The 230686-nt window shown below is 59.1% G+C and carries 166 protein-coding genes and 3 pseudogenes (1 of these 169 cut by a window edge); 107 read left to right on the top strand and 62 right to left on the bottom strand.

Features of this window, described 5'->3' with window-relative positions; all coding sequences use genetic code 11:
* Nucleotides 1-1443, top strand: partial view of a TonB-dependent siderophore receptor gene (locus QD336_RS15110; RefSeq protein ID WP_499171230.1) — the 3' portion only. The gene continues 729 nt to the left of window position 1, outside the view; the window shows 1443 of its 2172 coding nt (coding positions 730-2172); its start codon lies beyond the left edge, outside the window; it ends in the stop codon at nucleotides 1441-1443.
* 59 nt (nucleotides 1444-1502) lie between these two features.
* On the opposite strand, the gene QD336_RS15105 is transcribed toward QD336_RS15110, so the two are convergent.
* From QD336_RS15105 to QD336_RS15085, 5 genes are all read right to left on the bottom strand, one after another.
* Nucleotides 1503-3569, bottom strand: coding sequence for an ATP-dependent helicase (locus QD336_RS15105; RefSeq protein ID WP_499171229.1), 2067 nt, complete (start codon nucleotides 3567-3569; stop codon nucleotides 1503-1505).
* 303 nt (nucleotides 3570-3872) lie between these two features.
* Nucleotides 3873-4610, bottom strand: a complete 738-nt coding sequence (locus QD336_RS15100; protein WP_499171228.1) for an ABC transporter ATP-binding protein — start codon at nucleotides 4608-4610, stop codon at nucleotides 3873-3875.
* A complete protein-coding gene (locus QD336_RS15095) occupies nucleotides 4607-5452 on the bottom strand; it encodes an ABC transporter ATP-binding protein (RefSeq protein ID WP_499171227.1) in 846 nt (281 codons plus the stop codon). Before QD336_RS15095 ends, QD336_RS15100 begins: the two co-directional genes overlap by 4 nt.
* Nucleotides 5439-6338, bottom strand: coding sequence for an ABC transporter permease (locus QD336_RS15090; protein WP_400815613.1), 900 nt, complete (start codon nucleotides 6336-6338; stop codon nucleotides 5439-5441). Before QD336_RS15090 ends, QD336_RS15095 begins: the two co-directional genes overlap by 14 nt.
* Nucleotides 6335-7363, bottom strand: a complete 1029-nt coding sequence (locus QD336_RS15085; RefSeq protein WP_499171226.1) for an ABC transporter permease — start codon at nucleotides 7361-7363, stop codon at nucleotides 6335-6337. The genes QD336_RS15090 and QD336_RS15085 overlap by 4 nt, the downstream gene beginning before the upstream one ends.
* A 206-nt stretch (nucleotides 7364-7569) precedes the next feature.
* Here QD336_RS15085 and QD336_RS15080 point away from each other — a divergent pair, with 206 nt between their 5' ends.
* The 7 genes from QD336_RS15080 to ligD all read left to right on the top strand — a co-directional run bounded on the left by QD336_RS15080 (nucleotide 7570) and on the right by ligD (nucleotide 18408).
* Nucleotides 7570-8283 (top strand): FadR/GntR family transcriptional regulator, encoded by a 714-nt coding sequence (locus QD336_RS15080; protein ID WP_269343259.1) that lies wholly within the window; start codon nucleotides 7570-7572, stop codon nucleotides 8281-8283.
* A gap of 67 nt (nucleotides 8284-8350) precedes the next feature.
* Nucleotides 8351-9331: a mannonate dehydratase gene (locus QD336_RS15075; protein WP_499171225.1), complete on the top strand. Its 981-nt coding sequence runs from the start codon at nucleotides 8351-8353 to the stop codon at nucleotides 9329-9331.
* Between the two features lie 126 nt (nucleotides 9332-9457).
* Nucleotides 9458-10996, top strand: coding sequence for an ABC transporter substrate-binding protein (locus QD336_RS15070; protein ID WP_269343519.1), 1539 nt, complete (start codon nucleotides 9458-9460; stop codon nucleotides 10994-10996).
* A 228-nt stretch (nucleotides 10997-11224) separates the two neighbouring features.
* Nucleotides 11225-12328 carry a hypothetical protein gene (locus QD336_RS15065; protein WP_499171249.1) on the top strand — a complete coding sequence of 368 codons (1104 nt, stop codon included), beginning with the start codon at nucleotides 11225-11227 and terminating at the stop codon, nucleotides 12326-12328.
* 188 nt (nucleotides 12329-12516) lie between these two features.
* Nucleotides 12517-14856, top strand: a complete 2340-nt coding sequence (locus tag QD336_RS15060) for a bifunctional diguanylate cyclase/phosphodiesterase (protein WP_499171224.1) — start codon at nucleotides 12517-12519, stop codon at nucleotides 14854-14856.
* Between the two features lie 222 nt (nucleotides 14857-15078).
* Nucleotides 15079-15912, top strand: coding sequence for a non-homologous end joining protein Ku (gene ku, locus QD336_RS15055; RefSeq protein WP_499171223.1), 834 nt, complete (start codon nucleotides 15079-15081; stop codon nucleotides 15910-15912).
* Between the two features lie 3 nt (nucleotides 15913-15915).
* A complete protein-coding gene (ligD, locus tag QD336_RS15050) occupies nucleotides 15916-18408 on the top strand; it encodes a DNA ligase D (RefSeq protein WP_499171222.1) in 2493 nt (830 codons plus the stop codon).
* Between the two features lie 67 nt (nucleotides 18409-18475).
* Here the strand turns inward: ligD and ku (QD336_RS15045) are convergent, their stop codons facing one another.
* From ku (QD336_RS15045) to QD336_RS15035, 3 genes are all read right to left on the bottom strand, one after another.
* Nucleotides 18476-19267, bottom strand: a complete 792-nt coding sequence (ku, locus tag QD336_RS15045) for a non-homologous end joining protein Ku (RefSeq protein WP_499171221.1) — start codon at nucleotides 19265-19267, stop codon at nucleotides 18476-18478.
* 83 nt (nucleotides 19268-19350) lie between these two features.
* A complete protein-coding gene (locus tag QD336_RS15040; protein WP_499171220.1) occupies nucleotides 19351-20355 on the bottom strand; it encodes an inorganic phosphate transporter in 1005 nt (334 codons plus the stop codon).
* Nucleotides 20355-20999 (bottom strand): DUF47 domain-containing protein, encoded by a 645-nt coding sequence (locus QD336_RS15035; RefSeq protein WP_269343273.1) that lies wholly within the window; start codon nucleotides 20997-20999, stop codon nucleotides 20355-20357. The genes QD336_RS15040 and QD336_RS15035 overlap by 1 nt, the downstream gene beginning before the upstream one ends.
* A 113-nt stretch (nucleotides 21000-21112) precedes the next feature.
* On the opposite strand from QD336_RS15035, the gene QD336_RS15030 reads away from it, so the two are divergent.
* Entirely contained in the window at nucleotides 21113-21655 is a 543-nt protein-coding gene (locus tag QD336_RS15030; protein ID WP_499171248.1) for an NUDIX hydrolase, read from the top strand.
* A 44-nt stretch (nucleotides 21656-21699) separates the two neighbouring features.
* Here QD336_RS15030 and QD336_RS15025 read toward each other — a convergent pair whose 3' ends face one another.
* Both QD336_RS15025 and QD336_RS15020 read right to left on the bottom strand, forming a co-directional pair.
* Nucleotides 21700-24840 carry an efflux RND transporter permease subunit gene (locus QD336_RS15025; protein WP_499171219.1) on the bottom strand — a complete coding sequence of 1047 codons (3141 nt, stop codon included), beginning with the start codon at nucleotides 24838-24840 and terminating at the stop codon, nucleotides 21700-21702.
* Between the two features lies 1 nt (nucleotide 24841).
* Nucleotides 24842-25990 (bottom strand): efflux RND transporter periplasmic adaptor subunit, encoded by a 1149-nt coding sequence (locus QD336_RS15020; RefSeq protein WP_499171218.1) that lies wholly within the window; start codon nucleotides 25988-25990, stop codon nucleotides 24842-24844.
* 182 nt (nucleotides 25991-26172) lie between these two features.
* On the opposite strand from QD336_RS15020, the gene QD336_RS15015 reads away from it, so the two are divergent.
* The 3 genes from QD336_RS15015 (at nucleotide 26173) to QD336_RS15005 (ending at nucleotide 29161) form a co-directional block, all read left to right on the top strand.
* Complete coding sequence (locus QD336_RS15015) at nucleotides 26173-26847, top strand: response regulator transcription factor (RefSeq protein ID WP_499171217.1); 675 nt, start codon at nucleotides 26173-26175, stop codon at nucleotides 26845-26847.
* Nucleotides 26844-28178, top strand: coding sequence for a sensor histidine kinase (locus QD336_RS15010; RefSeq protein WP_499171216.1), 1335 nt, complete (start codon nucleotides 26844-26846; stop codon nucleotides 28176-28178). Before QD336_RS15015 ends, QD336_RS15010 begins: the two co-directional genes overlap by 4 nt.
* Before the next feature lie 104 nt (nucleotides 28179-28282).
* Entirely contained in the window at nucleotides 28283-29161 is an 879-nt protein-coding gene (locus QD336_RS15005) for a DUF3313 domain-containing protein (RefSeq protein ID WP_269343283.1), read from the top strand.
* Between the two features lie 60 nt (nucleotides 29162-29221).
* Here QD336_RS15005 and QD336_RS15000 read toward each other — a convergent pair whose 3' ends face one another.
* On the bottom strand, nucleotides 29222-30130 hold the full coding sequence (locus tag QD336_RS15000; protein ID WP_499171215.1) for a hydrogen peroxide-inducible genes activator: 909 nt from the start codon (nucleotides 30128-30130) through the stop codon (nucleotides 29222-29224).
* A gap of 212 nt (nucleotides 30131-30342) precedes the next feature.
* On the opposite strand from QD336_RS15000, the gene katG reads away from it, so the two are divergent.
* On the top strand, nucleotides 30343-32514 hold the full coding sequence (gene katG / locus QD336_RS14995) for a catalase/peroxidase HPI (RefSeq protein WP_499171214.1): 2172 nt from the start codon (nucleotides 30343-30345) through the stop codon (nucleotides 32512-32514).
* A 100-nt stretch (nucleotides 32515-32614) separates the two neighbouring features.
* On the opposite strand, the gene QD336_RS14990 is transcribed toward katG, so the two are convergent.
* Nucleotides 32615-32791 (bottom strand): hypothetical protein, encoded by a 177-nt coding sequence (locus tag QD336_RS14990; protein WP_499171213.1) that lies wholly within the window; start codon nucleotides 32789-32791, stop codon nucleotides 32615-32617.
* An 88-nt stretch (nucleotides 32792-32879) separates the two neighbouring features.
* Nucleotides 32880-33749, bottom strand: coding sequence for a helix-turn-helix transcriptional regulator (locus QD336_RS14985; RefSeq protein ID WP_499171212.1), 870 nt, complete (start codon nucleotides 33747-33749; stop codon nucleotides 32880-32882).
* Nucleotides 33750-33872: 123 nt separating this feature from the next.
* On the opposite strand from QD336_RS14985, the gene QD336_RS14980 reads away from it, so the two are divergent.
* Entirely contained in the window at nucleotides 33873-35324 is a 1452-nt protein-coding gene (locus QD336_RS14980) for an aldehyde dehydrogenase (RefSeq protein WP_499171211.1), read from the top strand.
* A 30-nt stretch (nucleotides 35325-35354) separates the two neighbouring features.
* Here the strand turns inward: QD336_RS14980 and QD336_RS14975 are convergent, their stop codons facing one another.
* Nucleotides 35355-36251 carry a choline sulfate utilization transcriptional regulator gene (locus QD336_RS14975; RefSeq protein WP_499171210.1) on the bottom strand — a complete coding sequence of 299 codons (897 nt, stop codon included), beginning with the start codon at nucleotides 36249-36251 and terminating at the stop codon, nucleotides 35355-35357.
* Nucleotides 36252-36345: 94 nt separating this feature from the next.
* Between QD336_RS14975 and choX the strand changes: the two genes are divergently transcribed.
* Nucleotides 36346-37299: a choline ABC transporter substrate-binding protein gene (gene choX, locus QD336_RS14970; protein WP_499171209.1), complete on the top strand. Its 954-nt coding sequence runs from the start codon at nucleotides 36346-36348 to the stop codon at nucleotides 37297-37299.
* Nucleotides 37300-37313: 14 nt separating this feature from the next.
* Nucleotides 37314-38828, top strand: a complete 1515-nt coding sequence (gene betC / locus QD336_RS14965; RefSeq protein ID WP_499171208.1) for a choline-sulfatase — start codon at nucleotides 37314-37316, stop codon at nucleotides 38826-38828.
* A 15-nt stretch (nucleotides 38829-38843) separates the two neighbouring features.
* On the opposite strand, the gene QD336_RS14960 is transcribed toward betC, so the two are convergent.
* Genes QD336_RS14960 through QD336_RS14935 form a run of 6 tightly spaced genes read right to left on the bottom strand, consistent with a single transcriptional unit; the run spans nucleotide 38844 to nucleotide 45356 of the window.
* Nucleotides 38844-39737 (bottom strand): carbohydrate kinase family protein, encoded by an 894-nt coding sequence (locus tag QD336_RS14960; protein ID WP_499171207.1) that lies wholly within the window; start codon nucleotides 39735-39737, stop codon nucleotides 38844-38846.
* Nucleotides 39734-40774, bottom strand: coding sequence for an ABC transporter ATP-binding protein (locus QD336_RS14955; protein WP_499171206.1), 1041 nt, complete (start codon nucleotides 40772-40774; stop codon nucleotides 39734-39736). The genes QD336_RS14960 and QD336_RS14955 overlap by 4 nt, the downstream gene beginning before the upstream one ends.
* Complete coding sequence (argH, locus tag QD336_RS14950) at nucleotides 40774-42288, bottom strand: argininosuccinate lyase (protein WP_499171205.1); 1515 nt, start codon at nucleotides 42286-42288, stop codon at nucleotides 40774-40776. Before argH ends, QD336_RS14955 begins: the two co-directional genes overlap by 1 nt.
* A gap of 4 nt (nucleotides 42289-42292) precedes the next feature.
* On the bottom strand, nucleotides 42293-43135 hold the full coding sequence (locus QD336_RS14945) for a carbohydrate ABC transporter permease (protein WP_499171204.1): 843 nt from the start codon (nucleotides 43133-43135) through the stop codon (nucleotides 42293-42295).
* Nucleotides 43132-44073, bottom strand: coding sequence for a carbohydrate ABC transporter permease (locus QD336_RS14940; protein ID WP_499171203.1), 942 nt, complete (start codon nucleotides 44071-44073; stop codon nucleotides 43132-43134). The genes QD336_RS14945 and QD336_RS14940 overlap by 4 nt, the downstream gene beginning before the upstream one ends.
* A 17-nt stretch (nucleotides 44074-44090) precedes the next feature.
* Complete coding sequence (locus QD336_RS14935; protein WP_269343306.1) at nucleotides 44091-45356, bottom strand: sugar ABC transporter substrate-binding protein; 1266 nt, start codon at nucleotides 45354-45356, stop codon at nucleotides 44091-44093.
* Between the two features lie 242 nt (nucleotides 45357-45598).
* Between QD336_RS14935 and QD336_RS14930 the strand changes: the two genes are divergently transcribed.
* The 3 genes from QD336_RS14930 to QD336_RS14920 are packed head-to-tail and all read left to right on the top strand — an operon-like array spanning nucleotide 45599 to nucleotide 50154.
* Nucleotides 45599-46825 carry an ROK family transcriptional regulator gene (locus QD336_RS14930; RefSeq protein WP_499171202.1) on the top strand — a complete coding sequence of 409 codons (1227 nt, stop codon included), beginning with the start codon at nucleotides 45599-45601 and terminating at the stop codon, nucleotides 46823-46825.
* Between the two features lie 18 nt (nucleotides 46826-46843).
* A complete protein-coding gene (locus QD336_RS14925) occupies nucleotides 46844-49246 on the top strand; it encodes a PIG-L family deacetylase (RefSeq protein WP_499171201.1) in 2403 nt (800 codons plus the stop codon).
* The gene (locus tag QD336_RS14920) at nucleotides 49243-50154 is read left to right on the top strand and encodes a DMT family transporter (RefSeq protein WP_499171200.1); all 912 of its coding nucleotides are present in this window, start codon (nucleotides 49243-49245) and stop codon (nucleotides 50152-50154) included. The genes QD336_RS14925 and QD336_RS14920 overlap by 4 nt, the downstream gene beginning before the upstream one ends.
* Before the next feature lie 15 nt (nucleotides 50155-50169).
* On the opposite strand, the gene QD336_RS14915 is transcribed toward QD336_RS14920, so the two are convergent.
* Nucleotides 50170-50631: a hypothetical protein gene (locus QD336_RS14915; RefSeq protein WP_269343313.1), complete on the bottom strand. Its 462-nt coding sequence runs from the start codon at nucleotides 50629-50631 to the stop codon at nucleotides 50170-50172.
* 87 nt (nucleotides 50632-50718) lie between these two features.
* A complete protein-coding gene (locus tag QD336_RS14910; protein WP_499171199.1) occupies nucleotides 50719-51612 on the bottom strand; it encodes an AraC family ligand binding domain-containing protein in 894 nt (297 codons plus the stop codon).
* Nucleotides 51613-51809: 197 nt separating this feature from the next.
* Here QD336_RS14910 and QD336_RS14905 point away from each other — a divergent pair, with 197 nt between their 5' ends.
* From QD336_RS14905 to QD336_RS14855, 11 genes are all read left to right on the top strand, one after another.
* The gene (locus tag QD336_RS14905; protein WP_499171198.1) at nucleotides 51810-53276 is read left to right on the top strand and encodes an alpha-glucosidase/alpha-galactosidase; all 1467 of its coding nucleotides are present in this window, start codon (nucleotides 51810-51812) and stop codon (nucleotides 53274-53276) included.
* 104 nt (nucleotides 53277-53380) lie between these two features.
* On the top strand, nucleotides 53381-55468 hold the full coding sequence (locus tag QD336_RS14900; RefSeq protein WP_499171197.1) for an ABC transporter substrate-binding protein: 2088 nt from the start codon (nucleotides 53381-53383) through the stop codon (nucleotides 55466-55468).
* Between the two features lie 143 nt (nucleotides 55469-55611).
* Nucleotides 55612-56619: an ABC transporter permease gene (locus QD336_RS14895; RefSeq protein ID WP_112766410.1), complete on the top strand. Its 1008-nt coding sequence runs from the start codon at nucleotides 55612-55614 to the stop codon at nucleotides 56617-56619.
* A gap of 1 nt (nucleotide 56620) precedes the next feature.
* Nucleotides 56621-57757: an ABC transporter permease gene (locus QD336_RS14890; RefSeq protein WP_499171196.1), complete on the top strand. Its 1137-nt coding sequence runs from the start codon at nucleotides 56621-56623 to the stop codon at nucleotides 57755-57757.
* A gap of 12 nt (nucleotides 57758-57769) precedes the next feature.
* Complete coding sequence (locus QD336_RS14885; RefSeq protein WP_499171195.1) at nucleotides 57770-59437, top strand: ABC transporter ATP-binding protein; 1668 nt, start codon at nucleotides 57770-57772, stop codon at nucleotides 59435-59437.
* Nucleotides 59438-59459: 22 nt separating this feature from the next.
* Nucleotides 59460-60833 (top strand): alpha-glucosidase/alpha-galactosidase, encoded by a 1374-nt coding sequence (locus QD336_RS14880; RefSeq protein WP_499171194.1) that lies wholly within the window; start codon nucleotides 59460-59462, stop codon nucleotides 60831-60833.
* Between the two features lie 366 nt (nucleotides 60834-61199).
* Nucleotides 61200-62264: an HlyD family secretion protein gene (locus QD336_RS14875; protein ID WP_499171193.1), complete on the top strand. Its 1065-nt coding sequence runs from the start codon at nucleotides 61200-61202 to the stop codon at nucleotides 62262-62264.
* 11 nt (nucleotides 62265-62275) lie between these two features.
* A complete protein-coding gene (gene rbbA, locus QD336_RS14870) occupies nucleotides 62276-65053 on the top strand; it encodes a ribosome-associated ATPase/putative transporter RbbA (RefSeq protein WP_499171192.1) in 2778 nt (925 codons plus the stop codon).
* Entirely contained in the window at nucleotides 65050-66168 is a 1119-nt protein-coding gene (locus tag QD336_RS14865) for an ABC transporter permease (protein WP_499171191.1), read from the top strand. The genes rbbA and QD336_RS14865 overlap by 4 nt, the downstream gene beginning before the upstream one ends.
* Before the next feature lie 134 nt (nucleotides 66169-66302).
* Nucleotides 66303-66905, top strand: a complete 603-nt coding sequence (locus QD336_RS14860) for a hypothetical protein (protein WP_499171190.1) — start codon at nucleotides 66303-66305, stop codon at nucleotides 66903-66905.
* A 218-nt stretch (nucleotides 66906-67123) separates the two neighbouring features.
* Nucleotides 67124-67270: a DUF1127 domain-containing protein gene (locus QD336_RS14855; RefSeq protein WP_065116857.1), complete on the top strand. Its 147-nt coding sequence runs from the start codon at nucleotides 67124-67126 to the stop codon at nucleotides 67268-67270.
* 482 nt (nucleotides 67271-67752) lie between these two features.
* Here the strand turns inward: QD336_RS14855 and QD336_RS14850 are convergent, their stop codons facing one another.
* Complete coding sequence (locus tag QD336_RS14850) at nucleotides 67753-68196, bottom strand: response regulator (protein WP_269343331.1); 444 nt, start codon at nucleotides 68194-68196, stop codon at nucleotides 67753-67755.
* Nucleotides 68197-68574: 378 nt separating this feature from the next.
* Here QD336_RS14850 and ftsZ point away from each other — a divergent pair, with 378 nt between their 5' ends.
* From ftsZ to QD336_RS14835, 3 genes are all read left to right on the top strand, one after another.
* Nucleotides 68575-69537 (top strand): cell division protein FtsZ, encoded by a 963-nt coding sequence (ftsZ, locus tag QD336_RS14845; protein ID WP_003521714.1) that lies wholly within the window; start codon nucleotides 68575-68577, stop codon nucleotides 69535-69537.
* 246 nt (nucleotides 69538-69783) lie between these two features.
* Nucleotides 69784-70482 (top strand): GntR family transcriptional regulator, encoded by a 699-nt coding sequence (locus QD336_RS14840; protein ID WP_269343335.1) that lies wholly within the window; start codon nucleotides 69784-69786, stop codon nucleotides 70480-70482.
* Nucleotides 70483-70591: 109 nt separating this feature from the next.
* Entirely contained in the window at nucleotides 70592-71557 is a 966-nt protein-coding gene (locus tag QD336_RS14835; RefSeq protein WP_269343336.1) for a dihydrodipicolinate synthase family protein, read from the top strand.
* Nucleotides 71558-71763: 206 nt separating this feature from the next.
* Here the strand turns inward: QD336_RS14835 and QD336_RS14830 are convergent, their stop codons facing one another.
* The gene (locus QD336_RS14830; protein ID WP_499171189.1) at nucleotides 71764-72801 is read right to left on the bottom strand and encodes an Ldh family oxidoreductase; all 1038 of its coding nucleotides are present in this window, start codon (nucleotides 72799-72801) and stop codon (nucleotides 71764-71766) included.
* 455 nt (nucleotides 72802-73256) lie between these two features.
* On the opposite strand from QD336_RS14830, the gene QD336_RS14825 reads away from it, so the two are divergent.
* The 7 genes from QD336_RS14825 (at nucleotide 73257) to QD336_RS14795 (ending at nucleotide 80184) form a co-directional block, all read left to right on the top strand.
* Nucleotides 73257-74063: an ABC transporter substrate-binding protein gene (locus QD336_RS14825; protein ID WP_269343340.1), complete on the top strand. Its 807-nt coding sequence runs from the start codon at nucleotides 73257-73259 to the stop codon at nucleotides 74061-74063.
* Between the two features lie 72 nt (nucleotides 74064-74135).
* Complete coding sequence (locus QD336_RS14820; protein WP_269343341.1) at nucleotides 74136-74801, top strand: amino acid ABC transporter permease; 666 nt, start codon at nucleotides 74136-74138, stop codon at nucleotides 74799-74801.
* A 12-nt stretch (nucleotides 74802-74813) separates the two neighbouring features.
* Nucleotides 74814-75467: an amino acid ABC transporter permease gene (locus tag QD336_RS14815; protein WP_269343343.1), complete on the top strand. Its 654-nt coding sequence runs from the start codon at nucleotides 74814-74816 to the stop codon at nucleotides 75465-75467.
* Nucleotides 75460-76182: an amino acid ABC transporter ATP-binding protein gene (locus tag QD336_RS14810; RefSeq protein WP_499171188.1), complete on the top strand. Its 723-nt coding sequence runs from the start codon at nucleotides 75460-75462 to the stop codon at nucleotides 76180-76182. The genes QD336_RS14815 and QD336_RS14810 overlap by 8 nt, the downstream gene beginning before the upstream one ends.
* The gene (locus QD336_RS14805; RefSeq protein WP_499171187.1) at nucleotides 76182-77423 is read left to right on the top strand and encodes an NAD(P)/FAD-dependent oxidoreductase; all 1242 of its coding nucleotides are present in this window, start codon (nucleotides 76182-76184) and stop codon (nucleotides 77421-77423) included. Before QD336_RS14810 ends, QD336_RS14805 begins: the two co-directional genes overlap by 1 nt.
* 12 nt (nucleotides 77424-77435) lie before the next feature.
* Nucleotides 77436-79145 carry a cis-3-hydroxy-L-proline dehydratase gene (gene lhpI / locus QD336_RS14800; RefSeq protein ID WP_499171186.1) on the top strand — a complete coding sequence of 570 codons (1710 nt, stop codon included), beginning with the start codon at nucleotides 77436-77438 and terminating at the stop codon, nucleotides 79143-79145.
* Between the two features lie 10 nt (nucleotides 79146-79155).
* On the top strand, nucleotides 79156-80184 hold the full coding sequence (locus tag QD336_RS14795; RefSeq protein ID WP_269343352.1) for a trans-3-hydroxy-L-proline dehydratase: 1029 nt from the start codon (nucleotides 79156-79158) through the stop codon (nucleotides 80182-80184).
* A gap of 110 nt (nucleotides 80185-80294) precedes the next feature.
* Here QD336_RS14795 and QD336_RS14790 read toward each other — a convergent pair whose 3' ends face one another.
* Complete coding sequence (locus tag QD336_RS14790; protein ID WP_499171185.1) at nucleotides 80295-81317, bottom strand: LacI family DNA-binding transcriptional regulator; 1023 nt, start codon at nucleotides 81315-81317, stop codon at nucleotides 80295-80297.
* 173 nt (nucleotides 81318-81490) lie between these two features.
* A complete protein-coding gene (locus tag QD336_RS14785) occupies nucleotides 81491-81811 on the bottom strand; it encodes a hypothetical protein (protein ID WP_269343356.1) in 321 nt (106 codons plus the stop codon).
* Between the two features lie 295 nt (nucleotides 81812-82106).
* On the opposite strand from QD336_RS14785, the gene QD336_RS14780 reads away from it, so the two are divergent.
* The 14 genes from QD336_RS14780 to QD336_RS14715 all read left to right on the top strand — a co-directional run bounded on the left by QD336_RS14780 (nucleotide 82107) and on the right by QD336_RS14715 (nucleotide 99361).
* Nucleotides 82107-82910 (top strand): transporter substrate-binding domain-containing protein, encoded by an 804-nt coding sequence (locus QD336_RS14780; RefSeq protein WP_269343358.1) that lies wholly within the window; start codon nucleotides 82107-82109, stop codon nucleotides 82908-82910.
* Between the two features lie 66 nt (nucleotides 82911-82976).
* Nucleotides 82977-83681: an amino acid ABC transporter permease gene (locus QD336_RS14775; RefSeq protein ID WP_003505665.1), complete on the top strand. Its 705-nt coding sequence runs from the start codon at nucleotides 82977-82979 to the stop codon at nucleotides 83679-83681.
* Entirely contained in the window at nucleotides 83678-84337 is a 660-nt protein-coding gene (locus QD336_RS14770; RefSeq protein ID WP_065116844.1) for an amino acid ABC transporter permease, read from the top strand. Before QD336_RS14775 ends, QD336_RS14770 begins: the two co-directional genes overlap by 4 nt.
* Nucleotides 84318-85049 (top strand): amino acid ABC transporter ATP-binding protein, encoded by a 732-nt coding sequence (locus QD336_RS14765; protein ID WP_499171184.1) that lies wholly within the window; start codon nucleotides 84318-84320, stop codon nucleotides 85047-85049. Before QD336_RS14770 ends, QD336_RS14765 begins: the two co-directional genes overlap by 20 nt.
* Nucleotides 85050-85072: 23 nt before the next feature.
* The gene (locus QD336_RS14760; RefSeq protein ID WP_499171183.1) at nucleotides 85073-86008 is read left to right on the top strand and encodes a 2-hydroxyacid dehydrogenase; all 936 of its coding nucleotides are present in this window, start codon (nucleotides 85073-85075) and stop codon (nucleotides 86006-86008) included.
* Between the two features lie 219 nt (nucleotides 86009-86227).
* Nucleotides 86228-88402 carry a putative bifunctional diguanylate cyclase/phosphodiesterase gene (locus tag QD336_RS14755; RefSeq protein ID WP_499171182.1) on the top strand — a complete coding sequence of 725 codons (2175 nt, stop codon included), beginning with the start codon at nucleotides 86228-86230 and terminating at the stop codon, nucleotides 88400-88402.
* A 476-nt stretch (nucleotides 88403-88878) separates the two neighbouring features.
* A complete protein-coding gene (locus QD336_RS14750; RefSeq protein WP_499171181.1) occupies nucleotides 88879-89946 on the top strand; it encodes a porin in 1068 nt (355 codons plus the stop codon).
* Nucleotides 89947-90274: 328 nt separating this feature from the next.
* Nucleotides 90275-90904, top strand: a complete 630-nt coding sequence (locus QD336_RS14745) for a flavin reductase family protein (RefSeq protein WP_499171180.1) — start codon at nucleotides 90275-90277, stop codon at nucleotides 90902-90904.
* A gap of 309 nt (nucleotides 90905-91213) precedes the next feature.
* Nucleotides 91214-92149 carry a LysR family transcriptional regulator gene (locus QD336_RS14740; RefSeq protein ID WP_269343381.1) on the top strand — a complete coding sequence of 312 codons (936 nt, stop codon included), beginning with the start codon at nucleotides 91214-91216 and terminating at the stop codon, nucleotides 92147-92149.
* 105 nt (nucleotides 92150-92254) lie between these two features.
* On the top strand, nucleotides 92255-92734 hold the full coding sequence (locus QD336_RS14735) for a formate dehydrogenase subunit gamma (protein WP_499171179.1): 480 nt from the start codon (nucleotides 92255-92257) through the stop codon (nucleotides 92732-92734).
* Entirely contained in the window at nucleotides 92731-94287 is a 1557-nt protein-coding gene (locus QD336_RS14730; RefSeq protein WP_499171178.1) for a formate dehydrogenase beta subunit, read from the top strand. Before QD336_RS14735 ends, QD336_RS14730 begins: the two co-directional genes overlap by 4 nt.
* Before the next feature lie 4 nt (nucleotides 94288-94291).
* Entirely contained in the window at nucleotides 94292-97174 is a 2883-nt protein-coding gene (fdhF, locus tag QD336_RS14725) for a formate dehydrogenase subunit alpha (RefSeq protein WP_499171177.1), read from the top strand.
* Between the two features lie 74 nt (nucleotides 97175-97248).
* A complete protein-coding gene (locus QD336_RS14720) occupies nucleotides 97249-97593 on the top strand; it encodes a formate dehydrogenase subunit delta (RefSeq protein WP_269343389.1) in 345 nt (114 codons plus the stop codon).
* A 115-nt stretch (nucleotides 97594-97708) separates the two neighbouring features.
* Nucleotides 97709-99361 (top strand): OFA family MFS transporter, encoded by a 1653-nt coding sequence (locus QD336_RS14715; RefSeq protein ID WP_499171176.1) that lies wholly within the window; start codon nucleotides 97709-97711, stop codon nucleotides 99359-99361.
* 169 nt (nucleotides 99362-99530) lie between these two features.
* Here QD336_RS14715 and QD336_RS14710 read toward each other — a convergent pair whose 3' ends face one another.
* The 3 genes from QD336_RS14710 to QD336_RS14700 are packed head-to-tail and all read right to left on the bottom strand — an operon-like array spanning nucleotide 99531 to nucleotide 102115.
* Nucleotides 99531-100427 (bottom strand): dihydrodipicolinate synthase family protein, encoded by an 897-nt coding sequence (locus tag QD336_RS14710; protein ID WP_499171175.1) that lies wholly within the window; start codon nucleotides 100425-100427, stop codon nucleotides 99531-99533.
* 32 nt (nucleotides 100428-100459) lie between these two features.
* Nucleotides 100460-101341, bottom strand: coding sequence for an SMP-30/gluconolactonase/LRE family protein (locus tag QD336_RS14705; protein ID WP_499171174.1), 882 nt, complete (start codon nucleotides 101339-101341; stop codon nucleotides 100460-100462).
* Nucleotides 101342-101395: 54 nt separating this feature from the next.
* Nucleotides 101396-102115, bottom strand: coding sequence for a FadR/GntR family transcriptional regulator (locus QD336_RS14700; protein ID WP_499171173.1), 720 nt, complete (start codon nucleotides 102113-102115; stop codon nucleotides 101396-101398).
* A gap of 300 nt (nucleotides 102116-102415) precedes the next feature.
* Here QD336_RS14700 and QD336_RS14695 point away from each other — a divergent pair, with 300 nt between their 5' ends.
* The 12 genes from QD336_RS14695 to QD336_RS14640 all read left to right on the top strand — a co-directional run bounded on the left by QD336_RS14695 (nucleotide 102416) and on the right by QD336_RS14640 (nucleotide 118470).
* Nucleotides 102416-104365 carry an ABC transporter substrate-binding protein gene (locus QD336_RS14695; protein ID WP_499171172.1) on the top strand — a complete coding sequence of 650 codons (1950 nt, stop codon included), beginning with the start codon at nucleotides 102416-102418 and terminating at the stop codon, nucleotides 104363-104365.
* Nucleotides 104366-104486: 121 nt separating this feature from the next.
* Nucleotides 104487-105473, top strand: coding sequence for an ABC transporter permease (locus tag QD336_RS14690; RefSeq protein WP_142841996.1), 987 nt, complete (start codon nucleotides 104487-104489; stop codon nucleotides 105471-105473).
* Between the two features lie 9 nt (nucleotides 105474-105482).
* Nucleotides 105483-106607 carry an ABC transporter permease gene (locus QD336_RS14685; protein WP_499171171.1) on the top strand — a complete coding sequence of 375 codons (1125 nt, stop codon included), beginning with the start codon at nucleotides 105483-105485 and terminating at the stop codon, nucleotides 106605-106607.
* Between the two features lie 8 nt (nucleotides 106608-106615).
* A complete protein-coding gene (locus tag QD336_RS14680) occupies nucleotides 106616-108340 on the top strand; it encodes an ABC transporter ATP-binding protein (protein ID WP_499171170.1) in 1725 nt (574 codons plus the stop codon).
* Nucleotides 108341-108384: 44 nt separating this feature from the next.
* Complete coding sequence (locus QD336_RS14675; RefSeq protein ID WP_499171169.1) at nucleotides 108385-109572, top strand: galactarate dehydratase; 1188 nt, start codon at nucleotides 108385-108387, stop codon at nucleotides 109570-109572.
* On the top strand, nucleotides 109559-110425 hold the full coding sequence (locus QD336_RS14670) for an aldose epimerase family protein (protein ID WP_499171168.1): 867 nt from the start codon (nucleotides 109559-109561) through the stop codon (nucleotides 110423-110425). The genes QD336_RS14675 and QD336_RS14670 overlap by 14 nt, the downstream gene beginning before the upstream one ends.
* Nucleotides 110426-110561: 136 nt before the next feature.
* On the top strand, nucleotides 110562-111362 hold the full coding sequence (locus QD336_RS14665; protein ID WP_499171167.1) for a FadR/GntR family transcriptional regulator: 801 nt from the start codon (nucleotides 110562-110564) through the stop codon (nucleotides 111360-111362).
* Between the two features lie 79 nt (nucleotides 111363-111441).
* Nucleotides 111442-112950: an ABC transporter substrate-binding protein gene (locus QD336_RS14660; protein WP_499171166.1), complete on the top strand. Its 1509-nt coding sequence runs from the start codon at nucleotides 111442-111444 to the stop codon at nucleotides 112948-112950.
* Nucleotides 112951-113017: 67 nt separating this feature from the next.
* Nucleotides 113018-113965 (top strand): ABC transporter permease, encoded by a 948-nt coding sequence (locus QD336_RS14655; RefSeq protein WP_006311351.1) that lies wholly within the window; start codon nucleotides 113018-113020, stop codon nucleotides 113963-113965.
* Nucleotides 113966-113975: 10 nt separating this feature from the next.
* Nucleotides 113976-114848 carry an ABC transporter permease gene (locus tag QD336_RS14650; RefSeq protein ID WP_269343415.1) on the top strand — a complete coding sequence of 291 codons (873 nt, stop codon included), beginning with the start codon at nucleotides 113976-113978 and terminating at the stop codon, nucleotides 114846-114848.
* A gap of 21 nt (nucleotides 114849-114869) precedes the next feature.
* Complete coding sequence (locus QD336_RS14645) at nucleotides 114870-116654, top strand: gamma-glutamyltransferase family protein (protein ID WP_499171165.1); 1785 nt, start codon at nucleotides 114870-114872, stop codon at nucleotides 116652-116654.
* A 4-nt stretch (nucleotides 116655-116658) separates the two neighbouring features.
* Nucleotides 116659-118470, top strand: a complete 1812-nt coding sequence (locus QD336_RS14640; protein WP_499171164.1) for an ABC transporter ATP-binding protein — start codon at nucleotides 116659-116661, stop codon at nucleotides 118468-118470.
* Between the two features lie 30 nt (nucleotides 118471-118500).
* Here the strand turns inward: QD336_RS14640 and QD336_RS14635 are convergent, their stop codons facing one another.
* Genes QD336_RS14635 through QD336_RS14610 form a run of 6 tightly spaced genes read right to left on the bottom strand, consistent with a single transcriptional unit; the run spans nucleotide 118501 to nucleotide 124047 of the window.
* Nucleotides 118501-119310 (bottom strand): inositol monophosphatase family protein, encoded by an 810-nt coding sequence (locus QD336_RS14635; RefSeq protein ID WP_499171163.1) that lies wholly within the window; start codon nucleotides 119308-119310, stop codon nucleotides 118501-118503.
* Complete coding sequence (locus QD336_RS14630) at nucleotides 119307-120143, bottom strand: glycerophosphodiester phosphodiesterase (protein WP_499171162.1); 837 nt, start codon at nucleotides 120141-120143, stop codon at nucleotides 119307-119309. The genes QD336_RS14635 and QD336_RS14630 overlap by 4 nt, the downstream gene beginning before the upstream one ends.
* Before the next feature lies 1 nt (nucleotide 120144).
* Nucleotides 120145-121179 carry an ABC transporter ATP-binding protein gene (locus QD336_RS14625; RefSeq protein ID WP_499171161.1) on the bottom strand — a complete coding sequence of 345 codons (1035 nt, stop codon included), beginning with the start codon at nucleotides 121177-121179 and terminating at the stop codon, nucleotides 120145-120147.
* Nucleotides 121180-121188: 9 nt separating this feature from the next.
* A complete protein-coding gene (locus QD336_RS14620; protein ID WP_499171160.1) occupies nucleotides 121189-122013 on the bottom strand; it encodes an ABC transporter permease in 825 nt (274 codons plus the stop codon).
* A 1-nt stretch (nucleotide 122014) separates the two neighbouring features.
* Nucleotides 122015-122899 carry an ABC transporter permease gene (locus tag QD336_RS14615; protein WP_499171159.1) on the bottom strand — a complete coding sequence of 295 codons (885 nt, stop codon included), beginning with the start codon at nucleotides 122897-122899 and terminating at the stop codon, nucleotides 122015-122017.
* The gene (locus QD336_RS14610) at nucleotides 122896-124047 is read right to left on the bottom strand and encodes an extracellular solute-binding protein (RefSeq protein ID WP_269343430.1); all 1152 of its coding nucleotides are present in this window, start codon (nucleotides 124045-124047) and stop codon (nucleotides 122896-122898) included. The genes QD336_RS14615 and QD336_RS14610 overlap by 4 nt, the downstream gene beginning before the upstream one ends.
* A 372-nt stretch (nucleotides 124048-124419) precedes the next feature.
* On the opposite strand from QD336_RS14610, the gene QD336_RS14605 reads away from it, so the two are divergent.
* The 6 genes from QD336_RS14605 (at nucleotide 124420) to QD336_RS14580 (ending at nucleotide 131191) form a co-directional block, all read left to right on the top strand.
* On the top strand, nucleotides 124420-124602 hold the full coding sequence (locus QD336_RS14605) for a hypothetical protein (RefSeq protein WP_269343432.1): 183 nt from the start codon (nucleotides 124420-124422) through the stop codon (nucleotides 124600-124602).
* A 271-nt stretch (nucleotides 124603-124873) separates the two neighbouring features.
* Complete coding sequence (locus QD336_RS14600; protein WP_499171158.1) at nucleotides 124874-125203, top strand: GCG_CRPN prefix-to-repeats domain-containing protein; 330 nt, start codon at nucleotides 124874-124876, stop codon at nucleotides 125201-125203.
* Nucleotides 125204-125384: 181 nt separating this feature from the next.
* Nucleotides 125385-126080 carry a superoxide dismutase gene (locus QD336_RS14595; RefSeq protein ID WP_499171157.1) on the top strand — a complete coding sequence of 232 codons (696 nt, stop codon included), beginning with the start codon at nucleotides 125385-125387 and terminating at the stop codon, nucleotides 126078-126080.
* A 114-nt stretch (nucleotides 126081-126194) separates the two neighbouring features.
* Nucleotides 126195-127184: a Bug family tripartite tricarboxylate transporter substrate binding protein gene (locus QD336_RS14590; protein ID WP_499171156.1), complete on the top strand. Its 990-nt coding sequence runs from the start codon at nucleotides 126195-126197 to the stop codon at nucleotides 127182-127184.
* Between the two features lie 422 nt (nucleotides 127185-127606).
* Nucleotides 127607-129409 (top strand): ABC transporter ATP-binding protein, encoded by a 1803-nt coding sequence (locus QD336_RS14585; protein ID WP_499171155.1) that lies wholly within the window; start codon nucleotides 127607-127609, stop codon nucleotides 129407-129409.
* Between the two features lie 180 nt (nucleotides 129410-129589).
* A complete protein-coding gene (locus QD336_RS14580) occupies nucleotides 129590-131191 on the top strand; it encodes an ABC-F family ATP-binding cassette domain-containing protein (RefSeq protein ID WP_499171154.1) in 1602 nt (533 codons plus the stop codon).
* Here QD336_RS14580 and QD336_RS14575 read toward each other — a convergent pair.
* The 4 genes from QD336_RS14575 to QD336_RS14560 are packed head-to-tail and all read right to left on the bottom strand — an operon-like array spanning nucleotide 131185 to nucleotide 135777.
* Nucleotides 131185-132135, bottom strand: coding sequence for a Csu type fimbrial protein (locus QD336_RS14575; RefSeq protein WP_499171153.1), 951 nt, complete (start codon nucleotides 132133-132135; stop codon nucleotides 131185-131187). The genes QD336_RS14580 and QD336_RS14575 overlap by 7 nt on opposite strands.
* Nucleotides 132132-134570 carry a fimbria/pilus outer membrane usher protein gene (locus tag QD336_RS14570; RefSeq protein ID WP_499171152.1) on the bottom strand — a complete coding sequence of 813 codons (2439 nt, stop codon included), beginning with the start codon at nucleotides 134568-134570 and terminating at the stop codon, nucleotides 132132-132134. The genes QD336_RS14575 and QD336_RS14570 overlap by 4 nt, the downstream gene beginning before the upstream one ends.
* Nucleotides 134542-135258, bottom strand: a complete 717-nt coding sequence (locus QD336_RS14565) for a fimbrial biogenesis chaperone (RefSeq protein WP_499171151.1) — start codon at nucleotides 135256-135258, stop codon at nucleotides 134542-134544. Before QD336_RS14565 ends, QD336_RS14570 begins: the two co-directional genes overlap by 29 nt.
* 21 nt (nucleotides 135259-135279) lie before the next feature.
* Entirely contained in the window at nucleotides 135280-135777 is a 498-nt protein-coding gene (locus QD336_RS14560) for a Csu type fimbrial protein (RefSeq protein ID WP_269343450.1), read from the bottom strand.
* 363 nt (nucleotides 135778-136140) lie between these two features.
* Between QD336_RS14560 and QD336_RS14555 the strand changes: the two genes are divergently transcribed.
* Nucleotides 136141-138930, top strand: a complete 2790-nt coding sequence (locus tag QD336_RS14555) for a bifunctional aconitate hydratase 2/2-methylisocitrate dehydratase (protein WP_499171150.1) — start codon at nucleotides 136141-136143, stop codon at nucleotides 138928-138930.
* 123 nt (nucleotides 138931-139053) lie between these two features.
* Here the strand turns inward: QD336_RS14555 and QD336_RS14550 are convergent, their stop codons facing one another.
* A complete protein-coding gene (locus QD336_RS14550; protein ID WP_499171149.1) occupies nucleotides 139054-140118 on the bottom strand; it encodes a class I SAM-dependent methyltransferase in 1065 nt (354 codons plus the stop codon).
* Nucleotides 140119-140346: 228 nt separating this feature from the next.
* Between QD336_RS14550 and QD336_RS14545 the strand changes: the two genes are divergently transcribed.
* A complete protein-coding gene (locus tag QD336_RS14545; protein ID WP_499171148.1) occupies nucleotides 140347-141159 on the top strand; it encodes a nickel-binding protein in 813 nt (270 codons plus the stop codon).
* A 465-nt stretch (nucleotides 141160-141624) separates the two neighbouring features.
* On the opposite strand, the gene QD336_RS14540 is transcribed toward QD336_RS14545, so the two are convergent.
* From QD336_RS14540 to QD336_RS14530, 3 genes and pseudogenes are all read right to left on the bottom strand, one after another.
* Nucleotides 141625-142833, bottom strand: a complete 1209-nt coding sequence (locus QD336_RS14540) for an MFS transporter (RefSeq protein ID WP_499171147.1) — start codon at nucleotides 142831-142833, stop codon at nucleotides 141625-141627.
* A gap of 405 nt (nucleotides 142834-143238) precedes the next feature.
* Nucleotides 143239-144618 carry an enoyl ACP reductase FabMG family protein gene (locus tag QD336_RS14535; protein WP_499171146.1) on the bottom strand — a complete coding sequence of 460 codons (1380 nt, stop codon included), beginning with the start codon at nucleotides 144616-144618 and terminating at the stop codon, nucleotides 143239-143241.
* Nucleotides 144619-144834: 216 nt separating this feature from the next.
* Nucleotides 144835-145104: pseudogene (locus QD336_RS14530) on the bottom strand (methyltransferase family protein); the annotation flags it as partial.
* A 490-nt stretch (nucleotides 145105-145594) separates the two neighbouring features.
* On the opposite strand from QD336_RS14530, the gene QD336_RS14525 reads away from it, so the two are divergent.
* From QD336_RS14525 to QD336_RS14470, 12 genes are all read left to right on the top strand, one after another.
* Nucleotides 145595-146269, top strand: coding sequence for a hypothetical protein (locus QD336_RS14525; protein WP_499171145.1), 675 nt, complete (start codon nucleotides 145595-145597; stop codon nucleotides 146267-146269).
* A gap of 295 nt (nucleotides 146270-146564) precedes the next feature.
* Complete coding sequence (locus QD336_RS14520) at nucleotides 146565-148013, top strand: MBOAT family O-acyltransferase (RefSeq protein ID WP_499171144.1); 1449 nt, start codon at nucleotides 146565-146567, stop codon at nucleotides 148011-148013.
* A gap of 12 nt (nucleotides 148014-148025) precedes the next feature.
* Entirely contained in the window at nucleotides 148026-149096 is a 1071-nt protein-coding gene (locus QD336_RS14515) for an alginate O-acetyltransferase AlgX-related protein (RefSeq protein ID WP_499171143.1), read from the top strand.
* 149 nt (nucleotides 149097-149245) lie between these two features.
* Nucleotides 149246-150889: a glycosyltransferase gene (locus tag QD336_RS14510; RefSeq protein ID WP_499171142.1), complete on the top strand. Its 1644-nt coding sequence runs from the start codon at nucleotides 149246-149248 to the stop codon at nucleotides 150887-150889.
* Between the two features lie 18 nt (nucleotides 150890-150907).
* The gene (locus QD336_RS14505; protein WP_499171141.1) at nucleotides 150908-151993 is read left to right on the top strand and encodes a PilZ domain-containing protein; all 1086 of its coding nucleotides are present in this window, start codon (nucleotides 150908-150910) and stop codon (nucleotides 151991-151993) included.
* A gap of 189 nt (nucleotides 151994-152182) precedes the next feature.
* The gene (locus tag QD336_RS14500; protein WP_499171140.1) at nucleotides 152183-156019 is read left to right on the top strand and encodes a right-handed parallel beta-helix repeat-containing protein; all 3837 of its coding nucleotides are present in this window, start codon (nucleotides 152183-152185) and stop codon (nucleotides 156017-156019) included.
* Nucleotides 156019-157173 carry an alginate lyase family protein gene (locus tag QD336_RS14495; RefSeq protein WP_499171139.1) on the top strand — a complete coding sequence of 385 codons (1155 nt, stop codon included), beginning with the start codon at nucleotides 156019-156021 and terminating at the stop codon, nucleotides 157171-157173. Before QD336_RS14500 ends, QD336_RS14495 begins: the two co-directional genes overlap by 1 nt.
* Before the next feature lie 146 nt (nucleotides 157174-157319).
* Entirely contained in the window at nucleotides 157320-160127 is a 2808-nt protein-coding gene (locus QD336_RS14490; protein WP_499171138.1) for a tetratricopeptide repeat protein, read from the top strand.
* Nucleotides 160108-161496 carry an alginate O-acetyltransferase gene (locus tag QD336_RS14485; protein ID WP_499171137.1) on the top strand — a complete coding sequence of 463 codons (1389 nt, stop codon included), beginning with the start codon at nucleotides 160108-160110 and terminating at the stop codon, nucleotides 161494-161496. The genes QD336_RS14490 and QD336_RS14485 overlap by 20 nt, the downstream gene beginning before the upstream one ends.
* Nucleotides 161497-161576: 80 nt before the next feature.
* Nucleotides 161577-162173, top strand: a complete 597-nt coding sequence (locus QD336_RS14480) for an alginate O-acetyltransferase AlgF (protein WP_499171136.1) — start codon at nucleotides 161577-161579, stop codon at nucleotides 162171-162173.
* A 32-nt stretch (nucleotides 162174-162205) separates the two neighbouring features.
* Nucleotides 162206-165094 carry a tetratricopeptide repeat protein gene (locus QD336_RS14475; protein ID WP_499171135.1) on the top strand — a complete coding sequence of 963 codons (2889 nt, stop codon included), beginning with the start codon at nucleotides 162206-162208 and terminating at the stop codon, nucleotides 165092-165094.
* Nucleotides 165095-165140: 46 nt separating this feature from the next.
* Nucleotides 165141-166439: a tetratricopeptide repeat protein gene (locus QD336_RS14470; RefSeq protein ID WP_499171134.1), complete on the top strand. Its 1299-nt coding sequence runs from the start codon at nucleotides 165141-165143 to the stop codon at nucleotides 166437-166439.
* Between the two features lie 21 nt (nucleotides 166440-166460).
* Here the strand turns inward: QD336_RS14470 and QD336_RS14465 are convergent, their stop codons facing one another.
* A complete protein-coding gene (locus QD336_RS14465; RefSeq protein ID WP_499171133.1) occupies nucleotides 166461-167498 on the bottom strand; it encodes an alginate lyase family protein in 1038 nt (345 codons plus the stop codon).
* 553 nt (nucleotides 167499-168051) lie between these two features.
* On the opposite strand from QD336_RS14465, the gene QD336_RS14460 reads away from it, so the two are divergent.
* The 5 genes from QD336_RS14460 to QD336_RS14440 all read left to right on the top strand — a co-directional run bounded on the left by QD336_RS14460 (nucleotide 168052) and on the right by QD336_RS14440 (nucleotide 177925).
* A complete protein-coding gene (locus QD336_RS14460; protein ID WP_499171132.1) occupies nucleotides 168052-169392 on the top strand; it encodes a nucleotide sugar dehydrogenase in 1341 nt (446 codons plus the stop codon).
* A gap of 59 nt (nucleotides 169393-169451) precedes the next feature.
* Nucleotides 169452-171047 (top strand): mannose-1-phosphate guanylyltransferase, encoded by a 1596-nt coding sequence (locus QD336_RS14455; RefSeq protein ID WP_499171131.1) that lies wholly within the window; start codon nucleotides 169452-169454, stop codon nucleotides 171045-171047.
* A gap of 63 nt (nucleotides 171048-171110) precedes the next feature.
* Nucleotides 171111-172883, top strand: coding sequence for a type I secretion system permease/ATPase (locus QD336_RS14450; protein ID WP_499171247.1), 1773 nt, complete (start codon nucleotides 171111-171113; stop codon nucleotides 172881-172883).
* Nucleotides 172880-174193: an HlyD family type I secretion periplasmic adaptor subunit gene (locus QD336_RS14445; protein WP_499171130.1), complete on the top strand. Its 1314-nt coding sequence runs from the start codon at nucleotides 172880-172882 to the stop codon at nucleotides 174191-174193. Before QD336_RS14450 ends, QD336_RS14445 begins: the two co-directional genes overlap by 4 nt.
* Before the next feature lie 81 nt (nucleotides 174194-174274).
* A complete protein-coding gene (locus QD336_RS14440) occupies nucleotides 174275-177925 on the top strand; it encodes a cadherin-like domain-containing protein (RefSeq protein WP_499171129.1) in 3651 nt (1216 codons plus the stop codon).
* Between the two features lie 678 nt (nucleotides 177926-178603).
* Here the strand turns inward: QD336_RS14440 and QD336_RS14435 are convergent.
* The 5 genes from QD336_RS14435 to QD336_RS14415 all read right to left on the bottom strand — a co-directional run bounded on the left by QD336_RS14435 (nucleotide 178604) and on the right by QD336_RS14415 (nucleotide 184761).
* On the bottom strand, nucleotides 178604-180187 hold the full coding sequence (locus QD336_RS14435) for a Na+/H+ antiporter (RefSeq protein ID WP_499171128.1): 1584 nt from the start codon (nucleotides 180185-180187) through the stop codon (nucleotides 178604-178606).
* Nucleotides 180188-180250: 63 nt separating this feature from the next.
* A complete protein-coding gene (locus QD336_RS14430) occupies nucleotides 180251-180760 on the bottom strand; it encodes an ethanolamine ammonia-lyase light chain EutC (protein WP_499171246.1) in 510 nt (169 codons plus the stop codon).
* Nucleotides 180761-180902: 142 nt separating this feature from the next.
* Complete coding sequence (locus QD336_RS14425; protein ID WP_499171127.1) at nucleotides 180903-182111, bottom strand: multidrug effflux MFS transporter; 1209 nt, start codon at nucleotides 182109-182111, stop codon at nucleotides 180903-180905.
* Between the two features lie 75 nt (nucleotides 182112-182186).
* On the bottom strand, nucleotides 182187-183644 hold the full coding sequence (locus QD336_RS14420) for an aldehyde dehydrogenase (protein ID WP_499171126.1): 1458 nt from the start codon (nucleotides 183642-183644) through the stop codon (nucleotides 182187-182189).
* 61 nt (nucleotides 183645-183705) lie between these two features.
* Nucleotides 183706-184761 carry a zinc-dependent alcohol dehydrogenase family protein gene (locus QD336_RS14415; RefSeq protein WP_499171125.1) on the bottom strand — a complete coding sequence of 352 codons (1056 nt, stop codon included), beginning with the start codon at nucleotides 184759-184761 and terminating at the stop codon, nucleotides 183706-183708.
* Nucleotides 184762-185023: 262 nt separating this feature from the next.
* Between QD336_RS14415 and QD336_RS14410 the strand changes: the two genes are divergently transcribed.
* Complete coding sequence (locus tag QD336_RS14410; protein ID WP_499171124.1) at nucleotides 185024-185482, top strand: MarR family winged helix-turn-helix transcriptional regulator; 459 nt, start codon at nucleotides 185024-185026, stop codon at nucleotides 185480-185482.
* Between the two features lie 11 nt (nucleotides 185483-185493).
* On the opposite strand, the gene QD336_RS14405 is transcribed toward QD336_RS14410, so the two are convergent.
* Entirely contained in the window at nucleotides 185494-186408 is a 915-nt protein-coding gene (locus tag QD336_RS14405) for a LysR family transcriptional regulator (RefSeq protein WP_499171123.1), read from the bottom strand.
* 110 nt (nucleotides 186409-186518) lie between these two features.
* Between QD336_RS14405 and QD336_RS14400 the strand changes: the two genes are divergently transcribed.
* The 3 genes from QD336_RS14400 to QD336_RS14390 all read left to right on the top strand — a co-directional run bounded on the left by QD336_RS14400 (nucleotide 186519) and on the right by QD336_RS14390 (nucleotide 189068).
* Nucleotides 186519-187154, top strand: coding sequence for an SDR family oxidoreductase (locus QD336_RS14400; RefSeq protein WP_499171122.1), 636 nt, complete (start codon nucleotides 186519-186521; stop codon nucleotides 187152-187154).
* A 65-nt stretch (nucleotides 187155-187219) separates the two neighbouring features.
* Nucleotides 187220-188146 carry an alpha/beta hydrolase gene (locus QD336_RS14395; RefSeq protein ID WP_499171121.1) on the top strand — a complete coding sequence of 309 codons (927 nt, stop codon included), beginning with the start codon at nucleotides 187220-187222 and terminating at the stop codon, nucleotides 188144-188146.
* A gap of 127 nt (nucleotides 188147-188273) precedes the next feature.
* A complete protein-coding gene (locus QD336_RS14390) occupies nucleotides 188274-189068 on the top strand; it encodes an SDR family oxidoreductase (protein WP_499171120.1) in 795 nt (264 codons plus the stop codon).
* Between the two features lie 240 nt (nucleotides 189069-189308).
* Here the strand turns inward: QD336_RS14390 and QD336_RS14385 are convergent, their stop codons facing one another.
* Nucleotides 189309-189440 carry a hypothetical protein gene (locus QD336_RS14385; RefSeq protein WP_499171119.1) on the bottom strand — a complete coding sequence of 44 codons (132 nt, stop codon included), beginning with the start codon at nucleotides 189438-189440 and terminating at the stop codon, nucleotides 189309-189311.
* 543 nt (nucleotides 189441-189983) lie between these two features.
* Here QD336_RS14385 and QD336_RS14380 point away from each other — a divergent pair.
* On the top strand, nucleotides 189984-190655 hold the full coding sequence (locus tag QD336_RS14380) for a response regulator (protein ID WP_499171118.1): 672 nt from the start codon (nucleotides 189984-189986) through the stop codon (nucleotides 190653-190655).
* A gap of 23 nt (nucleotides 190656-190678) precedes the next feature.
* On the opposite strand, the gene QD336_RS14375 is transcribed toward QD336_RS14380, so the two are convergent.
* The gene (locus tag QD336_RS14375) at nucleotides 190679-191911 is read right to left on the bottom strand and encodes a sensor histidine kinase (RefSeq protein ID WP_499171117.1); all 1233 of its coding nucleotides are present in this window, start codon (nucleotides 191909-191911) and stop codon (nucleotides 190679-190681) included.
* A 622-nt stretch (nucleotides 191912-192533) separates the two neighbouring features.
* Between QD336_RS14375 and QD336_RS14370 the strand changes: the two genes are divergently transcribed.
* The 4 genes from QD336_RS14370 to QD336_RS14355 all read left to right on the top strand — a co-directional run bounded on the left by QD336_RS14370 (nucleotide 192534) and on the right by QD336_RS14355 (nucleotide 206718).
* Entirely contained in the window at nucleotides 192534-201062 is an 8529-nt protein-coding gene (locus tag QD336_RS14370; protein WP_499171116.1) for a peroxidase family protein, read from the top strand.
* Nucleotides 201063-201234: 172 nt separating this feature from the next.
* Nucleotides 201235-202971 carry a type I secretion system permease/ATPase gene (locus QD336_RS14365; RefSeq protein WP_499171115.1) on the top strand — a complete coding sequence of 579 codons (1737 nt, stop codon included), beginning with the start codon at nucleotides 201235-201237 and terminating at the stop codon, nucleotides 202969-202971.
* A 46-nt stretch (nucleotides 202972-203017) separates the two neighbouring features.
* On the top strand, nucleotides 203018-205369 hold the full coding sequence (locus QD336_RS14360) for a cadherin-like domain-containing protein (protein WP_499171114.1): 2352 nt from the start codon (nucleotides 203018-203020) through the stop codon (nucleotides 205367-205369).
* A 38-nt stretch (nucleotides 205370-205407) separates the two neighbouring features.
* Nucleotides 205408-206718 (top strand): HlyD family type I secretion periplasmic adaptor subunit, encoded by a 1311-nt coding sequence (locus QD336_RS14355; protein ID WP_499171113.1) that lies wholly within the window; start codon nucleotides 205408-205410, stop codon nucleotides 206716-206718.
* 235 nt (nucleotides 206719-206953) lie between these two features.
* Here the strand turns inward: QD336_RS14355 and QD336_RS14350 are convergent, their stop codons facing one another.
* The 4 genes from QD336_RS14350 to QD336_RS14335 form a co-directional block, all read right to left on the bottom strand.
* Complete coding sequence (locus QD336_RS14350) at nucleotides 206954-207127, bottom strand: hypothetical protein (protein ID WP_499171112.1); 174 nt, start codon at nucleotides 207125-207127, stop codon at nucleotides 206954-206956.
* 247 nt (nucleotides 207128-207374) lie between these two features.
* Nucleotides 207375-207974 (bottom strand): NADPH-dependent F420 reductase, encoded by a 600-nt coding sequence (locus QD336_RS14345; RefSeq protein WP_499171111.1) that lies wholly within the window; start codon nucleotides 207972-207974, stop codon nucleotides 207375-207377.
* A 66-nt stretch (nucleotides 207975-208040) separates the two neighbouring features.
* The gene (locus QD336_RS14340) at nucleotides 208041-208790 is read right to left on the bottom strand and encodes a 3-oxoacyl-ACP reductase family protein (RefSeq protein WP_499171110.1); all 750 of its coding nucleotides are present in this window, start codon (nucleotides 208788-208790) and stop codon (nucleotides 208041-208043) included.
* A gap of 70 nt (nucleotides 208791-208860) precedes the next feature.
* The gene (locus QD336_RS14335; protein WP_499171109.1) at nucleotides 208861-209391 is read right to left on the bottom strand and encodes an ester cyclase; all 531 of its coding nucleotides are present in this window, start codon (nucleotides 209389-209391) and stop codon (nucleotides 208861-208863) included.
* Between the two features lie 108 nt (nucleotides 209392-209499).
* Here QD336_RS14335 and QD336_RS14330 point away from each other — a divergent pair, with 108 nt between their 5' ends.
* The 5 genes and pseudogenes from QD336_RS14330 to chrA all read left to right on the top strand — a co-directional run bounded on the left by QD336_RS14330 (nucleotide 209500) and on the right by chrA (nucleotide 214191).
* Nucleotides 209500-210429, top strand: a complete 930-nt coding sequence (locus tag QD336_RS14330) for a LysR family transcriptional regulator (protein WP_499171108.1) — start codon at nucleotides 209500-209502, stop codon at nucleotides 210427-210429.
* 514 nt (nucleotides 210430-210943) lie between these two features.
* A pseudogene (locus tag QD336_RS14325) lies at nucleotides 210944-211078 on the top strand (YqaA family protein); the annotation flags it as partial.
* A gap of 1 nt (nucleotide 211079) precedes the next feature.
* Complete coding sequence (locus tag QD336_RS14320) at nucleotides 211080-211802, top strand: nickel/cobalt transporter (protein WP_499171107.1); 723 nt, start codon at nucleotides 211080-211082, stop codon at nucleotides 211800-211802.
* Between the two features lie 176 nt (nucleotides 211803-211978).
* On the top strand, nucleotides 211979-212791 hold the full coding sequence (locus QD336_RS14315; RefSeq protein ID WP_499171106.1) for a chromate resistance protein ChrB domain-containing protein: 813 nt from the start codon (nucleotides 211979-211981) through the stop codon (nucleotides 212789-212791).
* Between the two features lie 5 nt (nucleotides 212792-212796).
* Nucleotides 212797-214191, top strand: coding sequence for a chromate efflux transporter (gene chrA / locus QD336_RS14310; RefSeq protein ID WP_499171105.1), 1395 nt, complete (start codon nucleotides 212797-212799; stop codon nucleotides 214189-214191).
* Nucleotides 214192-214414: 223 nt separating this feature from the next.
* On the opposite strand, the gene QD336_RS14305 is transcribed toward chrA, so the two are convergent.
* Complete coding sequence (locus tag QD336_RS14305; protein ID WP_499171104.1) at nucleotides 214415-215092, bottom strand: GntR family transcriptional regulator; 678 nt, start codon at nucleotides 215090-215092, stop codon at nucleotides 214415-214417.
* A gap of 84 nt (nucleotides 215093-215176) precedes the next feature.
* Between QD336_RS14305 and QD336_RS14300 the strand changes: the two genes are divergently transcribed.
* Together QD336_RS14300 and QD336_RS14295 are read left to right on the top strand one after the other, a co-directional pair.
* Entirely contained in the window at nucleotides 215177-215797 is a 621-nt protein-coding gene (locus tag QD336_RS14300) for a hypothetical protein (protein ID WP_499171103.1), read from the top strand.
* 36 nt (nucleotides 215798-215833) lie between these two features.
* On the top strand, nucleotides 215834-216901 hold the full coding sequence (locus tag QD336_RS14295) for a D-alanine--D-alanine ligase family protein (RefSeq protein WP_499171102.1): 1068 nt from the start codon (nucleotides 215834-215836) through the stop codon (nucleotides 216899-216901).
* A 368-nt stretch (nucleotides 216902-217269) separates the two neighbouring features.
* On the opposite strand, the gene QD336_RS14290 is transcribed toward QD336_RS14295, so the two are convergent.
* The 5 genes and pseudogenes from QD336_RS14290 to QD336_RS14270 form a co-directional block, all read right to left on the bottom strand.
* Nucleotides 217270-218739, bottom strand: coding sequence for an HlyD family type I secretion periplasmic adaptor subunit (locus QD336_RS14290; RefSeq protein ID WP_499171101.1), 1470 nt, complete (start codon nucleotides 218737-218739; stop codon nucleotides 217270-217272).
* Entirely contained in the window at nucleotides 218736-220892 is a 2157-nt protein-coding gene (locus QD336_RS14285) for a type I secretion system permease/ATPase (protein WP_499171100.1), read from the bottom strand. The genes QD336_RS14290 and QD336_RS14285 overlap by 4 nt, the downstream gene beginning before the upstream one ends.
* Nucleotides 220893-220963: 71 nt before the next feature.
* Nucleotides 220964-228586: an SPM autocatalytic domain-containing protein gene (locus QD336_RS14280; RefSeq protein ID WP_499171099.1), complete on the bottom strand. Its 7623-nt coding sequence runs from the start codon at nucleotides 228584-228586 to the stop codon at nucleotides 220964-220966.
* An 832-nt stretch (nucleotides 228587-229418) separates the two neighbouring features.
* A complete protein-coding gene (locus QD336_RS14275; RefSeq protein WP_499171098.1) occupies nucleotides 229419-229988 on the bottom strand; it encodes a GNAT family N-acetyltransferase in 570 nt (189 codons plus the stop codon).
* Between the two features lie 152 nt (nucleotides 229989-230140).
* Nucleotides 230141-230686 (bottom strand): annotated as a pseudogene (locus QD336_RS14270) (Ti-type conjugative transfer relaxase TraA); the annotation flags it as partial.

Here is a 230686-nt window from a genome sequence, read left to right as displayed (position 1 = left end):
ATCGCACCGTCGCTGAAATGGAGCGGCGAGGATACCGATATCACGGTTTCCTATATGCATGAGGATTACAGCGTGCCGTTCGATCGCGGCACGATCTTCGATCTGGCGACCGGCAGGGCCATCAATGTCAGCCGCCGCCTGCGCCTTGATGAAGCTTATAACATCACCGATGGCAAATCCGATTTGGCGAGCATTGCCATAGACCGGCAACTATCCGACGACTGGAAGCTGTCGCTGAACTACGCCTATAGCCGCAACGAATATTCGGACAATCAGGCGCGCGTGATGGGCTATAATTCCCGCACCGGACAGGTGACGCGACGGGCCGATGCGACGCAATATTCGACGATCTACAATCACGCGGTCCGGGCGGATCTGACGGGCGAGGCCGAAATCGGCGGGCTGCGCAACAACCTGCTGTTCGGTATGTCCTATGATTACAGCGACACCCTGCGCACCGACATGCTGCGATGCGCGAATTCCACAAATTTCAACATCAACAATCTGGTTTATAGCCGCTTGCCGGTCTGCACAACGGTAAGGGCCGTTGACAGCGACCAGACCGAAGAGCTTTCCACCGCCTCGATCTATATGCAGGACGCCATCCATCTTAACGATCAGTGGATCGCAGTCGGCGGTTTGCGTTACCAGTATTACGACATCTATGCCGGCAAGGGCCGTCCCTTCGTCGTCAATACCGAGAAGGATGGCGGCGAGCTCATTCCGAATGCCGGCCTCGTCTACAAGCTCACTCCGAATGCCTCGCTTTACGCCAATGTGGCCAAAACCTTCCGCCCGCAATCATCCATCGGCGCCTATTATGGGGGGCTCGATCCGGAAGAGGGAATTTCCTACGAAGTGGGCGCCAAGTTCGATCTCTTCGCCGGGCTGAACGCCAATATCGCCCTGTTCAACGCCCGCAAACGTAATGTCGCCTATTCGGAAGATGTCGGCGGCGTCTCCACGGTGAAGGCGGCCGGGCTCGTCCGTTCGCGCGGTGTCGAGGTCGATATTGCCGGCAGCCTGACCGACGATCTCGATCTCATAGCAAGCTATGCCTATACGGATGCGCTCGTGCTTGAAGATCCCACCTATGCCGGCAAACGCCTGCCGAATGTGGCGCGCCACACCGGCTCGCTCTTCCTTGCCTATGATGTCGGCGAGGTCGGTCCGAACGGCAATACGTTGCGCATCGGCGGAGGCGTCCGGGCGGTGGGTGAGCGCGCCGGTATCAACGACAATTCCTATAATCTGCCGGGCTATGCGGTCTTCGACGCCTTCGCCACCTATACGCTTCAGTTCGAAAAGCCGGTGACGCTGCAGCTCAATCTGAAGAACATCTTCGACAAGACCTATTACACCTCGTCCATCGGCTCCACCAGCTATGCCAATGCCGTAGGCGAGCCCTTTAATGTCAGCCTGACGGCCAGCGTGAAATTCTGACAACCGCGTCGAACGGAAAACAGTCGCCAGTCATGAGAGCGGGGTGAATGCCCCGCGTTTTATTTCCACATGGCGCGCATGCGCGCACCCACGTCTATGCGGATCTGCTGCGCGCTGCGTTCCGATGCGGCAGCCGAAACCAATGGCCACGTGGCCGTCTCGAAAAATTGCAGCAATGTCGCCGGTATGAAGCGGGTTCTTGCGGCGTAAACATGCCGGTCGCCCTGCTGGTTCTGGCCGCCGGTGAAGAAGCGTTGGGGGGTGATAAGCGACAGGCTGTCCTTGGCGCGTGTCATGGCCACATAAAGCAGCCGGCGCTCTTCCTCCAGTTCCTGCGTGGTGCCGACCCCGAGATCGGAGGGGATGCAGCCATCGACCACATTCAGGATGAAGACGGAGCGCCATTCCTGGCCCTTTGCCGAATGGATGGTGGAGAGGCTGAGATAGTCTTCATCGAGCAGCGGCACGCCCGCCTGATCGCTGGTGGCATCGGGCGGATCGAGCGTCAGTTCGGTCAGAAAGCGCTCGCGTGAGGGATACCCCCCGGCGATCTGCTCGAGTTGCAGGAGATCGGCCTTGCGGGTGTCGGCATCCTCATGAATGCGTTCCAGATGGGGCTCATACCACAGGCGCGCCAGCCCGATTTCGCCCGGCCAGCCGTTTTGACCCCGCCGCAGGCCCACCAGCAATTGCGTGAAGGCAGCCCAGTCATCGCCGGTCTTCGGTGGCGGTGGAATTTCGGCTAGGGCCAGCAGCGGCTCCGGGTCCGCCGCGATCGTGTCGAGAATATTGCCGGCCTTCTTCGGCCCAATGCCCGGCAGCATCTGCAGCAGCCGGAAACCGGCGACGCGGTCGCGCGGGTTCTGTGCAAAGCGCAGCACGGCAAGCATGTCTTTTACATGGGCGCTGTCCAGGAACTTCAGACCGCCGAATTTGACGAAGGGGATATTGCGGCGGGTGAGTTCGACTTCGAGCGGCCCGCTGTGGCTGGAGGTGCGGAACAGCACGGCCTGCTGTTTCAGTGTCATGCCGGTTTCGCGATTGGCGAGAATCTGGTCGATGATGAAATTCGCCTGTTCGGTCTCGTCCTTCACTGTCACGAGTTTCGGACGCTCGAGCGATTGCCGTTCGGTCCAGAGGTTCTTGGTAAAGCGTTCGCGCGCCAGATCGATCACGCCATTGGCGGCGGCTAGGATCGGCTGCGTGGAGCGATAGTTGCGATCCAGCGTGATGATATCGGCCGCCGGGCTGAAGCATGCCGGAAAATCGAGGATGTTGCGCACGGTCGCGGCCCGGAAGGAATAGATCGATTGTGCATCGTCGCCCACCACGGTCAGCCCGCGCCCGCCGGGTTTCAACGCCATCAGCACCGAGGCCTGCAGCCGGTTGGTATCCTGATATTCGTCGACCATGACATGGTCGAAGCGGTTACCGATGTCGTCCGCCAGAATGGGGTCGCTCACCATCTGCGCCCAGTAGAGCAGGAGATCGTCGTAATCGAGCACATTCTGGACCTGCTTGGCCTCGACATAGGCTGCAAACAGTTCCTTAAGTTCACTCTCCCAGTTGGCGACCCAGGGATAATGCTGGCGGAGAATGTCTTTTAGCGGCGTCTGGGAGTTCACCACGCGCGAATAGATGGCAAGACACGTTCCCTTCGTTGGAAAGCGGCTCTCGGTCTTGGAAAAACCCAGCTCGTGCCGAACAAGGTTCATCAGGTCGGCGCTGTCTTCGCGGTCATGGATGGTGAAATCGATATTGAGTCCGATCTGCTCGGCATAGATGCGCAACAGGCGTGCGCCGATGCCGTGAAACGTACCGGACCATGCCAGCGCATCGGTCATGATCGCCGAATTCGCCCCGATAACGTGTTTGCAGATACGTTCGACCCGCCGCGACATTTCCGTTGCGGCACGCCTCGAAAACGTCATCAGCAGGATGCGGCGGGGGTCGGCGCCATTCACGATCAGATGCGCAACACGGTGGGCGAGCGTATTGGTCTTGCCCGAACCGGCCCCGGCGATGATCAGCAGCGGCCCGGCCGTGTGTCCTTCTGCCAGCCCAACGCCATGCTCCACGGCCTTGCGTTGCTGTTCGTTGAGCTTTTCCAGATAGGCAACCGCCATGCCAGCAATCCTTAGATAACCTGCCTGTCCCCACGGGTGAGAACCTTGTTCAGAGATGGCAGTCGTCGGAATCTCCGGCCATTGTCTGCCCTGTTGTCGCAATGATTAGCAAAGACTCAAACAGCAATCCAGAACAAATGCTGAACGCATTGTTCCGGTGGTTTGAAGGCAGTCGGTCGTGAAATTTATCGGCCCAAAAGGTCGCTCGTCCCCTGCCGCGCAGGCGAAATCCCCAAATCGCGCCACGTGAGAAGGCGGGCGGCCGTGGATGGGTCGCCCGATATGGCCGTTGTGGGGTGACCGTTACAGGAAACTGCTTTCGAATAGCTCACCTGAATAGGCCGCATGGGTAACGCCCGCTTCAAGATCGGCCTTGGTCAACTCGTCGACAAAAACGCCGTTCTGCATCACCAGCACGCGGTCGCACATATGGGCGATGACCGCGAGGTCGTGGCTGACGAGAACGAAGGTGAGATCGCGTTCTTCGCGCTGGTCGGCAAGCAGGTTCAGGATTTCCGCCTGGATGGAGACGTCGAGCGCGGATGTCGGCTCGTCGAGCAGCAGGATCGGCGGTTCGAGGATCAATGCGCGGGCGATTGCCACGCGCTGGCGCTGGCCGCCGGAAAGTTCATGCGGGAAGCGCTCGGCGAAATGTGCGGGCAGGCCGACCTGTTGCAAGGCCGCGGGAACCTTCGACCAGCCGTCGCCAAGCCCCATCGCGCGGATCGGTTCGGCGAGCGCCCGGCCGATGCGGTGGCGTGGATGCAGAGAACCGTAGGGATCCTGAAACACCATCTGCGCCAGTTTCAGTTCATCGCGGCTGCGGGTCTTGCCGACCGGTTTGCCGTCAAAGCTGATCGAACCGGTCCAGCCGCCCTCCAGCCCGGCCAGCGACCGCAGCAAGGTCGACTTGCCGCAGCCGCTCTCGCCGACGATGCCAAGGGTTTCACCTTTGTTGACCGTGAGGCTGACGCCGCGCACGACGTGGTTGCGTTTTTCCTTGGCGCCGTAAACGACGTCGAGCTTGTCTACCGTGATCATCGCATCACCTCCGCATCGATGGCCTGACGATCCAGCACCTTGAGACGCCGCACCGGATTGCGGGGATCGGGCATGGCCGCGATCAGCCCCCGGGTATAGGGATGTTGTGCATCTTCCAGCTTGGTCAGTGTTTCCACCACGCGCCCGCCATACATGACCAGCACGCGCTCGCAGAAGGCCGCGACCATGCGGATGTCATGGCTGATGAGGATCAGGCCGGAATTATTCTCGCGAACCATCTCGTCCAGCAGCAAAAGCACATCCTTGCGGACGCTGACATCAAGGGCCGAAGTCGGTTCGTCGGCAATGACCAGCTTCGGCTTGGCGAGCAGCATCATGGCGATCATCACACGCTGCCCCATGCCGCCCGATATCTGGTGCGGATAAAGCGCCATGACCCGGTCGGGATCGTTGATGCGCACGCGCAGCAACATGTCGCGGGCGGCATTTCTCGCCGCCTGGCCGGTCAGCGCCAGATGCAGTTCGGCGGCCTCCGTCACCTGTTTGCCGATGGGCAGCACCGGGTTCAGCGAATAACGCGGGTCCTGCATGATCAGCGCCATCTCGCTGCCGCGGATTGCGCCCATCTGCCGCTCTGACTTTGTGAGCAGCGGTTCGCCGAGGAAATCCATCCTCTCCGCCGTCACCGTGGCACTTTTCGGCAGAAGCCGCATGGCGGCCCGGCCGGTGGTGGATTTTCCGGAGCCGGATTCACCGACGATACCGACCCTTTCGCGCCCGACGTCGAAATTGACGTTGGACACGGCGGGAATGGTGTTGCGCCCAAAACGGACATTGAGGTCGCGAACCGAGAGGATGGGAGAGCTATCAGGAACGGGCATGGCGCGGATCCAGCAGGTCGCGCAGCGTATCGCCGGCGATGTTGAAGGCAAGGCTCGTCAGCAGGATGGCGATGCCGGGCATGACGGCGACCCACCAGTAATCGAGCATGAATTTGCGGCCGCTGGAGATCATCGCACCCCATTCCGGCAGCGGCGGCTGCGCCCCGAGGCCGAGAAAGCCGAGTGAAGCGGCGGTCAGGATGATGCCCGCCATGTTCAGCGTCAGGCGAACGATGACCGAGGGAATGCACATCGGCGCAATGTACAGAAACAGGATACGCAGCGGCGAAGCACCGTAGAGACGGGCGGCGGCGACATAATCGGTATTGCGCACGACAAGCGCTTCCGCACGGGCAAGACGCGCAATCGGCGGCCATGCGGTCAGCGAGATCGCAATGATCGCCGTGCCGAGGCCGGCGCCCATGGCGGCCGCAAAGGCAAGTGCCAGCACGAGAGAGGGAAAGGACAGCACGATATCCGTCGCGCGCATCAGGATCGCATCGGTGCGCCCGCCGAAGAAACCGGCCATCACGCCGATGGCAAGGCCGATCGGACCGACGATGATCGAGACCGACAAAACGGTCTGGATGGTGATGCGGGTGCCGTAGACGAGCCGGCTGAAAATGTCGCGGCCGAATTCGTCGGTTCCGGCCAGATGCGCCCAGCTGGGAGGCTGAAGCGCGTTTTCGAGCGCCTGCCGGGCAGGATCGTAAGGCGCAATCAGCGGAGCGAAAATGGCGACCAGAACCAGAATGGCCAGAATGGCGAAGCCGAACATTCCAAGCGGTTCGTCACCGAGCTTTCGAAGTGTCCGCACGGTGGTGGTCGACAGGCGCGACAGGGCGCCGGGACGATCGACGGTATTGTTATGCGCGATATCGGTCATCGTGCGGCCTCCCGTGTACGGGGATCGAGCGTTGTATAAGCCAGATCGGCGAGGAAGTTGAGCAGCATGAATATGAAGCCGATGACGATCGTGGCGGCCAAGATCGCATTCATGTCGCCGATGAGCAGCGCATTCGTCATATACTGGCCGATGCCGGGCCAGGAAAAGACGATCTCCGTGACAACGGCGCCTTCCAGCAGGTTGCCGTAGGAGATCGCCAGAACGGTGATGAGCTGCACGGCGATGTTGGGCAGCACATGGCGGGTTATGGTGCGTGCGGGGCTGACGCCCTTTGCCCGTGCCGCGATGACATAATCCTGGCTGAGCTGTTCGAGGGTGAAGGCCCTCGTCATGCGGGTGATATAGGCCATGGCCATATAGGCAAGGATAATGGCCGGCAGGATGATGTGTCCAAGCGCGTTCCAGAAGATTTCCGTCTCGCCCGCAAGCAGGCTGTCGACGAGCATCAATCCCGTCTTCGGCTCCACAAGGCCTTCGTAGAAGACGTCGACCCGGCCGGGACCCGCGACAAGGTTGAGGTTCGCGTAAAAAATCACCAGTCCGACGATGCCGAACCAGAAGACCGGTATTGAATGCCCCACCAGCGCAAAAACGCGTGCGAACTTGTCGATGAAGGTATCGCGGAAGAGCGCGGCGGCAAGGCCGAGCGGCACGCCGATGACCGTCGAGATGATGATCGCCAGCGTGGCGAGTTCGAAGGTGGCGGGGAAGGCCTGCGCCAGATCGCGGGTCACCGGGTTGCCGGTGAGGATCGCAATGCCGAAATCGCCATGCAGCAGGCCGCGCAGATAGATGAAGAACTGCTGGTAAAGCGGCAGGTCAAGGCCGAGCCGCGCCCTCATCGCCTCGTAGGCCTTCGGGTCCGCAAGTTCGCCGACGATCGCGCCTACCGGATCGGTCGACATGACACGTCCAATAATGAAGGTGATGCAGAGCAGGATGAAGAGGCTGACGATCAGTTGCAGGAAACGATGTCCAAGCCCGCGTAGTGAGATTTCCGTCATTGCTGGCCGCACTTCCCTGTGAGAACGCCGTCAGCGTCGGAGCCCTTGCGCGCTGCTCGCCGCAGACGCGCAATTCTCCATTGCAAAAACTCTTGATGGTACTTCATCCCAACTCCTCCCTGAGTTAACATGAAAACATATGACGTGCAGCCATGTCATCATATGAGTAGCGAAGGGATTCGTATTCTGCAAGAGGGAAGAGTGGCATGATGGGCGACAGGGCGAGGCCGCGGGAGAGGCGGGCACAACAGATCATCGATAATCTCAGCGCAGAAATTCGCAGTGGAAAACTGAAAAACGGTGATCAGCTTCCAACGGAGCCGGAGCTCGAACGCAGCTATGGCGTGAGCCGGACAGTGGTTCGCGAGGCGATCGCCGATTTGCGCTCTGCCGGCTATGTTGTTCCCATCCAGGGCAAGGGGGTTTTCGTCAGTAATGCCAGTGAATGGGCCGGTGTGAAGCTGACGCAATCCGAAGTCGGAACCATTGCGGAAACGCTGGAAATGCTGGAGTTCCGGCTTGCGACGGAAGGGGAGGCGGCGGCAATCGCCGCCTATCGCCGCACGGCCCAGCAGGAGGCGGCAATCTCTGCGGCGCACCGGAAAATGGCCCGCGCCATCGATGCGGGTGAAACCACCGTCGATGCTGATTACGAATTTCATACGGCCATCGCGATCGCCACGAATAACCGCTTTTATCTGGAGGCTCTGCGTCAGTTCGGTTCGCGCTCGATCCCGCGCGGGCAGTTCCCGACCCTGCCGGAAACCGGCGACGCGAATTATCTTCGCAAAGTGCAGGCCGAGCACGAGGCAATCCTGCGCGCCATCGTCGAACAGGATCCCGACGCGGCGCGAAAAGCCATGCGCGAACATATGCTTGCCAGCCAGCGCCGATACAGGTTGCTCTCCGAAGCGCAATAGCATCTCGACACTCATCTTATTTCATGCGATGTCATATGATGACTTACATGGAGAGAGGAGAGAATCGATGTATGTCGGCACCCAGGTTGCTGCGCGCGATGATGAGGATTTCAGGGTTTGGGCGCAGCTCGGCGTCAAGAATATCAACGCGGATCCGCCCGGAAAGCCCGCGAGCTGGACTTTCGAGGATTTTGAACGCCACCGCGACAAGGTCGAAAGCTTTGGCCTCGTTCTCGACATGGTGCAATTGCCGCTGCCGTCCCGGCCCATCGAGCAGGCGTCGTATCCCGATATCCTGCTTGCCGGGCCTGATCGCGACCGGCAGATCGATGCGGTCTGCACGATGATCGAGAATATCGCCAGGGCTGGAATCCCTGCCGCGAAATACAATCTCAACCTCATCGGCATTCCGCGTACAGAAATGGAGCGCGGCCGCGGCGGTTCGCTCAACGAGGCCTGGCGCTGGGACAAGGCGGACCATGATGCCGCGCCGGGCCTCGCAGGCGTGCTCTCTGAGGACGAGAACTGGGAGCGCATCGACTATTTCCTCGAGCGTGTGGTACCGGTGGCCGAAAGCAACCGCGTGCGCCTGGCCTGCCATCCGCATGATCCCTATACCCCTCCGGGCTACAGGGGGGTCACCCGCGTTCTCGGCACGGTCGAGGGACTGAAGAAATTCGTGCAAATGCGCGAGAGCCCCTATCACGGTCTGAATTTCTGCCAGGGGTCGATCGGCGAGATGCTCGATAATCCGCGCGAGCAGATCGATGACATCATTCGCTGGTTCGGCAGCCGCGACAAGATTTTCAACGTCCATTTCCGCAATATCAGCGGCGGCAAACTCTCCTTCATGGAGACGTTCCCCGATGAGGGCGACATGGACATGGTGCGTTCGCTGAAACTCTATCACGAACTCGGCTATCGCTACATGATCATGCCGGACCACGTGCCGACGATTGCCGGGCGCGATGCCGTCGGTGTCGCTTTCGCCTTCTGCTACGGCTACATCACCGCCTTGATCGAAGCGCTTGATAACAAACACTTTTGACCGTTTTAGACCGGCGACGCCCTGCTGCGCCGCCGACTTTTCCCAAATGTGAATTACCGATCTGTAGGAGGAGCAGGTATGAGAAAATCATTGATCCGTCTCGCATTCACCACCGTTCTGGGCGCCATGCTCGTGCAGGTGTCCCCGGTCGCGGCCAAAACACCGAACGACCAGCTGGTTATCGGAACGTCGCTGGCGCAGGTCCTGTCGCTTGATCCCCATCAGGCCACCGAGGCAAAAGCCAACGAAATCATGGCCAACCTCTATGATCGCCTGATTTCGGTGGATGGTTCGGGCAAGGTTTCTCCGCAGCTTGCCGAACGCTGGGAGACGGATGACAAGGGCATCACCTTTCATCTTCGTGAGGCCAATTTCGCTTCCGGCAATCCGGTGACATCGGCAGACGTCGTCTATTCGCTCAGTCGGCTGTTGAAGATGAACCAGGCGGCCGCAGCCAACCTCAAGCGCGTTGGCTATAACGCCGATAATGTCGACAAGCTTGTGAGCGCGCCGGATGAAAAAACGGTCCGCATCGATCTTTCCGGTGAAACGACATCCGAACTGCTTCTTTATCGTCTGGCCATGGTCATCGCCAGCGTTGTCGACAGCAAGGAACTCAAGTCGCATGAGGTCAACGGTGATTGGGGCAATGGCTGGCTGAGAACCAATTCCGCCGGGTCCGGTCCCTTTACGCTCAATCGCTGGTCACCCAATGAGATCATCATTCTCGAGGCCAACAAGGATTATGTGGCCGGCAGCCCGAAAATGCGCCGCGTCATCGTGCGGCACGTGCCGGAAAGCCAGGTGGAACGCCTGATGCTGGAGCGCGGCGATATCGACATCGCCAGTGCGCTGACGGCTGCCGACCTTGCGATCTTCAACAACAAGGAAGGTTTCCAGATCCAGCGTGTGCCGACGGGCGGCTTCTACGTCCTGTCCATGAATGCCGGCAAGGAGCCTTTGTCCAACCCCAAGGTCCGCGAAGCGATTGCCTATGGCATCGATTACAAGGGCATGGAAAAGACCATCATGGGTCCTTACGGCCGGGCGCGCACGGTGCCGGTGCCGGAAAACTTCGAATATGCCGTTCCGAGCCCGGACTGGAAGCTCGATGTTCCGAAGGCGAAGGCTCTCCTGAAGGAGGCCGGTTATGAGAACGGTTTTACGCTCAATCTGAAGACGATTGCGCAGACGCCGCGCATCGACCTCGCCACCGCGATCCAGGCCTCGCTCAGCCAGATCGGCATCAAGGTCAATATCCAGCAGGGTAATGGCTCTGACGTGATTGCCGCCCACCGCGCGCGGGATTTCGATCTGCTCATTCCGCAGACCGGCGCCTACATGCCGAATGTGCTGGGCTCGATGGAGCAGTTTTCCAGCAACCCCGACAATTCGCTGGCCGCCAACAATGCCGGCAATTTCGTCTGGCGCTCGGCCTGGGACATTCCGGAACTGACGGCCCTGACGGCAAAGGCATCGATCGAGCCCGACGCCAAGAAGCGCGGGGCAATCTATACCCAGATGCAGGAAATGTTCGTCGCCCAGAAACCGGCAGTGTTGCCGATGTTCGAGAGATTCGAGCCGATCGTGCTGAATGCGCGCGTGAAGGACTATGTGGGCCATCCCAGCCAGACGACCCGGCTGGAAAAGGTCACAAAGGACTAAGGGCAAAGCACAGCCCCTGAAAACCTGTGACGGGCGGTTTTACCGCCCGTTTTTTATCGGCGGCCAGGCGCGAATCCCGGTCGCGGTGGTGAATTATCGTCATTATCCCGGAGTTTCGGGGGTTTTCTCAAGGACTTCATCGGTTTAGACCGTCGAACGACTATTCCTTCCGTCGGGCGAGAGTCGCGAACTCCGCTCACCCATCTCCCGAAGAATGCGTTGACGACAATGAACCTTGCACAGATAAAACTTCCGTCGCGGCCGCTCATCCTCAAGCGTGGCGTCATTTCGGTGCCGGCGGCCTATTATTTCTCCATTCCGGTGCTTGTGGTGATCCTCGCCGTCATGCTCGTGGCCGAGGGCCCCGGCATCATGCGCGATTATCAGATCAGCAAGGACCCGCTGGAGATCGAAAGTGGCGATATCAGCGGCAGCTGCAAGACGCGCAAGGCGATCTTCACTACCTGCGAGGCGGACCTTTCCTACGAGCATGGCGGCGTCAGCTACAAGAAGGACGTCGAGGTCATGTTCGTCGATTTCCATTCCGGCGATTACGAAACCGGTCTGGTCGTTTCCGCAAAGAACCCGGAACTGGCAACGATCTCGCTGGGGCTCGACATGCTCTGGAACCGCATCATCACGCTCGGCGTGTTTGTTGCCCTGCTCGGTTTCGGCGGTCTCGCGATGCTGTTCACACTCATCCGTGTCCTGCGGGTGCGCCTGCAATTGCGGAAGCCTGCGCCTTTGACCGTTATCCCGGTTGCGCTGACGGCAGTTGCCGAAAAACGCAGCCGTCTTTTCGTCACCTATGCCGATACGGTGAGGGACAACAAGACCAAGCGGCAATCCTTTACCCATCTGGAGCGGGGTCGCATTCCAGTCGTCGTTGGCCATACCGGCAAACATGATGTGGCGCTGGCGGTTCTGCACGGAAACAGCGCACTGCCGGTTCTGCTCGACGATCAGCTGGAGCGGATCGACCTTACGGAGCGGGAGAGGGCGCTGGCTCTCGCTTCGCTTGCCCCGTTGCTTGCGAATGACACACAGGCGGGTGCCTCGGCCGAGGGCGCCGCGATAAAGAAAGGGCCCGGCCTCCTCCGCAGGCTGGGAACCTTCATTGCCATCGTGGCCGTCATCATCGTCGCCGTCTTCGGTTACTGGCTGTGGTATGTCACCAGTGCTCCGTCGCAATTCAACTCGCCCGGCATGGACATCAACAACATGCTGCCGGCAGCACTCAATGAGTGGGGTTGTGCCCATCTGCAGGAACGTTTCGCCGATGGTCCGGCACCTTTCGGATGCACCGCGGCAGATTATCGAAGCTGGAAGTAATAGCCTCGGTCGATCATTTTTTCGGGCCGGTTTGCCGAAAGTGTTACAGCTTGGCACGCTGGCCCGAAGTCTTTTGTGCGCGTGAAAAAAGATTGATACAATTATCAATAGTTGCATTAGAGATTTATAAATAAACCACTCCCATAGTGCCACCGTGAGCGGTTCTTCAGAGGCTGGGAGAGTGCATCATGTTCACGGTTTTGGAATGCGTTGCCATACAGCACGACCGGGTGGTCGTTCTTCTTGCGGCTGTTATCTGCCTGCTCGGCATGTTTGCTTTTTTTCACCTTCTGTTGCGTGCGGAGGAAAGTCCGGCGGGCCGCAAGCCCTATTGGGTGCTGGTTGCCGCCTTTGCTGCAGGACTAAGCGTCTGGGCCACCCATTTCGTCGCCATGCTGGCCTATAAGGGCGCGGTTCCGATCGGCTATGATTTCTCCTTCACGGCTCTTTCGGCGGTTCTCGCCGTTTTCGGTTTCTGGCTGGCGCTCACGGCCCGTTCGCAGGCCCGCTATAGTGCGGTCATCGTCGGAACGCTGGTCACCCTGTCGGTTGCCGTCATGCATTTCGTCGGCATGGCGGGCATGGATGTCGCCGCCACGATCAGCTATCGCTGGGGGCCGGTTCTCGGCGGTTTTGCCGTTGCCTGGGTGGCTTTTCTTGCCGCCTTTTTTCTCTTCCATCGTCTTGGTTCCTGGAGGCGCATTGCCGCTCCGGCCGGCGCGGCGATCTTCGGCATCTGCGCGCTGCATTTCACCACCATGTCGGCCACGGTGCTGTCGCCGGATCCGTCCATCTCCGGACCTGATCCGGACAATGTCGCCAGGTTGATCATGATCGTCGCCATTTCCGGCGTCACCTTCCTGATCCTGTCCAGCACCGCCGCGGCTGCGCTGGTGGATCGTTATCTTGTCGATCTCAAGGGCCTCGTGGATGCGACGCTGGATGGTCTCGCCGTCGTTCGCGACGGGCGGATCGTGGAGCTGAACACGCGTTTTGCCGGCCTTCTTGGCCGCGACGAGGCATCGCTGATCGGGCAGAACCCCGATGATCTCTTCAAGGCCATCGACGGGCAGCCCGCCTATCTGCCGCGCCATGCGCCGGTGGAGGCGATCCGCGAGCGCGCCGGGCAGGCGCAGGTATTCGAACTCGGCGTGCGCACGATCGAATATCGCGGCCGGCCCTGCGAGGTGATGGCCATTCGTGACCTGACGGAAAAGCGCGAAGCGCAGCGTGAAATCGAATATCTCGCCCGCCATGACGTCCTGACGGGCCTCTCCAACCGCACCATGTTCCAGACACGGCTTCACCAGCAGATCGAGCATTGCAGCGAGGAGGATGAATTCGCGCTATTGGCGCTTGATCTCGACCGGTTCAAGGCGGTCAATGATATATTCGGCCATGCCGAGGGCGACCGCGTGCTGAAAAAAGTCGCCGCCATTCTCGATGAATGTGCAAGGGCTGGCGATGTGGTCGCCCGCCTCGGCGGCGACGAATTCGTCATCCTGACCGCCCGGCATACGAAGGCGGACGAGGCGCGCCTGCTTGCCGAGACGATCCTGGCGATGTTCGGGCTGAAAATGAATGCCGCGGACGATCCGACCGCCGTTGGCGTCAGTATCGGCATCGCCGTCTTCCCGCGTGACGGGCAGGATCATGAAAGCATCATGCATGCCGCCGATCTCGCGCTATATCGCGCCAAAATGGGCGGACGCGGCATATTGGCCTTTTACGATCCACTGATGGATCAGGAGGCCCGCGAGCGCCGCCAGCTTGAGACGGATCTGCGGCTTGCCATCAACCGTAACGAATTGCTGTTGAATTATCAGCCGGTCCTGTCCGTCGAATGTGGTCAGGTCGTCGGTTACGAGGCGCTGGTGCGCTGGCAGCACCCGACAAGGGGTGTGGTATCGCCGGATATCTTCATTCCGATTGCCGAAGAAAGCGGGATCATCATTTCGCTCGGCGAATGGGTGTTGCGTGAGGCCTGCCGCCAGGCAAGCACATGGGCACCACATCTGAAGATCGCGGTGAATGTTTCGCCGTTGCAGTTTTCTCTCGCCAATCTCGGTCACGTCGTCTGCACGGTCCTGATGCAGACCGGGCTTTCGCCGAACCGGCTGGAGCTGGAGATTACCGAAGCAGCACTCCTCAAAGACCGCAAGGCGACATTGATCATCCTCAACCAGCTGAAAGCGCTCGGCGTTGCCATTGTCATGGATGATTTCGGCACGGGTTATTCCTCGCTCAGCAACCTGCAGAGTTTCCCCTTCGACAAGATCAAGATCGACCGCAGCTTCATCGCCGCCATGAGCGAGGATGACAATGCCCGCGCCATCGTGCGTGCGGTGATCGGTCTTGGCCGCAGCCTCGACCTGCCGGTGACGGCGGAGGGGATCGAAACGGATGCGCAATATCGCATGGTGGTCGATGAGGGCTGCGCGCAGGCGCAGGGTTATCTCTTCGGTAAACCGGATGTGGCACCGGCCCCGGCTGCAAGCGCCGCCAAGCGGAAGACCCATTCCGCCTGATGAAGGATGCGACGGCGTGCAGCGCGGTTGCTCCCTCCTTTCCCATGTTCGATGGAACGAGAGCGCAGGCAGATCGTTAGGCTTGCGTGTGGTGTGTCCATGCGGTTTCGCCAGATCGGCAACGATGGCCGGGCGGTATGATGCCCTGTCATGGAATGCGCCACGGATGCACATCCATAGTGGAAAAATGCCGGCCCGCAGCGACGGCGAGGGACGACGGACATGAACCGGAGAGCAAGCTGGAAAGGCCATCTGGCGTTTGCCGATTTCAACTGTGAAATCGGCCTTTATTCCGCGTTGAGTTCGGCGGAAAAAATCTCGTTCAATATCGTCAACCGCAAGACCGGCCACCGTGTCGAGCGGCAATATGTCGATAGCGATACGGGTGAAGCGGTTCTTCGCGAGGATCAGGTCAAGGGATATGAACTCGATAATGGCGATCACATCGTCATCGAGGGAGACGAGATCGCGAAGCTGATGCCGGAAAGCGACAAGGTCATCCGCATCAGGCACTTTCTGCCGATGGACGGGATCGACAAGCTTTATTTTGACAGATCCTATTATCTTGCACCGACCGGGGAGGGAGGCGAGGAGGCGCTGACGCTTCTGGCGAAGGCCATGCAGGACGAGAATGTCGCCGCACTCGGCGAGGCAGTGCTTTTTCGCCGTAACCGTGTTCTGTTGATCCGCCCAAGCGGCAGGGCGCTTGTCGCGACGGCGCTCAATTTCAGTTACGAGGTTCGTTCGCAAACCACCGTCTTCAAGTCGATCCCGGGTATCGAGTTCGATGATGAGATGCTGGAGCTTGCCGGCCACATCATCGAAAAGCGCGCCGGCACATTCGATCCGGCGGATTATAGCGACCGTTATAACGATGCGCTGGCGGAACTGGTGAAGGCCAAGATCGAGGGCCGGGAAATCGCCAGGCCGCAGCCGCGCAGGGAAGACAATATCATCGATCTCAAGGAGGCCCTGCGCCGCAGTGCCGGAGCCGGAGCCGGCAGCGGAAAAAAGGCCACGGCGGGCGGCCGCAAGGCCTCGCGGAAAGCGAGCTGATCGATGGGCTTGCAGACCTATAATGCCAAGCGCAGTTTCGACAAGACGCCGGAGCCTGAAGGCACAAAGGCTGAAAAATCGGGATCGAGCTTCGTGATCCAGAAACACGATGCCCGCCGCCTGCATTATGATTTCCGTCTGGAAATGGACGGCGTACTGAAAAGCTGGGCGGTGACGCGCGGCCCGAGCCTCGATCCGGAGGACAAGCGTCTTGCCGTGCATGTGGAGGATCATCCGCTGAGTTACGGCGATTTCGAAGGCGTTATCCCCAAGGGACAATATGGCGGCGGCACCGTCATCGTCTGGGATCGTGGCACCTGGCAGCCGATCGGTGATGCGCGCAAGGGTTATCGCAAGGGCCATCTGGAGTTCGAACTGGAAGGCAAAAAGCTCAAAGGCCGCTGGCATCTGGTGCGCATGCATGGAAAACCTGGGGAAAGCCGGGAGAACTGGCTGCTGATCAAGGGTGACGATGAAGAGGCGAGACACAGTGGCGGTGCGGATATTCTCGAGGAACGGCCGGAATCGGTAAAGACCGGGCGCAGCGTCGAGGAGGTCGCGGCCAAACCAAAAGATACGTGGAATTCCAAGCCGGTCTCGAAAAAGGCCGCCGCTTCGGTCTCCGGCCAAAAACAGGCGCATGCGCTGCCCAAAGGCGCGCGCAAACAGGCCATGCCGCCCTTCGTGCCGCCGGCGCTTGCGATGCTGAAGCCGAAACCGCCGGAGGGCTCACGCTGGCTGCATGAAATCAAATTTGACGGTTACCGTTTGCAGGCGCGTGTCGATCAGGGAAAACTTCAGCTCCTGACCCGCAGCGGGCTGGACTGGACGGAGAAATTCGGCGGTGCCGTGACGGCGGTGCTCCGGGCGCTGCCGGTGGAAACGGTGCTGATCGATGGCGAAATCGTCGTCGAACGCGACAGCGGCGCCTCCGATTTCTCTGCCCTGCAGCAGGATCTGAGCGAAGGACGCAGCGACCGTTTTGTCTTTTACGCCTTCGACCTCCTTTATCTGGATGGCAGCGACCTGCGCGGTGCTGCGCTGAGCGAACGAAAGGCGCTGCTGGAAAAACTGCTGCCGGCGGGCGATCCCCATCTCCGTTATAGCCAGCATTTCGAGGAAAGCGGTGCACTTGTGCTTGACCATGCCTGCCGGCTCAGCCTCGAAGGGGTGATTTCCAAGGTCAAGGGCAGCAAATATGTGTCCGGCCGCAAGGGCGAATGGGTAAAGTCCAAATGCTCGATGCGGCAGGAATTCGTCATTGGCGGTTATACGCTCTCCTCGACGTCGGATCATGCCATCGGCTCGCTCGCGCTCGGTGTCCATGAAAATGACAGGCTGCGCCATGTTGGCCGCGTCGGCACCGGTTTTACGGGGGAGGCGGCGGAGATGCTGCTCGGCCGCCTGACGCCACTGGAACGCAGGGAAAGCCCCTTCGGCAACAGGCTGACCGCGCTTGCCCGCCGCGATCTTCATTTCGTGAAGCCGGAACTGGTGGCGGAAGTGGAGTTTCGCGCCTGGTCGGGAGATGGCAATCTGCGCCACGCATCCTTCCGGGGCCTGCGCGAAGACAAGCCGGCAGAAGACATTGAGCGGGAGGAGAAGGCCGTGTCGGATACCAATGCGCCGTTATCGAAGATCAAGTTCACTCATCCGGACCGGCTCTACTGGCCGGATGACGGCGTCACCAAGGAGGGGCTTGCCGACTATTATGCGCAGGTCTGGCGGCACATGGCGCCCTTCGTCGTCAACCGGCCGCTGGCGCTGCTGCGCTGCCCGGAGGGCATAGAAGGGCAGCGGTTTTTCCAGAAACATGCCTGGCGCGGCATCAACAAGGCGATCGAGCAGATCAAGGATCCCAAGGACAAGGGCGGCGAACCGCTGATCCGCATCACCGATTTCGATGGCATGATGGCGCTCGTGCAATCCGCCGCGCTTGAAATTCACCCATGGGGCGTAACCACCGCCAACTGGGAGAAGCCGGACATGATCACCATGGATATCGACCCCGGTGACGACGTGGCCTGGGAAGCGGTGATCGAGGCGGCGCGCGAACTGAAACGGCGTTTCGAGGCGGCCGGCCTTGCCGCTTTCGTCAAGACATCCGGCGGCAAGGGGCTGCATGTTGTCACGCCGCTGAAACCGCAGGCGGGCTGGGCTGCCGTCAACGCCTTCGCCAAAGCCATGGCGGCGGATATGGCGAAGGCGGAGCCGGAAAAATATCTATCCGTCGCCACCAAGGCGAAACGGCAGGGCCGCATCTTCATCGATTATCTGCGCAATGGCCGAGGCAATACGGCGGTTGCGGCCTATTCGACGCGCGCCCGTCCGGGTGCGGCCATTTCCGCGCCGCTGGAATGGTCGGAGCTTACGGCCGAGATCGGCCCGGCCCACTTCACCGTGAGCAATATCGGTGCGCGCCTTTCCGCCCTGAAGAAAGACCCCTGGGATGGCTTTTTTGCCGCGGCCGAACCGCTGCCGAAAAAGGCGAACTGAGGACCGCGATCCTCTCATGCATTTTCACGAAAACTGATCGCGGTCTCCGCCGGCAAAGCAAAACGCTCTAGCGTCTTTTTTCGCTCGCAAGGCTTTTTTTCAGGGCGTCCATGATGTTGATGACATTGCCGCCCGTGCGCGTCTTTGTGCCGGTTGGTTTTTTGGAGGAGGAGACTTCCTCTCCCTTGGACTTGAGCAGGGACTTGATCTTCTTCTGAATGGGGTCCTGCACCAAAGCCGGCTTCCATTCCGTCACCTGTTTGCCGATGCGTTTTTCCATGGCTTCCAGCAGCGGCGGGTCAATCTTCATTTTCGGCTCCAGCGCATCGATGCTTTCACGCACCTCCTCGCCATAATGCAGCGTCCACAGGATGATGCCCTTGCCGGACGGTTCGAGCAAAACTGCCCGTTCCCGGCGGTAGATCACCAGCCGCGCAATGCCGAAAACATCGTTCGCCCTCATTGCTTCGCGAATGACGCTGAAGGCTTCAGTGCCGATCTTGTCTTCCGGGCGCAGGAAATGCGGACGGTCGTACCAGATCCAGTCGATCGAACCCTTGGGAACGAAGGTCTTGATGTCGATTGTGCGGGTGCTTTCCAGCGCCACAGCATCGATCTCGTCATCCTCCAGCAGCACATAATCGTCCTCGCCGCGGGGAAAACCCTTCACCTGGTTTTTCGCGGCGACCAGCCTGTGGGTGACGCTGTCGACGTACCGGCTTTCGACGCGGTTGCCGGTTTTGCGGTTGAGGATGTGGAAGGTGTATTTGTTGCCCTCGGTGGTCGCGGGCGTCAGCGAAACGGAGGCCGTCACCAGCGACAGCTTCAGATAACCCTTCCAGAAAACCTGCCGTGCCATTTTGCTGTCCGTTTCGCCATTGGTCCCCCGGAACAACAGCCACCGGGCGGCTTTTGTTCCGGGAGAGTGGCAATCCGCAGCTATCAGCCGAACAGCGACGTCAGCCCATAAACCGCGGCGGAGATGAGTGCCGCGGCCGGCATGGTCACGATCCAGGCGATGACGATATTGCCGGCAAGGCCCCAGCGCACCGCCGAGACGCGGCGGGCCGCACCCACACCGACGATGGCGCCGGTGATCGTGTGGGTGGTGGACACGGGAATGCCGAGCCAGGTGGCGCCAAACAGGGTCAGCGCGCCACCGGTTTCGGCGCAAAAACCCTGCATCGGATTGAGCCGGGTGATTTTCGATCCCATCGTGTGCACGATACGCCAGCCGCCGAACAGCGTGCCGAGCGCCATGGCCGACTGGCAGGAAATCACCACCCAGAAGGGCACGTAGAAGCTTTCGCCGAGATGCCCCTGGCTGAACAGCAGCACGGCGATGATGCCCATGGTCTTCTGAGCGTCATTGCCGCCGTGGCCGAGCGAATAAAGCGAGGCGGAAATGAACTGCATGACGCGGAAGGTGCGGTCGACCGCAAAAGGCGTCTGCCGAACGAACAGCCACGACACGGCAAGGACCAGAAGCAGCGCCAGGAAAAAGCCGATGGCCGGCGACATGAAGATGGCGCCCACGGTCTTGAGCAGGCCGGACCAGACGATGGAATTAAAGCCCACCTTCGCAAAGCCCGCACCGACGAGACCACCGATCAGCGAGTGCGACGAGCTGGAGGGAATGCCGAAAATCCAGGTGACGATGTTCCAGACGATCGCTCCGATCAGCGCCGCGAAGATGACCTGCGGTGACACGATGGCCGGATCGATGATGCCGGTGCCGAGTGTTTCGGCCACATGCAGGCCGAAGAACAGGAAGGCGATGAAATTGAAGAATGCCGCCCAGGCGACCGCATATTGCGGCCGCAGCACACGGGTGGAAACGATGGTGGCGATGGAGTTTGCGGCGTCGTGCAGGCCGTTCAGGAAATCGAAGAACAGCGCGATGGCAATGAGGCCGACAAGCAGCGGCAGGGCAAGTGCGACATCCATCAGACGTTCTCGATCACGATGCCGCTGATCTCGTTGGCTACATCCTCGAAGCGGTCCACGACCTTTTCGAGTTCGCCATAGATCTCGCTGCCGATCATATAGGCCATGGCATTGCCGCTCGCGCCGTGGCGGCGGAAGAGGTCCTTGAGACCGAGGTCATGAAGTTCGTCCGAGCGGCCTTCAACGCGGGTCACCTCTTCGGCGATGGACGACAGGCGATGCGCATTCGTGCCGACCTTGTTGAGAAGCGGGATGGCCTCCGCGATGAGGCCGGCCGCGCGGACGATTTCGTGGCCCATCTCCTTCATCAGCGGGTCGAACTCGCTCTGTTCGAAAAGCCGGATGGTCTTGACCGTCTTGTGCATCATGTCGATGGCGTCATCCATGGACTGGATGAGGTCCTTGATGTCGCCCCGGTCGAAGGGGGTGATGAAGCTGCGCCTGACCGCAAGCAGAACGTCGCGGGTAATATCGTCCGCCTGGTGTTCCAGCGCGACGATGAGGTCGCAGTTCTTCTCGACGTCGACGCCGCTCAAAAGATGGTCAAGCGCTTCAGCCGCCTTGATGACCGTTTCGGAATGTTTGCTGAACATGTCGAAGAAACGGTCCTCGCGCGGCATCAGCTTGCGAAAAATACTCATCATGCGAATTGGCCCTCAATGGCGCTTTATTAGTTGTGGGGGGTGATTGTCATAAAACTGTCATAAATGTACGCGGGGCATTGATGCAACCCGGAAAATCGGCACTATCAACGGATATGAAACCCGCCAAGAAACGCCGGAAGACCCGCCCGGCCCGTCCACTCACATTGCTTCAGCAGCTGGCTGCTGTTCCGGAAAAGCTCTTCACCGGTGCTTTTCGGCAGCAATATGCCGCGCTCTGCTTCCGTTATGCCGGCAATGGCGGGGATGTCGAAATCCTCCTTGTGACCTCCCGGACCAGCGGACGCTGGATCATTCCGCGCGGCTGGCCGATGAAACGCAAGAAGCCGCATCAGGCGGCGGCCATCGAGGCATGGGAGGAGGCGGGCGTGCGCGGCCGGGTGAGAAAGGACGCCATCGGTCGCTATACCTATCTCAAGATGCTCGATGATGGCGATGTCGTGCCCTGCATGGTCGACGTGTTCCAGATCGAGGTGACGGAGGCCGATGCGCTTTTCAAGGAAAGCGGCGAACGCCTCCTGGAATGGGTGCGCCCTGACGAGGCGGCAAGGCGCGTTCGCGATATCGAGCTGAAATCGCTGTTGGTTGATTTCAAGCCCAAAGGCAAAAAGAAAGGCCGAACGAAGGAGGGCAACTAGCGGCGGCTTTCGCGCCGCCGGCTTCCGCGCCGCCGGGCATTAAGTCACTGGGCCGGGTGATGCGCAGGGTCCGCGTCGCTCGCCGCATCCGGCGCCTTTGGCAGCAGGTGGGCGAAACGCCGCGTGATGCTGTCGATACAGGACAAGATCGCAGGCACCACGATCAGGGTCAGCAGCGTGGAACTGATGAGGCCGCCAACCACCGCATGCGCCATCGGCGCGCGCTGCGCTCCACCCCCGGCCACGGCGAGGCCGAGCGGGATCATGCCGAAGATCATCGCAAGCGTCGTCATGATGATCGGGCGGAAGCGGATGACGCCGGCATTTGCCAGCGCTTCGTTGAGGGAGAGCCCCCGCCGTCGTTCGCGATTGGCGAAATCGACCAGCAATATGCCGTTTTTGGTGACGAGGCCCATCAGCATGATGAAGCCGATCAGCGAGAACATGTTGATGGTGCTACCAGCCACCATGAGGCCGATGAGGACACCGATGAGCGACAGCGGCAGCGACACCATGATGGCGAGCGGTTGCAGGAAGCTGCCGAATTGCGAGGCGAGCACGATATAGATGAAGATGACGGCCATGCTGAGCGCCGTGACCATGTGGCCGATGGTCTCCTGCATGGTTTCGGCCTCACCGCCGAAGCGGATGCGGTAACCCTCCGGCAGATCGCGGCCGGCGGTCAGGCTTTGCAGGGTCTCCGTCACGTCGCCAAGCGTGCGGCCGGCGATATTGGCCGATACCAGTATTTCGCGGCGATTGTCGATACGGCGGATTTCGGCCGGCGCCGGCACGGTGGCGATATCGGCGACCTGATCCAGACGCACCATCTGCGGCGCACCGGTCGGTCCCGTGCGGCCGGTCGCGATCATCAGGTCACCCAGCCTTGCCGCATCGGAGCGCCGCTCGGCGGGCAGGCGAATGACGATATCGTAGCTGTTGCCATTTGCATCGGTCCATTTAGAAACATCCTCGCCGCCGATGAGGGGAGACAGGGCGGCAGCTAGATCGGCCCTGGCAATGCCGAGATCGCTTGCCGCGGCGGGCTTCAGTCGGACGGACAGGATTGCGGTCACATCCTTGGCGCTGGAGGTCACATCCACCAGGCCGGGAATTTTTTTCATATCCTCCACCAGACCGGCGGCGATTTTTTCGAGGACGGCCCGGTCGTCACCGAGGATGCTGAGCTGCACCGGGCTTTCGCCGCCGCCAAGACCGTTCTGCAGGATGTTGATCTCGATACCGGGGATTGCCGACAGGCGTTTGCGGACCGGTTCAGCAAGGGAAAGCGGGGTCTGCGTGCGTGCCGAAAGCGGCACCAGCCCCACGAGAATGGCGGCGCGATGTTTGCCGGCCGCACCGCCTGTATTGACGGTGGAATAAAGCGTCTCGACCTCCGGAAATTCCCTGAGCGCCTTCTCGACCTGCCTGAGCTTCGCCGTCGTATAATCGAGCGAAGAACCGACCGGCGCGGTGACATTGATCTGGAAGCGGCCCTCATCGGCATTCGGAACGAATTCCGTGCCCACCAGCGGCACCATGAACAGGCTGCTGATAAAAATCCCGGCCGTGGCAAGCAGGGTGATGAACCGGTGGCGCAAGGTCCAGCCGATCGCACGCCGGTATTGCCCGGCCATCCATTCGAAGCCACGGTCGAAACGGGCGATCAGCCGGCCAATCGGCCCCCGCTTCGCATCGGCCTGCGCATCCGGATCATACCAGACGCTCGATAGCATAGGATCGAGCGTGAAGGCGACGAAAAGCGAGATCAGCACGGCAGCGGAAACGGTGACGCCGAACTGGTAGAAAAACCGGCCGACGATTCCGTCCATGAAGGCAACCGGCAGGAACACGGCCACGATCGTCGCCGTCGTCGCGATCACCGCAAGCCCGATTTCGTTGGTGCCTTCGAGTGCGGCGCGCAGATGGGATTTGCCCATGTGAAGATGGCGGGTGATGTTTTCGCGCACCACGATGGCGTCATCCACCAGAATACCGATGGACAGCGTCAGGGCCAGCAGGCTGAGCGTGTTGAGGGTGAAACCGAGGAAATCGATTACGGTGAGCGTACCGATGATCGCGATCGGCAGCGTCAACCCGGTGATGACGGTGCTACGCCAGGAATTGAGGAACAGGAAGACGATGGCGACGGCAAGCGCCGCACCTTCGATCAGCGTGGTCTGGACCTGTGTGACCGATTCCCGGATGGGGACCGATGTATCCGTGACAATACGCAATTGCACGTTCTGCGCGGCAAGTTCGGCGTTGAGCGCATCGAGGCGCTTTCGCACGTCGCTCACCACCTGAACCGTATTGGCGTCCTGCACCTTGACGATGTCGATCGCCAGCGCCGTCTGGCCATTATAGAGGGCGCGGTTTTCGGCATCGGCAGCCCCTTGCGAAAGCCTGGCGACGTCGCGAAGCGGGATGGCCACGCCGCCACGCCTTGCCACGACCATATCCAGCAATGCCTGCGGTTCCTCAATGCGCCCCTGCACCTGAATGGTGCGTTCGGAGACGGGATCAACGACGCTGCCGGCCGGGCTGTTGCCGTTTCCGGTCCGCAGCGCGTCCACCACCTCGTTGATACCGATGCCGAGCGCGCGCATGCGTGTCTCGTCGATTGTGACGTCGATCTGCCGTTTGCGACCGCCCACCAGCGTCGCCTGCCCGACGCCGGCAACGGTCGTCAACTGCCGCACCACTCTCTGGTCGGCAAGGGTGGTGAGTGCGGGCACATCGAGCGATGTGGAACTGATCGCCAGCGACAGAACCGGCTCGGCGGCGGGGTCGAACCGCGAGATGACCGGCTTTTTGGCGTCCTCCGGGAAATTCGCCTCGATGGTGGCGATCTTGTCGCGCACCTCCTGTGCGGCGGCCGAACTCTGGACTTCGAGCTTGAATTTCGCGACGACAACCGAACGCCCTTCATAAGAGGTGGATGTCACCTCATCGAGGCCGCCGATGGCGTTCAGCGCGTCCTCAACCGGGCGCGTCACCTCGGTTTCCACCGTCTCCGGCGTTGCGCCGGGATAGGCGGTGACGACCACCACGACGGGAACGTCGACATTGGGATATTGGTCCAGTCCCAGCCGCTGCAATGAAAAGGCGCCCATGACCAGAAGCGCCACCATCATCATGGTGGCGAAGACGGGATGGGCAACGGATATGCGGGTCAAAAACATCTCAACCTGCCTTGTCGATGGTGACGGCCATATCGGGCCGCAATTCGGGAAGCGGCGCCGTCAGGATCGTCTCGCCACCCGCAAGGCCCGCGCCGATCTCGACCAGGCTGTCGCCGTTCCAGCGTGACCCCACGGCAACCGTCTGACGGCGCAGGTGGCCGTCCTGTACCTTGAGGACGTGGTAACCGGTCTCGTCCTTGCGCAGCGCGATGGCGGGAACGACAAGCGCATCGTTTTTTTCACGCAGCAGGATCGATCCGCTGGCGAACATTCCGCCCCACAATTGCCCGTCACGATTGGCAAGCCTGAGATAGACGGCAACGACGCGTGTGCCATCCTCGGCAACCGGGCTGACGCGCTCGACCGTGCCTTTGACGATCTGGCCGGCGAGGCCGTCGATCTCCAGTTCCGCCGTCTGGCCGCGTGCGACGCGTGGAATATCGCGGGTGGCGACAAGGACCTTCGCTTCCAGCACGCTGGTATCGACCAGCGTGAGCAGCTCGCCATCCGCGCCGATACGCGCGCCCGCCTCCGCCAGCCGCCGGGTGATGGTGCCGCTAAATGGCGCACGAATTTCGGCGTTGCGAAGGGCGATCCGGGCGATGTCCACCTGTGCTGAAAGACTTTGAACCCTTGCCGTTTTCACCACGACGTCGCTTTTCGCCTTGTCGAGCTGTTCGGCCGAGGTGATGTTTTTTGCAGCCAGCTGTTCGGTTCGGGTCAGGGCCTGCATCGCCAGCGTCAGCTCCGCCTCGGCCGCATCCCGGTCGCTCTGCCGTAAAAGCAGTGTCGATTGCAAATCGTCGGTTTCGAAACGCACAAGCACATCGCCCGCCCGCACCGCCTGTCCGTCGCGGACATTCATTTCGAGAATCTTGCCGGCCTCACGGGCGCGGATCACGACGCGGTTGACCGGCTGAAGCTCGCCGCTGATGCTGAGCCGCTCCGCCATCGGGCGCGCGCCGATCTTCGATATTTCCGCCGACGTCAGTTCGAAAGGAATGCCGGCCGGGCTCATCGCGGTCGTCGCCACGATATCCTTGATACGCTCATTCGCATCGACGTTTCCGCGCGCCGGATCGAGAGCGGTGACAACGAGGGCGCAGCCCGCAAGCGCCATCCCCGCCTTGATCGTTCTCTTCATCCACATACCGTAATCCTCCAGGCAAAACTCATATCCTGTGACCGCTGGGTCATGTTGCCTGTCCTGCAGGCTGATGGCTTAGGGATAAGCGCCTATAATTGCAGCAGCATTACCCTGCCGCGGCCGCCTTGCCGCAATACTGCCGCAACCTTTCTGGCAGACAAGGGAAGGCGAAGGGACGGTGACGCATGAGACTTCTGTTGATCGAAGACGAAAAGGAAATGGCGGATGCGCTGACGGCAACGCTTGGCAGGCAGGGCATTGTCATCGACCATACAATGTGGCTCGGCGACGCCATGGAACTGACGCGCCAGCATGTCTATGACGCCATCCTGCTCGACCGTCGCCTGCCGGACGGGGAGGGCCTTGCCTTCATTCCGCAGTTGCGCCGCGCCGGCGTCGATACGCCGATCATTCTGCTGACGGCCATGAATGAGCCGGAAGAGCGGATCGCCGGGCTGGATGGCGGCGCCGACGACTATCTCGGCAAGCCGTTCCTCATCGGAGAGCTGCTGGCAAGGGTGCGCGCAGTTTTAAGACGGCCGGCCAACCTCGCGCCGGCCGAGATTACCGCCGGCCGCATCGTCATCGACCCGCTTCATCTGAGCGTCACGATCAATTCGGTTCCCTTCGACCTGCCGAGACGCGAGCTTCTGGTTCTCGTTACGCTGGCGAAACGGAAGGGCAAATCCGTATTGCGCTCCACGCTTGAGGCGGCGGTTTATAATTACGAAGAGGAAATCCAGTCCAATGCGCTCGATGCGCATATATCGCGGCTGCGAAAACGCCTGCTCGATGCATCGGCCGGGGTCGGCGTGCACAATATTCGCGGCATCGGTTATCTGCTGAAGGAAGAGACATGACAGCGCAGGACAAGTCCAATCCGTCATTGTGGTGGAAATTAAGCTGGCAGCTCAGCGTCGTCGTCTCCGCCATGATCGCCGTGGTCATCATCGGTCTCTGCTTTTATGGCGTGACGATGCTTTCGCCCAATATTGCGCTCTGGGACGACCTGTCGGCGACACTAGACGGGACGTTTTCGCTCGATCCGCAAAAAGGATTGGTCATTGCCGAAGGCCCGGCATTGCGAACTCTCAAGGCGGAGAATTCAACGCTCTGGTTTGTGGCTTCCACGCTGGACGGGCAGGTGGCGACCTATGGCGCCGTACCTGCCGTTTATGAGGAACTGTCGCAGTATCTGCATCTGATGACGGATGCCGATATTCGCGGCGGAAAGGGTATCGTCGAGGTCGCCCTGGTTGAAAGCATGGAGACGAACCTCGGTCCCGTAAGGGTCATGTTCGGCGGAGCCACGCATGTCAGCGGGCAGTTTCTGACGCTTCTCGCCGGAACCTACAAGATTTACGTTCCCCTGCTGGCCGTCATTTTGCCTGCCGTGTTCTTCTCGGTTCCGCGCATCGTGCGCCAGGCGCTCTCCGGCCTCAGTTCCGTCGTCAAAAAGGCGCCCGAGATCGATCCGCGCCGGCCGGGCGCGAGGCTTCCCGTCGACGATGTGCCGCGCGAGGTCGTTCCCCTGATCATTGCCTTCAACAGCATCCTCGAACGGCTGGAGGAGCAGTTTCGGGCGCGGCAGCGTTTTCTCATCGATGCGGCGCATGAGTTGCGAACGCCGATTGCCATCATGCAGACCCGGATCGAGGGTTTGCCCGGGCCGGAACAGCAACGCCTGATGGAGGATGTCGCGCGGCTTGGGGAAACCACCGAACAGCTTCTGGCCTTCGAACGCAACGATCAGGTGAACGACCGGCGTGAGACGGTGGACCTTGTCGAGATGGCACGCACCGTCGTCGCCGATCTTGCGCCGCTTGCGCTCTCGGCGGGCTATGACATCTCCTTCGAGACGCAGAGCGCGCGATACGAGGTGCAGGGCAACCCGTTCACCCTGCCGCGCGCCATCAGCAATATCGTGCGCAATGCCATCGATCACGGTGGAAACAGTGGGGCGATCCATGTTTCGGTTCTCGCCAACGGCGAAATCGCGATTTCCGACGAGGGACGGGGAATAGCCGAAGACCAGCAGGAGCGGATTTTCGAGCCTTTTTACCGCATCACGCCGCGCAGCACCGGGGCAGGGCTTGGGCTCAGCCTCGTCAAGCAGATCGTCGCCAATCACGACGGGCGAATCTTCCTGGACAGCAGCGCCTTCGGAAGCACCTTCCGGTTGCGTTTTTGAGCCCGTCCTGAATGTCATACAGAGGCGTAATTGTAATGTTGCCGCAATTTTCGCCGTCGTACCGTGTGGGCGGGGGTTCAACCATGCCAACCGGAGTATATGCAGTGAAACAGCAGTGGAATCTGTTTGCCCGGGCTTCCGGCGATAAGGCGGCCCGGAGCCGCGGCATCGCCTTTGCGACCTTGCCCTTCGCCATCATCATGTCCGGCTGCACCTCCGTGCCGCTCAAGGAAGGCGGCACGCTGACCTCCTATGCGCAACTGAGCCCCGCCAAGGGCAAGTTCACCAAATCGCGGAGCTTCGTGGACGCCTATGGCTTGGCCGCGGTAAAAACCGTTGCCATCGTGCCGACCACATTTTCCTTCGCCGCCTCGTCGCGCGTCACATCGGAAAAGGACCGCGCGCTTGTCTCGAACGCGCTTGATCGTGCCATCTGCGTGGCGCTCAGCGACAAGTACCGCATCGCCGCGCTTGGCCAGCCGGCGGACATGACGGTGCGCACCGTCATCACCGATCTGGTGCCGACCGACAAGACCATGGCGGGGGTATCGACGGCGGTGTCGCTCGGCAGCAGTTTTGTCCTGCCGGTCAGTGTGCCGCGTCTGCCCTTCGGGCTCGGCGGTCTCGCCGTCGAGGCGGAAGCGGTGGATAACACCGGTGTCCAGCGTGCGGCAGCCATCTGGTCCAAGGGCGCGAATTCCATCACCAGCGATCCCCGTGTATCGGAAATCGGCGATGCTTATGGACTTGCGGCCGATTTCTCCAATTATTTCGCGCGCATTCTGGTGACGGGCAAGGTTTCCGACGGGCTGAACCTCTCCATTCCCTCCGGCCATCGCATTCGGTCCGCTCTGGGCGGGAAACCGAAATATGTCGAATGTGACGCCTATGGCCGGTCACGCGGCTTGAAGGGCATGGTGGCCGACAAGTTCGGCGCACCACCGGAATGGACCGACAGACACGCAGGGGCGGCATCGCGATAAGTCAGCCGCCACATCTCTGGTCGCGCGCATTGCGATGTGCGCGATCATCCGGCCGAGCCATCATGATACGAGGCCGAGTTTCTGAAGGCCGCATTCGCGGACGATCTCGGAAATATGGGCGAACTGCGCCGAAAGCGGATTGCTCTTGCGCCAGACCATGCCGATGGTGCGCGACGGGCGCGGTTCCGCCAGACGAAACACCGAGACGGTGGATTGCCGCGTTTCCATATCGACCGCCATCTGCGGAATGAGCGTGACGCCGATACCCGCGCCGACCATCTGCACCAGCGTGGAAAGCGAACTGCCCTCCATCAGCACGCGCGGCGGCGCATTCGTGGTGCTGCAGAAAGAGAGTGCCTGGTTGCGGAAACAATGGCCTTCCTCCAGCAGCAGCAGGCGCATTTCACCCAGCTTGTCGGCACTCGGAACCGGCATGCCGGCATCCTCCATCGGCCGCACCAGAATGAATTCCTCCGAAAACAGCGGAACTTCTTCCAGAGCGGGTTCCGAGACGGGCAGCGCAACGATCGCCATGTCGAGCCGGGCTTCCAGAAGGTCTTCGATGAGCTTCTGCGTTACCGCCTCGCGCGGGCGTGCCTCCAGTCCGGGATAGTGCCGGGTCAGCGTCTTGATTACCTGCGGCAAAAGATAGGGCGCGACGGTGGGAATGACGCCGATGCGCAGGCGGCCGCTGAGCGGGCCATGCCCCGCGCGCGCCAGATCCTGCAATTCGTCCACCGACCGCAGGATCGCGCGGGTGCGCTCGGCGAATTCTTCGCCAAGTGCCGTCAGCCGGATCTGGCGGCTGCCCCGTTCAACCAGCGGCGCGCCGATCAGTTCCTCCAGTTCGCGGATCTGCAAAGACAGCGCGGGCTGGGAAATGGCGCAGGATTCCGCCGCGCGCCCGAAATGGCCGATCTTGGCCAGCGCGTCGAAATAACGAAGATGTTTCATGGAGAGCGCAATCATAAGCTCAGCATATCGCAGCCTTTAGAATATACAATTGGAAATTATGGAACCCGGCTGTTAGTCATCGTCATGACAGAAAGAGGCTGTAGCTGTGAAAGATCAGAAGCGTCGTTGCGGGGTTTTCCCAGGGTCCGTCGCGGGCTAGAATTCCAGCATGCTGCACATGTCGAATTGATTATTTCGTTTAATTGCTAAACCCATCGGAGGGCGAAATGGACGCAACTTCAAAACCGGCTGGCAAGTGTCCCGTCATGCATGGAGGCAATACGGCCTCTGGCAAATCGGTTACCGAATGGTGGCCGAACGCGCTGAACCTCGATATCCTGCATCAGCACGACACCAAGACCAATCCGCTCGGCACCTCCTTCAACTATCGTGAAGCGCTCAAGACCCTTGATGTCGAAGCCCTCAAGGCCGATCTGCGCGCCCTGATGACCGACAGCCAGGAATGGTGGCCGGCCGACTGGGGCAGCTATGTCGGCATGATGGCGCGCGTTACCTGGCATGCCGCCGGTTCCTATCGTGTGACCGACGGTCGCGGTGGTGCCAACACCGGTAACCAGCGTTTTGCACCGCTCAATTCCTGGCCGGACAATGTCAACACCGACAAGGGCCGCCGCCTGCTGTGGCCGATCAAGAAGAAATACGGCAACAAGATTTCCTGGGCCGATCTCATCGCGCTCGCCGGCACGATCGCTTACGACGTCGCCGGTCTGAAGACCTTCGGTTTCGCCTTCGGCCGAGAAGATATCTGGGCGCCGGAAAAAGACACCTATTGGGGTGATGAAAAGGAATGGCTGGCGCCGAGCGACGGCCGTTATGGCGATGTGAGCAAGCCCGAGACACTGGAAAACCCGCTTGCCGCCGTGCAGATGGGCCTCATCTACGTCAACCCGGAAGGTGTCAACGGCAAGTCCGATCCGCTGGCGACGGCGGCGCAGATGCGCGAAACCTTTGCCCGCATGGGCATGGATGACGAGGAAACCGTTGCCCTGACCGCCGGCGGCCACACCATCGGCAAGTCGCACGGCAATGGCAGCGCCGCCAATCTCAGCCCCGATCCGGAAGCTGCAGGCCCGGAATATCAGGGTCTCGGCTGGATCAATACCAAGGGTCGCGGCATCGGCCGTGACACCGTGGTGTCGGGTATCGAAGGCGCGTGGACGAGCGAGCCCACCAAGTGGGACAACGGCTTCTTCGACATGCTGTTCAAGCATGAGTGGACCTTGACGCACAGCCCCGCCGGTGCATCGCAATGGGCGCCGATCACCATCGCCGAAGAGGACAAGCCGGTCGACGTCGAGGATGCCTCGATCCGCACCATTCCGATGATGACCGATGCCGACATGGCCCTGAAGGTCGATCCGATCTACCGCGAGATTTCGCTGAAGTTCAAGGATGATCAGGACCATTTCTCCGAGGTCTTCGCCCGCGCATGGTTCAAGCTGACGCATCGCGACATGGGGCCGAAGTCCCGTTACATCGGCCCGGATGTTCCGGCTGAAGACCTGATCTGGCAGGATCCGATCCCGGCAGGTTCGACGAGCTACGATGTCGCTGCCGTCAAGGCGAAGATCGCTGCTTCCGGTTTTTCGGTTGCCGATCTGGTTTCGACCGCATGGGACAGCGCCCGCACCTTCCGCGGCTCGGACAAACGCGGCGGCGCCAATGGCGCACGTATTCGCTTGGCACCGCAGAAGGATTGGGAAGGCAACGAGCCCGCCCGTCTTTCCCGCGTGCTCTCGGTTCTTGAGCCGATCGCCCGTGAAACCGGCGCAAGCATCGCCGATGTGATCGTTCTGGCCGGCAATTACGGTGTGGAGCAGGCGGCGAAAGCGGCCGGTTTCGACATCGCCGTGCCTTTCGCGGCTGGCCGTGGTGACGCTTCCGCCGAACAGACGGATGCCGACAGCTTCGCGCCGCTTGAACCGCTGGCGGATGGTTTCCGCAACTGGGTCAAGAAGGACTATGTGGTCAGCCCCGAAGAGCTGCTGCTCGACCGCGCGCAGCTTCTCGGCCTCACCGCGCCGGAACTGACCGTCCTCATTGGTGGCCTGCGCGTCATCGGCGCCAATTACGGTGGTGCGGCGCACGGCGTCTTCACCGACAAGCCGGGTGCGCTGACGACGGATTTCTTCACGACGCTGACGGACATGGCTTATTCCTGGGTTCCGACCGGCAACAATCTCTATGAGATCCGTGATCGCAAGACCGGCGCAGCCAAATATTCGGCGACCCGTGTCGATCTCGTGATTGGCTCCAACTCCATCCTGCGCGCCTATGCGGAAGTTTATGCGCAGGACGACAACAGGGAAAAATTCGTCCGCGACTTCATCGCCGCCTGGACGAAGGTGATGAACGCCGACCGTTTCGACCTGCTCTGAGCGGAAAACCTGTTCGCCGAAAAAACAACACCTCCCCGAGCGATCGGGGAGGTGTTTTTATTTTTCGCCGTCGAGATCAACGGCACGCCATATTCATCGGTCAGCGATGGCCCGAGGGCGGAACCTGCCGTTCAGGTGACGATTTTTCGTTTTTTCCCGAAGGCGTCTTTCCATTCTTCTCATTTTCATGGGCATCGGGGCCGGCAACAATCACGCCACGGCCCTGCTCTTCGCGTTTCTTGTCGGCGAAGTTGCCCGTTTCCTTTTTCTCGCTCATCACTGTCTCCTTGGTCCTGGTTCGTCCATGACACAACGGATGACGAAGGGGTGGGTTCCAGACAGGGCGTTACGCTATTGGCGGAGATTCAAGGCCAAGCGGCATAGGAATGGGGAGGAATATCTTGTGCCCGCATCGCTGCCCTTCGGAATCGGCCGGGAGATCTGCCCTCCTTGCGGGTGAAAAAGCGGTTGAAATAACCCGGATCCTGAAACCCCAAACGAAACGCGATTTCAGCAACTTGCAGGGAAGAGTTCAGAAGAAGCTCGCGCGCTTCCGAGAGCAGTTCGCGATGAATGTGGGCCTGCGGTGAAAGGCCTGTCGCGTTTTTGATGATCGAGCCCAGCCGGTCGCGGCTGATGCCGAGGTGGTGGGCATAGTCATCGACGCTCCAATGGTTGCGTTTATATTGCGCGACCAGCAGAACAAAACGTTCCGTCATGCTCGACGGCAGGGAAACCGCGCCGATTTCCGCTGTAGCATGCTGGCATATGCGGATCAGCGCGACGGACAGAAGGTTGGTGATGATCGTTTCCGTGACCGCTGTTGGTCTGAGGTTTTCAGCGGCGATGGTTTCCAGATAACCTGCCAGCTCCGCATGATCCCTCTCCGCAAGTGTCTCAGTCAGAACCCGTTGCAGGCCATTGCGAAGGGTGATTGCGCTTGTCCCTGCCGGCATTGCATGCGCAAGGCCGATTTCCGAGGCGGAAAGCAGCGAGGCGCGGCCTCCCGCCGCCAGTCGCAGGCGCCCGGTAAGGCCCGCGGGCAGCCAAGCCAATCCCGGTGCGGGCAAGGCAATGGTTTCGCCTTCCCGAATGATTTGCGCATGGCCGGCGGCAAGAAGGATGAGATGGGCATTACCCGCCGTCAGTTTGACCTCGCTTACCCGCAGCGATGAATTCAACATCCGCGCCAGCGTGGCCTGGCCGTTGCCGGCATTGTGATTTTGAAACGCCATTCAACCCTCAAAAGTACAATAAGCAGCCATACTAGTGCATTTTATCAGAGGCTGTCGTTGCTAAACTTCGGTCATAACGGGCGGAAGACCTTGAGGAGAAGGTCGCCCGACAGGAGGAGACATATGCAGACTGTCAATCTTTTTATCGGCGGCGACCATTGCCCGGCTACAGGCGGCAAGCGCTTCGAACGCCATAATCCCATCACCGGTGAGGTGGCGACCGACGCGGCGGCGGCGACGCCGGAGGATGCGACGCGTGCGGCCGATGCCGCAGCCGCCGCCTTTCCGGTCTGGTCGGCAACGCCGCCCGGCGAACGCCGCCGGCTGCTCCTTGCGGCGGCGCAGGCGCTTCTCGCCGCCGGGCCGGATATCACGCAGGCGATGAAGGAAGAGATCGGCGCGACGGACGCCTGGGCCGGCTTCAATGTGAAGCTTGCCAGCGACATGCTGGTCGAGGCGGCGAGCCTGACGACCCAGATCAAGGGCGAGATCATCCCCTCCAACCGGCCGGGCACCATGGCAATGGCGGTTCGTCAGCCAGCCGGCGTCGTGCTCTCCATCGCGCCATGGAACGCGCCGGTCATTCTCGGTGTGCGCTCCATCGCGACGCCGCTCGCCTGCGGCAATTCGGTGGTGATGAAGACATCAGAACTCTGCCCGCGCACCCATGCGCTGATCATCGAGGCGGTCGCTTCCGCTGGCCTGCCGAAGGGCGTGCTGAATGCGGTTTCCAATGCGCCGGAAGATGCGGCGAAAATCGTCGAAACGTTGATCGCCCATCCGGCGGTCCGAAGGGTGAATTTCACCGGCTCCACCCGCGTCGGCCGGGTGATTGCCGAAACGGCGGGTCGCTACCTGAAACCCGCGCTACTGGAACTGGGCGGCAAGGCGCCCTTCATCGTGCTTGACGATGCCGACATCGATGCGGCCGTCTCGGCGGCGGCCTTCGGTGCTTACATGAACCAGGGTCAGATCTGCATGTCGACGGAGCGAATCATCGTGCTCGACAGCGTCGCCGATACCTTCGTGGACGCTTTCGCCGGAAAAGCGGCAAGCCTGAAGGCCGGCGATCCGCGCGAGGGAAAAACCCCGCTCGGCTCGCTGGTCAGCGCCGAGGCAAGTTCGCGCATTCGCGCGCTGGTGGATGACGCCGTCTCCAAGGGGGCGCGGCTTGTGGCCGGCGGCGGCGGCAACGGCACCATGCTGGATGCAATCGCCGTCGATGGGGTCACGCCGGCCATGCGGCTTTATTCAGAGGAAAGCTTCGGCCCGGTCGTCTCCATCATCCGGGCGGGCAGCATCGATGAGGCGGTGAGCATCGCCAATGAAACCGAATTCGGCCTTTCCGCTGCGATTTTCGGCCGGGATCAGGCGCGGGCGCTGTCCGTCGCCGCGCGCATTGAAAGCGGCATTTGCCACATCAACGGCCCCACCGTTCATGACGAGGCGCAGATGCCTTTCGGCGGCGTCAAGGCCTCTGGTTACGGCCGCTTCGGCGGCACCGCGGGTATTGCCGAATTCACCGAACTGCGCTGGGTCACGCTGCAGGATGGTCCGCTGCATTATCCGATCTGAACCGGAAGAAGTGCTGGCCGGCGGGCGGCATCATCGCCGCTCGTCGATCAGCCAGCCGGTGAGTTTTTTTACCGCACTGTCGCTGCTTTTCGGCCGTATCAGCCAGTAACCGCGTCCCGGCGCATCAAGGCTTGGGCCTGCGGTCACCAGCACCCCCGCCTCTAGCAACGGATCGACCAGCCCGGCCCAGCCGAGCGCGAAACCCTGTTCGCCGATCGTTGCCTGAACCACCATGGTGTAGTTGTTGAAGCTGATATCGCCGCCATCATGTTCGGCACCCCTCAACACGCCGAAATGTCGGAAATAGGCGGGCCAGTCGAACCAGTGTGCCTGTGAGGTGTTTTCGAGATGGATGAGCTTCCGCCGTGAAAAATCTGCAACGCCCGAGGGGGCCGTTGCGTCCGCCAAAAGCGCCGGGGCACAAACGGGCGTGACTTTTTCCGAAAGAAGCAGCACCGCCCCGTCACCCGCCTCCTGCCGCGTGCCGAAAATGATCATCACGTCGCTGTCATGTTTGCCCTGTCCGAGCGGGTCCTGCGTGGCGACGATCTGGATGTTGATATCGGGGTTCAGCGCCCGAAAACCATGCATGCGCGGGATGAGCCAGAGAGACGAGAAGGCGTAGTCCGTATGCAGGCGGATTGTCTGCCGTTCTGCCGTGTGGCGCAGCTGGTGGACGAGGAGATCGATGGCGTCGACATTGCGCGAGACGATATCGAACAGCTTTTGCCCCTCGGCCGTCAGCTCAATGCCACGGTGTTTGCGGCGGATGAGAGCCACGCCCAGCTCATCCTCCAGCCTGCGGATCTGATAGCTGACGGCGGGCTGTGTCAGCCGCAGCGATCCCGCCGCCGCCGTCAGGCTGCCGCGGCGGGCAATTTCGGTGAAAATGCGCATCCATCCGAGATCGAGCGGCCGGTCTGACATTAAGAATCCTTATATCAACTATCGAAAAATACCCGCTTCACAGCCAAAAACAATGTGGTGTTCAATAAACACAACTAATAAAAGGGGAGCCGCAATGAAAACCAATTCTCGTTTCTTCCGCATTGCCGCCGGTCTGTTTCTGTCCGTGGCGACCTTCTCCACCCCACTTCATGCGGCCGACGACGCGGCCTGCAAGACGATCCGCCTCAGTGATCCCGGCTGGACCGACATCACCGCGACGAATGGCGTCGCCGCCGTGCTTCTGGATGCGCTGGGTTATGAAGCCGACGTCAAGACGCTCTCTGTGCCGATCGGCTATCAGGCGATGAAGAACGGCGAAATCGATGTTTTCCTCGGTAACTGGATGCCTGCCCAGAAATCCTTCGTCGATGATTTGAATGCCGCGAAAGCCGCCGAGGTGATGACGAAGAACCTTGAAGGGGCCAAGTTCACGCTGGCAGTGCCGGCCTATATGGCGGAAAAGGGCGTGAAGGATTTTGCCGATCTCGCCAAACATGCGGGCGAATTCGAAAGCAAGATTTACGGCATCGAGCCGGGCGCGCCTGCCAACCAGAATATCCAGAAGATCATCGACGCCAATGATTTCGGCCTGAAGGGCTGGCAGCTCGTCGAATCCGGCGAGCAGGCCATGCTGGCGCAGGTTGAGCGCGCGGGCAGGGACAAGAAGGCAGTGGTCTTCCTCGCCTGGGCGCCGCATCCGATGAATGAGAAGATTGATATCGCCTATCTCTCCGGCGGTGACGCTTATTTTGGTCCGAATTTCGGCGGCGCGGAGGTCTATACGCTTGCCCGCACCGGCTGGCCGCAGCAATGCCCGAATGCGGCGACGCTGTTCAAGAACCTGAAATTCGATATCGGCATGGAAAATAGCCTGATGGGCTCCATTCTTGGCGGCGAGGATTCCAAGGCGGCAGCTGCGGTCTGGCTGAAGGCCAATCCGAAAGCGCTGGACGGCTGGCTGCAGGGTGTCACCACGCTGGACGGCAAGCCGGGTGCGGATGCCGTCAAGGGCAAGCTTGGCCTCTAAACCGGAAACTGGAAATGCCGCGTCCCAATATCCTGATCCTGATGGCCGACCAGTTCAACGGGACGTTTTTTCCCGATGGCCCGGCCGATTTTCTCCATGCGCCGCATCTGAAGGCCCTGGCGGAGCGGTCTGTCCGCTTCGCCAACACCTATACGGCAAGCCCGCTCTGCGCGCCGGCCCGGGCCTCCTTCATGTCCGGGCAATTGCCCAGCCGCACGCGGGTTTATGACAATGCTGCCGAATTCGCCTCCGATATCCCGACCTATGCCCATCATCTGCGGGCGGCGGGTTATTACACCGGCCTTTCGGGAAAGATGCATTTCGTTGGGCCGGACCAGTTGCATGGCTTCGAGGAGCGCCTGACGACGGATATCTATCCGGCGGATTTCGGCTGGACGCCGGACTATACCAAGCCCGGCGAGCGTATCGACTGGTGGTATCACAATCTCGGTTCGGTCACCGGCGCGGGCGTCGCCGAAATCACCAACCAGATGGAATATGACGACGAGGTGGCCTATCACGCCACGCGTAAACTCTATGACCTGTCGCGTCGTCTCGATGACCGGCCGTGGTGCCTCACCGTCAGCTTCACCCATCCGCACGACCCCTATGTGGCACGGCGGAAATTCTGGGATCTCTATGAGGATTGCCCGGCGCTCGATCCGCAGACGGAGGCAATCCCCTTCGATCAGCAGGATCCGCATTCGAAGCGGCTGCTGGAGGCCTGCGATCATGAGGCGTTTGAGATCACAGGCGAGCAGATACGCCGGGCGCGCCGCGGTTATTTCGCCAATATCTCCTACATCGACGAGAAGATCGGCGAAATCCTCGACGTGCTGAAGGCGACGCGGATGGAGGAGGACACCATTATCCTCTTCCTGTCCGACCATGGCGATATGCTCGGCGAGCGCGGGCTGTGGTTCAAGATGTGCTTTTTCGAGGGCTCGGCCCGTGTGCCGCTGATGATAGCCGCACCCGGCTGGCAGCCGGCCCTGATCAATGCCCCGGTCTCGACGCTGGATGTCACGCCGACGCTCTGCGGTCTGGCAGGTCTCGATATCACCTCGCTCGAACGCTGGACGGACGGTGAGGATCTGGCAGCTCTGGCCGCAGGCACTGGTGAGCGTGGTCCAGTGCCGATGGAATATGCCGCCGAAGGCTCGATCGCTCCGCTCGTCGCCATTCGCGATGGCCGCTACAAGCTGTCGGTCTGCGAAGCCGATCCGCCGCTGCTCCACGATCTCGAGGCTGATCCGGAAGAGCGCATCAACCTTGCCGGCGATCCCGCTTTCAGCGATGTGCTTTCATCGCTTTCCGCCGAGATAGGCCGGCGCTGGCAGCTCCCCGTCTTCGATGCCGCCGTGCGTGAAAGCCAGGCGCGGCGCTGGGTGGTCTACAAGGCGCTGCGTAACGGCGCTTATTATCCGTGGGACTACCAGCCGCTGCAGAAAGCGTCGGAACGCTATATGCGCAACCATATGGACCTTAACGTTCTGGAGGAAAACCAGCGTTTTCCGCGCGGGGAATGATGCGGGCAGGGAACCTCACGCGGCGGCGGTCACCTTCGGTGCTCCGCCTGCCGCCTGCACGGCTAGGCTTCCCGCTGCAATACCGGCCTCAAGGCACAGTTTTTCTTTCTCTCGCCGCAGCCAGGCATCGATGAAGCCGGCATTGAACGCATCGCCCGCGCCGGTCGTGTCGACCACCGGGACCTTCTGAGCTGCCTCATGGTGAAGCCCGGCGACAGAAGACACCCATGCACCTTGTGCGCCGCCTTTGAGGGCGACGATCGGAAAAGCCTGCTCCAATGCCCTGATGGCCGCTTCCGGGTCAGAATGACCAGTGATCGCTTCGGCCTCTTCAAGATTGGGCAAAAACACGTCGACGCCCGCACAGGCCTTGAGCAGCCCCTTGTCGTAGATCAGCGACGCATCCCAACTCGGATCAAGAGAAACGGACAATCCGCTTGCCTTGGCACGCGCGACGAGATCGGGCATCTCATGCAGAGTAGCGAATTCGGCGATGTGCAGATGTCGTGCCTTGTCCCATGCTAAGGCCGCATCCAGCGTCGAAGGCCGGGCGGCACCGGCACGGCGTGTCAAAAACGCCCGGTCCTGACCGACCACTGTCGCCACCGTGACTTGAGGTCCGGCATCTGTCGCATGTTCCAGAAACTGCAGGTCGACGCCGCTTTGCGCCATTTTCTCACCGATATCGCGCGAAAACGTATCGGCGCCAAGCCTTGCCAGCAGTGCAACGGGGCGGCCTATATGGGCGAAATGTGCGGCGGCAATGAAGGCTCCGCCGCCGGCCGCTATTTCCATGTCGCGGGCAAACAATTCCCGGCCGAGCACGGGCAATTCATCGAGCCCGGTGAAAATGAGGTCGCAATAGATCCGGCCGATGCTGATGACGGCAGTTTTTTCTGTTGTCATCATGCGCGGCCCAGAAGCTTTTCCGTTTTAGCGTCGAAAAGATAAAGCGCGCCTGTCTCTGCCCGGCATTGCAACCGGCTGCCGACAGCGGGAATGGATTTTCCTCTCGCCGTGGCGATCACCGACGTCGTGTCGGTATCCAGATGGACCAGCGTTTCCGGGCCGAGCGGCTCAACAGCGGTTACGGTCCCCTCGAGCATAAACGTTCCCTGCGGAGCTTCGCTTTCTCCAACCAGCAGGCCATGCGGGCGAGCACCGATCAGAAGATCGCCCGTGGCGGAGGGAGCAACGCTGTTGGTTGTTCTTGAACCCCGCAGCAGGTTCATGGAGGGGCTGCCGATAAAGCGGGCAGTGAAGACATCGACCGGCGTTTCGTAGAGTTCCGTCGGCGTGCCGACCTGCAGGATATGACCGTCCTTCATCACCACGATCCGGTCCGCCATGGTCATGGCTTCCACCTGATCATGGGTGACGTAGACGGTGGTCGTCTTAAGACGCTGGTGCAAACGCTTGATTTCGATGCGCATTTGCGATCTCAGTTGCGCATCGAGATTGGAGAGCGGCTCGTCGAAAAGAAAGGCTGCGGGATCACGTACCATGGCGCGGCCGATGGCGACGCGCTGGCGCTGGCCGCCCGACAGGGCTGCGGGACGGCGGTCGAGCAGGGCTTCCAGCCCCAGCACCCGGCCGGCCTCTTCGATGCGCCGGTTCTTTTCCGTCTTGTCGAGCTTTGCGGTATAGAGCCCGAAGCCGATATTCTGGCGAACCGTCATATGCGGGTAGATCGCATAGTTCTGGAAGACCATGGCGATGTTACGCTGTTTCGGTTCCTTCTCGTTGACGACGTTTCCGGCGATCTTCAGCGTGCCGTCGGAAATCTCTTCCAGCCCCGCGATCATGCGCAGTGTGGTGGATTTTCCACAGCCGGACGGGCCGACAAAAACGACGAATTCACCGTCTTCAATGGCAAGGTCGATGCCCTTGACCGCTTCCACCTTGCCGTAGCGCTTCACGAGTTGATTGAGTTCGATTGTCGCCATTATCGCGCTCCCGTCAGGGCGGTGAATTTCTCTGCCAGTTCGGCGGCCCTTGCCGCTTCGTGATCGGCGGATCGCTGCGCTTCCGCTGCAAAGGTGCCGAGCCTGTCGCGATAGGCCGCAATCGCTTCCCGCATGGGTTCGGGTGCCGGGCCGCCGAAACGGGCGCGCACGGCGACGAAGTGCTCCGGCGAGACGATCTGCCTGAACTTTTCCTCGTCGATGCCGGTCTCGCGTCCTGTCAGCTTGCTGAAAGCCCTAAGGAACGGCTGGTAACCGTCATTCGGCAGATCGCCCTTCAGCGCGACGACGCTTTTGGCGACGGTCGCGGCAATCTCATGCGCCTGGCGGAAAGACAGGTCTTCGATACGGACAAGCGAATCCGCCAGTTCCGTGATGGTGATGCAGGACCTGCGGATATTCTGATCGACCCTTTCAGGATCGATGCTGATCTGGCTAACGAGGCTGGCGAGAAGATCGAGAACCCGGCCGGCAGAAGTGAAGGCCTCGTAACCCATGCCCTGCGTCTCGCCCTCACTGTCATTCATGTCGGTGAAGGGCGTATTGTGCATGACATCAAGCACGGTCCGCGCCCGGCCGAATGTCTGGCTGGCGAGGTGGCGCAGATGTTCGATCGGCACCGGGTTGCGCTTCTGCGGCATGATCGAGGAAATCTGCACCAGCGAATTCGGCACATAGATCTGGCCGACCTCAAAACTCGTCCAGAACTGGAAATCCTGAACGAGCCGGCCGAGATGCAGGAACATCAGTTCGATCGCGCCATAGGTTGCCGTCGTATAGTCCACGGCGGCGATGCAGGAATAGGAATTGCGCAGCGGCGCGGCAAAGCCCAGCAATTCGGCAACCCGCGCCCGGTCGATGGGGAAGCCCGAGGTGGTGATGGCAGCAGCGCCCATCGGCGAAAGATCGACGATACGGCGTGCCTCGGCGAAACGTTCGATATCCCGGATCAACACTTCGATGGCGGCGGAGAGGTAGTGGCCGAAGGTGGTGGGCTGGGCCGGCTGCCCATGCGTGTAGGCCACGATCAGGGTGGATTGATTGCGCTCGGCGGCATCGATCAGCGCTTTTAAGAGAACACGCGCCTTGGCGGTGAGCGTGTCGATCTTGTCCTTGAGGCCGATCTTGAACAGCGTGTGATCGATATCGTTGCGCGAACGGGCCGTGTGCAGGCGGCCTGCCACATCGACGCCGATGCGGGCTTTCAGCTCCTTCTCTATCAGGAAGAAGAAGTCCTCGACTTCACCGGTATAGACTAGTTCCGATGGTTCGATGGTTTTGTCGATGTCTTCGAGTGCGCCGGCGATCTTGGCTGCCGTCTCGGCGTCGAGAATACCGGTTTCGCGCAGCATGACGAGATGAGCGCGGTCTATGCGGCGGAAGCCGTCGACATGGTGGTTCTTGGCGCCGTCGAAAAGCGGGCGCAGCACGGTTTCCTTGTATACGGGATCGGGAAACTTGCTGGTATCCGACTGGCGCGGGTTGATATCGGCCATGATATTATCCTTTCAGACCCGCCAGCATCACACCGCGAACGATGTAGCGTTGCAGGACGATGAAGACGATGAGGGTAGGGATGGTCGCAATGGCGGCACCCGTCATGATCATTTCCCACTGGATCTGCTGCTCCACGGCAAAGCTCGAAAGACCGACGGGCAGGGTGTAGAGTTCCTTGCTAGTCGTGACGATCAGCGGCCAGAAGAACGCCGTCCAGTTGCCGAGGAAGGTGAAGATCGCAAGTGCGGAGAGCGCCGGCGTGACGAGCGGCAGGGCGACTTTCCACCAGATCTGGAACTCGTTCAGCCCATCGACGCGCGCGGCCTCGATAAAGTCGTTCGGAACCGTCTCGAAGAACTGCTTCATCAGGAAGGTGCCGAAGGCCGTCATCATGCCGGGGAACATGATGCCCCAGTAGCTGTCGAGCCAGCCCAGCTGGCTGGACATCAGATACCAGGGAATGACCAGCATTTCGGTCGGTATCATCAGCGTCGACAGGATGGCGAGGAAGATGAAATAACGGCCGCGGAACTCGAACTTCGCCAGTGTGTACCCGACAAGGCTGTCGAAGAAGCAGTTGGAAACGGTGACGATGACCGCAACCAGCATCGAGTTAAAGAACCAGCGCAGGAAACGGCCGTCGGCCATGACGGTGATGTAGTTTGCAAGCGTCGGCGCGGCCGGAATGAGACGTAGATCATAAACCTGATCCGCCGTCTTGAACGAGGTCGAGAACATGAAGAGCAGCGGCGAAACCATGATCAGGCCGCCGATGAACAGCAGCGTCCAGGCGAGAATGCGACCGGGGCGGATGCGGGCGTGGGAGAGTGGCGACGCTTCGCTCATTTCTTTTCCCTCAGGACCCAGAGCTGGATCAGCGATACGACGAGAAGAATGGTGAAAAGGACGACCGTCTGCGCTGCGGCATAGCCCATGGCATAGGAATTGAACGCGGTCTGGTAGATCATCAGCACCAGCGGTTTCGTCGAGCCGAGCGGGCCGCCCGGATCATTGGTGGTCATGTTATAGACCTGGTCGAAAATGCGCAGGAAGCCGATGGACGAGAAGACCACGAGGAAAACGGTGGTGGGTTTCAGAAGCGGCAGCGTGATCTTGCGCAGGATCGCCCATTCGCCGAGCCCGTCGATGCGGGCGGCTTCATAAAAGGTCGTTGGGATGGCGCGCAGGCCCGCCATGAAGATGATGATCTGAAAGCCGAGGCCTGCCCAGATGGCGGTCACCATGATCGAATAAAGCGCCTGATCCGTGGAGCGGATGAAGGGCTGTTGCGGAATGCCGATGAGGCTGAGCACGTCGTTGATGATGCCGATGGGCGGCGGCTGATAAAACCAGCGCCAGACCCAGGCCATGGCGGCAGCCGTGGTCAGGTAAGGCAGAAAATAAAGCGCGCGGATGAAACCGTGCAAAATGCGCACTCGGTCGAGATAAAAGGCGATGACGAATGCCAGCACGAGGCTGATCGGCGTGCCGACGATCAGATAGGCGAAGGTGTTCTTGAACACCTTCCAGAATTGCGGGTCCTTGAACAGCTTCGCGTAATTGGCGATGCCGATGAACTTTGCCGGTCGCAGCAGGTCCCAGTTGGTGAAGGACAGATAGAAAGCCTGCAGTGTCGGATAAAAACGGATGACGCTGTAAAACAGGATCGGGATCGCCAGAAAGCTCCAGATCCACAAAAGCCGTTTCGTGCGCATGGAAAGGCGATCTCCAAAGGAGCCGCCGGGGCGGCCGGATGCCGCCCCCTGTTGATCTATCGCTGTCATGGTCTGGCCTGCGGTTTTCAGGGTTTCGCCGCGTCGATGATTTCCTGCTCGGCTTCGGCTGCCTGCTTGATGGAATCTTCGACGGACTGACCTTCGAGAAGCACCCGGTTGGTCATGTCGATGGCGTTCTGCCGCTGGGCGGCTTCATCCATGAACAGCGTCGTATGGGCATATTCCAGACCCTTCAGGAACGGCGCGTAGATCGGGTCCTTCAGGTTTGCTTCGGTCAGCGCCGCGGAGCGCCGTGCCGGCAGTTCACCCACCGTCTTCAGCCAGATCGCCATGGCTTCCGGCGAGGAGATATAGGCGAGGAACTTCTTGGACGCCTCAAGCTCTTCACCGGTCGTCTTGGCGCTGATGCCGTTGGCGAAATAGCTCGCATAGTTGGAGCGGATGTTCTTGTCGTTGGTGGGAAGTTCGGTCACGCCCCACTCGAAATCCTTGATGGTGCGGAACGATCCGAGCCGGAAGGTGCCGTCGATGGTCATGCCGGCCTTGCCGGCCCGGAAGGCGGCCTGGCCCTCATCCATGAAACCCACCTGGCCGATCTTCTTTTCAAGCTGCAGGCTGGTATAGAATTTCAGGGCCTGGATACCCGGCTCGCTATTATAGGTCACTTTCTGGTCATTGTCGGTATAGGGCTCGCCGCCATACTGGCGGATGAGCACCTCACGCCACCACTGGTGATCCTGACCGCCCATGTCGAGCGTGGAACCGGCAACGGTGAGGTTTCCGGCGGCGTCGTGCTTGGCGATCTTTTCCGCGGCTGCCACGAATTCATCGAGCGTCTTCGGCGGGTTGGCGGCGTCAAGGCCGGCTTCGGTGAAGAGCTTCTTGTTGTAGAAAAGCGCCAGCGAACGAACCGCCGTCGGCAGGCCGTAATAGTCGTCGCCGCGTTTCATGGCGCTGACGATCGGGAAAAATTCGCTTTCGATCTTGTCATGCGGGAATGCGTCGGCGGGCAGCGGCTGCAAGATGCCCCCGGCTGCGAACTTGTCCAGCCAGCCGTAGAACAGCTGCATCACGTCAGGGCCCTTGCCAGAAAGATTGGCGGCGATGACGCGTGTCTGGTAATCGGCGTAAGGAAAGGTCACCTGCTTGACGGTGATGTCAGGATTGGCCTTCTGGAATTCCGCGATCAGCTCATCCATGGCCTTCACGCGTGTGTCGAAGACATATTGCCAATATTCGATTTCAACCGCCTGCGCGGCGTTGAATGCAAATGTGCTGAAACCGGCGACCAAGCCGGCGAACAGAGTTGCCCTGCGCATGTAAGCCTCCATTTCCTCCGTCCGGTCTTCCGGATGCGGAGTGATCGTTCCCTTTATCCGCGCTTTCGCGCGCGCTCATCGATTTGCCGGCAACGGAGTTTCCTCTTCCGCCCCAAACAAGCCTGACCCCCGGTCGCTCTCTACGGTTCTCTGAAGGCGCGCATTTGTCAATAAGATAATTTACTTGAATTAATATATTGCGCTTATCGTCCATTCGACGCTATGAATTTTCCAAGAGACGGGAAGTTGAAGAGATGACGGTGCACACGGTGGACGCTTATCCCGTAGCAATCGGAAAAAATCCTGAGCGCAGCCGCGAACACAACAGGCGAGTCGTCCTCGATATCGTCCGGCGGCACGGGTCGCTCGGCCGAGCCCAGATCGCCAAGATCACGCATCTGACGCCGCAGGCGGTTGCCAATATCGTTGACGAGTTGATGGGCGAGGAATTGCTGAAGGAACTCGGCCGTCGCCGCACGGGCAGGGGGCAGCCGCCGATCCAGTTCGCCGTCAACCCGGATGGAGGGGCGACGATCGGTGTGGAAATCGCCGCTGACCATATGGTCACCGTCGGGCTCGATCTTGCCGGCGTGTTGCGTACCCATCGTGTTACCCCGCTAAAGGACACGACGCCTGAGGCCATATTCAAGACCTTTGCCGCCGAGCATGCCGCTGTTGCGAAAAATCTCGGCTGCAGGCTGCTCGGCACCGGGGTCGTCATGCCCGGCCCCTTTGAGATCGACGGCATGACCTCCGTCGGACCGACGACGCTTTCCGGCTGGGATGGCATCGATGCCCGGCAGATGCTGGGGGAAGCCTGCGGCCAGCAGGTCGTGGTGGAAAACGATGCGACGGCCGCTGCGGTCGGGGAACGGCTGTTCGGCGCGGGGCTGGCCATCCCGAATTTCTGCATGATCTATTTCGGCGTCGGTATCGGCCTCGGCATCATTCAGGACGGATCGCCCTATCGCGGCGCATTCGGAAATGCCGGTGAAATTGGCCATGTGACCGTTTCGCCAAAGGGAAGGCTTTGCCCCTCCTGCGGACAGAGTGGGTGCCTGGAAGCTTATGCCTCGGTCTACGTGCTGAAGGAAAAACTTGTCTGCGCCGGTGTCGTGGATACCGAGCTTGACGAGCTGGAAGCCCTGTTCAGAGAGGGCAACCCGGTGGTGATGGAATGGATCGACGAGGCCGCTGCCCATCTGGCGCCCATGGTTGCGATGCTCGAGAATATTCTCGACCCGCAGACGGTCATTCTCGGCGGCGCGCTGCCTGAGATCATCATCAGTGAAATCATTGCGCGGATGGGGCCTTTGCCCACCTCGGTCGCGAGCCGGCGACAACGGGAACTGCCGCGTGTCATCCACGGCAAGTCCGGGCAACTGACCGCTGCCCTCGGTGCTGCCGCCTTGCCGTTGTTCGACATCGTCACGCCAAAACTCGAGACATCCATGGGAGCCGCAGCGCAGGCACCCGGCTGAATATTGGAGGAGACCGCCATGCTTAACCCCCGGGAGCGTATCGAACGGCAGATGGCCGATCCGTGGCTTTTGCGCCTGCACCGCAAACTGAGCGCGCTGAAATCCACCGTCACCGTCATGCATACCGGCGCACACCCGGACGACGAGCAGAACGGACTTCTCGCCTATTTCCGCATGGAACTCGGCATGCGGATCATCATCGCCTGCTCGACGCGTGGTGAAGGCGGGCAGAATGCACTGGGGCCGGAGCGACTCGGCGCGCTCGGCGTCATCCGGTCGCGGGAGCTGGAGGAGGCCGCCCGCGTCATCGATGCGGATATAAGCTGGCTCGGTCACGGTCCGGCGGATATCATTCACGACTTCGGTTTTTCCAAGGATGGCGACCAGACATTTAATCGCTGGGGGCAGCAGCGTATCGTCGAGCGACTGGTGCGCGCCTACCGCAGGGAGCGGCCCGATATCGTCATTCCGACATTTCTCGATGTGCCGGGACAACACGGGCATCATCGCGCCATGACGCGTGCGGCAAAGAGCGCCATCGTGCTGGCCGCCGACCCCACCGCCTATCCCGAACATTTCGCCGAGGGGCTGAAACCGTGGAAGGTGGCGAAGTACTATCTTCCCGCATGGTCAGGCGGTGGCGACACCTATGATGACGAAGTGCCGCCGCCGGAAACGACGCTGACGATCAATGTTCCGGGCAGGGAGCAGGCCACCGGTGCGCAATATGACCGAATCGGCGAATGGTCGCGTTATTATCACGCCTCGCAGGGAATGGGACATTGGCCGAAGCGGGCGCAGGAGGTCTGGCCGCTGCATCTCGAACTCTCCGATGCCGTCGGTGGTGAGGAAAGCTCGATCCTCGACAGGCTGCCGTCTTCACTGTCCGACCTTGCGGCTTTTCCGGGGCTGGATGCCGAATTGGCAAAGGCGCTGGTCAAGGCCGATCAGGCAATAACCGAAGCAATAGCGGCATTCCCCGATAAGCAGCGGATAACGGCGTCACTTCTTGCGGCGGCGGCTCTTTTGCAGTCGGTCGAAGAGGCTGCAGCCACGGATTTCAGGGAGCTGCACGGGCATCGGATCGTGCGCAAGCGCGCGCAGGTCGACGCCGCTATCCTGACGGCGCTCGACGTTTTCGAGCGGGCCTATGCCGAGCCGGCGGAAATCGTTCCGGGTGGGACATCGGCTCTTTCCGTGGAGCTTACGGGCAGGGCATCAGAATTTGATGTCGAGGTCACGCCCGTCCTTCCATCGGGTGTTTCATCATCCATTCAATCGCGTGGCGAGATGCTGGTCTTTTCGCTTGCCGCCGATCCGGATGCTGCTGTTTCGGGGCTTTACCAGCCCGACTGGAAAGCCTCGGGCGGCAATGGCCATGCTTCCGTGCTGCTTTCCGCAAAGGTTGAAGGCAGAAAGGTCTCGGCCGCCTTCGATCTGGAGGAGGCGTTTTTCGTAACCCCCGCGCAGTCGCTGACGATAGCGCCCGATGCCCTTCTGGTGCCGCTTGGGCAGGGGCAGGGTACACATGTCTTTCAGGCGCATATAAAGGGTGCCGATGCGCCGCTCTCGTTCAGGAATACGGGCGGCTGGAACCTGCGCAAGAACGGCGGCGACTGGATTGCCGAACGTACCGGTGAGGCCCAGGCGGGCCTTGCCCAGATTGAAGCGCTTGTCGGTTCGCAACCGGCCTTTCAGATCACGCCCATCGCTTATCCGCATATCGGCAGGGCAAGGTTTCTGGCGCCTTCCGCTTTGAAAATCCTGTCGCTGGATCTCAAGCTGCCCGAGGGCGCGCGCGTCGGTTATGTCGGTGGTGGCGCCGACAGGGTGGGTCTTTGGCTTTCGCGCATGGGCCTCGATGTCACCGAACTCGATGCCCAGGCGCTAGGCGGCGACCTGTCGTCCTTCACGACGATCGTTATCGGCATCTTTGCTTTCGGTATCCGCAAGGATCTGGCCGCCGCGACGGAAAGACTGCATCGTTTCGTCGAAGATGGTGGCCATCTCGTCACGCTCTATCACCGGCCGACCGATGGATGGAACCCGGAGACGACACCTGTGAGGCGGCTTGAGATCGGCAAGCCTTCCTTGCGCTGGCGCGTGACCGACCCGCAGGCGGAGGTGACAGTGCTGGCGCTTGACCATCCATTGCTTGCCGGCCCCAACAGGATCGATGCCGCCGACTGGGCGGGCTGGGACAAGGAGCGCGGGCTTTATTTCGCCTCGCGCTGGGATGATGTCTACGAGCCGTTGCTCGCCATGCATGATGTCGATGAACAGCCGCTCAAGGGCGCGCTGGTCTCCGGTGCCATCGGCGAAGGCCGGCACACCCATACAAGCCTCGTGCTGCATCACCAGATGGACAAGCTTGTGCCGGGGGCCTTCCGCCTTATGGCCAATCTTGTGCAGCCGGCGTGAATGGCGACACCCAAAGCGAAGAACAGGAAAACCCGCGCGAAACGGATACACGCGCGGGCATTGGCTGGCTGTTGCTGGACATGACCCTTGTTGCGGGTGGAATGACCGCGCTCGTCAAGGCGCAGGGCGTCACCTATCCCGCCTTCCAGCTGGTCTTTATCAGGGCGATGATCGGTCTGATGTTCATCCTGCCGCTCATCTGGCGGCACAGGGGAGAAATGGTGCGTGTCAAATATCCCTGGCGCAACATTTTCCGCATCTGCTGCAACGCCATCGCACTCACCAGCAATTTCATCGCCATCACCCTGTTGCCGCTTGCGACCGTCAACGCCGTCGGTTTTTCCCGGCCATTGGTGACGATGGCGATGGCCGTCGCCTTTCTTGGCGAAAACGTGAGCCGTTTTCGCTGGACGGGGGCCTGTCTTGCATTTGTCGGCGTTCTGGTCGTCATCGGGCCGGGCGGCACGGAGTTTGGCGCGGGCGTGATTGTTGTTCTGGTATCGGTGGTGTTCGGGGCGCTTGCGGTGATCCAGACCCGGGCGCTGCGGCAGGAAAATACCACGGTCATGATGGTGTTCTACACGGTGGGCCTCGCCGTCATCACCGCCGTTCCGGCGATCTGGACATGGAAACCGGTTGCGTCATTCGACTGGGTTCCGCTGCTCGGCATCGGATTGCTGGCGCAGATGGGGCAATATTGCTTCCTGCGGGCCTATCGCATTGCCGATGCCAGTGTCCTTGCACCCGTTGGCTATCTATCGATCCTGTTCGTGACCGCTGTCGGATATTTCCTGTTTGACGAGGTGCCGGAAGCCCGTGTGGTTTTCGGTATCGTCATTATTCTCGTTTCGTTGCAATCAACTGTCCTTGCCGAATATCTTCTGAAGAGGCTGCGCCGCAAACGGTGACGGGGCACCCTGCCTCTATTGGGCTAGAACCCGGAGCCTGACCCAGTTCAGTGCCGCAAGTTTGAAGCGATCGTAAAACGAACGTGCGAAACGCACATAGCGCATGATCCATGCGAGCCAGGCATAGGTGAGCAGCTTTTCCTGTCCCGCGTGATAAATGCGTTCGACGATCAGGAAGGTTGCGAGATGGGCAAGGATTGTCAGGGCAAGACCCGTCTTGACCGCGCCATGGGCAATCAGAACGAGACCGACGATCTTCATCGGTTCGGCGATGGCGAAGGGCACCGCAAGGCAAAGGAGAATGGCGAGGCGCGGCAATCGCGCGATCCGGTTTTCCAGCCGCTTGATGAATGTCAGGCCGGATATGGCCTTTATCACCGGCCGATAGAGCGGACGGAAAATGCCGTCGAGGATCAGCGCGAAAACGATGATTGCCCGCAGCGGAAAGACGAGGATAGTCCGGATTTTACTGTTCACCTCGGCCGGTCTCCAAAAGGGTTGCGCTCCAAAAGAGGTTGTACCCATTCTTAATCGCCTGAAACGTGGCAAAACCAAGTTGCGCCTTCACGTTCCATTCTGCCGCACGCTCGCATACATGCCGGTGGTGCGGAATTCGCTTGGATTGATGCCGTAAAGGCGGCGGAAGACCTTGGAGAAATAGTTCGGATCCTCGAAACCACACAGCACCGACACCTCCTTGATGGGGATATTCGCGGCCGTTGTCAAAAGCTTGGCCGCCCGCCGCAGGCGTCGTTGCAAAACGAATTCTGCCGGTGGCAGGCCTTCGCTCGCCGTGAAGATGCGGGAAAAGTGGGCCCGGCTGAGGCCCGCCACCGCCGCGAGGTCGCTCACCGAAAGCCGCTCGCCGAGATGACTGTCGATGTAGCTCAGCACCTGCTGCAGGGTGCGATATTCACCGCCAAAGGAGGGGTGCGAGCCGAAGACATCGTCATAAAGTGTCATCGCCGCCTCATAGGCGACGGCGGAAGCCGCGCCCGGCGTTTCCGCGCCGTTGACGAGGCGTGAGCAGCATTCGGCAAGGTGATCGACGGTTTCGGGCTGGAGCTTGAGGATCGGACCGGTGACGGAGAGGATATTGCGGTGAATGCGCAGCGCCTCCTCGCCATTCATGGAAATCCAGAAGAACTCCCACTCCTTGCCCTCTTCCAGCCAGTAGCGGTGATTGTGGGGGATAAGCAGCAGCAGGGTTTCACCCGGCCTAACCACATAATGCCGGTTCTCGTAACGCAGGTTGCCCTGACCGGCGATGCAATATTGCAGAACGGTGAAGGGTGTCTGGCCACGTTTGCGCCCGTCCCAGTCATAATTGCCGTCGCGGCGGATCTCATAACCGCTGCTGGTCGGCATGGTGTGCAGCGTCTGGCGGCCGCGTGGCAGCGAGACGGTGCGCATGCCGGGTCCCTGATCGATCAAATCATGCAGCACAAAATTACCCATGAAAGCATAATCCTTCTCTGGTTCTCTCCGTCTTTATACGCATAATCCCGATCCGAGGAGACAGCCAGCGGGATATTGTTGCTGAGAAATTGGGAAGAAGGCCGGTTTTACGGGATTCTTACGGGTATTTTTCTGCAGCGCCATTTTACGATCCTTCGGCCCGTTTCACCCGTTCGATTTGCAACAGAGGTGGCGTTATGAGTTTCAAAATCGCTATTATTGGCGCAGGCAGCGTCGGTTTCACGAAAAAACTGTTCACCGATCTCCTGTGCGTGCCGGAGTTTCGCGACATCGAAGTCGCACTGACGGATATCAGCCAGCACAATCTCGATATGATCAAGGCTATCCTCGAAAAGATCGTTGAGGCCAATGGTTTACCGGTGAAGGTGACGGCCGATACTGACCGCCGCCGGGCACTTGAGGGCGCGAAATATATCATCAGCTGCGTGCGGGTTGGCGGTCTGGAAGCTTATGCCGACGATATCCGCATTCCGCTGAAATATGGCATCGACCAGTGCGTGGGCGATACGATCTGCGCCGGCGGCATTCTCTATGGCCAGCGCAACATTCCGGTCATTCTGGATTTCTGCAGGGATATCCGCGAGGTTGCGACACCGGGTGCGAAGTTCCTGAACTATGCCAACCCGATGGCCATGAACACCTGGGCGGCCATCGAATATGGCAAGGTGGATACGGTCGGTCTCTGCCACGGCGTGCAGCATGGCGCGGAACAGATCGCTGAAATCCTCGGCGCGAAATCGCTGTCCGAGCTGGATTACATCTGCTCCGGCATCAACCACCAGACATGGTTCATCGACCTCAGGCTCAACGGCCGAAAGATCGGAAAAGATGAGCTGGTTGCCGCCTTCGAGGCGCATCCGGTCTTTTCACAGCAGGAAAAGCTGCGCATCGACGTGCTGAAGCGCTTCGGTGTCTATTCGACCGAGAGCAACGGTCACCTCTCCGAATATCTGCCGTGGTATCGCAAGCGGCCTGACGAGATCGCCCGCTGGATCGACATGTCCGACTGGATCCACGGCGAAACCGGCGGTTACCTGCGTCACTCCACGGAAACGCGCAACTGGTTCGAAACCGAATTCCCACAGTTTCTGGCGTCCGCAGCGAAGCCGATCGATCCGGCCAAGCGCTCCAACGAACATGCGAGCCATATTCTCGAGGCGCTGGAGACAGGACGCGTCTATCGCGGCCATTTCAATGTCAAGAACAACGGCGTCATCAGCAACCTGCCGGCCGATGCCATCATCGAGTCACCCGGTTTCGTCGACCGTTTCGGCATCAACATGGTCTCCGGCATCACGCTGCCGGAAGCCTGCGCGGCCACCTGCATGGCCTCCATCAACGTGCAGCGCATGTCGGTGCACGCGGCGGTCAGCGGCGATATCGATCTCCTGAAGCTCGCGGTGCTGCATGATCCGCTGGTAGGCGCCGTCGCGACGCCGGAAGAGGTCTGGCAGATGGTGGACGAAATGGTCGTCGCGCAGGCACGCTGGCTGCCGCAATATGCCGATGCCGTGCCGGCGGCGAAGGAAAGGCTGGCGAAATCCACCGTCAAGACGCGTGACTGGGCAGGGGCTGCGCGCCGCAATGTTCGTTCCATCGAAGAGTTGCGGGCCGAAAAATCGGCGCTGAAAAAGGCTGTCTGAGGAAAAGCATGGAAACAGGCCGGCGGCGGAAGGGAGTTCGCCGTCCGGTTAGAACGATCACAGAGGGTGGGCGGTCGAAGAGCTGCCATTTGGGAGGAAAAACGATGTTAGTTCAACGCAAGATCGGTATCATCTCGGCACTGGGGCTCAGTGTTTCGATGATCGCACTCAATGCGCATGCCTTCGAGACCACCACGCCGCCGGAGCCGCCGCAATTTCCGGCCGAAGGCAAGATCAACTATGTGGCGCGCGACTCGATCCTCGAATTCAAGGCGCTGCCGAGCTACAGCGAACCCGACTGGATCACCGAAAAATTCGAGAAGGCGGGCAAGCTGCCGCCCTTGAAAGAGCGACTTCCGGAAGAACCGCTGGTCTACAAGACGGGTAATATGCCCGACGGTATGGGTGTTTACGGTGACACGATGCGCCATGTCGTGGGCGGCCGGCCCGAGGGCTGGAACTATATTGCCGGCCAGAGCCAGGGCTGGGGCGGCATCGATATTGCGCTTTCGGAGTGCCTGACGCGCACCGCACCGCTCTTCCAGGTGGATGCCAAGGATACCGAACCGCTGCCCAACCTGGCCAAAAGCTGGGAATGGTCTGAAGATGGCCACAAGCTGACGATGCATCTGGTCAAGGGCGCCAAGTGGTCGGACGGCGAAGCCTTTAACGCCGATGACGTGATGTTCTATTGGGAAGATGCGGTCATCGATCCCAATGTGTCGCCGCTCGGCGGCGGTGCGTCGCCTGAGGCTTTCGGTGAAGGAACGACGCTTAAAAAGGTCGATGATTATACCGTCGAATGGACCTTCAAGGCCGCTTTCCCCAAGCAATATCTCTACACCATGGCCTATCCGAGCTTCTGCCCCGGGCCGTCGCATATCTTGAAGCCGCAGCATCCGAAATATTCCAAGAACACCTATAACCAGTTCAAGAACGCTTTCCCGCCGGAATATATGAACATGCCGGTCATGGGTGCATGGGTGCCGGTGTCCTACCGGCCCGACGATCTCATTGTTCTGCGTCGTAACCCTTATTACTGGAAGGTGGATGAAAAGGGCCAGCAGCTACCCTACTTGAACGAAGTCCACTACAAGCTCTCCACCTGGGCGGACCGCGATGTGCAGGCCGTGGCGGGATCGGGTGATTTCTCCAACCTCGAACAGCCGGAGAACTTCGTTGCCTCGCTGAAACGCGCTGCTGATCCCAATGCGCCAGCCCGCCTTGCCTTCGGGCCGCGCCTCATCGGTTATAATCTGCAGATGAATTTCTCCGCCAATGGCTGGGGCAATCCGGACGAGCGCGGACAGGCAATCCGTGAGCTGAACCGCAACGAGGTGTTCCGTCAGGCCGTCACCTCTGCTCTCGATCGCAAGGCGATCGGTGACTCGCTGGTGAAGGGACCTTTCACGACGATCTATCCGGGCGGTATTTCATCAGGCACCAGCTTTTATGATCGCGCCTCCACGGTGTACTACCCCTTCAACTTCGAGGGCGCCAAGGCGGCACTCGCCTCGATCGGCCTGAAGGACACCGATGGCGATGGTTTCCTGAACTTCCCCAAGGAGACGTTAGGCGGCCGCAATGTCGAGATTACCCTTCTCGTCAATAACGGTTACGCGACGGACAAGAGCCTTGCGGAAGGTCTCGTGGGCCAGATGGCGAAACTCGGTCTGCGCGTCGTCATCAACAGTCTCGATTCCAACCAGCGCGATGCCGCCCATTATGGCGGGCAGTTCGACTGGCTGGTGCGGCGCAACTCCACCGAGCTTTCCTCCGTGGTGCAGAATACCGAGCAGCTTGCTCCTGTCGGCCCGCGCACCAGCTGGAACCATCGCTCGCCCGAAGGCAAGGAGCTGGATCTGATGCCGTTCGAGAAGGAGATGGCCGATCTGGTGCGGAAATTCATTTCCTCGCAGGACAACGCCGAACGGGCCGAGCTGATGAAGCAATATCAGAAGGTCTATACGCAGAACCTCTATACGATCGGCCTCACCGAATATCCGGGCGCGCTCATCGTCAACAAGCGGTTCTCCAACGTGCCGCAGGGTACGCCGATCTTCATGTTCAACTGGGCCGAAGATTCCATCATCCGCGAACGCCTGTGGGTGGCGGCCGACAAGCAGGGCAAATACGAACTTTTCCCTGAGCAGCTGCCCGGCAAGCCGGGTGAGGGCGGGCCGATCAACTAGGCATTCCAGTAAAAGTGCGTAGCGGTTTTCCGTCCGGAAAATGCGAAACTTGAAGAACTCCTCCCGGAGCACACCCGGTACCGGTCGCGCGTGAAGCGCGGCCGGAGACACACGGCCCATCCAAACCGAGGAAAGACCGTTCGATGCTGAGATTTCTGACGATACGCGTAGCATCCGCCATTCCGGTGCTTTTGATCCTGAGCGTGGTGACCTTCGCCATCATCCAGGCGCCGCCCGGCGATTATGCCGACTACATCCGCTCACAGCTGATGAACCAGGGCGGCGCGTCCTTCGAACAGGCGGAAGCGCAGGCGCAGGCCTACCGTATCGAACACGGCCTCGATAAGCCGCTTGTGGTGCAATATTTCAACTGGATCGGCGGCATCATCACCCGCGGAGATTTCGGCTACAGCTTCTATTACAACAAGCCGGTCGCCGATGTGGTTGGCGAACGCCTGCCGCGCACCATTGCGCTGGCGCTGGTCTGCCACATCTTTGCGTCCGTGCTCGGCATTGCCTTCGGCATATGGGCGGCGACACGGCAATATTCCTGGGTGGATAACCTGCTCTCCACCATCGCCTTCCTCGGCATGACCATCCCGCGTTTCCTGATGGCGCTGATCCTCGTTTATCTCATGGTGTTTCATTTCGACGTGTCGGAGATCGGCAGCTTCTTCTCGCCGCAATATGGCGGAGCGCCCTGGTCATGGGGCAAATTCGTCGATCTCGTCAGCCATGTCTGGCCGGTGGTCGCCATCGCCGTCTTCGGTGGCCTTGCCTACAATATGCGGGTGATGCGCGGCAATCTGCTCGACACGCTGAATGCACAATATGTCGAGACGGCGCGCGCCAAGGGGCTTTCGGAAGGCGCTGTCATCATGCGCCATGCGGTACCGAATGCCGTGCACCCGCTGGTCATGTATCAGGGTGTCGTATTGCCCTACATGCTGAGCGGCGAGATCGAGACCGCCATCATCTTCGCACTGCCGACCGTCGGCCCGGCCATCGTCGGCTCCATGGCGGTGGGTGACGTCTATGTCACCGCGACCTTCATGATGGTGCTGGCCGCAACGCTGATCGTCGGCAACATCATCGCCGACATGCTGCTCGCCATGCTTGACCCACGCGTTCGCGAATTCGGGAGGGCCTGAGATGATGGCGTTTGACGAGATGAAAACCGAAACCGCCGCCACCGCAAAACCCGACCGCTCCGCCCATGGCAACGAGACTTATCTGGCACTGGTCTGGCGGCGTCTCAGACGCTCCTTTACCGGCATGGTCGGGCTGGTGCTGGTGGTCCTGCTGATCCTGATTGCCGTCTTTGCGGATTTCTTCGCGCCGATGAACCCGCTCGAAACCCATGGCAGCTTTTCGCCGCCGCAGGTGGTTCGCTTCACCGACAAGGACGGCAATATCAGCATCGCACCGCGTGTCTACGCCATTGCGGAGACGGACGAGCTTGACCCGGTCACCTTCCAGCCCATCGTCGGGCCGGATTACGACAATCCCGTCTATCTCGGCTTCTTCGTCAAAGGCGCGGAATACAGGCTTTTGGGTCTCATTCCGATGAGCCGGCATTTCTTCGGCTCGACGGATGGCCAGCCGGTGCATTTTCTCGGCACCGATAAATTCGGACGCGACGTGCTGTCGCGCGCCATCTATGGCTCGCGCATCTCGCTTGCCATTGCGCTCAGCGTCGTCGCCATCGTTACCGTCATCGGCACCAGTGTCGGCCTGATATCAGGTTATTTCGGCGGGCCGCTGGATGCATGGGTGCAGCGTTTCGTGGAAGTGGTTCTGGCTTTCCCGCAATTGCCGCTTTATCTCGCGCTAACGTCTCTCATCCCGGTCACCGCGCCAACCACTGTGTTCCTCGTCTTCGTCGTGGGTGTCATGTCGGCGCTCGGCTGGGCGCAGATGTCGCGCGAGGTGCGCGGCAAGACGCTGGCACTGGCGCGTATTGATTATGTACGGGCGGCCATTGCCGTCGGCGCCACCGACCGCCGCATCATCTTCCAGCACATCCTGCCGAATGTGATGAGCCATGTGATCGTTGCCGTCACCCTGCATATTCCAAGCGTCGTGCTGCTCGAATCCTTCCTCGGTTTCCTCGGCTTTGCGGTGAAGCCGCCGCTTATCTCCTGGGGGCTGATGCTGCAGGATACCGCGACCTATTCCGTCATCGGTTCCTATCCATGGATTCTCGCACCGGTCGGTTTTGTGCTGGTCACCGTTTTCGCCTTCAACGCGCTGGGCGATGGCCTGCGCGATGCCGTCGATCCCTATTGAGAGGAGCGTAAAATGGTAGCTGCCCAGAACAACGCCTACGCCCCCGCCATCCGCTTCGATGCCGATGACCGTCAGGATAACGCCATCATCGATGCCCGCAACATTGCCGTGACCTTCAAGGTGGAACACGGCACGGTGGAGGCGGTGAAGGATATTTCCTTCCAGCTCTATCGTGGCGAGACGATTGCTATCGTCGGCGAATCCGGTTCGGGAAAATCGGTCACGGCCCGCACGGTGATGGGCCTTCTGACGAAGCGGGCTTCCGTCTCGAAATCCGCGACCGTGCGGTTTAACGGCGATGACATATTGAAGTTTTCGAGCCGCCAGCGCCGGGCGCTGCGCGGTAACCGCATCTCGATGATCTTTCAGGAGCCGATGAGTTCGCTGAACCCGATCTATACGATCGGCAGCCAGATCGTCGAGGCGATCCGCGTTCATTCGAAACTCAGCCGGAAAGAGGCCGAGGCGAGGGCGCTCGATCTTCTTCGGCAGGTGCAGATACCGGAACCGGAAGCGCGGCTGAAGCAATATCCGCACCAGCTTTCCGGCGGCCAGCGCCAACGCGTCATGATCGCCATGGCGCTCTCCAACGATCCGGACGTGCTGATTGCCGACGAACCCACCACCGCGCTCGATGTGACGGTGCAGGCGCAAATCCTCAATCTCATCCGCGACCTGCAGAAGAAACGCGGTATGGCCGTGGTTCTCATCACCCATGACCTGACGATCGTGAAGCAGTTTTCCGATTACGTCTATGTCATGCAGCATGGCGAGATGCGTGAGCACAATACCACGGAAAAGCTCTTCGAAGCGCCGCAGCACCCCTATACGAAAAGGCTGCTCGGCTCCGAACCGCATGGCACGGCAAAGCCGCTACCGGAAAATTCCGGCGTGTTGCTGACGGCAAGCGGCGTGCGCGTGTCCTTCATGATGCGTTACGGCGGGCTGTTCAAACCGGAACTGAAAGAGCTGATCGCCGTCGACAGCCTCGGCCTGACGCTGAGGCGACACGAGACGCTGGGGCTCGTCGGTGAATCCGGTTCCGGCAAGACCACCTTCGGCCAATCGCTGTTGCGGCTGAACGAGCCGGTGGGCGGCGAGGTGATCTTTGATGGCGAGAGAGTCGATGGCCGTTCCCGCGCCGAAATGCGACCCTTGCGTTCGCGCATGCAGATCGTCTTTCAGGACCCCTTCGCCTCGCTCAACCCACGCATGACCATCGGCCAGATCATCGAGGAAGGCCTCACCATCAACGGGCTTGGCAAAACAAAAGCCGAAAGGCTGGACCGGGTGCGTGATGCGCTGGAGGCGGCGGGCATGCCCGGCAATATCCTCTCGCGGTTCCCGCACGAATTCTCAGGCGGCCAGCGCCAGCGCATCGCCATTGCGCGCGCCGTGGCGCTGGAGCCGGAGTTTATCCTGCTCGACGAGCCAACCTCGGCGCTCGATCTTTCCGTACAGGCACAGATCATTGATCTCCTGCGCAAGCTGCAGGATGAGCGCGGCCTGAGCTACCTGTTCATCTCGCACGACCTGAAAGTGGTGCGCGCGCTCTGCCACCGCGTCATCGTCATGCAAGGCGGCAGGATCGTCGAGGAAGGGCCCGTCGAGGATGTGCTGACCAACCCGAAAACAGAATATACTCAGCGGCTTGTACGAGCCGCCTTCGAAATCGCTTGAATTCCCAATACCGGAGGTAGACATGGCAAGAGATCCCAAGATCACATTTATCGGCGCAGGCTCCACTGTTTTCATGAAGAACATCATCGGCGACGTGCTGCAGCGTCCGGCCCTGTCCGGTGCCACGATTGCGTTGATGGACATCAACCGCGAAAGGCTGGAAGAAAGCGCCGTCGTCGTCAACAAACTGATTTCGACACTGGGGGCTAAGGCGAAGGCCGAGACCTATACCGACCAGAAGAAGGCCCTTGCCGGTGCCGATTTCGTCGTCGTCGCCTTCCAGATCGGCGGTTATGAGCCCTGCACGGTCACCGATTTCGAGGTGCCGCGCAAATATGGCCTGCGCCAGACCATTGCCGATACGCTCGGCGTAGGCGGCATCATGCGCGGCCTTCGCACCGTTCCGCACCTGTGGAAGATTTGCGAGGACATGCTGGCCGTCTGCCCCAACGCCATCATGCTGCAATATGTGAACCCCATGGCGATCAACACCTGGGCGATAGCCGAGAAATACCCGACGATCCGGCAGGTGGGCCTTTGCCATTCCGTGCAGGGCACGGCCATGGAACTCGCCCACGATCTCGATATTCCCTACGAGGAAATCCGCTATCGTTCGGCGGGCATCAACCACATGGCGTTTTTTCTGGAGTTCGAACACCGCCAGCCCGACGGCAGCTACAGGAACCTTTATCCCGATCTCGTGCGCGGCTACCGCGAAGGCCGTGCGCCAAAACCCGGCTGGAACCCGCGCTGCCCCAACAAGGTGCGTTACGAGATGCTGACGCGGCTCGGTTATTTCGTCACCGAAAGCTCGGAACATTTCGCCGAATATACGCCCTATTTCATCAAGGAAGGGCGCGAAGACCTGATCGAGAAATTCGGCATCCCGCTCGATGAATATCCCAAGCGTTGCATTGAACAGATCGAGCGCTGGAAGGGACAGGCGGCTGCCTATCGTTCCGCTGACAAGATCGAGGTCAAGCCGTCCAAGGAATATGCCTCCTCCATCATCAATTCGGTCTGGACCGGCGAACCCTCCGTCATCTACGGCAACCAGCGCAACAATGGCTGCATCACCTCGCTGCCATCGGATTGCGCGGCGGAAGTGCCGTGCCTTGTCGACCATAATGGCGTGCAGCCCACCTTCATCGGCGAATTGCCACCGCAGCTCACCGCCCTGATGCGCACCAACATCAATGTGCAGGAGCTGACGGTGCGGGCGCTGATCACCGAAAATCGCGAGCACATCTTCCACGCGGCGATGATGGACCCACACACGGCGGCGGAACTGGACCTCGACCAGATATGGTCGCTGGTGGACGACCTTCTCGTGGCCCATCGCGACTGGTTGCCGGAGTGGACACAAGCCGAGGTGAAGCGGGCGCGGGCGGTGTAAGAACGCAGGGGCTGCGTTGATGGCAGGCTGGCGCACGGCACCCGTGTGGCGTTCGCCGGTTGGCCTTCCGCTATAGATTTAACGTCATCCTCGGGCTCGTCCCGAGGATCCAATCACATTGCAAAAAAAACTGATGGCTGGCAGATGCTCGGGACAGGCCCGAGCATGACGAAAGGGTTTTAGTTCTTCGTCCAATTGACGTGTGTCAAAGCCGCAAGCCGCACCCTCACCTAAACAGCCCCGGCAACCGGTCTTTCTCCCTCGGACAGGGGAAATATCAGGTGCGAATTATGAACGTAAAGGTGGCTGGCTTCTTCGGTTTCATCGTATTACGGTTGAAACTCGAAGGGTTCATGGGGAAGACGGATGTCCAGAAAAGGCTTGCTCATTGGTCTGGTGGTTTTGGTGCTTGCCATTGCCGCTTATTTCGCCTGGTCGAAGTTCACGGCAGAGGGGTTGCCCGCCGGTTTCGCGGCCAGCAACGGCCGGATCGAGGCGGTCGAGATCGATATTTCCACGAAGACCGCCGGCCGTCTTCAGGACATCATGGTGCGCGAAGGCGATTTCGTGAAGGCCGGGCAGGTGCTTGCGCAGATGGACACCGCCCAGCTGGAAGCCAAGAGGCGTCAGGCGCAGGCACAGCTTCGCCGCGCGAAAATAGCGATCGATACCGCCAACAGCCTCGTCGCGCAGCGGGAGGCGGAGAAAACATCCGCTCTCGCAGTGGTGGAGCAGCGCAAGGCCCAGCTTGATTCCGCCTCCAAGACCTATACGCGCTCGAAACAGCTGCTGACCGGCAATGTCGTATCGCAGCAGATTGTCGATGACAGCGAAGCGGCCGAACAATCCGCCCGCGCGACGCTCGCTTCCGCCGAAGCCTCGCTCGCCGCCTCGGATGCCGCAATCAATGCCGCCCGGGCGCAGATCGTCGATGCCGAAGCGGCGGTCGATGCCGCGCAGGCCGATATCGAAAGCATCGAAACGGATATTGCCGATGCGACGCTGAAATCGCCGCGCGATGGCCGGGTGCAATATCGCATCGCCCAGCCTGGAGAGGTGCTCTCTGCCGGCGGACGGGTTCTGAACCTCGTTGATCTCGGCGATGTCTACATGACGTTCTTCCTGCCGACGGCCGAGGCCGGCCGCACATCCATGGGGTCCGATGTCCGCCTGATACTCGATGCCGCGCCGCAATATACCATTCCGGCCAAGGTCTCCTTCGTGGCGGATGTCGCGCAGTTTACGCCCAAGACGGTCGAAACCGAGGAAGAGCGCCAGAAGCTCACCTTCCGGGTGCGGGCGCAGATCCCGCAGGAACTGCTGCAGAAATATATTCAATATGTCAAAACCGGTCTGCCGGGCATGGCCTATGTTCGGCTTGATCCCGAGGCCGTCTGGCCGGAAAATCTCGACCGTAATCTTGTGAAGTGACGGTGGCCGCCATGGTCACGCCTTCTGCGACGAGCACCGGAAACGATCAGAACGCGCCGGTCGCGCGCTTGGCCGACGTGCGGCTGTCATTTGGCAGCACGGTGGCTTTGGCCGACATATCGGTTGATATTCCCTCGGGGCGAATGATCGGGCTTATCGGCCCGGATGGCGTCGGCAAATCCAGCCTGCTGTCGCTGATCTCCGGCGCCCGCGCCATCCAGAAGGGCAGGGTGGAAGTTCTCGGCGGCGATATGTCCGATGCGCGCCACCGTGAGGGTACATGCCCGCGCATCGCCTACATGCCACAGGGGCTTGGCAAGAACCTTTATCCCACCTTGTCCGTCTTCGAGAATATCGACTTTTTCGGCAGGCTGTTCGGGCAGGGCGGCAGAGAGCGGCGGGCGCGTATCGCCGAATTGCTGAAGAGCACAGGTCTCGAACCTTTCGCCGACCGCCCGGCCATGAAGCTTTCCGGCGGCATGAAGCAGAAGCTCGGGCTCTGCTGCGCGCTGATTCACGATCCGGACCTGCTCATTCTCGATGAGCCGACGACCGGTGTGGACCCGCTGTCGCGCCGGCAATTCTGGGAGCTGATCGATTCCATCCGCGCCGGTCGCCCCGGCATGAGCGTCATCGTCGCGACGGCCTATATGGAAGAGGCCGCCGGTTTCGACTGGCTGGTCGCCATGGATGGCGGCAAAATCCTTGCCACCGGCTCGCCCGCCGAACTGCTGGAGCGCACCTCGGCAGCCAATCTCGATGCAGCCTTCATCGCTCTTCTGCCGGAAGAAAAGCGCAAGGGCTACCGGGAGGTGCATATCGCGCCGCGCAAGGTGACCGGCGAGAGCGACTATGCCATCGAAGCGTCGCATCTCAGCATGCGCTTCGGCGATTTCACCGCCGTCGACAATGTCAGTTTCAAGATTCCGCGTGGCGAGATTTTCGGCTTTCTCGGCTCGAACGGCTGCGGAAAATCCACCACCATGAAGATGCTGACCGGGCTTCTGGCCGCCAGCGAAGGCGAGGCGAAGCTCTTCGGCCACAAGGTGGATGCGAGCGACATGGCCATCCGCCACCGGGTCGGTTACATGAGCCAGGCTTTCTCGCTCTATTCCGAGCTGACGGTGCGCCAGAACCTTGATCTTCACGCGCGGCTGTTCAAGCTGCCGGAAGAGAAAATCCAGCCGCGGATCGCCGAGATGGCGGAGCGTTTCGATCTCGGCGCGGTCATGGAGACGCTGCCGGACGACCTGCCGCTCGGCATCCGGCAAAGACTGTCGCTGGCGGTGGCGATGATCCATTCGCCGGATATTCTCATCCTTGACGAACCGACCTCCGGTGTCGATCCGGTGGCGCGCGATGGATTCTGGCAGATTCTCGCCGATCTCTCCCGCAACGACAATGTTACCATCTTCATCTCCACCCATTTCATGAATGAGGCGGAGCGCTGCGACCGGATTTCGCTGATGCATGCCGGCAAGGTGCTGATCAGCGATACGCCAGATGCGATCACCAGGAGCCAGAATGCCGCAACGCTGGAGGAGGCCTTTGTTGCCTATCTCGAAGATGCATCCGGCCTGACGAAATCAGGGCCGGCGGAGGCGCCTGCCGCAACGGCAAACGTGCCGGCGGCACAGCACGCCGCGCCCGCCCGCAAACGGTTCTTCGATGTCCGGCGCATGTTCAGCTATACGCGCCGCGAGGCGCTGGAGTTGCAGCGTGATCCCATTCGCGGCACGCTGGCGGTGCTTGGCAGTGTCATCCTGATGTTCGTGATCGGATACGGCATCAATCTCGATGTCGAGGATCTGACCTTCGCGGTGCTGGATCGTGACGATTCCACCATCAGTCGCGATTATGTGCTCGACATAACCGGTTCCCGTTATTTTATCGAGAAAGAACCGATCCGCGATTATGCCGATATGGACCGGCGCATGCGCGATGGCGAACTGAGCCTCGCCATTGAAATTCCCCCCGGTTTCGGTCGCGATGTGCTGCGCGGCAAGACGGTCGAAGTCGGCGCCTGGATCGATGGTGCCATGCCGCAGCGGGCCGAGACCGTGCGCGGTTACGTGCAGGGCATGCACCAGACATGGCTGGCGCGCAAGGCGGCTGAGATCTACGGCAGCGCCGCGACGCAGAGCAGCTTCAGCATCGAGACGCGCTATCGTTACAATCCCGATGTCAAAAGCCTTGTCGCGATGGTGCCGGCGGTCATCCCGCTGTTGCTGATGCTCATTCCTGCCATGCTGGCCGCGCTCAGCGTCGTCCGAGAAAAGGAACTCGGCTCCATCGTCAATCTTTACGTGACGCCGACCACGCGGCTGGAGTTCCTGATTGGCAAGCAGCTTCCTTATGTCGCCCTCGGCATGCTCAATTTCCTGCTGTTGACGGCATTCGCGATCTTCATCTTCCGGGTGCCGTTCACCGGCAGTTATCTTGCTTACGCGACGGGAGCGCTGCTCTTTGTCATCATCGCTACATCCATCGGCCTCGTGATGTCATCCTTCATGAAGAGCCAGATCGCGGCGATCTTCGGCACCGCCTTGCTGACGCTCATTCCGGCGACGCAATATTCGGGCATGATCGATCCCGTCTCGTCGTTGCAGGGCGCGGGGGCCGTTATCGGAAACATCTATCCCGCCACCTATTTCATGACGATTTCCCGCGGGACCTTTTCCAAGGGGCTGGATTTCGCCGGGCTTTCCGGCTCCTTCCTGCCGCTTCTCATCGCCGTTCCGCTGCTCCTCATCGCCGGTGCCGCACTTTTGAGGAAGCAGGCATCATGAGGTTGTTTTCGTCCAACATCTTCCAGCTCGGCATCAAGGAACTGCGCGGGCTTGCGCGCGACGGCATGTTGCTGGTCCTCATCATCTACGCCTTCACGCTGCAGATCTACACTGGCTCCAGCGCGCTGCCGGAAACGCTCAACAATGCCGCCATCGCCATTGTCGACGAGGATCAGTCGCCGCTTTCCAGTCGCATCAGCACGGCTTTTTACCCGCCCTATTTTGCGCCGCCGAAGCAGATTTCCATTGCCGAGATGGACAAGCGCATGGATGCCGGCCTTGATACGTTCGCGCTCAACATTCCCCCGGATTTCCAGCGCCGGCTGATGGCCGGGCAGCAGCCCGCCATCCAGCTCAATATCGACGCGACCCGCATGAGCCAGGCCTTCAGCGGCGGCGGTTATGTGCAGACCATCGTGACGAGCGAAATCCAAGAATATATCAACCGCTATCGCGGCGCGACCTCGGTGCCGGTGGACCTGACCCTGCGCTCGCGTTTCAATCCGGAGCTGGACAAATCCTGGTTCGGCTCGATCAACAACATCATCACCGCCATCACCATGCTGTCGATCGTGCTGACGGGTGCCGCGCTCATTCGCGAGCGCGAGCATGGCACGGTCGAGCATCTGCTGGTCATGCCGGTGACACCGCTGGAAATCATGCTCAGCAAGGTCTGGTCCATGGGGCTCGTCGTGCTGGTGGCCTCGGCCTTTTCCCTGTTCGTCGTCGTCAGGGGGCTGCTGGCCGTTCCAATCGAAGGTTCGCTCCTGCTCTTCCTGCTCGGCACCGCCCTGCAATTGTTCGCCATGACGTCGATGGGCATTTTTCTGGCGACGGTGGCCGGCTCGATGCCGCAATTCGGCATGTTGCTGATCCTGTTCCTGCTGCCGTTGCAGGTGCTCTCCGGCGCCATGACGCCGCGCGAAAGCATGCCGGATGCGATCCAGTACATCATGCTTCTGGCGCCCAACACCCATTTCGTCATTCTGGCGCAATCGGTACTCTTCAGAGGCGCGGGACTGGATGTGGTGTGGCCGCAATTGCTCGCCCTGCTCGCCATCGGCTCGGCGCTCTTCATTTTTGCGCTTCGTCGCTTCCGGCGGTTCCTGCGCTGAACCGCGGAAAAAAGACCGTTTCCGTCATTTTCGAATGAGTTGAATTAATTGTGTACGGTAACGGTATGTTCGCCTTCCGGGAATATGCCTATGAGACGGCTGGGTAAAAGAGGGCTTTGTCCAGGAGTGGTACAATGACTATCGCAGCACGTCTGTCGCTTACGGCCATGATCGCACTGGCGGCAACACCGTCTCTCGCATCGGAAGATATGACGTCGCAGACGAGTGAAGCGATATTCGGTTTCGGCGGCGTGCTGACCAAAGAGGACATGTTGAAAAGCGCGGCCCTCTTTCCGGTGGAATATGAACGGAACGCCATTCTGGGCGGTGGTTATCAGTTTTACCCCTACCGCATCGGCAATGTGAAACTGGGTGGCGAAATCGGCGTCGCTGCCAGATTTGGCAAGGGTTTCACCGGTGAAGTCTGGGCCGGCCCGGTGGCGCGTTATGAACAGATCAGGCTCGGCGAGCGGCTGTTCGTCACACCGAGCTTTACCGCTGGCCTCAGCCTGGTGACCGATGCACAGCCGGGCCGCGAGCGCGAGCAGGAAATCAAGGACGGCGGTAACGCCAACGTCCTGTTTTACCTTGGGCCTGAGATCAACGTCTCCTTCAGCGAGGATTCCTCGACGGAATTCTTCTGGCGCCTTCACCACCGTTCCGGCGGTGGCAAAACATTGGGCAATATGAAGGGCGCGACAAACGCCAACGTCTTCGGCGTCCGCTACAAGTTCTAAAAGGCGAGGGGCGCTCAGATCGTCCGCCATGTGGCTGAATTTTCAGCCACCCGTCATTTTCCGGGAGGAGGTGAATGGGAACCCTTGCATCCAGCGCATGGGTGGATTGCCTTATTCTGCCTGTTCATTGAGCATGAGAAAGCGCATATAGGGGGCATCAAAGGACGCCGGAACGAAAACGTTACTGACGTCACCTAAACCTCAGAAAGGGTCATGTCATGAACGTAGCACGCAGCTTCAACAATTGGCGCAAATATCGTCAGACCATCAACGAACTGGGCCGCATGAGCACCCGTGAACTGCACGATCTCGGTATCGATCGCAGCCAGATCACCAGCGTTGCCCGCGCCGCCATCGGCAAGTAATTAAGGCGATATCGCCACTTGTGAGTGCTTCAACGCCCGCTTCGCGGGCGTTTTTGTTTTTGGAGCTTTCCGTTCCGCCGTTCGCCGGTGCGACGATGCCATTCACCGCATGCGGAACCTTGCCGTGTCGCGGGCAAAGATTTGGCCGTCTCCCGGTGCCGGGAACACCCGGGCTCCCGCGAATATTCGCCCGGATTTTCCATCGCGGAGATCGCCATGCAGTGAGCGCATATCTGCGCTGCAACCTTGTGCCTGTGAAACGCGCAGAAAAATGCTATCTTCAAATCATCGAAACGGATGTACCTCCTCCCACATCCTTTTGGTAATGCGGGCGATCCTACTCCTCCTCCCAAAGGATTGCCCCGGGGACAGCGGTTTTCCTCCTCCCATATCGCTGTTCATCTTTTCAGAAAGCCTGCCGCACCTCCTCCCGCGGCAGGCTTTTTTGTTTTCGGGTGTTTCTTTCGTTTTCAGAAAATCCCTCAGTCGAAAGCCATCATGCCGATGGGTGTTACGGCATGGGTGCCGGCGCGTTTGGCAAGCGCGTAGGACAGGCATTGCTCGACTGCATCCTGCGGCACGGGCTTGGCGATGACGCCGGCGCCGATGCCGAGATTGAGGACGACTTCCGGGTTCGCCGTCATGAAGATCACCACGACGCCATGGTCTTCCGAGAGCCGCCTTCCGATCTCCGGGCCGGTCTGGCCGTCGGCGAGATTGACGTCGACGAAGGCGATGTCGGCACGGCTGCCGAGTGCCACGGCCTCATCCAGCCGGTTGGCGATGCCGATGACATCGGCCTCTTCTTCCGCCTGCAAAATGGAATCCTCGATATCCATGGCGATGAGGAACTCGTCTTCCACGATCAGCACGCGCGGCTGTTCCGTGCGGAAACCGGGTTCGCTTTGCAAAACGTCTGCCAACATGTGCCTGTCTCCATTTCGTGCACTGCTGCACTGTCGGCAGGCAAACCCCTGTCGGGGCAACTCGTTCCAAACTGAGATAAACATAGTGAATGGAGTGTAAACGGCGCCCCTTTTCGGCTATCACCATTCACTAGCGAAGCAGTTGATTCGGTTTGGTTTTCATCCGGGGGAAGGGTGGGAGAACGTCGCCGTAGCGCATCTTTCGCCGCTGGAGCACAAGTCTTTTGGCCGCAATCGGTCGATAAGGCTTCATGGAAATTCAACGCGTTAAAGCCTCCTTCGTGCGCCAGGAAGGACGTGCTGCAACGCCGCCGATCATTCGCGTGCCGCGGTCAAAAACGGCGCCGGACCCTATGAGTTTAGAAAGAGAATAAGACGATGACCCAGTCTCCGCGCGCCACCATTGCCCGCAACACGCCCAATATCGCCGTCGTCGGCGTTGGTGGCGGTGGCGGCAATGCGATCAACAACATGATTGCCGAGGGCATTGGCGGGGTGGATTTCATTGCCGCCAATACGGATGCGCAGGCGCTGAAGAAAACCAATGCGCCGCGGCTCGTGCAACTGAGTTCCGAGCTGACCGGCGGTCTTGGCGCGGGCGCCGATCCCGAGGTTGGCCGTCAGGCGGCGATCGATTCCCTCGATGAGATCATGGATCACTTAAGCGGTTACGACATGTGCTTCATCACCGCCGGCATGGGCGGCGGCACCGGCACGGGTGCGGCTCCCGTCATTGCTGAGGCCTGCCGCGCGAAGAACATCCTCACCGTCGGCGTCGTCACGCTTCCCTTCAGCTTCGAAGGTGCACGGCGAATGCGGGCGGCCGAATATGGCTTCGCCAACCTGCTGAACACCGCCGATACCGTCATCGTCATTCCCAACCAGAACCTGCTGCGCATAGCGGACGCCGGCACCACCTTCGAAAACGCGCTGAAGACGGCCGACAAGGTTCTGTCGCTTGGCGTGCGCTGCATCACCGATCTCATCCTGCGTGAAGGCCTCGTTAATCTCGATTTTGCCGATGTGCGTTATGTCATGAAGAACGGCGGACGCGCGCTGATGGGCACGGCCCAGGCCAAGGGTGAAAAACGCGCTTCGGAAGCGGCGGCCGCAGCCATCGCCAACCCGCTGCTCGGCGAACCCTCGCTGAAGGAGGCGCGCGGCGCGCTCGTCTCCATCTCAGGCGGCAATGACCTGACGCTTTATGAAATCGACGAGGCGATGACGCTGGTGCGCGAAGCGGTGAGCGAAGAAACCGACGTCGTGATGGGCGCTTCCTTCGATCCGACGCTCGACGGTGCCTTCAAGATTTCCGTCGTGGCCACCGGTCTGCGCAACTGATGTCTGCTTGAGGCGCGGCGTGCTCTCCGTTCTCCGGATGAATCGCGCCTCCTTGAGCGGCGCTGCGTTATAAACAGCGCTCACGCCACAAACCGAACGATCAAAAGCCGTCGCGGGTAATTTCTGCGACGGCTTTTTGTTGTTTTTGAACAATTATTCCGCCATTCGGGGAAGGCGCGTCGCAACGCGTCGTTGATAACGAAAAAATATAATAGTACTCTTTATGTCGACAAGAGGGATTTGGTGATGACGGATATAATTGCTTCTGCCGAGCGCAAGCGCGGCTCCGGCGTGAAGATGGTCTATGATCTGCTGCGCGACGAGATTCTCGATCTGGTGCTGCCACCGGGCAGCCCCATCGATGAGGTGCAGCTTGCCGAACGGTTCAAGATGTCGCGCACTCCGATCCGTGAGGCGCTGGTCAGGCTTTCGGGTGAGGGGCTGATCGATACGCTGCCGAACCGCTCGACCATGGTGTCGAATATCGATTTCCTCAACATGCACACCTATTTCGATGCGCTGGTGCTGATGTACCGGGTTACCACGCAACTTGCCGCGCAATATCACCGTCCGGAAGATCTGGCCGGCATTCGGGCGCATAATGCGGAATTCGCCGTCGCGGTGGAAGAGCAGAATGCATTGGCGATGATCTCCACCAACGCCGCCCTTCATCTTGCGATCGCCGAGGCCGGGCGCAACCCCTATTTTACCAGCCTGTTCAAGCGCCTGCTGGACGAAGGGCGGCGTATCCTCAGGCTCTATTACCAGTCCTATGATGATCGTCTGCCCAAGCGCTTCATCGACGATCATGAGGAAATGATCGCGGCGATTGCCGCGCGCGATATCGCCCTTTCGGAAAAACTGGCGCGCGAACATGCCGAACAGATCGTGCGGCAGGTGCAGAAACTGCTGGTGCGAAACGAGCGTCTGGAAATAAGTCTGTAGCTTGTCGATTTCTTGTCGACAAATAAAATACAAGATAGTAATGTCCTTGTCGAAAGGGTGGCGCATTGCTGCGTCCATTCCTGAGAACCATGTGCCTTAGGAGCTAATAATGACGGCCAGCATTTTTTCCGGCGTGATCCCCGCATTGATGACCCCGTGCAAGGAAGACCGCACCCCTGATTTCGATGCGCTTGTCCGCAAGGGCAAGGAACTGATCGCCGATGGCATGTCCGCCGTCGTTTATTGCGGTTCCATGGGCGACTGGCCGCTCCTGACGGACGAGCAGCGCATGGAAGGCGTGGAGCGCCTGGTGAAGGCCGGCGTGCCGGTCATCGTCGGCACCGGCGCGGTCAACACGGCCTCTGCCGTTGCGCACGCTGCCCATGCCCAGAAGGTTGGCGCCAAGGGCCTGATGGTCATTCCGCGCGTCCTGTCGCGTGGTTCGGTCATCGCCGCCCAGAAGGCCCACTTCAAGGCCATTCTTTCGGCTGCGCCGGAAATCCCGGCTGTCATCTACAACAGCCCCTATTACGGTTTCGCCACCCGCGCCGATCTCTTCTTCGCGCTGCGTGCCGAGCACAAGAACCTCGTCGGCTTCAAGGAATTCGGCGGCCCGGCCGATATGCGTTATGCCGCTGAAAACATCACCAGCCGTGATGACGAAGTGACCCTGATGATCGGCGTCGATACCGCCGTCTTCCACGGTTTCGTCAACTGCGGTGCAACCGGCGCCATCACCGGCATCGGCAACGTGCTGCCGAAGGAAGTCATTCATCTCTGCAAGCTGTCGCAGGCCGCCGCCAAGGGTGACGCGGATGCCCGCACGCGTGCGCTGGAGCTGGAGCAGGCGCTCGCCGTTCTCTCCTCCTTCGATGAAGGCCCGGATCTGGTTCTCTATTTCAAGCACATGATGGTGCTGAAGGGCGACAAGGAATACACGCTGCACTTCAACGAGACCGATGTGCTGAGCGACAGCCAGCGCGGTTATGTTGAAGCGCAGTTCAAGCTGTTCAACAGCTGGTATGCGGATTGGAGCAAGCTTCCGGGCGCGGTGCAGTCCTGCAAGGCCGCCTGATTAATTGCTGAAGTAAAAACAAAGGCCCGCAATCGCGGGCCTTTTTTGCATATCAGGTTAGAGCGTTCCTCGGCTTTGACGTCATCCCGGGCTTGTCCCGAGGATCTGCCAACGTCTCGTCAAATCAATCGGTTGCAGATGCTCGGTACAGGCCCGAGCATGACGAGGGAGAGGTTTGCCCTTTTGTATATTGCTCCCCAAAGCAGTCAGGAGACCGCGTCCAGCCCCTTCTCCAGCAACCGGTCGAGCCCGGCCATTTCGGCGGCGGTGAGCGTGACGCCTTCGCTCTCGGATTTGGCACGCGCCGCAAAGCGGCGGCCGGAGGGCAGGCGGGCGCCTTGGCCGATGATGGCGTCGAACAGCTCTTCCGCGCGCTGGAAGGGATCGCCCGGACGCCCCTTGGCGAAGGCTTCCGGGGAGAATGCGACAATCAACTCACCATGGAAGGGCGCAAGCGTGGTGGTGCCGAGATAGTCCAGCACTTCGGGGCTGGTGAGATCGCCGATCATGATGCCGGCGAGAAGTTCGATCATGGTGCCGATGGCCGAACCCTTATGGCCGCCAAAGGGAAGCATGGCGCCGGCAAGGGCTGCCTCCGGGTCGGTGGTCGGGTTGCCCTCGGCATCCACGGCCCAGCCTTCCGGCAAGGATTTTCCCGCGCGCCGGTGTAGTTCTATCTCGCCACGGGCGGCAACGGATGTCGCGAAATCAAAGACGTAAGGCGAGGTGCCCTTGCGCGGCCAGCCGAAGGCGAAGGGGTTTGTGCCGAGCAGCGGCCTGGTTCCACCGGTCGGTGCGACGGTGGAATAGCTTGGGCACATCACCAGCCCGGCCAGTCCGTTCGAGGTCAGCCCCTCGACCTCGGGCCAGAGAGCCGAAAAATGGGTGCAGTCATTGATGACGAGTGCGGCGACGCCCAGGCGTTTCGCGCGCTCCGCCAGAACCGGCAGGCCAAGCTCGAAGGCAGGATTGGCGAAACCGCCCCTGGCGTTGACCTTCACGATGGCCGTGCCGTCGTCTTCGACCACTTCCGGTATGGCGTCGGGCTTCACCTTGCCGGCCTTGACGGTGCGAAGCGCCCCTTCGATGCGATAAATGCCATGCGATTTGCAGGCGTCCCGCTCGCCGGCGATGATGACGCGTGCCAGCGCTCCCGACTGCACGTCATTCAGCCCCGCCCGGCGGAAGATCGCCTCCACCCGCTGCAAAAGTCCGTCAATGGTCAAGGTGGTGGTGTCGCTCATCATAATCCTCCGATGTCGGGCTCGCACATTTTGAATACATAAAGTATACAAAGGCGGTGCTATTGCAACGGGTCTTTTCGAGGGGGCGCCCGGAAAGCTGAAATCAAAAATCGCCTGCCACAAACTCGTGACGCCCAAGACGAACCCTCATTCCTGTGCTTGTCACAGGAATCCAGCCAACACGCGTTTGCCTGTTGAGACAATCCTTTCAGCCCAAAGACTTGGGCTGGCCAGGTTCCTGTAACAAGCACAGGAATGAGGAGGCGTTGGATGTTTCCGCATGGCCTGTCGGTTCCTCGCACCCACTGCGAAACTGGTCCATCGACCTTCATCTCTTCGCACACGCAAAAAATTCTTTTTGTATACTCATTGTATTTTTATATTGATTTATCGCTGTCATGGGGAAATAGTGGCCTCGCCTTCAAGGGCAGACCAATTCTGGGAGCAAATCAAGAATGAAAAAATCGGTCATTTTCGCCGGCCTCTTGGCCGCCACTTCCGCTATCACCCCGGCCAAGGCCGACAAGCTTGACGACATCATTTCGTCCGGTACGCTGCGTTGCGCCGTCGTGCTCGACTTCCCGCCCATGGGTGCGCGTGACGACGCCAACAACCCGATCGGCTTTGACGTCGACTATTGCAACGATCTCGCCAAGGCGCTCGGCGTCACGGCTGAAATCGTCGAAACGCCGTTCCCCGAGCGTATTCCGGCGCTGATGTCCGGTCGCGTTGATGTCGGCGTTGCCTCGACCTCCGATACGCTGGAACGCGCCAAGACCGTCGGCATGACCGTGCCTTATTTCGCCTTCGAAATGGCCGTTACCGCCAACGACAAGTCGGGCATCAAGTCCTTCGAGGATATGAAGGGCAAGACGGTTGGTGCGACCGCCGGAACCTTCGAAGCCATCGCGCTCGAGAAGTCGGTCAAGGAATGGGGCGTGGGCGAATTCCGCCCGTACCAGACGCAGGCTGACGTGTTCCTCGCCTTGAGCCAGGGCCAGATCGATGCCACCGTTTCCACCTCCACGGTTGCGCAGTCCAACGTCAAGGGCGGCAAGTTCGCCGGTATCTCGGTGGTCGGCAAGGCGCCCTACGACATCGATTATGTCGCGCTCTTCACCAACCGCGACGAATACGGCTTCATCAACTACCTGAACCTCTTCATCAACCAGCAGGTTCGCACCGGCCGTTACGCCGAACTCTACAAGAAGTGGGTTGGCGGCGAGGTTCCCTCGCTCACCGTCAACGGCGTTTATCGCTGATCAGGACTTTTCGTAAACGGCGCGGTCATTTTGACCGCGCCGTTGATCGTTTCTGAAAAGGCGGGACGCTTAATGTTCAACTATACATTCCACTGGAATCAGGCGCTGAAGGCTTTGCCGCAGCTTCTGGACGGTGCGGTGGTGACGCTGCAGATCGCCATTCTGTCGATGGTGATCGGCCTTTCCTGCGCCATCGTGCTGACGCTGTTCCGGCTTTCCGGTAACCGCATTCTTGGCGCTTTCGCCTCCGTCTGGGTAGAGATCGCCCGCAACACGCCGGCGCTGTTCCAGATTTACATGGCCCATTTCGGGCTCGGCAATTTCGGCATTCATCTCAGCCCCTATACCGCGCTTCTGGTCGGTATCGCGTTCAACAATGCCGGTTATCTCGCGGAGAATTTCCGTGGCGCGCTGAAAGCGATACCGGATACGCAGACGCGGTCTGGCCGTTCGCTCGGCATGACCTCGATGCAAACCTTCCGGCTGATCATCCTGCCGCAGATGCTGCGCGTCGCCTTTTTGCCGGCCACCAACCAGATGGTCTGGGCGATCCTCATGACCTCGCTCGGTGTCACGGTCGGTATGAATACCGATCTCGCCGGGGTCACGCAGGCGCTCAATGCGCGCTCCTTCCGAACCTTCGAATTCTTCGCGCTCGCCGCGGTCATCTATTACGTGATCGCCAAGATCGTCACGCTCGCCGCCCGATTGCTGGCCGCGCGCCTGTTCCGTTACTGAGAGAGGTGAGCCATGTTTGAAACCGCTCTCACCTGGAGTGATCTCGCCTTCCTGGCCAAGGGTGCCGGCATGACGCTTGCCGTCACCGCCGTCGCTGTCACGGCAGGCACCATCATGGGGATCATCTTCGGGATCATCCGTTTCCAGTTCGGCCCATACTGGTCGCTGCCGCTGACCTTCGTTCTGGACATTTTTCGTTCCGTGCCGCTGCTCATCCAGCTGGTGCTCGGTAATGCCTTCCAGTCGATCGCCAAGCTCGGCTGGCCGCCTTTCACCACCTCCTGCGTGGTTCTGTCGCTTTATACGGCGGCCTATTGCACCGAGATCGTGCGTGGCGGCATTGAAGCGGTGCCTTCCAACACCCGCCGCGCCTGCCGGTCGCTCGGCATGACCTGGTCGCAGGACATGCGCTACATCGTTCTGCCGCTTGCCACGCGCGTCTCACTGCCTTCGTGGATCGGCCTGACGCTGGGTGTGATGAAGGATTCCGCGCTCGTTCTGTGGCTCGGCCTCATCGAGCTTCTGCGCGCCTCGCAGATCCTCGTCACCCGCCTGCAGGAACCGCTGACCATCCTGATGATCTGCGGCGCCATCTACTTCCTTATCAGCTTCCCCATCGCCCGTTTCGGCGGGTATCTCGAAAGACGGTGGTCCCCCAATGATTGAGATCGAAAACGTCCGCAAATCCTTCGGCCCGCTGGAGGTTCTGAAAGGGATCAACCTCACCGTCAACAAGGGCGAGGTGGTCACCATCATCGGCGGTTCCGGTTCCGGCAAGTCGACGCTGCTGACCTGCATCAACGGTCTGGAGCCGATCGACAGTGGCAAGATCGTCATCGACGGCACGGAAGTGCATGCCAAGTCAACCGACCTCAACAAGCTGCGTCGCAAGGTTGGCATCGTCTTCCAGCAATGGAACGCCTTTCCGCATCTGACGGTGCTCGAAAACGTCATGCTGGCGCCGCGCAAGGTGCTCGGTATCTCCAGGGATAAGGCCGAGGAGATCGCGGTGAAGCAACTGACCCATGTCGGTCTTGCCGAAAAGCTGAAGGTCTATCCGAACCGCATGTCGGGCGGTCAGCAGCAGCGCATGGCGATTGCCCGCGCGCTTGCCATGTCGCCGGAATATATGCTGTTCGATGAAGTGACCTCCGCACTTGATCCGATGCTGGTCGGCGAAGTGCTCGATACGCTGAAGATGCTGGCCGATGAGGGCATGACGATGATCTGCGTCACCCATGAAATGGCCTTCGCCCGCGATGTGTCGAACCGTGTCGCCTTCTTCCATCAGGGCGTGATGGCGGAAATCGGCACGCCCGATCAGCTGTTCGGCGCACCACAGCATCCCGAAACGCAGAAATTCCTGGCGAGCGTCCGGTAATGCCTGCACATGATGTCATCGTCATTGGGGCCGGCGTCGTCGGCCTCTCGGCAGCGATCGCCGCGCAGGGCCGCGGTCTTTCGGTCACGGTCATAGACCGCGAGGGACCGGCGGCGGGCGCTTCGGCAGGCAATGCCGGCGCCTTCGCCTTCACCGATATCCTGCCACTCGCATCGCCCGGCATTCTCTGGAAAGCGCCGAAATGGCTGCTCGATCCGCTGGGTCCGCTCAGCGTACCGCCGGCCTATGCGCTGAAGATCGCGCCGTGGATGTTCCGCTTCTGGCGGGCCTGTGCCGCATCGAAAGTCGAGCATTCCACCGCCGCCCAGACGGCGCTGATGGACCTGTCGAAGGCCGAGCTGGAGCCGTTCCTCAAAAAGACCGATACCATCGCCATGCTGCGCAAGGAGGGCAACCTTCAGGTTTATGAGAGCGAGGCGGAATTCGAAAACTCTCTTCCCGGCTGGAAGGCGCGCGAACGCCACGGCATCGCGTTCCGGCATCTCAATGCCGATGAGATGGCCGAGATACAACCCGGCATCGCGCCGCGTTTCACCTGTGGCACGTTTACGCCCGGCTGGTATTCTATCGCCGATCCCAAGCTCTATACGCAGGCGCTGGCCGATCATTTCCGCACCATTGGCGGGCGTATCGAATGCCTCGATGTCGCATCGCTGAGGCCGCGGGAAGATGGCGTCGAGGTGGCGAGCCACGATGGCCGCACCCGCAAGGCCGGCAGGGTGGTGCTGGCGGCCGGTGCCTTCTCGCACCGCATCGCCCGGTCGCTCGGGGAAAAAATTCCGCTGGAAACGGAACGGGGGTATAATACCACATTGCCTTCTTCCGCTTTTGATCTGCGTACGCAGGTGACCTTTGGCGGGCACGGTTTCGTTGTCACGCGGCTTTCCTCCGGCATCCGCGTTGGTGGAGCGGTCGAGCTGGGTGGACTGGAGCTTCCGGCCAATTTCGCCCGTTCCGAGGCGCTTCTGGCCAAGGCGAAAGCCTTCCTGCCGGGCCTGAAAACCGAAGGCGGCAAACAGTGGATGGGTTTCCGCCCATCGCTGCCGGACAGCCTGCCGGCCATTGGCGAAGCGCGGCACACGGCGCGGGTGGTCTATGCTTTTGGTCACGGGCATCTGGGGCTGACGCAATCGGCAGGCACGGCCCGCATCGTCGCCGATCTTCTGACCGGACAAAGGCCGGCCATCGATACAAGGGCATTTTCGCCGCAACGTTTCTGACGGAGATTTTCAATGTCTTCTGCCGTTTCGACACCAGCTATTCCTGAAGCGCGCAGCATCCTGCCGGGTGCGGCCGAAGGCAAGGTCATCGCCACGAGCGAGGCGCTGAGCTTCTGGGGCGGGGTCGATCCCGCCACGGGCCGGGTGATCGATGTGCATCACCCGTTGCATGGCATCTGTCTCACCGGCGGCGTGCTGTTCATGCCGACCAGCCGTGGCTCCTGCACCGGCTCGGGCGTGTTGCTCGATCTCATCCTCACCGGCCGCGCGCCTTCGGCGCTGATTTTCTGCGAGGCTGAAGATGTGCTGACGCTCGGCGCGCTTGTGGCAGCGGAAATGTTCGGCAAGGCTCTGCCGGTCATCCGGCTCGATGCGGAAAATTTCGCCCGCTTCTCCCGCGCCGCACATGTCAGCGTCGACGAAAACACCATCGAGGCCGACAGCGTCTCGCTGGCGATCACCCCGCCCGCAACCGCCCATCTCGACCTGAAGAACGATGACCGTGCGATGCTGGAGGGACGGGACGGCATTGCCGTGCGCCAGGCCATGCGCATCATCGTCGCCATGGCCGCCCAGCAAGGGGCATCAGCGCTTGTCGATGTCACCCAGGGCCATATCGACGGCTGCATCTATGCCAGCCCCGCCAACCTCACCTTCGCGGAAAAAATGGCGGAGATGGGCGGCAAGGTGCGGGTGCCGACCACCATGAACGCCATTTCGGTCGACAAGGCGCATTGGCGTGCGCAGGGCGTGCCGGAGGATTTTGGCGATCCGGCCGCAAGGCTGGCCGATGCCTATGTGCGCATGGGCTGTCGCCCCACCTTCACCTGTTCGCCTTACCTTCTCGACAGCGCGCCGAATGCCGGCGAATCGATCGGCTGGGCGGAATCAAATGCGGTGATTTTCGCCAATACGGTTCTTGGTGCCCGAACTGCCAAACATCCGGATTTTCTCGATCTCTGCATCGCGATGACGGGCAGGGCACCGCTTTCGGGTGTCTATCTCACGGAAAATCGGCGGCCGCAGCGCCTTGTCGATGTGACTTTGCCGCAGGGCGTGGATGACGCCTTCTGGCCGCTCGTCGGTTATCTCGCCGGCAAGGCCGCGCCGGATTGCATTCCGCTGCTGCGCGGCCTCGCACCGGCAAGGCCGTCGCGCGATGATCTGAAGGCGCTCTGTGCCGCCTTCGGCACCACCTCCGCCGCGCCGATGCTGCATATTGCGGGTGTGACGCCGGAGGCAGAGCTTGCACCGCTCGAAACCGCCGAGACGGTGACCATTTCGCGTGACGATATGGCCGCCGGCTGGTCGCTTCTGAATGAGGGGCCGGAAGAGGTGCAGCTTGTCGCCATCGGCAGCCCGCATGCCTCGCTGGAGGAGTGCCGCGCGCTCGCCGTTGAGTTTGCCGGCCGCAAGCGCCATGCGGATGTCGCCGTCATCGTCACGGCCGGCCAGCAGGTCATCGATGCGGCAGGGCAGGATGGCACGCTGCAAAGCCTCAGGGACAGCGGCGTACAGGTGCTGCCGGATCTCTGCTGGTGTTCTATTTCCGAGCCGGTTTTCCCGACGAAAACCCGCGCGCTGATGACCAATTCCGGCAAATACGCCCATTACGGCCCGGGCCTCAGCGGCCGCGCGGTTCGCTTCGGCAGCCTTGCCGATTGCGTCGAAAGCGCACTGACCGGCCGTGCGGGTTCCCGCCTTCCATCCTGGCTTTCCTGAGGAGTTTCGAATGCGCAGCATAAAGACCGTTCATGTCATTTCCGCCCATGCGGAAGGCGAGGTGGGGGATGTGATTGTCGGTGGCGTGAAACCGCCGCCGGGCGAGACGATCTGGGAACAGAGCCGTTTCATCGCTCGTGACGAGACGCTGCGCAATTTCGTGCTCAACGAGCCGCGCGGCGGCGTCTTCCGCCACGTCAACCTGCTGGTGCCGCCGAAACATCCGGATGCGGACGCCGCCTTCATCATCATGGAGCCGGAAGACACACCGCCCATGTCCGGCTCCAATTCCATCTGCGTTTCCACCGTGCTGCTGGATGGTGGCATTGTGCCGATGCAGGAGCCGGAAACCCATATGCTTCTGGAAGCGCCGGGTGGGCTGGTGAAGGTGCGCGCCGAATGCCGCAACGGCAAGGCCGAGCGCATCTTCGTGCAGAACCTGCCGAGCTTTGCCGCAAAGCTCGATACCGAACTTGAGGTCGAAGGCCTCGGTAAGCTGAAGGTGGATACCGCCTATGGCGGCGACAGCTTCGTCATCGTCGATGCCGAAGCGATGGGTTTCAGACTGAAACCGGAAGAGGCGCATGATATTGCCCGCCTCGGCGTGCGCATCACCAATGCCGCCAACAAGGCTCTGGGTTTCGATCATCCCGAAAACCCCGACTGGCGACATTTTTCCTTCTGCCTGTTTGCCGGCAAGGTGGAGCGCACTGCCGAAGGCTTGAGGGCAGGGGCGGCCGTCGCCATCCAGCCGGGCAAGGTGGACCGCTCACCGACGGGCACGGCACTTTCGGCCCGCATGGCCGTGCTGCATGCGCGCGGTGAGATGAAGGAGGGTGAAACGCTGACGGCGGTGTCGCTGATCGGCTCGACTTTCACCGGCCGCATCCTCGGAACGACAACGGTCGGCGACCGCCCGGCCATCCTGCCGGAAATCTCCGGCCGTGGCTGGATCACCGGCATTCACCAGCACATGCTCGATCCGTCCGATCCGTGGCCGGAGGGGTATCGGCTGACGGATACGTGGGGTGCTAGGTAGTACGCACGCAGGCTGCATCTTGAGATATGCTACGGCGGCGCGGCCCGTTTCTTCTCCCCGTCGGGGAGAAGAAACAAGCGGCACCCGCTCGTTCTTCACTCGTTAAAGCCCTACAGGCCGGCTCGCTTGGTCGTCTCCCGCACGATCAGTTCGAACCCGACATCCACCCGCGCTCCTTCGGGAATGGCGGCATCCTTTTCCGCCTCAAGGATCGAAAGCAGCAATTCGCCCGCCTTGCGGCCGATCATCTGCGCATCGACGCGGATCGTTGAAATTGCGGGATAACATTGCCGGCCGATATCGAAATCGCCGAAGCCGAGGATGGAAACCTGCTCGGGCACACGAATGCCGCGGCGATGACATTCCATCAGCGCGCCGACGGCGGAAATATCCGATACCGCAAAAATACCTTCGACGTCGGGCGCTTTTGCTAGCAGCGAGCCCAGCGTCTTTGCCCCATGATCATAGGAAACCGGTGCGCTGCCCTCGCGGATGATGAGGTCATCGGCAATGCCGGCTTCGCGCAGCGCTGCGCCAAAACCGAGCAGGCGGCTTTCGCCGCGCCAGTCCTTCACGTCGCCATCGGCCCTGGAGCCCAATGCGCCTATCCGTTTGAAGCCAAGCGATATCAGATATTTGGCGGCGTTTCTTCCCACCTCGTAGTTGGAAAAGCCAACCGCATGGTCGATGGGGTGTTCGGGCACGTCCCAGATCTCGACGATCGGAATGCCGGCACGCATCAGCACCTCGCTTGCCATCTTGGTATGCACCGTGCCGGCGACGACAATGGCGTCGGGACGGCGCTCCATCATGGTGCGGATGACGCGCTCCTCCTCCTGCAGATCGTACATGGTATAACCGATCAGCAATTGGTAGTCGGCGGCGCGCAGCGCATTGGCGAGCCCTTGCGCGCTGTCGGCGAAGTTGGAGTTGGTGAGTGTCGGCAGGATGGCGGTGATGAAATTGGTGCGCCGGGATGAAAGCGATCCGGCGATCCGGTCCGGCACATAACCGAGCTTCTCGATTGCCTTCATCACCTTCTGGCGCGTTTCTTCCGACACCAGCGCAGGATCGGCCAGCACCCGCGATACCGTCATCTTCGAGACGCCCGCGAGTTTGGAGACGTCGCTCATCGTTGCTTTTTTTGACGTGACTAACGCTGCGGCCAAGGGCGTGCGCTCCACCAAAGCATGTCTCCCCAGTTTTAAGCCGGCAACAATTTCAACCGGTTCAGGACAAGACATACACGAAGATCAACAGGGAAAGCACGCCGCTTGATTGCAGATCGATGCGGCGTGCACCGGATTTATGCGATGCGGCGGTAGACGAGGTGATAAAACCGTCCGTCGCACATGCTCATCATCTCATCCGTCAGCACCCGGCCTTCGAGACGGACCGGCGAGACCAGCGCTTCTTCGACCGCTTCCATGGAGGGGTAATCGATTTCCTGCACCATGATGATCGGCGCTGCGTCAGGGTCGGTGCGCTTGGTGCGCATCACCCGCACGGCCTGCGCGTTCGGCATGCGTTTCCAGACGGGCAGCAATTTTTCCTCGACGATGCGGAAAAACTCCTCCTCCCGGCCGGGGTGGATCGTGCCTTCAAATATTGCCGAGCGCGTATACATGGTTTCCTCCCGAATGAATGCCCGATGCAACGGTTCTGTAGATCGGACTTGCAATGATACCGATAACATGCATTATTGATCCTGCCAAGAACGGGAAATGGTGTCGACAAGAGGAAAATCGATAACCAGCCGAAATCGCTGAGTTTAATAGGAAATTCTGACGGTTTTGAGCTTTTGCTGTTTCTTGGGAGGAGTTTTTAGTCAATCGCGTTGAAATGTTATCGAGAACATTTTGCGCTTTGCGCAAGGCCGCTGTTCCGCTTCGGGCAGCCACTATAAGGTTGGAGGAGAAACCATGAGCATTTCCAGATTTCTGAAGAACATGACCGTTGCCGTCGGTGTTGCCGCAGCAACGCTTGCCGCCAGCACATCCGCCCATGCCGTCTCGATCAGCGAGATCACGGCACGCGGCAAGGTCAAGATCGGCGTTCTCACCGGTGCACCGCCCATGGGCATGGTGGATGAGAAGGGCAATCCTTCCGGTTATGACGTCGATGTCGCCAATCTCATCGGTTCCTACCTGTCTCTGCCGGTCGAACTGGTGCCGTTGACGCCGCCGGCGCGTATTCCCGCGCTTCAGACCGGCAAGGTCGACTTCCTTGTCGCGACGCTCGCCCCGACCGGCGAACGCGCCAAGACCGTGATGTTCACGCAGCCTTACAGCGCCTTCAACATGGACATCATTTCCGGCAAGGACCAGAAGTTCGAAAATCTCGACAGCCTCAAGGGCAAGCGCGTTTCGGTCAATCGTGGTTCCTCGCAGGAAACCGCGTTGCGCAAGGCCAATGTCGAAGGTCTTGAAATCGTCGTTTACGAAGACGATTCCACCAGCGCCCAGGCATTGCTTGCCGGTCAGGTGGATGCCGTCGCCCTGCCGTCCACGGTGGGTGAGGCGATCATCAAGCAGCGCCCGGAAGCCGGCCTGCAGGTTGGGTTCACCTTCTTCCAGCAGGGCAATTCCATGGCGACCAAGCTTGAGGACTTCGAGCTGCGCCAGTGGCTGAACACCTCCATCTACCTCATGAAGATGTCGGGCGATCTCGACCGTATCTCGGTCAAGTGGACCGGTCGTCCGCTGCCGCAATTGCCAAGCTTCTGATTGAGCCTTTCAACGCGCCCGCCGGGAAGGCTTCCGGCGGGCCGGGAAATGTCAACGGAGTGACGCATGTCCTATACATTCCAATTCGGCGCGCTCGCCCAATATCAGAATGAGATTCTGAATGGCATATGGCTGACGATCAAGCTGTCGGTCCTGTCCATCGTGCTCGGCTGCGCTTTCGGCATTCTTCTTGCCTCGCTGCGCTCCATCAATGGCGGCATCGTCCGCATCATCGTCGACGGTTATGTCGAGGTGATCCGCAACACGCCGTTTCTGGTGCAGCTTTTCATCGTCTATTTCGGCCTGCCGGGCCTCGGCTTTCGTGTCGGTGCGGATACGGCGGCGCTGATCGGCATGACGATCAACCTTGCGGCCTATTCGACGGAGATCATTCGCGCCGGCATCGAGGCGGTGCACAAGTCGCAGATCGAGGCGGGTGAGGCCCTGGGCTTCACGAAGTACCAGATCTATCGCCACGTCATCATCGTGCCGGCCATCGCCAAGGTCTATCCTTCGCTCTGCAGCCAGTTCGTGCTGATGATGCTGGCATCGAGCATATGTTCGGCCATCTCCACCCATGAGCTTGCGGCCGCCGCAGCCTTCGTGGAATCGCAGACCTATCGCTCCTTCGAGGTCTATATCGTCGTCACGCTCATCTACCTTGCGCTGGCGCTCAGCCTGCGGCTCATCCTTGCCCTTGTCGGCATGTGGCTGTTTGGCCGCCGTGTGGCCCGCAAGACGATGACCGCCATGCCGGAGGTACAGTCATGACTCTTCGAACTTTCGGCTGGAACGAATTCGGCTTCCTCTTGACCGCCCTGCAATGGACCGTGCTTCTGACGATCATTGCCCTTATCGGCGGCGGCATTGTCGGCTTTTTCATCGCACTCGCCCGCACCTCGGATAACAAGCTGCTGCGCATTGCCGCGGGCACCTATATCCAGGTCATTCAGGGCATTCCGGTGCTGATGATCCTGTTCCTGTCCTATTACGGCCTCAGCCTTGCCGGGCTGGAATTGCCGCCGCTCTTTGCCGCCGGCGCCTCGATGACGATCTACACATCGGGTTACCTCGCGGAAATCTGGCGTGGCTGCATCCAGGCGGTGCCGAAGCAGCAATGGGAAGCGTCGGAATCGCTGGCGCTCACCCGCGCCCAGCAATATCGCTACGTCATCCTGCCGCAGGCGATCCGCATTTCCCTGCCGCCGACCGTCGGTTTTGCCGTTCAGGTCGTCAAGAATACGTCCATCGCATCGATCATCGGTTTCGTCGAACTGGCAAGAGCGGGGCAGCTCATCAACAATGCCACGTTCCAGCCGTTCCGCGTCTTCGTCGCGGTGGCCGTGCTTTATTTCATCGTCTGCTACCCGTTGTCCCAGCTGTCGCGTTGGCTGGAAAGGAGGCTTCATGCCGGAAGTAATCGTTGAAAACGTTCACAAGAGCTTTGGCGCTCTGGAAGTCCTCAAAGGCGTGTCGCTGACGGTCGGTCGCGGTGAAGTCTTCGCCCTCATCGGCCGCTCGGGCTCGGGCAAGAGCACGCTGCTGCGCTGCATGAACGGGCTGGAGAAGATCAATTCCGGCCGCATTGAGATTGCAGGTCACACCCTTGGAGAAGATGCCAAGGCGCTGCGCAAGCTGCGCACCGATGTCGGCATCGTGTTCCAGAGCTACAACCTCTTTCCGCATCTGACGGTCGGCGAAAACATCATGCTTGCGCCACGCATCGTCAAGGACGTGGCGAAATCGGAAACGAAGGATATCGCCCGCGAGGTTCTGCAACTCGTCGGCCTGTCGGAGAAATTCGATTCCTACCCGGACCAGCTTTCCGGCGGCCAGCAGCAGCGCGTGGCGATTGCCCGTTCGCTCGCCATGAGGCCGAAGGTGATGCTGTTCGACGAGGTGACCTCGGCGCTTGACCCGGAACTCACCGAGGAAGTGCTGACCGTCATGGAAAACCTCGCCAAGGACGGCATGACCATGATCCTCGTCACCCATGAAATGGCCTTTGCGCGCCGCGTGGCGACCGAAACCATCTTTATGCACAAGGGCAAGATCTGGGAGCAGGGCCGTTCGTCGGAACTCTTCGCCAATCCGCAAACGCCGGAACTCCGGCAATTCGTCAAGGCCGATGTGAAGTAGCTCACCGGCGCAAAGGAAGACCCATGACCACTGAAATCGTGCAATTGTGCCCGCTCATCCCGGCACTGGAACAGGAACTTGCCGAGCGCTTCACGGTGCATCGCCTGTTCGAAGCCGCAGACAAGGCGGCGTTCCTGGCTGAAAAGGGCGCGGCGATCCGCGGCGTCGTTACCGGCGGCCATATCGGTCTGCCGGCGGATATCGGGGCGGCGCTTCCCAATCTTGAAATCGTCGCCATCAACGGCGTCGGTTTCGACAAGGTCGATCTGGCCGAAGCCAAAAAACGCGGTTTTCGTGTCTCCAATACGCCTGACGTGCTGACGGCGGATGTCGCCGATCTCGCGCTCGGCCTCGTTCTGGCGCAGGCGCGCAAGCTGCCGCAGGCGGACCAGCATGTGCGCACCGGGCAATGGCTGAAGGGCGATATGGGGCTTTCCACCCGCGTCACCGGCCGCCGTTACGGCATCTTCGGTCTCGGCCGCATCGGCCTTGCGATCGCAAAAAGGCTCGAGGGTTTTGACGCGCGCATTTCCTACACCGCCAGAAACCGTCGCGATGTCGCCTATGATTATTTCGATAGCATCGAGGCGCTGGCCGCCAATTGCGACGTGCTGATCATTGCCGCCGCCGCCACTGCCGAAACGCGCCATATCGTCAATGCGGATGTGCTCAAGGCGCTTGGACCGCAGGGCGTGCTCGTCAACGTGGCGCGCGGCTCGCTGGTTGATGAGAAGGCGCTTGTCGAGGCTCTTTCCAGTGGCGCCATCGGTGGTGCGGCGCTGGATGTCTTCGAGGATGAACCGCGTGTGCCGGAAGCACTTTTCGCCTTCGACACCGTCACGCTCGCGCCGCATGTGGGCAGTGGCACACACCAGACACGGCGCGCCATGGCCGATCTCGTTCTTGCCAATCTCGATGCGCATTTTGCCGGCAAGGACCTGCCGACACCGGTGGCATAAGCCCTCTTTCCCTATAGCCATCGGACGGCGCGGCTTTTGTCGCGCCGTTTCGTTTCATGCTGTCGGCTGCCCGTCGATGGTAAAAGGGGTAGTTCCCCCTAATCTCTATTCGACGTTCATCATTATATAATATGTATAATCCTACTATTCCGCTTCCTTATGAAGTGATGAGGCGGAGAGGTGCGTTCCAAAGGCCCGAAGACACCCGTAGAGAACCGCATGTCGCGAAAACAGCGCGGCGTAACGCCATCTGCCTCAGCTGAAACCACCGAAAACACCAGTCCCTCCGACCGGCACACGCTTCTGGAAGCGATGATCGACCATGTGCCGGATTTCATCTATGCCAAGGATCTGGAGGGTCGCTTTCTTTTCGCCAACCGCGCCATCGTCGCCGAAAACGGCTTTGACAGTGTCGAGGAACTGATTGGGCTCACCGATTACGATATTCATGGCGAAGCGGCGCGGCGTGCCGGCATTCCCGAGACCGAGGCGCGGGTGATGCGCACCGGGGAACCCGATCTCGGTTATGAGGAACGCGCCATGCGCGGCGATATCGACCGCTGGCTGATGATGTCGCGGGTGCCGTTGAGGGATAAGGCCGGCAACATCATCGGCGTGGTCGGGGCCTCCAGAGATATCACCCAGAAAAAGGCCTCGGAAAGGCTGCTTCAGGCGCAGGCGCATATTCTGGAAATGATCGTTGCGGCGGCGCGTATCGAGGATTTTCTTGAGGAGTTTGTCAGGGCCATCGAAAATCTCGCCACCGGGCTTGCCTGCGCGGTCAGGGTGTTCGATGCGGCGGCAGGCGAGCCCTCCTTTTATGCCTCTCCCGCACTAGGCCGGCAGGAGGAGCTGGCCTCGCTTGTCTCTACCGTCAGCGATCCCGAAAGCCTCACCCGGCAGGCCGAGAACGCGGCCTTCAGTTTCGATATTCCCGCCAGCGAAGGCAAGGCGCATGGTTTCGTCTGGTGCATGCTGGCCGGCCGCGAACCGGATGCGGCGCTGGTGGAATTCATCGGTGCCGCCGCGCGCATGGCGGGTCTGGCGATCGACCGTAAACGGGCGGCGGAACACATCGCCTTTCTGGCGGATCACGATATGCTGACCCGGCTACCCAATCGTCGTTTCCTCGATACACGATTGCCGGAGATCTTGGCGGCGGCGGCAAGGGCGGGCAGAAGGGTCGGCATCGGTTTTCTCGATCTCGATAATTTCAAGCAGATCAACGATACGCTCGGCCACAGCATCGGCGATGCGCTGCTGTCGAAAACCGCCGGGCGTATTGCCAAAAGCCTCAGGCGAAACGATCTCGTGCTGAGGGTCGGCGGCGATGAGTTCGTCATCATTCTCGAAGAGCGCAGGGAGGATGTCGAAAGCCGCCTGCAGCACATTCGGGCCGCGGTCTCGCAGCCGCTGCGCATCGGCAATTACGATATCAAGGTCACCTGCAGCATTGGCATGGCCTTTTTCCCGGAACATGGGGAAACCACGGCGGAAATTGTCGCGGCGGCAGATCTCGCCATGTATGAGGCCAAACATAACGGACGCGATGGTATCGCCACCTTCACACCGCGCATGGCGGACGATCTCAGGAAAAAATTCACCCGCATCGAGGAGTTGCGCAAGGCGGTGGAGAAGGACGAGTTCGTGCTGCATTTCCAGCCGCAGGTCGATCTTCTCAGCGGCCGGATCAGCGGCGTGGAGGCGCTGGTGCGCTGGCAGCATCCGGTGGAAGGGCTGCTGGGACCTGCGGAATTCATCGGCCTTGCGGAAGAAACCGGCCTGATCGTGGAACTGGGGGAAAATATCCTCAGGAAAGCCTGTCGTCAGGCGCAGGCCTGGGTTGCCGCCGGCCTGCCGCCCGTCAAGATGGCGGTCAATATCTCGCCCCGGCAATTTCAGGGTGGGCTGGTGCAGCAGATCCGGTCCGTGCTGAAGGAAACCGGCCTTTCGCCCTCCCTGCTGGAAATCGAAATCACCGAGACGCTCATCATCCAGGATGTCGAAACATCGGTGCGGATCATGCGGGCCATCAAGCAGATGGGCGTCAGCCTGGCGCTGGATGATTTCGGCATCGGTTATTCCTGTCTCGGCATGCTCAAGACGTTCCCGCTCTCATGCATGAAGATCGACCGCTCCTTCCTGACCAACCTGCCGGAAAAAACCAAGGACAGCGCTATCGTCTCGATCATGATCCAGCTTGCCGGGTCGCTGGACATCGATGTCATTGCGGAAGGCGTGGAAAGCGGTGAGCAGGCGGCGTTTCTGCGCGCCGCCGGCTGCCCCTATGGTCAGGGATATTATTTCAGCCGGCCGGCGCCCGCGGATGTGATTGAAGACATGCTGGGAAAGACGACGATCTTCCCCACCGACGCATCCAGCATTACGCAATAGGTCGTCGCGACGTCCTTCACCAGTTTGACCAGACGCCGCCTGCCGGAAGAGCGGGCGGATCGCCTTGCCGCATTGCCGTGGCGATTACCCGCCTTCACATCCAGTTTGACAATGAGAACCGTCGCGTTTCGTCACCACGTGCGATCGCCGAGTCCTGTCTATTCTGCTGCCGATCCGGGCGCATGTGTCATTCTCTATATTCGTAATTTATAATGTTATTTGAACTATATTTAGTAATGTATTCCGTTATTTGAATATAATATTCAAATATACTATATTTTAAGCTGTTAATTTGTTGTAATTTTACTACGTAACTGGATTGTGTACTTTAATTGTATTTGTATTTTGCCGATTTGAATTGCGAGTCTCCGGAGGTTTCTGTCATTTGCTGAATCAGCGCAGGGAAGCGGGCGGCAGGGAAAGGCCAGCCCTCAAATTTGCGCATTCGTTGAAAAATTTTTGACTGGAGATTAAAAATGAACATCAAGAGCCTTCTGATCGGCTCCGCTGCCGCTCTCGCGGCAGTATCCGGCGCACAGGCCGCTKACGCTATCGTCGCTGCCGAGCCCGAGCCCATGGAATATGTCCGCGTCTGCGACGCTTTCGGCACCGGCTTCTTCTACATCCCCGGCACCGAAACCTGCCTGAAGTTCGACGGTTACATCCGTTTCCAGACCGATTTCGGCCGTGAGCAGTCCGGTTCGTCCGACTGGGATTCCTTCACCCGCGCCCAGTTCAACATCGACACCCGCACCGACACCGAGCTCGGCGCTCTGCGCGGCTACATCGGTTTCCGCGGTCAGGCTGACAACGACACCGACCGCAACGTCGTTCTCGATCAGGCTTTCATCGAACTCGGCGGCCTGAAGGTCGGATTCTACTACAACTGGTGGGATGACGGTCTCGCCGGCGAGTACGACCTGCTCAGCTCGAACCGCACCCGTCTGAACGCCATCCGTTACACCTACGACGCCGGCTCCTTCTATGTTGGCGCTGCCGTTGAAGAACTGGAAGGCTCGCGCAAGGGCACGTCCGAACTCGGCGTTACAAAGGGCGGCAAGTTCAAAACCAACACGAACGATGTTGGTGTCAGCGCCGTCATCGGCGGCAAGTTCGGTGGCGTTAAGGCCAACCTGCTCGGCGGTTACGACACGAACCAGGAAAACGGTGCAATCCGTGCCATCGTCACGGCTGACATCGGTCCGGGCACCCTTGGCCTCTCCGGCGCCTGGGCTTCCGGTGCCAACTACTACTACGAAGAGTCCGAGTGGACTGTTGCTGCTGAATACGCAATCAAGGCAACCGACAAGCTGACCATCACCCCCGGCTTCCAGTATTTCGGTACGATCGACATCGGTGCCAACAACGATTTCGTTGGCGATCGCGATGCATGGCGTGCCGGCGTAGCTGCCAGCTACAAGATCACTTCCGGCCTCTCCACGAAGGTTTCCGTGACCTATCAGGACGTAGATGGCCGCGAAGGTATCGACAGCGGTGCCGGTGACAAGTGGACCGGTTTCGTTCGTCTTGAGCGCGCGTTCTAATCGTCCATACAAAAAAGCATAACCGGGTTAGATAACTCAGATCCACCCCGTTCTCGAACGGGTGAGTGACTAGCTCCAGTCAAGGTTCCTGACATGATGTCAGGTTTGCTCCCCGCCCTCTTGAGGTCGGGGAGTTTTTATGTGCGACTGATATCGGGGCGTGGATGGCGGCCCCGTCCATGAGGCCGGAAAATGCAACGAGGCCTGCTGTTCTCTCCTGGCATCAGAACAGCCGACGCAGTAAAAATCGACCATCGTGCGATGATGGTGATTGAGAAATTGTTCGCAATATGAAATACTATTGTATACAATAAATTCAGGTGCCATCATGGAATTCGATTTTACCGCGCTCGAGCCGCAGAGCCGCTATCGTTTGCTGACGAATTTTATCGGTCCGCGACCGATAGCGCTGGTCACGACGCGTTCGGCCGCAGGCCATAACAACGCCGCGCCGATGAGCTTTTTCAATGTTTTCTCCCATGACCCGCCGATCGTCATTCTCGGTATCCAGCCGCGTGTGACGGGCGAGGAGAAGGATACGATGGCCAATATTCGCCGCACCGGCGAATTTGTCATCAACATGGTTGATATGGCTCTGTCCGAGCAGATGCTTGTCTGTGGCCTCGGTTTCGATAGCGAAGTTGACGAACTCTCCATGGCGCGGCTGACGGCTTCTCCCTGCCGCAAGATCGAGGCGAGCTTTGCGGCGGAATCGCCCTGCGCCTTCGAGTGCAGGGTGGAGCGTTTGATCGATTATCCGCGCCGCACGCTGGTTTTGGGGGAGGTCGTGCATATGCACGTCCAAAAGGATTGCCTCGATGCAGAGGGACGTTATGTCGATCCGGACCGATACCAGCCGATCGCACGCCTCCACGCCGATAATTACATCAGCTCGGATCGCCAGTTCGTCCTCAAGGCGCCCGCGATTACCGACTTCATCAAGCCGAATGGCGAGTGACGGTTCTGACCTGAAATGCCGGATGTCTCTGCCCGCTGCCGGAAAACGCCCCGGAATGAGAGGGCAGGGTGTCGATCCCCACCGTTTGGAGCACGGCTCACATGGTTGAATCCCATATGGTTGGGAGCGGATTACCGTGCGCCAGAGTAGATTGGCGTCTATGACTGTCGGCGCTTGAGGGAATTCGGTCTGGCCGTCCGCGCACAGTTTGCAGGAAAACACCCGCATCCCTTTGCGGGCTTCTCCGTCTCGCTTTAGTGTTCTTTTTCTCGCACCGTCCGCATGGTCGCGAGTCACGCGGGAGGGCGCATGATCGACAAGCTGGAATTTTTCATCGCATTGGCGCGCGCAGAGCATTTCGGCCGCGCGGCGGAGGAGTGTGGTGTTTCGCAACCCAGTCTCTCGGCCGCGATCCGGCAGCTGGAGGACCAGCTGGGTGTCGTTCTTGTGGTGCGTGCGGCGCGTTATCAGGGGCTGACACCGGAGGGCCAGCGTGTTCTTGAATGGGCGCGTCGCATTGTCGCCGATACGCGCACCATGCGTGAGGAAATGCGGGCGGCGCGTAAGGGTCTGGCGGGCCATATCCGGCTTGCGGTCATTCCGACGGCGCTTGCAATGGTGCCGCGATTGACGGAATCCTTTCAGGCGCGGCATCCCAATGTGACCTTTTCCGTGACATCACGCACCTCGCTTCAGGTCTTGAGCCAGATCGAAAACCTCGAGATCGATGCGGGAATCAGCTACCTCGACAACGAACCTCTTGGCCGAGTGACCACGGTGCCGCTTTATTCGGAGCGATATCACCTGATTGCAGCAGCTGGAACGCCGCTTGCCGATCAGGAAAGCGTTACCTGGAAACAGGTTTCGGGTCTTAGGTTATGCCTATTGACTTCGGATATGCAGAACCGCCGCATCATCAACAAACATATGGCTGACGCGGGTGTGGAGGCGAAGCCGACATTGGAGTCCAACTCCATGATTGTGCTGTTTTCCCATATCCGAACAGGACAATGGGCTTCAATAATGCCGCGCAACATAGCGGAATCGTTTGGTTTTCCAAAGCAGATCAGAATGATACCGATTACCGAGCCGGATGCGGAGCATCTGGTGGGGCTGATCGCGACTTATCGCGAGCCACACACGCCACTGGTTTCCGCGCTTCTTCATGAGGCGCGTCAGCGCGCTGCGGCGATGGCTTTTGATAGGAATTTCCTATCGGGCGACGAAAACACATTATTGACCTGATCAAGCCTACCTCGCCATTCTTCCGGGCGACGCAGGGGCTGTGCAGGGACTGAAACATGTGCCGCTTGCCATACCTGCCCCCTGTCGGTTTGGGAGGACTGGCTTATGAATATCCGTGCGGTTGCCGCAGATGAGGCGGCCCGTGTTTCCGCTATCATTGGCGATTTTCTTCACCTCGAAGGGCCATTGCTGCCCATACTGCACGCGGTGCAGGAGGAGTTCGGTTACATACCGGAAAGCGCCAAGCAGATCATCGCATCCGCGCTGAATATATCGCGTGCCGAGGTTCATGGCGTCGTAACCTTCTATCCCGACTTTCGCGATCACCCTTCCGGCAGGCATGTGCTGAAGCTCTGTCGCGCCGAGGCTTGCCAGTCGATGGGTGGCGAGCCTCTTGCGGAGACCATCAAGACCCGGCTCGGCCTCGACTGGCACGAAACCGCGGCCGACGGCTCGGTGACGCTGGAACCGGTCTTCTGTCTCGGGCTCTGTGCGCAGGCGCCGGCCCTGATGCTGGATGGCGAAGTCCATGCCCGCCTTGACGAGGACTGTCTTGGCGACATTCTGACGGAGGTGCGCCGATGAGTGTCACCGTTTTTGTTCCGGGCGATTCCGCCGCGCTTGCCGTTGGCGCAAACCGCGTGGCCGAAGCGATCGCCCGCGAAGCGGCCGTCCGCAACCTCGACGTCCATATCGTCCGCAACGGCTCGCGCGGCATGCTCTGGCTTGAAGTGCTTGTGGAAGTGCGCACCGAGCATGGTCGTATCGCCTATGGGCCGGTCAAGGCCAGTGACGTTGCTTCGCTCTTCGATGCTGGTTTTCTCAATGGCGGCGAGCATCGTCTCTGTCTCGGGCCGACAAAGGATATTCCGTTCCTGAAAAACCAGACGCGCCTGACCTTCGCACGTTGCGGCGTGACCGATCCGTTGTCGCTTGAGGATTATCGTGCCTATCAGGGCATGAAAGGTCTTGAAAAAGCCGTTGCCATGGCGCCGCTCGACATCGTCGCCCAGGTGACCGAAAGCGGCCTGCGCGGGCGCGGCGGTGCGGGTTTCCCGACGGGCATCAAATGGAAGACGGTTGCCGACGCGGTGGCCGACCAGAAATACATCGTCTGCAATGCGGACGAGGGTGATAGCGGCACCTTTGCCGACCGCATGATCATGGAAGGCGATCCCTTCGTGCTGATCGAAGGCATGGCGATTGCCGGCCTTGCCGTCGGCGCGACGAAAGGTTTCATCTATACGCGCTCGGAATATCCTTACGCCATCAAGGTCATGGAGCAGGCGATAGAGATCGCCCGTCGCGAAGGCATCATCGGCCCATCCGTCCTCGGTTCCGGCCGGGCGTTCGACATGGAAGTGCGCATGGGTGCCGGCGCCTATGTCTGCGGCGAGGAAACCTCGCTTCTGAACAGCCTGGAAGGCAAACGCGGCACCGTGCGTGCCAAGCCGCCGCTGCCCGCGTTGCAAGGGCTGTTCGGCAAGCCCACCGTCGTCAACAATGTGATTTCGCTCGCCTCCATTCCGGTCATCATGGATCGCGGTGCGGCCTTCTATCGCGATTTCGGCGTTGGCCGCTCGCATGGCACCATCCCCATCCAGCTTGCCGGAAACATCAAACATGGCGGGCTTTATGAGACCGCTTTCGGCCTGCCGCTCGGTCAGTTGGTCAACGATATCGGCGGCGGTACGATCACTGGCCGGCCCGTCAAGGCGGTGCAGGTGGGCGGTCCGCTCGGCGCCTATTTCCCGGTCTCGCTGTTCGATACGATCTTCGATTATGAGGCTTTTACCGCTGCCGGCGGCCTTATCGGACATGCCGGTATCGTGGTGTTCGACGAGACCGCGGACATGCTCCATCAGGCGCGGTTCGCGCTGGAATTCTGCGCCGTCGAAAGTTGCGGCAAGTGCACGCCCTGTCGCATTGGCTCGACGCGTGGTGTCGAGACGGTCGACAAGATTGCGCTTGGCATCGAGCGGGAGAAAAACACGGCGCTGCTCGAAGACCTCTGCGAAACCATGAAATTCGGTTCGCTCTGTGCGCTTGGCGGTTTCACGCCCTATCCCGTCATGAGCGCGCTCCGACATTTCCCTGAAGATTTTGCCCCCATCCCACGTGTTGAAGCGGCGGAGTAAGACCATGGCCCTTGTGACAGAATTTGACTATGGAACCCCGAAATCCCTCGCTACGGACATGGTGACGCTGACCATCGATGGGCGGCAGGTGACTGTGCCGGCGGGTACCTCGATAATGCGCGCCTCGCGCGAAGCGGGCATCGATGTCCCGAAACTCTGTGCCACCGATATGGTGGATGCTTTCGGCTCCTGCCGGCTCTGTCTGATCGAGGTGGAGGGCCGCAACGGCACCCCCGCCTCCTGCACCACGCCTGTCGCCCCCGGTCTCGTCGTGCACACGCAGACGGAGCGGCTGAAGCAGATCCGTAAAGGCGTGATGGAGCTTTATATCTCCGATCACCCGCTCGACTGTCTGACCTGTGCCGCCAATGGCGATTGTGAATTGCAGGATATGGCGGGTGCCGTTGGCCTGCGCGATGTGCGTTATGGTTACGAAGGCGACAACCACGTCAAGGCGCGCACCGGTGAGGGCGATCTCAATGCCCGCTGGATGCCGAAGGACGAAAGCAATCCCTATTTCACCTATGATCCTTCCAAATGCATCGTCTGTTCCCGCTGCGTGCGAGCCTGCGAGGAAGTGCAAGGCACCTTCGCACTGACGATCGAAGGGCGCGGTTTCGAAAGCCGGGTGTCACCCGGTGCGCATGAGGCGTTCCTCGATTCCGACTGCGTTTCCTGCGGCGCCTGCGTGCAGGCCTGTCCGACGGCAACGCTGACGGAAAAATCGGTGATCGAGATCGGCCAGCCGGAACATTCGATGGTCACGACCTGCGCCTATTGCGGTGTCGGCTGCTCCTTCAAGGCGGAAATGCGCGGTGAAGAATTGGTGCGCATGGTGCCGTGGAAGGACGGACAGGCCAATCGTGGCCATTCCTGCGTCAAGGGCCGCTTTGCCTATGGTTATGCGACCCACAGGGACCGCATTCTCAATCCGATGATCCGCGAAAAGATCAGCGATCCCTGGCGGGAAGTGACGTGGGAGGAGGCCTTCTCTCACGTTGCCTCCGAGTTCCGGCGTATCCAGGGTCAATATGGTCGGGAGTCCATCGGCGGCATCACCTCGTCGCGCTGCACGAATGAAGAAACCTTCCTCGTCCAGAAACTCATCCGTGCCGGCTTCGGCAATAACAACGTCGATACCTGCGCCCGCGTCTGCCATTCGCCGACGGGTTATGGTCTCGGCCAGGCTTTCGGCACCTCCGCTGGCACGCAGAATTTTGATAGTGTCGAGCAGTCCGATGTGGTGCTGGTCATCGGCGCCAATCCGACCGATGGGCATCCTGTTTTCGGCTCGCGGCTGAAGAAGCGGCTGCGGCAGGGGGCGAAGCTCATCGTCATCGATCCGCGCCGCATCGATCTCGTCCGCACGCCGCATGTGGAGGCGTCCTTCCACCTGCCGCTGCTGCCCGGCACCAACGTTGCGGTGCTGACGGCGCTTGCGCATGTGATCGTCACGGAAGGGCTGTTCAACGAAGCCTTCATCCGCGAGCGCTGCGACTGGTCGGAATTCGAGGATTGGGCTGCCTTCGTTGCCGAGCCGCAGCATAGCCCGGAAGAAACCGAAAGCTTCACCGGCGTGCCGGCGGAAGAATTGCGTGGTGCCGCGCGTCTCTATGCCAAGGGCGGCAATGGCGCGATCTATTACGGGCTTGGTGTCACCGAACACAGCCAGGGTTCGACGACCGTCATGGCGATCGCCAATCTTGCCATGGCGACCGGCAATATCGGCCGCCCCGGCGTGGGGGTCAATCCGCTGCGCGGGCAGAACAATGTGCAGGGCTCCTGCGACATGGGGTCTTTCCCGCACGAACTTCCGGGCTACCGGCATATTTCCGATGATGCGACGCGCGACATCTTCGAAAAACTCTGGGGCGTGAAGCTCAACAACGAGCCGGGGCTTCGTATCCCCAACATGCTCGATGCGGCCGTGGATGGCAGCTTCAAGGGCATCTATATTCAGGGGGAGGATATTCTCCAGTCCGATCCGGATACGAAGCATGTTTCGGCCGGTCTCGCTGCCATGGAATGTGTCGTTGTGCACGATCTCTTCCTGAACGAGACGGCGAACTATGCCCATGTCTTCCTGCCGGGTTCCACCTTCCTCGAAAAAGACGGCACCTTCACCAATGCCGAGCGCCGCATCAACCGCGTGCGCAAGGTCATGTCGCCGAAGAACGGTTATGCCGACTGGGAAGTGACACAGAAGCTGGCGCAGGCCATGGGGCTTGCATGGAGCTACGCACATCCGTCTGAAATCATGGATGAAATCGCCGCGACAACGCCAAGCTTCGCCGGTGTTTCCTACGCCTATCTGGAAGAGAAAGGCTCGGTGCAGTGGCCCTGCAACGAGAAATTCCCTGAGGGTTCGCCGATCATGCATGTGGACGGTTTCGTCCGAGGCAAGGGCAAGTTCATCCGCACCGAATATGTGGCGACGGATGAACGCACCGGGCCGCGGTTCCCGCTGCTGCTCACCACCGGACGCATCCTGTCGCAATACAATGTCGGGGCGCAGACGCGGCGCACGGAAAACGTCGTCTGGCACGAGGAGGATCGTCTCGAAATCCATCCGCACGATGCCGAACAGCGCGGCGTGAAGGACGGTGACTGGATCAAGCTCGTCAGCCGGTCGGGAGACACGACGCTGCGGGCGCTGATCACCGACCGTGTGGCGCCGGGCGTTGTCTACACGACCTTCCACCATCCCGGCACGCAGGCGAACGTCATCACCACCGACTTCTCCGACTGGGCGACCAACTGCCCGGAATACAAGGTGACGGCGGTTCAGGTCTCGCCCTCCAACGGGCCAACGGAATGGCAGAAAGAATATGATGCGCTCTCGCGTCAGTCCCGCCGGATCGCCGGCAAACTCGAAGCTGCGGAATAATCGGGGGCCGGGCCTGGTCCCGGCCGCCTCATTCATGGAGGCGTCGGCGTGGGAGCCGGCGCGGGGAGTAGGTCATGTTGCTCAACCACACCGATGAAAAGCTGGTGAGAATGGCGAACCAGATCGCGACGTTCTTTCTGTCGCAATCGGAAGATATTCGCATCGAAGGTGTTGCCACGCATATCAACAAGTTCTGGGAACCGCGCATGCGGCGCCGGTTCTTCGAGATGGTGGATGCCGGGGCGGGTGATTTTCTGCCGCTGGTGCTTGCCGCGTCGAAGGAGATAAGGCGGCCCGGTGATCCGGCAGCCGATGCGGTGGGTCTCGGCGACGATGCGAAGGGCGCTCCGGGCGGGAAGGGACCAATTGCGGGTGAGTCCCTTTCGGAGCCGAGCGTGCCGGAAAGCACAGGGGCTTGAGCGGCGCGGCCGCAAAATCAGACTTTTGGCCGGACAGGGGACGTTCGGCGACATTGGCGTTCACCAGGCGGGGCGAACGTGACATGTCCAGACATTCACGAGGGAGGTAATGTCAATGGCAGTAGCAGATGCAAAAGCGGGAGAGGCGGCGCAAGCCGGGTTTTTGGACCGCGAACGAATAATCGCAAGACCGGGTTTTAATCGCTGGCTGGTGCCGCCGGCGGCTCTTGCCATTCATCTATGCATTGGCATGGCCTATGGCTTCAGCGTGTTCTGGCTGCCGCTGTCGAAGGCGCTGCCGGCGACGGACCCCAGCTGCTCCAACCTCACGCTTGTCGGGGCGCTGTTTACCACTGAGTGCAACTGGCGTGTGGCCGATCTCGGCTGGATCTATACGCTTTTCTTCGTTCTTCTGGGTTGCTCTGCGGCCATTTGGGGTGGCTGGCTGGAAAGAGTGGGGCCACGCAAGGCCGGCTTCGTTTCCGCCTGCTGCTGGTGCGGCGGTATTCTGGTGGCGGCAGTCGGGGTCATCACGCATCAACTGTGGCTGATGTGGCTGGGCGCCGGCGTCATCGGTGGCATCGGGCTTGGGCTCGGCTATATTTCGCCCGTATCGACGCTGATCAAATGGTTTCCGGATCGTCGCGGTATGGCGACGGGCATGGCCATCATGGGTTTCGGCGGCGGTGCGATGATCGGTGCGCCGCTTGCCAATCTTCTGATGAACAACTTCAAGACGGATGTTTCGGTCGGCGTCTGGCAGACTTTCGTCGTCATGGCCCTGATCTATTTCGTCTTCATGATGGCGGGTGCCTTCGGTTACCGCATTCCGCCATCGGGCTGGCGCCCGGAAGGCTGGACGGCGCCCTCCGCCAAAAGCGCCATGATAACCCATCGCCACGTGCATCTGCGCGATGCGCACAAGACACCGCAATTCTGGCTTATCTGGGCGGTGCTGTGCCTGAACGTTTCGGCGGGCATCGGCGTCATCGGCATGGCTTCGCCCATGCTGCAGGAAATCTTCGCGGGCTCGCTGATCGGCTTGCCCGGCGTGGGCTTTGCGGATCTCGATGCCGGGCAGAAGGCGCAGATCGCGGCGATTGCGGCCGGCTTCACCGGTCTGCTTTCGCTCTTTAACATCGGTGGCCGCTTCTTCTGGGCGTCGATGTCCGACAAGATCGGCCGCAAGAACACCTACTTCTGCTTCTTCATTCTCGGCATCATTCTTTATGCGCTGGCGCCGACGCTGGCGACGATGGGCTCCAAGGCGCTCTTCGTTCTGGCTCTCGGTATCATCCTGTCCATGTATGGCGGTGGTTTCGCCACCATCCCGGCCTATCTCGCCGATATCTTCGGTACGCAGTTCGTGGGTGCTATTCACGGTCGCCTGCTGACGGCGTGGGCGACTGCCGGTATCGCCGGTCCGGTCGTCGTCAACTACATCCGCGAGGCGCAGATCGCGGCGGGTGTGGCGCCGGGACCAGCGCTCTATACCAGCACCATGTATATTCTGGCGGGCATGCTGGCGATCGGCCTTGTGGCCAATGCTTTCGTGCGGCCGCTTTCGGACAAGTGGTTCATGTCGGATGCGGAAGTGGCGGCGCTTCAGGCGAAGACCGCTGCCGCCAATGCCGGCCCGACGGGTTCCTTCGGCATCGGACGTGGCGGCCTGGACACCAAGGCAGCCCTTGCCTGGGTTGCGGTCGGTATTCCGCTTCTCTGGGGCGTGTGGGTTACCGTGAGGAGCAGTCTCGCGCTGTTTGGCTGAACATCCGCTACCTCGGTCGTGCAGGATCTGTGCACGACCCGGAAAGCATATGCCGGCTCATGGCCGGCATATCACCTTATCGAAGCGAAAAGAGGCTGCGGTTCAGATCACGTCAGATGAACCGCCTCCCGGTATTCGCAAAATGTGCAGCTTGCCGGTCTGGCGTCCATCAACGCCAACTGGCAAGCAGTCCTTCAAGTGTTGCGCGATCGTCTTTGTCCAGTCGGGCAAGTCCCGGCGCGCGCACCGGGCCAACCTTGAGCCCGAGAATTTCCATGGCTTCCTTCACCACTGTCACATTGGCGCCGTTGCGATAGCGCGTCCGCAGCCGTTCGAAGAGTTCGATCTTTTCAACGATCTTCCGTGCCGCTGAAAAATCGCCGGCCGTCAGGGCATTGTGAACCTGCAGGGAGAATTGCGGAGCCACGTTGACGAGCCCGGATGTGAAGCCGCGTGCACCGACTGCCGAAAAGGTGGGTGCCCAGCTTTCCGCAAGGCCGCAGACATAAAGAGCGCCCTTCGGATTGGAAGCGGCAATCGCCCGCGACAGAAGCATGATGTCTGTGGTCGCGAACTTGATGCCCGCAACATTCGGGTGGCTGGAAAGCCTTACCATGTCATCGACAGAAAAACCGTCCGCACGGACATAGGCGACAAGCGGCAATTCGCTGCCCTCCGCCAGACCGACGAAATAGTCGATCTGCGATTGCGGCGCCGCAAAAGGGTCGACCGGCTGATGCGACATGACGGCGGATGCGCCCATTTCTTTTGCCTGGCGGGCCATGGCGAGAGCCTCGCGCTGCGAGCGTCCAATCGCCGCCGTGACCGGGGCTTTCCCGCTGACACCTTTTATCGCGGCCTCATAAACCTTCAGAATTTCCGCGGGCGTCAAGGCGTAGAATTCACCGGTATTGCCCGCCGCGACGATATTATGGATGCCTGCCTTTGCAACACGGGCGTAAACCTCGGCGGTGACACCGGTGTCTACTTCGCCGCTTGCATCATAAGCCGTTACCGGAACGCCGGAGATACCCTGCAGGGCCTGGCGAAAATCGAATGTCGTCATCAACTGGGTTCCTTAAGGGTCAAAGGTCATCTTCAGATGGAGAATTTGTGAACGGGCGTGCCGGCGACGGGGGCATCGAATGCCACAACGGTGCCGGCGGTGGTGATGCCGTCCGTCTCGGTGACGAGACTTGTCAGATAGATCGTTTTGAGGTCCGGACCGCCGAAACACGGCATGGTCGGCCCCCTGAACGGCAGCCTGTAGACTTCGAACAGTTCGCCGTCCGGCGAAAAGCGATTGAGACGCCCGGCCTGAACGCCAGCGCTCCAGTAGCAGCCTTGGCTATCGGTTGCCGCGCCATCCGGCCTGCCTTCGTCCGGTGCGAAATCGTGGAGACGTTCAGCCGGGCCGAGCCTGCCCGTCGCGACATCGAAATCGAACGCCTGATACATCAGCCCGCTGCTGTCGGAATGATACATGCGCCTGCCATCCGCGCTCCAGGCAAGCCCGTTGGATGTGAACATGCCGCCATCGATGATGCGTTCGATGCCGCCATCAGGCGCGACGCGATAGAGGCGCGCATTGCCTGTCTGTATGGTGGCCTCGTCGCGGGTTCCGACCCAAAAGTGGCCGTCCGGGCCGACCTTTCCGTCGTTGAGGCGGCTGTCAGGCCGCCCTTCGTCCGGGTCGCATAGAAGTTCGAGCTTGCCGTTTGCGGGATCAAGAAGATGCACGCCGGTTTTCAGGCCCGCCACGATCAGGCCATTGTCGCAAAGACCGAGACACCCCACCTCAGCTGGCATATCGTATCTGTCGAGCTTTCCGCCCGGATGCAGGCAGAAAATGGCGGGGGCGAGAATATCGACGAACCACAGATTGCCGGTCCGCTCGTCCCATGCCGGTGATTCTCCAACCTTTAACGGCGTATCGACAAGCGAGCGGAGTTTCGGTTCCATGATGCGCGGCTGGCTCACTGATTATTCTCCATCGCCCTGTACGGTCTCGTCTTTCGAATTGCGGAAACGGCTCTAGCTGCCGACACCCTGAAACATGCGGGCGCGTGCCTTCAGGATGTGGTCTTTCATTGCGTCATGCGCGGCCTGCTCCTGCCGTGCAAAAATCGCTTCCACGATTGCGGTATGTTCGTTCTGCACCTCGCGCACATGTTGCGGCGTGCGCTTGAGGCTGAGGCTGCGTGTCACCGACTGGCCGATTGCGAAATGCGGCTTGAACCAGATCCGCACGGTGATGTGGAACTGGTTATGGCTCGCTTTGGCGATGGCTTCGTGCAGGGCAAAGTCTTCCTCCGCACCAAGATCGTTGCGCTCCAGACACTGTTCCAGCGCCGCAAGGGCCTGCTCGATACGGGTTTTGTCGGCGGCCTGCCAGTTGCGTGCGGCAAGTTCGGCGGCTGCAGATTCAAGGCCGGACCGGAATTCGAAAAAACGCTGTACGTCGGCAAGCGAGCCGACAGGCACCTGCTGTAACACGGACGAATCCGGCTGCTGGCGCACATAGGAGCCCGACCCCTTCTGGGAGACGATAAGTCCATCGTTTCGCAGCCGCTCCAGGGCCTCGCGCACGACCGGCCGGGATGCGCCGAATAACGACGCCAAATTCTGTTCCGATGGCAGCCGCTCGTTTACGGGAAACCGCCCGTCCGAAATCATGCCAACGATCTTTTCGTAGATGATGTCGCTCAGCCTGGTCTCGCCTCGAGCGGCGGCAGATGCGGTTTGATTGTCCATCAGCAGCCCTTCCGTTGCAAATCGCTGAAGTTAATGGATTTCCTGCATTTCAATCGCAACAGAAATACCGGGATTTTTGTGAGCGAGGCGCCGTCGTGCCGATTTTTTCTTCAATCCTGATCCTGAAAACCGGTCTACGAATAAAAAATATGTAAAAATCTGTCAATACTTGTAATCATCTGAAAACGCCCATATGGTCTGCCCCTGCCGATGGAGGATCGGTGTACTGGCTGGCCGGGAGGGCCGTTGCGGTACGGTGAAAGCCGTCTCGCTGCCGGTGATTTTTTGGGAGGATAATCGATGCGCGATGGCGATGCATTTTCACTGGGCGTGACGCGCCGAACCTTCATGGCGGGGCTTGGGGGCGTCGCCGCCCTTTCCGTCATCGGGACCTCGGCCAGGGCTGCCACCGGCAAACAAGCGCCGGCACTTGAAGCGCTGGTGAAGGATGGCAAATTGCCGCCTCTGGCCGAGCGTCTGCCGAAAAATCCGATGGTGGTGACACCGCACGAGAAAGTCGGCACCTATGGCGGCACGTTGCGCCGTGGCCTGCGCGGTTCGTCCGACCATAACGGCATCCTGCGCATGGTCGGCAATCAGGGGCTCGTCCGCTGGAACATGGACTTCACCGAGGTTCTGCCGAACCTTGCGGTGAAATGGGAGGTCAACGAGGACGCTTCGCAATTCACCTTCCATCTGCTGGAGGGCGCAAAATGGTCGGACGGCCATCCTTTCACCTCAGATGACGTGGTGTTCGCCATCGAGGATTGCATCAAGAACAAGGAGCTTTACAGCGCCACGCCTGCGCAGCTTTCCGTGGCCGGCAAGGCCGTCGATGTCGAAAAGGTCGATGATTTCACGGTGAAGTTCAAATTCGCGGCGCCGAATGCGCTTTATCTCGAAAACCTCGCCACCCCGCTCGGCCAGCATCCGACGCTGTTTCCCAAGCATTATTGCAGCAAGTTCCTGCCGAAATACAACACGGCGCTGGATGCCGATGTGAAGGCGGCTGGCGTCTCCAGCTGGACGGAACTGTTCCGGGCCAAATGCGGCGATATCGAAATTCCGTCCCGCTGGTCGAATGTCGACAAGCCGACGCTTGACCCCTGGGTGGTGAAGGAACCCTATTCTGGCGGCGCGACCCGCGTGGTCATGACCCGCAACCCGTATTTCTGGCAGGTCGATACCGAAGGCAACCAGCTGCCCTATATCGATGAAATCAATTTCGGCATTTCGCAGGATGTGGAATCGCTGATGCTGAACGTCATTTCCGGCAAGATCGACATTCAGGAGCGCCATATCAGCGTTCTCGCCAACAAGCCCACCCTGTCGCAGAACATGAAAAAGGGTGACTACCGCCTGCTGACGCTGGTGCCATCAGCCGCGCAGCAGTGCCAGATCTATCTGAACATCACCCACAAAGACCCGGCAATGCGCAAGATGTTCGCCGACAAGTCCTTCCGTCAGGCGCTGTCCATCGCGCTCAACCGGCAGGAAATCATCGACATCGTCTATTTCGGCCAGAGCGAGGGATACCAGGCCGGGCCACGCCCGACACACCCCTGGTATAATGAAAAGCTGGCGCGCCAGTTCACCGAATACGATGCTGACAGGGCGAATGATCTGCTCGACAAGGCCGGTTACGACAAGAAAAACGGCAACGGCATGCGGTTGCGGCCTGACGGCCAGCCGGTCTTCTTCTCGATCGACGTCATCCCGACGCTCTATCCCGATCTGGTCGATGCGCTGGAACTGGTGAAGGCGCAGTGGGCGCAGATCGGCGTCGATATCAAGGTCAACACCATCGAACGCGCGCTGTACTACACACGCGGCGATGACAACGCCCATGATGCGGCGGTCTGGCCCGGCCCCGGTGGTCTCGATCCGATGCTCGACCCGCGCGATTTCTTCGCCTTCCATCCGCAGGGGTCGCGTTACGCCATTCCGTGGGCGCTCTGGTACACCTCGAATGGCCAGAAGGGCGAAGAGCCGCCGGAAAGCCAGAAGAAGCGCTTCAAGCTGTTTGACGAGGCGCGCTCGACGGCCGACCTTGCCAAGCGCGGCGAGAAGATGAAGCAGATATTCGATATCGCGGCGGAAGAGTTCGAGACGATCGGCCTCTGCCTTGCTGTGGGCGGCTTTGGCATCATCCGCAACAATCTGCGCAATGTGCCGGAAACGGAACCCGACAGCTGGACCTGGCCCAATCCCGGCCCGGCGCTGCCGCAACAGTTCACCTTCACAAGCTGACATCGCCACATGGGCGTCGCTGCCTTAACGCGGCGACGCCTCTCAGGTTGTTTCGACCGGCCACGAACCGTTTTTCCTAGGGAAGGCGGTGCTTGCGGCCCAATGTGATTGCGAGAGCGACATGCTGCTTTTTATCGTAAAACGCCTGCTGTGGATGATACCGTCCCTGTTTGCCGTCAGTTTCCTTGCCTTTGTCCTCATCCAGCTGCCGCCCGGCGACTATGTGACGACTTACATCGCAACGCTTGCCGCCTCCAACGAGGTCATCGACCACAACACGGCGGCGCAATTGCGTGAACGCTTCGGCCTCGATGACCCGATGATCGTGCAATATCTGAAATGGATATGGGGCATCATCAGCCGCGGTGATTTCGGCATTTCGTTCGAATGGCAGCAGCCGGTTTCCGGCCTCATCTGGGAGCGCATGGCGCTGACGCTGGTTCTCGCCGTCGCCAGCCTTCTCGCCACCTGGGCCATCGCCCTTCCGATCGGCGTTTTCTCCGCCGTGCGCAAATATTCGATCGGCGATTATCTCTTCACCGCCTTTTCCTTTTTCGGCCTGTCCATACCGTCGTTCCTGCTGGCGCTGGTGCTGATGTATGTGGCGGCGGTGGAGTTCGGGGCCGATGTCGGCGGCCTGTTTTCGGCGGAATATGAAACGGCGTCCTGGAGCATTGCCAAGATGATCGACCTGATGGCCCATATCTGGCTGCCGGTCGCCATCCTTGCGGTGTCTTCCACCGCAAGCCTCATCCGCGTCATGCGCGCCAACATGCTGGACGAATTGCCCAAGCCCTATGTGACCACGGCGCGGGCGAAGGGGTTGTCCGAGTTCAAGCTGCTGACGAAATACCCGCTCAGAATTGCGCTCAACCCGTTCATTTCCACCATCGCATGGCTGCTGCCCAATCTCATTTCGGGCTCCGTGGTGGTCGCCATCGTGCTCAATCTGCCGACGGCCGCACCGCTGCTTCTGCAGTCGTTGATGGCGCAGGACATGTATCTCGCCGGCGCTTTCGTGCTGTTGATCTGCGCGCTGACGCTGATCGGTTCGCTTATCAGCGACATCCTGCTTGCGCTGGTCGACCCGCGCATCCGGCTCGAATAGGAGGGCGCCATGAGCGATATCACCATCACCACCAATGCCCGGCAGGACCGCGCCGCCGTCGCCTCGCAGTGGCAGCTTATCTGGTGGGCATTCAAGCGCCACAAGCTGGCCATGGCCGCCCTGTTCATCACCATCGCCATGTATATCGTTGCGCTGGTGCCCGGTTTTTTCACCATCAACGATCCGGTGCTGCAGAATGCCCGCGCCACCTTCCATCCGCCGCAACGCGTTCATTTCATCGATACGACCGAGGGTTTCTCGCTCGGGCTGCATTATTATCCGCTGAAGCTGACCCGCGATCCTGAAACGCTGGCGGCGGTTTTCGTCGAGGATACGGCGAAGAAAATCCCGGTCCAGCTTCTCGGTCGTGGATACGAATATTCGGTATTCGGCCTCTTCACCACGGATATCCATCTGCTGGCCTCCACCGATAAAACGCGTCCGCTCTTCCTCTTCGGCGCGGATCGCCTCGGGCGCGATGTCTTCAGCCGCGTGGTTCAGGGTGCGCAGGTTTCCCTGTCTATCGGTCTTGTCGGCGTGTTTTTCTCGCTGCTGCTCGGCGTCGTTCTGGGCGGTATCTCCGGTTATTACGGCGGCCGCATCGATTTCGTCATGCAGCGTGTGATCGACTTCGTACTCTCGCTGCCCACTATTCCCATCTGGCTGGCGCTGGCTGCCGCCCTGCCGCAGGGCTGGCCTGCCACGCTGCAATATATGATGATCACCATCATCCTGTCCCTGACCGGCTGGGCGCAGCTTGCCCGCGTCGTGCGCGGCCGGTTCCTGTCGCTCAGAACCGAAGAGTTCGTGGCGGCGGCCCGGCTGGATGGTGTGCCGGAAGGGCGCATCATCTTCCGCCATATGCTGCCGAGTTTTTCCAGCCACATCATCGCCTCGGTCACGCTTGCGGTTCCGGCGATGATCCTTGCGGAAACCTCGCTGTCCTTCCTCGGCCTCGGCCTTCAGCCCCCCACCATCTCCTGGGGCGTGCTGCTTCGCGAGGCGCAGAATATCCGCTCGATCGCAACCGCACCCTGGCTGTTCCTGCCCGGTGTGGCGGTCGTCATTGCCGTCATGGCGCTCAATCTGCTCGGTGACGGCCTGCGTGATGCAGCCGACCCCTATAACAAATGAGGCCCCGGATGAGCGATATTCTCTCCATGAAGCCAGCCAAGCCGCTGCTCGAAGTGCGCAATCTGGTCACCGAATTTCCGGTGAGGAACGGCGTTTTCCGGGCGGTCAACGATCTGTCCTTTTCCATCGATCCCGGCAAGACGCTCTGCGTCGTCGGCGAAAGCGGCTCCGGCAAATCCGTCACCGCCCGCTCCATCCTGCAGATCATCGACAGCCCCGGCCGGATCGCGTCCGGATCGATCGTCCTCAACCGCGCCGACGGCACCTCTTTGGATCTGGCAAAGCTCGATCCGCGCAGCCGGGCCATCCGCTCGGTGCGCGGCGCTGACATCGCGATGATCTTTCAGGAGCCGATGTCGTCGCTTTCACCCGTGCACACCGTTGGTGACCAGATCACCGAAGTCCTGCGCCTGCATCTGAAGATGAGCAAGGCACAGGCGCGGGCCGAGGCCATCGAGCTGTTGCGGCAGGTGGAAATCCCCAATCCTGAAAAGGCACTGGATCGTTATGCCTTCCAGTATTCCGGCGGCATGCGCCAGCGCGCCATGATCGCCATGGCGCTCGCCTGCAAACCGCAACTGTTGATCGCCGACGAACCGACGACGGCGCTTGATGTGACGACACAGGCCGAAATCCTCGACCTGATATCGCGGCTGCAAAAGGCGCATGGCATGGCCGTGCTGTTCATCACCCACGATATGGGAGTGGTGGCGCAGATTGCCGATGACGTGCTGGTCATGCATCACGGCGTCGCCAAGGAATATGGCACCGTTGATGAGATATTCCACAGCCCGCAGGACCCCTATACCCGCATGTTGATCGGCTCCGTGCTGAAGCTGGAGCAGAAGGCGGAAATCCGGCTTGCGCGGCCTCCGCTCGATCTTGCGGTAGCGCCTGTGCTCGAAGTGAACGACCTTTCCATGCATTTCGGCGAGATGAAGGCGCTGGATGGCGTCTCGATCAAGCTGCTGCCCGGCGAGACGCTCGGCATCGTCGGCGAAAGCGGCTCCGGCAAGACCACGATGGGCCGCTCCATCATGCGTCTCTACGATCCGACCGGCGGCGCGATGCTCTATCGCCGGGCGGACGGCAGCGTGGTTGATCTGGCCAAAATCGAAGGTGCCGAGCTGAAAGCCGCACGGCGCGAATTGCGCATGGTGTTTCAGGACCCCTTCGGCTCACTCAATCCACGCATGACGGTGGCGCAGGTCATCGGCGAACCGTTGCTGGTCAACGGCATTGCCAGGGGCAGGGAACTGGATGAACGCGTCTGCGCCCTGATGGAGCAGGTGGGGCTGGATCCGACCGGGCGTGAACGTTACCCACACGCTTTTTCCGGCGGCCAGCGCCAGCGCATCGGCATCGCCCGCGCCATCACGCTGAAGCCGCGCATCATCGTGGCGGATGAGGCAACCTCGGCGCTCGATGTTTCGGTGCGATTCCAGGTGCTGGATCTGCTCATGCGGCTGCAGGACGAGCTGGGGCTCGCTTATATCTTCATCAGCCACGACATCGGCGTCATCCGCTACATGTGTGACCGCGTCGGGGTGATGTATCGCGGCAAGCTGGTAGAAGTGGGAGATGCCGAAAAGGTCTGCAACGCGCCGGACCATCCCTATACGCAGGCGCTTCTTTCCGCCATTCCGCGCCCGGATCCACGCGACCGGGATCGCACCCGAAGGTTCCGTTATGTCGAGCCATCCGAGATCAAGAACGGGGTTGCGGCCCGATAATATCGCGGCCGTTGCATCCTGCAATTCATGAGGAAGACTGAAGCATGAAAATCGATCGCATGCGGGTATTCGTCACCCGCGACAAGGACCGTCCCCGCGTTGTCGTCGCTCTCGATACCGATGACGGTTTGACCGGCTGGGGCGAATGTTACAATCACGGCCCTGATCTCGCCTTGCCGCCGTTGCTGGATTACCTCTACGGCTTCCTTGCCGGGCAGGACCCGACACGGGTTGAATATCTCTACAATCTTCTTCTCCAACAGAACCGCTTTCCGCCCGGCGCGCTTGGCCTTTCGGCCATCTCGGCGTTAGACCATTGCCTCTGGGACCTTGCTGCCAAGGCGGCGGGGGTGCCGGTCTACAAGCTGCTGGGCGGCGAAGTTCGCGATCGTATCAAAGTCTATGCCGGCGTCTATACGGCGCCGGATGCACCGGCGGCAAAGGAAGAGTTCGACCGGCTGAATGAGGATTGGGGCTTCACGGCCTTCAAGCTCAGCCCGTGGCGCCTCGATATCCACGCGCATCGCTGGGGTGAGGTGGTGCGCAGTTCGGCCGAATATTTCCGCTCGCTGCGTGAAACCGTGCGACCTGACTACGATATCGCCTTCGACGCCCATGCCAAGATTTTCGAGCCCGCCGCCGCCCGCCAGCTTGGCAACGCGCTTGCCCCTTACGATCCGCTGTTCTTCGAGGAGCCTTTGCGCCCCGAAAACATCGAGATGTGGGGAGACCTGAAACAGGGGCTGAACTGCACGCTCGCTACCGGTGAAAGTCTCTATCATCGCAATGAGTTCCTGCGCCTTCTTCAGGTAAAAGGTGCGGATATCATCCAGCCTGATATCTGCGTCGTCGGCGGCATTTCGGAGATGCGCCGCATTGCCACGCTTGCGGAAGCCCACTTCGTCAGCATCGCGCCGCATAACCCGATGGGGCCGCTCGCCACCGCCGTCAACGTGCATTTTTCCGCTGCCCAGCAGAATTTCCGTATTCTCGAATACCGGCTGCCAAAAGGGCAATGCTACGTCTATGGCGGCACAGATCTTGAAAAACGCGAGGATGAAACCCGTTATGTCGTCGACCCCTATCTGCCGAAGGACGGATATCTGGAACTGAGGCCGGATCGTCCCGGCTGGGGTGTCGAGATGGATGAAAAAGCCATGCAGGAGGATGGCTACATTCATTGGCAGAGACGGGTGCCGAAACGGCCTGACGGCTCCTATGCCTTTGCCTGAGACGGTTGCGATTGCCTGCGGGCCGCTTTCGGCCCGCCTGCGCCCCGCATGGGGTGGCAGGATGACGCATCTGCACCATGCGGACCACGGCGATATTCTGGTGCCGACGGGCGAGGGCGGTTTCGAGCCGCTCAACTGGCCGCGCGCCGGCGCATACCCGCTGTTTCCTTATCACAACCGGCTTTATGGCGGCTCCTTCGTTCATGCGGGCATCCGCCATGACCTGCTGCCACATCCAGCTCTTGCGCCGGATGCCATGCATGGGCCTGCGCACCGCCGGCCGTGGGAGATTTCCGATCTGGCTTCCGATCGGGTTGGGCTGGTACTCCACTATGAGGCTGATGGAGAATGGCCTTTTCCCTTCCGCGCTGAGCAGTCCTTTCTGCTTGAAGACGGCGGCCTCACCGTTGGTCTGTCGATCACCAATCTCTCGGATGTGCCCGCGCCCATGGCGCTCGGCTGGCACCCCTATCTGGCTGCCGGACTTGGCTGCAACGCGCACACGGATGCAAGGCTGCAATATCCGCTGGACGCGCAGAACGTGCCGACGGGCCAGCCCGCAATCCCTCGCCAAACCACCGCCATTCCCGCGGCGACAGGATACACGCTGCATTACACCGACTGGTCAAATGTGCATCTCCAATTTGACAGGTTTTCGCTGTTGATCGAGGCCGATCCCGTTTTCAGCCATCTGGCCGTCCACCGTATGGACCGCTATCTTTGCCTCGAGCCGGTTTCCATGGTGGCCGGAGCGCTCGGTCTGCCGGAGACGCAGCGGGAAGCGTTTGGTGTCAGGATCGTCGCGCCCGGCGAGCATCTGTCAGGGCGCATCCGGCTTTCCATCGGCTCTTGAGGGCGAGCAGGGAGGCGAGAGCGCCATGCCCCTGCCGCCTGTCTTCACATTCAAAAAAACGCCGTCTGCCCATATTTTGAGCGTCAAAAATTGTAGCTCAAAAATGCGCTTGACGTCGGCGAAAATTTCTCACCAAATGAACCAATATCAGATTGGTTCAGACAAATGGTGCGGTGTGGCAGCAGGCCCTAACGACAATTCCAACTACGCCTTAGCGCGGTTGCGCGACTATATTCAGACGAATCATCTCGACAGGGATGGGCGTTTGCCGACGGAGCGGGCCTTTGCGGAGAGTTTTAACGTTGGCCGCCGGTCGACCCGCCGCGCGCTGGAGGTTCTGGAAGCCGAAGGCCTGATATGGCGGCGGCAGGGGGCTGGAACCTTTGTGGGTGAAAAACCGGACGATTGGTCCGCCCAGGTCACGGAACTGGTTGCCGGCACGGATTTCATGGAAATCATGGAAGTGCGCCTGCGCATCGAGCCACAGCTGGCGCAGCTTGCGGCCATGCGCGCCAAGCCGGCCGAGGTGGAGCGCATGCGCGCCCTTGTCGAAAAGACCGGCCAGAGCACGGATGCCGACGCCAAGGAATTATGGGATGGCTCGCTCCATCGCCAGATCGCCCAGAGTGCCGGCAACAAGCTCTTCCTGTCGATCTTCGATGTCGTCAACCGCATTCGCCAGGACGATGCATGGCAGTCGATCCGTGAGCTTGCCCGGCGCAGCGGCACGAATGGCAGGGCATCTTTCGAACAGCATATGGCCATTGTCGAAGCCATCGCCGACCGTGATCCGGCACGCGCCGGTGAAGCCATGCGCCAACATCTTCTCATGCATCAGGAACGGCTGATCCGCGCCACCTCGCTCGGCTTTCTGGAGGAAGGCACCGGGGAGGGCAATGCGGCCGAGGCCGATAATTCGCTGACCGAGGCCTCTTGAGGCCACGGATGAAAACTGTCGTCCCGTAAAGGGGAGGCCAATGACAAAAAGTCAAAATAACCAGACCAGAGGAACGAACATGAAGAAAATCCAGACACTGACTGCGGCGCTGCTCGCCAGCGCATTGCTCTCCTCGCCGGCGCTATCGTCCGAATTGCGCATCGGCCTCAACGACGATGCCGATGTGCTCGACCCCGCGCAATCGCGCACCTTCGTCGGCCGCATCGTCTACACCGCCATGTGCGACAAGCTGGTGGATATCTCGCAGGACATGAAGATCGTGCCCCAGCTCGCCACCGAATGGGCATGGTCCGAAGGCGGCAAGGTGCTGACCATGAAAATCCGCGATGGCGTCAAGTTCCACAATGGCGAGACGCTTGATGCGACTGCCGTGGTCGCGACCATCGAGCGCAACATGACGCTGCCGGAATCGCGCCGCAAAAGCGAACTCTCCTCGGTCGAGAAGGTTGAGGCGACGGGACCGCTGGAGGTGAAATTCACGCTGAAGACGCCTGACGTTACCCTGCTGGCGCAGCTTTCCGACCGCGCCGGCATGATCGTTGAACCCAAAGCGGCCAAGGAACTGGGCGCGAATTTTGGTTCGAAACCGGTTTGCGCCGGGCCGTTCAAATTTGTCGAGCGTATCCAACAGGACCGTATCGTGCTCGAGAAATTCGCTGATTATTGGGACAAGGACAAGGTCCTCGTCGACAAGGTTGTCTATCTGCCGATCCCAGATACAACCGTGAAGCTTGCGAACCTTCGCGCAGGCGATCTCGATATCGCCGAACGCATTTCGGCGTCAGATGCGGAATCCGTCAGGAACGACGCCAAGCTGACCTATGCCGATGTGATCGGGCCGGGTTACATGGCCATGTATGTCAACATCAACAATGGCGCGCGTGCGGATAATCCGCTCGGCAAGGACAAGCGCCTGCGTCAGGCATTCTCTTATGCGATCGACCGCGAGGCGATCGGCCAGATCGTTTTCGAAGGCACGTCCAAGGCCGGCAATCAGGCTTTCCCGCCCACAAGCCCCTGGTTCGACCAGAACCTGGCCGTGCCGCCGCGTGATATCGACAAGGCCAAGCAACTGATGAAGGAGGCGGGTTACGAGACGCTCGATGTCGAGCTTCAGCACGCCAACAACACCACGCAGACGCAGATGATGCAGGTCATCCAGTCCATGGTGGCCGAGGCCGGTTTCAACGTCACCCTGAAGGCGACCGAATTTGCCACGCTTCTGTCCGAGCAGACGGCTGGCAATTACCAGCTCAGCCGTTCCGACTGGTCGGGGCGTATCGATCCGGATGGCAACCTGCACCAGTTCGTCACCTGCAAAGGCGGCATCAACGACGTGAAATATTGCAATCCCGAGGTCGACAAGCTGCTGAACGAGGCCCGCGCCTCGACCGAAGATGCGGTCCGCAAGGAAAAATACGATGCCGCAAGCGTCATCCTCAACGATGACATGCCGATCATCTATCTCGGCCACCAGCCCTATGCCTATGCCATTTCCAACAAGGTCAAGGGCTGGGCGCCGTCGCCTGACGGCATGATCCGCCTTCTCGGCGTTTCCAAGGACTGATCGCTTCGCATAGGCCGCACGGTTTGCCGTGCGGCCGCCAAGACCGGACCCAAACGGGGGCAATGCCATGCCTGTTTATATCGGCAAGCGACTGCTGGTCGCGATCCCGACGCTTCTCATCATTTCCATCTTCGTTTTTTCCCTGCAGAAACTCCTGCCGGGCGATCCGGTTCTTGCCATGGCGGGCGAGGAACGCGATCCCGCGACGATTGAATTCCTGCGCGAGAAATATCGCCTCAACGACCCCGTTCCGCTTCAATATCTCAACTGGCTGGGTGGTGTGGTGACGGGTGATTTCGGCATTTCGCTGCGCACCAACCAGCCGGTGCTGGAACTGATCGGCCAGAAGCTGCCGGTCACCATTCAGCTGGCTGTCATGGCGATGTTCTTTGCCATGGTCATCGGAATTCCCATCGGCATCCTGGCCGCCGTGAAGAAGAATACGTGGATTGATTATACGGCCAATATCGTGGCGCTTTCCGGCCTGTCCATCCCGAATTTCTGGCTCGGTATCATGCTGATCCTGCTGGTGTCGGTGAAGCTTGGCTGGCTGCCGGCATCCGGTTACGAATCGATCTTCGTCGACCCTGTCCGTTCCATCGAAACCATGATCATGCCGGCCTTCGTGCTGGGCAATGCGCTTGCGGCAACGCTGATGCGTCATACACGTTCGGCCATGGTGGCGGTCTTGAGTTCCGATTATATCCGCACCGCCCGCGCCAAGGGGCTTTCGCCGCGCGAAATCATCCTGTCGCACAGTTTCCGCAACGCGCTTCTGCCGGTCATCACGCTGCTGGCGCTGCTCTTCGGCGAGTTGCTGGCCGGCGCCGTCCTGACGGAGCAGATATTCACCATTCCCGGCTTCGGCAAGATGACGGTCGATGCGGTGTTCACGCGGGACTACGCCGTCGTGCAAGGCATCGTTCTCTGCACCGCCGTCGGTTTCATCCTCATGAACCTTCTGGCCGACATTGCCTATGTCCTGCTCAACCCCCGCCTCAGGGCGACGATCTGAGGCTGATATCATGACCGTTCTCGATCAAAATTTATCCATACCGACGACACGGCAGGAAAGCCGCGCCTGGAAAAAAATGAAGCGCAACAAATCGGCGCTTGTCGGCATGGTCATCGTGCTGTTTTTCGCCGTGCTTGCCATCGCCGCACCGATCCTGCCGATTGCCGACCCGGTTGCGACCAGCTGGTCCGCCATCCGCAAGGCGCCGTCGGCTGCCCACTGGCTCGGCACGGATGACCTCGGTCGCGATATTCTCTCGCGCATGATCTATGGCGCCCGCGCCTCGCTGATGGCCGGCGTCGTCTCCGTGATGATCGCGGTGGTGATCGGCGTGCCCTTCGGCCTGATTTCCGGTTATTTCGGCGGCTGGGTGGATATGGTCATCTCCCGCATCACCGAAGCGCTGCTCGCCATGCCCTTCCTGATCATGGCGATCGCACTTGCGGCCTTCCTCGGCCCGAGCCTTACCAATGCGATGATCGCCATCGGCCTTTCCGCCATGCCGATCTTCGTGCGGCTGACGCGCGGGCAGGTGCTCGCCGTCAAGATGGAGGATTATGTCGAAGGCGCAAGGTCCATCGGCCTCAACCATATCGATATCATGACCCGTTACATCCTGCCGAATGTCTTTGCCCCCATCATCGTGCAGGCGACGCTGACGGTGGCGACCGCTATCATCGCGGAGGCGAGCCTTTCCTTCCTCGGTCTCGGCCAGCAGGCGCCGGCGCCCTCCTGGGGTTCAATGCTGAACACCGCGAAGAATTTCCTGAGCCAGGCGCCATGGATGACGATGTGGCCCGGCATCGCCATCTTCCTCGTCGTCATCGGTTTCAATCTTCTGGGCGATGGCCTGCGCGATGCGCTCGATCCGCGCGAAGCATGATTTTTTACAAGGAATATCGGAATGACTGAATTCACCACACGCCCTGAAATCCTTGGCACCTTCGGCGTCGTCACCTCAACGCACTGGATCGCGTCGGCCGTTGGTATGGCGATCCTCGAGAAGGGCGGCAATGCTTTTGATGCCGCTGTCGCCACCGGTTTTGTCCTCCAGATTGTCGAGCCGCATCTCTGCGGTCCGGGCGGAGATATGCCGGCCGTGTTTTATTCGAAGCAGAAGGACAAGGTGGAAGTCATCTGCGCACAGGGGCCGGCCCCAAGCGGCGCCACGATTGAACATTACACCGCTGAAGGGCTGAAGCTGATCCCCGGCAACGGGCTGCTCGCCACTGTCATTCCCGGCGCCTTCGACGGCTGGATGCTGATGTTGCGCGATTATGGCACGATGAGCGTGCGCGAGGTGCTGGAGCCCGCCATCTATTATGCCGAACATGGGCATCCGACGTTGCCGCGTGTCTCCGCCACCATCAAGGGGCTGGCCGATTTCTTCGAGAAGGAATGGCCGACATCATACGAGACATGGCTGCCGGGTGGCGCCGCGCCCGAGCCTCACGCCAATTTCCGCAACCCGGTTCTGGCCGCGACCTATCAGCGGATCATCACCGAAGCCGAGGCGCGTTCCGGCCGCGAGAACCAGATCGAGGCGGCACGCGATGCCTTCTATCGGGGGTTCGTTGCGGAAGCTATCGACAGTTACGTAAGGTCGGCGGAGGTTATGGATGCCAGCGGCGCACGCCACAAGGGCGTGCTGATGGCGCAGGATATGGCCGGGTGGAGCGCAACCGTCGAAGCACCGCAGACGCTTGACTATCACGACTGGACGATTGCCAAGACGCCCGCCTGGGGACAGGGCCCGGTTCTCTTACAATCGCTCGCACTTCTGAAGGGCTTCGATATTGCGGCCATGGACCCGTCCGGTCCCGATTTCATCCACACCATCGTTGAAGCCATGAAGCTCGCCTTTGCCGACCGCGAGGTCTATTACGGCGATCCTGAATTTGGCCAGATACCCACCGAATATCTTCTCTCTGAAGGCTATAATGCCGGACGCCGCGCGCTGATCGGTAGCGAGGCCTCGCTGGAGTTGCGCCCCGGCACCGTGCCGGGTTACGAAAAGCAGGTGGACGCCACCATGGCCATGCTGGCCGAGATGAGCGGCAAGGGCACCGTCTACGAGCCGACCATGTCGCATCTGACGGAAAAGCGCGGTGACACCGTGCATATCGATGTCATCGACCGCTGGGGCAACATGGTTTCCACCACGCCGTCAGGCGGCTGGCTGCAATCCTCGCCCATCGTGCCGGGTCTCGGTTTTGCTCTCAACTCGCGCGCCCAGATGTTCTGGCTGAAGGAAGGCCTGCCGACCTCGCTTGCGCCGGGCAAACGCCCGCGCACCACGCTGACGCCCTCGCTCGCGCTGCATCAGGGTCGCCCCTCGATGGTCTTTGGCACGCCGGGCGGCGATCAGCAGGATCAGTGGCAGCTGCCCTTTTTCCTGCGTTATGCGCATCACGGCAAGAACCTGCAGGCGGCCATTGACATGCCGCTGTTCCACACCGCGCATTTTCCGGGTTCGTTTTATCCACGCACCAGTTCGCCGGGCGAAATCACGGTGGAAGGCACGGTGGGCGAGGCAACACTCGAGGCGCTTCGCCGTCGCGGCCACCGGGTCACGGTTGCCGATGGCTGGTCGGTCGGGCGGCTCACCGCCGCCCGCCGCGATGCCGACGGCCTGCTGCGTGCCGCCGCGACACCGCGGCTGATGCAGGCCTATGCGGTGGGGCGGTGAGACCATGGAGACAACACCAGTCCTGTCCGTCCGTAACCTCACCACCTCGTTCCTTGTCGACGGCGTGTGGAAAAGCGTCGTGCGCAACGTCTCCTTCGATGTTGCGCCCGGCGAAACCGTTGCCATTGTCGGTGAATCCGGTTCCGGCAAGTCGGTCACCTCGCTGTCCCTGATGCGCCTGCTTGCCCCGGCCTCCAGCCGGATAGAAGGGGAAGTGCTGCTCAACGGTCGCAATCTGCTTTCGCTTTCCGAAAAGGACATGCGTGGCGTGCGCGGCAACGATGTCTCGATGATCTTTCAGGAGCCGATGACCTCGCTCAATCCGATCTTCACCATCGGCCGTCAGATTTCGGAAGTTCTCATTCGCCACAAGGGGCTTTCGAAGCTGGAGGCGCGGGCGGAGACGGTGCGGCTTCTGGAAAAGGTGCGCATTCCCAATGCGGCGAGCCGTTTTGATGAATATCCGCATCAGTTTTCCGGTGGCATGCGCCAGCGGGTGATGATCGCCATGGCGCTGGCCTCGCGGCCAAAGCTGCTCATCGCCGACGAACCGACGACGGCGCTCGACGTCACCATTCAGGGCCAGATCCTCAATCTCATCAAACTGCTGCAGGAAGAGGAGGGCATGTCGGTTCTCTTCATTACCCACGACATGGGCGTGGTGGCCGAAATCGCCGACCGGACGATCGTGATGTATCGCGGTGATGCGGTCGAGACCGGACCGACCGAGGACATCTTCCGGCGCGGCAAGCACCCCTATACGCGGGCGCTGCTTTCGGCTGTGCCGAGGCTCGGCTCCATGCGTGACCGGCAATGGCCGACGCGGTTTCCTGTCCTCGATATGAAGACCGGCCTTTCAACCGAGCCTCAGGAGGTGGCCGAGACTGTTGCGAGCGGACAGACGCCGGTTCTTTCGGTCAAGAACCTCGTCACGCGCTTTCCCATCCGCTCCGGGCTTCTGGCACGCCGGACGGGCGCAGTTCATGCCGTTGAAAACGTCTCCTTCGATCTCTTTCAGGGAGAAACGCTGTCGCTGGTCGGTGAATCCGGCTGCGGAAAATCCACCACCGGACGCTCTATCATGCGCCTTGTGGAGCCGTCTTCTGGCGATGTGTCGCTCGACGGCTATGATGTTATGCGGCTCGATACGGTCGGCCTGCGCACCATGCGCAAATCCGTGCAGATGATCTTTCAGGACCCGTTCTCCTCGCTTAATCCGCGCATGACGGTGGGCACGGCAATTTCCGAACCCTTCATCAAGCACAAGCTGGGCAGCACGAAGCAGGCGAAGGAAAAGACCGCCGATCTTCTGGAAAAGGTCGGCCTCTCCGCCGATATGGCCAGCCGCTATCCGCACGAATTTTCCGGTGGCCAGCGCCAGCGCATCGCGATTGCCCGCGCGCTTGCGCTCGATCCGAAGGTCATCGTTGCCGATGAAAGCGTGTCGGCGCTCGATGTGTCGATCAAGGCGCAGGTCTGCAACCTGCTGCTGGACCTGCAGCAGAGCCTCAACCTCGCCTTCCTGTTCATTTCCCATGACATGGCGGTGGTGGAGCGTGTCAGCCATCGTGTCGCCGTGATGTATCTTGGCGAGATCGTGGAAATCGGCCCGCGTGCCGCCGTCTTCGACAATCCGCAGCATGCCTATACGAAAAAGCTGATGGCGGCGGTGCCGGTGCCGGATCCGGCAAGGCGTGGGGTGAGGCGCGGCATATCCAATGACGAGCTGAAGAGCCCGATACGGGCAATGGGATATGAAACACCGACGCGAAGCTACAGGACCGTGTCGCCCGGCCACCTGGTGCAGGTGGCCTGAGACGATTGCGGCGGCGCGGATGTTCCGAAGCTATGCGGGGTTCTTGGGCGGAACGCCGCGCAGGTGCTCCATAAGATAGGCATGGGTCGCGGCATTGGCGACGATCAGCGTGCCGGTCTTCTCATAAAACTCCGGTCCGCGGCCCCACCAGTCGGTGACGATACCGCCGGCTTCCTGAACCAGCAGGATGCCGCCCGCCGTATCGACGAAGCCGGTTTCCTCGTAATAGCCGGTCAGCCGGCCGCAGGCCACGTAAGTGCAGGAATTGGCGGCGCTGCCGACCACGCGAACCGCGCCGATGGGCGCACGAATATCGTCGAGACGCTGATAGGCGCCGGGATAAAGCGACAGGTTGGGTGTGGGCAGGCCGGTGCCGACACACATCAGGGCGACATCGGTGCTGGCGCTGACCCGCAGGCGCTCGCCATTGAGATAGGCGCCGTCGCCCTTGATTGCGGTGAACATCTCGTCGGAGACGGGATTATAGACCAGTCCGCAGATGGTTTCATTGCCGCGGCGCAGGGCGATGGCGATGGTATAGTGCTGGCCGTAGATGAAATTGGTGGTGCCGTCGATCGGGTCGACCAGCCAGCGATGATCCCGGTCCGAACCGTCGACGGGTGCGAATTCCTCACCGGTCAGCCCCCAGGGATATTGCCCGAGCAGGCGGTCACGGATCAGCGTCTCGGAATCCCTGTCGGCATCGGAAACGAAATCCCCCGGTCCCTTGACGCCGATCTCGATATCGCGGAAGCGCCTGAAATGGTCGAGCGTCAATGCGCCGGCCTCGCGGGCGGTGGCGACCATATGGTCGAGAATGCTGCTGTAACTGATGGTCATCGGGTGAAAACCTCTGCGAGTCCTTCCGGGTCATCGGTAGTGATCTGGTCGACCTTGAGCCGCAGAAGGCGCTCGATCGCCTCAATGGATTGCGGCGTGACGCTGTTGATCGTCCAGGCGTCGATACGGCGGTCGGCGGCATGGATCGGAGCGATGATATCGATGCCCGCATCCTCGGCGGCAAGCACGATGTCATAAGCGAGGTAGATCATCCCCGCCTCGGGTGCCGTGGCAAGCGCCTCTTCGATGAAGCCAAGATAGTTGCCACTTGCCTGCAGCTCGGCGAGCGTGTTGCGATGGCAGGGATCGTATCCCGTGCGCAGGCCGCGGGCGGAGCCCGCCAGCATGGCGATGGCGTCGAAGTCGCCGCCCGACAGGATCATCGAACCCGCTATGGGCGAAACGCTCGCCCCGAAGCCGGCGACGATTTGCGGGGTGAGCGCCTGTCGGTCTTCCTTGAAATCGAGCTGCAACAGGGCGCCGGGATGCACGACGCCTTCCGCGAGCAGGGCGCAGAGGTCTTCGAGCAACATCACCTTCGAAGCGATCGGCTGGCCTTCATTGTCGCGCAGGTGAAGCTGGCGCAGCGTGGCGGCGGAGGTGTCTCGCACCCTGCCGGTGCCGGTGGTTTCGCGTTCGAGGCTGAGATCGTGCAGCACGGCGCAGCCATGGTCGGCATGAATGACGAGATCGACTTCGATGCTTGCGCCAACGCGCATCGCCTCGATGATGCGCTCGCCGGTGAAGACCGGATCCGCCGCGCGGCGGCGGGCGCGGTGCCATTTCAGCCACGTCCTGTGGCCATCGCGTTCGATGAAGATCGGCTGGGTCATGTCAGCTCCGGTAGATGGGACGGTTGTCGCGATAGGCCGTGACGGCGCGGGGCATGATGCGCACTCCCTGTCCGGCCCGGAACAGATCCGGATGGGCAACCATGGATTTGATCCGCGTGCCATCGGCAAGGTCGAGATCGACAAGGCCATGGGTGCCATAGTCCGTGACCCGGTGCACATGCGCCTGCGGCGTTTCGGATGCCGTCAGGTCGATTGCTTCCGGGCGGATCGCAAGCACGGTCGGCCCGTCGGAAACGGGAAGCGGCAGCGCGAAGTCGGCGCGCATGAAGTTGCCGTCCGAAACCGCGCCTTCCATCAGGTTCATGGTGCCGATGAAGCCGGCGACGAAAGGCGTCTGCGGTTCGCGATAGATGACATTGGGCCGGTCGATCTGCTCGGTCTTGCCATTGGCCATGACGACGATGCGGTCGGCCATGGAAAGCGCCTCGTCCTGACCGTGGGTAACGAACAGCGTGGTGATGCCGAGACGCTGCTGGATATCGCGCACCTCTTCCCGCAGGCGCTCGCGCAGATGCTGGTCAAGGCTGGCGAAGGGTTCGTCGAGCAGGAGGATTTTCGGTTCGAGAACCAGCGAGCGGGCGAGTGCCACACGCTGCTGCTGGCCGCCGGAAAGCTGGCTGGTGGCGCGTTCGCCATAACCGGAAAGCCCGACGAGATCGAGCACGGCCTCCACCTTCTCCCTGATGACGGCAGCGGGTATCCGGCGCAGCTTGAGGCCGAAGGCGAGGTTATTGAAGACGTTCATATGGCTCCAGAGTGCGTGGCTCTGGAACACCATGCCGGTCGGCCGTCGCTCCGGCGGCAGATGCGTGACGTCCTCCCCGTCGATGGTGATCTGCCCGCCCGTCGGTTGCTCGAAACCGCCGACCATGCGCAGCAGCGTCGATTTGCCCGAACCGGAAGGGCCGAGAAGGCAGACGAGTTCGCCATCGGTGACATCGAGCGAAAAACTGTCGACTGCCTTGGTGCCGCCGGTGAAGGTTTTCGTGACCTGGCGGATGTGAAGTACGGACATGCTGATTTCCTAACCGCCGAAGCCGCGGGCGAATGCGCCGCCGCCGATGACGCGGCGGGCGAACATGAGGGCAATGAAGGAGGGCACCCAGAGCAGGACAGAAAGAACCGCGCCATACTGGATGACCATCTGGTTGTTGATGTAGCTGATCATCAGCACCGGCATCGTGCGGATGCCCGGTGCGCCGATGAGCCAGGCGCCTTCGGTTTCATAAAATGTGCTGACGAAGCTCAGGAGCAGGGCGGCGGCGATGGTCGGTCCCGCCTGCGGCAGGGTCACGGACCAGAAGACCCGCAGCGGGCTCGCGCCGACATCGCGGGCCGCCTCTTCCATGCGCCGGTCGACGGCCTGGAAGGCGGCGACCGGAATCCAGATCATGAACATCAGCGTGCCAACAAGCTGGATCAGGATAACGCCCCAGAACGTGCCGATAAGGTTGAGCTGCAGGAAAATGGCGGCAATCGCCACCAGCAGCCCGAATTTCGGGAAGGCATGGCCGGCAAGGAACGAGAAGAACAGGAGATTGCGGCCGGGAAAGCTCATGCGCGCAAAGGCATAGGCGGCCGGGAGGCAGATGAGCGCCGAAAGCAGGGTCACCACCGTAGTAAGCTGCAGGCTCAGCATCAGGGCATTCCAGACATCGGCGCGCCCCAGGGTCTGGCCCCAGAAGCGGAAACCGAATTGCTGCGGGATGACGTTCGGAAAACGCCAGACCTCGGTGAAGGCCCAGGTGCCTACAACGAGCAGCGGCCCGACGATGACGAGTGTGAGAAGCGTGGCAAAGAAGATGCCGGGCCAGTCCATGCGCGGTCGCGCCGGGATAAGGGTCGTCATGTCATTTCCCCTGATTGCGCGCGACCGAGCGCACGTAGAACAGGCCGAATGCGATGCAGAAACCAAAAGCGATGACGGCCTGGGTCATGGCGCCAATGGGGTCCTGCACATCGCGCAGCGTGCGCTGCATGAAGGGGCCGATCATTTCGGGAGATGCCGGTCCAAGCAGATAGGGCAGGGTGAAGGAGGAAAAAATGCCGAGCACCGAAAAGGACAGCGCAACGAGGATGGAGTTGGAAATGCGCGGCAGGATGATATGCCGGAAGACCTGAAGGGCATTCGCCCCCACGTCGCGCGCGGCCTCCACCGACTGGTTGGCGACACTGCCGAGCCCCGCGAGCAGGATCAGCACGGTCAGCGGAATATTGTCCCACACAAGGCCGATCACCGGTCCCCAGGGCGTGAGATAGGGTGTGCGGATCTTCGGCAGATGGACCGCATTGAGCAATATATCCACCATGCCGTTCGGCCCCAGAACGCGGATGAAGGCGAAGGCGAGGATGATGGAGGGCACGAACATCGGAAAGATCGCCAGCGCCTGCACATAGGCCGGCAGACGGCCCTGCGAAAAGCGGAGATAAAGCGCGATCGGCAGGCAGATCACCAGCAGAAGCGCCGCGCAGACCAGCGTGGTCCAGAGCGTGACGGCGAGATTGTCGAGGCTGTAGCGGTCCGAGAAGAAGAAAACATAGCTCGACAGATCGAAACTCGATTGACCGTCGGCACCCTTGCGCCAGACGGTGCGGCCGATGGCGTTGATGGCCGGCCAGATGACGAGCCAGATCATCAGGAAAACGGGAATGGCGACAAGCAGGAGACCGATTGGCTTCCTGCCTGCCGTATTGTCGATGAGCGGGCGGACCGCTCCTTCCGCAACCTCGGTCACGACTTGCGGTCGACGTTCGGGGCGACGTTGCGATACCAGCCATCATTGATGGCGGTTTCCCATTTACCGGCCGGGAAGGTCGGAATGGTTTGCGGGATGATGTCGGCGAAGCGCTTGCGCAGATCGGCCGATACATGGTCCCAGGAAACGCCGGGGAAACCGCCCAGTTCGGTGAGGATGGCGCCCTGAATTTCTTCCGACAGCACGAAATTGGCGAGCTTCAAGGCAGCGTCGCGATTGGCGCCGTTCGCCAGCACTACGGCGCGCGAGAAATCACCACAAAGCGCCAGATCCTGAAGCTGGACGAGGCCGGTTTCCTTCGGCAGAACGCCCTGATCGATGGCCTTCAGCACCTGATCGGACCAGACCGGGGTCATGGTGACGACGCCCTGGGAAAGAAGCTGCAGCGACTGCGTATTGCCCGAGGAGTATGCGCCCTTGTCATAAAGCGACGGGGCGATGTCGTTCAGCAGCGCCCATGCCTTGCCAAGAGCCTTGTCACCGGTTTCCTGGGTGTAGTTGTCGACCGTGAAGGCCTTGGGATCGAGACCGTTGGCCTGATGGATGGCGCGGCGGACGAAGTTGCCGCCGGAGCCGCCCTTGTCGGGACGGTTGTAAACGAACTGGCCGGGATTGGCCTTGATCCATTTGACGAGTTCATCCCAGGTCTTCGGTGCATCCGCCGGCTTGAGCTTGCTGGTGTCATAAGCGAGCAGAACCTGGCTGCCGCGATAGGGCAGGCTGTATTCGCTGCGGATGGCGAGCGGGTTGACGCGCGAATAGTTGGAAAGGCCGGCCTTCGCCATGTTCACATAGATGCCGGCATCGATGGCGCCGGCGGGCAGCAGCGGATCGGCCGTTTCGAAATAATCGGCCTGCGGATCGGTGCCCGTCTGTTTTGCGGCGATGGCGCGCTCACCGATGGCGATGATGCCGGCGCCGTCGCCGGCATCGACGAGATTGAGCTTGAGGCCGGGATTGGCGGCTTCGAAAGCGGGCTTGATCGTGTTGGACCAGAAATCGAGGATATTGGTATCCGAGCTGGTGTACCAGTCGATCGTGCCCGGCGCGGCAAAGCTCATGCGGGGCGCGAGGGCGAGACCGGCGGCGGCGCCTGCGGCGGACATCATAAAGGTGCGGCGTTTCATCTATGTCTCCGATGTTTTCGGCGCGAGTGAACTCTGAGCGCTGACCCTCTGGAAGCGGTGGGAGAGGCGCTGACCGGTCGTTGCACAGCTGTGCATTTTTTGGCGGTCGGCGGCGGTTCTAATGCCTTTCTATAACGCTTTCGTGACGGCCGATGCGGATGGGCACGGCTGCAAACCTTCAGGCGGATAAGAGGAAAAGAGAATGTACCCCGGCATTGTTGGGTCGGCTTCATTGCGATTTTTGCGGAGAAAAATCGAATATCGCATATATTGCGTCTGCTACCGCATCGAGGCCGCGCATCCGATTCGGTCTGAATGATTGTCCGCGAGCCCGACGGGCAGGTAGCCGAATTGCAGCAGGGGAGGGAAGCGTTGATCGCGGCTTATATTGACGAATTCATCATGTTTTGCGCCGGCCTGTGGATGACATGTGTCGGCTTTGGTTATCTGCCATTGTCGAAAAATACGGACAGCCAACCGCCCGTCGTTCGTCACTTCAAATGGATGGGACCTTTGCTGCTTGTCATCGCACTCGTTCTTGCCGTGGCCAGCTGAGAAAAAATCGAGGCAAAGAAAAACCCTGCTGAGGCGGGGTTTCAGCTTACCAGCCCTGACGGCCGTACCTTGCCCTTCATCTGTCTCCAGTAGTCTTCGACGCGATTCCATCCGTCGGGTTCTCCCTTTCCTGTTTGCTTGCACCGGTAAATACCGCGTGGCCTGCACGGCTCCGCCGCACAGGCGTTGCCACGAAAAGATCACGATTCATTCAGCCACAGTTCACCCGGCGTGGCGCTAAATCCCCGCATCCCACAAGGAGGGAAATAAGATGCGCAAGATGATTTTAACCGCCGGACTGATCTTCGGCGCCCTGTTCGGCACCGGCGCGAACGCCATGCCACTTGGCCAGTCGTCCACACCTTCGGTATCCCACGTTCAAAAGGTGGATTATGCCTGCGGACGCGGCTTTCACCTGTCACCCCGCGGTTATTGCCGTCCGAATGGCCCGCCCCGTTACGAGCGCGGCTGGGACCGCCGCGATCGCTGGGAAGGCCGCCGGGAATGGCGGGAACGCCAGGCGAGACGGGAATGGCGCGAATGGCGGGATCGTCGGGACTACCGGGATTACCGCGACCGTCGCGATTATTATCGATATTGATCGGACAGGGCCCTCTCCAGCCGGGAGGGCCTTTCTTTTATGCGGTAGCCTCATCATCACGCCCGTGGACACAGGGTGCCTGACGAGGTCACCACGGCCTGCGGCAAAATTGCATTCGGCCTGAGGAAACCCGGGCCGCAGTTTCGGGTTAGTCCCATATCACCGTCCCAAGGAGGATATGATGGACATCACCAGACGCACCATTCTCACCGCCGGTGCGGCAACTGCCGCCGTTGCAATCTTTCCCCGGCCACATGTCGCACGCGCCGCGCTGCCTCTGGCGCAGCCGAAACTTCCCTTTGCCGAGGCCGATCTGGCGCCGGTCATTTCGGCAAGAACGGTCGGCCTGCATTATGGAAAACACCACAAGGCCTATTTCGACAAGCTGAACACGCTTGCGGCCGGCACCCGTTATGCCGACATGGAGCTGGCCGAGATCGTGACGGAGGCCGCCAGATCGAAGGCGGCGGCGGATGTCAAAATCTTCAACAATGCCGCGCAGGCCTGGAACCACGTCGCCTATTGGGACCAATTCATTCCAGGCGGGCCGAACCGGCCGACGGGCGAACTTGCAGCTGCCGTAAACGAGACCTTTGGCGATTATGACGGTTTCATCAAGCGTGCGGTCGATGTTTCCGATACGGTGTTCGGCACCGGCTGGGTGTGGCTGACGCGGGATGATGACAACAGGCTCGCGCTGGTCGGATATGAGGACGGCAACAACCCGGTCGCGGTCGGCCGCCCGGCCTATCTCGGCATCGATATATGGGAACACGCCTATTACCTCGATTATGAAAACCGCAAGACGGAGCATATCCGCGCCGTGCTCGACAGGCTGGTCAACTGGCGGGTCGTCGAAGAGCGCATGAAGGCCTGACGGGTTTTTCCTGTCTTGGGGCCTGCCGGGACGTCCGGTCCCCGGCGGGTTGCCCTGAGGTGCATTTGAGCTACTATGCGCCCATGGCGAGGAGGCCATGTATAAGGAGGGTTCATGATTTACCGGTCTTCAAAACGGCGCACCGTGTTGAAACTTGCCGCTGCGGCGGTGTCTTTTGGCATGATGGGAACGGCTGCGAGTGCCGCGGGTTTTCCCGATCGAACGATCACGCTGGTCGTTCCTTTCGCGGCGGGCGGCTCCACGGATGTGGTCGCGCGTGTCATCGCACAGAAGATGGGTGATGAACTCGGCCAGCAGATCGTGGTTGAAAACGTCGCTGGCGCGGGCGGCAATCTTGGCGCCGACCGGGTGGCCCGTGCCGAGCCGGACGGCTATACGATCCTGATGGGCACCGTTGCCACCCATGCGCTCAACCCGCTCATTCTCAAGACGAAACCCTATGATCCGGAAAAGGATTTCACGCCGGTTTCGCTGCTTGTCGTGGTTCCGAATGTGCTGGTGGTCAATCCGAAACTCAACGTCAACAGCGTCGCGGAGCTGATCGCGCTTTTGAAGGCCGAGCCCGACAAATATGCCTATGCCTCTTCCGGCAATGGCACGCCGCTGCATCTTTCCGGCGAACTGTTCAAGAGCATGGCGGGCGTCAGCATGCAGCATGTGCCCTATAAGGGCGCAGGCCCGGCGCTCAACGATCTTCTCGGCAACCAGATATCCATCATGTTCGACAATCTGCCGTCCTCGTCCGGACATATAAAATCCGGCACCCTGCGGGCACTTGGCGTCACCACCAAGGAGCGGGCTTCGTCCTTCCCGGATCTGCCGACGATTGCCGAAACCGTACCGGGTTACGAAACCTACACCTGGAACGCGCTCTTTGCGCCCGCCGGTACGCCGGCCGATGTGGTCGACAAGCTGAACGCCGCCGCCAAGAAGGCGCTTGCGGATGCGGGTGTCGCCGCACGCATGGCCGATTTCAGCGCCAAGATCGTCGCCTCCTCGCCGGATGAGCTGAAAACCCACGTCGCGGCGGAAATCGCCAAGTGGGGACCCGTCGTCAAGGCCGCCAATGTGCAGATGGACTGATCAGGATCGGTAAATCCGGTTTTGACACCCAAAAAAAATCGTGGCCGGGTCCCCATCGGTATCGGCCACGATCATTGCTGCGGCGCCAGCCGCTGTGTCGTTTCCGCATCACTTGCCATAAGGTTGCAAAAATCCGCTTGGCAAGGTCGAGCGGCTCAGCTACAAATTCATCACCGCGTCAGATCGAACAAGGGAGGCGTTGCATGACATCAGCATTCATCAAAACCCTCCCGCAGGGAATGACCAGACACTAGGTCATATCCATTCGCGGCCCGCCTTATGCGCGCCCGACATGCGGTTTTGTTTTCCCCCCATAGCCCGATTGATCTGACGGGATCATTTTGTCTTCCCGCCCGGGCTGTGCCATCCAACTTCCGTTTTGAGGACCGGTCGTCCTGCTTTTGGGCGCCGGGCTGGTTAAAATGTCAAGCAAGAAGCTCGATTTCCGCGCCGATGCCTATCGCCATGTGCTCGGCTTTGTTTTCAACCATTGGAGCCACCGAAAGGCGCTCGTTGGTTTCATCATCGTGCTGGTGGTTGCCAGCACGCTCGCCGAAGTCATGGTGCCGGTCTTTTCCGGCCAGATCGTCGATGCGATTGCCGGAGGCAACGGAGATGCCAATGGCGGCGATGCAGCGCTGCGCGCCTTCGTCATCGTGGTGGCGCTCGGCCTCACCAGCGTTGTGCTGCGCTGGTTCATCTTCAACGGCATCATCCGGCTGACGCTGAAGACCATGGCGGATGTCACCAATAACGGCTTCCACAAGGTGCAGCGTTTCTCCACCGACTGGCACGCCAACAGCTTTGCCGGCTCGACGGTGCGCAAGATCACGCGTGGCATGTGGGCGCTGGATTCGCTCAACGACCTGCTGCTCGTCGCACTCCTGCCATCCATCGTCATGCTGGTGGGCGCCACCATCGTGCTTGGCAGTTACTGGCCGGTCATGGGTCTGATCGTCGGCCTCGGCTCGCTGATCTATATCGGCGTCACCGTCGGGCTTTCGATGGGGTATGTGTCGCCGGCGGCACGGCTTGCCAATGCCTGGGATACCCGGCTTGGCGGGGCACTGGCGGATGCGATCAGCTGCAACGCGGTGGTCAAGGCCTTCGGTGCTGAAACCCGCGAAGAAGAGCGGCTCGGCCATGTTCTGGTGAAATGGGACAACCGGACGCGCAGGACCTGGAAACGCGGCACGCTGAACGGCACGATCCAGAGCTTCATGATGGTGTCGATGCAGGCGGGCATCCTCGGCACCGGCCTCATCATGTGGCAGAAGGGTCTGGCGACCCCCGGCGACATCACCTTCGTGCTGGCGATGTTCTTCGTGTTGCAGGGTTATCTGCGCGATGTGGGTCAGGATATCCGCAACCTGCAGCGCGCCGTCAACGACATGGAAGAGCTGGTGCTGCTCGACAAGATGCCGCTGGGTGTCGAAGACAGGCCGGACGCGAAGCGGATCAATATCGGCAAGGGCGAGATCGTCTTCGATCACGTCACCTTCCAGTATGGTGCGCATGCAACCCCGCTTTATGAGGACTTCTCGGTCACCATCAAGCCGGGCGAGCGCGTGGGTCTGGTCGGTCATTCCGGTTCGGGCAAGACGACCTTCGTCAAGCTCATCCAGCGCCTTTACGACATAAAGGCGGGGGCGATCCGCATCGACGGGCAGAACATCGCCGATGTCACGCAGGCGAGCCTGCGCGGCCAGATCGCCATCGTGCAGCAGGAACCCATCCTGTTCCACCGCACGCTGGCGGAAAACATCGCCTATGGCCGGCCGGATGCCTCGCGTCGTGAGATCGAGCAGGCGGCGAAACAGGCGAGCGCCCATGATTTCATCATGTCCCTTCCCAAGGGATATGAGACCATGGTGGGCGAACGTGGTGTCAAGCTGTCGGGCGGCGAGCGCCAGCGTGTCGCCATTGCCCGTGCCTTCCTGGCGGATGCGCCGGTGCTGATCCTCGACGAGGCGACATCGAGCCTCGACAGCGAAAGCGAAGTGCAGATCCAGCAGGCGATGGAACGGCTGATGGATGGCCGCACCACGCTCGTCATCGCTCACCGGCTTTCCACGGTCCGGGCGCTCGACCGGCTGCTGGTGTTCGACAAGGGCAGGATTGTCGAAGAGGGTGACCATCAGGCGCTGATCCGGCTCCATGACGGCATCTATCGCCGGCTGTTCGAACGGCAGGCGCTGGAACTGACCAAGGGTCTTGTGGCCTAAAAAAAAGAGACGCCGGGGGCATCCTCCCGGCGTTTCCTCCGAAATACTGAACCCACGCCACGAACGCGCCGCTTTGTTCGCGTAAGGGCGTTTTCTCCGCAATACCAACAGGATGGTGCATCATGGATTTCAACCCGATCACAAAGCCGCAACGCCTTGTCATCAGGAGAACCCATATCCATGCCGCATTCCATCACCCTTTCAGACCTCTCGTGGGCAACACCTGACGGTCATCCGCTTTTTTCCAGCATCAATCTTCGCTTCGGCCTTGAACGCGTTGGCCTTGTGGGGCGCAACGGCGTCGGCAAGACGACGCTTCTGAAGCTGATCGCCGGCGAGTTGTCACCCTCTGCCGGCACGGTCTCCGTTTCCGGCAGGATCGGCGTTCTGCGGCAAAGCGTGCAGGTCAGGGACGGTGAGACCATCGCCGACCTGTTCGACGCGCGCCATGCGCTGCAGGTCCTTTCGCGCGCGCAGGCGGGAATGGCGACGCTCGAGGAACTCGGCGACGTCGACTGGATGCTGGAGGAGGCGATTGCCGAGGCGTTGGCCGGGGTCGGGCTCGATGCATCCCCCGCCACACCGCTTTCCGCGCTCTCGGGCGGGCAACGCACACGGGCAGCACTTGCCGCGCAGATCCACGCCGCGCCGGATTTCCTGATCCTCGACGAACCGACCAACAATCTCGACCGCGATGGCCGCATCTTCGTTGCCGATTTCCTGGCGGGTTGGCGTGGCGGCGCGATCGTGGTCAGCCATGATCGCGAACTTCTCGAGACGTTCGATGCCATAGTCGAGATGACCTCGCTCGGTGCCACGCGCTATGGCGGCAACTGGAGCCATTACCGCGCGCAAAAGGCGCTGGAACTGGCAGCCGCCGAACAGGACCTTGCCAGCGCCGAAAAACGGCTCTCCGAGGTCAGGAGGAAGTCGCAGGAGGCGTTGGAACGCAAGGCCCGCCGCGATGCGAAGGGGGCTGCAAAGGCGGCGAAGGGGGACATGCCGCGCATCGTTGCCGGTGGCATGAAAAGACGCGCCGAAAAGACCAACGGTGACAATGCCAATCTCGCTACCCGCCTGAAAGCCGAAGCGACGGATGATTTGCGGACGGCGCGTGAAAGGATCGAAATCCTGCAGGACGTTACCGTCACCCTGCCGCCCAGCGGCCTGCACGCGACGAAAACAGTGCTGAGCCTGCAAAAGCTGACTGCGGGATATTCCGCCGAACATCCCGTGCTTGTCGATCTGTCCTTCGAGATCACCGGTCCGCAACGGGTCGCCGTTACCGGTCCGAACGGATCGGGAAAAACGACGCTGCTGTCGGTGATAACAGGGGATTTGCCACCCTTCGCAGGAAGGTTTCACCTCGGTGTCAACGCGGCGTTCCTCGACCAGCAGGTCAGCCTGCTGGATGCGAAACTGTCGATCCGTGACAACTTCCTCAGGCTCAACCCGCAATCAGGGGAAAATGCCTGCCGGGCGGCGCTCGCGCGCTTCATGTTCCGTGCCGATGCCGCCTTACGGATTGTCGGAACACTTTCAGGCGGGCAGATGCTGCGTGCCGGCCTTGCCTGTGTCCTCGGTGGTCCTCAGCCGCCGCAATTGCTGATCCTTGATGAGCCGACGAACCATCTGGATATCGACTCCATCGCCGCCGTGGAGGCGGGCCTCAGGGCCTATGACGGCGCCTTGCTGGTCGTCAGCCATGACGAGGCGTTTCTCACCAGCATCGGCATTGATCGGCGGCTGGAACTTGGGGCCTTATCCGATGCGCCTCAGTAATTCACCGTTACGACGACCGTATCGGAGTAATTTCCCGGTGCCGGTGTGTTCTGCGCCGGCACGCGCCCATAGACGGTCAAAGTCTGCAGGCTGCCGTTTCCCGTGCCGGTAGCGATTTGCCCGGTGGCGCTTCCCCACACATTGGTGCGACCTATATCGCGATAGAGGCCGTAGATGATGGATGATGCACCCTGCACCATCTGGCGTGCAGCGGGCGGGCTGTTGCTCAGACCGCCATTCAGCGCCACGCTGTAGTTCAGGCCGTTGGTGCAGGTGAGATTGATGGCGCCGTTCGCATCGACCGCCGTGTTGAGCACGCCGTGGCTGCCGAAATCGATGTTCTGGGCCGAGATGATGCAGGTGGGCGCCACCGCGGCGCTCACGGTGAAAGGCACCTGCGTGGGGTTCTGGGTCACGGAAGAGCAACTTGGTGCGATCAAGGTAAAACCCGTATAGGTGAAGTTGGTCTCGGCACCGGCAAAGCTGGAGAGATAAAGTCCGCGCGCCGCAGAGGCCTGGCCCGCATTGATCCTGCCGTAAACCGTGCGGGTGGTGGTGTTGATCAGCAGTGGCAACGCCATATCGATCGGCGGCGGCGAGCCGAGCGCCGGCTGACTGACCGATCCCCAGGAGGTCGTTCGGGCGGAATTCTGATAGAGCTGGTAATTGAGGATGTTGCTGCCCTGGAGCATCCGCCGGATGCCGCCCGACTGTCCACCGCTGCCGGCGTTGATGTTGGGGCAGATGCGAATGGAAAGCGCCAGCGACAATGGGTTATTGCAGGTCACCGACAATGTCGCCGTGGTGTCCACCGCAGCGCCACCTGCGAGGTTGACGAAGCCGAAATTCATATCCGACATGCTGAAGGTGCAGGTTTGCGCCAGAACCGGGGAGGCGGCGAAAGAAGCGGCGATGGCAAGCGCAGCTCGGATCAGGACCTTCATTGAACGCTCCTGCAGAGGGTTTCGAGAGTTGCGCGTTGAGCGCCTGCGGTAGGGACAGTGATTTCGGCCTCACATTTTCCCCTGGTGGGTTGGGTGATGCTGAGCCGATGGGTTTCGCCGATATTGTCGAGATAGGCCTGTCCGTCGTAGCCGACGATGAACTCGCGCTTGCCGTCGATCGTGCCGGTCGAACCGGTTTCGATGAAGTCGCCGCTTTCGTTTTTCAGCGTCACAAGCGCCACCTGGCCTTCGGTTTCCACATTGAAATTGACGACCGCGCCGGCACGCTCGGTCGGCCTCACCGTCTGTTTCGTGCGGTCGATGCGGGCGTCGACGGGCAGGTTGCTGGGGTCGAGCGTGATGTTGTTGACGTCATAGGCGCGCAGGTTCGGCAGCAATATTTTGCCGCGACGGTTCGTCTGACCTATCGGGCGGTTTTCGAGCAGGATATCGACACCGGGCGCGCCAGCATCCACGATGGCGAAGGCGTCGTCGATCCGGTTGCCAACAAAGACATCACCGCCGGCGAGCGCGATCGATCCTTCGATCTGGGCATAGGCCTGTGTCGTGCGGTTGAACTGGTCGATACCGGCCGAAACGCGTGCGGCGCTGCCGCGATAGCTGCCGGATGCGGAGACGATGTCGTTGCCGCCGAGCGCGCCGCGCAGCCGCCAGCCATAACTTCCCTCCGCCTGTTCTTCGGATTTCACGACTTCCGCCGTCAGCGAATATCCATCGGCATTGGAGGACATGCCGGCGGAGCCCGAGACACCGCCGCCGAACGACCAGGAGAGACCGGCAAAAATGCCGTAAGAGTTGCTGTCTTCGAGGTCCTTATAGGCGGTGATGAAGATATTGCCGTTTTCACCAAAGGGCCGTGTGGCGGAGAGACCGAGAAGGCGGGATCGGCGCTCGTCGAAGGTTTCGAGCTGGGTGTAGGAGAAGTTCAGGCTGGTTTCATCGAAACCCAGCTGCGTGGAAACGGAAATCTGGTCGAGGGCGCGCGGCGGCCGCACGCTGAGCAGTCCGGATATTGGCTGGTTTTTCGATGAACTGGCCGAGACGGAGGCCATGTCGTTATAGTCGCCGAATGCCCGTTGCGATCGTGCATTAATTCTTACCCCGAGCAATTCGGCCTCGACGCTTGCGGAAAGCTGATAGCCGCTTTCATCGCCGAAACGGCTCGATGCGCCGGAAAGTGCCGCCAAGCCGTGGGCCCCGAGCGTGAAAACACCGCCAAGGCCGATATTGTAGAAATCCTCGCCGCCTTCCGCATGGCCTTCGACCGTGAACCCGTCCGATACGCCGTAACGCACCGTCGCCGATCCGAGTGGCCTGTCGTCATAATCGAAAGACGAGGTTCCGTAGTTGCGCCGGGCAAAACCGAGTTCGGCAGAGAAATCGAGGAGGCCCTGCGCCAGCAGGTCCGGCGAGGTATAAAACGGCGTTTCCGACACGATTTCGCGGCCGAGCGCATCCCGCACCACCAGTCTCGCATTGCCCGCGCCGCTGATGACGGGAAGATTGGTGATGGAGAAGGGGCCTTCCGGCACATCCTGCGACAGGTGGCGGATATTGTTGACATAGACATCGACCGTGGAGGGCACGGCGGCGGAACCGGCAAATTCGGGCATGGGCATGGTGACGATATCCGGCCGCAGATCGAAATTCCGGCGGACCTGCAGGCCACCCAGCCGGGTAGGGCGGGTCCAGCTCAGCCCGCCGGTGATCAGGTCGCCGGCCCGGTAGGTCGTCAGCGTTTCTTCGTTCGAATAGCTCCAGGTGGTATCGAGGCGCTGCGTATCGAATTCCGACAGGCGCGATGTGCTCAGAACCTGGGACGAGGACAGGACGCCGAGCGGGCCGAAGACCCGGCTTTCCAGAAGGGCGGAAACGCCGTTGAAATCGGCGAGATCCGACCATGTGCCACCGCCGGACGAACCATAGATCGTGTAATTCACCAGACCTCCAAAATCGCTCGTGGCCTTTTCCTCGGTCTCTTCATCTTCCTCCTGCGTGCTTTTGCCGGAGGCGTCGATCACCTTGCTCGCGCGCGCCGCCATCGACAGGGTGAAATGCACGGACTGGGTGCTTTCATCGTAACGCGCCGTCACATCCGGCAGCCGGGAGAGATCGATCCAGCCATCCGCGCCTATGGCGCTCTCAACCGGAGAAATCCCGATATTCTTCAGCTGATCCGGCTCGATGAGAAGCGATCCGGCGTCGTTTTGGCGAAATGTCGCGATCAGGTCCGTCGAAACATCGTTGATGTAGACTTCGAGCTGCAATTGTCCCGCTTCTCCTGCGGCAAAAGAAGGCGGTGCTGCCGCAGGGGGAATATCCTGCGCCATGGAGAAATTGCCCGAAAAAAAGACCGTCAAACCGGCAATCGTCAAAACGGCAAGGTCAGCCGCCCGAGACGCGCGCCGTCGCATTGACGGGGCCGCCTTCGCTGTCTGCCGAAATCTTCAGCGTGCCGCCGGCCTTGCCGCCCGTTGCCGGAACGAGGAAGGTTGCGGCGGATTTGCCGAGCACGTAGCCCACCAGTCCCTGCTGGCGGCCAATCGGCTGGCCGTTGCCGCCGGAAAGTATCAGGTTGGCGATCCTGATCCGCCTCTCACCGGCGTTCGACACCGAGACCCTGTAACCCTTGCCCTGCGGCGTCACCTTCCAGACCGGCTCCGCATCACCGGTGGAGGCGGGCGAGAAGAAAACGGGTATGGAGTGGCGGACCACCAGATTGACGGTGCCGGATTGCGGTTTTCCCGCCGGCGGCAATTCGTCGACGATGATGCGGTAACTCTCCTCCGCCCTGACGGGTGTTTTGGAAAGCCGGACGATGCGGATGAGATTTTCCGCGCCACCCTTCAGCTGCGTCATCGGCGGGCTGGCGACGACGTCGTTTACCGCCGTGTAGACATCCTGGCCATTCTGCTGGGTCCAGCGGAAAATCCGAACCTGCACGTTGATCGGGGTTTTCGCATCGTTCCAGATGCGCAGGCTGGAGGCCGCCGTCGGGGCCTTGAGATCGAGAAGAACGGGGGCGACCCGCAAGGATGCAGCCTGTGAAGGCGAGACACTCAAACCGGCAAAAAACGCAGCCGCTAAGGTAAAAAGACGCATGCGCGATCCTCCTTATGGCGATCAGTAGTTGAGCGTGGCCGTCACCGTATCGGTATAGACGCCGACCGCAGGTGTCGTCTGGGCAGGTACGCGCCCATAGACAGTGAAGGTCTGCGGTGCCCCGGTTCCCGTGCCCGTTTGCCGGTCCGTTCCAACGGTGTTGCCCCACACCGTACTATGTGCCGCAGTCGTATAGAGCGAGTAGGAAATGGTCGCACCCGCGGGCGATGTCATCAGTCGGTTGGCAACCGTCGCCCCCGAGCCGGCACCGGCGCTGAGGCCGAGGCTATAGGGTGTGCTGGCCGTGCATTGCACGACAATGTTACTGGTCGCGTCGATATTGCTGCCAATCACGCCATTGGTCCCGAAGTCGAGATTGCCGGCTGAATTGATCTGGCATGCCGCCTGAATGGTAATCTGAACGTTGAAATTTGTCGTGGCGACCTGCGCGAGGCCTGATGCCGGTGTGAGAACAAGTGCCGCCAGCGATAACAAGTAGCCTGATGTCGAAAACCTCATGCTGCCTCCCCAAGCTGCCACGCTACCGGTTACCCAGAGAGCGTCTTCGAACTACGCCAAAAACGGGTAATTAGAATGGTCTAATATTCGCGCTGATTTGGTTAATAAATCCTTAATGAAGGGATCGTGAAAAACCACTGGCTGAAATATATTGATGGGTACAATCGAAAGTATATTCACCTGGGCAGGTTGCGGTGCCGGGATCGACGCTAAATCCCTTCTGCGGGTTTTTACTGAAATGCGACATCTTGTCAGCAAGCCCCGGTTGGCGTACTCGAAATCGATAGAAACCCGGGCCGATGAGCAATACCGTTGGGTGGCGCTCTGTATCGGCTCCATAGACATCATGACGTTGGGATTGCGATGAACCTTTACCTGGATTACCTGGCTGAAATCAAAAGCAGAGAACAACAGGGGCTTGCTCCCAAACCGATCGATGACGGTGCACTGACGGCCGAAATCATCGCCCTCATCAAGGATGCCGGCAGCGAGTACCGCGCCGATGCGCTGAAATTCTTCATCTACAACACCCTGCCGGGCACCACGAGCGCCGCTGGCGTCAAGGCTGCCTTCCTGAAGCAGATCATTCTCGGCGAAGTGCCCGTTCCGGAAATCACGCCGTCCTTCGCGCTGGAACTGCTGTCGCACATGAAGGGTGGTCCTTCCATCGAGGTTCTGCTCGATATCGCGCTCGGCAACGACGCCGCGATCGCCGCCGAGGCTGGCGAAGTGCTGAAGACCCAGGTCTTCCTTTATGATGCCGACATGTTCCGCCTGCGCGATGCCTACAAGGCCGGCAATGCGATCGCCAAGGCCGTGCTGGAAAGCTACGCCAAGGCCGAATTCTTCACCAAGCTTCCGGATGTCGAGGACGAGATCAAGATCGTCACCTTCATCGCCGCCGAAGGCGATATTTCCACCGACCTCCTGTCGCCCGGCAACCAGGCGCATTCGCGCTCCGACCGCCAGCTGCACGGCCAGTGTATGATCTCGCCGGAAGCGCAGGCGGAAATCGTCGCGCTGCAGAAGCAGCACCCCGACAAGCGGGTGATGATGATCGCCGAAAAGGGCACGATGGGCGTCGGCTCGTCGCGTATGTCCGGCGTCAACAACGTGGCGCTGTGGACCGGCAAGCAGGCCAGCCCCTATGTACCCTTCGTCAACTACGCCCCCATCGTTGCCGGCACCAACGGCATTTCGCCGATCTTCGCCACCACCGTCGACGTGACGGGCGGTATCGGCATCAACCTCAAGAACTGGGTGAAGAAGCTCGGCGAAGACGGCAAGCCGATCCTCAACAATGACGGCAACCCGATCCTCGAGCAGAAATATTCGGTCGAGACCGGCACCGTCCTCAAGATCGACGCCAAGAACCGCAAGCTTCGTGATGAGGCCGGTACGGAACTGGTAGATATCGCCGCCGCCTTCACGCCCCAGAAGATGGAGTTCATGAAGGCCGGCAGCTCCTACGCCATCGTTTTCGGCAAGAAGCTGCAGACATTCGCGGCCCAGACGCTCGGCGTCGAGGTGACCCCGGTCTTTGCACCGAACAAGGAAATCGCGATCGAGGGCCAGGGCCTCACCGCCGTCGAGAAGATCTTCAACCGCAACGCCGTCGGTGTCACGCCAGGCAAGGTGCTGCATGCTGGCTCGGACGTTCGCGTCAAGGTCAATATCGTCGGTTCGCAGGATACGACCGGCCTGATGACCGCGCAGGAACTGGAAGCGATGGCGGCCACCGTCATTTCGCCGCTGGTGGATGGCGCTTATCAGTCGGGCTGCCACACGGCCTCCGTCTGGGACAAGAAGGCGCAGGCGAACATTCCGAAGCTCATGTCCTTCATGAACAATTTCGGCGTCATCACCGCGCGTGACCCGAAGGGCGTCTATCATTCCATGACGGACGTGATCCACAAGGTGCTGAACGACATCACCGTGGATGACTGGGCGATCATCATCGGCGGCGACAGCCATACCCGCATGTCCAAGGGCGTGGCCTTCGGCGCCGATTCCGGCACCGTCGCGCTGGCGCTGGCAACGGGTGAGGCGACCATGCCGATCCCGCAATCGGTCAAGGTCACCTTCAAGGGCACGATGCAGCCCTATATGGACTTCCGCGACGTGGTGCATGCCACACAGGCGCAGATGCTGAAGCAGCACGGCGACAACGTCTTCCAGGGCCGCATCATCGAAGTCCATATCGGCACGCTGCTCGCCGATCAGGCCTTTACCTTCACCGACTGGACGGCCGAAATGAAGGCCAAGGCGTCGATCTGCATCTCGCAGGACGAAACGCTGATCGAGTCGCTGGAAATCGCCAAGTCGCGCATCCAGATCATGATCGAAAAGGGCATGGATAACGCCGCCCAGACGCTCAAGGGCCTGATTGACAAGGCGGATCAGCGCATTGCCGAAATCCGCTCGGGCGAAAAGCCGGCGCTGAAGCCCGATGACAACGCGAAATATTTCGCCGAAGTCGTCGTGGATCTCGACGTCATCGACGAGCCGATGATCGCCGACCCCGATGTCAACAATGTCGACGTGTCCCGACGTTATACCCACGATACGATCCGCCCGGTCTCCTATTATGGCGGCACCAAGAAGGTCGATCTCGGTTTCGTCGGTTCGTGCATGGTGCACAAGGGCGACATGAAGATCGTCGCACAGATGCTGAAGAACATCGAGAAGTCCGAAGGCAAGGTCGAGTTCAAGGCGCCGCTCGTCGTCGCCGCGCCGACCTACAACATCATCGATGAGCTGAAGGCCGAAGGCGATTGGGAAATCCTGCAGAAATATTCTGGCTTCGAGTTCGATGATCTGAAGCCGAAGACCAGCAACCGGACGGAATACGAGAACATCCTCTATCTCGAACGCCCGGGCTGCAACCTGTGCATGGGCAACCAGGAAAAGGCCGAAAAGGGCGATACGGTTCTCGCAACCTCCACCCGCCTGTTCCAGGGCCGCGTGGTGGAAGATACGGCTGAAAAGAAGGGTGAATCGCTGCTTGCCTCCACGCCGGTCGTGGTGCTCTCGGCCATCCTTGGCCGTACGCCGAGCATCGAGGAATATCGCTCCGCCGTCGAAGGGATCGACCTGACGAAGTTCGCCCCGCCGAAGGTAACGCCGATCGATTCCCAGTCGGTGCATTACTGAGGTCGTGATTGTCGCCGTGCGGGGGCAAGACCGCCCGTGCTGGCGACCCACCGAAAATATCGGTTGAATGACCACAGCGGGGAGAAATCCCCGCTGTTTGTCTTTGATAGAGCGCGAACAGCCCTAGATGCGCGCCTCCAGGACCATGTTGAAAGGCCCCGTAAAGGCTCGGCTGACATGCGTGAACCCACCTGAGCGGATGACTTCGGCAAGCTTCGCTTCGCCAGCCTGGGCGCCCAATCCTTCACCGACTTCCTGATCAAGCGACGTCGGCACACAGATCATGGTCGATGCGTTGTAATAGAGGCGGCCGACGGGGTTCATGTTGTCCTGAGGGCGATCGCCGGCGATGGGCTCGACGATCATCCAGGTGCCGTCCTTTTTGAGGATACGGGACATGTGCCCCGCGCACCCACGCGGATCCCCCATATCGTGCAGGCAGTCGTAACTGGTTATGAGATCGAAGTCCTTGTCCTCGATGTCCTTGGCCGTTGCCGCAAGGAACTTGACCCGGTCATCCACCCCGTGGTTTCGGGCATGCCTGTTCGCCTCTTCGATGGACGGTTCGTGGAAGTCATAGCCTATGAAGCTTGTGTTGGGATAAGCCTCGGCCATGAGAATCGTCGAAAAACCGACGCCACAGCCGACATCGGCGACCTTGGCGCCCTTCACCAGTTTTTCCTTGACGCCTTGCAGGGCAGGCAGCCACGATTGCACGATATTGTTCACATATCCCGGACGGAAGAACGCGCCCGTTGCGCAGAACAGGCAACCTGCGGTGTCTCCCCACCGCACCCCGCCGCCCGTGCGGAAGCTCTGCTCGACCTTCGGTTCTCCCTCGATCATCGCGGCCACCAGATCGAAAGCCCCTTCCAGATAGACGGGACTGTCCTTGTTGACGAACACCATCGCCTGCTCGGGTGAGAGACTGAACATCCCGGAGCCGCCGTCGTAGTCGATGTATCCGTTTGCCGCCTGTGCCAGGGCCCACTCCCTGACATATCGCTCCGACAGGCCGCCAGATGCCGCGGCCAGCCCTGCGGATGTCAGCGGCCCGGCGCGATGCAGCGCATCGAACAGGCCCAGCCTCAAGCCGATCCTGACAGTCGGAACGCTGAAGGCGCCACCAAGGTCACCCAGCATTTTGCCAATGAAAGAATGCAGTTTTGCTTCGTCGAGCTGTGTCATCTCATTCCCCCCAATTTGCTTCGTTGGCGGGCAAAGGCTGACCGCAAATTGATGCGTCAGTGAATGCTCGTAGGCCATATAACATAGCCGAATACCCCTTAAACCGATATCGCTCTTTTCGGTGGTGCGTTCCTGTCCGGGGTCACCCACACGGGCGATAGACGATGGTTTGGGGAAGTCGTAAACTGGTCGGCAGAGGAGGCAACGATATACTCTTGGGAGGAAACAATGCCTATCTTCATGGACCGGCACGAGCTTGCCGGAGTTTCAGCGGCGGATATTGCCGCAGCACACCTCAAAGATATCAACATCCAGGATCGGTATGGCGTCAGGTTCTTAACCTACTGGTTTGATGAAAGGCGTGGCACGGCCTTTTGCCTTATGGACGCTCCGGATGCCGAAACCGCGCAGTGCGTGCATCGGGAAGCGCACGGCTTTGTCGCCAGCGAAGTGGTGGAAGTTGCCCTCTCGGCTGTCGAAGCGTTTCTGGGGCGAATACAGGATCCGGTAGCGGTTGGGACTGCCTCGAAAAACATGGACGCCGGCCACCGCGCGATCCTTTTCACGGATATTGTCGGTTCAACCGAAATGACGTCGCGCCTCGGTGATCGTATGGCGACGGAACTCATCCGGGCGCATGATGCTCTCGTGCGTGGTTGTCTGGGGCGACGATCGGGACGGGAGGTCAAACACACCGGTGATGGCATAATGGCCGTGTTCTCCTCCACGCCATTTGCCGTGGACTGCGCCATTGATATCCAGCGCGAGTTCCATCGCTATAACAGCGAAAACGGCGAGCCGCTTCACATCCGCATCGGACTGGATTGTGGGGAGCCGATCGAAGACAGCAATGATTTCTTCGGCACCACCGTGCAATTGGCCGCAAGACTTTGCGCTGCCGCCCAGAGCGATCAAATCCTGATATCGGACAAGACCTTCCAGGAATATGGCGGCGCCGATGTCCTCGTGCATGGCGATCGCTACAGTCTGAAAGGATTTGCCGAACCGGTTCTCGCTTATCGCTGCGAATGGCTGCATTAGCGACGGCCTGTGCCGCGATCGGAAGGATCACATTGTCCTTGCGCAATATTTGACGCTGAGAGCGTCCGCTGAAACATGGCGCAAGCCACCTGCGCCGTGTGATGGGGAATGTATGCTGCCATCTGCGTCAAAATGGCTGATGTTGTCTGCAGCGGTTTTGAAGTAGTGTTTCCTAACAATAGACAGTATCGAGTCACAGCCTGGAATATCTGAAATGTGGGATTTTTTCCCTATAGTCTTCTTGCCGTTCAAGCTTCTCGTGTTAGGCGTAGGCATGTTTTTCGCCATCAAGTGGCATCACGACCAAGCGAAGAACAAGTAACGAAACCCGCGAACCTTAAGCGCCCACGGATTAGAGAAGCGCCGCCCATTTAGTCCGCCTGTGTGCTGGCGTAGGCAACGCCAGCACAATTGCGCTTGATCAGACGCCTTGCCCCCAAACGGTGCAAGGCGGAAAGGCAGTGATCAATCGGGACGCTGCAGCAAAGCCAGAGCGACCGTGGATGCGGCCAGGATCGCGGTCAGAGCCAACGGAGCGGTAGCACCGTAGGAATCGACGATATAGCCGCCAAAAACCGCACCGATACTGATAGCCACCTGAAAAGAAACGACCATCAGGCTGCCCGCTGCCTCCAGGGCATCGGGCGCGCCGCGGGAAAGGTTGGTGGGCAGCACCACAGGCGCCATGCCGAAGGCAAGGCCCCAAAGTGCGACGAGAGCAAATGCAGCACTGGTATGAACACCCCAGACAACGAGGGCGATCGTAGCAAATGCCATCAGGGCGGCGGTGACGATGAGTGCGAGGCGGATACTGGTGTCAGCCATCCGGCCACCCAGCACATTGCCGATTACGGAGGCGACGCCAAAGCCGAGCAGGGCGAGGGCAATCGGCGTGGTGTCAAGCAGCGTCACCTGTTCGAGGAAGGGACGCACATAGACCGAACCGGCAAAATGTCCCGTCATCAGCAACAGGATTGCAAGCATCCCCAGTTGCACGCTGCGCCGCCGCGTCAGCCGCAGAACATCGGAAAGACTGTTGCTCGTGCTTGCCGGCAGCGACGGCAGGCTGAATATCTGCAGCAGCATGGCAATTATGGCAAGTCCCGCCGTCATCGACATGGCGATGCGCCATCCCAGCCAGTCACTGATCAAGGCGCCCATTGAAGGGGCAGCGATGGTGGCAAGCGAAACGCCGAGGGTGACGATAGCCATGCCGCGGCCGGTCGAATTTGCGCCGACGAGCCGCGCCACAACCGCAACCGAAAGCGCCCAGAAACCGCTGAGCGCGATCCCCAGTCCCGCCCGGCCTACCAGCAATAGCCAGAAATCGCCAGCAAATGACGCCAGAATGTTGGAGCCAATCGCCAGCGCGCTAAGGCCGACAAGCACGGTCTTGCGGTTCAGTTTGCCGATCAGAACATTGCTCAGCAAAGCCGTCACGGCGCCTACGGAAGCGGTCGCCGTCACGACCTGTCCGGCAGTACCCTCGGTAATGCCGAGATCGCGCGCCATGGGCGTCAACAATCCCGCCGGCAGGAACTCGGCCGATACCAGCGCAAAGCTGGTGGCCGCCATCGAAAGAACCGCGAACCAGGTCGCAGCGGTCCATGCGGGTTGCTCGGCGGCCTCCAGGGCAATTGTTGACCCATCAAATTGGGATGTCGTGTCCGTCATGGTTTCTCTCCTTGAGTTGGGAGAGTTTTAGACGAATTTTTTCGGATGATATGTATCTAAAAATCCGAATTTCATGCCTATTCCTCCGAAATTTGTGCGTTGCACAACGTTCGGCCGCTCATGTGCGTTGCCGCTGTCCTGGATTCATAACCTGACTGAAACGCAATCGCCGAGGACGGACAGAGGCAGATTGCGATGCCGGTAGCCGGCAGCTTCCAGGCCAATGACGCCCTGGCGCTACGTCGTGCCGCGGTCGAAGGAATGGGAATTGCCGTGCTGCCGCGTTTCGCAGCGGCGGGGAAAACGCCGCCGTACGCCCTACGGCAGATATGGGGGCGATTCCCGTCGCAAGATTCGTCGCTTCATGCCCAAAACACCCAGCTTCCACGCTAGGCTGGGAAGCCTTCACGCCGTCTCAAGGTGCGAGGATTGCATTCCCTGCGCGATAAGCGGCGCGGGAGACTTCGAATGCGGGTGGGAAGCGTTAAGTCGCCGAGCCACGATATCGTGGTTGAGCCACAGGACGGGACCGGAGGGTTCGGAAGATTCGCCGAAAATTAGCTGCCCGGTTGCCTTCAGAACGAGACCGCTCAGAAGGTCGCTGATCATCACCTTGCCATCCCGATGCATCTGGGTGATCTCGTTTGACGTGCCGATGGTCAAATCGGCCTGTGCCTGGCTATTTGCCATGGGCCAAGCCGAAAAATCATAGAACGGACGCATGACCTCGCTGGCCTGCATGTCGGTGATCTTCCGGAAAACATCCGTCATGGTCAAGCCGTCGGCCAGAAGCTGCTGGCAGGCCTGCCACTGTTCATCTGCCCACTGGCCACCGTTTTCTTTCTTCAACGCAAGCAGCAGCGGTATCAGGGGCAGCTCGATACCCGTGAACACATCGGAGGAATTGGTCCGGATTTCGGGGCAGTTATAGACAGTTGCCTTGATCCCTGTCGCCCAGGCTTGCTCTGCAATGCCTTCGAGCCGCATCTTCGCATAACCTTGGGTGTAGTTGGTGTAGGTCTGCCAACGATAGCTTCCGTCAATGAGGACCGCCGATCCGTGGTAACCATAGGCCGTGTACCGCACTTGTCCGCCCGAAGCTTCCACGCGCTCGCGGATCGCCGCGCTGAAATCAATGAGATGGCGAAAGGTGTTTGCGGAGACATCCTCAAAATTCTGTAGAATGAGCTTTCCCATGTCACTGTCGAGCAAGGTCTGCGACGACATGTGGCGAGTGCCAGTTCCCTTGTAGATTCGATTGGCGACGACCAGGAATACCTTCGCCTTCGGAATACCCCCGGCCATTGTGTGGGCGAAGAAAACATTGCGGCCATCGGCGATCATTCCGTCCAGAACGGTCATGACCTTTGAAAGCGACTCCGTGAAACGCGCAGTGGCGATGTCGCGGCATTGGCCGACATAGTCCCAGTCGAGCTTGTCGTGTTCCCAGCTCTCAAGCGTCATCTTTGCCAGAAGATCGGTGGGAGTTGGGCCGTCTGCGGGCGCATCGAGATCGAAACCCGCCATAAGAGGTATGTTGATGATCCTGCCGCCCAACTGGGCCTCCGCCGAAGACAGTTCCTCGGCGTTGAGCGGCCGCAGTGCGTTGTTCTCGTCGCGCCGCCCGACGGTGATCCCCACAATCTCCATTCCAGCCCGTCTGGCCTCGTCGAGCAAGCCGGTGGCGTATCCGCGACCGAACAGTTCTCCGAAGAGTACGAAAACATCGCCTTCACGGAAGACCGTGTTCTCGGAAAGATGATTCAATGCAACCGGATTTTCCATACTGTCAGCTCTTTAATTCGTGTGTCGTCGAGCAATGGCTCATACGGATTTTCACAAAGACATGACCGCACAGGCACAAAATGGGAACTCATTTTCGGTGACCGTTCATTTCAAAACGTGAAGTCGGTCTCCGTTAGTCCTCCAATACAGGGAAGTGCCGAGGCCGTGGCAGGTCGGCACACCGATATGGACCCTCAGGTGGCAGCGGCAAAATAGTCAGAGCCAGCGGCGAACCTCGGCCTTGTAGCGGCGGTAGTCGTCGCCGAACTTCTCTTCGAGATAGTGCTCTCCGCGGGCAATCGCTTGCGTCTGGACCGCGACCAGCACCAACGGGAGCAAGGCGAAAGTGACCGACCCCTCGAAGCCGATCGCAAGGCCTGCATAGATAATTGCCATGCCGAGATACATGGGATTGCGGGTCCATCGATAAGGACCGGTCGTTGCGATAAGGGGCGTTGGCTGCGACGGCCGAACGTTAGTGACCAATAGCTATGCTGTCTTTCGCGCCTCTTACGGCCTTCGGCTTTCCGGAACCCGATGTTTCCGGCAAAAAGCAACCCTCCGGCGGGAGGTTTCGAGCGGTGCCAGCCCTACAGGGCTGGAAGGCAGGACGGATGGAGGGGAAAGGTCCGTCCGATTTCTGAATGCGAGCACGCCAAAAGGTTTCTAGCCTGGCGAAATAAGTCGCAACGGCTCGCTCCCAGCTTTTTATAATCCTTACCCTACGGTCGCATCATAATATCGGATCTGCTGCAACCCTTGTGAGTGTTTAGCGAGCGCGGGAGGGCCTGCTCTCAGAGGCGCAGCTGGCTTTTCGCTCAGGCTCCTCTTCAACAGTTGCCCCGATTAGCCCATCACGGCCTGTCAGTCTACTAGCGAGCAATAAGCGGATTTTATGCACTGGAATTGTCATTTGCGATGTCACGAATTCTTGCATGGACGAAACGGCCACGCGAAATTCACGGAAATCATATCGGTGAAACAGTCGGATCAAGCAGTGTCATCAGTTTTGGAGTTTGTCGTTTTCCCATTGATCGTGGGCGCGTTTTCGTTTCCGCTCCTGCCGCGTTTGTTGGAGGAATTTACCCGCGAACGTGACAAATGGATTTCACCCGAATTTGAGGAGTTGCGAAGTCTGATTTCCGACGAGAACGTTCCCGCGTCTTTGCGCGACTTGTCGAAGAAACGATACAATGCCGAGGCATTCTTCATTCTTACGGGTATCAAGCCTAAAAACGCGAATGAACTGGGAGCGCTGCTCGAGCTCGAGCGCGCGATCGAGAGCAAGTTTAGCTGGAGGACGCTGAGAACCATCTATCCCGTGCATCTGTTCCCGTCTAATGGAAGTCTGTCTGTCAGGATTACTGCCGGTCAAACGGTAGGCCACTACATGCTGTATCTGCTGGGATTAATGATTACAGTCAGTGGTGGCGCGACTTTGTATTCAGTTGTTGATAAGGAATCTGTGTTTGGCGTTGCTATGGCGATTATCGCCCCGATACAGATTGGAATATTATTCGGTCTGCAGTATCTGGATACCCCCTATAGAAATGCGAAGTCCGTCCAGAAATATATAAAGGACAAGTCATCCAGCAGTCACCGCTCCTGCATCGCCTCAGACGCCACCTGCGCGACTGGCGACCAGAAATAGTCAATGATCCTGCGTGTGCCGGTCTTGATTTCGACTGACACCGCCATGCCAGGTGAAAGCGGTCGCATCACCCCGTCATCTCTGCGTGTGCTTCTTTCGTGGCGGGATAAAATCGTCCGATATCGTGAGTGATGAGAGTGGTTGCTGTTGTCATCGCAACGCTACTCCAATCTCGCCTTCACAACTGTGATTCGAAAGTCTGCTGAACACATCAAGTGGTTTAATTTTTTATTAACAGCTTATTGACTTCTGCATTAATTCATATTCTTATATGAGGATATTCAGTTCGACCTTCATGAAGAAAGTCGATAAGATGGTTTTTTCATCAAGTTTATTCATATTTATGTTTCTACCGATTGCGCTCGGTGTCTATTTTTCCGTTCCCTTTCGGTACAAATCACTAATTATACTTTTGTTCTCCTACCTTTTCTACGGATGGTGGAGGATAGATTACCTTGCCCTGCTTTTTCTCGTGACGCTCTGGAGCTATAGCTTCGGAAAGCTGATCTATGTGGAGCGGACGGCGCAAGCGCGAAAAAGATTGCTGATTGTTGCGATTTCCGGGCCTCTACTCGTGCTCGGTTATTTCAAATACTGCAATTTCTTTATGGACAGCCTTGCGGACCTCTTCAATGGGGGGGCCCCGTTTACATCGTGGCATGCGCGAATCTTGCTACCGATCGGTATCTCGTTTTATATTTTTCAGGCGATTTCTTATCTGATCGATATTTATAGGGAAGACGCGCCGCCAGCGCAGAACTTCTTCGATTTTGCAGCATTCAAGGCTCTGTTCCCGCAATTGGTCGCCGGTCCGGTCCTGCGTTACAAGGACCTTGCCCGTCAGTTCACGTATCGCGAGCATTCGCTTGAGCTTTTTGCCGAAGGCGGCATTCGTTTTTTTGCGGGGCTGGCCAAGAAGGTATTGATCGCGGATTCCGTCGCACCCATAGCGGATGCGATATTCGCCAAAGCCGATCCGACGTTTGCCGAGGCCTGGCTTGGGACCATCGCTTATTCGATACAGCTGTATTTCGATTTTTCGGGCTATTCCAGCATGGCCATCGGATTGGGGATGATGATGGGATTCCGTTTTATCGAAAATTTCGACTGTCCCTATATTTCCCGTTCCATCACGGAATTCTGGCGTCGCTGGCATCTCAGCCTCTCGGCCTGGCTGCGGGACTATCTCTATATTCCGCTTGGGGGAAACCGGCTGGGAACGGCAAGGACGTATTTCAACCTGTTCATTACCATGGTGCTGGGCGGACTGTGGCATGGCGCGAACTGGACCTTCATCTTGTGGGGTGTTTGGCACGGCGGGCTCCTGGCATTGGAGCGCGTGCTCGGGATTACGCCGTCCGATAAACGCTCTCTGGTGGCGCTGGGTGGTACCTTAGTGCTGGTCATGCTCGGCTGGGTCATGTTCCGATCACTCGACGTGCACAGCGCGGTCGACATGTATCGTGGAATGTCAGGCCTCAACGGATTTCATATCCAGCCGGATATCGCCTGGCAGATCAAAAACTTCGCTCTCGCTTCCCTGGCCGTTGGCGTGGCGGTGGTATTTATTGAGCCGTGGTTCAACCGAACTTTTCCGGCCGAGCGATTGATCCATATGCCACGTCACCCGTCTACTGCGGGCTTCGCTTTGGCGGCGACGGGCATCGTCTGCTTCTTTGGCATGATTTCGATATTGAAGCTGACGGCCGACAATGATTCACCCTTCCTCTATTTCCAGTTTTAGGGAGTACGGCGCATGATCTCACCACGTTTGCTTTCAACCGCGTCGGTTCTCTTTCTTTTGCTGGCCGGTGCCGGAATAACCGCCAATTATGTGGTCGATATACCGGATGAGGACCTGAAAGTGGACGATCTTGCCGATATCTGGACCGGGAAGGTCGCCAGTCGGCTTGAAGAAGGCTATGAGCGGGAATTGCCGTTCAGCAATTTCGCCGTCGAATTTTTTAATGCAGTTTCTCTCGGTGTTTTCGGAGAAGCTAGGAAAGGAGCGATCGTTGGCCGGGGCGGCTGGCTTTTCACGGCAGAGGAGTTTGCTTGGAGCCGAACATCGGAGGCCAACCTTGCAACGTCTTTCCAGACGATTGCCGATGTGCGCTCCAGATTGGCAGAAGCAGGCGCTACTTTGATTATAGTACCGATCCCGCCCAAAGCGCAAATCGTGGCCGGGCAACTGGGCAGCAACGTTTTGCCGGAAACCAACGCCGATCTTTATGAGAGATTTATGTCGTTCCTGAACAAAAAGGGGATAGCGGCCGCAGACGTGGCCGCGACGTTTGGTTCTGCAAAGCCTGAAGAACTTTTTTTGCGATCGGATACGCATTGGACGGTCAAAGGCAGCGGTCTGGCGGCCAAGGCGGCATGCGCCTCCATTCCCCATCGCGATCAGTTGATGAAAACGGTATTTGACAGCGTATCACAACACGAGGTCAACCATGTCGGCGATCTCGCAAAGTTTGTCGATGCCGGCTGGATGTTGTCCGGGACTGGTGCGGGCTCAGACATTATCCAACCCATATCGGCTGCGGCCAGGGCGGATCACGCCGATGCGCTATTTGCTGATGGCGAGGCTGGAGCTGGGCCGGCGGATCAAGTCGCGCTGGTCGGGACGAGCTATAGCGCGAACCCGCTTTGGTCGTTTGAAGATCAGTTAAAGACGACATGCGAGGTGGACGTTCTCAATTACGCTAGTGAAGGAAAGGGGCCTTTTGCGCCGATGCAGGATTTTCTGGAAAAACTCCGCTCGCAAACGGCTCCAAAAGTCGTATTGTGGGAAATACCCGTGCGTTATCTGGACGATGTTGTGTAAATATATGAATTTTACGCGCGAATATTGCAATTTATGGTTTTCTTTATTCAAATAAACATATAGTATGTATGTAAATAGCGTATTGTACATGGCATATTGCAATTTTATACCGTAAGATTTGCAAATATATTTCATTGATGGATTCTGCTATGAGACACTATCTCGAAAAGAGAGTGCTCGGTCTTCCTGACGAAGTGTTGCCTGTTGATAGGTTATTGACAGCGCCGGCTTCTCAGGCAGGGGAGCAATCCGCTATCGTCAATTGGAGCGAGAGCCTTCCAGCCCATCTGCTGTTTGTGCTTGGCCTCGCCAGCCTGATCGCGATCGTCCCGGAAGGCGTGCTTTTTGGCGCGAACGCGGGTCTCTTGTTCGGTCTCGGCGCACTTGCCGTCTGGCGGTATTTTTGGGGTGTCCTGCATTTCGTGCGGTCCAACATCTACCGACGAGTTGTCTTCCCAAAAATGCGCATTCGAGCGGATCATCACCTACAGCGTAGTGCGGAAAACGGGCGCGCGCCCCATGCCTATCTCATCGTAACCAGTTTTCGCATCGACGGCGACACGACAGCCGAGGTCTATCGCGCCGCGTTCCGGGCAGCGCTTGCTTCTCGGGGCGGGGCGACGGTCATCGCATCTATCGTGGAAATGTCCGACCAGCGCCTGATCCGTTCGATGCATCGGCTTATTTGCGGCGAAAACACCGATATCCGCCTCGTGATTGTCCGCATCAATGGCAGCGGCAAGCGGGATGCGCTGGCTTACGCGTTTCGGGCCGTCTCCAAGCTGGAGCCGAAAGGCGATGACGTCGTGGCAGTTATCGATGGCGATTCCGTCGTGCCCGAGAACCTCGTCGATCGATGCGCCGGTTTCTTCGCGGATGGTCGCGTTGGTGCGTTGACCACGGATGAAACCTCGCGGGTACGTGGAAAATCGTCATTTCACGTCTGGTATTCGTTGCGGTTTGCGCAACGCCACATTCTCATGTCGTCGAACGGGCTTTCAAGGCGCGTTCTGACGCTGACGGGCAGAATGTCGATGTTCCGCGTCTCGGTCATCACCAATTCCGATTTCATTCGGCAGGTGGAACGGGACTATATCGAGCACTGGCGTCTCGGCAGGCTGAAGTTCCTCACCGGCGACGACAAGTCGAGCTGGTACTGGCTGCTGCGCAACAATTATCACATGCTGTATGTGCCCGATGTCACCGTCTCGACAGTTGAAGACCCACCGTCAACAGGCTTTTTTCAGGCCGCGGCGCAATTGATGACACGCTGGTTCGGCAACATGCTGCGGACAAACGGCCGTGCACTAGCACTTGGTCCCTGGAATATCGGTTATTTTACCTGGTGGACGATCTTCGATCAGCGCATCTCGATGTGGACGTCGCTTGCCGGCCTCGTCATGGTCATCCTGATCGGGCTTTTTGAAAATCCACTCATTTTCGCGGCCTATTTCGCCTGGGTCCTGCTGACCCGCTACATCATGACGCTGATGCTGTTCAATTCCCGACCGCGGGTTTCGATTTTCTACCCCTTCTTTATCTATTTCAATCAGGTTTTCGGCTCGATCATAAAAACCTACATTTTCTTCCACCTCGATCGCCAGAAGTGGACGCGGCAGAAAACAACCCTGTCCGCCAATGGCACGGGTCGAGCCGCCGCGCTGAAAAACGCCTCTTCCACCTACATGCATGTTTTATCGATTACCCTGTTTGTAACCCTCATATCGTTGCTCGTCGGTCAATTGTCGGTCCCAGGCATTGAGGCGACGACTGCGATTTTCGGTATGCGCTGACCCGCGAAGGAGCCCAAAATGAATATGAGCATTGTGAGTTTCGAAGCGGATGAGCAACGCCAGCATGCGCGCTATAAGTTGCCGCTGAAATGTGTCATCGATCAGCACAGATATTCATCGATCGACTGGTCTTTGGGCGGGGTGGGCGTCGCTACAGGCGATGTCACCTTCGAAGAAGGACATGTTCTGCCCCTGCAGTTGCAAATCCCTCTCGATGGTTTCGACATGATGTTGCCCGTGAAAGCGGAAGTACGTCATTCCAGCGCGGAGACTGGCCGTACGGGTTTCAAATTTGTCGGTACGTCTCCGGCCGCGCAGCGTATGCTGCGTTATATTCACGATTCCTACATCAGTGGTGAGCTCGTCGAGGGTAACGACATTCTCGATTTCGCCAGACGCGCTTCCGGCGAGGTCAAACTGCGGCCACGAAAGTCGGGTGAGGCGGTACCGGGCGCTGGCAAATTCCGAAAAGCCGTGGGCATTGTCGCCACGCTGGTCCTGTCGCTTGCGCTTGCAGCGTTTCTGGCAAGCAGCCTCTATAAACGTCTCTGGGTCTTCGAGGCCGATAGTGCGGTGGTGACGGTCGATACGGTTCCGGTTCTTGCACCTGCCAACGGCATTATCACCAATCTGGTGACCGGACCGGTAAAAAGTGGTGAGCGGATTTTGACCGTTCTGACCGAGAGCGGACAGAGCACGTCGGTCGTCGCATCGTGCGATTGCACCGCCGAGCCCATCGGTCTGGCTGTCGATACGCAGACCAAGGCCGGAGCGCAGGTGTTGGGGCTGCGTCATGCGGATGCCAAACCGCACGTGGTTGCCATGGTGGATCGCTCACATATGATGGCGCTCTATAAGGCGCCGCATGTCAGCGTCGACCTGCCGCAGGGCACGGTTCTGCATGATGTGACGGTGTCTCAGTTGCCAAAAGTCAGCGAACAGTCCGCTGCGACCAGCAACCGTGTAGCAGTCAGGATCGATCTTGGCGGACACGACCTGTCGGCCGAAATCGGTACACCCGCTGTCGTTCGCTTCGACAACGGACCATGGTTCGGCCTGAACCAATGGTTTGCGGATATGACGGGCAGAATCCTGCCGAAGTAAGTGGTTGCGGGAGGTTTTGCCCCCCTCTGCTAATGGGGGCTGGCCGGCTGCCATATTGAATGACAGTTGCAGGAAATTCATGTGCAGGCGGGACCGTCTCGGTCTCTGACGGGCATCCGTTGCCTGCATTCCGGTTCTCTGAACGCAATTATCGAGCAGCTTTTACGACACAGACCTGACGAAGGAAGCATGATGACACGCGACATCATCCACCTATCAAGTTCCAATTGCCGGTGGCTGCCGAAAACGGGGAGCACCCTGATATCGCTGCGCGTGGCGGCGTTGTCGATCTGCCTGGTCTTTCCCACCGGGCACTGGCCGGTTGCCTCCTCGGTCGCTTTGGCCCAGCAGTCCCCGGCAACGCAGTCACCGGCGTTGGGCAAAGCCGATGCCGTCATGTCGGACATTACCGCGAATGTTCTGAAGGCCGATGATGCGACAGACGCCCGGCAGCGCCGCGCATTTCTCGATGCGGCGCATGCTGGCTTGACACAACTGAAATCGTGGGCGGCGGCGGATTCCATCGAGGCAAACACTGCATTGAGCAAGCTGGCCTCCGATGGAATAGATGCCGACAGTCTGGTTTCCGCCAGTATCTCCGCATTGCAGGAGCAGATGAAGAGCCGTATCGCGGATCCGGAGCAAAGAACCGAGATGCGCGTGCGGATAATGGAGCTGATCGAGGCTCTTTCTCTGCCGGAATTGCAGGTCGCCGCCTTGGGAGGCTATGCGGCTCTCGTTGCGAAGGGCGACAAGTCCAATGCCATAAGTCTGATGGAGAAGGCAGCCGACCGTGCCGATTTCATCAAGGACGAGACGGCAAAGAACGCGGCGCTGAACACCCTAGCGCAAACGGCCACGATCATCGATCCTCAAATATCCTCCGTCCTTGCCGACAAGGCGATTTCGCGCATGTGGCCGACACGCATGCGTGGCTATGCCCGCTACGATCTGGCCCTGCGAATTCTTGCGGGCAAACAGATCGAAGGTAAACAAGTCAGCGCCGCTTCCACTGACGCCATTGTGGCGCAGAGCGTCGGCGCCCTCAAGAAAGACGATCTGGAGTCGGCATTGTTGTGGGCGCTGGCGATCAATCCGGAAGATTCCGAAGCGCGTAAAAAAGCAGTCGACAATGTAGCGGATCTGGCCCTCAGCGAAGGCAAGCTGGAATGGATGCCAGTGCTGGCCACCAGCCTTGCGGACAATAGCGATCAGGAAGATTTGATTGAGAAGATCGTCAAGCAGCGTATCGAGGCCGGGCGTGGGCTGGATGCAGCAAGGTTGGCAGAATATTTGCCGGAAAGCGCTTTGCGCGCCGAGCTTGATTTCATGCTGGCAACCGTGTTCGCCAAAAACGATCTGGCGAAGATGGCGGATGCTTCCTATGCCAATGGAAACGCCGTTCTTGCGGGCCTGTCCGGCCCTGAGCGTGGAGTGGCGGTGGTGGCGGCGGCCGAAAGCGCCATCAGCCTCGCGCGACTGGATGATGCCTTGGCGCTGGTGCAGGATTTGCGCGCGGCCAAGGATGGCGGCAACACGATTGCCAATCTCGCCAAAAACCTCGCGGACGCCGACAGGCTGAAGGACGCGGAGAAGCTGCTGCCCTTTCTCCAGGGCGGCAATGACCGCGATAAGGCGGTTGCCGGTATCGCCCGCGTGAAGGCGCGGGAAGGTGATATTGCGGCGGCCAGGAGTGCGCTCGAAATCATCACCAATAGCCGCGACAGGGGACGCGTACAGTCCGAACTGGCGCGCACGCTCGCCAAAAAGGGTGAAACGGACGATGCGAAGTCGGTTGCCCTTTCCATTCAGGACACGGAGTTCCGGATAGAGGCGCTGCTGCGGCTGGCTTCGGTTGCCAATGACAGCAAGGGCAACGGCGATTTCGATGCGCTGGTTGGCGAAGCGGTGAAAGTTGCAGCCGGTGAGGACAAAAAAGATAGCCGCGACAAGGGATATCTGAAGATCGTTGAAGTGCTGACCGATGCGCGCAAGACCGACGCAGCGAAGCAACTGATTGATCGTATTGCTGACGAAAAAATCAAGGCCCGGGCCGCCAGCATGATTGGCAAACGTGCTGCGCTGAATGGCTTCGGCGGTGAGGCATTGACTTATCTCGCGTCATTCGCGGGTGCAAGGGAGGATGAGGCACTCAAGGCGGACGTTCTGGTTGCTGCTGCGGCAAATCCGGCGATGCTCAAATTCGCATCGGGCCAGGCGACTGCACTGAAGGATCACATGTTGCGTGTCCGGACAGCGCGTGCCATCGCGGAGGCCAGTTTCCGGTCTCTCGATGTGCGTCATCTCGGTTGGGGCAAAGGGAGCCCGGCCGATTACCTGGCCATGCAACAGACTCCGAGGCTTGAGGCTGCGGCAGAAGTAACACCCGCTGCCGCGTTCAGCGATGGCAGGCTGACACTTGCACGGCGGGAAGGCAGGATGAGCCTTCCCGATACCTACACCTATCCCGGCCTTTCCGTGCGTGCCGGCACGGTGCGTGAGAATGTGCCCCTGCCGCAGCCCGGTCATGCCGCCGTTACGCTTGCCAATCTCAGTCCCTATAGCGACAAGTTCATGGAAGATCTGGCTGCGGGCAACACGGGGCTGTCTTTCGCGGCTGAAGCGCAGGGCCTTCCTTATCCGCGCATCATCGTTATCCAGAGCGGTGTCTACACTCTCGGCAGCCTGGCAAGCGAACTGGATGCTGGCGATGGTTTTCCGTTGGTAACACGCGAAAATGATGTCGTGACACTGCGCGCCCCGGTTCTGGTGGCGGAGGGGGCGACGTTGATCCTGTCGGGACAGGAAGCGACCGCCTATCGTCTTTCCGCGACGGCCGGCAGTTTCATTTCCGTGGCTGGAACGCTTTACGTCCAGGATACGACCGTCACATCCTGGGATGAGGCGACCGGAACACCACGTTACTCGGATAAGGAAAAGCGTCATGTTTTCCGGCCTTATATCATCGGCTGGAGTAATTCACGGCTGATGATCGGCGGCTCCGTGCTGGACGCGCTAGGGTACGCGGCGCCCAAGTCCTTCGGCCTCGCCTTTTCTGCCGGTCCCAAGACCGTGGCGCAGAGGATAAGTGGCGCGCGTGCCCCAACGGGGATCGTTGTCGACAATTTCTTCCACAATTTCGAATATGGATTCTACTCCTATGAGGCAGACGATGTCAGTCTCGTGGGCAACGAATATCGCGACAACGTGCTCTACGCGATCGACCCGCACGATCGCTCTCATCGGCTGCTGATTGCCCTCAACACCACCTATGACACCAAGGCCAAACACGGCATCATCGTCTCGCGTGAGGTGAATTTTTCCTGGATCGTCGGCAATGTATCCCACACCAATGCCGGCTCGGGCTTCATGATCGACCGCAACAGCGTCGACAATTTCATTTATGCCAATGTCGCCTTCGACAACAATCAGGATGGCCTGACACTCTTTGAGAGCAGCTGCAATCTGGCTGTCGGCAACCGGTTCTTCGACAACAAGCGTGCGGGCATCAAGATCCGCAACAGCTGGGACGTTGGCGTTCATGAGAATATTCTGGAAAACAACGCTCAGGATGCAATCCACGGCTATATCAGCAACTTGCGGGCATCTCCTGCTAACGCATTGCGCGATTTTGAGTTTGATCCCTATCTGCCGTTGACGACCTTTGCGGCCAGCGGCAACCGCATCCATGGAAATGGCGGCGGCATCAAGGTTGACGGGACGTCGGGTCTCAGCCTTTCCGGCAACGACTATCTCAATCAGGTCGGCCGGCTGATCGATGGTGATGGTCGGGCGATGGAAGGCCATATGCTGCGCTTCAACGAGCGCGAAAGCGTGCTGATAACCTCGACGGTGTGCCGGCCGAAACGCCCGGAAGCCTATAGCTGCCGTTTCCGAGATGCAGGGTTTTTCAATGGCGACGGCCAATTCGCAATCTTCGCGGAAGACGCACTGACCGACACCTGCACAAATGTTTCAAACTCCGTTCAGTACGAGAACTTCAACGGGACGGGAGGCCGAAGCTGATGGCAATATTTTCCGGGATTCCTGGCGGAAAAATTTCCCTGAGACGCGGTATCGTTGTCGCCTTTGGTGTCTGGTTTTGTGCCACCTCGGCCGCAACCGCAGCAACTGCCTATGACGGACTTTTCGATGTTGCGGCCCGCAAGGCGGCAATCGCGGCGGATACCTCGGGGCACCTTCGCAAACAATGCCTTGCGATCAAGGCTGATAGCAAATGGCTTGATCTCGAGGTCGTCGAGGGATTTCGTCCGACCGCCGGTTACGGCAGCGACCGTGCCGGTGCGCAGTTCGCCTGGGCCGTGATGGTGCTTTCCGGGCGCTCGCTTGGCGGTGACGCTGCGTCCACCACGATGCTGCGTAGCCTTTTGAACACCTGGGCGGATCGTGGCGCCTTCGAAAAAACGGAGGTCGGGCACGACGCTTATTATGCGCTGAAACGCGCACTTATGCCGACCATTACGGCATTTTCGATCATTCGCGACGAGCTGCCGGACGCGGAACGGTTGAAGATCCAGACATGGCTCGATCCGCTGGTGCGCCGCGTCGACCAGACATTTAACGGTGACGTCGACGTCAACAATCACCGGTATCTGGCCGATAGCGTGCTGATGACATGGGGCGGGATCGTCGGGGATGACGGTCTTTATGAAAAAGGCAGATCGCGCTTTCTCTCCATTCTTGACGAGGCGCGCGCCAATGGCGGATTGCCGCTTGAAACGCGCCGGGGTGCGCGGGCGCTCTGGTACATGCGACAGTCGCTGACCAGCATGGTGGTGATGGCAGAGGTTGCCCGCGGACACGGCGAAAACCTCTACGTGAAGACATCCGGCGATGCCAACCCCGTCAAACGGTCGATCTGGACGATTTTCGGTTATTGGCTGAACGGCATCAACGATCCGGTTCTCGTCAATACCTATGCGGCCGAGAATTACATACCCGGCCCAAGCCGTGATTATCTTCACCAGGATACGGGCTTTCTCGATAACCGTGGCAATGGTCGCCACTATCTCGCGTTCCTCGAAGCTTTGGTCGCCGTTCCTGCGGAGAATATCTCCATGCAGCGCGCGATTGCGCTACTGCAAAAGGATGCCGCGACCGAACGGCCGTTGATCGATGAATTTGTTGGTGGCAACGCCACCTGTTTCTGGGGGAAGTGATGATGAAGCGTCACCTTTTCACCCTCGCTCTTGCAGTTGGGTCTGCGGTTTTGAACGGCTTTCCAGTGTCTCCCGCTGATGCGCAAGTGCCGGGAGGGCTTATCGACGCCGCGACCGCGCTTTCTCAGCGGAGCGACGGGCAGGGCATGCTGGATTATGCAAGATTGCTGCGGGCAGGCGTGCCGGTCGATGCGCAAAATCCCTTGCTCGTGTCCAACTTCGGCAAGGCGCGCACAGTCCTCGAAGCGGCGCTGACGATCCCCGGCCCACACCAGTCTGAAGCCAAATTAACGCTGGCGAAGATGCTGCTTGCCGGAGAGGGCGGTTCGTTTGATATCAATCGGGCCTTGTCGCTCCTGGAAGAGGCTGGCCGGGCAGGGGTCGCCGAGGCCGCCTATATTGCCGGGCGGACGATAGTGGAGCGACAGCTGGGGGCTGCTGATGCGAAGGCCCGGCTGCAACTGGCGCTGAGGCTCGGTTATGGAGCGGCCGCTTTCGAGTTGGCCGGTCTTGCCGGAACGCCTGAGACCGAAGCACAGTCGATGACCCGCTTCGGCATCGGGCTGCTTGAGCGGCGTGCGGCGTCCGGCGATGAGCGCGCGGCTTATGAGCTCGCGACCTATTACCGGGAAAATGCGAATTCCGATGGAGAGTTGCACGCGGCACTCGACTGGTATCGGAAAGCCAGCGAGCTTGGGCACAAGCGATCGATCTTCTGGATCGCGCGCCTGCAAATGGATTCCGCGACCAGCCTGTTCAATCCCGCTGAGGCGTCGGATTATCTCGACCGGGCGGCCGAAACCGGTGATGTCGAAGCGGCGCAGGAACTGGTCAAGGACTTTACCGAGAGCGGCGACATCAATGTCGAGCAGGCGACCTTTGACAAATGGATGCGGCGCCTTGCCGGCATCAAAGATGCCAAGGCCGTCCTCTATTTCTCCGTTCAGCTTCAGAACACGTTGGAAAACCGCAAGAAGCTCTCCGACGATCTGTTCGCCCAGGTCATGAATGGCGAAACGCGCGATGTGGATGCGCTTCTGCGCATCGGCACGATGTTCCGTGACGGTGATGGTGTTATCGCCGATGCGCGAAAAGCCATGGAAATCTATTGGTTGACGCTGGCGCGCCAGTCCAAGGATGGCACTGTCCTTTTAGCGCAATTGCTTCTCGAAAAGCCCGAGTTGCGAACGGAAAAAAGTCTGACAGCGGCACGCAACGGGCTTGTCGCCACCGCCGCCGCCGGCAGCATCAACGCAATCGTGCTGCGGGGCGATTTCAGTCTTCATGGTATCGGCCAGACGGTCGATATCGACGATGCCACGGCGTGGTATTCGAAAGCGCTTGCTGTGCGGCCGTCGGTTCGGGTGCTGAACAGGCTGGCAGATGCCGCTCTCCTTTCTCAAAACCCGAAGCGAAGAATTTTCGCCCTCGGGTGGCTGGAGAAGGCCGACGCCTTAGGCAGCGATGCGGCTATGCTGAAGCTCGGCAAGCTCTACGCGGAAGGGCAGATCGTTCCGCTCGATGTCGGCAAGGCGACGGAATATCTGGAAAGATCAGTTGCAAGGGGCAGGACCGATGGCCTGATCGAACTTGCAAATCTGCACATGCGCGTCGGCGGCCCGGATGCGTTTGAAAAGGCACATGCAATTTTCCAGAGGGCGGTCGACAGGGGCGATATCGAGGCGTCGGTCGAGATGGCGCGTTTTCTGAGGGCAAATGGCCGTTTGGAGGAGGCCGTTCCGCTTCTGGAAACCGCGGCGCGAGCCAAGAGTTTCTCTGCGGCGATCGATCTCTTCGATGTTCTTTCGCTGGAAGGTGGAGAGAGTAGCAAGGCAAGGGAGTTTCTGGAGCTTGCTGCCAACATTCCCGATCTCCCGCCTGCCGATCGTTTCCTGCTTGCCGGCGCCCTTCTGAAATCAACAGATTCGCTGTTGCGCCTGCAGGGCACAAACCTCGCCAGAGAGATGGCAGGTGCGGGATATCCGGGTGCGGCCGCCATGCTGGCTTCAGCATATCTCGGTGGCGAGAATAGCGAACGGAATTTTGAAAAGGCACAGCGCGTTCTCGAAGAAGGGATCGCCAATGGCGACGTCGAAGCTACGATCATGATGGCCGATCTTCTTTTGGACGGCGTTCATGCACCTCCTGATCCGTCCAAGGCCTTGTCCTATTGCGATAGGGCACTTGCCGTGCAGCCGAAAAACCCATCGCTCAACCTGAAACTTGCCCGCATGTATGCCGATGGCGTTGGCGTTGACATCGACAAGAAACGCGCCGCCGACTACCTGCGCACCGCAAGCGACGCTGGCAGCCGTTCGGCGAAGCGTGAACTCGGTCTCGCCTATCTTTGGGGTGCGGGAGTGCCGCAGAACAGAGAGCTTGCAAAACGGAATTTGCAGGCGGCGGCAGATGCCGGTTTTGATCGTGCATGGCACGATCTCGCGGCGCTGGAAAGTTCCGGTTTCTCCGCGCCTGTCGATCCGGAGGCGGCATTTGCCTTTAATTACAAGGGTGCAAAGCGCGGCGACGCGGCAGCGATGATCGATGTCGGGCTGTCCCTGCTCTCCGGCTTCGGTGTTCCGCATGATGGCGAGGCGGGTATTGGCTGGTTGGAGAAAGTCGCGGCGACACGCACGGAAGAAGGTCCGCTCGCCATGTATCGGCTTTATGAGGCGTACAGATCGGGGCAGGGCGTCGAACGGGACGCGGACAAGGCGAATGAATGGCTGGCACGAGCCGCCGCCGCCAACAATCCGTCCGCCATGTTTCAGACGGCGCTCGTCCTTCGTGCAGACAGTTCGCCGGCCCTTCAGGCAGAGGGGCTCCTCTGGCTGAGGCGCGCGCAGGTGCTCAAGCACAATCAGGCCAATAAAATTCTCATGAAGATGGCGGCGGCTGATCCCCGTTTCGAGATACCTAAGACGGAGGTGGTCGATGAAAACGAAGAGCCTTGAGGTTTACCGTCCGTGCGGTACGGGTGAGGTGAGCCGGTTTGCCCTACGCTTCTTGAGTGCGTTTTTCGTTTTCGCCGCAACGCCAGCCTTTGCAGGCATGGCTTGCACGGACATCGGCAACAAAAAATCTGAATTCAATCTGGCCGAAGGGCTAGATGGCGTGTTTTTCCGTACCAATACGGATTTTGAAGAGTTCTTCGTCAGAACGTCGGAAACGATGGCCTCGCTGCGCGCCATTTCCGATGCGTTGCGCGTCAAGGGAACGGAACTTGTTTTCCTGCCGCTGCCGTCCCGAGGCATCGTGCAGCGTGCGAAACTCGATGATAGCGACGAGATTCAGGCGCGCTACAACGCCCCCGTCGCAGAACAGGAGTTCCGCCACTATGTCATGCAGTTGCAAAAGAACGGCATCACGACGGTAGACGTTCTAAAGGCGATTGACGATCATCAGGCAAGGGGCAATTTCTTCTTTGCGCGGGATCATCACTGGACATCATCCGGCGCCCATCTGGTTGCTTCCGCCGCGGCGGAAACGATAAGGAAGCTCGCTGGATACCCATCCCTGTCTACTTACAATTTCGAGACCAAGGCTGTCGGAAGTCTCGATTACATCGCGCCGATGGGTCACGAAATTCAGGCATTGTGCGGCAGTACGGTGGAACCTGAGAAAGAAACGGTCTGGCAGACAACGCGATCGGCGGATGATGCCAGCGATCTTCTGGGAAATGCGGCTGAAACCTCACCGCCGGTTGCTCTTGTCGGCTCCTCCTTCAGCGCAACGCCTGAATTCAACTTTGCGGGATTTCTTGCGCAGGAAACCGGCCTGGACATTACGAACTATGCGGAAAACGGCGCGCAGTTCATCTCGTCTCTTGCCACTCTTGTGTTCTCTAAAGGCTTTCATGAAAAGCCGGCTCCTCTGATCATCTGGGAGGCGCCGTCATATTATGCAGTGGACCAGACGATGTTCCAGGCATCGCGCCAACTGCTGGCGGCAGTCTATGGCCCCTGCGAGGGTAACGGCAGTATCGCGAACTCGCAGCCGAAGAAAATTGACGGCGAAACGGTGTTGCTTGCCGCCGCAGACCTCAAGGGGCAGCAATATGGAGACGCATATCTGGAGTTCGCTGCCTCCCAGGCTGGCCTGAACCAGATGACGGTTACCGTGCGTTATCGCGATGGCGATGAGGATACGCTGACGCTAGGCGGCTTTCCCCGTTTCGTCGATGACGGCACGTTTTACCTGATGCTGAACGACGAGTTTCCGACGCCGATTACGGGCGTATCCGTTAACGGAAACTTCGGCGACACCACGGTTACCGCACGTCTGTGCCGCGTTCCCGGTCAATTCATCAAGAAGCAGGGCTGAAGCAGATGTTTTCGGATGAGGTTGCCTTCAAAATAAATCGACGCCGGTTCGTTCGCCTTGTTACCGCTTTTGCGGGTCTGATGGCGGCAAACCAGCCCGCTTTAGCGGCTGGTGATGATGCCGGCATCTATGATGCGGATGTTCCGAAAGACTGGAGCTTCATCCGTATTGCCGCGACCGATCCGTCGGCTGTTGCAACAGCGACGATTGGCGAGAAACCGTTCAAGGTGTCTGCAGGCGGGATTTCCGACTATGTCGCCAGAGCTCCCGGAGACTACACCCTGCTGATCAAAGGGCAGTCCACGCCGCTTTCGGTGGGGCAAGGGCAATATCTGACGGTTCTCGCGGGCGCGAACACAAAAGAGCCGGTCGTCGTTGCGGATGTATTTACGTCGGACCCGGCGAAATGTGCGCTTGCGCTCTATAACCTCGCGACAACGCCGGTTTCACTGACGGCGCTCGCCAAACGCTCGCCCGTCATCAAGGCCGTCGCACCGATGAGCGGCGTCGCTATTGAGGTCAATGCAGTTGCTATCGATCTGAACGTTGAGATTTCAGGGGCGATTGCCAGGACTTTCGAAAAAACAACGCTGAAACGCCGTTCGGTGACGTCCATCTTCGTTCTGGGCAGCGAGCCCAACGATATCGTTCTCACAGCCGTTTCGGCGAAAGCCTGAGCGGAAGCAAAAAGATGAGAGGGATCAGGTACATGATAACATTGAAAAGCGTGCTATCCCTTCTCTCCGCCCGGCGGGAAAAGACGAGGTTGGGCACCGGCCTGTTGTTTGTCGCGCTGGTGTTTGCGGTGCAGCCTGTGCAGGCGCAGACGACCTTGCCGTTGCAGGACGGCCTTATGCCTAGTCCTGACTTTGACTACGCGCCGATCTGCAAGGTCAGGGCGCAACAGCGCAATCTTTCCTTCGACTGGAGCAAGTGGGACGGCGGGCCGGTTTCGGGCAATCTGGACGATATGCTGCTGGATGCGCAGGCTTATATCGGCGGAAGCGGCAATGCCCCGCGTGACAGGGTGCTTGCGCGCCGCATGCTCGAATATCTGAAAAACGCCAATTATGAACTGGCTGGCCGCGCCTCGCACACATTGGGTCGCCTGATGTTCGACGCAACGTCAGGTTCGCCCGACCTTGGCCGAGGTCTCGCACTCCAGGACGAGGCGATAGCGCGTGGCTTCATGGAAGGGGCGACCTTTCTGGGGCGTCTTTATGCTGCCGGCGATGTAGTGCCGCAGGACAAGTTGAAGGGCGAAAAATACCTCAAGATGGGTGCGCAAAACGGTGATCCGGATGCGGCTCTGTTGCTTGCGCGGCTATATCGCAACAATCCGGATCTGGCGCCGTCGGAGAATGCGTCTCAGCTTCTTTTCAATCAGGCGATCGACAGACTCAGCCAGTCGCTCGGCGCTGGGGAATGCGATGTTCTCAACCTGTTTTCCGGCATTTATGCCAATGAAGAATTCGGCCTTTATAATCCCCAGCTTTCCGCCAGGTGGCTGATGGCTGCCGCAAAGGCCGGAAATTTCGTTGCGGTCGAACGCCTGTCACAGCGTTACGTAATTGGCGACGGCGTTCCGGTCGACCGCAACAAGGCGGTGGAGCTTCTGGAAACCGCTGCCGCGAAAGGGCACCCGGGTAGCCGCATTTCGCTTGCTCGCCTGTTGCTGACAAATCTCGATCTCAAGGACGCACTTCCAAAGGCGACACAGGCGCTCAAACAGGAGGCTCAGCGCGGAAATGTGCGCGCTTTGGAACTTCTGGCGCAGATCGCCCATGGAGATTTCGGCGGCAAGCCCAACTATCCCGCCATGGTGGGCTATCTCGAACAGGCCGCGCGCAATCCTGTCGTTGATACGGATATTCTAAAGCAGTTGGGCAGTGCTTATGCCAGCGGCACGGGAACGGCGCGCAACACGGAAAAGGCCGTGGAATATCTGACGCGTGCGGTTGCTCTGGGGTCCGATACGGCCGCTCTTGAACTTTACCAGCTGATGGTCGACAGCACGCACAATATTTCAAAAAGCGTCAACCCCGTTGCGATATTGCGGCGCGCCGCCAATAACGGCTTGAGCGAAGCGATGGCCACACTTGCAGACGCCTACAGCTGCGGGATTGGTGTCGAACGCAACGTGGAAATAGGGCGACGCTGGCAGGAACGAGCCGCTGCCGCCGGTAACCGTCCCAGCCTGATCGCCGTCAGCAGACAGGCGCTGGCCGAACAATCCGGTGATGATGGAAAGCTGATGTATTTCCGCAATATTCGTCGCGCGGCGGCTCTTGGTGATCGACGGGCGATGGTTCTCTTGTCGCTGGCCTATCGTGACGGCATCGGCACGGATGTCGATATCCGTGAGGCCGGCCAGTGGTACGAAAAGGCCTTGGCGGCCGGTCAGGAACGCGGCCAGGCGCTGGTTCTGCTGGCGCGATTGCAGCTTTCATCTGAAAATGCCGACAAGGCGAACGTGAAGGCGGCCGTCGAACTTCTCAGAGATGGATTGTCGAGCGGCGATACCTCGGTGCGCTATGATCTTGCCAAGCTTTATCTGAAGGGGGCGGCAGGTTTCACCCCTCAACCCGAGGAAGGCATCAAACTTCTTGTCGAAGCTGCACGTCTCGGACACACGGCTTCGATGATCCAGCTTGCCGATCTCGGCGTGGACACAAAAACCGGTGGCGGCAGGCCTGCGGATCTATGGTTGAAGCAGGCCGTTGATGACGGCGATATCCGCGCGATGCTGAAAACAGCCGACCGTGCTGGCGACCAGAGATCGCGCCGCGCCATGTTCGACATGGCCCTGAAACAACCGCTCTGCAGCGCCAAAGACGAGGTTGCGCTGGCCGACGCCATATCGCGGGATGCCGATTACGCCACACAGACCCGCAGCCTGGTCGAACGGGCGACGGCATCCGAAACGGATGACGCCAGCACGCTCTATCAACTGGCAAATTTGCTCAACGACGACAAGCGCGGTGTCGCCAACCCCGCGCTGGCGCTTGCGACGATGGTCAAGGCCGCGGAGGCGGGCAAGGTGGAAGCGATGCGCGAAGCCGGACGCATGTACCTCCTGCCGCTCCACGCCGATCCGCGGCAAGCGACGCGCTGGTTGCTTGCTGCCGTTCGCGCCGGAGACGACGGAGCTTTGAAGACGCTCGTCGAGCACTGGGTGGGCGACGAGGCGCCGAAGACGTCGACAAATCCGTCAATCGTCGCAGAATCCTTGCCGGCACTTGAAGACGCAGCGAATGCAGGGTCCGGCAATGCCATTCAGGCTTTGGCCCGCGTTCTCTCGACATTGGCGAAAGAGGACGCGGCCTATTCGGATAAGGCGAGGGTCTGGATGATAAAAGCTGCCGAAACCGGCGATGGCGCTGCCATGGTGACGGTCGCCGACGCTTTTGCGACCGGCACCAGTGGTTTTCCGCTTTCGGCCACGGATAGCACGGGCTGGCTCGCGCGCGCGGCGATTTCCGGTTACCGCCAGGCTTTCGAACCCTACGCCATTGCACTGCAGATTGGTTACGGCGTCCCCTCCAATCCGGAAGAAGCGGAGCGGTGGCTGGGTAAAGCCGCAACTATCACCCGATAGCGAAACCTCCGTCACGATCTGCGGATGATGGAGAAAGGACCATTCGATGAAACTCTCAGTCATTTTCACCCTGGTTACGGTTTTGCCGATTGCGACGATCGCGGCTCATGCTGCCGGCAAGAGCACTGTGCCTGTTCCAAAGGCGCGCGCGACGGTTGCCGAAAGCCCGCAGGCTCTGCCGGTAGCGCGCCTACCTTCGCTTGAAGCGGCAAAAAAGCTTCCTCTCGCCAGGCAGCTGGAAATCGCAGCGGCTGCCCTGAATGAATCTCGCCGTGATCTTCGTAATCCTGACCTCGGTTTTTCCCTTCTGATATCTGCGGCCCCCAGGAGCCGCGAAGCGGTGCGCCTGCTCGCCAAAGGGATCGTCAACAACGACTATTCTTTTGGCGCCAATGCCGGCAAGGTAATGAATCTCCTGGCGAAAGAGGCCATGCGCGGTTCTTCCAGCTGCGTCATTGCGTGGGCGCGCACGCAACAGCTCGGCATTGATGTTCCCAAAAACGAGGCCCTTGCTTACAAATGGTACAGGTGGGCCGCGCTGGTGGGCAATCTCCGCGGCATTGAGGAGACCTCGCTCGCCTTGCTGGAAGGGCGCGGCGTTACCCGGGATGTGAATGAAGCGATTGCCTTGCTGGACAGGTTGCAGCCGGCGCGGCGCGGAGCCCGTTATGTCGAAGCTGCGTCCCTGCTGATGGGAAGCGCCGACGCGGACGCAACGGCACGCGCTGAGAAGCTCCTGCTCGCGGCGATCGATCTCTCACCCGAGCGAAGCCTTTCCGCCGCCGCGAAACTTTCCGACAGTCGTTTCAGCCCGCCGGCACGCGAAAAGGCGCAGGCAATCATTACCGCAGCGCCAAAGGGCGGACCCATTTCGGAGGAGGGCAAGATCGCCCGCGCTCTGTGGAACAGCAATGACCCGGCCGAAATCCGCAAGGGTGTGGACATGTTTGCCGAGGCCGCCAAGGCGGGCGACGAAAAAGCCGTGCCTTTCCTGGCCAAAGCGTTAAACCGCTCTGGCGTGCCGGCGACCATGCGTGAGCGAATTTTGCAGATACTCGAACCCTATGCCGACCGGGGGGACATGGAGGCCATCCGTGCCGTCTCTGAGGCATATTTCGTCGGGCGTGGTACAAGCCGGTCGTTTGAAAAGGCAGCCGCCTATCGAAAACTGGCTGCAACGCAGGGAGACAGCGAGGCGCAATACCTGCTCGGTCTGATGTATGCGCAGGCGACCGGGGTCGTCAAGGATATCGGACAGGCCAAATATTGGCTGGCTCAATCGGCCGACGGTGGCTACCTTTTGGCGCGATCCGCGCTTATCTCGCTAGACGGCATGGGGAGGTAGATGATGATCGTGTCGCCGGTGTCATCCCTGCTGGAGGTCGCGTTCAAGCGTATCCAGCCTCAGATGGGCGGGGTAGCTGTCTTCACGCGGCGGCTTGGTTTGCTGTTTCATGGTCGCCGCTTCGAACAGCGTGGCGTCATTAACACCGTTCAACGCGACTTTGGCCAGTCGCTCGAGAGATCCGGAGCAAATGTCATCGAGTGGTTGACCGATCTTTCGGAACGCGACGAATGTGCCAGCCAGCGGACGAAAAGCATAGAGATGGTAGTTGCGCGCAAGCGCTCCCCTTTGCATTTCAAGCGGCAAGGTGCCGTCTGCGGTAACCTGACACACGCCGATCCGATAAGACTGGCGGGCCCAGTCGATCTTGTTTTGGTCTCCCGTCAGGCTACCGACTGTGGCAAGGGCAAGTGCCGCCCAATAGCGATGGTTGTTGCGGGCGCTCTTGGGGCCGGCCTCGACGTCGAAAAATACCATGGTGTCGTTTGCCATGATGTTCAGCCATTCCGTTATGGGTTTTTGTCTGTCGAGATCGCCTGCAACACCCCAGGCGGCGACGAGACCCGATATCTCTGCAAGCACGCGAGCGCGGGTGAGTTTGGCATCGGGGGTGATGGCGTCGATCAAGGCGTGGGAGGTGGCCCATTGACGAAGGACACGCATGGCGCATTCAGCTCCAAAGCGCGTCTCGATGTTTTCCAGCTCGAGAATAGAACGCCAGATCGGCTTGAAAACGGCGATATGGGAGGCGTCATGCCGTTCGTTCTCCATCGCGTCTCGGGAAAAATATTTCGAGCTTGTGGCAATTTTTTGCGGCGGTGTTTCGATTTGGGAAGTTGCCACGTCGCAACTCATGCCCGTTTCCGTCTTGCCGTTCGAGATCATTGCGTTGCCGGATCTTTCCAGTTTCACCTGAACGGTCGGCGGGCGTACAGGCAACGTGCCTGGTTTGAGGATCTGATGTGCGGCTTTATTTGGGCCTGAATCGGTGCCGACGCCCAGCATAGGCAAGCTGAACAGAAAGGAGGCGGAAAAGGCAATCAACGCAAAACGCAACATGGTTCACTTCCCGACAAGGAAAGCGGCCATTGAAGCAGATTCAAGGAAACGTCTGGTTAATGAGACGGATTGATTGACGTGCCTAAGCAACGGCGGAAAAATAGTTGAGAATATTATTGATTTTCGGATTTATTTTGTATTTTTTGTTAAATATTTGTTGACTGAATTGTATATTCATATTTAATGTTTTTGTAATTTATGGCGGAGCCGGTAGGGCCTTATCATTCGTTGTTCGCCATCGGTTTTTGCATTCATATTTGTTTATTTGAAATTTTGCCAATTTGGCTGTTTTCGATGATGTACGCATTTTGTGCAGTGATATGAATACGTTGTCATGTTTAGCAAGACTTGTTGCCGTTTGCTCTTTTGCTTTCGGCAAAGCAATTTCGCGATAAAATATAAGTTTCCTATTGCCAGCGAGTTCTGTCGAACCTGATCCGGCGTTGCTTTTGATTGCCTCCTTCCTGTTCGGTCCGGCGGCGTGCCCATTCTGAGTTTTCAGACCTTTCCCGTGGTTATTTAAGTATTTCCTTAGTTGCTTTCAGGAGTTCACATGACCAAAATTGATATTAACGTCAGTGCAATGGGTCTCAGGGTCAGTGTTTTCGGGGCCGGTTACGTCGGCTGCGTATCGGCCGCCTGTCTGAGTAACGACGGTTTCCGCGTCGTGGCGGTCGATCCGGATAGCTTCAAGGTTTCCTGCCTTGCCCGTGGCGAAGCGCCAATCATTGAACCTGATCTTGCCGAGTTTCTGGAAAAAGCCAACCTTAACGGCATGCTGACTGCGACAACCTCGGCGGCGGAAGCGGTCGAGATGACGAATGTATCGCTCTGCTGCGTGGGTACGCCCAGCCTTCTCGACGGTACACTCAATACGGACTACGTGCGTCAGGTCTCTTTGGAGATCGGCAGGGCCTTGCGCAATAAAAGCGAATTCCACGTTGTCGTCATGCGTTCCACCATTCTCCCGGGCACGATGGAGGAGGTTGTCATACCGGCGCTCGAGGAGGCGTCCGGTAAGATCGCCGGAGTGGATTTCGGTGTCGCCTATTACCCCGAATTCCTGCGTGAAAGCACGGCGATTGCGGATTATTACAAGCCTGGCGCCATTGTCTTTGGACAGTATGGCAATGACACGCGCTCGATCGACGTCCTTAAGGCAATGGTTGCTCATATCAGCGTCGTTCCGCATGTTATTCCGCTGCGAAGCGCCGAAATCGTGAAATATGTCAACAACTGCTGGCATGCGGTGAAGATCAGCTTTGCCAATGAGATTGGCAACCTCTGCAAGGCCAAGGACATCGACAGCCATGTTGTCATGGATGTCGTGTGCGCGGATACCCGCCTGAACATTTCCAAGGCCTACATGAAACCGGGCTTTGCCTATGGCGGCTCGTGCCTGCCCAAGGATCTGCGGGCCCTGTCCGGCTTCGGACGGCGAATGAACGTTGCAACGCCGATGCTTGACGCCGCAAAGGCGGCGAACCTCGTGCAGATCGATCGTGCAAAGCAGCTCATCTCCGATGCGCGCAAGGATCGCATCGGCTTCATCGGTATTACGTTCAAGACTGACACCGATGATATGCGCGAAAGCCCGATGCTGAGCCTCGTCGAGAATTTTATCGGTAACGGCAAAGAAGTTTCGATCTTCGATCCAAATGTCGTGAGGGATGAAAGTGAAGGCCGTACCTATCTGCGCCATATTGCGCCACGTGTCCGGGCGTCGATCACTGATGTCATCGACAATGCCGATATTCTGGTGGTCGGCCACAAATATGCGGGTCTGACCGGGGCGATCGAAGCGGCTGGCAGACCGCTCGTGGTGGTGGATCTTGCGCGTGTCGAGGTGCCAAACCGAAGCGGTAACGTTGTTTATCATGGGCTTTGTTGGTGAGGCGGCGACAGCGCCGATTTCTTGCAAAAATATATTTTATGGTTCTGTGAGGGTTTCATATGCGTCAGGATTTGACCGCTGTTGCAGGCGAGAACGCCCGGATCGTTCCCGCCATCATGATCGGTGGGTCCGGAACCCGGCTTTGGCCTCTGTCCCGCTCGAACAAACCGAAGCAGTTTCTCACGCTGGGTGGCGACGGGCAGGACAGTTTTTTCCAGCAGGCGCTGCGCCGTTTTGCCGTACCCGGATATAGTCTGCCATGGCTGATGTGCGCCCGCGACACATTGGTTCATGCGGAAGAGCAGGTCGCCAGCGGCGGATTTTCCGTCGATGGACTTATCGTCGAACCTTCGATGCAGGGAACGGCCGCGGCGATTGCCGCGCTGACCGTCACCATCTCGCGCATCGATGCGGCGGGAAGCAATGCCGTTCTTCTCGTCGCCCCTTCGGACCATATCATTGCGGAACCCGAAATATTCAACAGGATCGTCGCGAACGCTCTGCCGATAGCACGTTTCGCCGACCGTATCGTCACCTTCGGTATCAGTCCCGAGCATCCAGAAACCGGCTTTGGTTATATCCGCCCGGGCGATGCAATCGAAATAGACGGTGAGGTCAGGGGATACGCCATCGGCGCCGGCGATTTTCTGGAAAAACCGTCGCTCGAAAATGCGAAGCGTTACGTGGAGGAAGGTTTTTGCTGGAACGCCGGCATCTTCATGTTCCGGGCCGGCCTCATGCTGGAAGAACTGGCGCATCACGCGCCGGAAACACTGCGGGCGGCCGAAGAGGCGTTTGAAAAAGCCGCCATCGACATGTTTGATGATATACACGCGATCATGCTGGAAGCTTCGGCTTTTGGGGCTTCGCCACCAGATGTTCCAATCGACACGGCGATCATGGAACGCACGTCGCGCGGTGCGGTGGTGCGCTGCGAGGGCATCGGCTGGTCCGACATCGGCTCTCTTTCAGCCCTGCATGAGATCGCCCGCAACAAGGATGCCAACGGCAACGCCCTTTCCGGACCGGTGCTGTCGATCGGCTCGAGCAACACCCTTGCTTATGCGCGTGGTGGCAGAAAGGTCGTCCTGATCGGGCTGGAAGACATGATCGTAATCGATGACGAGGATGCTGTCCTCGTTACGACGATGTCGCTGGCGCAGAAGGTGAAGGATGCCGTCAATCTTCTCAAGCTGAACAAGATGCCTGAATCGCGCGCCACGCGAGAACAACTTTATGGCTGGGGAAAGGTCCGGCTGCTGAGCGATGAGGGCGACCTGTCGGTATTCACGGTGACGTTGCGCAGCAACGCGACGATCGCCCTGCGCATTCCCGATGGTTATTGGGAGAACTGGGCGGTATCCTCCGGCAAGATCGACATCATCCTCAGTGGCTTCGTCCGCCATCTGGTGCCTATGGCCAGCCTTTCGCCGACAGAAGGCGAGATTTTGTCGCTTTATAACGGCACGGCTAGGGAAACCATCATCGTCGTCACCCGGCAGCGCAGTCCCGGGCGGAATTTGGCCATCGCGCCGCAGAGTTTTACCGCAGACACGGTTCTCGACCTCATTCCGGTCGAGGCCGATGTGTCAGCCTTCGATCTCAATATGGTGCCGGAAAGCACCCTTCATGACGAGCCCCATGCCGCCAATTGACGAGGCTTTGCGGCACGCCGGGTAACGCAGGATTTTTTGCAATAACAGCAGCAGGCGATGAGTATGCCGAAAGACGGCGCGTTTGAACGTAAAACGGGTTGGGGATACGCCCGAGGCTCGGTCCTGCATCAGGCTTTTGCCCGGTGCAGGGGCGGGTTTGCGGTCGTTGCCGTCGTCAGCGGTTTTATCAATCTGCTGTATCTGACGAGCCCGTTTTTCATGTTGCAGGTCTATGACCGCATCATCCCAAGCGGCAGCATAGGCTCGCTGATTGCACTGTGTCTGCTGGCGGGCATGCTGTTCGTCTGTCAGGGCGCGTTTGAAATCGTCAGAAGTCGCATGTTGTCGCGTCTGGCCGCCCTGTTCGAAGTCACTCTCGATCGGGTTCTTTTCCGGCGATCGCTGCTGCTGTGCGGCAAACAGGCAATCGTTTCGACAAGTGACGATCTCGATATGGTGCGCGGTTTTCTCTCCGGGCCGGGGCCATCGGCACTTTTCGATCTTCCCTGGCTGCCCGTCTATCTGGCAATCTGTTTTCTGCTTCATCCCGTCATCGGTTTCGTGGCGCTGGCAGGCTTGCTGGTATTGATGGTTTTGACCGCACTTGCGCATGTCGGCCTACAGCAATCTCAATGCGATCTCGCGGTGCTGACAGCAAACCGCAGGGGCTTTTCCGATTCCGTCAGGTTAAACTTCGGGGCGCTGAGGGCCATGGGCATGACTGGCGATGTGGCGGAAAGGTGGGCTGCCCACAACGCGGCATTCCGGCTGTTCGGCACCAGCCATGCCGATGTGGCCAATACTTACGCGACACTAACGAAAATTCTCCGGCTTGCGCTGCAATCGGCCATTTTGGCAGTTGGAGCCATTCTTGTCATAAGGGGTGATGCGTCCGGCGGTATCATTCTGGCGTCCTCGATCTTGACGTCGCGGGCGCTTGCGCCGGTTGAGGCGGCTATTGTGCACTGGCGAGGTTTTGCCGCAGCAAGACAAAGCTGGCTCCGCCTCGAGGCTATCGCGGCGGCAGAGACGGAGCGGGAAACCCTGTCGGAGTTACCGCTGCCATCCCGGGACATTACGGTCGAGGCCATGGCGGGAGGTCCGCCGGAAGCGGAAAAGCCCGTCGTATCGGAGATCGGGTTTTCGCTAGAGGCGGGGACGGTTCTCGGGGTGATCGGACATAGCGGATCGGGCAAGACGGTGCTTGCCCGCTTGCTTCTCGGCATCTGGCCCGTCAGTTCCGGTACGCTGCGTTTCGACGGGGCGACGTTGGACCAGTGGGACGTTGATCGGCTTGGCAGCCATATGGGTTACCTGCCGCAGGAAGTGGGGCTGTTTGGAGGAACGATCGCCCAGAATATCGCCAGGTTTCGTAAGAACATTCCATCTGCGGAGGTTATCGCCGCAGCGAAAACAGCTGGCGTGCACGATCTGATTTTGCAACTGCCGGATGGCTACAACACCCTGATCGATCCCCAGTTCCCGATACTCTCGGCCGGTCAGCGGCAACGCATCGCTCTGGCGCGTGCGCTTTATGGCGATCCATTCCTCGTCGTTCTCGATGAGCCGAACGCCAATCTCGACGCTGAGGGGGAAGAGGCTTTGTCTCGCGCCATCGAAGGTATCAAGATGCGCGCGGGCATTGCCGTCGTCATCACCCACAGACCCGGTATTCTTGCTCAGGCGGACAAGATTCTGGTCTTGAAAGAGGGCAAGAGGGTAGCCTTCGGCCCGCGTGAGGCGATCATGGGGCAGGTCCTTCGCAAGCCGGTTGCGCGCTCGGCAAAGATCCTGAAGGTTGTCGGGGCAACCGGAAAGCTGGAGGTATCGCGATGAGCGACGAGCTTTCCATCGCCTTCTGGCGCCGTTCACTCCGGCGACATATCGCCGTTGTTATCGGTCTGGGGCTTGCCCTGTTCGGCGGTGTTGGCGGCTGGGCGGCCACGACGAAGCTGGCGGGAGCCGTCAGCGGTCAGGGCTTCATCGTCATCGAGAACGACGTCAAGAAAATACAGCATCTCAGTGGCGGCACCGTGTCCGAACTCCTGGTGCACGAGGGCAGTGAGGTTGCTGCCGGCGATGTTTTGCTGCGCCTCAGCCGAACGACGGTCGAGGCCAATCTGGCAATTATCGAGAATGCACTGGTGCAATCGCTGGTACGGGCTGCGCGCCTCAGGGCGGAGCTTGCCGGCACAGGGGCCTTTGATGCGGATTTTCTGGGAGAGAAGCGGCTGACCAGGCCAGCCTATGGCCAGCTCGTTGCTTTGGAGCAGAACCTTCTTGAGACGCGGCAAAACGGTATCGAAGGCATGAAGCGCCAGCTCGCCGAACGCAAGGGCCAGCTTGCCGACGAGATCGAGGGCGAAAACGTCCAGATCGAGGCGGTGAGAGCGTCGATTGCGGCGGTCGATGAGGAGTTTGCCTCTGTCGACGGATTGTACCGGCAACAGCTTGTCACGCTGCAGCGCCTGACGTCGCTCAAACAGCGTCGCGCCGAGTTGCAGGGCAATCTTGGTGAACGACTGGCATCGAGAGCGCAGGCCGAAGGACGCATCAGCGAAGTGGAGCTGCAGATTCTTCAGCTCGATGAAAACCGCAGGGGAGAAAATGCCAAGGAGCTGGCGGAAACCGAAGCGAAGATCACCGAAATGGAAGCGCGGCGTGTCGACGTGACAGAACAATTTGGCCGGTTGGACATCCGTTCTCCTGTCAGCGGTCGTGTTTTCGAGGTGCAGCTTCACACTGTCGGCGGCATCGTTCAGCCGGGGGAGACGTTGATGCTGGTCGCGCCGCGTGGCGATGGCCTGATAGTGGAGGCGGGAATCTCGCCGCGCAATATCGATCAGGTGGCGCTGGGGCAGAGGGCGCAGTTGCACTTTACCGCTTTTGATCGCACGACGACACCAATGGTGAAGGGCGAGGTTGTGTCCGTTTCCCCGGATGTGCTGACCGATCAGAGAACGGGACAGCCGTTTTACGCGGTGCGGATCAGGCCTGAGGCAGAGAGCCTGGAGGGGTTGGGAAACCTCAAACTCTATCCGGGAATGCCAACGGACGTGTTGATGCCGACGGCGGAGCGGCGCGTGATCTCCTATCTCGTCAAGCCGCTGACGGACCAGCTCAATCATGTTTTCAGGGAGGACTGAGCCGGGACAAGAGAAATCATTTCAGCCCGGTATCAGACAAGGCAATCATTCAACGAAAAAGGCGTTAGCCCGGAGGGGTCCATGGCAGCTATCCAGCTTATTGCGTTTATGGGGCAATCCAACGCCGACAACATGTTCAACCTTTATGGGGACAATGATTCCGGCGCTTCGGTTCTTGCGGCCGAGCTCTCGTCTTATCTCGGCATCTCCGGCGGTGTTTCGGCGTCCACGCTGAAAACAACGATCCAGAGCACGGGAACATCATCGAAATTTACGACCGCCAACAATGTGGTGGTCCAGGATTTCGCCAAGGGGGCGAGCGGCGTCGATGGCAATGCGTCTGATGCTCCGGGCCCGGATCTGCTTTGGTGGTATCCCGACACGAATACGCCCGGAGCACTGGCGCAGGCTGCGATACAGGGCATCAATGCTTCGGTTGAGGCCCTTGAGGCGCAGGGCTATAGGGTCGAGCTGAAAATTGTCTGGGCGCAGGGCGAGGCGGACGCCAAGCGTATCATGGACGGTACGAGCGACGTCGAGACCTATAAGGAAGCGACGGTCGAGGTGCTGGATTATATCCGCGCCCAGACCGATCCAGCCGCGCCGGTTTTCATACAGGAGGTTGCCGATACGGCCTATACGGGTTCTGATGCCCGCTGGAACGGAGGGCAGGATATCGTTCGCGAGGCGCAGCGCGAAATCGCGGCCAGTCGCGACGACATCTATATCGGTTCGATCACCGAAGATCTGCCGCTGAAGGATCAGGTCCACACGGATAATGAATCCTACGAAGTGGTTGGAGGCCGACTTGCCAATTACATCGCTTATACGGAAGGGCTGACCGGCACAATTTCAGGGCCGCGTCCTTCGCCGGACCCGGATGAGGTGATGGAGCCCGGCGACACGGCTCCTGTTGCCGTTGCCGACAGCCACATTACCGTGACCGAGAACCGGACGACGGTCAGCAGCACGTTTAATCTGCTTACCAATGACAGCGATGTGGATGGTGATGTCCTGCGGGTGACGCAGGCAACCTACGGTTCCAAGGCTTCCGCCATTCAGGCAGCGGAAACCGCCATTTCCGGCAAATACGGCACGTTTTATATCAGTCCGAATGGCAGCTATTATTACAAGGTGGACCCAACCCTCGCCACCACCAACGCCATTGCGGCCGGGCAGACCGCCGAGGACAATCTCACCTATCGGATTTCCGACGGGCGCGGTGGAACAGCCAGCGCCGTCGTCACGGTGACGATCACCGGTCTCAACGATGCGCCGACGGCGGTCGCCGATACCGCCTCGGTCGTCAAAACCGTTTCGGGCAACGGCAATCTCCTGACCAACGATCTCGATCCTGATACCGGCGACGTTCTTTCCGTGCTTTTCGGCAGCGCTGCCGGCGGGGCGATGCAAAGCGTGACGTCCGGCGGAACCACCATTGTCGGCAGTTACGGATCGCTGATCCTGAAAAGCGATGGAAGCTGGGTCTATCAACCCAACCAGAGCAATGCTGCCGTTGCAGCACTTTCCGGCTCCGCATCGTTATCGGAAGTCTTCAACTATACCGTCCGCGACGGCGCAGGTCTCCAGTCCTCGGCGTCGCTGACGGTGTCCATTCGCGCCTCCTCTACAGGTGGCGAGCCCCAACCGACGATCAGCGGAACGGCGGCAGCCGATACGCTGCGCGGCGCGGCAGGCGCAGACGTGATTGCCGGCCTGGGCGGTAACGATACGATCAAGGGGCTTATCGGAGATGACATCCTCTTCGGTGGCGACGGCAATGACTATCTTGAGGGCAACGAGGGCAATGACCGGCTTGACGGTGGTGCAGGTGTCGACACGCTGAAAGGTGGTGCGGGTGCTGATACCTTCGTTATCAGCAGCATGAGCGATATAGGCGATATCGTTTCCGATTTTCGGTCCGATGACTTCCTTGATCTTTCCGGCATTCTGGCAACTCCCTCCGGAACGACGGGCGCGAGCGCATTTGCGGCGGGCTATATCCGCCTTTCACAGTCGGGCGCGGATACCCTCGTTGAGGTGGACGTGGACGGCGCCTCCGGACCCGGCGTCTTCGCAACGGTTGCGACGCTCAGCGGGATTACGGCGTCGAGTGTGAAGGCGGCGCAGTTCATCGTCACGCCGTCGGTTCCGTCCGGGCCTGCCAATACCGCGCCGTCCGCGACAGGCGAGGTCAGATCCGTTTCGGAAGATGGCCCGGGTAACACGGTTTCCGGCAACCTGCTTGCCAACGATCAGGATAGCGACGGCGATATCCTGTCGCTCGCCTCGATCGTGATCAAGGGCGTAACCTATTCGCTGGGCGCGTCGCAAACCATTCAGACCAGTTACGGCGCGCTGACGGTCGCCGCCAATGGCGACTATAGCTTTACGCCATCTGCAACCAATCCGGTCGTCAACGCGCTATATTTCGACAATCTGGTCGAGAGTTTCGAATACACAGTTTCGGACGGTCGCGGCGGAACCGCCAAGGCCAGCCTCTCGATCACGATTGCAGGCAGCAACGACGCGCCTGTGGCGGTCAGCGACACCGGCATCGTGTCGGTCAATGCCAGCGTGATCGGCAATGTCGTCGCTAATGACACGGATCCCGATGCCGGCGATTTCATGGCGGTGACCCGCGTGGTGCATGGCTCGTCAAGTGTTGCCGTCACGGGAAACGATACACAATTGGCGGGTACATACGGCCTGCTGGTCATCGATCCCGATGGCACTTACAGTTACGTTCCGAATGTTGCCGACCCGGCGGTTTCCGGCCTTTCGGGCAGTTCGACGCTGACCGAGACCTTCAGCTACACCATTCGCGATGAGACGGGTCTGCAATCGACGGCCAGTCTGGTGTTCACAATCAAGGGAGCGAACCATGCTCCGGTTGCCGCCGACGATGTGGCGACAGCGACGGCAGGCGCGACCAGTGCCACTGGAACCGTTCTCGGCAATGATAGCGACGTCGATACCGGAGATGCATTGACGGTCCTGTCTGCCAGCGGCACCGGCACAACCGTCAACGTTACGGGCGCGGGAAGTACAATTGCGGGCAGCTTCGGAACACTTGTTCTGAAAGCAGGCGGTGCCTGGAGTTACGATGTAGACGAGACAAACCCATCCGTTGCAGGCCTGTCGGAAACCTCCAGCCTCACGGACATCTTTCGCTACACAATCCGGGACGGCCAGGGCGCGACGGCGACGGCGACGCTGTCCCTGACGGTCAAGGGCGCGCCGGCCAGCGGCGGTCCGGGATATGGAACCCCAACCATCGTCGGGACAGAAGCGGGCGAAACGATATCCGGCCTGGCCGGCAACGATATCATCGAAGGCAGGGGCGGCAATGATGTTATCAAGGGCAGGCTCGGCGATGACGTCCTCGTTGGCGGCTCCGGCAACGACACGATGGAGGGTAATGAGGGCGACGATGTACTGTATGGTGGAACCGGCAATGACCAAATGAAGGGCGGAGCGGGTGCCGATGAGTTATGGTTCGGCAGCGGTCACGGCGCTGATATCGTGCATCAGTTGCGGGCCGACGACACTCTGGTATTCACCAGCGATCTTTTTGTGTCCAAGGCCGCTTTGCTGGCGGCCGTAACGGTGGTTTCGGTAAATGAACTGTTGGTTGCGACGCCGGATGGCGGTTCGATCCAGTTCCTGGACACCACACTGAGCGATTTGCAAAAGAGCGGTTTCGCGGTCACAGACGGCTTGTTTGTTTAAGCTGTCGCCGATGGTCTTATTATTCCTATTTGCTGTGCCGACAAGGCCCAAGCTTGGAACATCGTATTCGATTGCCGACCCATGGGGACACCGACAACGGTATTAGGGCTGGCCACATTTGCTAAATTTCAAGTTGTAGTCGACGATTGCGTCTGGTCTTTTTTCCGCACGAAGAAGGAGATAGCGATGGTGTGGATGTCGAGGAGACAGTCACGGCCGGGACCGGAGGGAATGCCTATTGTTTCGCGCATGTCGCGGATAGTTGTGACTGCCCGTTCGAGCATACGTCGCTTCTGATAGCCATGGAGGTGATCCAGCCTGTTCGATCGCGGACAAGTTCGGCAATGAAGCTGTTCGGTTAGGATCATGGCATGAGGTTGCTGGGTCGACCAACGGGGTCAACAGAAGATCAAAGTCACATCTTGAGAATACGCTGTAATGCTGCTGCATCAGGATCGAACGGGAGGCGATATCGATATTTCGGTTATAATTACGATGTTTTTTCATATTTATCAGCATTTTATAAAATATATTTCAAGTGAAATATTAGGGACGATGTAAACGCGGTCGACACCTTCTGGGTCACCCGTAAGAGCGATAGGCGATAATTCGGGGAAGTCGTAAACGGGCCGGAAGTAGTAAGTTTCGCTGGAGAGGGACGCAGGAGTCGCCCCTCAGTCACGCCTTCGCAGAAATTGCGCTGAGCTCTTCAAGATCGAGATCATGCTCAAGCTCTCTTAGCGTTTCGTCATCGATCTTTCCTTCTCGGCGCAAGCGAATAAGTTCCGTTCTGCCGGCGGCGACAGCCTGAAGAACGACATCGAAATGGGCATGAAGAAGTGGCGAATATTTCTCGGTGCTTTCGGCGTATTTGACACTTGCCGCCAGTCGATGTTCGTATCTCTTCAGGAGTTGCGGATGGATCAGTTCTCCGTTTCCATCGTAAGCAAGCCCCTGAACAGTTGCAAACTGGACCTGCGCCATTGAGGCTTCGGCCTCACTCATCGTCATCGGTGCGCTCTCTGGTTCGATATTGCCAAGCCCAGCCCAGGCTATAATCCGTCCGAGCGTCGTTCCTTGTATGAGGACGGTTCCCACAATCACCGCGAAGGCCATGACCAGAATGAAGTCGCGTCCCGGGAAATCTTCCGGCAGGCTGAGAGCAAGCGCCAGCGTGACGACGCCGCGCATGCCTGCCCAACCGAGCGCTGTCACCCCTCCTGGTCCGAGGGGTTTCGAGCGAGCGAGTTTCAAGCCATGAAATAACCTGATGACGAAATCCGATGCGCATATCCACACGAACCGCGCGATGACGAGCGTAACGAGGATCGTCACCGCGGGGAGGGCCATCGAGCCAACCAGTGAGCCAAAGCCGCCGCCACGTTCAACGACGTCCCGTAGCGACAGTCCTATCAGGATGAAAACCATTGCCTCCATGAGGAAAACAAGAACGTTCCAGAATGACGTCCCGCGCATACGCGTCGCGGCAGACAGCACAGTGTGCTGATGCCATGATGCAATCAATCCGGCGGTCACCGTAGCGATCACGCCGGACGCATGCATCTGTTCCGCTAAAAGATAGGCGGCCCACGATAGAATGGCCGTCGCAGCAATCATCAGATATTCGTCGCCTAGATGCCGGACCAGCTTGACCCACGCGAAACCGACAACCGCACCGATTGCCGCGCCACCTGCAGCCAGAAAGACGAATGCAGCGAGTGCGTCGGTGGTGCTGAATGTACTGCCGGCCGCAGCCGCCACGGCAAAACGAAAGAGTACGAGCCCGCTGGCATCATTCAGGAGGCTTTCTCCTTCCAGAAGGATCTGGAGGCGTCTGGGTATCTTGACCCTTTCCAGCACGGCACGAGCCGAAACTGCGTCAGGAGGTGAGACGATAGCCCCAAGGGCAGCGCAGGCAGCCCACGGCAGGGACGGCATGAGGAGGTGAACAACAACGGTAATGACGGCTGTCGTGAACAACACCGCGCCGATTGCGAGGGACGCAATGCCGAAGACATGCCGTTTCAAACGGTCCACGGCGATCGACCACGCTCCATCGAGCAGCAGTGGCGGTAAGAAAATCACCAGAACCAGTTCCGGATTGACGGAGATCGTGGGCAAACCGGGGACGAATGCCAACGTTCCTCCGCCCACCAGAAGCGCTACGGATGGCGGCAGGCTCATGCGATGGGCGATGTAATGCAGCACGATAATGGCAAGAAACATCGCGATCACGAGTTCGAACAGATGCGTGCCGTCCATATGCGCCCCCAATCCGCGTCGGACTCATATCAAATGACGAGTTTCGTGAAAAAGCAACGGTACTCATTTTTGCTGGCTTGACGGAGTTCCGGCAATTATCACCAGCTCTTTAGGCGGCACCGCACCGTTCTGGTTTTCAAGAAGCGCTGTGATGGCAGCCTTGAGGCCTACACCGCTGACTCGGGTGCTCATCATATCCCTTGTAAGGGCGGTAATAATTTCGGCAGCTTCGCGGGTCGGTAAGCCGCCATCCCTGATGTTGGAGACACAGTTGCGGTTGGAATCCGGGTTTCCCGACGTCGGGCCAAAAGTGATGTAGGCACCGAGACTGTCGGCAGCTGAAAGCCCGGGACGTTCGCCCACAAGCACGATCGTCAATTCTGCGCCTAATGCCTCACCGATAGGATCACCAATTGCGACGCGCGCCTGATTAGCAAGGACAATTGGCGAGGACGCCAGGTTAAGAGATGCCAGCCTCGGAACAAGCGCCTCGATCAAAGGCACCGCATTGAGGTCAACCGCGCTAGACGAAAGGCCGTCCGCGACGATGATTGCGACATCGTAGCCTTCGATTGGGCGAGGGCGTCCGCCAGCTTCTGTTCTGGTCCAGTCCTGCCGTCAGCCCTTTTTACGGCAATATGGGGTATTTCCTCGGTCTTCCTGTGCGGCGGGCAGAACAGGGTTTCGTCTACGTTTTCGGGCTGATTTTCCTGAATCAACGCCTTATCCGACCGGCGGCGAAGAACGCGACCTGCGCCAGACAGCCGGCCACGAACAGCGTCGTCCCGGCCGCGAGAGCCGGATTTCCACCAAGTCCGCCGGCCGCAGCGCACAACGCTCCGATCGCCATCTGTACACAGCCGTAGATGCCCGACGCGGACCCGGCGATCGAGGGATTGACTGAAAGCGCTTCCGACAGGGCCATTGGCGACGCGATACCGACGCCAAAACTGAAGAGGATCATCGGCAGAACGACACCGGGAACGCTGAGCCGATCGACAAGCACGAGAGCCAGAAATACAATCGCTCCAACGCAGCCAATCAGATTGCCGCCGATGAGGAGAATGCGCGGAGGAACTCTACCGATCATCCGACTCGCGGTGAGGCTCCCGATCCAGGTGCCGACGAAATTAAGGGCGAGATAGGCACCGACCTCATGAGCGGGACGGTGCAGTTGCTGCACGAAGATGAAGGGAGCGGCGCCCACGAAGGCATAGATGGCGGTCGTCGCGAAGCTTCCCCCGAGCACGAAGCCGATGAAACGTGGCGAACGAAGCAGCTTTCCGTAGCTTTTCAGCAGCGGCGGTGCATCGTGAGATTTTCGCTCTGCAGTCTCAGGCAGACGGCGCCAGACGAGATAGAAATTCACCAGACCGAGCACGCCGAGCGCCACGAAAATGATGCGCCAGCCGGATATGGCAGCCAGCATGCTTCCGATCACAGGCGAAAGGCCAGGACCGGCGACGACCATCAGGTTCATCGTCGACAGCTTGCGCGCGGCGCCCTCGCCCGTATTGGTGTCGCGGACGATCGCCCTCCCGAGCACAAGTCCGGCTCCGCCGCCGAGCCCCTCGAAGAAGCGCGCCACGATTAGCATGTCGATGGAGGTTGATCCGAGCGCGAAGAGACTGGCGGCTGCGTAGAGAAGCATGCCGACCATCAGCACAGGCCGGCGCCCGTAACGGTCGGAGAACGGGCCGTAGGCGACCTGGGCGACTGCAAGCCCGACAATGTAAGCGCTCAGTGTGAGCTGCGTGGCACCGGCTGTCGCGTCGAAATGGGCGGCGACCAGCGGCAGGGCGGGCACAAAAATGTGCATCGCCAGCGTCCCCGTGAGGGTGATAAGGGCGAGCAGCCAAAGCGCTACCGTCTTCTGCCCAGGCGTGCGATCGGCCGTGCCGTTTTCGGCGGGTGAAACAGTCATCCTCGTACCTTCGCAATAAATGGTGAAATCCGGCGTCGCGTGAGTGATCCAATGGCGACGCCGGGATGTCTCTCGTCAGGCCATGACGATCGTCTTTGATTCCATGAAGGCAGTCAGACCCTCGATGCCGCCCTCCCGACCGACGCCTGACTGCTTGAAGCCACCGAAGCCGATGGAGAAGTCAGTGCGGGGACCGTTGTGACCGACGGTCCCGGAACGAAGCTGTCGGGCTACATGCAGTGCGCGGTCGCGGTCGTTGGTGAAGACTGCGGCGTTCAGGCCGAACGGACTATCGTTGGCCATGCGAATGGCGTTGGCTTCGTCATCGGCGGGAATGACGCTGAGGACCGGTCCAAAAATCTCCTCCTGCGCGATAGATGAGCTGTTGTCGACATTGGCGAACACGGTGGGTTCGAAGAAGAAGCCGCGCGACAGATGATCGGGCCGCTTGCCGCCGGCCGCCAGTGTCGCCCCGTCGGCGATGCCCCTGGCGACAAAACGCTCGACGGTCTCGCGCTGGCGTGCGCTGGCCAGCGGTCCCGACATCGTCGCTGCATCGAACGGATCGCCGACGACGATGTTGCGGGCGATTTCGGAGAGCGCCTCGACCATTTGGTCGTGTTTCGCCCGCGGCACGATGATGCGGGTCAGGCTGTGGCAGATCTGCCCGGTATTGTAGCCGAAATAGGAATTGCCAAGCGTATTGGCCGCTTCCTCGATATCGTAATCGTCGAGCACGACGGCGGGAGATTTTCCGCCAAGTTCCAGCGTCACGCGGGCGATACGGTCCGCAGCGACGGCGGCGATCCGGCGGCCCGCGCCGGTGGAGCCGGTAAACGTGATCTTGTCCACATCGGGGTTGCGAACCAGTTCCTCGGAAACGTCGCGGTCGGCGGTAACGACATTGACCACGCCGCGCGGCAGGCCGATCTCCTTGCAGATCTCGGCGAACATATAGGCGGAGGTCGGCGCTTCCGGCGACGACTTGATGACGAGCGTGCAGCCGGCAAGCAGGGCCGGCGCTGTCTTGTAGGCCATCAGGCCCGCAGGCCCGTTCCACGGAATGATCTCGGCGACGACGCCGACCGGCTCATAGACCTTGTAGGCGGCGTTGCCGGTAACGGAGCGGTGTTCCTCGCTGAAGGGGAAGGTCGACGCCATCTCTGCGTACTGCCGGAAGGCACCGCTGATGAAGAGGCCGATGCGCGGCTGCGCCACCTTGTAGACGATACCCGTCTCGATGGACCAGCCACGGGCGAATTCATCATTGGCCGCTTCAAGGCGCTCGGCGATCTTTTCCAGATAGACGCCGCGCTCCTGCGGCGTCATGCGTGGCCATGGGCCGTTGTCGAAAGCCTCGCGGGCGGCGGCGACCGCCTTCTGCATGTCGGCCGAATTGGCCTTGGCGACGCGGGCCACGGTTTCCTCGGTCGAGCAATCGAGAACCGCGAAGGTTTCGCCAGTGGAGGGGGCGACCCACTCGCCGCCGATAAAGAACTTGTCCGGATGCTTGAGTTCGATTGTTCTGGTCATGATTGTCTCCTGCCGCGCATGGCGGCTATCATCGGGTTTCCATTGGATCCGGCGGCGGGCTTCAGAAGGTGAAGACGCCCTTGCCGCCGGCCTGCTTGTTGAAGTCGAAATAAGCTTCGGCGGCCTGGCTGAGCCTCCATTCGTCCGTGAAGATGCGGTCGACTTCGACGCCGTGGTCGGCGATAAAGTGAGCGCATTCCTTCATGCCAACTTCGGAGAAGGTAAAGGAGCCGACGAGCGTTCGCTGCCGGGCGATCAGATCCTTCATGACGTCGAGCGTAACATTCCCGCCGACGGCGATCAGCGCAATGCGCCCCCAGAGGGCGGTGCTGCGCACCGCCTGGGTGCGGACCTGTTCGTGGCCGGCACAGTCGACCGCGCAGGTCGCGCCCTTGCCGCCGGTCAACTTCAGGATTTCCTCCACGGGGTCGGTCTTGCTGCCGTCGATGGCATGGGCAACACCGAATTGCTTCGAACGGACCAGTCGTTCGGCATTGATGTCGACGCCGAACACCTCCACGCCCATGGCCGCGGCCAGTTGCGCCACGGAAAGACCCACGGGACCAAGACCGTAGACGGCGAGGGTGTCACGCGCACTGACTTTGAGCCGAAGCAGCGCGCCATAGGCTGTGCCGGTCCCGCAGGCCACGGCAGCGCCGCCCTTGAAGGACATTTCCGCAGGCAGATGTACGAGCGAGGATACGGGCACTTTCATGTAGTCTGCGTGCCCGCCGTGCTCCGTCACACCATAGATGCGCGCGCCATGATCACAAAGTTGGGTCCATCCCGTCCGGCACTGATCGCAGTGGCAGCATCCCTCGTAATGGAACACCATCACACGGTCACCGACCTTGAACATACGATCGTCGATACCCGGTCCGAGCGCGCTGATCACGCCGCAGGGTTCATGTCCGCCGATGATCGTATCGCTCGTCATGCGGTCACGCATGCCGAGCATTTCCAGGGAGTCGGCCATGCCGTGGCGGTAGTAATGAAGGTCCGTGCCGCACATTCCTGACGCCTTCATCTCAATGACTGCCTCACCCGGACCGGGTGTGGGATCGGGAAAATCGAGAAGCGCAATCTCACATTTTCCCCGGAAAATCATACCTTTCATAGTGTCTCTCCGGATTGGCGACCGGTAGCCATTGATCGGGCGCCAAAGTTCAGATGCCTATCGGGAAGGGCACGTCAGTCCTTCAAGAATAGGTGTGTACACACATAAATATGCCTGCGTCGAAGAACCTACAATGCGGGATGGCTTCAAACTGTTTTGAGCAGGACTTCCTAATCCTGCCAGGCGAGGCAGCATCATGACCTTTTCCGACTGGACAGAACGCGTTAGATATAGCCATGCACATATCGCCGCCTGACCGCTCATGATGACCGAAAAAGAGAACGCCGAAGCCGCGCTGACCATGGCGCTGTCGATCGCTGCCCGCAAAATGCGCAATGTCTTCGACGCCAGGGTGCGGACCAAAGGGCTGACGCTGGCAAAGGCGCGAGCGCTTCAGTATCTCGCCCGGCAACTCAATGTCAGCCAGCGCGACCTCGCAAACCACCTCGAGATCGAACACCCGTCGGCGGTGCGCCTGCTTGACGGCCTTGCCAAACAGGGCTTGATCGTCCGCCGTCCCATGGAGGGCGACCGCCGCGCCAACAGGATCGAACTGACCGAAGCGTCCAGAGGGCTTGTCGAAGAGCTGGACAGGATCACCAAAACCATGCGCAAGGATCTGCTCGACGGGCTCGACCCGGACGCACTCGCCAGCACGCTTGCCGTCCTTCAGAACATCGCGGATCGTGGCGATGCGCTCCTCGGCGGGAAAGCCGATTGACGCGAACCTGCCTACCGCTCAAGTTGCCGCCGCTTCTCCACGAGGAAATCGACGAAGACCCGGAGCTTGGCCGGCATCTGGTCGCGGGATGGCACATAGAGATTGAAGCCCTCGAAAGGCGGGCACCAATCCTCCATCACACGCACCAATGCGCCCGAAGCCAGATGCTGACGCACTGCAAAGTCCAGATGCATCACAAGCCCGAGTCCTTGGAGGGCGGCACTCAGCATGACATCGTCGCTGTTGGTGGCAAATGTTCCGACAGGCTGGAACAGCCGCTCCTCGCCTGAGCGAGGGTCCGTCAGCTCCCAGCGGAAAACGGCCCCGCTGCTCGACTGACGAAAGCCGACGCAATTATGGCTTGCCAGATCCTCGAGCAGCTTCGGGGCCGGATTGGCCGCGAAGTAGGCCGGTGAAGCGACGACAGCTAGAGAAACAGGTGGCGTGATCGGTACGGCAACCATCGTGTCCGTCACGCTTTCGCGCAGACGGATGCCCGCATCGCAGCCTTCCCGGACAATATCTCCCAGACCATCATCGATGAACAGTTCGACATGTACTTCAGGATATCGGCGGGCGAACTCTCCCAGGTGCGGCTCGATGAAATGATGCGTGACGACACGCGGAGCGTTCAGCCGGATTTCACCACTCGGCTTCTCACGCGCCTCGCCGACCGCGACCACCGCATGCGAGATCATCGCAAGCCCCGGCTCGACCTGGGACAGCAGCTTCCTGCCGTCATCGGTCAGCGATACCGAGCGTGTCGACCGGTTGAGAAGGCGGACGCCCAATTGCTGCTCGAGGGTTCTGATCGTTTGTGACAGGCCCGATGGAGAGATGCCAATCCGGCCGGCGGCACGAGTATAGCTTCCCTCGCGGGCGACTTCCGCGAAGGCGGCGATGGCGGGAAGGAGATTGCGGTCCATGCGCGCTCATTGTGAACTATTGCTTCAAACTCATTGAAGGATGCCCCCATTTTTTTCGGTCGTCTACAGGCTTATGTTACCTTCATGCAATAAACCGCACGGAGAACGACATGACCAAAATCCTGATCCTCGGCGCAAGCGGCCAGATAGCGCGGCATGTGGTCGATATGCTGGCGGGGCGCGGCGATGCCGACATGACCCTGTTCCTGCGCGATGCGAAGAAGCTGGGCCGCGACGTTCCCGCCAATGCCCGTGTCATCGAGGGCGATGTTCACGACGCGGCGAAGCTGAAGGGCGCCCTGGCCGGTCAGGACGTCGTCTATGCCAACCTCGCCGGTGACGTCGACGCGCAGGCCGAAGCCATCATCGCCGCCATGAAGGACACCGGCGTTCGCAAGCTGATCTTCTGCACGACGCTCGGCATCTATGACGAAGTGCCCGGCAAGTTCGGCGAATGGAACAATCGCGAGATCGGCGAATATTTCCCGCCGTATCGCAAGGCCGCCGACCACATCGAAACGTCGGGTCTGGACTATGCCGTGCTGCGCCCGGCCTGGCTGACCGACGCCGATGAGATCGACTTCGAGACCACCGAACGCAACGAGCCCTTCAAGGGCACGGAAATCGCGCGCAAAAGCGTTGCTGCCGTGGTTGTCGAGCTGATCGAAGCGCCCGGCGCGCTCGGCAACCGCAATATCGGCATCAACAAGCCGGGCAGCGATGGCGACAAGCCTGCCTTCATGTGAGTGAGACCGACCCGCTTGCGGGCCGGTGACAATGCCCCTCAATCCCGAACCCAAGGAGATCGATCATGGAAACCGTGAAATTCCGCAATCGCGACATGTACTGGGATATCGCCGCCGATATCCATTTCCCGCCGAACTTCGACAAGTCGAAGACATATCCGGCCATCATCAGCGCGCATCCGATCGGAAGCTGCAAGGACCAGACCTCGGGCAACGTCTATGGCGAGGCGCTGGCAAAGGAAGGTTTCGTCGTCATCGCCTTCGACCGCAGCTTCCAGGGCGCCAGCGGCGGCGAGCCGCGCTCCATCGAAGATCCGACCCAGGCGGTTGAGGATTTCCGCCGTGTCGCCGACTATCTGGTGACGCTTCCTTACGTTGATGAAGACCGCATCGGCGTGCTCGGCATCTGCGGCGGCGGCGGTTACGCGATCAACGCCGCGATGACGGAACGCCGCATCAAGGCGGTCGGCACCGTCACCGGCGCAAACTATGGCCGCCTGATGCGCGGCAACTTCACCGCTCTCAACCCGATTGCCGCGCTGGAGGCGATGGCGAAGCAGCGCACGGCGGAAGCCCGCGGCGAGACGGTCAAGGTCGATGACCTGCTGCCGCCGTCGCCGGAAGAGGCCAAGCGCCTCGGCGTCACCGACCGCGACCCCTTCGAGGCAACCGAATACTACCGCACGCCGCGTGGCCAGAAGCCGAACGGGCTTAACCGCTCCGTGCCTTCGCATCAGGCCGCGGCAGTCGGCTGGGATGCCTTCCATCTCGCCGAAGTGCTGCTGACGCAGCCGCTCTGCGTCGTCGTCGGCGATCAGGTCGGCGCCTTCGGCGCCTATCGTGACGGCTGCGAGATCATCGAGCGGGCCGCTTCGAAGAAGAAGGAACTGGTCGTCGTCGAAGGCTGGTCGCATTACGACCTCTATGACAAGCCGGAGCCGGTAGCGCAGGCACTCGCGAAGCTGGTCCCGTTCTACAAAGAAAACCTCTGATCATAGCTGGCGGCCGTCACGCAAGTGGCTGCCGCTTTGCATGGCAGACCGTCGCCGAGACGAATGCACAGCTTAAGCGTTCAATTGCGGCGGCCATCTGATGAAGTGATGGAGCGAAAAGAACAAGATGAAGACAATATTTATTACCGGCGCGTCCACGGGCTTGGGAAAAGCGACTGCGACCCTGTTTCAGTCGCGAGGGTGGGAAGTCATCGCAACGATGCGAGATGTGGCCAAAGGTGCCGATCTGGCAAAGCTGGAAAACGTCACCGTGCTGCCGCTGGATGTTACCGACCCGGCACAGATCGAAAAAGCGGTTGCCAGCGCACTGGAACCGGGACCGGTGGATGTTGTCTTCAACAATGCAGGCTATGGTCTGGGCGGCCCGCTCGAAAATCTTTCCGATGCGGAAATCGTGCGGCTGTTCGATACGAACATGCTGGGCACGATCCGCGTGACCAAGGCGTTCATTCCCCATTTCAAGGCGCGGAAGCAGGGGATGTTCATCGCGACAACCTCGATGGCGGGGTTGATGGCGGTTCCATTCAACACGATCTGCAATGCCTCGAAATTTGCCATCGAAGGCTGGGCAGAGGGGATGTTCCAGGAACTCGGTCTGTTCAACATCGGAATAAAGACCGTCGCGCCGGGTATCATCAAATCGCAGTTTGGGGAGAACGCGATCTGGTCCGTCGGCGAGGAGTATAAGGGCGGCTTTGAGCGGTCGATGGCGCAGTTCGATTTCCAAAGCTATTTCTCCACTCCGGAAATGATTGCCGATGTGGTGTACGAGGCAGCGACAGACGGCAAAAAACAACTGCGATACGTTGCCGGTGAAGACGTAAACATGCATTTCGCGGAATATCAGGGACTGGGACGTCAGGCTTATGTGGAGCAACTGGCGGAAAAAATAATCCGGTGAGCCTATAGGCCAAAAGTGCTTCCCGTTGTGTCGGCACGCAAAATTGCATGACCGAAGCCGGTCAGCCTGGTGTTAGCTAAGCTGAGCTGTTCTGCAGCCGAGCGGCCGCTACTGAGTGGCGGCCGCTTTGACACGCTAGACCCCCGCCACGCGCCCGGCTTCACCGGGTGTTTTCGATGCTGCCCCCATATGGCGATCGAACCAGCCGATCAGGCGCTCCGGGTGCTGGCCGAAGTGGTTTTAGGCATAGAAACGCTGGTTGGATTCCTCGATCCACAGCAGTTCCTTTTCCGCCGCGCCGAGCGCATCGAAAATCTCCTGACCATCCTTCTCCGCATGAATGAGGAAGTCGCGCCGAAGCTGCGCCATCATGGTCGGCACCTTCACGGCGTGGGCATGCGGCAACCCTTCACGCTGCAGCCCGAAAAAGCCCGATACAATGCGCGGCGGCGATTAACTCAAACGTTGCATTAGGCGTAGGCGAAGACCGCAAGTTAAGATGAAATCCTGCCCCGGCAACCACTGAGACTTGAAATATTTGACCATTTGATAGCAGAATCATACTTGCCGTCAGCGCGTCAGGCGGTGCGATTCTGTTGCATCTGCTGAGCAAGCTCTACGGGTGAACCAGCGTCATCATTACGACGAACCTCAGCTTCCGCTTCAAGAACAGCTCAGCGCACGACACTAAAATGACAAGGGAGAAAACGAGGAACTTGATCACGACCGCAGACCCGAAACCTACCTGATAGGCGGGTAAGTTCTCAGTGACAATCAACATCGTAATTCGAAAGGGTTAATCCTGATAATACTTTAGGCCCAAAGTTTTTCCGGGACGTATTCATTTATAGCAAGTTGTTTAGAGTGATTCTATTGTGATACGTTTACAGCCTGAATAAACGTGAGGGTTGATAAATGTCATTGCCTGTGAGCACGCGTGTATCAGTAGCATTTGTCGACGATCACCCTATACTTCTCGAAGGGCTCGTAAGTCTCTATTCGGGCAAAAATGACCTCAAGATTGTTGGTGAAGGCCACAACGCTGTAGATGCCATTAAGCTCACAGAGCAGCTTTCTCCAGACGTTATCGTCATAGATCTCAGCATGCCAGGCGACTCGATGGCGGCAATTGAGGTTATAATTCAGACGATGCCTGATACCAAAGTCGTTATCTTCACTGCTACCTCTAGTATCGAAACCGCAGTGAAGGCTCTCAATGTCGGCGTATCCGGATATGTTCTCAAGGGAAGTAGTTCAACGGACCTTCACGAAGCAATAATCGCCGCTCACAAAGGCGAAAAATACATGACGCCTGGCTTTGCGACGAAGGTCATCATGTCAATGAAAGCTGCGGAAGCGCGGCAAAAAGCGATGCAAAACAAGCGTCTCAGTGCCCGAGAGGAGCAGATAGTCAGGCATTTGATGAGAGGGCAGACAAATCGCGAAATTGCGCGCAGCCTCGACATCAGCGAGAAGACGGTCAAACATTACATGACAATCCTTATGCAAAAGCTTGATGTGCGCAACAGAGTTGAAGCCGTACTAGCTGCCCAGAAAATCAATACGCCGAGCGATCTTTTCAACTGAAATAAGCAAGCGAAGCCAAGTGGTTATTCGCTTGTATTCGTGCTCGACAATTGATTGATTGGCAGAACCGCGACGACAATCGTGCCGGCCAGACGTCTGAAGACGCGCATTTTACCGCCAAACGATCTCACGCGCCGCCTCTGGCTCGTAATCCCAAGTTTCACACGGGCTGCTGCTTTTTGATCTGTGTGGACGACACGTTCGCCGAGATCCGCCACGACGACGATCAACTTGTTATCGTGGATCCGGTAGCGAACTTTCTGCTTATTGCTCGAAGCGTGTCGGAATGCATTCATGAGCCCTTCTTGAATAAAGCGATAGACGCATACGTTGAGATGGGGCTTGTAAACTTCCTTCGGTATCAGACCATCCATTTCAACAGGGAAAGCCGTAAGATCCCGATATCTCGCGACAGCTAACTTTATGGTCTCGCTTAAGCTGAGCTCATCAAGCTCTGGCAAAGCCAGACCTGCAGAAATTTTTCTGAGGTCTACCAGTACGCTGGAAACAAACTTGAGAAGCTTTTCCAGTTCATTGTCGACGAGTTTTCCGCTCGTTCGCTGCTCTGCGAGCATGTCGCTCAAGCGGAGATTGATGAGTGTTAAAACCTGAACCGGACCATCGTGCAGATCATTGCCAATCTGATCGAGTATTTTCTCGTTCAGCTTACCGGCCTCAAGGCGCGCATAATCTGCCGCTTTTCTTAGCTTGTCGTTCTGCTCCCATAAATCCAGAGCGTCGAGAAGATTTGCTTCAATCGCACGCTTTTGCCGGACGATCAGCCGACTTGCCGTTAGAGCAATAAGATACAGAAGTCCCAGCATTGGAAGAGTGATAGCCGCGACGATCAGGAACGTCCCACGCTGAGCCGAACGGAGCTCGCCGATGAGATAGTTCGGCTCTTCATAAAACTCTCCGACAAGAATGATCTTGCCGTTCTTGTCGCGCAGTAGCGGCGCATAGACTTCGATCAGGAAATTTTGTTTTTCATCGCCCGTATACGCGTGCTTGTCGACCTCTGTACGGGATACGACGATTTCACCCGATAAAGCGGCCTTCAACTCGTCGAAAACCCGCGGACGATCGATTTTCTGGTTGTTCGTCGAATAGAATATGCTGCCGTCTGCCTTCCAGAGCTTGATCGTGCGAACATGCTGACCAAGAGGTCCCGTGCCGAGGAGCGTCTCAAGACGTGAGGCAAGGACGGGATTGATCACATCATTGCTGATGTCCACTTCCTCGATGAGAGGCGACACGAAGGTCTCAAGATAAAGTGCTCCTACTCCGCCCGCCCCTGCGAGCATTGCCCGTTCAACGCGATCTGAAGCCCACAGCGTTAGACATGACATCAAGACAATTATGATCGGAGACATGAGGATCATGAATTGTGTTGAGAGGTGTAAGGCTCGAAATCTTTCAAGTAGAGATCGCCAGGAAAGATTCCATTTCACTGGCGATTCAGAAGACGAACTCTTGACAGGATCGGTCTCGTTCGGTGGCGAAGATCTCATATGTGAACTCGCAGGCGGTTTTCACCAATGTGTTCTCGAAAATCTGATTTTTAATTAACTCCGCCGAACATTCGGCGATTTTCCCAAGTCAGAGTACGCAACTCGCTATCGTCGCAATTTGACCCCACCAAGGGCTGAACTTCTCAGACTAAAGTCCGATGTCTCGTCCGACGAAGGGGCATGAAAGAACTGGACCATGTGAAGTGTCACAAAGCAAGCGTTTCCTGCAACCTGTGATCATGAGGGCGAAGGGGACCTTCTTCTGGTAAGGGGAAGATATGTTGATTGTGCTGCGCCCAATCAGAACCTTTCAAAGCCTCCATCAATGTAACGGCGTTTTAGCGCTCTGGCGCTTTTGGAGGGGAAAATGGCTGCTTTCACACTCAACCAGGCTGACCTGGCATTTGTTCTTCATCAGATCAAAGTCGCAGAAGTCCACGCGTCCGGTGTGCCGCTTACTGAAATTCGGCTCAACCCTGATGGAACGGTGATTTCCGACCGGACACAGTATGACGCTGTCACCGGGGTCTATCTTGGAAACGCAGCAACGCCTCGCGCCATTCCCGACCCCCATGTGCCGGTCGGCCTTCGTACCGTTGATGGAACTTACAACAATATTGTCCCGGGCCGTGAACTATGGGGCGCTGCCGATCAGGCAATGCCACGTGCACTTGATCCGAATTTCCGCAACGATGCCGATGGCGACACGATGTCGCTTGGGGGCCCAGCCGTCGTAACCAACACCGACTATAGCGTTGTCGGCGCACCATCTGGAGCAAATGGCGGCCACACAGGCAACGTTGCGGACGCGGATCCACGCATCATCTCAAACCTGATTTCCGATATGAGCATCAACAATCCGGCTGCTGTGTCAGCCTGGTTCAACAATCCTCTGGCAGTTGCGGCATGGGAAGAGGCCAATCCTGGCATGGTTCCCGTTGCGCCCGGAGAACCGCTCGGCACAAACGGTGTGTATCTTACCAATGCCGACCTTGCTTCGATCCCGAACATTGCACCTGACGAAGGCCTGTCGGCACCGTTCAATGCGTGGATGACGTTCTTTGGTCAATTCTTCGACCATGGCCTGGATCTCATCAGCAAAGGCAACAACGGCTCGGTGTTCATTCCGCTTCAGGCCGATGATCCCCTGGTGCTTGGAGCTGACGGACTTCCTGGGACCGCAGACGACCTGCCTCCCAGCCTACGCTTCATGGTGATCACCCGCGCAGATCCCGTCGATGGCCCCGGTGCAGACGGTGTGATGGGAACGACTGATGACACACATCACGAGGCCCGCAACACCACAACTCCGTTCGTTGATCAGAACCAGACCTATACCTCCCATCCGTCGCATCAGGTTTTCCTGCGTGAATACGCAACGATAGGCGGCGTTACCGTTGCAACGGGCCGTTTGCTGGACGGCCCTCCTCCAGCCGGTTCACCTGCGGGAACACATGGCGGGCTTCCAACATGGGCAGATATCAAGGCCAACGCCCTGCAATTTCTGGGCATTCAGTTAAGCGATGCTGATGTCGTCAACCTGCCTCTGATCCGCACCGATCAATACGGTAATTTCATCCCCCATCCGGTGACAGGTTACGCGCAGGTTGTTACGGGTATCGGCGCCGATGGCATTCCAAACACGGCTGACGACGCTGTTGTCTCCGGCACGCCCTCAACACCCGTCAACACGTTCACGTCGCTGGCGCTGCGTACGGGCCATGCCTTCCTGGATGACATCGCTCACAATGCCAACCCTTTCAACAGCCAGACTGGAGCGCTAAAAACTGCGGACGCCGACGGTGTTGTCAATAGCGGACCCCTCGCGGCCGGTGTTTATGACAATGAGTTGCTCGAACGGCATTTCATCACGGGTGACGGGCGCGGTAACGAGAATATCGGCCTCACTGCTGTCCATCACATCTTCCATTCCGAGCACAATCGTCAGGTCGATTCCCAGAAGCTGACGATCCTGCAAAGCGGTAACGTCGCTTTCATCAACGAGTGGCTGGCAACAGATATCAGCAGCCTCCCGGCCGGCTTCGAAAATCTTCCAGCGATTGATCAGCTCGCTTATGCGCAAGGCCTGAACTGGGACGGCGAGCGCATGTTCCAGGCAGCCCGGTTCGCGACCGAGATGCAGTACCAGCACCTTGTGTTCGAAGAATTCGCACGCAAGATTCAGCCCGCGATCGATGTGTTTGTTTTCAACTCGGTCACTGACGTTAATCCGTCAATCTTCGCTGAATTTGCCCATACGGTTTATCGCTTCGGACACTCCATGCTGACCGACGGTATGCCACGTGTTTTCCTGAATGCCGATGGTACGGAAACGGCAGCAACTGAACCTGAGCTCGATCTCATTGAGGCTTTCCTCAATCCTGTGGCATTTGATCTCAACAACACGATCAGTGCCGATCAGGCCGCCGGCGCGATCGTGCGAGGCATGGTCGTTGAGCATGGCAATGAAATCGACGAATTCATCGTCAGCTCTCTGCGCAACAATCTGCTTGGTCTGCCGCTGGATCTTGGCGCAATCAACATTGCCCGCGGTCGCGATACGGGCGTGCCTTCACTCAACGACGCCCGTGCACAACTGTATGCGGCAAGCGGCTCCACATTCCTGAAGCCCTATGACAATTGGGTTGATTTTGCCGCCAATCTGAAAAACTCCGCGTCGGTTATCAACTTCATTGCAGCCTATGGCACGCATGGAACAATCACGGGCGAAACCACATTGGCCGGCAAGCGCGCGGCCGCAACAGCGCTCGTTATGGGCGGCACTGACGCCCCACTTGATCGCGTTGCCTATCTGACCAGCACAGGATCGTGGGCTGGCGTGGAAACTGGCCTCAACCTCATCGATCTCTGGATCGGCGGCCTTGCGGAAAAGAAGATGCCATTTGGCGGCATGCTGGGCTCGACTTTCAACGCCATCTTCGAAATGCAGCTCGAAAATCTGCAGGATGGTGACCGGTTCTACTATCTGACCCGCACACAGGGCCAGAACTTCCTCAACATGCTGGAGCAAAACTCGTTCGCCAAGATGATCATGGCGAATACGGATATTGCACAGCCGGGCGCTGACGGGATCAGAGGTACGGCAGATGACATTATCGCCCGTCACCTCGGTGTTGACGTCTTTGCCGATTACGATTTCGTTCTCGAGATCAACAAGGCGCATCAGGTCGGCGAAGACCCTGTTGGGGACGATCCGATCATGGCCGCTCTCGGTCTCGGCAAGGTCCAGCGTGATGATTTGACTACCGTGGATGTTGACGAAAGTGTCGCTGACACCAGCGCGGATCAAAGCGGCGCCACGGGACATTATCTTCGCTTCACTGGTGGTGAACATATCGTGGTCGGCGGCACGATAGGTAACGATACCATCATTACCGATTTTGGTGACGATGGTATCTGGGGTGATGCCGGCGACGACCGGATCGAGAGCGGCGCCGGCGTCGATCTCGTAAACGGCGGAGCAGGCAACGATATCATCACTGACTCGGGCGATACCGGCGACTTCATGAAGGGCGATGAAGGCGATGACGTGATCGCCAATTCGAACGGCATGGATATCGTCATGGGCGGAACCGGTAAGGACGTAGTCTTTGTCGGCGTGGACGACACGGAAGTTTTCGGTGGTGACGGCGACGACTTTATTCTTGGCGGTGACGGCGTCGATCTTCTCATGGGCAATGAAGGGGACGACTGGATGGAGGCGGGCGGCGGCTTCGACACGACGGCCGGAGACAACTCCGAGCTGTTCTTCAATTCGTCTATCGTCGGTCACGATGTCATGTTTGCCGGGAATGAAGAACACGATTTTGACGCGGAGTCCGGCGACGACATTATGGTCCAGGGCGAAAGCGTTATGCGCAATGAAGGTATGTTCGGCTTCGACTGGGCAATCTTCAAGGGCGTGGAAATGGACGCCTACGCTGACATGCGTATACCGATTTTCACCACGGAACAGGAAGACATCCTTCGCAACCGGTTCGACAAAACGGAAGCACTTTCCGGCTGGAATTACAACGATACACTGCTTGGCGACGACCGGGTCTTTGGCGACCTGGCGCCTGGTGATACGGTTGCCACAACGGAGGGTATCTTCTTCAAGGATGGTTTGACGCAGGCAGGCGTTGATCGAATTGAAGGCCTGCGTGAACTTCTTGGCAACCTGATTGCGGCGGCTCCAGCCAGCGGCAATCTGGAGGCGGTTACTGCTTTCGACCGTGGTAACATTCTCCTTGGTGGAGCAGGAAGTGACACTCTGCGTGGCAACGGTGGCGACGACTTCCTTAATGGCGATGCGTGGCTTAATGTTCGTATCCGCATCACGCCTGCTGGCGCCGATAACTCGGAAAGCAATCAGATTGCGACGGTAGACAGCCTAAAACATGTCTTCACCGAAGATGAAAATCCGGCATGGGCGGGAAAGTCGCTCTTTGAGTTGATGATTTCCCGTACGATCGTGCCAAGCCAGTTGCATATCGTCAGAGAGATTGTCTCATCGACGGCGCCGCTTGCAGGTACCGATACTGCAGAATTCAACGATGTTCGTGCAAATTACACGATCGCCAGAAACGCGGATGGCAGTTTCACGGTTACCCATAACACCGTTAGCAACGTCGTTGATCCTTTGACCGAGCGTAATCTCGTCTCGGATGGTGTCGACACCTTGCGAAATATAGAGGCGGCACGGTTTTCGGACGGTATCGAGGTGGCTCTCGTAAACCGGGCGGCAACAGGTGTGCCGGTGATTAGCGACACGTCGCCCACCGAGACACAGACATTGACTGCGGATACCTCCGGAATTGCTGATGAAAACGGCCTTGGAACATTCAGTTTCCAGTGGCAGGCATCGACCAACGGCACGACCTGGGCAAATGTCGGGGCGAACTCGGCAAACTTTACTCCCCAGCAGCCGCAGGTTGGTCAACACGTTCGCGTGGTCGTCAGCTTCACCGATGGGTTCGGCTCTGCTGAGCAAGTCGTTTCTTCGGCTACCGAAGTGGTCGGCGACGTCATTAGCGCCAGCAACGTCGGCACCGTCATCACTGGTACCGCAGGAGCGGATATCATTACCGGAAACCGCGGGAACGACACGATCAACGCCTTGGGCGGTGACGACGTTATTAACTGGAGCGCGAGCCTCCTGGGGCTGTTACCCGATGGTCGGGACAGCGTGAGCGGCGGCGCTGAGGGCCCCGACGGAGACTCTTTCGTTGTCAACGGCTCCGCACTTGCCGAGACCTATCGTGTCTATACCCGCGCGGCAGCAGTCAGCGCAGGAATGACAGGGATCGCCACGGCAACGGAAATCGTCATTACGCGCAATGGCACCACCAATGGCGCGATTATTGCAGAATTGACTGACATCGAGGAAATCGTCATCAACACCGGGGCGGGAAACGACACAGTCCTGGCAATCGGCGACTTTTCTCCGACCAATCTCAGCTTCAACACGATCACCATCAACGGCGAAGCAGACGACGAGACTGTTAATATCTCCGGGTTGATGTCAGCGCATCGGATTCTCTTCCGCAGCAATGGCGGTGACGATACAATCGTGGGGACCCTGCGTCCCCAGGACGTGATCGAACTGGCGCCGGGACAGCAGCTTTCCAGCTACACCCTTGTTGACAATGGCGACGGTACGAAATCCTTCTCAAATGGAACCCATTCGATCACTTTTACCGGCACCGTCGTACCCCAATTCCAGGAAGCCACCCCAAGCGAGGATGGAGACGACATTTCCGGCATCTTCGAATACACGCCAAGTGACCTGGCTGGTCTCAAAGCTCTCGTAAACGGCCTCTCGCCCAACGATGGCGATGATCCAGTTCCAACAGGGGTGCGCACCCTTTCCGGTCATGGCAACAATGCCGCAAATCCGGACGCAGGTGCGGTGGATACGCCTTTCATTCGCATCACCCATTCGCACTACGGGGAACCGGATGCCTTCGGAAACTCCGCGATCAATCCGATCTTTGCCGGGCTGGATCCGCGTAACATTAGCAACATTCTGGGTGCACAGGAAGCAAACCTGCCAAAAGCCGATGCCAACATCTTCTTCATGGCTTTCGGGCAATACTTCGACCACGGCCTGGATTTTCTCGGCAAAGGTGGAAATGGCACGATCCAGATCGGCGCGCCTGGCAACGGTGCCCCAGGCTCTGGAAATCCGGCTGACCTGACACGCGCAACCGTCGCCTATTATGACGATGGCGTTCCACAACACATAAACAAGACATCGCCGTTCGTCGATCAGAACCAGGCTTACGGTTCCAATGATCTCGTCGGGCAGTTCCTGCGCGAGGGCGATGGATCGGGTGGCCTTGGATCACACCTGCTTCAGGGCGGTGCGGATCCATCCAACCCCAACTTCAAGCTGATGCCAACATTGCGTGATCTTATCCTGCATCACTGGGAAAACGATACGGTTTTCCACTCACCTACACTCGCAGGCGGTCAGGCTAGCTTCCGCTCCTATTTCCCGGGTCTCGTTACGGCAGGCGTGGTCAATGAAGCCATGGTTGCTGGGCTTGCCTCGGACTTCATGGGCAGCACACACGCATTGCTTCTCGACACCAACCCATACATCAGCCTGCTCGATCACTACGTGGCAGGCGATGGCCGGGCAAACGAGAACATTGCTCTCACCTCAATGCACACCATCTGGGCCCGAAACCACAATTTTCATGTGGAAGGTCTCGAGGCAGCCGGTTTCGATGGCACCGCCGAGGAACTGTTTCAGGCCGCCAAGATGATCAATGAAGCCGAATACCAGCGTGTCGTCTTTACTGAATTTGCAGACAAGCTGATCGGCGGGATCAGGGGCGATGGCGATCATGGTTTTTCGGAGTACAATCCGAATGCGACGGCTGCGATCAGTCACGAATTCGCCGCCGCTGTCTACCGGGTCGGCCACTCGCTGATCGGCCAAACCATGACGGTGCTGGACGCAGATGGAAACCCAACTCAGGTTGCATTGTTCGATGCCTTCCTGAACCCGACGAACGATCCATCTGCCTTCAAGCTGCCACTCAGCACACTTGCCCAATACGGATATGTGCCGCAGGAAGGGTATGAGCAGCTTGGTGTCAGCGCGATCCTCGGAGGCATTGCAACACAACCTGCTGAGGCGGTCGATTTCAACATTGTCGACGCTGTGAGAAACGACCTCGTCCGTATCAATGCGGACCTGTTTGCCTTCAACGTTGCCAGAGGTTGGGACGTCGGACTTGGAACGCTCAACCAGGTTCGCATGGACCTTGCAGCATCCACTGACCCCTATGTTGCTGAAGCGCTGGGGTATGCAGGGGCAATGACGGCTTACGCCTCCTGGGACGATTTCCAGAGCCGCAACGGCCTATCAGATGCCGTCATGGCGCAGTTCCGGCAGGCCTATCCGGACCTCGTTCTGGAAGCCGGCGAACTCGAAGCTTTCCGGGCGATCAATCCCGATATCGAGATTGCAATGCAAGCCAATGGAACCGGCATTGTCAAAGGTATTGATCGTGTTGATCTCTGGGTCGGAGGTCTTGCTGAAAAACACATCAACGGCGGCATGGTCGGACAAACATTCTGGGTCGTCCTCCAGGAGCAGTTCGATCGTCTGCAGGAAGCCGACCGCTTCTATTACACGGACCGGTTCGACGATTTCGACTTCTATGAAAACTTCATCGACGGCCAGGAGTTCGCCGACATCATCGCTCGAAACACGGGCCTGACCAATCTTGACGAGGATATTTTCTCGCCAAGCGTTGAAGACAACGAGGAGGAAAACGACGACGACAACAATGATGACGACGATGATGATGGCGGCAGCGACAGCGGCGGCGATAACGACAATGAAGAAGAGGACGACGGCGAAGAAGACAACGATGATGATGATGATGGCGACGACGACGAGAGTGGCAGCGGCGAGGACGACGATGACACCTGCTCGCATGAAGACGACGATGACGATGGCCCTGTTGTCTCTATCCCGATCGCAGCCCTCGCCCTGATCGGTACCGCTGCGGGCGAAGTACTCGCTGGGCAAGCAGGCGATGACACAATACTTGCAGGTGGCGGCTCAGACGTACTGTCTGGGGATGCTGGTTCTGACATCCTGAGGGGCGAAGACGGCGACGACGTGATTGTCGCGGCTGCAGGCAACGATGTTGCAAGTGGTGGCATTGGCGATGACGAGTTGCATGGCGGCGCCGGTCACGATGTACTCTTCGGAAATAGCGGGGCCGATCTTCTCTTCGGAGATTCCGGTAACGACACCATCGAAGGTGGTGCCGGTGACGACCAGGCCTGGGGTGGCGATGGCGATGATATCGTTCTTGCAACAGCCTCTGACGGAAATGACCGGTATTGGGGCGATGCAGGCAAAGACACGCTCGACTACTCCGTTGCAACATCCAACCTGACGGCCGATCTCGGCACAGGCCTAATGGGACACGGCACGGCCGTGAGCGCCACGACTGGTAACGATACGTTCTACGGCTTCGAGAACTTCGTGGGTGGCTCTGGTCACGACGTGATCACAGCTTCGAATGCTGCGAACGTGATGGATGGTGGTCTTGGCAACGACACCTTCCGCTTCACAACGACGAGTGCAGCCAATGGCGACAGCATCTATGGCTTCCAGCCTGGCGACAAGATCGACTTCTCAGCGGTCGATGCCAACACAGGTGTTGCGGGTAAGCAGACCTTCGCAATCAACAGTCCAGCTTCGCTGACTGCGACCGGGGGTATTGCGATTACGCACGAAGTTCGTGACGGGGAGGACTTTACGGTCATTCGTGGTCACACCGATGCAGATGGGAACGCCGACTTTGAACTGGCGGTTTCAGGAAAGCACCATCTGACCAACGACGACTTCACAGGAGTTTCCTGAGCAACCGCGAGCGAACGGGGGACGGCTCCCGTTCGCTTCGAATTCCCAACGCCGGTGAGGACTGGCACCGGCGTTGCAAGCGACATGGGATGTCTTGGGTCAACCAAATCACTCCACGACATGCCGCGGACTTAACGCCGAATGTCGGCAAAGTTTCCAGGGGGAATTTCAGATGAGTGGCACCTGCAACAAAAAAGAAAACCAAATAAATGGCATAGGTGGCTTGATGATGTTTGTCTTCGGCCTGTCCGGCATCATCAATATTCTGGCCCTGACCGGCGCCTTCTACATGCTCCAGATCTATGACCGGGCGTTGACCAGCGGAAGCGTGTCAACGCTCGTCGCGTTATCTGGCCTGGCAATCGGCCTTTATCTTTTCCAGGGTCTCTTCGATATTTTGCGCTCGCAGATCCTGGTTAGGCTTGGCGCAAGACTGGACACACAACTGGCCCCACTCGCCCACAAAGTCGTCATTGACATGCCGCGCTATGGTTACTCTACGGCTGAAGCGACAGAGCGTGGCCGGGATGTCGATACGATCCGCGGCTTTCTGGCGAGCCCCGGCCTCATTGCGCTGTTCGATTTGCCCTGGATGCCCATTTACCTCGTATTCGTTTGGCTTCTGCACCCCATGCTTGGCATGCTGACAGTCGGCGGGGCGGTGGTTCTCGGTCTTTTGACGCTTTGCACGGAACTTCTGACACGGCGGCACGCCAAAGAGATGCTGAAGTCGACGGTCTTGCGCAACGCAGTCATCGATTCCAATGCTCGAAACAGCGATATCATGCACTCAATGGGCATTGCCGATCGCGCGGTCAGTCGTTTCGAGCGCGCCAATCGACGCCATCTCGATACACAAACCAAGACATCCGATATCTCCGGTACGTTTTCAGGCCTGTCTAAGGTTCTGAGGATGATGCTGCAGTCAGCAATTCTCGGTCTTGGCGCCTACCTTACGATCAAAGGCGAATTGTCGGCCGGTTCGATTATTGCTTCCTCGATCGTAACCGCTCGCGCACTCGCACCCGTGGATCAGGCAATCGCGCAGTGGAAGGGAATGGTGTCGGCCCGGCGCAGTCATGCTCGCCTGAAAGAAACACTGGCTGTTCTCGATGACAAAACAGCACTTTTGAACCTACCAGCGCCAAAGGAAACGCTGACTGTTGAAGGTATCACAACAGTTGCACCTCACAGCGGTGCTGTCCTTCTGAGTGATGTAAGCTTTGAGTTGAAGGCTGGTCAGGCACTCGCTTTGATCGGTCCGAGCGGTGGCGGGAAAACGACCCTTGCGCGATCCATTCTCGGTATCTGGCCAACACTTCGTGGTTCGGTTCGCATCGACGGTGCGGATCTCAAGCAATGGCCTTCGAGCTTTTTCAGTGAACATGTCGGCTACCTGCCACAGGATGTCTGCCTGATGGATGGAACCATCGCCGAGAATATTTCACGTTTTTCTGAAACACCGGAGGCTCGCACGATCCTCCAGGCTGCAAGAGCAGCAGGCATCCACGATATGATCGTTCGTCTGCCGAATGGCTATCAGACAGATCTGGGACCGAATGGCATGTCGCTTTCCGCCGGCCAGCGCCAACGTATCGGGCTAGCCCGCGCTCTCTATGGCAGTCCGTTCCTTGTCGTACTCGATGAACCGAACTCCAACCTCGATTCGGAAGGTGAAGAGGCCCTGATGAAAGCGATTGCCGCCGTACGCTGTCGCGGCGGGATCGTGGTGATGGTCGCCCATCGCCCAAGCGCCCTGCAATCCGCAGACATGGTCGGCGTTGTCCAGAACGGCAAGCTCGTAGCGTTTGGTCCAAGAGATGAAATCGTCAAAGGGCCACAACCGCAGCTGCTTCGCTCTGAACATACAAGGGTTCAGGCCTCGGCAGGCAATACTCCGGCAGAATGAATTTGTTCCGTTGCAACGCATAGAAGCAACAGGAGGAGAACATACAATGGAAGACAAACTTGTTCTGGGACTGCCCGACGTGGCAGCTTCTATAGCGCCAAAGAACCGCTTCGAACTTCACGATAAACCGGCCGCGCGCTACTGGAGCATTGTCAGCCCGGCACTCGCATTTGCCGCGATCGGTGCTTTTTTTGGAAAGCTTCACTCCGAAACACACGTCGTTGGACCGGATGTTCCGCATGAACCGCGGATCGAAGACCCAGTTGTCGAAACAGCCACGTTCTTGAACGACGCTTCGACGAACATCGACATAATAGAGGAAGTCGCCGCGTATCTCCGCCAAGTCGCAGAGGAAGCTGGCCGCGCTGAACGCAAAGTGAGGTTTTTCGCAGAACCCATGCCAATGCCCTCCACGTTTCATGCAAGGATTGACCTGAACCTCGAAAATCAAAACTTTCGTGCTTTCCTGCAATCCCTTTCTGCAAACGACAATCACAGGATCAATGGATACTTTGGGCCTCTGACGCAACTCGGTGCGCTTGGCAACGAAATCCCAATTGTCTGGTCCGAGAAAGACGGCTGGGACCCAGACGGAAGTCAACCTCAGGCGCCTGCTTCTTATCCCATTGAAAATTCCAGGGGCAACGACGTACCGGTCACTGGAGGAGGCACGCCTGCGACAGGCAACACGGGTGCGAACAGATTGCCCGTGGTTGCCGGGCGGGTGCTTCTCGGCAGTGGCTTGATGAACCTCTCAGCACTCATCCTTCTCGATAACCTGGCGTCGGCAGCGAGCGATCCAGATGGCGACACCCTGGCAATTCGAAACCTGCAGGTCTCTTCCGGCGTCGTACAGAGCTATGGCGAGGGGCGATGGCTGTACACACCAGAGCGCGGATATACAGGTGAAGTGACTTTCACCTACGGAATTAGCGATGGGCTCGGATCTGTGCTGGGAACAGCAATGCTGAACCTCGTCAAGGCAGCGCCACACGCCGTCGAAGGCACCAGTAACGACGATGTCCTGTTGGGCACGCCCGAGGAAGACGTGATAGCGGCTCTCGACGGGGACGATATCGTCTATGGTCGTGAGAACAACGACGTCATTTATGGCGGGAATGGAAATGACACGCTGATCGGAGGGACTGGAAACGACACGATCTATGGCGAGAGCGGCCACGACCGGATTTTCGGTGGCGAGGGTGACGATGTCATTTTTGGTGGCGAAGGCAACGACGAAATTTATGGTGAAGAAGGCGCTGACATCGTGTCCGGTGGTGAGGGCGATGACGTTGCCAGTGGTGGATCCGGCAATGACCACATGTTCGGAGATGCAGGCGACGACAGCCTTTCCGGGGATGCCGGGGAGGACCTGCTCGATGGCGGTGACGGCAACGACATGCTGTCGGGCGGTCTCGGCAACGACGCGGTAGTCGCTGGAGGCGGCAACGACACCATCGTCATCGGCCCTGGATCCGAGGAGGCGCGAGCCCCAGGACAGCTCTCCGGCGCCAGCGATGGTAACGACACATATTCTGGCGGTGATGGCTTCGACACGTATGACGCGTCCTCGGCTTCTGAAGCAGTGGTCATTGACCTCGCTGCCGAGACTGCATCGGGTTCGCAGATTGGAACAGACCAGGTCGTTGGATACGAAGCAGCGATTGGCGGCAGTGGAAACGACACGTTGACCGGCGATGACGGGAATAACCTCCTGATCGGAGGAACTGGCGATGATCGACTTACCGCAGGCAGCGGCAGCGATATCGTCAGTGGTGGCGCTGGCGATGATACTGTAGTCATTTTGTATACGAGCGACGGATCAAGCGATGGCGATGATCAATATTCAGGCGGTGAAGGGATCGATACCTACGACGCTTCTGCGACAATCACGGCAGTCATTATTGACCTTGAAGGTGGTACAGCAACGGGAGTCGAAATAGGGACAGATCAGTTGGAGGGCTTCGAAGTCGCCATTGCGGGACTCGGCAACGACGTCCTGGTCGCCAATTCAGACATCAATTTTTTGACGGGTGGCGCGGGCAACGACGTCTTCATTTTCCGTTCGGTGGAAGCCGTGTCCAACAACGGGCAAGGGACTGACAAGATACTAGACTTCCGGATTGGCGATCGGATTGATCTCTCCGATCTCGCAGATGAAATCGGCGGACTGATGTTCGACCGCATCATGGGTGAGATCGATGACCAGCAGGATGTGCGGCGCATCCGCCTATACAGCGAGTTTGCGGATGGCGAGACAGCCATTGTTCGCGCCGTCATCGATCTAGCCGGTGAACAGGACGACCTCGAGCTGCTGATCTACAGCCATCAGACGTTGACCGAAGACGATTTCATTCTTGCGGCTCGTGATGAGGACGCAGGATTGGCACGGGCGTAACAAAAAAGGCGAAAAGCCATATCGGGGAGTGTGCTGAGATGATGTATGAAAACAAAAACACAAAAAATCATGTGCAATCGGAAGCACTATCGTTCGGCATCGCGCTACGCGTCATCGTTTCAGGCGTTCTGGCAGCATTCCTGGTGTTTGGTGTGGGTGGATGGGCGGTCCAGGCAAAACTTGCTGGTGCGGTCGTCGCGCAAGGTCAGCTCGTCGTTCCTGAGCAGGTCAAGACTATCCAGCACCGTGATGGCGGGATTGTCGCTGACATTCCTGTTGCCAATGGAGATGCCGTAAAGGCTGGTGATGTGCTTCTCCGGTTTGACGAGACACAGACCAGGGTTGAACTGACGATCATCCGAAGCCAACTATCACAGCTGAAAGCGATGAAAATCCGCCTTGAGGCTGAGCGCGACGGTGAGGATACCGTTGCATTCTCCGATGGTTCTATCGTCCCTGAACTGGCTCGTAACGAAACCAAGCTTTTTCAGGAAAACCGCCGGATGATCCTCAATCAGAAACAGCAGCTGGAGATGCAAATCTCCCAGCTCGAAGACCAGATTGACGGTTTGATTTCGCAGAGGAAAGCGAACGACGTTGAAAAAAAGATCATCACCGAAGAGATCAGCGTGAGCGAAAGGCTCGCCAAAGGCGGGTTGATCAAGTTGTCGGAATTTCGCGACCTCCAGAAGCAGGTAGCCCGCATCGACGGGACCAGTGGTGAAGTGGCAGCCCGCGTGGCCGAGGCCGAAGGAGAGATTAGCGAATTGCGCATCAAGCTTCTTTCAATCGACCAGACAACGCGCTCTGAAACTCAGAAAGAGATTGTCTCGATCGAATCCAAGCTCGCCGAACTGGGAGAGCGCGAGATTGCTGCACATGACCGACTGTCGCGAATGGAAGTCCGCGCACCTGTTGATGGCTTCGTCTATGACCTTCAAATTCATACCATCAACGGCGTTATAGGTGCAGGTGCAACCATCATGTCGGTCGTTCCCCAGACTGACGACATGAAGGTCGAATTCCGGATACCCCCGGCGGATATCGATCGCGTTACCCCAGGGCAGGCCGCCAGAATGCGGCTGACCACCTTTAACAGTGCAACGACCCCAGAGGTATTTGGAATTGTTGAGTTCGTCGCAGCAGCAACCGTGATCGATAAGACGACCGGTCAACCTTACTATCTTGCGACAGTTGACATGATTGACCAACAGGAAGTCATCAGAGACCTTAAACTCATGCCTGGCATGCCCATCGAGGTTTTCGTTCATACGGCTGAGCGATCCGCATGGTCTTATCTGACGAAGCCTTTCACCGATCAGGTCATGAAAGCGTTTCGCGAAGAATGACTTGGAATAGACGACATCCAGTCAAAGGAGCCGAGATTAATCCGCAAGGGCGATGGACGGTACTTCCAGCAAGTCACAGACTGCGCTGCTGATTGGGCAACGATCCTCTCGGAAGGGAACGAATGCCTATCTTCATTGATCGGCACGATCTCTCCGGCTTTTCCGCCGCAGATATTGCCGCAGCACATCTCAAGGACCCAAGTGTCCAGGAGCAGTATGGCGTTCGGTTTCTGACTTACTGGTTCGATGAAAGGCGTGGGACGGCATTCTGGGCGGTTGCCACGATGGCGCTTGAGACGACGAGCGGCATCAGCAGGGCGACGAGCACGTGTTTGCGATCGAAGCGCGCCGCAAATCCCAGCGTCATCGGAGCCGCGATTACCGTAAAAAAGCCGGGTACGGTTACCATCAGTCCGGCCGTCCCCTCACTGATACCAAGGTCAGTCGCGATCAGCGGCAGAAGGCCAACAGGCAGGAATTCGGTGGTGACAAGGGCGAAGGCTCCAATACCGACACTGGCGACTGCGGCCCAGGATGCAAGCGGTTTACTGTCCGCCTGCGCTGAGGGAAGTTTCGGGAGACTGGCTTGTCCATGGGCGGTGTCCTTTGGTGGAAAGCAGGGCGAACCGGCAAAGGGGAGGTTCGCCTGCGATATTTCACCCGAACTTGACGAGGTTGAGGGCGGGCAGCGGACCGCCGGGGAACTGCACCAGCTTACCGCCGACGGCGATTGGGCCGAGGTCGATGCCGGTAAACCCGAGTTGGGCGACCAGCGCGCCGACTTCCGCTTTTGCCCGTGCGTCGTCGCCGGAATAGAACAGGACCCGCGATCCACCTTCGGTTCTGGGATCGCCGGATATCAGGTGCGGTTGCAGGTGATTGAATGCCTTAACGACACGGGCGCCAGGAACGAGATCGGCAAAAACCTCGGTGGAAAGGCGGCCGTTCAGTTCGGCCGGTTTGAACAGCGGCGCTTCGATGGAATTGTTGGCGTCGATGATGATGCGACCACCAAAGTCCGGCAGGCCGGCCAGCGCCTTGGGTAGCTTCGACCAGTTGACGGCGACAAGCACGATGTCCTTTGACGCTGCTTCTTCACGCGTGCCTGCCTCGATTGTCGGACCGATAGCGGCGACCACTTCTTTCAGGCTGTCCGGTCCTCGGCTGTTGGAAAGCGTGGCGCGGATATTATTGTTGGCGAGAGCTGTGGCGAAGGCGCGGCCAATATTGCCGGCACCGATAATCCCGATAGACATGATGAGTCTCCTGATTTGAAGCGAAGGGGGAAACCGGCGCTTTGGTATTGAAGCGCCGGAGGCAGATCAGGCGGTGAAGCCACCGTCGGCGAGAATGTCCGCTCCGGTAACGAAGGCCGCATCCGGGCTGGCGAGATAGGCGACGACGCTGGCGATCTCGTAATCCTTACCATAGCGGCCGATTGCCATGCCGGGACCGACGATCTTCGAGACCGGGCCGCCATCGGGGTTCATGTCGGTATCGGTCGGACCGGGATGAACGGTGTTGACGGTGATGCCCTTCGGCCCAAGGTCGCGTACCAGGCTGCGGTTGAAACCCGCGACCGCGCCCTTTGTCAGCGTATAGAGCGAGGCTGTCGGGAAGGCGGCATAGCGGGTCATGGACGAGCCGATATGGACGATGCGGCCACCGGACTTCATGCGGCGGGCGGCTTCCTGCGTGGCAACGAAAACACCGGTGACGTTGACGGCGATCATCCGCTCGTAGTCTTCAAAGGTGATGTCCTCGATCGGGCCGCCAAGCGCGATGCCGGCATTGTTGACGAGAATGTCGAGCGAGCCGAAGGTTTCTTCGGTTTTTGCGACAGCGGCGCGGACGGCGGCCGGATCGCCGGCATCGGCCTGAATGGCGATGGCGCGACCACCGGCTGCTTCGATTTCGGCGACCACAGCGGCAGCCTTGTCCGGCGAGGCGCTGTAGGTGATGGCGACGGCCGCGCCATCCGCAGCGAGACGCTTGGCGATGGCGGCACCGATCGAGCGGGAACCGCCGGTCACAAGGGCAGTTTTACCGGTCAGGGAGAGAGTGTTTGACATGGGTTTATCCTTTCAATTGTCGTTGGGGGTTGGATGACCGCCGGAAATCCCCGCGGTCGGCTGGAAAAGTTCAGTTCTGGTGGTTGATTTGCGCCATCAGCCCGGCGCCGTCGGCGACGGTCCAGTGGTCGGTGATCTGGCCGTTGCGAACCCGCATCACGTCCATGACGCTGAAGCGGGTGGCGCGTCCGGTCGCGGCGATACCCATGAAGGGACCCAGATGGGTGCCGTGATAGGTCTTGTAGGTGCTGACGAGATCGCCTTCGGCAATCTGGAAATGCACCTTGGCATTCCAGTCCGGAAAGGCAGCGCGGAACATCAGGTAGATCTCCCGCGTGCCATTGCGGTCCGGTGGAAAGCCGCCGAACGGTGTGTGATCCACGTAGTCTGTTGCGAACAGCCGCTCGAACAGATCGAAGTTGCCGTCCCGCTGCACGCCTTCCAGCAACTGGCGGACGACTGCCTTGTTGGCGGCAGGATCGTCCCGCACGGCAGCCACTGCGGGAACGGGAAGCCCTACACCGATCAGGCCGGCGATCACGGTGCGGCGGCCGATATCCATATTGTCGATGGCTTCTGCCTTGTCAGTCGAGAGCGTCATGGCCGTTCACTCCGGTTCGGTTTCGATGGAGTGAATATCGCTTGCAATTTGCCTTTAGATTAGCCGTAATCTTCTGACATCGGTTTCAATGAATGCTTGAAGGTTGTTATGGAAACACTGGCCAATCTCGAATCCTTCGTGCGCAGCGCCGAGCTTGGCGGTTTCTCGGCGGCGGCGCGGCGCCTGGGTCTGACGCCCGCAGCGGTCAGCCGCAATGTTGCGACATTGGAAGGAAATCTCGGCGTGCGCCTGTTTCAGCGCTCGACGCGCTCCCTGACATTGACGGAGCCAGGCGAGCGGTTCCTGATGTCAATCCGGGACAGTCTGGAAAACCTGCAAGGCGCGATCGCCGAAGCCTCGGCCGATCAGGAAGAGCCGGCAGGCACGCTGAAGGTCAGCATGAGCCCGACCTTCGGCATCGATTATATTCTGCCGCTCTTGCCGGAATTTTCCGCGCGTTATCCGAAGGTGCGTCCCGAATGGATGTTCGAGAACCGGCAGATCGACCTGATCGCCGAGGGCTACGATGTGGCGATTGGCGGAGGTTTTGAGCTGACGGCGGGCGTGATTTCGCGCACGCTCGCGCCGGCGCATATCATCGCGGTCGCCGCGCCTTCCTATATGGCGGGCAGGGTACCGCCGCACGATCCTTTAGCGTTGCTCGAGTTTGATGGCATCGTCATGCGCTCGTTGCGGACGGGCCGCATCCGGCTGTGGCAGATGCGCGATGCGGCGGGGAGGGAAGAGCCGGCGCGGCTCAGGGAAACGGTGGTGGTCAATGACCCTGCCGCAATGCGCATGGCGGCGCTGGTTGGCATGGGGGTGACGATGATCGCCAAGCCCGATGCGCTGCCCTATCTCGAAAACGGAGAGCTGATCCGAATTCTGCCGAACTGGTATGCCGAAGCCGGGCCGATCTCGATCTACTACGCCAACCGCACGCTTCTGCCGCTCAAGACCCGCGTCTTTGTCGATTTCGTCGTGGAGGCGTTCCAGCGTGAAAAGTGGCCGGAACGCTTTGCCGGGAGTCTGGGGTAGGAAAGGCTCTTCAGCCTGGAAGGATTTCATCCTGACCGCTGGGCGGAACGGTCCGTGATCGATGTCTGAAACATGCTGAATATCCGTGATTTATTTTGAGAAAAGTTCTAAAATAAAGGGCAGGGAGGATACGAATATGCGCCCCCTTGATCCGAACGAACATCGCCAATATTGGGAGGTCATTGGTCTCGATATATTGCTTATGCTTTGTGTCGCAGTGCCCGTCGCTGCAATGGTGTTTATCATTTTGCATGTTTACAGTTGAGTTCGCTTCGCATCGGAAACCGCGAAATGTGGTGTCTGTCGAATGCCGATTGCAGTGAACCCTTCGGGGTGGACTACGGGACACGGAAACCTACAGCAGAACAGCCGTTGCCGATGACATGTGCATCAGCAAGTCAATGATCGTTGGGAGAAAAATGACCGTTCGCAGCCTCTCGATGGCAAGGACGGCAGCTCTCCGGCTCGTCAAGAAGGGCTAGAGGCCCCGCCATCGAGTGTGTGAGCAGGCTTTCCTGTTATCGGTGATCCGATTACCGTGGCGGCAGGCATCTTGAAGGAGCCTCTGCCAATATTCATTCTTCTGGTGTCCATCGCCAAGATCGGTCGATACGCCGTGCTGGCTGTGGCGACGCTAGGACTTGCCTGACATGCTGCCGTGGATCGTGGACTTCCAGAGAGATATCTACTTCGCGTTTGCCGAGCACATCAAGGCATTCGCAGGCGGTGGAAGCTGGGCGGCGTTTCTCGCGTTCCTTCCGATGGGTATCGTGTTCGGCTCGGTCCATGCGCTGACGCCCGGACACAGCAAGACGATACTCGCCAGCTACCTGACCGGATCGTCGGCAGGAGTGAGACGTGCCCTGGTGACGTCCATCGCCTTGTCGTTCACCCACGTGACGATGTCCGTGATGATCGTGCTCCTGTCGTTCCCATTGATCTCGATGATGTTCGGTGGAAGCGGTCCGGGATCGTCGCCTGTCCTCGAGAATGTCAGTCGTGGAATGCTCGGCATTATCGGCGTCTGGATGATCTTCCGGGCTCTGTCACGGCACAAACGTCAGCATCACAGCCGAGAGGGGTTGATGGTGGGGGTGACGGCGGGACTGATACCGTGTCCGTTGACCCTCTTCGTCATGAACTTCGCGGTGATCCAGCATGTCACGGTCGTGGGCGTTCTATTCGCCATCTCCATGATGGTCGGGATTGGAATCACATTGTCCGTCGTCGCCATGCTGGCCGTTGTCTTTCGTGGCCGATTGGCAGCCCTGATAAGCGGACGGCCGGGGTTGTTGGAGACGACCTCCAGAGTTCTTGAGGTCTTGGTAGGACTGATCCTGATGGGAATCGCCGTTATTCAAATCGTCGGCTGATCCTTCCCACCTTGGCAGCAGCGTGGGCAGTTCTGGTGTGACCGAAATCACCCCCGCATCAGACTTGACATCCCGATGGCACGGTGCAAATTCTTACTCATGGGGTAGCGATCTCCCCACGAGGCCACGGCTGAAGAATCGCGTCCTTTGAACCCGAGAAACCGGAGGGACGCGCTATGCCGTCATTTCTTGAAATCACTCCCGACAAGCTGAACCGCATCATCGGCACGCCGAACGCGCCGACAATCATCGACGTCCGCAACGACGAAGATTTCGCTACCGATCCCCGCCTCATACCCGGGTCGGTGCGCCGCGATTACCGCACCGTTACCGGATGGGCTCAGGAGCTTAATGGACCGTCCATAATCCTTTGCCAGAAAGGCCAGAAGCTTGGCCATGGCGTTGCCGCTTATCTCCGGGCCGCTGGCAAAGTTGCCGAGGTCCTCGAAGGTGGATTTGAGGCATGGCGTGAATCAAAGGCCGCACTTGTTCCTGATGAAAGTCTGCCACCCCGTGACAGCCGCGGGCGAACTTTGTGGGTTACTCGCTCGCGACCGAAGATCGACAGGATTGCCTGCCCTTGGCTGATCAGGCGTTTCGTCGACCCGTCAGCGGTATTCCTGTTCGTTCCTGCTGCAGAAGTCTCGTCAGTTGCCGACCGGTTCAATGCCACACCCTTCGACATTGAAGAAGTATTCTGGAGTCATCGCGGCGAGCTTTGTACTTTCGACGTCATGGTCGAAGAGTTCGGCCTCGGGACCGAACCCATGCTCCGTCTTGCGACGATCGTCCGGGGGGCAGATACGTCGCGGCCGGACCTGGCCCCCGAAGTTGCTGGCCTGCTGGCAGCATCGCTCGGCCTGTCTCGCATGTTCAACGACGACCTCGAGCAGCTCGAAGCGGGCATGACACTCTATGACGCGTTCTACAGGTGGTGCCGTGACGCGAGCGATGAAACTCACAACTGGCCTAACCCGAGGAAGGGATGACGACCATGACCGACCTCGCAAAGACCAGCGTTCGAGCGGACGCAGCAGGCGACGACATCGTTCCACTCTCGGAAGCAGTAAAAGTGTGGGCGCGAGTGGCGGCGCTCAGCTTCGGCGGTCCCGCTGGCCAGATCGCGGTCATGCACCGCATCGTTGTCGACGAGAAACGTTGGGTGGGCGAACACCGGTTCCTCCACGCGCTCAACTACTGCATGCTCTTGCCAGGGCCTGAGGCCCACCAGCTTGCCATCTATCTCGGTTGGCTTCTTAACAAGACAAAGGGCGGCATGATTGCCGGCCTTCTGTTCGTGCTGCCGGGTTTCCTCTCCATCCTGGCGCTCAGCTACATCTACGTGATTTTCGGCGACATCACCGCAATCGAAGGCATGTTCTTCGGGCTGAAATGCGCCGTCCTTGCCGTTGTCATTCAGGCAGTCTTCCGCATCGGCAGTCGGGCACTCAAGAACAACGTGATGGTCGCCATCGCTGCGACGGCCTTCGTGGCGATCTTCTTTCTTCATGTGCCTTTCCCGATCATCATCATCACCGCCGGCATCATTGGCTATTTGGGAGGACGGGCGGGCTCTAGCGCGTTCAAAGCTGGCGGGGGCCACAAGTCCGGATCAGGCAAGATACTCGAAGACAGGGATTCAGCTCTCGGTGAAGATATTCCGCTTCACGCCAGGCCTAATCTTGTATGGTCGCTAAGGACCTCAGGTGCTCTGGCGGTACTCTGGCTTGCTCCGGTCGCGCTACTCGTCCTCACGCTTGGCTGGGACAATGTCTTCACGAAGATCGGCCTGTTCTTCAGCCAGATGGCCGTCGTGACCTTCGGCGGGGCCTATGCCGTCCTGGCCTATGTCGCGCAGGCGGCCGTGGAAAACTATGGCTGGCTTCGTCCAGGGGAAATGCTCGATGGTCTCGGCATGGCGGAGACAACGCCCGGTCCCCTCATCATGGTCACGCAGTTCGTCGGGTTTCTGGCTGGTTACCGCGATCCGGGCACGTTGTCTCCGTTAACCGCAGCGACCCTCGGCGCGATATTGACGACGTGGGTGACGTTCCTGCCCAGCTTCCTCTGGATTTTCGCCGGAGCGCCGTTCATCGAGAAGATGCGCGGCAACCTGGCGCTCGGCGGTGCAATGTCAGCAATCACAGCCGCTGTGGTTGGCGTTATCCTCAACCTGGCAGTCTGGTTCGGGCTTCATGTGCTGTTCGCCAAGGTTCAATCAGTCGCCATCGGGCCGATGACGATAGATTTCCCCGTGCCCGGTTCGCTTTCGCTCCCGGCTCTTGTTTTGACGCTACTGTCGATCCTGGCCATATTCCGGCTGAAGTTTTCAGTCATTGTGACGCTGTCAATATCAGCGGTGCTTGGAATTATCTATGCTATGATCTGATGTCGCTTTTGGGCCCAGAGCGGCCCCCGAAACCGAATAAAAAACAACGCCGGCATAGCTACCGGAATAGCGGGCGCGAGTTCGAATCCGTTCAAGAGCAACGTCCCTGTCACCCGTCTCACGACAGCGGATCCGAAAACAAAAATACATTCGCTCGTCTCGATAAGAAGCTGTCGTCGGCCGCGTCCGTGGCTGGTCAAGGCATGGCCAAACGCTGAACCGGCTAACCGCCTTGGCTCGACTGAGCGGCCGCGCTGAGCTTGCGACTTCCCTCAAGCAAATGACGCTGCAAAATTGCACTTGCAGCGTCGATATCCCGATCTCTGCAAGCATTTAGCAGAGCACGGTGCTCCTCCTGCGATTGCTGCTCATAGTCCAGGCTGGATAGCAATACACGTACGTAGCGGTCGGCTGCATCATGGTGGGTAGCAATGAGGTCGATAAGCCGCTCATTTTGGCAGGCACCGTAAAGTGTCATGTGGAACTGCTTATTCAGCGTCCCCCAACGCCCCACATCCGTCTCAGCGTCGATCTGGGCGAGAAATGTTGCCGCCCTGTCCAGATCGGCTGTCGTCAGCCCTGCATATGACAGGCGCAGGGCTTCCGTCTCCAGTAGCGAGCGAATGGAATAGATCTCCACAATCTCCTTGGCATCCATTCTTGCCACGAAGGCACCCTTTGTCGGGTGAATGGTTACGAGGCCCTCGCTTTCCAGAAGCCTCAAGGCATCACGCACAGGCATGCGGCTGAAACCAAATCGCGCGGCCAGTTCGTCTTGTCGGAGCGCGACGCCACCGCGAAGCTCGCCACCGGAAATTGCCTCGCGAAGAACCCTTGCGATACGATCGGCCACGGTCTCCGGCCGAATAGTTTCAGCATTTATTGCGACGAAATCGTCCATTGCCAACCTTCTCCGAGACAGCAATTTTCTTGATCATACCAGCGAATCTCGTATACGAGTATACGCGAATAGGAGAGTTTTGCTATGCGTTTATCGTCGGGGGCCGTGCCTTATTTCAGCCAGTGGGAAACGCCGGAGATGACGTCGCCTGTGCTTGCCGAAGGATCTGCGGCCCTGCTGCGTGATCCGCGCTGGCGGCAATCGGGCGCCGAGACGGTAGAGGAATATGCGCGCTGGGCGGTCAATGTCTGCGGCATGGCCTGCCTGAAGATGATCCTGGCAGCGCGCGGCGACCTGCATCCGACGCTTGCTCTCGCCCGTGCCTGCACCGCCTATGGCGGCTATGTCGTCAACGAACTGGATGCTTCGATCAAGGGACTGATCTATGCGCCTTTCGTGACCTATGTGGGCGAGCGCTTCGGGCTCTCGGCAGAAACGATGACGGGTGTCGCGACAGAGAGCATCCCCGGTCTGCTCGCCGAACGCCCATTCTTCATCGCCTCGGCCAATAGCGGCATACGCTGGCCGGAGCGCATGCCGCCCTCAAAAGGCGGGCATCTCGTTCTGGTGACGGCGGCGTCGGCTGATACGATCCGTTTCCACAATCCATCCGGCCATGATGCTGCGAGCCAGGCGGATGTGACGTTGCCGCTTGCCGTCTTTGACCGCTTCTTCGCCAATCGCGGTATCGCGATCGGCTTCTGACATCTATTTCGACACCAGATCAGTTTGGAGATTTTTATGACATCTTCCCGGGGCAGGCTACGCATCGCCGTTCTCTTCGGCGGGCGCTCGGCCGAACACGACGTCTCCATCATGTCGGCGACGAATGTCGTAGGGGCACTGGAGCCCTCGAAATACGAGGCGGTGCCGATCTTCGTGACGCGGGAAGGCGAGTGGCTGCTTAGCCGTTTCGAAAATGGCGTCCTCGCCAGGCCGGCAAGCGGCACCGAAATCGCGCTGATGCCCGGGGGGCGCGGGCGCATGATCGCCATCGACGGTGGCAAGATGAGCGATGGCGGAAAGATCGATATTCTCTTCCCCGTATTGCATGGCATTTTTGGCGAGGACGGCTCGGTGCAGGGGCTGGCGGAAGTGGCTCGCGTGCCGCTGGTCGGCTGCGGCATCCTGGGTTCGGCGACGGCGCTCGACAAGGATATCGCCAAGCAGTTGCTGCGGGCGGCGGGACTGCCGGTGGCGCGGGCAGTGACCGTGCAGGCGGATCGGACGCCGTCCTTCGACGAGCTTGAAAGCGAGTTGGGATTGCCGCTGTTCGTCAAGCCGGCGCGTCAGGGCTCTTCAGTAGGCGTGCGCAAGGTTTCCGGCAGCCAGGAATTTGCGCCGGCGCTTGCGGAGGGGTTCAAGCATGACCGCAAGCTGCTTGCCGAGGAATTCATCTGCGGCCGCGAGATTGAGTGCAGCGTGCTTGAGGACACCAAGGGCGGCCTGTTCGTTTCCCGCCCGGGTGAGATAATCCCGGCCGACAGCCATGGCTTCTATAGCTACGATGCGAAATATATCGACGAGGACGGCGCGGCGCTGAAGGTTCCGGCAGAGCTTCCGCCAGAGGTCGAGACGAAGATCCGCGAGACGGCGGCGCTCGCCTTCCGGGCGCTCGGTTGCGACGGTATGGCGCGCGTCGATTTCTTCCTGACCGAGGACATGGCTTTTTTGGTCAACGAGGTGAACACCATTCCCGGATTCACCGATATCAGCATGTATGCGAAGGCGATGGCGGCAAGCGGCGTCAGCTATCCTGATGTCATCGATCGGCTGGTCGAGCATGGTCTCGCACGCGCCGGCCTCTGAGCCGCAAAATGTCTCTTCCCGGTGTGGCAGACATGCACCGGGAAGAAAAACGCCGCAGCTTCGTCTGCTCTTGTCACAAGAACTGGAATAAACCGGATTAATTGCCGTGGCATGCCTGCGTCTGCTGTGTTTTTTGCGTTTTTGGCGGGTATGTATTTCATAACCTATTGAAAACTGGCGGTGCGCATCGTTTCAATTAGCCAGCAAAACCAAAGTCAGGGCGGCGCCAGCGAGTGTGAATGAATTGTGTTGCAAGTGCTTGGCCAATCCACGGCGCGTGGTCGACGGTGCCAATCCATTCAAGGCGAAACCGTTTTGGCTCTTCGACCGATCAAGGCCAATGGCCTGCAATGCCCTTGGGCCCGTGGCTATCGCTCCTGCATCGCCTCAGACGCCACCTGCGCGACTGGCGACCAGAAATAGTCAATGATCCTGCGTGTGCCGGTCTTGATTTCCACCGAGACGGCCATACCGGGTGAAAGCGGTCGCATCACCCCGTCAACGTTTATCTCTGTTGTATCGAGCCCAATCGTTGCCGGGTAAACGAGGTTTTGCAGCCGTTGCACATTTCCGCCTGGCACAACACTCCTGAACTGCGGGGCGGCCTGTTCTTCCATCGCCTGTGCGTCGGGATTGGGGATGGCGTCCCGTGCCACGGTTTTTACAGTTCCGGTGAGAACACCATAACGGGTGAACGGAAACGTTTCGACCTTGATGACGGCTGGCTGGCCGGGCTTTACGAAGCCCACGTCCTGATTTGCGAAAAAAACCTCGATCTCAAGCGGCAGATTGGCGGGGATGATGCGCATGATTTCGGTCTCCGCGGACACGACCTGTCCGGTCGTGGTAATCGAGGAAGCCTGGATCACACCGTCGGACGGGGCATAAATCGCCGTCGCGGCGAGCCGTTTCTCAGCCTTCACCAGCTCCTGTTTTGCTTCGTCCATCTGCCGGGCAAGGTCACCCGTTTTCTGGATATTGTCGGCAACGAATGTCGACAGGACCTTGTTTTTGTCGGTCTCTGCAACGGCGAGACTTGCGTGTGCTTCGAGCAACTGTCCTGCGTAGGTCGACAGGGTTGCCTCTTCTTCCCGCAAAGCCTGTGTGGCATCAAGGACGTCCGATTTTCTGCCGGCGGCGCGCTCGAGAAGGCCTGACCGCATCGAGACACGCTCCGTCAGCGTGGTGATCAGGTTAGCCTGCGCGCGTGACATGGATTCCAGTCGGTCAATCGATGCCGACTGCAATTGCGTCTGGGCGGCGAGATTTCTCATGGTCTCCTTGAGCTGCAGAAGGTTGGCTTTCAGGATTGCCGTTTCCCGCAGGCGAATGGTTGCCTGCGTATTTGCCGCAAAATCGGGGACGACATCGCCAGCTATATCGGAACCTGCGTTCCAGTCGTGGTTTTCGACGGTGGCAAGTTCCGTCATCCGTCGCACATGTTCAGCCTGCAAGGCCTCGATTGTCGTCCGCAGGCGAGCGTCTTCCGCCTTCAGTTCGATGTCATCGAGTTTCACCAGAAGGTCGCCTGCCTGGACCTCGGTGCCGTTGGCAAAAGGCGCCGAAACCACACGTCCGGAGATCGTTGACTGAACGACCTTGACACGACCAGAGGGCTGAACCTTTCCCTGTGCGGTCGCAACCACATCGATCCTGCCTATAAAGCTCCAGATCAGTGCCGAGGCTGCGACGATGCAGACGAACCAGATGAGGGCGTAGCGGACCGGGGAGGCGGGCTTTTCGATGATTTCGAGGGCGGCGGGGAGAAAGTCGCTGTAATCGGGGCTGACCTTTGTGTTCGTTGCCCCGGTCGGTACAGGTCGCGTCTTACCCCTCATTGGCTCGACCCCATCTGCAAGTCCCACAGGTGTTTGTAGAGGCCACCATCCCGGGCAAGCAAATCGTCATGGCTGCCTTCTTCGACGATCCTGCCGTCGGCCATGCCGATGATGCGGTTACAGCTCCGGATGGTTGCGAGCCGGTGGGCGATGATCAACACTGTGCGGCCCTGAACAATGTGACGCATGTTTGCGAGGATCAGTCTCTCACTTTCATAGTCGAGCGCGCTGGTTGCCTCGTCCAGAATGAGGATCGGTGGGTTGACCGACAACGCCCGGGCAATTGCCAGCCGTTGTCGCTGCCCGCCTGAGAGGTTTGCACCGCGTTCCTCGATGACGGTGTCATAGCTTTTCGGCAGTTTCGCAACGAATTCATCTGCGCCTGACAGGCGGGCGAGATTGATGACGGCCGCGCGCGACATGGCAGGATTGGCGATACTGATGTTTTCGTGGATCGTGCGGTTGAACAGCATGTTTTCCTGAAGCACGACGCCAATATTGGAGCGCAGCCAGGCCGGATTGACATGGGCAATATCCTGACCGTCGACCATGACCTGGCCGCTGGAGGGCAGATAGAATCGCTGCAGAAGCTTGGTCAGCGTCGATTTTCCCGACCCGGAAGGACCGACGATGCCGATCACTTCGCCCGGGCGAACGGACAGCGAAATGTTCTTCAGGATTTCCGGACCATCACTGGAATATCGGAAGTTTACGCCCTTGAACGAAATTGCGCCTTTCGGCGGCGGCAGGGTGACCGGGACCGCCGGCTTGGGCTCCTCGGGTGCATTGAGGACGTCTGACAACCGCTCGACGGATACCTGTACCTGCTGAAAATCCTGCCAGAGCTGTGAGAGGCGAAGAACCGGCTGAAACACCTGGCCAGCGATCATGTTGAAGGCGACGAGCCCGCCGACAGTCAGTTCATTGTCGATGACGGCCTGTGCACCGAACAGAAGAAGCGCGGCGGAGGTGATCTTGTTGACATACTGGATAGCCGTCTGGCCCTTCGCGGCGAGCATCGTCGCTGCAAAGGAAGACTGCACATAGGCCGCCAGACGCTCTTCCCATTGCGCGGCAACGACCGGTTCGACGGCTGATGCCTTGAGGGTCTGCATGCCGATAACGGACTCCACGAGCAATTGCTGGCTGAGGGCACCCCGGTCGAATTTTTCATCGATGCGATGTTTGAGGGAAGGGCGGATCAAAAATCCGATGAGCACCAGGAACGGGATGGAGGCGACCACGATCCAGGCAAGCACCGTGGAATAGGCAAACAGCACCGCGATAAAGACGAAGGTGAAGATGAGATCAAGGACTGAAAACAGCGCCTGTCCGGTCAGGAAATTGCGGATGGTTTCGAGTTCACGCACCCGCGCAACGGTTTGGCCGGCGGCGCGGGTCTCGAAATAGTTCAGTGGAAGGTTCAGCAGGTGACGGACGAGCCGGCGTCCGAGCTCCACATCGATACGGTTGGTCGTATGTGTCAGTGCATAGGTGCGCAGATACTGAAGCACGACGTCGAACAGGCCGATGGCGGCAAGTCCGATGATCAGGACCGTCAATGTCGAGTAGCTTCGGTGGGCCAGCACCTTGTCGACCACCACCTGAAAAAACAGCGGCGAGACAAGGGCAAAGAGCTGCAGGAAAAGCGAAGCGAGAAAGACATGGGCGAGGGCGCTCCTGTAGCGCCAGAGCGACGGCAGAAACCACGCGAACCCGAAACGGCGCTGAAACGCTGAAACGTCCGAAAATCCCCGCTGGAGCAGGATGAAGTTTCCCGACGTTAGCGACAGCAGTTCCTCGAGTGGCACGGTCCGGCTGATGAAGCTGACGGGATCCACAAGCCGATAGCTGTTTTCTTCCGTTTTTCCCGCAAAAACGGCAAATCCTCCGTCGTCCAGGACGGCGATACATGGTGTCGGGATTATTTTTCCACTGGCAAACCGCTCCTCGCGAACGGGTTTTGCCTTCAGGCCCACACGTTTGGCAGCCCGCAGGATATCGTCACGGGTCGCCTCTGTGGTGAGTGCCAGTTCCCGTGACAGGTCTGCCGGATTGCAGGAAATCCTGAAGAACGCTGCGACGGCGGCGAGCGACGCCAGTCCGGCGTCGGCATTCGTCGTGGAGGAGGGGTTGAGTAAACCTGTATCCATATCTCAGATCAGTTGGTGAGCGGATCTGCAGGGACCTGCAAATCCGCATGAGGTGAAAATGGACTGGTTTATCAGGTCGGCGATAATGGCTGATATGCCAGCCGGACGTCGCCGACGAGGCGGGTTTGACCATCAACCTTTTCGAGGAAGCTGGTTCCCGTGATGGCTGAACCATCAGCGAAGTTCTGAGCGCCGTCCGCAGTGGGTATCAGGTTGATGTATTTGATACCGAGTTGATCGAGCGTTGAGAGCTCGCCCGCCTCGCTGACACCATTCTGGTTGATATCCTGCCAGACACGGAACTCGCTCCAGCGGGTATCCTCGGCACTCAGCAAACCGTCGTTGTTTGTGTCGAAGACGAGCCGAACAGCTTCCAGATCGGAGTTGGTCGAGCCCTGTTCCTCGGTGGGCCAGAGAGTGAAGGCGAGTTCTTTTGCCTGGTTGATTATGCCGTCCGGACCTGGAGAACCATCTGCAGCAACGTCAATAGCAAGGAAACCGTCCTGTGGGCCGATCCAGGCCGTTGTTTCGCGGTCGGCATCATTTTCCCAGTCAAAAGATGGTTGGGAAACGCCGTCTTCCGAAGAGAGACCAAGCGGACGCAGATCGATGTGTCCGTCATTGTTCAGATCAAACGCGATTGGTTCACGAACTGGTCGTCCGGATCGCCAGGAATCGACCACCTGACCTCGCGTATTGTAAAGGTACCATCCCCAATCAGTCGTGCTATTGTACCAATAGTCTCTGCGTGTACCGTCATCATAAAACTCGACTTGTGCGGTCATCCTGCCGCCATTGTCGAAGCTTTGTTCGACGCGGCTCCAGACCTGATTTCCAAGGACGTCATAGAATATTGCATTTCTTGTGCCATTGTCGTGAATGACATTTATGTAAGTGTCACGTCCGGCGGCGTCGCGACCTCGTTCGTCGCGCCACCAAGAGCGCGTATTGTTGACGTCGAGTTCAACAAAAACCTGGCTTCCGTCATCGTTCAGTTGTTGGGTGTAGTAGTGGCGGCCGGCGCTGTCAAAAAGATTAAAGTACCGTTGCCATGGCTGGGAGTTCGCCGGATCATAGACTATCTCCGTACGATTTCCATTGTCCATGTATTCAACTTGGAATGTGAGCCGACCTGACGTGTCGAAAGATTGACCGAGTTTGGACCATGGGTGGATGTTTGAAACATCGATCGTCGTGGCATATACTGATCCGTCGTCGTTCAGTTGATGCGCATAGAAATGATGCCCGGCGTTGTCGAACTCGTTTATGTAGCGCGACCAGACCTGCGTATTGGCGACATCGAACGTATATTCGGCCCTCGTGCCATTATCGTAAAAATTAATCTGCGTGAGCAATCTGCCCAGCCCGTCGAACGTTTGGTGGACCTCGCGCCACACCTCGGTATTGCGCGTGTCAAAATCAATCAGGCTCGTCCTGACGCCGGATGCATTGAAGTACTCAGCCTTGATCCTTTGTCCGGTTTCGGCGACGAAGGTTATGACAATCGACGTCCCATTATCGAGAAACTGCTTTTCAATCGTCTTTTGCCCTGCGGCGTTATAGGTCTGTTCGACCCGTGTCCAATCCTTGCTGTTTAAAGGATCGTACAAGGTGGCCGATGTTACATGGCCCAAAGACGAGATATTGGTGACACTCGTAACGCTGCCGCTGGCTGCGTCAAAGGAAGTAGTGCGCGAACTGCCATCAAACGCGATTGCGGTTTCCTGTGTTTTACGGCCCAGGCCGTCGAAGGACGTGCGGAAAACAAGAGTTCCGACGGAGTTGGTCTTGTCCACGACCGAGCCCGATACGGCTCCGTTTGCACCCAGCGTTTCCTTTTTCAGTATGACTGAACCATCTTCTCTCACGATGGATGTATTCCGCTCATCGACGTCACCATCGTTGTCGATATCTTTGTTCAAAATTGTGGTTTGGCCGTCTGCGCTGGTTAAGAGCGTGCCCTTCGACAAAACAGAGCCTGTTGTACCTTTTTCGAGAATCTGGGCCGCCACAGAGCCGTCTATCTGTCGTTGGGAAATCATGACAGTTTCGAAAACACCGTCACCGTCATAATCGTAGCGTGTTGTTGTTTCGCTCCCGTCGAAAGAGCTTTCGCTTTCGACAGTATGGGCGACGGCAGTTTTCCAGATGATCCCTCCGGAGGGCAGATATTTTGTGTCTCGGGCAATAGTATTGTTCGTGACGGTCGAACGGGTCTGGCCGGTGATCAGCGTTTCTACACGTTCGATCTGATCAAACGTGCCATCGCCATTGAGGTCTTTCGAAATAGTCCGATATCTCCCGTCGGCCGTCGTGTGATCCGTCGAACCGTATTTTGTCGATCCCGTAGCGGCGTGCGTATCGAGCCGCTTTACAAGACGGCTGCCATCCGCATTCAGGGTTCTCGTTTCGATGCGCTTCTGATCAATGATCCCATCGCCATTCAGGTCCCACGTCGTGGTTGACGACAGTCCGTCCGATGCCGTGACTGATACGATGCGCTGGAGAATGGCGCCATTTGTCGCAAAGTTCGTGGTCGTTGACGTGCGCTCGCCCCACCAGGCCAGCACATCGCGGCGGCTTTGGTCGACAACACCATCACCATCGACGTCAATGGTAATGTCGTTCCGATCTTTCTCGGCGCTTGTCACCGAGGTTGTCTTGCTGAGTAACTGTCCGGTATTGCCGAACCGGGCGGCTTCCTCGATGGTCGAGCCGTCAGCTCTTGTGAGCGTGCTTGTACGGGTTGTACGGTCCGACAGCCCTGTGCGCTGCTCCAGTGTTTCGCTGCTCAGTCCATTCGCGGAGGTTGTAGTTGTCGCAGCAGACAGCAGGGATCCGTCGGATTTCGTGCTCCGGATCTCGCGTTTAACAGAGCCGTCTGCATTGTACGTAGTAACGTCCGTCGAGAGTTGCGTGAACACTCCGGCGCCTGTCGGGTCCCATTTCGTCGTAACGGAAAGACCATTGGCACTTGTTGTTGTGTTACGCTGGCTGGCAAGCACCCCGCCTGCATGGGTGCTGATTGTTCTCGACCTGCTGCCATCTCCACTCAGGCTTGTTTCGTCTGTAGAAGAGAAGTCCGTCGATCCATCCGCTCCGAGATCAAAGGTCTTCAGAAGAAACAATCCATTTGCAGTCTCGTAACTTGTCTGTCGATCCGACAGGAGCATCCCGCTTCCGCTTCGGCTGTATACCTGTGCGGCATCGATCTTCTTTCCGTCGGCTTCAATGGTCGTCGTCTGATCGAACTTCCGATCAAACACGCCGTCACCATCAAAATCGTATTCGACAGTGGCGTGTGTTCCATCCATCTGATCGGTTGTTTTTTTGATCCCGGTGGTGCCGCCATTGGCAGCGAAATCCTTGAAAACACGCTCGACTGCACCATCGGCCTTCAGGGTCCGCGTCAGTTCCTGGTCAATGATACCGTCGCCATTGAGGTCCCGCGAGATTGTCGAGGTAATCCCGTGCACGCTTTCCGATCGGATCTCACGACTTGCCAATGAACCGTCAGCCCTGGTTACGCTGATGGTTTCCGTGGCAGTTCCGTTGGCGTTGAGGACCTTGACCTCACTTTGCGTTCTTGCAAGAGACGAGCCGTCGTACCACGAGACGCGCTTCGTCAAGCCATCCCTGCTGTAGAAGGTTGTCTGTTTTACAAGGCTACCTTCTGCGGTCCTCGTTTTCGAGACAGTCTGTGTCCGGCTGCCATCCGATGCAATTGTTGTGACATCAGATCCGCTTGCATCGACAACACCATCACCATCAAAATCCGTACGCCACTGGGTCGAAAGCCCGTTAGCAGACGCTTCAGAGATGTGTCTGCTGCCGATTGCGCCCGCCGGCGACAGCCTCTCGGTTGTCTGGTTTTCAACTCCATTCGCATTACGAGAGGTTGTTATACGGCGATCGACGATGCCGTCCCCATCGGTGTCAGATTCAAGGTGGCTACTCATTTTATCGGCGCTGACAGTTATCGCCGTCTTTGAGATCAAGGTGCCGTTGCCGCTCTTTGCGCTAATCTCTTCCGTGACCGAACCATCGGCATTGATAGTCCGAACAGAAGCAAGAACCTGGTCAAAATGGCCATCCCCGTCGAAGTCCCGCGATGCAACGGTACTTAAAGCATTGCCGCTCGTGACGACTTTTTCCCGCACCACAAACGTGGTCCCTTGATAGGAGGAAACAGTTTTCGCAACCGAACCGTTTTGCTCATAGACGGTGGACTGTACGGACCTCGTGTCTGCAATACCGTCGCCGTTGAAGTCCTGTTCCGAAACAACGCTCAAGCCGTTGCCGCTGGTCAGGACCGAGGAGCTCTGGATAGTGGCGCCATTGGCACTTTTTCTGACAGTTGTTTCCTTTCGGCTTCCGTCGCCATTGATGACTGTGTCGACAGCCGTTGAGTAATCTGTCGTGCCGTCTCCATTGATGTCGGTTTCAACGGTTGTGCTGAGACCGCTCGCACTGACTGTTTTTCTGGTCGAACGATAGATTGTGCCACTTCGCGTGAACAGCTTTTCCTCGAGGACGGCCTGCCCGTTTACAAGGGTGGTTTCTGCTTCGTGTTTATCAACGACGCCGTCGCCGTTAGAATCGGTAACTGCGATCGTCGTCAACCGGTCAGCGGAAATATCGACTGTCGTGCGTCCAAGGAGGGTGGAGTCGTCGCTCCGGATAGTGACTGTCTTTGTCCGGCTTGCGTCGTCGTTAAAGACGACAACCTCTGACGTTTGCCGATCAACCGATCCGTCGCCGTTCAGATCTTCGGCAGTGGCACGGCTTGTTGCGTCAGGGCTGGTGGTTGAAGTTACCTGCGAGATAAGGTCGCCGTCGCGTGACAGAACGCGTTCCGACGTCATTGCTGAACCATCCGCAAACACGGACTTCGTCGTTGAGACTTCGCTGTCGGTTAAGCCATCTCCATCAATGTCTGTTGATACAGAACTGGAGGAACCATCTGCCGAAGTAGCTGTCGTGGAACGCGAAATCAGGGAACCGTTCGCACTAAACAGGCTTTCGGTCTTGCTCGTCGCGCCATCGGAGCCAGTTGAGGTGACGATATTCGTATCAACCGCTCCGTCGCCGTTGGCATCGAAAGTTTCAGTGATGATCTTCTGATCGGCTGAGGTGATCACGACGCGTCGCGACAAGAGGCTCCCGTTTCCACTTGTAACCGTTTCCGTTCGTGTCCTTTCGCCAGCGGCATCAACAATCGTGATGTCGGAACTGTAGATGTCAATGGACCCGTTTCCGTCAATATCGCGCGTGAGATATGTCGACTTGCCGTCCTGCGTCGTACGCAACGTCGTTTTGCCAAGAAGAGTGCCGTCGGCAGCATAGGAGGCCGACTCGGCTGTAACGTCTCCCGTTGAAGTGACTGTGGTGATCTCCTGCGAGCGCCGATCTGTTGAACCATCGCCGTCGAGGTCACGCGTTGTCGTTTTTTCAGTGCCGGTAGTGTTTCTTGTCGTTGAAACAGTCGTGCTTGTGAGAACGGCGCCGTCTCTCGCCAACTCCTTAACCGTTCGTGTCCTGTTACCGTCGTTTCCAATGGTCGAGGTTTCGGTCTCGATCATATCGGCTACACCATCGCCGGTTACGTCGGTCGATGTGGATTTGCTGAGCCCGTCCGCCGTTGCTGTTGCGACTACGTTCTTGAGCACTGATCCATTACGGCTAAGCTGCTGGGTCGTCGTCCGTGTCGAACCGTCTCCCAATTTCTCAAAGACCTGATATTGATCAACCAAGCCCGTGCCATATTGATCGAGCAGCGTTGTCACCTGTTTTTTATCAGCGGAAGTCTCGGTTTTTGTGCTGTTGGCTATGGAGTTGTCAGCGTTGAAATTCGTGACAATTTCGACATAACTTCCATCTTCAGTCGTATAGGATGATTTGGTCTGGCGTCGATCGTAGGTACCGTCGCCGTCATCATCGAAGTTCGTAGTAACCGTTGATCCGTCAGACGATTTCGTAACCAGGTTGCGAAACGCAATGCGCCCGTCTTTGGTGTAGCCGACAATCAGTTCGCTGGAAGAACCATCAGCGTCAGCTGTGACGGTGCGATCCAGTTTGTATCCATCCTGCTCGCTTGCCAGGATCGCGTCACCAACCGCTCCTGTGCTGCCATCTACCCTGGTAAAGGTTGTCGTGCCGGCTATCGCGGATCCGTCCGAAAACGTTTGTCCGGTACCCGTCGACGTCAAGTCTATGGAAACGATACCCAGCTCACTCAGGGATTTTAGTTGACCGTTAATCGCTACCTTGAATTCGGTCCAGCGGCTGTCGCCAGCATCGAGTTTACCGTTTTGGTTCGTGTCAAAAACATTCCTCACTGCTTCCAAATCGCCTGACGCCGACGAGTCCCAGTCCGTGAACACGAATTCGCTAGACCTGCTGATTTTGCCGTCACCGTCACCGTCCAGAACAAGGACACCCGTGCCGTCGCTGGCCCAGGCCGTGCGACGAAGGAAGCCGTCGCCGTCGAAATCAACGAACTGGGAAGATTCGCTAAGCTCGTCGACGTTCAGGCCGTTGCCACTTAAGTCCAAGAGAATTGGTTTGTTATTCGTATCATTGCCCTTGCTGTTATTGTTTTTGTTGCTATTTTTAGTCGCTGACTTGTTTCCGTCTTGGGTCCATCGGTCCCTCGACCAGTCGTAAGACCAGCCTCCCTGGTCATAGATTTCACTTGCTATAGGCAAGCCGACTTGCACATTACTCGAGAAGTCACTGTGTTCATGGCCATTCCCATCTCCGCCGGGGTCGCCTCCAATGCCTCCTATGCCCCGCACGCTTCCTACTGTCGTCCACCCGGGTGTCGCTGTGTAAAAGTCACGAACGACGAATGCTCCTGGTTGATAAGGCGCTGCAGCAATCGGGACTATTGATGTAGGGCTTTGTATGGCGACATTAAGCGCTGTGGTCGTTTGAAGAGGCATGAGAGTAGCGGACACGGAAACTGCTTCTGGTGCCGAAATCACGGGCTGGCTTGAGAGTAGTCCAACAGCCGGGCTGGAAACGACAGTGGTTTGCGTGTTTCCGTAAAGTAACTCACTCAGAGAAAAAATTACCTCACTAACAGGACCAGCAAGGAGGCTCGTTTCAAAGTTTAATCCGGCGTCAACCCCAACGCTTAAAAATGTTACTGACGCGTCGAATGCCGTCTGGTCGGTTCTTATACGTTCAACGGAAACACGTTCTTTCTCTATATCGTAATCGTCACTCCAATTACCATCGAATGCGTCAAGAAGATTCGGCCAGGTCGCTTTGCTCAAAGGCCAGATAGCCTCCACGGAATTCCAGCCGAGATTATTTACGAGAACGTCAATAGCTGCACTGGGAGCAACCCCATTTCTGGCAAGCGCGTCGACATACGATTGTTCTATTTCGTAAGTTCTTGGAAGATTTAAGTCGTTATTTCTAACGTATTCTAGATAGTTTCCGAGATGAGTTTCCGCAACTGCGGAGAACTTTGTTCTATAAGTGTCATATCCCACGGTATGCGTCCAAGTAGATATAACAAGAAATTGCGACAATGTCGGAGGAAGGCTGTTTGACGTGATTTGAGCCGCTGCCACAGCATATCTGTCTCCTCCGTCTGCGAGCGCTTGCCAAGCTCCGTGGACGTCTCCTATCTCAGCCAAGCGTTCAGCACGGGCCAATGTTTCTCTGCTAATGCGTAGCGCCATTACTTAACTCCATGTGTCGCGATTTGGGAGCGAAATACAGCTTCGCTAATGTTGCCAACCGTTCTAACAGCGCATTCGATAGAATCGTTAACGTCTTTGCTCGATTTTATGTTTGTGTGTACGATATAATCTCGATTTGAGTTTTGATAATCTACTGTCATGGTGCTTGGATTATTCTTATTTCCTATATTTACTATGGAAATTATCCTATTGTTCGAGACAATTAAATATCTTGCCTCCCTGGCAAGCGGAGCGATTCCCACCTTGCGCAATGCTATTGCGAAATCGACAGAGTGGTAAGTTCGAAATCCAACTTGCCCGCTATGATCGCGTGATATGCTCCGAAATACTTCTGGGGCGTCCCTAGGGGATGAGAGATAACTATTAATAGTGTAGTATATATTTTTTTCGATCTTGGTGAGCTCAAAATCTTTAAACTGAATCGGTTGAGTTGTTAAAGATGCGCCGCTCCACTCTAATGATATGTATAAATCGTCGCCGTTACACAAGTTGTGCGATGAATCTATTGTCATGGCGTGGTACGTTAAATATTCTTTGCCTCCGATTGTGTGAGAGTATGACTTATTTATTTTTTTTATATTCAAATTGGCGAATAAGTCGTACTCATTATTTCCGAGTATTACATGTTTGGTGCCGATTTGTGAGGCGACAGCGTATTTGTTATCGTTCAAAAATATCGAAATCGTTGACAGCAACAAGGCCGCTATAGATAGTAATTTTAATATAGGTGTAGGACGATTGGGCGCAGTTTCTATCTGGTGCGAAGAATTCGGTTGTCGATATTGCTCAATGGATATCAAGTAATCGTCGATCATAGTATGTAGGAGCCTCCGATACCGCGGCCACCGAGCGCCCTTACAAGGCGATCTGTTTCTTTGATCCTGTACCCGGTCGTAACGTGTAAAAAAAGGTAACCCGCGCCTACAGACACTGACCATTGTTTCACAGCAGAAACAAGCGCAATGAAAACTTTTGCGCGTCTCAGTGGCGTGAGATTCAGATCTACGGCAATGAGGTTAATGCTCACAATTCGGGATTTTTCCGTTAATATATATTCGCTGGCTGAGGCCCACGCCAGCCCGTCTGCCTCGCCGTTTCGCTCTGCAATGATACCAATCATATTCGACGGGCGAGACAGGATGAGTTTAAAGTGCTGGTCTAGCTTTACGTGAGACAGTTCTTCACCGTGAAACAGTGTTGAAGCATGGTGCTGCTGTATGAGTAATCGCGCTTTTTCGATATCTTGCGCTGAAAAAAGGCGCACTCGCAGATGGCCTTCAGCAATCCCGGTGTTTATTCCGGCGACGTCGGTAGTCGCATTATCCGTCCGTTGCTGATCCATTTCGCCCCCGAAAACCACCCGCAGATTCACCGATATCATTATGCGCAGTTTCGTCAACTTCAAATTGAAATTTGAGCATGCTCAGCGTTGAACGACGTTGCAGGTGGTTTCGATGTTTGCTTACGAAGCCGTGTTTGAGGTCGATAAGCAACTGTATTATTGACCGTTGGAAACGAAGTCGCCTGACCACCTCACATCCGCATCCCGAGCCCCTTGGTCAAACCGGGCGAGAGCTTCTGCTTCTGGACGAGCTCGGCGTGGTGCGCCCGCTCGACCAGTCCGGCCACCTGGCTGATGCGTTTGACGGAGACACGGGCGTCTGCCGTGACCCTGAGCCTGTCCATATCCTCGTTGCGCAGGTTTGCGGTCCCGAACCGCTTCGTCAAAGCTTCCCTTATTGCGTTGACCTCCTGCAATGCCTGCCGGCCTTCTGTTGTATTTTCCATCTGGAGGACGAACGCCGGCCTTTGCTCATGGGAAAGCGCACCGAGGCGTGAGAGGATTTCCTCGCTGCGCCGCGTGAGGGCGGGGACCTCGACGACATCACGCTTTTCCCGTTGCCATGTTTCCGAGCGGTGCTCGTTTTCCAGATGCCGTAGCCAGCTTCTGGCGGCGTTCCCGACAAGCGTCGCAACCGATCCGGCGTAGTGCAGCGCCTGTTTTCTGTCCCTGTTGTCACCGAGGATGCCCGACTTGCCGCGGAGCGCCCCGAACTGGTCTGGCCGCTCGCGGATGGC

It is taken from the genome of Rhizobium sp. BR 250, from assembly GCF_047445855.1.
GTDB classification, from domain to species: domain Bacteria; phylum Pseudomonadota; class Alphaproteobacteria; order Rhizobiales; family Rhizobiaceae; genus Agrobacterium; species Agrobacterium tumefaciens_I.
The sequence above is the reverse complement of the archived record's forward strand: the minus strand, read 5'-3'. Positions and strand labels throughout refer to the sequence as shown.

Coding starts and splice junctions, on each gene's coding strand:
- QD336_RS15105 (WP_499171229.1), bottom strand. CDS start 3,569: ATGGCGGTTGCCTATCTGGAAAAGCTCAACGAACAGCAACGCAAGGCC.
- QD336_RS15100 (WP_499171228.1), bottom strand. CDS start 4,610: ATGATCACGGTAGACAAGCTCGACGTCGTTTACGGCGCCAAGGAAAAA.
- QD336_RS15095 (WP_499171227.1), bottom strand. CDS start 5,452: ATGCCCGTTCCTGATAGCTCTCCCATCCTCTCGGTTCGCGACCTCAAT.
- QD336_RS15090 (WP_400815613.1), bottom strand. CDS start 6,338: ATGACCGATATCGCGCATAACAATACCGTCGATCGTCCCGGCGCCCTG.
- QD336_RS15085 (WP_499171226.1), bottom strand. CDS start 7,363: ATGACGGAAATCTCACTACGCGGGCTTGGACATCGTTTCCTGCAACTG.
- QD336_RS15080 (WP_269343259.1), top strand. CDS start 7,570: ATGATGGGCGACAGGGCGAGGCCGCGGGAGAGGCGGGCACAACAGATC.
- QD336_RS15075 (WP_499171225.1), top strand. CDS start 8,351: ATGTATGTCGGCACCCAGGTTGCTGCGCGCGATGATGAGGATTTCAGG.
- QD336_RS15070 (WP_269343519.1), top strand. CDS start 9,458: ATGCTCGTGCAGGTGTCCCCGGTCGCGGCCAAAACACCGAACGACCAG.
- QD336_RS15065 (WP_499171249.1), top strand. CDS start 11,225: ATGAACCTTGCACAGATAAAACTTCCGTCGCGGCCGCTCATCCTCAAG.
- QD336_RS15060 (WP_499171224.1), top strand. CDS start 12,517: ATGTTCACGGTTTTGGAATGCGTTGCCATACAGCACGACCGGGTGGTC.
- ku (WP_499171223.1), top strand. CDS start 15,079: ATGAACCGGAGAGCAAGCTGGAAAGGCCATCTGGCGTTTGCCGATTTC.
- ligD (WP_499171222.1), top strand. CDS start 15,916: ATGGGCTTGCAGACCTATAATGCCAAGCGCAGTTTCGACAAGACGCCG.
- ku (WP_499171221.1), bottom strand. CDS start 19,267: ATGGCACGGCAGGTTTTCTGGAAGGGTTATCTGAAGCTGTCGCTGGTG.
- QD336_RS15040 (WP_499171220.1), bottom strand. CDS start 20,355: ATGGATGTCGCACTTGCCCTGCCGCTGCTTGTCGGCCTCATTGCCATC.
- QD336_RS15035 (WP_269343273.1), bottom strand. CDS start 20,999: ATGATGAGTATTTTTCGCAAGCTGATGCCGCGCGAGGACCGTTTCTTC.
- QD336_RS15030 (WP_499171248.1), top strand. CDS start 21,113: ATGAAACCCGCCAAGAAACGCCGGAAGACCCGCCCGGCCCGTCCACTC.
- QD336_RS15025 (WP_499171219.1), bottom strand. CDS start 24,840: ATGTTTTTGACCCGCATATCCGTTGCCCATCCCGTCTTCGCCACCATG.
- QD336_RS15020 (WP_499171218.1), bottom strand. CDS start 25,990: ATGTGGATGAAGAGAACGATCAAGGCGGGGATGGCGCTTGCGGGCTGC.
- QD336_RS15015 (WP_499171217.1), top strand. CDS start 26,173: ATGAGACTTCTGTTGATCGAAGACGAAAAGGAAATGGCGGATGCGCTG.
- QD336_RS15010 (WP_499171216.1), top strand. CDS start 26,844: ATGACAGCGCAGGACAAGTCCAATCCGTCATTGTGGTGGAAATTAAGC.
- QD336_RS15000 (WP_499171215.1), bottom strand. CDS start 30,130: ATGATTGCGCTCTCCATGAAACATCTTCGTTATTTCGACGCGCTGGCC.
- katG (WP_499171214.1), top strand. CDS start 30,343: ATGGACGCAACTTCAAAACCGGCTGGCAAGTGTCCCGTCATGCATGGA.
- QD336_RS14990 (WP_499171213.1), bottom strand. CDS start 32,791: ATGAGCGAGAAAAAGGAAACGGGCAACTTCGCCGACAAGAAACGCGAA.
- QD336_RS14985 (WP_499171212.1), bottom strand. CDS start 33,749: ATGGCGTTTCAAAATCACAATGCCGGCAACGGCCAGGCCACGCTGGCG.
- QD336_RS14980 (WP_499171211.1), top strand. CDS start 33,873: ATGCAGACTGTCAATCTTTTTATCGGCGGCGACCATTGCCCGGCTACA.
- QD336_RS14975 (WP_499171210.1), bottom strand. CDS start 36,251: ATGTCAGACCGGCCGCTCGATCTCGGATGGATGCGCATTTTCACCGAA.
- choX (WP_499171209.1), top strand. CDS start 36,346: ATGAAAACCAATTCTCGTTTCTTCCGCATTGCCGCCGGTCTGTTTCTG.
- betC (WP_499171208.1), top strand. CDS start 37,314: ATGCCGCGTCCCAATATCCTGATCCTGATGGCCGACCAGTTCAACGGG.
- QD336_RS14960 (WP_499171207.1), bottom strand. CDS start 39,737: ATGATGACAACAGAAAAAACTGCCGTCATCAGCATCGGCCGGATCTAT.
- QD336_RS14955 (WP_499171206.1), bottom strand. CDS start 40,774: ATGGCGACAATCGAACTCAATCAACTCGTGAAGCGCTACGGCAAGGTG.
- argH (WP_499171205.1), bottom strand. CDS start 42,288: ATGGCCGATATCAACCCGCGCCAGTCGGATACCAGCAAGTTTCCCGAT.
- QD336_RS14945 (WP_499171204.1), bottom strand. CDS start 43,135: ATGAGCGAAGCGTCGCCACTCTCCCACGCCCGCATCCGCCCCGGTCGC.
- QD336_RS14940 (WP_499171203.1), bottom strand. CDS start 44,073: ATGACAGCGATAGATCAACAGGGGGCGGCATCCGGCCGCCCCGGCGGC.
- QD336_RS14935 (WP_269343306.1), bottom strand. CDS start 45,356: ATGGAGGCTTACATGCGCAGGGCAACTCTGTTCGCCGGCTTGGTCGCC.
- QD336_RS14930 (WP_499171202.1), top strand. CDS start 45,599: ATGACGGTGCACACGGTGGACGCTTATCCCGTAGCAATCGGAAAAAAT.
- QD336_RS14925 (WP_499171201.1), top strand. CDS start 46,844: ATGCTTAACCCCCGGGAGCGTATCGAACGGCAGATGGCCGATCCGTGG.
- QD336_RS14910 (WP_499171199.1), bottom strand. CDS start 51,612: ATGGGTAATTTTGTGCTGCATGATTTGATCGATCAGGGACCCGGCATG.
- QD336_RS14905 (WP_499171198.1), top strand. CDS start 51,810: ATGAGTTTCAAAATCGCTATTATTGGCGCAGGCAGCGTCGGTTTCACG.
- QD336_RS14900 (WP_499171197.1), top strand. CDS start 53,381: ATGTTAGTTCAACGCAAGATCGGTATCATCTCGGCACTGGGGCTCAGT.
- QD336_RS14895 (WP_112766410.1), top strand. CDS start 55,612: ATGCTGAGATTTCTGACGATACGCGTAGCATCCGCCATTCCGGTGCTT.
- QD336_RS14890 (WP_499171196.1), top strand. CDS start 56,621: ATGATGGCGTTTGACGAGATGAAAACCGAAACCGCCGCCACCGCAAAA.
- QD336_RS14885 (WP_499171195.1), top strand. CDS start 57,770: ATGGTAGCTGCCCAGAACAACGCCTACGCCCCCGCCATCCGCTTCGAT.
- QD336_RS14880 (WP_499171194.1), top strand. CDS start 59,460: ATGGCAAGAGATCCCAAGATCACATTTATCGGCGCAGGCTCCACTGTT.
- QD336_RS14875 (WP_499171193.1), top strand. CDS start 61,200: ATGTCCAGAAAAGGCTTGCTCATTGGTCTGGTGGTTTTGGTGCTTGCC.
- rbbA (WP_499171192.1), top strand. CDS start 62,276: ATGGTCACGCCTTCTGCGACGAGCACCGGAAACGATCAGAACGCGCCG.
- QD336_RS14865 (WP_499171191.1), top strand. CDS start 65,050: ATGAGGTTGTTTTCGTCCAACATCTTCCAGCTCGGCATCAAGGAACTG.
- QD336_RS14860 (WP_499171190.1), top strand. CDS start 66,303: ATGACTATCGCAGCACGTCTGTCGCTTACGGCCATGATCGCACTGGCG.
- QD336_RS14855 (WP_065116857.1), top strand. CDS start 67,124: ATGAACGTAGCACGCAGCTTCAACAATTGGCGCAAATATCGTCAGACC.
- QD336_RS14850 (WP_269343331.1), bottom strand. CDS start 68,196: ATGTTGGCAGACGTTTTGCAAAGCGAACCCGGTTTCCGCACGGAACAG.
- ftsZ (WP_003521714.1), top strand. CDS start 68,575: ATGACCCAGTCTCCGCGCGCCACCATTGCCCGCAACACGCCCAATATC.
- QD336_RS14840 (WP_269343335.1), top strand. CDS start 69,784: ATGACGGATATAATTGCTTCTGCCGAGCGCAAGCGCGGCTCCGGCGTG.
- QD336_RS14835 (WP_269343336.1), top strand. CDS start 70,592: ATGACGGCCAGCATTTTTTCCGGCGTGATCCCCGCATTGATGACCCCG.
- QD336_RS14830 (WP_499171189.1), bottom strand. CDS start 72,801: ATGAGCGACACCACCACCTTGACCATTGACGGACTTTTGCAGCGGGTG.
- QD336_RS14825 (WP_269343340.1), top strand. CDS start 73,257: ATGAAAAAATCGGTCATTTTCGCCGGCCTCTTGGCCGCCACTTCCGCT.
- QD336_RS14820 (WP_269343341.1), top strand. CDS start 74,136: ATGTTCAACTATACATTCCACTGGAATCAGGCGCTGAAGGCTTTGCCG.
- QD336_RS14815 (WP_269343343.1), top strand. CDS start 74,814: ATGTTTGAAACCGCTCTCACCTGGAGTGATCTCGCCTTCCTGGCCAAG.
- QD336_RS14810 (WP_499171188.1), top strand. CDS start 75,460: ATGATTGAGATCGAAAACGTCCGCAAATCCTTCGGCCCGCTGGAGGTT.
- QD336_RS14805 (WP_499171187.1), top strand. CDS start 76,182: ATGCCTGCACATGATGTCATCGTCATTGGGGCCGGCGTCGTCGGCCTC.
- lhpI (WP_499171186.1), top strand. CDS start 77,436: ATGTCTTCTGCCGTTTCGACACCAGCTATTCCTGAAGCGCGCAGCATC.
- QD336_RS14795 (WP_269343352.1), top strand. CDS start 79,156: ATGCGCAGCATAAAGACCGTTCATGTCATTTCCGCCCATGCGGAAGGC.
- QD336_RS14790 (WP_499171185.1), bottom strand. CDS start 81,317: ATGAGCGACGTCTCCAAACTCGCGGGCGTCTCGAAGATGACGGTATCG.
- QD336_RS14785 (WP_269343356.1), bottom strand. CDS start 81,811: ATGTATACGCGCTCGGCAATATTTGAAGGCACGATCCACCCCGGCCGG.
- QD336_RS14780 (WP_269343358.1), top strand. CDS start 82,107: ATGAGCATTTCCAGATTTCTGAAGAACATGACCGTTGCCGTCGGTGTT.
- QD336_RS14775 (WP_003505665.1), top strand. CDS start 82,977: ATGTCCTATACATTCCAATTCGGCGCGCTCGCCCAATATCAGAATGAG.
- QD336_RS14770 (WP_065116844.1), top strand. CDS start 83,678: ATGACTCTTCGAACTTTCGGCTGGAACGAATTCGGCTTCCTCTTGACC.
- QD336_RS14765 (WP_499171184.1), top strand. CDS start 84,318: ATGCCGGAAGTAATCGTTGAAAACGTTCACAAGAGCTTTGGCGCTCTG.
- QD336_RS14760 (WP_499171183.1), top strand. CDS start 85,073: ATGACCACTGAAATCGTGCAATTGTGCCCGCTCATCCCGGCACTGGAA.
- QD336_RS14755 (WP_499171182.1), top strand. CDS start 86,228: ATGTCGCGAAAACAGCGCGGCGTAACGCCATCTGCCTCAGCTGAAACC.
- QD336_RS14745 (WP_499171180.1), top strand. CDS start 90,275: ATGGAATTCGATTTTACCGCGCTCGAGCCGCAGAGCCGCTATCGTTTG.
- QD336_RS14740 (WP_269343381.1), top strand. CDS start 91,214: ATGATCGACAAGCTGGAATTTTTCATCGCATTGGCGCGCGCAGAGCAT.
- QD336_RS14735 (WP_499171179.1), top strand. CDS start 92,255: ATGAATATCCGTGCGGTTGCCGCAGATGAGGCGGCCCGTGTTTCCGCT.
- QD336_RS14730 (WP_499171178.1), top strand. CDS start 92,731: ATGAGTGTCACCGTTTTTGTTCCGGGCGATTCCGCCGCGCTTGCCGTT.
- fdhF (WP_499171177.1), top strand. CDS start 94,292: ATGGCCCTTGTGACAGAATTTGACTATGGAACCCCGAAATCCCTCGCT.
- QD336_RS14720 (WP_269343389.1), top strand. CDS start 97,249: ATGTTGCTCAACCACACCGATGAAAAGCTGGTGAGAATGGCGAACCAG.
- QD336_RS14715 (WP_499171176.1), top strand. CDS start 97,709: ATGGCAGTAGCAGATGCAAAAGCGGGAGAGGCGGCGCAAGCCGGGTTT.
- QD336_RS14710 (WP_499171175.1), bottom strand. CDS start 100,427: ATGACGACATTCGATTTTCGCCAGGCCCTGCAGGGTATCTCCGGCGTT.
- QD336_RS14700 (WP_499171173.1), bottom strand. CDS start 102,115: ATGGACAATCAAACCGCATCTGCCGCCGCTCGAGGCGAGACCAGGCTG.
- QD336_RS14695 (WP_499171172.1), top strand. CDS start 102,416: ATGCGCGATGGCGATGCATTTTCACTGGGCGTGACGCGCCGAACCTTC.
- QD336_RS14690 (WP_142841996.1), top strand. CDS start 104,487: ATGCTGCTTTTTATCGTAAAACGCCTGCTGTGGATGATACCGTCCCTG.
- QD336_RS14685 (WP_499171171.1), top strand. CDS start 105,483: ATGAGCGATATCACCATCACCACCAATGCCCGGCAGGACCGCGCCGCC.
- QD336_RS14680 (WP_499171170.1), top strand. CDS start 106,616: ATGAGCGATATTCTCTCCATGAAGCCAGCCAAGCCGCTGCTCGAAGTG.
- QD336_RS14675 (WP_499171169.1), top strand. CDS start 108,385: ATGAAAATCGATCGCATGCGGGTATTCGTCACCCGCGACAAGGACCGT.
- QD336_RS14670 (WP_499171168.1), top strand. CDS start 109,559: ATGCCTTTGCCTGAGACGGTTGCGATTGCCTGCGGGCCGCTTTCGGCC.
- QD336_RS14665 (WP_499171167.1), top strand. CDS start 110,562: ATGAACCAATATCAGATTGGTTCAGACAAATGGTGCGGTGTGGCAGCA.
- QD336_RS14660 (WP_499171166.1), top strand. CDS start 111,442: ATGAAGAAAATCCAGACACTGACTGCGGCGCTGCTCGCCAGCGCATTG.
- QD336_RS14655 (WP_006311351.1), top strand. CDS start 113,018: ATGCCTGTTTATATCGGCAAGCGACTGCTGGTCGCGATCCCGACGCTT.
- QD336_RS14650 (WP_269343415.1), top strand. CDS start 113,976: ATGACCGTTCTCGATCAAAATTTATCCATACCGACGACACGGCAGGAA.
- QD336_RS14645 (WP_499171165.1), top strand. CDS start 114,870: ATGACTGAATTCACCACACGCCCTGAAATCCTTGGCACCTTCGGCGTC.
- QD336_RS14640 (WP_499171164.1), top strand. CDS start 116,659: ATGGAGACAACACCAGTCCTGTCCGTCCGTAACCTCACCACCTCGTTC.
- QD336_RS14635 (WP_499171163.1), bottom strand. CDS start 119,310: ATGACCATCAGTTACAGCAGCATTCTCGACCATATGGTCGCCACCGCC.
- QD336_RS14630 (WP_499171162.1), bottom strand. CDS start 120,143: ATGACCCAGCCGATCTTCATCGAACGCGATGGCCACAGGACGTGGCTG.
- QD336_RS14625 (WP_499171161.1), bottom strand. CDS start 121,179: ATGTCCGTACTTCACATCCGCCAGGTCACGAAAACCTTCACCGGCGGC.
- QD336_RS14620 (WP_499171160.1), bottom strand. CDS start 122,013: ATGACGACCCTTATCCCGGCGCGACCGCGCATGGACTGGCCCGGCATC.
- QD336_RS14610 (WP_269343430.1), bottom strand. CDS start 124,047: ATGAAACGCCGCACCTTTATGATGTCCGCCGCAGGCGCCGCCGCCGGT.
- QD336_RS14600 (WP_499171158.1), top strand. CDS start 124,874: ATGCGCAAGATGATTTTAACCGCCGGACTGATCTTCGGCGCCCTGTTC.
- QD336_RS14595 (WP_499171157.1), top strand. CDS start 125,385: ATGGACATCACCAGACGCACCATTCTCACCGCCGGTGCGGCAACTGCC.
- QD336_RS14590 (WP_499171156.1), top strand. CDS start 126,195: ATGATTTACCGGTCTTCAAAACGGCGCACCGTGTTGAAACTTGCCGCT.
- QD336_RS14585 (WP_499171155.1), top strand. CDS start 127,607: ATGTCAAGCAAGAAGCTCGATTTCCGCGCCGATGCCTATCGCCATGTG.
- QD336_RS14580 (WP_499171154.1), top strand. CDS start 129,590: ATGCCGCATTCCATCACCCTTTCAGACCTCTCGTGGGCAACACCTGAC.
- QD336_RS14575 (WP_499171153.1), bottom strand. CDS start 132,135: ATGAAGGTCCTGATCCGAGCTGCGCTTGCCATCGCCGCTTCTTTCGCC.
- QD336_RS14570 (WP_499171152.1), bottom strand. CDS start 134,570: ATGCGACGGCGCGCGTCTCGGGCGGCTGACCTTGCCGTTTTGACGATT.
- QD336_RS14565 (WP_499171151.1), bottom strand. CDS start 135,258: ATGCGTCTTTTTACCTTAGCGGCTGCGTTTTTTGCCGGTTTGAGTGTC.
- QD336_RS14560 (WP_269343450.1), bottom strand. CDS start 135,777: ATGAGGTTTTCGACATCAGGCTACTTGTTATCGCTGGCGGCACTTGTT.
- QD336_RS14555 (WP_499171150.1), top strand. CDS start 136,141: ATGAACCTTTACCTGGATTACCTGGCTGAAATCAAAAGCAGAGAACAA.
- QD336_RS14550 (WP_499171149.1), bottom strand. CDS start 140,118: ATGACACAGCTCGACGAAGCAAAACTGCATTCTTTCATTGGCAAAATG.
- QD336_RS14545 (WP_499171148.1), top strand. CDS start 140,347: ATGCCTATCTTCATGGACCGGCACGAGCTTGCCGGAGTTTCAGCGGCG.
- QD336_RS14540 (WP_499171147.1), bottom strand. CDS start 142,833: ATGACGGACACGACATCCCAATTTGATGGGTCAACAATTGCCCTGGAG.
- QD336_RS14535 (WP_499171146.1), bottom strand. CDS start 144,618: ATGGAAAATCCGGTTGCATTGAATCATCTTTCCGAGAACACGGTCTTC.
- QD336_RS14520 (WP_499171144.1), top strand. CDS start 146,565: ATGAAGAAAGTCGATAAGATGGTTTTTTCATCAAGTTTATTCATATTT.
- QD336_RS14515 (WP_499171143.1), top strand. CDS start 148,026: ATGATCTCACCACGTTTGCTTTCAACCGCGTCGGTTCTCTTTCTTTTG.
- QD336_RS14510 (WP_499171142.1), top strand. CDS start 149,246: ATGAGACACTATCTCGAAAAGAGAGTGCTCGGTCTTCCTGACGAAGTG.
- QD336_RS14505 (WP_499171141.1), top strand. CDS start 150,908: ATGAATATGAGCATTGTGAGTTTCGAAGCGGATGAGCAACGCCAGCAT.
- QD336_RS14500 (WP_499171140.1), top strand. CDS start 152,183: ATGATGACACGCGACATCATCCACCTATCAAGTTCCAATTGCCGGTGG.
- QD336_RS14495 (WP_499171139.1), top strand. CDS start 156,019: ATGGCAATATTTTCCGGGATTCCTGGCGGAAAAATTTCCCTGAGACGC.
- QD336_RS14490 (WP_499171138.1), top strand. CDS start 157,320: ATGCTGGATTATGCAAGATTGCTGCGGGCAGGCGTGCCGGTCGATGCG.
- QD336_RS14485 (WP_499171137.1), top strand. CDS start 160,108: ATGAAAACGAAGAGCCTTGAGGTTTACCGTCCGTGCGGTACGGGTGAG.
- QD336_RS14480 (WP_499171136.1), top strand. CDS start 161,577: ATGGCGGCAAACCAGCCCGCTTTAGCGGCTGGTGATGATGCCGGCATC.
- QD336_RS14475 (WP_499171135.1), top strand. CDS start 162,206: ATGATAACATTGAAAAGCGTGCTATCCCTTCTCTCCGCCCGGCGGGAA.
- QD336_RS14470 (WP_499171134.1), top strand. CDS start 165,141: ATGAAACTCTCAGTCATTTTCACCCTGGTTACGGTTTTGCCGATTGCG.
- QD336_RS14465 (WP_499171133.1), bottom strand. CDS start 167,498: ATGTTGCGTTTTGCGTTGATTGCCTTTTCCGCCTCCTTTCTGTTCAGC.
- QD336_RS14460 (WP_499171132.1), top strand. CDS start 168,052: ATGACCAAAATTGATATTAACGTCAGTGCAATGGGTCTCAGGGTCAGT.
- QD336_RS14455 (WP_499171131.1), top strand. CDS start 169,452: ATGCGTCAGGATTTGACCGCTGTTGCAGGCGAGAACGCCCGGATCGTT.
- QD336_RS14450 (WP_499171247.1), top strand. CDS start 171,111: ATGCCGAAAGACGGCGCGTTTGAACGTAAAACGGGTTGGGGATACGCC.
- QD336_RS14445 (WP_499171130.1), top strand. CDS start 172,880: ATGAGCGACGAGCTTTCCATCGCCTTCTGGCGCCGTTCACTCCGGCGA.
- QD336_RS14440 (WP_499171129.1), top strand. CDS start 174,275: ATGGCAGCTATCCAGCTTATTGCGTTTATGGGGCAATCCAACGCCGAC.
- QD336_RS14435 (WP_499171128.1), bottom strand. CDS start 180,187: ATGGACGGCACGCATCTGTTCGAACTCGTGATCGCGATGTTTCTTGCC.
- QD336_RS14425 (WP_499171127.1), bottom strand. CDS start 182,111: ATGACTGTTTCACCCGCCGAAAACGGCACGGCCGATCGCACGCCTGGG.
- QD336_RS14420 (WP_499171126.1), bottom strand. CDS start 183,644: ATGACCAGAACAATCGAACTCAAGCATCCGGACAAGTTCTTTATCGGC.
- QD336_RS14415 (WP_499171125.1), bottom strand. CDS start 184,761: ATGAAAGGTATGATTTTCCGGGGAAAATGTGAGATTGCGCTTCTCGAT.
- QD336_RS14410 (WP_499171124.1), top strand. CDS start 185,024: ATGATGACCGAAAAAGAGAACGCCGAAGCCGCGCTGACCATGGCGCTG.
- QD336_RS14405 (WP_499171123.1), bottom strand. CDS start 186,408: ATGGACCGCAATCTCCTTCCCGCCATCGCCGCCTTCGCGGAAGTCGCC.
- QD336_RS14400 (WP_499171122.1), top strand. CDS start 186,519: ATGACCAAAATCCTGATCCTCGGCGCAAGCGGCCAGATAGCGCGGCAT.
- QD336_RS14395 (WP_499171121.1), top strand. CDS start 187,220: ATGGAAACCGTGAAATTCCGCAATCGCGACATGTACTGGGATATCGCC.
- QD336_RS14390 (WP_499171120.1), top strand. CDS start 188,274: ATGAAGACAATATTTATTACCGGCGCGTCCACGGGCTTGGGAAAAGCG.
- QD336_RS14385 (WP_499171119.1), bottom strand. CDS start 189,440: ATGATGGCGCAGCTTCGGCGCGACTTCCTCATTCATGCGGAGAAGGAT.
- QD336_RS14380 (WP_499171118.1), top strand. CDS start 189,984: ATGTCATTGCCTGTGAGCACGCGTGTATCAGTAGCATTTGTCGACGAT.
- QD336_RS14370 (WP_499171116.1), top strand. CDS start 192,534: ATGGCTGCTTTCACACTCAACCAGGCTGACCTGGCATTTGTTCTTCAT.
- QD336_RS14365 (WP_499171115.1), top strand. CDS start 201,235: ATGAGTGGCACCTGCAACAAAAAAGAAAACCAAATAAATGGCATAGGT.
- QD336_RS14360 (WP_499171114.1), top strand. CDS start 203,018: ATGGAAGACAAACTTGTTCTGGGACTGCCCGACGTGGCAGCTTCTATA.
- QD336_RS14355 (WP_499171113.1), top strand. CDS start 205,408: ATGATGTATGAAAACAAAAACACAAAAAATCATGTGCAATCGGAAGCA.
- QD336_RS14350 (WP_499171112.1), bottom strand. CDS start 207,127: ATGGTAACCGTACCCGGCTTTTTTACGGTAATCGCGGCTCCGATGACG.
- QD336_RS14345 (WP_499171111.1), bottom strand. CDS start 207,974: ATGTCTATCGGGATTATCGGTGCCGGCAATATTGGCCGCGCCTTCGCC.
- QD336_RS14340 (WP_499171110.1), bottom strand. CDS start 208,790: ATGTCAAACACTCTCTCCCTGACCGGTAAAACTGCCCTTGTGACCGGC.
- QD336_RS14335 (WP_499171109.1), bottom strand. CDS start 209,391: ATGACGCTCTCGACTGACAAGGCAGAAGCCATCGACAATATGGATATC.
- QD336_RS14330 (WP_499171108.1), top strand. CDS start 209,500: ATGGAAACACTGGCCAATCTCGAATCCTTCGTGCGCAGCGCCGAGCTT.
- QD336_RS14320 (WP_499171107.1), top strand. CDS start 211,080: ATGCTGCCGTGGATCGTGGACTTCCAGAGAGATATCTACTTCGCGTTT.
- QD336_RS14315 (WP_499171106.1), top strand. CDS start 211,979: ATGCCGTCATTTCTTGAAATCACTCCCGACAAGCTGAACCGCATCATC.
- chrA (WP_499171105.1), top strand. CDS start 212,797: ATGACCGACCTCGCAAAGACCAGCGTTCGAGCGGACGCAGCAGGCGAC.
- QD336_RS14305 (WP_499171104.1), bottom strand. CDS start 215,092: ATGGACGATTTCGTCGCAATAAATGCTGAAACTATTCGGCCGGAGACC.
- QD336_RS14300 (WP_499171103.1), top strand. CDS start 215,177: ATGCGTTTATCGTCGGGGGCCGTGCCTTATTTCAGCCAGTGGGAAACG.
- QD336_RS14295 (WP_499171102.1), top strand. CDS start 215,834: ATGACATCTTCCCGGGGCAGGCTACGCATCGCCGTTCTCTTCGGCGGG.
- QD336_RS14290 (WP_499171101.1), bottom strand. CDS start 218,739: ATGAGGGGTAAGACGCGACCTGTACCGACCGGGGCAACGAACACAAAG.
- QD336_RS14285 (WP_499171100.1), bottom strand. CDS start 220,892: ATGGATACAGGTTTACTCAACCCCTCCTCCACGACGAATGCCGACGCC.
- QD336_RS14280 (WP_499171099.1), bottom strand. CDS start 228,586: ATGGCGCTACGCATTAGCAGAGAAACATTGGCCCGTGCTGAACGCTTG.
- QD336_RS14275 (WP_499171098.1), bottom strand. CDS start 229,988: ATGATATCGGTGAATCTGCGGGTGGTTTTCGGGGGCGAAATGGATCAG.